Origin of the sequence: Chryseobacterium bernardetii (genome assembly GCF_003815975.1) — a bacterium.
Lineage (GTDB): Bacteria > Bacteroidota > Bacteroidia > Flavobacteriales > Weeksellaceae > Chryseobacterium > Chryseobacterium bernardetii.
This window is the reverse complement of the sequence record NZ_CP033932.1, coordinates 2,063,357-2,294,042: the sequence shown is the minus strand read 5'-3', so window position 1 is coordinate 2,294,042 and position 230,686 is coordinate 2,063,357. Positions and strand designations below refer to the sequence as shown.

The following is a 230,686-nucleotide window of genomic DNA, read 5'->3' as shown; positions in this document are numbered from 1 at the left end:
GCGCAAGCATAGGCCCTATCTGCTTCATTAATGCTGCATAATGCTTAAAGCTTTCGGTACTGTCTTTTCCCATAATACTTTTAACATTTCCTACGTTATCCATAATATTGGTTCTGAGAAAAACCTCATTCTCCACCTTGTTTATATCAAGCTGGGTCATTTTTTCGTAAATATCATCTACGTTACTCTTCAGCAGATCACTTCTACGCATTAATTCCTTGTAAGCTTCGGCTTCACGACTAATCCCTTCACGTTGTATATCATAGCTCTTAAAGAAGAGGTATAAACAGCTAAAGGATACCACAGACAAAACGGCAAAAGAAAGGATAAACTTCCAAATGCCCATTCTGACGTCAGATTTGTTCAATTTTTTTTCCCTGTTAGAAGACATATATTTGCGATTTGTTTGGCCTGTGAAAGTATAAAAAATATTTTTTATGCACAATACGTATTTTTCCTGTACAGGTTTCGTGAAAACCCGGTTTAAATTAATATTAATTTTCTCTTTAATAAGTTTTTCATAAATTAGGCCTCTGAATTTTAAATATCATTCGCCAAATCGATATTAAGAATGAGTAAAATATTATCTAATACCGTGCGCTTTTCTATAGCAGACAGCGATTTTTATTTTAAAAAAATAATGATCAAAACTCTGATGGAAAACCCTTTCTATATGCTGCTGAACGACTGTAACAATGGCCACGAGCTGGTAAACAGAATCTACAGAAGACAGGAAGATGTATTCATTATTGAGCTGTTTATGCCGGTACTGAGTGGAATTGAAGCTATAAAGTATATAAGGAAAAACAATACGGAAACACCTATTATCACTTATTCCGGTACTTACCAGGAGGATATGGCCGAGATTCTGTCGAAAATCCCTAATATATACTACTGTCAGAAGAACAGTACTATCATTAAAAATATTATTAAAGGAAGCATTGCTTCTGATGAATTTGATTACCAGGCCTATTCAAAAGAATGGGAACAGCAGCCGCTTGCCGTACAGGAATATATGGACAGGCAGAAGAAAGGACAGGAAGAACTTTCCCCGGCTGAGATACAGCTTATGAGATTCTGCTACGAAGGTTTCAGTAATAAAGAAATTGCTGAAAAGCTGAACCTGAGTACAAGAACAATTGATACTTACATTAACCGTCTGACGGAGAAATTAGGATTAAAAACCAAACTTCACCTGATCCGTTTTTGTGTGGAAAACGGATACTACAATTCCAGTATGTAAGAGATTATGAGACATGGAGAGCATAACAGAAGCCTCTGGTAAGTTGGTTGTTATGAATTTCATTCTTTATTATTATTGATAATTTTTCATCATTATACTGTAATATTATTTTATTGTTAAATTATCTACAGCCTGCATTAATATAGCATATACATTAATAGCTCAACTATTTGAATAAAAATATTTTGCCACTAATTTGCTAGTATTCAATTTTTTTAACTAAATTTGCACACCTAAAATTTAAAATTAAAATAAGGAAATGACAAAGGCAGAATTGGTAAACACCATCTCAAATAAGTTGGGAACAGAAAAGAATGAAACACAGAAAGTTGTAGAAGCTTTTATGCAGGAGATCAGAACTTCTATGTATAATGGGGATAACGTTTATCTGAGAGGTTTTGGATCTTTTATCATTAAAACAAGAGCTGCTAAAACAGGAAGAAATATTTCTAAAAACACTGCGATTGAGATTCCTGCTCATAACATTCCTGCTTTCAAACCTTCAAAATCTTTTGTTGAGAAAGTAAAAACGAAAGTTGCAGTAAAATAAGAACATTAACTGAATATTAACTAGTTACTAAAAAATTAAAATTATGCCAAGCGGAAAGAAAAGAAAAAGACACAAGGTTGCTACTCACAAAAGAAAGAAAAGAAGAAGAGCGAACAGACATAAGAAAAAATAATCTCTTTTTTTCGAGATTTACAATATAATATATAGTTGGTGATTTTAAATTTTTAAAGTTCGCCGACTATATTTTTGTTTGCAACTATAAGATTCAGCGGAAAACGGATGGTTTCAAATATTATTTTAACAAAAATATAATGGTTTTCATTCTAAATCCTTATATTTAGTAGATGAATTAATCTAGAACAATACCAATTTCCTAAAATCTTAACAATTTTTATCTTATAACAAAATGAAGAAAGAACTAATAGTTTCGCATGAAGATGATCTTACAAAGATTGCACTGCTGGAAGACGGAAGACTATGTGAACTTCATGAGCAAGAGGACAAAAGCGATTTTATAGTTGGAGATCTGTTTATAGGAAGAGTAAAAAAGCTGGCCCCCAACCTTAATGCAGCATTCGTAAATATAGGATATGACAAGGATGCATTTCTGCATTATCAGGATCTGGGACCACAATATCTTACATACAGAAAGTTTTTAAAAGATACAATCTCTAAAAAACAAAACTCTTCAAGCTTAAAAAATTTCGAGATACAGCCCGAAATAGATAAAAACGGAACAGTAGATAAGGTGATTGCAAAAGACGACCTTGTTCTTTTACAGATTACCAAGGAGCCTATTTCTACAAAAGGTCCCAGAATTTCTACCCAGGTTTCACTTACAGGACGTTTTTTGGTTTTAATTCCATTTGACAATAAGGTTTCCATTTCCAAAAAGATCAAAAGTTCTGAGGAAAAGGAAAGATTAAGAACTCTGATCGACAGCATCAAGCCTGAAGGTTTCGGAGTAATTATAAGAACCGTAGCCGAAGGAAAAAAGGTAGCCGACCTTCATAATGACATGAATCAGCTGATTCAGAAATGGGAAAGCACTTTTAAAAATATCCAGAAAAATAAAGTTCCGTCTAAAGTTTTAAGCGAAGAAGACAAGGCTTCAGCTATTTTAAGAGACAATTTTAATCAGGATTTCGTCAATATCATCTGTGATGATGAGCAAATGGTGAATGAAATGACCAATTACGTTGAAGTAATTGCTCCTGAAAAGAAAAATATTGTCCAGTTTTATGATTCTCATATTCCACTTCTGGAATATTATAATGTTGAAAAACAGCTTAAACAGAGCTTCGGAAAACATGTAAACATACCAAGCTCCAAAGGTGCTTATCTTGTTATTGAGCATACAGAAGCACTTCACGTTGTAGACGTTAACTCCGGAAACAATATTACCACCGGAACTGCTGTTAATAAAGAACACGCTCTTAAAGTGAACAAAATGGCAGCCACTGAGATTGCCAGACAGCTCCGCCTCCGCGATATGGGAGGCATCATTGTAATCGATTTTATCGACATGCCTAATTCAGAGCACAGAAGAGAGCTCTACGAACACCTTAAAGAGGAAATGAAGCGCGACAAGGCCCGCCATAAAATACTTCCTCCAAGTAAATTCGGTCTGATCCAGATTACCAGACAAAGAAACCGTCCGGAAAAGCAGATCGAAACCAAAGAAGAAAACCCGAACAAAGACGGAGAAATTGTAGCTCCAATTGTGATCGTGGAAAGAATGGGTGAAACACTGAGAAACATCCTGCAGAAAGAAAAAGGAAAAATCTACCTGCATGTACACCCATTTGTAGAAGCTTACTTAACGAAAGGCTTCCTTAAAAGTATCCAGATGAAATGGTTCATGAAGTATAAAAAATGGGTAACCATTGTTCCAAGGGATTCTTTTAAATATTTAGAATACAGAATTTACAATTCCAAAAAAGAAGAATTGATAGAATTCTCTAATTAAGACAAAATTTAAAACCTCCAGTATAAGCCGGAGGTTTTTTTGTTACCTTAGCACCCACATTAAAGATATCTATTGAATGCTTTTAGATTAGGCTAAAGCCATAGGATCTGTTTTTTGTTATAAGACTGGCTAAAACCCACCTCAGTTGAATATAATCATAACATCTTTTAATTTTAATAATGAAAAATCACCATTACAAAACCACTATTGAATGGACAGGAAATAAAGGAACCGGAACCAGCGGTTACAGGAACTACGAAAGAAGCCATACTATTTCGGCAGAAAATAAAACAGTTATTGAAGGCTCTTCTGATCCGGCTTTCAGGGGAGATAAAACAAAACACAATCCGGAAGATCTATTTCTGTCTTCACTTTCTTCCTGCCATATGCTTTGGTATCTTCATTTTTGCTCCGAAGCAGGGATTATTGTAACGCATTATATTGATGAAGCCACCGGAATTATGGAAGAAACAGCCACCGGAAGCGGCCGTTTCACAGAAATAACACTAAATCCTACTGTTACTGTTTCTAACGCATCTATGGTAGAAAAAGCAAAGGAGCTTCACCACAAAGCCAATGAATTTTGCTTTATTGCCAACTCGGTTAATTTCAAAGTAAAACATATCCCAACTGTGTTAGTTAAATAAAAAAATAAATTCAGATTAATATTCAGAAACACCACTATTATTAGATGTTAAACAACAATAACTCTAAGTTTTCCACTAAAAACTCAACAAAAAGAGATTTATTTAACAAATAATCATTAAAAATATTATTTTATTATGAAAAAATTCATATAAAAATCAAATTATTTATCAATTTTATTCATAATGTTAAGTTTTTTTCATATTTTTATATAAAGAAAACTACCATGATGAAACCAAAATTAACTATTTTCGATGAACCCCTGTTATACACTGAAGGGCTATCAAAATTATTGATGCAGAGTAAAATCTTTAACAGTATAAATCTCTGCAATTCTTTAGAAACCCTTTCCAAGCAATTAAGAGATGAGCCACCGGAAATGCTTATTATGAGCTCTAATATTCTTATGCTTACTGAGATATGTAAATCTGTGGAAAGCATCCTAACAGAACATCAGCAAATCAAAATTATTATTATAGGAAGCTGTTATGATGTGACTGACATCAGAAAACTCTTCAACAAAGGCATTAAAAGCTACCTGGACAAAACCTGCAGATATGATGAATTCCTAAAAGCCATTAATGCTTTGCTATTGAACGAAATCTATATTTGTGACCATGCCAAGGAAAGAATGCTCAACTTCATCAGTAATGAACATGAGAAACGAAATTTCCATATCAGAGATCCTCTTACCCGTCGTGAAATAGAGATCCTAAAACTAATCTGCGATGGCTATAGCAGCAAAGATATTTCAGAAAAACTTTTTATAAGTATCAATACGGTAGAAACACATCGAAAAAAAATTCTTTTGAAACTCAACGTAAAAAACACAGCGGGGGTCGTAAAATATGCCATTGAAAATCATATTGTAGACTGATTGATTACTACGGATCGTTAACCTAAAAAATTCCAAACCTTACAGTCTGGAATTTTTTTTTGCCTGATCTTAAATTTCTGTTAATAAAAAATCTGGCGTATAAGTGATTATTAAGAAATATGATATTAAAAGTCAATAGTGAATTTCACTATTACTTGCGAAGCAAAATTCACCATTGACTTTTCCTGTATTAATCAATTTTTTTCTCCGCTATTCATAATCCGGCATTTCGCCATTAGTGAAAAGCGTAGCTCGTGAAAGATCTGTCATGCTGCTATTCAGATCTATGACCATTACATTTCGTTGTGAAATATTATCATTGGAAGTATTCATAAAGATTACCTGGGCATTATTAGGTGAAAATCGTGGATCGAGGTCATTGGTACCCATAGCCTTTTCACTTTCAGAAGAAATATCATTTATTGTATTATCTGATAATTTATAAATGAAGATATGAGAATCCAGCTTGCGATAGTTTCCGCTGCCATCCTGATATCCGGAAATGTCACGGGTAAACAGAAGAAGCTGACCGTCTACGGAAAAATTCAATCCTCCACTGGCTCCGGAAGATCCGGAAAGCACTGTTTTAAGAACATTCCCCATCATATCAATGATATAGATATTTGTATTATATCCGTTGTAGTCATTGGTCTTTATTGCAATCTTACTTCCGTCATAGCTCCAGTCGCATTCCGAAATCATGCTTCCATCCGGAGTTGTATATACCAGGGAAAGCCCACTTCCATCTTTATTGATCCTGTATAATTTATTAAAATTTGAATACAGTAATTCCTTACCATTGGTACTCCATGCAAAATCCATTTCGTAAGTATTAAAACCTGCTACAGGAACTGTGGTTACCTTAAAAGGATTGGAACCGTCTGGATTTGCGGTGTAGATATGGGTGCTTCCACCTTCAGTTCGGAGAAAAGCAATGAGACCCGCGTTATTGTTTTTCCGTGGCCGCCAGCTGTTGTAAGAGGAATCTGTGAACTGAAAGTTATTCCCCTGTTCATCACTGGATATGATCACAAAGTTACCATTCAGTTTTTTCACATAATGATATCTGTTGGCAGGAACTGTATTGGTAGTGAATTTACCGGTCTGGCTTAAAACTGGCTGGTGAATGCCGTCCGAAACAGACACCTGCCAGAAGTAACTTACACCAAACTTCAGATTTGAAAGGGTATAATGATTCACTTTCAAATCATTAACCTGAATCACATTAGTGTCAAGATTATTTTTAATGGTTAAACAATATTTTAAAACATCTGCTGTATCCGGATCTGTTGCGCTCCAGGTAAGCTCAACACTTAATGGCTGATTAACCGCATTATCTATCGGACTTAAAAGCTGCGGTGTGGAAGGTGGAGAATTCAGGGAGGTATCATCATTCATTTCAAAGACCACTGTTACCACCTGGTTTTGATTCTGCATATTAACAGACTGAAAACTGGTAATATATCCCGAAAGTTCTGCTTTTACCGAATAATTACCGACCGGCATGGATGCAATCTCAAAAGTACCGTCAGTACCGCTGAAAACAGTCTGTGTTGTAGGGTTTGTGAAGATCTTTACATTAGCAAGCGGCACATTACTGCCTCTTTTCACTACTTTTCCTTTTAATATTCCTGTCTGAGCCTGTTCTACAAGGTCTTCGTTGCATGAAAACAGACAAAAAAAGAGAATGAATATGCTGAGTATTTTAATTAAAGTTTTCATAATTCGTGTTTTTATTTGTTTCCAAGATAAAAGTTGATTCCAAATGCGAATCGTAAGGCCTGATCTTTCCTTTTTCCGTTCACGAGCCCTTCCCAATCATCTTTAAAACCAAGATCATATTGTGCAGAAGCTCTCAGTGAAAAATTATGATCAATCATGTATTCTAGTCCGCCTCCAGCCTGTGCTTTGTATTGAGCTTTATATTTAGAGTAGAATGCCCCTGCTCCTCCGTAAATGTATGGACTGAACCTGTATTTCGGAAAAAGAAGATATTCCAGGTTCACCTCAGGGCCGTAATAATTTATTTTTACAATATTCTCATTTTCAAGGGTAAAGTAATTTCCATTTACCTCTACATTAAAGTTAGGAGTGAGAAAATATTTAAATCCCAATTTCCCGCCTATATTCATTTTAGGGTTTACGTAGTCATCTTTCACCTTCTGGGCTTCCACGTTGGCAAATACGGAAAATTTCTGCCTGTAATAATCAGGATATCTGTTTCCGATCGCTCTTCCGGTATTATTTTCCTGTTCTTTACTGTATTCTTTCATCAAGGGCTGATAAGCTGTTGTATCATCTATAGCCTTTCCCCATATTTTATCCTGAATCCCTTCTACAATAAGTGATTTTACTGCTTTTTCAATAGCTTCGGTTACGGCTAACTGAACAGGTTCATTTTGAGTTAATCCTACTTCGGCCTCCAACAGTCTTTCTGTATCTATATACCTGAAAAAGCTGCCATTTACACTGGTTGAAAGAATGGTTTTGGAAGTATAGACCGTTTTAAGGATTTCTCCGTTAAGCGTGGAAACAGCACGAAGATAAATGGTAATTCTATCCTGGCGGTATTGGGTGGAAGCTCCGATTCCAAAGTAACGGGCTCCAAGGCCGCCTGTAAGGATATTGCTGTCATAGGAAATAACTCCCCCTTCCAGAAGAATTCCGGCATATAGAAGCGGAGGAAGCGACTGAATGTTTTTATCAGCATCTTTTATATATTCCTGACGTGTGGAACGGATGATCTGCCTTTCGTTGAGCAGGTTAGCTATATTTTCTCTTTCAATAGGAATAAACCAACGGCTGTCTTCAAGAGCTTTAATAAGAATGGTAGTAGTACCCTGTGGTACCGCAGTACTCCAGTTATTGCCATTTTCGGAAGGTTTATACTGACCGGTCTGATCTCGGAATTTATAGACTCCTACTACTATTTTTTCTTTAGGCAGAGGAAGTTTCTTCAGTTCTGCTGTAGAAGCAGTTACTTCTCCCATCGTTGGCTTTTCAGGATCTGAAGGTAAACCGAATATTGAACTACAGGCCTGCAAGACGCATAGCAGAAAACTACAGAAAAAGATTCTGGTGTAAGTGTAAGTTCTCATGATAAGTTTGGTTTTAAGTTCTTTTACTATTTTGGAATTACGATCTCGGACTGATCGCCTGTACCGGTATCCAGAATATTAATTAAAAGTCCCTGATTGGTGTTGGTGATCTGAAGATAAAGTGATCCGAACAGATAGTTCCCCGGTTGTATATTTCCATCACCAAACTGGTCTTCAAACAGTTTTCTTGAAAGTTCACTGAGGATTTGCCTGTTTAGGCTCTGAGTGAAACTGTCAAGAGAATTCATACGGTCTAGCAGGTTATTATAATCTTTTTTTTCATCAAACTGATTCTGCGCGTTAGCTGAGCTTAGCAGCCACTGATAATTAAAAGTATCTCCTCCGAATGCTGGATTAACCGGCTTATAAACAAGTTGCTGAGATTTCCCTTGGAAAATACCCGCAATAAAAATCAAAATAATAACAAAAGTTTTCATAGCGGACGTTTTTAATAGATAAATTCATTTTTTATGAGGTTTTTCTTTGCTGTAAATTCCCTGATATATTTTAAACTGTAAGCTAATTGTTCCTTTAAATAATCTTCTCCCGGATTGGTCATAAAACTGTAGATGATCTTATCTTCCATCTGAATATTGATCTGGCCACTTGTTCCGCGAAGAGGAAGTTCAGAAATTGTGACAGCACTGCTGCTTTTATCAGGAAGCTGGCTATACTGGATATAAAACATATCGTAAAAATCTTTTCCGACCTTAGTTTTTGTTTCATCAATGGTAAGGCCCTTAAGTTCATAAACAGCATCCTCTTCTATCTTTGCCTTTTTCTTTTTAAAAAGATCTCCATTGAGCTCGAGGCTGTCTTTTGCTACCAAAACTCCAGACTCTTCATCTCGGATATAAAGGAAAGCCTTCAAAGCATCTTGTGACTCAAGATTTACGCTTAGTTCAGATAATATCTTTACTTCATTAGGATTTACAGAAAATTTACTGCTTTGCTGATTATGGGAAAGATTTCCGCCGTTTCCTTTTTTTATAGATATTAAAAGATAGTTCAGTTCTTTATAGACGGCGGTATTATTAACTACTACAGCCTTTATCTTAATCTGGTTTTCAAGGGTAGTACTCTCGATTTTTGCAGTTACTTTTTTATCTTCCTGCCCATAAGCCAATACAGACAGGAAGAGAAAAAAAGCATTTAAACTCAGGACAGATAAAAATTTCATCATTTGTGATTTAATAGTTTCTCATGAAAACAGTTCTGTTATCTCCTTTTACATTAATCTGAATGCCGTCTGAGATACTGTTGCTTCCCGAAACATCAATAATATTATTACTTCCTTGCGTAATAATGGCAGCCTTGGTTTCCTTATCTGCGAATGAATTGATAAAATAAAGAGCGTTATAGTCTCCAAGCTGCTTTACAGTAATAATGGTTTTGTTATTAAGAGAAAGCTCCGCATTGTTATACTCCCCCATCTGCATGATATTGGAGTAACCGGCAATCATTTCCATATCCTGTTTGCTGATAAGGTTTAAGATTGTATTACTGTTGACCTTATCCCAATCAATTTCCTGAGCTTGTAAGGGTAATACCACACAAAGAGCTAAAAAACTCCATCTCAAATTAAACATGGCATTGATATTTAAATTAAAACTAGACTAGGAAAAATTCCCTTTACAATTTTGATCTTGAATCATCATTTCCAGATAACATCTGTTCTTTAGAAAAAAGGAGAAACCCCAACCTGCAGTTCCTCCTTTCAACTTTAGATTACAGTGTTAAAAAAGCTTAGTTCGATTGATGTACAATCATAGAGTTTCCGTTACCCATCTGAGTTCCAAGATGGAAATGAGCATCACCGGTTTGTGTTACCCAGCTGAAATTTCCGTTACCTGTCTGAAGATCAATAGCCATATTGGAATCTCCTAACTGAACTTGATACAACTGGTTGGCATTACCTACCTGCAATCCTACAGCTGTATTATCATCACCAATCTGAGCTGCCAATGCTATATTGCCACTACCTAATTGAGTATGATTAGCACTGTTATCATTACCAGCCTGATATTGGGCAAGTATATTGTTAGCTCCTATCTGAAGACCGTCGGCTTCGTTTCTTCTACCTGTCTGGATCTGGTAGGCCATATTTCCGCTGCCTACCTGAATGGCTGAAGCATCATTTCTTCTTCCATCCTGATATTGGAACACACCGTTAACCACCCCTACTTGTACTGAGGAAACATTATTTCTTCTTCCAAGTTGAGTTTGGTCAGTTGAGTTAAAAAGACCAAGCTGCCAGGTTGAAGCAGTATTTCTATTACCTGTCTGGCTCACATCATTAGAGTTTCCGATACCTATCTGATCTACATCTATTGAGTTTCTGTTTCCATTACTCACTGCTGTATTCATGTTGATGATACCTACCTGATCAATATCCGCAGTATTACGGTTCCCATTCTGTGTTAAAGAATTCATGTTCAAAAGACCTGTCTGGTCTACAGTAGCTACGTTCAGGTTTCCAATTTGGGTAGTCACATCAATATTAGACTGAGCGAAACCGAAGCTCATGGTGATTAGTGTAAACACACCTGTAAGTAAATTTTTCATCTTAGTAAAAATTAATTGGTTAATAGTATAACAAAGGTATACGCTACAAACTAGTGAGAAACCACCATCAGAGTGTAAATTATAAAAGTCATCATTTTTGGTTCCTAAACTCACTGTTTTTGGTATTTACAGAATCACGGATTTCAGTTACGTAGCAATACAGCGTTGGAGTGTTAAGGGTGAATGGTAAATCCGCATTGTGCGTCAATCTTTTATTGTAAACAACAATCCACCATTGGTTAATTAATGTTAAGGCACTTATTTCTTCAGGAATATATTGTTAAATTTGAGCTATGGAAAATTTTGGAAAAGATTTATTAAGGAAAATAAAAAGTGTGGAACTTCCCGGCGAACCAGCCCATGGAGTATTCTCTCCTCCCTATCGTCCCGTTTTTACATATGATGAGGTGCTTGCAAAAAATCCCAAGTTTGCAGCGGTGAATATTGTATTGTATCTGAAAAATAATGAATGGTATTTTCCTTTGATCCAAAGAACGATCAATGAACATGACAGGCACAGCGGGCAGATCTCTTTGCCTGGCGGAAAACGTGAAGAAATGGATCAGGATTTTGCGGAGACTGCCGTTCGTGAAACTTCCGAAGAAATTGGGATTGATAAACATTATGTGAGAATTATCCGGGAAATGTCTCCCATTTATATTCCACCCAGTAATTTTTACGTATATCCTTATATTTCGTATACTAAAAAGAATCCGCTCTTCGTTCTTCAGCAGACTGAAGCTGTGGAAACTATCGAGTTTCCGATCACTTCTTTTTTAAATCTATCAGATACTCCTGAGATTATGGCTCTTCCAAGTGCTGGCGGAAATGAAGTTCCTGTTATCAATTTCAACGGATATATTATCTGGGGTGCTACAGCAATGATATTAAGTGAATTCAGCCAGTTGCTGAAAAAAATGTAACTTTGCATTACCGTGTTTAATTGAAAAATGGCGAAGAAAAATATTTTCACAGATGCATTCGGAACACCTTATTTTTTAAAAAGGTTTGTTATTTTTATTTTAGGAATTGTATCCTATAGAAGGTTCAACGGCTTTAATAAGTTAAAAATAACCGGAACAGAACACCTTGTGGATCTTCCGGATTCCAATGTACTGTTTGTGTCTAACCACCAAACTTATTTTGCAGATGTAGCTGCAATGTATCATGCTTTCTGTGCCGTAAATAATGGATATTTAAATACGATTAAAAATCCGATCTACCTGCTGAATCCAAAGATTGATTTTTATTATGTAGCAGCAGAGGAAACCATGAATAAAGGTATCCTTCCTAAAATCTTCAAGATTGCAGGGGCTGTAACCGTAAAAAGAACCTGGAGATCAGAAGGAAAAAATGTCAACAGGATGGTAGACATGAGCGAAGTAGATAATATCATGAAGGCACTGGACAACGGCTGGGTGGCCACCTTCCCTCAAGGAACAACATCTGCCTTTGCCCAGGGACGAAGAGGTACGGCCAAACTGGTAAAAAACCAGCGCCCTATTGTGATCCCAATCAAAATTAACGGGTTCAGAAGGGCATTTGATAAAAAAGGACTCCGTGTAAAGGTAACCGGTGTAAAGCCTACCATGGAATTCAAGGCTCCGCTGGATATTGATTATGATAATGAAAAAGCACCGGAAATCTTATTGAAGATCATGACTGCCATTGAGCAGACAGAAGACTTCAATGTATTACACAATTATGATGAAGAACTTAAAGCTAAAAAATTAGAACAAAAGGACTCAAATAATTAAAGTAAATTAAAAATTATGAACAGAATAATCGGATTTTTATTCGCAATCATAGTATTAGTTTCATGCAACAGCCAAAAAGTATACTCAGATTTCGATATCAGCTATTCGAAGAGTGGCGGCTATGCTCCTGTATATGAAAATCTGCTTATCAAAGGGAATAACGTGCATTACTCTTTTGAAGGGCAGGGGAAAAAATACAAACAGGATTTTAAAATTTCAAACGAAGATCTGAAGAAACTGGATCAGGTTCTTTCCCAGAATAACTTCAGAAGAATACAGGAAGACCGTAAAAAATTATACGATAATATTTCTACGTCCATCAATATTAAGAAAGGACCTAACGAAGGCAGTAAATCAGATGCCAGTATGATTATTCCCAATTATCAGACAAACTGGAATAACATCCTTGAGGCTTTCCAGCAGATCATTAATAATAATGTTAAAAAACAGTAAATACAATTGAAAACCCACTTCATTGCTATTGGCGGAAGCGCCATGCACAATCTTGCCATTGCATTAAAAGATAAAGGATATCAGGTTACCGGTTCAGATGATGCTATTTTTGAACCATCAAAATCCAGGTTGGAGAAAAAGGGAATATTACCTCAGGAAATGGGTTGGTTCCCGGAAAAAATAACACCGGATATTGATGCTGTAATTCTTGGAATGCATGCCCACCAGGATAACCCTGAGCTGGCAAAGGCAAAAGAATTAGGGTTAAAAATATATTCATATCCGGAATTTTTATACGAACAGTCTAAAAATAAAACAAGAGTGGTTATCGCCGGGTCACACGGAAAAACAACCATTACTTCTATGATCCTGCATGTTCTGAATTTCCATCAGAAAGATGTGGATTTTATGGTAGGCGCTCAGCTGGAAGGTTTCGACTGTATGGTAAAGCTTACCCGGGACAATGATTTTATGGTACTTGAAGGTGACGAATACCTTTCCTCTCCTATTGATCTGCGCTCCAAGTTTTTATTATATCAGCCGAATATCGCTTTAATGAGTGGTATTGCATGGGATCATATCAATGTTTTCAAGACATTTGATGATTACATTGAGCAGTTCAGGAAATTTGTAGCCAGCATTACTCCTGGTGGTGTTCTAGTATACAATGAAGAAGATCCGGAAGTGGTGAAAGTAGTGGAACACGCTGAGAATTATTTCAGAAAAATCCCTTATAAAACTCCGGAATATGAGATCAGCAACGGAAAAGTGTATTTAAAAACGGGAATGGGAGATGTTCCGCTTTCTGTTTTCGGGGCACACAACCTGCTGAATATGGAAGGCGCAAGACACATCTGCCAGCAGCTTGGAATTATGGATGAAGATTTCTATGAAGCAATCATGAGCTTTAAAGGAGCTTCCAAACGTCTTGAAAAGGTAGAAAGAGAAGATAAGGGAACATTATATAAGGATTTTGCCCATGCACCCAGTAAGGTAAAAGCTGCTGTAAAAGCTTTTATAGAACAGTTTAAAAACGAAAAGAAATATGGCTTCCTTGAACTTCACACCTATTCCAGCTTAAATCCTGCCTTTTTAGAGCAGTATGACCATGCTATGGACGGATTGGATGAAGCGGTTGTTTTCTATTCTGAAGATGCATTAAAAATTAAAAGAATGGAGCCTATTTCTCCGGAATTTATTAAAGAAAAGTTCAAAAATGAAAATCTAAAGGTGTTTACCAATGCTGAAGATCTTCATACTTACTGGAACACACTGGATAAAACAAATGGAGTTTATCTGATGATGAGCTCTGGAAATTTTGGCGGACTGGATTTAACGAAATAAATTAAGAAAACAATTGTAATATTCTTTTTTTAAGATCTTATATAAACAAAATTCCTTTCAAAAATATGAAAGGAATTTTTATTTTATTTTACTTTTCTGAAATATCTTGTGGTCACATCTTTCTTACCGTCTCCGTCCCAATCAGTATTATGATCTTCCGTTACCATCTCAGTAGGAGTTATTTTAGTTACAATATATACCTTACCGTGTGTCAGCTGTTTAGTTTTTTCATCATAAGTATATTTTCCGTTTTTATGTATAGCCGGAACACATGTACCATCTTTGCTCTCATAATTCACAACGTTTACTTCAGTTTCATTATACTCAACAGTATTTTGAGATTCACAGCCATTGGGATAAAGCGTTTGTGTTTTATTATCATAGGTAGTATAAAAATCTCCTTTATACTGATTCCAAGTTCCAATAATTAAAGCGGCCTCATCTTTTTTAGGGCTATCATCATCGTTACTACATGATATAATTGCTGAAAGTGCTGTAATAAGCAGAAATAATTTTTTCATGATTAAAGTTTAAAATTGCATGTAAGAGCCGAAGATACTACAATTTTATTTACTTCCCTTGTGTTTGAAATATGAGATTTCTCAGGATTTTCTCGGTAGAAAGCTCACTGTAATCGTGGATAGACTGCCCAACCCAAATCCCTACAAAATCCGCATTCTGTTTAGATTTTGCTGCTTTACGTAAAGCGTTTGTCAGTTTATTCTGATAAGGATAGGGTAAAATATATTCAGAATTTTCAACAGCTTCAATAAATTTATTCTTAACCCCTCTGGCATATCTTCCTGAAAAGCTTTTCGTCAACATAATCTCATCTTCTCTTACCTTTTTGAGTCTTTCTTTTTCAAAAGGCTGCAAAGCACTTTCCTGAGAAGCCAACAGAAGATTTCCTACCTGGAATCCCTGTGCTCCCAAATCTTTTGCCGCCTGCAGGGTTTTACCATTATAAATTCCACCCGCATAGATCAATGGAATCTTCACATGATCATAAATCTGCGATAATAATGATAAACCTCCGATCTGTAGAATATGATCCGGATCAAAAGTTCCTCTGTGTCCCCCCGCCTCTGTTCCCTGCACACAGATCATATCAATTCCTGATTTTTCCAGAATCTGGGCTTCATTTACAGAAGTACAGGTACCAATTAAGGTTATCCCATTCCCTTTTAGTTTCTGAATACTGTGATCATCCAGGTTTCCGAAAGTAAAGCTCACAATTTCACAGTTTTCTTCTATAACTGTATCTACCAGGTCATGATAAGACCTCACCTTAAGATCTTCCAGGTCAGGAAGGCTTATTGGAATGTCATTATCTTTTGCCAGCTGTTCTAAAAACTGTCTGGTCTTGAAAAATTTATCTTTTAAATCATCTGTTATTGCAGGAATATGATGAACAAAGATATTGGCTGCAAAAGGCTTATCCGTTAGGTTTTTTGTCTCTCTAATCAGTTTAATGGATTCGTCTGCTGAAAGATCAGCCAATGCCAAAGAACCCAGACAGCCCGCACGTGCTGCTGCGGCAACCATCTGTACAGTACTCACTCCAAACATTGGAGCCTGAATTACAGGATATTGTACTCCTAATCTTTTACTGATTGTATCCGGCCAAAACATAAGAAAGTATTTTAATTAAAAAGGTACAAAAAATAAGAATGCCTCAATTTCAATAGGATATGATATTCCTCAGTCTGTAAAAAACAGAAATCCCACAGATTCCACGAATTTGACAGGTCAGAAAACCTGCGTTATCTATGGAATCTGCGGGAGATATAATTTTAAATAAACTAAATATCCGCTACAGATTTAAGCATTTTTTGTTCCCACTCAGGATCTTTCGGATCAAAGAACAGTCTTTTTCCTGTATCTAAAGAACGAACAATATTCATTTCATCTTCTGTCAGTTGAAAATCAAATACATTAAAGTTTTCTTCAATCCTTGATGGTGTTACAGACTTTGGAATCACAACAAAACCTTCCTGCAGATGCCATCTCAGAATGACCTGGGCTACTGTTTTTCCATATTTTTCAGCAACTGCTTTCAGGTCAGCATTGTTTAAAAGGTTGGCATTTCCGTTTCCAAGCGGGCTCCAGGGCTGTGTTACAATATTATTTTCTCTGTCATAAACCTGTAATTCTTTTTGTTGGAAAACCGGATGCAGCTCAATCTGGTTAATTACCGGAAGTATCGTTGAGTTTGCTTTGAGTTCTTCAAGCTTTTCAACAGTAAAATTACAAACTCCGATCGCTTTAATTTTTCCTTCCTGATATAGCTCTTCCAAAGCCTTCCATGTTCCCAAGAAATCACCATATGGCCAGTGGATGAGGTACATATCCAGATAATCCATCTGCAACCTGCTCAGCGTTCTCTGAAATGCACTTTTTGCTTTTTCATACCCATGATCCTGAACCCAGACTTTAGAAGTGATAAACAGCTTATCTCTGTCTATACCACTGTTTTTCACTGCATCTCCCACCGCAGTCTCATTTTGATAAATAGCAGCTGTATCAATCATTCTGTATCCTGTCTGAATAGCTTTTATCACAGCATTTTCACATTCTTTCAGATCATCCATCTGCCATACTCCAAAGCCTAGAGCAGGAATATCAACTCCGTTATTTAAAGTCACTACAGGTTGCCCTGTATAAGTTTTCTTTTGCATAAGTCTTTATTTTAATGATTAATATAAAGTGATTAAACAAATTTGCAATAAAAAAACGGAACTATGGCTTACCAATTTCACTGTTTTGTGTTAAAAAAGCTTATTTAATGAAATGTTTGCTGCTATGGTGGATCGCAAAAAGAATATTTTTTTATAGGAGGCGGCATGTTTAAGACGCAAAGATTTTCTCTGCGATAAAATTGAATGCCATTTATTGTTATCCACTAAAACATCAGTAAACTTGTGCATGCATAGCTTTCTGTGCCTGAAATCCTTATTTTTGTTAAAATGATAATTCTCAAATTTTATATGAGCTTGCAGATTGAACAGTATACTTTTAATAAAATTACCAAAGATTCAGAGATACCTTATGAATTATTATTGTTAGCTGATGAAACCAAAGAAGCTATTGATCACTACATTTTCAATTGTGATATCTATCTGTTACAAGACGGAACTGAAAATATTGCCGTTATGGCTTTATATAAAAACAGTGATACAGAACTGGAAATTAAAAATATCGCAGTTATTGAAAGCTACAGAAGCAAAGGAATAGGTAGTATTTTGATTGATAAGGCCAAAGAAATTGCTCTTGACAATCATTATAAAGTTCTGAGTGTCGGAACTTCAGATACAGGTTTTCAGCAGATCAGGTTTTATGAGAAAAACGGTTTCATGAAAACGGGAATACGCAAAGATTTCTTTATCGAAAATTACCCATCCCCGATTTATGAAAACGGTTTACAGATGCGGGACATGGTTTTACTTACCCATCATCTTACGGAATAATCCTTTAATGTGGTCTATTTCCGTTTGATAGTTGGTTTTTTTTCTACAACCGAAATATAAAGTATTCTCTAACTTTTTCTTTCCTTCCCAGATGAGTTTAATTTCACCACTTCCTATCTCATTCTTACATAAGAAATCCGGAACAACAGCTAGTCCGGTTCCTCCTTTCAGGCAACGGATAATTGAGTTTAAGTTGGGAACAATATAATTGGGGCGGAAATTCGGTTTGTGGCCAAAATTTAAAGTCCAATATTGGAAAAGATGTTCCATATCTCCGGTGGTTCCGTACCATTTTTCATTCTTCAGCCACGCTTCGATCTGTTCTGCATCCTTTGTTTTTAAAACCTTTTTGAAAGCATCTGTATCTACATCTTTTCCTCCAACCAGAATAATCTGCTCTGAAGAAAAAGCTTCATGTTCTATGTTGGGTGAAGATCCTTTTTTGGGCGTGATGATAAGATCCAGTATCCCTTTATCCAGCTGATCCAGCATTTCAGGATACTCGCCAAAGCTGATAATCAGATTGAATGGCAATGATGAGACATATTGCTCCAATGTGGTCTGAAAAGTTTCAAAACACATTCCCACACTGATGGTTGGGGTATGTTTTTCGGTTGATTTTTGAAAATTTTTCTCTACATCCTCAAGCCTGGTAAGAGGTTCAGCAACTGCATTAAATAATACTTTTCCTCTTTCTGTAGGAATCATTTTCCTACCGGTTCTGTCAAACAGTTTATATCCGACATATGCTTCCAATGAGCTTAAATGTAAGCTTACTCCGGGTTGCGAAATGAATAAGGCATCAGCTGCGCCTGTCAATGTCCCGGTTTTATAGATCGCCTTAAAAGTACGATACCATTCTAAATTAACCATGACCTATTTATTAATATTATAATACAAAATTAATAAATAATTATAATATTGATACATAATCATTTCTTAAAAAGGATGCATAATAATCCGGAATCCCACTTTCTTCGATCTGGCGGGCAGTTTCTTCAAGCGGATAGCTTAACTGTATAATTTCGGGAATGATATTTTTATCATCTAAAGTAAGTACCAGATAAGATGCCAATCTGTTTTCTTCTTTGGAACGGCCTACAGAACCACAATTAACAGCCCATTTATCCTTATCAAACTGTTTTGTAAATGATAAATGAGTGTGTCCCATAACGATTATATCTGATTGGGAATTTTCCAGCATATTCATGAAAACCTCATCATTTTCTGATTCAAATAAATAAGTATCATTGCTTTCCGGAGTGGAATGTACTAACTGGATCTTCCAATGCTTGTTCCCTGTTTTATAGTCTAATTTCAAATAAAAAGGTAGTTCAGAAAGAAACTTCTTGTTGCTACCTTTAATATATTTCTTTGAATGCTCAATGGCAACAGATCTTGCTTCCGTTTCTTCTTCAGAATGCCTGGATAAAGGAAATACCGGCAGATCAAAAGCAATTCTTTCATCATGGTTCCCCATCAGACAAGGAATATTCAAAGTCTTTATCCTTTCTATCACTTCATTTCCCCAAGGGGCAAAATCCACAAGATCTCCGAGACAGAATTTCTGATGAATTCCTCTCTGCTCAATATCCTTCAACACTACTTCCAAGGCCGGAAGATTTCCGTGTATATCACTGAAAACCGCTATCTGTATCATTCTCTGTCAATTTGTAATCAAATTTACAAGACGTAAGAGAATTAGAAATAAGAGATGATATGACATTTTACCATGAAAAGGTGAATTTCTACAGAATAAAGTCAATCGTCAATTTTGCTTCCCAATTGAATGGTGGATCATTACAAACTAAAGATAGACAAACCGTGAGAATTTACTATTCATCATTCATATAAATTCAACTATAAATATTATAATACATTACTATAATTTATATTATTTTCATTATACAACCTTCCACAGTAACTTTGCAGAGTAAAATTTAAACAATCATAAAAAAATGAAAAAAGTACTCATCATCAACGGAGGACAAAACTTCGGGCATTCCGGAGGAAAATATAATCAGACAATCGCAGAAAATACATTAGCCGTTCTTAAAGAATTTGATAATGTGGAAGTAAAAATCACCAATGTAAGTGAAAATTATGACAAGCATGAAGAAGTTGAAAAATTTGTTTGGGCAGATTATATCATTTACCACACCCCAATCTGGTGGTTCCAGCTCCCGAACGGATTAAAAAAATATATTGATGAAGTATTCACAGCGGGCCATGCAAAAGGGATCTACATGAGTGACGGCAGAAATGCTGCTAACCCTGAGATCAACTATGGTACGGGCGGAATGCTTGGCGGAAGAAAATATATGCTGACAACAAGCTGGAATGCTCCTACTACAGCTTTTACGCTTCCAGGAGAATTCTTTGATGAGAAAAGTGTAGATGAAGGACCTTTATTTGGCTTCCACAGAATGAATGCTTTTGTATCATTAGAAAAGATGGAAAGTTTCCACTTCCATGATGTGGAAAAGAATGCCAACATAGAGCGCGATATGAAGCTTTACAGAGAACACGTGAAAAATGTATTTGAAAAAGAATTAAAACCGGAATTTGTATAATGAAAATTCACCTTACCGCAGTTATTAAAGCCAAAGAAGAGCACCGCTCAGAAGTATTGGAAGTTCTTCGGAATATGGTAAAAGAAACAAGAAAAGAAGAAGCATGCGAACTGTATAATCTTCACCAGGGAATTGAAGACACAAACCATTTTGTATTCTACGAAATCTGGAAAAGCGAAAAAGGGTTAGCACAGCATAATGAGCAGCCTTACATTAAAGCTTTCGGAGCTATAATTGATGAAAAGCTTCAGGAAACACCACAGATTTATACCACCAATCTTATTTAACAATGAAAAAACTAACGCTTTTATTTCTGAGCATTTTCACGATAGGATATATTCAGGCTCAACACCAAAAATCAACAGGTATGAAAAAGAAAATATTATTCGTTGTAACCAGCCATAACAAAAAAGGCAGTACCGGAGAAGATACAGGATATTATTTGGGAGAAGTTTCCCATCCATGGGAAGTCCTTCACAAGGCAGGATATGAAATTGACTTTGTAAGCCCGAAAGGCGGAACTCCACCGGTAGACGGGTTCGATCTAAAGGATCCTGTAAACAAAGAGTTCTGGGAAAACACAGAATATAAGAACAAGATTGACAATTCTTTAACTCCATCACAGGTAAATCCAAAAGAGTACTCAACAATCTTTTATGCAGGTGGCCACGGGGCTATGTGGGACTTTGCTGACAATAAACAGCTGGCAGATATTGCTTCCAAAATTTATGGAAACGGAGGAATTGTAGCAGGAGTATGCCATGGCCCAGCAGGTTTGGTTAATATCAGGCTGGATAACGGAAAATATCTTGTAGATGGGAAGAAAATCAATGCTTTTACCAACGAAGAGGAATCTGCCGTAAAATTAACAGATGTTGTTCCTTTTTTATTGGAAAATAAATTGAAAGAAAGAGGGGCAAAATTTGAAAAATCAGGACTTTGGCAGAATCACGTGGTAACAGATCAAAGAGTGATTACTGGACAGAATCCACAATCTGCCAAGAGTGTAGGAGAAGCAATTTTAAAAGAATTAAATAACAGATAAGTTTTTACCACAAAGTCACAAAAGGTCTTATGCACTTAAGTAAACAGAAGTTATGATAAAGGCTTTTGAGAAGAACACCTGAATTTGAAAATCCCTGCTTTTTCATCAGATGTGGTAAAAATAAGAGATTTTTTGATGGGTGGTTTACCAAGTGTACTACAATACTTTTATGACTTTCAAGATTAAATACACAATAACAAATTTTAAAAAGAAGAAAAATGGAATATAGAAAATTAGGGAATACGGAGCTGGAGCTGTCAACGATTACACATGGAGCTTTTGCTATCGGTGGAAATATGTGGGGCGGTAATGAAAAACAGGATTCTATTAATTCTATTCACGCCTCACTGGATCACGGAGTAACTTCTATTGATACTGCACCTTTCTACGGTTTCGGATTAAGTGAAGAAATGATTGGTGAAGCCATTAAAGGAAAAGACCGTTCAAAAATCCAATTATTAACGAAATTCGGTTTGGTATGGGATGGAAGCAATAATGGAAAAGGAGAATTTTTCTTCGATGCTGAAGATGATGGTAAAGTAATTCCTGTTTATAAATTTGCTTCTAAAGAAAACATTATCAAAGAGGTTGAAGAAAGCTTACAAAGACTGGATACAGACTACATTGACCTTTTACAGCTTCACTGGCCAGACAACACTACAGCTATCTGTGAAACAATGGAGGCTATGGAATTATTAATCCAACAGGGAAAAATTCGTGCTGCAGGAGTAAGCAATTATAGTATTGAACAAATGGAAGAAGCTAACAGAACTTTGAAACTAGCCAGCAACCAGGTTTCTTACAGTATGCTGAACCGCACTATTGAAAACGATCTTGTACCCTATTCTTTGGAGAACAATTCAGGACTCATTGTATACAGCCCAATGGAAAGAGGTCTTTTAACAGGCAAATATTTCAAGGATAATAAATTAAAAGACAATGACCACAGAAACGGTTATTTCTCTCAGTTTGATTTAAATAAAGTAAAAGCCTTCTTAGAAAAAATTGAACCTATTGCTCAGGAAAAAGGAGCCAGCCTTTCACAATTGGTATTAAGATGGACTACTCTACAACCGGCAATTACAGTAGTATTGGCAGGAGCCAGAAACGCAGAGCAGGCGATTGATAATGCAAAAGCAATGAACATCAATCTTTCTCAGGAAGAGCTATCTTTCATCAACACTGCTTTAAGCGATATTTAATATTTTTTTTTAATTATTATGATTCTGAATAATAAAGTGATGAAGCTTTTTCCGTACCCAAACTTAATCACTAACCATTAAGATTTTATTTTAGAATTAATACCCACGGAACTTTTACTTTGCTATTCATAATTATAAAAGAGCTCTTCAGTATTGAAAAGCTCTTTTATAATTGCTAAACAGAATTGATTTCTCTTTCTTCCTTACTTATCTATCGGCATATGTGTACTGATTGCAATTCTGTTCCATGCGTTAATGGTAATAATTGCCATAATGATCTGGGAAATCTGAGCCTCATCAAAGAATGTTTTAGCTTTTTGATATGTTTCATCAGTTAGCCCTTTTTGGCTGATTAAAGTGATCTCTTCAGTCATCGCCAAAAGTACCTGTTCTTCTTCTGTAAAAAAATCCTTAGCTTCTGTCCATCCATCCAGAATAAAAATCCTTTGAGCTGTTTCTCCATATTTAAGGGCATCTTTAGTATGCATATCAAGACAGAAAGCACATTTATTGATCTGGGAAGCCCTTATTTTAATTAATTCCTTTTGAATGTGGGTTAAAGAAGTATTCTGTAAATATCCTTCCAACCCCAGCATTGCCTTGTAAGCAGCGGCGTCCGTAGTAGCCATGTTAAATCTTGCACTCATTATATTTATTTTTTGGTTAATTGATCTATACTAAAAGAATATCGTTGCTGAACAGCCAATAGAAGGGCTCCAGCACTTGCCACCCAAACTGAATAATTAAGGGGAGCCTTAGGACCTGATGCAATTGTCATTGATACTGCAAAAATCAATAATAAAACACTGCTTCCATAGGCTGAAATTCTTGTCTTAAAGCCTGCAATCAGCATGAGTGGAAATACAATTTCTAAAAATGTGGCTGCATACGCTGAAAAAGCACTCAAAGCTTCAGGAAAAACAGAAGTTAATGATCTGGTATATTCTTCAAAGCTTTTCATATTTCCCCATGAAGAATTCTCTGGGCTCCACCACCCGAATCGGTCGGCAACTGCAGAAAGCATTGTTACAGCAAGAGCAAGTCTTAAAAATAACTGTGGAAATTGATATTGTGTATCTGTCATTGCATTCGCTTTTAATTACATGACAAATTTCCGATATCTGTTCCGTAAAAAACTTAAACTGGTTTAAGAACGTAATTTTGCTTTGATTTCGCTCAAATATTCCGGGGTAAAACCAAGAAATGAAGCAATAAGATATTGGGGAATTCTCTGTATAAACCAAGGATATAATGTACTGAAATGAACATACAGCTCTTCCCGTGAATATTCAGTCAGATAACGAAGTTTTCTTTCGGAAGCCGCATAGGCTCTCTGATAAATAATCCTGAAATATTTTTCCATCACAGGATGTTTTTCCAATAATAATTCCTGGCTTTTAAAATCAATAACAATGATGGTAGACTTTTCCACAGACTGAATATTGAAATCTGTTTTCAACTGTCTCTCATAGGCAAATGTATCCGTAATCCACCAGTTCTCAATGGCGAACTGAGTGGTATGTTCCACTCCTTTTTCATTTATAAAATACTTTCTCAGGCAGCCTTCCACTACAAAGTACATATGTCTGCAAACCTCACCTTCAAGCATCAGGCTTTGCTTCTTCTTCACTTTCAGTACTTCAAAGAATGAAAAAATTGAAATATATTCTTCATCCGTTACCGTAATGAATTTATTTAAATGTACCTTGAAATTATCCATCTTTTAGAATTGAATACTCAAACTTAACTTTATTTTTTTAGTTTTACAATCTCAAAAACATTAAATTATGGAAGTCGTTGCCAAAATTCTTATCGCCATTGTTGCATTGGAACATCTTTATATTCTTTGGATGGAAATGTTTGCATGGGAAACCAAAGGGAAAGAAGTCTTCAAAGCTGCTCTGCCTGCAGAGATGTTCAAACCTACAAAAGGATTGGCCGCCAATCAGGGGCTATACAATGGCTTTCTGTCTGCCGGACTCATCTGGTCTTTTCTTATTAAAGATCCACAATGGCAGGATAATGTAGCTTTATTCTTTTTAGGATGTGTAGCTGTGGCTGGTATTTACGGGGCTATTTCTTCTACTAAGAAGATATTTTTTGTCCAGGCATTGCCTGCAATATTAGCGATCCTTGCTGTTTTACTACAATAAAATGCCAGAACACTAGGATCTACTTGTGTATTCATGGAAATATTTGTGGATGATTACTGAAAATCCGTTGGTGTGCAAAGCTGAAACCTTCTTTTGGCATCAGCATATTCCACGAAATAAAATTCCCACAGATCACTCAGATTACGCAGATTTTTCATCTGGGAAATTTGCAGATCTGTAGGAAATGATTTTTACTTTTACAATATATTATCCCATTGAAGCTTTAATCTTCTCCCTGTGGAGTAATCCCCAGTTCACCAGCGTTTCTGTTACCGGAAATACAGATTTTCCGTATTCTGTAACCGCATAAGTTACTGTAATAGGTTTTGTATCCTGAATCGTTCTTGTAATCAGAAGGTTTGTCTCCAATTCTTTCAGTTCTTTACTCAGCATTTTAGCTGAGATCCCACCAATCCCGCGTTCCAGCTTTTTAAAATGAATCTGCTGATCTGTTCTGTTCGTAAGGTATCGTAGAATCATTAGCTTCCATTTTCCACCCAACACATCCAGGCTGTCACGCATTGCAAATAATTCTTCGGTGCAGGTTGCTTCCCTTTCCGTTCCGTTTTCTTTAATTTTTGCCATAATAGTTTCATCAGGGTAACTAGTTACCAATTGTTAACTAGTAGCAAATATAAACTATTCCCGTTTTACATTTGTACAGCCCAATTAACAATGAAATAAATATTCACCTATGAAAGCTGTTATTTTAAACAAAGATTTTAACCTTGAAGATGGGTTTACAGAAAGACCTCAACCTAAAAATCATGAAGTATTAATCCAGATAAAAGCAATCGGCTTTAACCCCATCGATTACCAGATGCTGGAAAATGAACTGGAAAGAAAATTAATGAGTTCCCCCATATTAGGGCGGGAATTATCAGGAATTGTTGTAGGAAAAGGAACTGATGTAACTCAGTTTAACATTGGGGATGAAGTATTCTGTGGCAGCGGCTCTATGGGAAGCAATGGAACCTATGCCGAATATATTTCAGTTCCGGAAGCGATTGTTGCACTCAAACCAAAAAATATTTCCTTTGAACAGGCTGCTTCTGTTCCATCCGCAGGATTAACTTCTCTGCAAATTTTTAAAAGACTGAAATTACAGCCGGAACAAACTATTTTTATCACTGGAGCTGCCGGCGGAGTAGGCTCTTTTTTGATTAAGATTTTATTGGCTCATCATATTGAAAACTTTGTTATTACCGTTGGCAGTGAAGAAAATAAACAGATGTTTCTCACTCTCGGTTTGAAAGAATATCAGATTATCAATTATAAAGAAGAACATCTTGTAGAAAATATTTTAAAAGCCAATCATCAGAAACCTTTTGATATTGGAATTGATTTGGTTGGCAATTATATGGCCGAAGTAACTGCTGAAGTATTAAAGATCAATGGAACTTATGTAGATGTTACCGCTCTTGTTACCAAAGAAGCCCATGAACTTCTCTTCAACAAAGGAACTCTGATTATGAATATTTCCAATTATGCCTACAGCATGATTAAACAGTATGATTATTACAAAAACAGTCTGGAAGAAATTGCAGAATTGATCGAAAGCGGCTCCATCCCTCCATCCCAGCATAAAATAATAGGTGATCTTTCTTTAGAAACTGTCCTTAAAGCCCACTCCATTCTTAAAAACAATCAGACCCAATGTCATAAACTCATCATGAAAAACTCATAAACCTATGAAGAAAATACCAAGACGTATTGTAACCGGAATCAAAGACGGAAAATCCATTATTATTGAAGATCAGCAGGTTGAAAATACGGTAGAACACTTTCCGGGGCTTATTATTTCAGACATCTGGAATACTCAAAATTCTCCGGCAAGCCTTGATTTTGAAACCAAAATTCCCAATACAGGTTTTCCACAAACTCCTAAAAACGGAACCTATTTCAGATATGTAGTAGTTCCTCCTGATCAGGACTTAGGAATTGAATTTAAAAAAGGAGGAACTCATCCGATGATGCATCAGACTTCAACATTAGATTACATCATTATTCTTTCCGGTGAACTTTATCTGATTATGGAAGAAGGTGAAACACTTCTGAAAGCAGGGGATATTGTGATCCAAAGAGGAACCAATCACGCTTGGAGCAACCGTTCTGATGAGCCTTGTATCCAATTAGCCGTTTTAATAGATGCGAAAGATTAATTTTTTTCACAAACTGCATAGATAAAACATCTGTTCAATCTGCGGGAGCTATATTTTTGTTGGAAATCGCAAAAACGTAAAAATCTTAAATAATCTTCAGTTTTTTTAAGGTGCAAAAAACTGAAGATTTTCGGCATTATTATTTGCACCAACACTATACAATTTTATCGCAGATAAAATCCTTGCACCTTACATACAAGAAAAATTGCGTCTTAGGATTTCCCAACCTACTGCAAAGCCGAAATCTCCAAGAATTTCTGCTTCATTTTTTCAGGAGTAAGCAATCCTTCCTGATAATACACTAAATTCTGATTCTTATCCAGGAAAATCCACAATGGATAAACCGGCTGTTCCTTATTTTTTGATAACGCCAGGGCCAGTTCATGAACACCGGAACTTCCATTGGATAAATATTCAAACTCTTTCCCTTGGAAACGGATTTTCTCCCTGGTTTTTTCAGCCTCAAAATTAATCAGGTAAAAATGCGCATTCATTATTTCCACCAGATCTTTATCCTTATTCAAACGGAAAGATTCTATTTTACAGACTGCACACCAATCCGTATAAATATGAATCACCATAGGTTTTGGAGATTCTTTTTGCAGACGCTCCACTTCAGAAAAAGTCCCTGTCTTCATCTGGGACAGACAAAGACAGGGCACAAACATTAAAAATAAAGCAAAAATTCTCATTTCAGTGTATATTTCACCCCCAGAAACCCTCTGATACGCTGCATTGGAGCATAACCATATGCTGTATCGAAAGTATAGTGGTTGGGATTACTGATGGGGTCATCAGCATATTTATCAAACGGGTCAAAAGGTCTCATCAGAGGGTCTTTAGGAGTAAAGTTGAATAAATTTTTCACCCCGCAATACACTTCAAATCCGGATTTGAAGCTCTTCGATATCTGAATATTTGCCAAAGAATAGAATGGTGAATATTCAGGACGGTAGTCATTTGGTAAAACAGGAAGCCTCATAGGTCCGTAAAACTGTCCGGTAAAATCTATCGTCAGGTTACTCGGAAATTTATAGGTCAGAGTATACGTTCCACTCCATTTTGGGGCATGAAGCTGCTGTGTCTTTTGATTTTCATCATCATATTTCTGATAGACATCAAGATAAGTTACTCCTAAATTAACGCTTAAGGGGAATGAAAAACTGAAATCCACATTCAGTGAAGCACCTCTCGAAATTCCATATCCGTGAAGATTGTCATAGATTATTTTATTCGGATCAGAATCAAAATCTCCCACAATCTTATTACTGAAATAGGTATAAAATGCAGAAGCATCAAGATTCACCATACGGTTACCTACAGGAATTTTCCAGATATAATTTATATTTCCGTTTACGGATCTTTCAGGCAGAAGATCAGCTTTCACAATAACTTCTCTGGAACCTGTCAATGCTGCGTGATCCTCTGTAAACAGGTTCACCACCCGGAACCCTGTTCCAAAATTAAATCTTAAAGTATGATATGGGTTGGGTGAAAATTTCCATGCAAATCTTGGAGAATGAACAGAATGGTGAATCTTGTCATAATCATAACGGTACCCTAATAACAAAGTGTTCGCATCGTTAATCTCCCATTGATCCTGAACAAACGCTCCCCAGATCGGAGACTTCATCGGAGCATTGGTTATCCCATCAGAAGCTAATGTTCCCGGAGTATTGTCATCGTAAAAAGTTCTTTTAAAAGTTATTCCGGCTGTTATATCATGCTTCCCGAAACTTCTGTCCCAGTATGTTTGCACAAAAGCCACTTTCTGAAGTGCATTGAACGGATTAGCTCCGTAAAAAGAATTCTGGTCATGATAGTTATAGGAAAACTGAGTCACAATATGTTCTTTCATAGGCCATTCATACAGCCCGAAAACTTCAGCCCTGTTGGTATAAATACTTTCACCATACACCTCATCGCTTCCACGGAAAGATTTGTTCCATTGCATTTCACCTCCAAAGCGGTCTTCATACAGGTATCTTAGAGCAAAACTTGCCTGCCTGTTTTCTTTCCTTTTAAAATTCCATTTGTTAAAAATAGAAATCCTGTCCTGTAGAGTAGAGTCTGTAAAATTATCTTTGTTCTGATCTATCTTTTCCTGGAAACTGAAATAATTCAAACTTAGTAATGAAGCAGCATTCTTTCCTATATTAAATTTCGTGGAAAAATCCAGATTATTCTCAGCCCATGTACTTGTCATCATATCTACGCTCAGTTTAGGAGCTGTTAAAGCATTTTTGGTGATAATATTAATAACACCACCCATCGCTTCAGAACCATAAATAGAAGAAGCCGGGCCTTTTACCACTTCTATTCTATCCACCAGGCTGTTAGGAATCCCACTCAATCCGTATACTGTAGAAAGTGAACTCACGATAGGCATTCCGTCAATCAAAATCATTGTGTATGGTCCTTCCAGACCATTAATATGAATATCTCCTGTGTTACATACCGAGCAGTTCAACTGTGGCTTCACTCCATTTACCATACTAATGGCTTCAAAAATACTTGGAGTAGGATTTTTCTGGAAAAATTTCTGGCTGTAAATCTCAACCGCCACAGGACTCTTAGACCTGCTCATCGGTTTTATGGTTCCGGTAACCACCACATCCTCAATATTACTTGTCTTAAACTCCTTTTTTGAAACTTTTACAGAATCTGTTTTATTATAGTGAGATAAACTTAAACTGTCCGTCTCCTGGGCAAAACAATAGGAGGATAAAAAAGTAATAGAAAATAATATTCGCTTCATGAAATTAAAATTGTTAGACAAATCTAACAATTATTTTTCAAATACAAAACTTCACTGTAAATTTTCGATTGAGCCAATTCATGAAAAATGATTAAATTTGAGAAACTACATATGAAAGTAAAATGAGATATCATCTAGCGGGAAATATCCCACAAAAAAGGCATACAGTCTTTAAATCTCCGGAAGATAAATTTTACTATGAACAGCTTTTCGGAACCGAAGGTTTTCATGGGATCTCTTCTCTATTGTACCATATTCACCGTCCTACACAGATCAAGTCTATCGGGGAACCGAAAGATGTGACCCCAAAAATTGCGGTGGAGAAAAATATTACGCCCAGAATGTTCAAAGGAATGAATGTAACACCTGAGGACGATTTCTTAGACAGCCGCAAGATCCTTCTGATGAACAACGACCTGAAAATGGGATTGTCAAAGCCAAGAAAATCGATGGATTATTTCTACAAAAATGCAGAATGTGATGAGCTTTTATTCGTATATGAAGGCAAAGGGATTCTGAAAACATTTGTGGGAGATCTTGAATTTGTAACCGGCGATTATCTTATTATTCCTAGAGGAACTATTTATCAGGTAGAATTACAGACTGAAAATACGGTTTTCTTTGTGCTGGAAAGCCACTCTCCTATTTACACCCCTAAAAGATACAGAAATGAATTCGGGCAGCTGCTGGAACATTCCCCATTCTGCGAAAGAGATATTATTGCTCCTACTTTCAAAGAGCCTAAAGATGAAAAAGGAGAATTCTTAATCAAAGTAAAAAAAGAAAACCAGATCACCGACTTTGTTTATGCAACGCATCCTTTTGATGTTGTGGGCTGGGACGGTTATTTCTATCCTTATAAATTTAACATCAAAAATTTTGAACCCATTACAGGAAGAATTCACCAACCGCCGCCGGTTCACCAGAATTTTGAGGCCCATAACTTTGTAGTATGTTCATTCTGTGCAAGAATGTACGACTACCACCCGATGGCAATTCCTGCACCTTATAATCACTCCAACATTGACTCTGATGAGGTATTGTTCTACACAGAAGGTGACTTCATGAGCCGTAATCATATCGATCTTATGGATTTTACCCTTCACCCAGGTGGAATTGTGCATGGACCTCATCCGGGAGCTATGGAAAGAAGCATCGGTAAAAAATTCACTGAAGAATATGCTGTAATGGTAGACCCTTTCCGTCCGTTAAAAATTACAGAAGAAGCTTTAAAAGTGGAAGACCCGTCCTATAAAACTTCATGGCTGGAAGAAAATTCGTAGAAAATAAAGCTATTCTCAAAAAAGAATACTTAAATTTTGAAAATCGAATGTTTTTTATAAAGTTCACTTGCACAGTATTTTTGGGAACTTATTTAAGTAAACTGAAGTCTTTACAACAAAAGCTTCTGTCTAAAAAATAAAACAGATTCATTTAATACTCAAAGGGCTTGCACAGCTTTATACAAAACTATTACTGAATACATACAAAAGACGCTTTAAATCCTTTATTTAAAGCGTCTTTTTTCGTAGATTTGTAAGGTATGGTTAACATATGTGACCATCATTATTTTTCATGACGCATCCTAAGTAATGGTGGTTTAATAAAAATCAATATTACATGTTAGAAAGAATCAGATTAGAAAGCCTACACGAAAAGGTAACTACAGCTGAAAACGCTGTAAAAATAATTAAAGATGGCATGACCATAGGGTCAAGCGGCTTTACAAAAGCAGGTGACAGCAAAGCTATTTTGCCGGCACTGGCAGAAAGAGGAAAAACAGAAAACCTTAAAGTCACTTTAATGACCGGAGCTTCCCTGGGACACGGCACAGACGGAAAACTGGCAGAAGCGAATGTCTTAAAGAAAAGAATGCCTTTTCAGGTAGATCCTACTTTAAGGAACAAAATCAATAAAGGTGAAATTCTCTTCATCGATCAGCATTTAAGCGAAAGTGCAGAACTTCTTCACACCAAAAACCTTCAGAGCATTGATGTAGCCATTATTGAAGCAGCCTATATCGAAAGAGACGGAAGCATTGTTCCAACCACTTCAGTAGGAAATTCAGTAACCTTTGCTGCTTTGGCTAAAAAAATAATCATTGAAATTAATACGGAAGTACCTGAAGAAGTCTACGGTATCCACGATATCTATCAGGCTGAAGACTACCCTTACAGAAATGTTATCCCTATTGTAGCTCCATGGAATAAAATCGGAAGAAAAAGTATTCCTGTAGATCCCAATAAAATTGAAGCTATTGTTTTCACCAATCTTAAAGACAGCCCTGCAGATATTGCAGAACCTGATGAGAAAACAACAGCCATTGCGAAACACCTTCTTGCCTTCTTTGAAAACGAAGTTCAGTTGGGACGCCTTACAGACAGACTGCTTCCTCTTCAGGCAGGAATCGGGAAAGTGGCCAATGCTGTTCTTACAGGATTCAAGGATAGTAATTTCTATGATTTAACAATGTTTTCCGAAGTACTTCAGGACAGCACTTTTGACCTGATAGACTCTGGTAAATTAAGTTTTGCATCCGCATCTTCCATTACTGTTTCCCAGGAATGTTATGAAAGAGTGTTAGGAAACCTTTCAAAATATAAAGACAAATTTGTTTTAAGACCCCAGAATATTTCCAATACACCAGGGCTTATCAGGAGATTGGGAGTAATAGCGATCAATACCGCCATTGAATTTGACATCTATGGAAATGTAAACTCTACTCATATTGGCGGAACAAAAATCATGAACGGTATAGGAGGTTCCGGAGACTTTGCAAGAAACGCTTACTTAAGTATTTTTGTCACCCAGGCAGCTTCCAAAGGAAATAATATTTCACACGTGCTGCCAATGGTTTCACACACAGACCATACGGAACATGATGTTGATATTTTGGTAACTGACGTAGGATTAGCTGATTTAAGGGGGCTGGCACCAAGAGAAAGAGCCCAGAAGATCATTGATAACTGTGTTCACCCGGATTACAGAGAAGAATTAAAGTCTTATTTTGACAGAGCCTGTGAACGTGGCGGGCATACCCCTCACTTGCTGGAAGAGGCATTCAGCTGGCACTTGCGTTTCTCCGAAACCGGAAGTATGAAGCAGAAAGCAGAGCTAGAGGTTTCGAATTAGAATTTACTCTTTAGAAAAATTATAAAAGGATCAGATGTTATGCATTTGATCCTTTATTTTTATTAAATTTAAATAATTCATTACTATGATAAAAGTCTTTTAATATCCTTTACAATATTTGAAATAGTTAGAGATATTAAAGTTATCTTTGAGATAGGTTAGGCATTTATGAAATAAAAATTAGTCAGGAATTTTATAATAAATAAGATAAAATATGAATAATTACATCAGCGCAGAAGAAGCGATATATACCATAAAAAGCGGCAACCGTGTATTTTTCCACGGCAGCGCATGTACTCCCAATTACCTGATTGATGAAATGGCAAGACAGTCTCACAGATTGAATAATGTAGAAATGGTTTCCATTACCCAACAGGGAAATATAGAAATTGCCAAACCGGAGTATAAAGACAAGTTTTTTATCAATTCCCTATTCGTGTCTACGCCGGTTCGTGATGCCGTAAATTCAGACAGGGGTGACTTTGTTCCTGTATTTTTAAGTGAAATTCCAATTTTATTCAGAAAAAATATCCTTCCTCTTGATGTTGCTCTCGTAACCGTTTCTCCTCCGGATAGACATGGCTTCTGTACATTGGGGACCTCAGTAGATATTGCAAGAGCCGCTGTAGATACGGCTAAAACTATTGTTGCAATCGTGAACCCCAGAATGCCGAGAACCCATGGAGATGGAATGATCCACGTCAGCAGGATCCATAAACTGGTTTGGCATGAAGAGGAGCTTCATACTGTAGATTACAGTGCAAAAGTAGGCCCTGAAGAAATGCTGGTAGGGAAAAATGTGGCTGAACTTATCGAAGACCGTTCTACCTTACAAATGGGTATCGGAACTATTCCCGATGCCGTTTTAAAATGCCTTCATAACCACAAAGACCTTGGAATCCATACGGAAATGCTGAGCGATGGAGTGATAGACCTTATTCAGAATGATGTAATTAATAACAAATATAAAGGCTACAACGACAATAAAACCATTACCAGCTTCTGTTTCGGAACCAGGAAACTTTATGATTATGTGGATGACAATACCGTATTTGCTTTCAGAGATGTAAGCGAGGTCAACTTCCCGATCAATATCATGAAGAACAAAAAACTGGTAGCCATCAATTCTGCCATTGAAATTGACCTTACAGGACAGGTGTGCGCCGACTCTATCGGAACCTTACAATACAGTGGCATTGGTGGCCAAATGGATTTCATGCGTGGGGCTGCCTTAAGTGAAGACGGAAAACCTATTATTGCCATCACTGCAAGAACAAAAAAAGGAGTTTCAAGGATTGTTCCTTTCCTGAAGCAAGGAGCAGGAGTGGTGACTACAAGAGGACACATTCATTATGTAGTTACAGAATACGGAACTGCTTATCTGTATGGAAAAAACCTTCGCCAGAGAGCACAGGAACTTATTAGCATAGCTCATCCTGATGACAGGGAAATGCTTGAAAGAGCTGCTTTTGAAAGGTTTAAACACTGATTATCAAATACTAGTATATTTTAACTTTAATTTTTATCCAGAATTTAAAAATATATCTTTAACTTATACCAGTAAATCATAAAAAAGCCCTAATATTTTGGCAGTATTTTTGATAAAAACCTTTCTAAAACGAGGAAATTGAAGACTATATATAATTCAATACGAGAAGAAGTTGTAAAGCATTCGAAGGTAAGGAATTCTGTTTTGGGGAATGTGAGTGAATGGAAGAGAAGCCATTATATTATTCTTTCCGAAATTATTAAAGATGAACTTTCTGAAGCTGAAGAACTTAAAGGGGGAAAAAAATTTGAGATAGGGACTACCATTTCCCATGTTACATTACAGCGTTTCTTTGAAAACGATTATCAGGACAAAACCCACAGCGATTTAAGATTCTTAAAAACTCTGGATAAAATATGCATTTTTCTGGGTTATAAAGATCTTAATGATTATATCCTTTCTATTAGGAGTAAAAAGAAGGATCCGGATGAAACAGATGATCTCTCATTCATGACCAGGTTGGTTTATGAGTATTGTGCCCAAGCTTTTGAGTTCTGTAAACAGTTCCCTAACCATAATACCGAACTTTTCAAGGATCTTGTATTTGATGATTCCCCATTTTTAGAAAGAATTTCACAGTTCAGTAAAGAACTTTGTGAAAAAGACTTTCATCTGGTAACCAGGAACAACCGTTCGAATTATGAAGTTTTCGACATTCATATCGTAACAGATGATCCGGAAAAGAAAATACTTGAAACCCAGGAATTCTGGAACCTGCTGTTCAAGGTAGGAGAAACCGGTGAAGAACACTTTGTAAACCAGCTCAGTACACAGATTTATTTCTTCAAGAAAATAGACAATACCTGGAAGATCTGGGACAATTACAATCCGGATGCAGGAATGCTGAACCGAAAGATAGAAGCTGAATAAAATAAGAAAGCCACAGGTTATCTGCGGCTTTCGTGTTCGAAATATTTTTTTCTCACTTGTTTTTTGTATTACAAAAGTAGGCAGGTTATTTCAGACTCAGGAAACTTAAATATACTTAAGTGAACACTTCTTAAACTTTATGTTAAATATATTCAATCAATCGGCCGTAATATTTTCGCTATATCCAAGAATTTTGTAATTTGCATACCAATAAAATAAAAGTAAAAGAGAAAATATGTCAACACTTACATTTGCCGAGAAAATTGCTCAAGCAGAAAATTTCTTGCCGATTAACGGTACAGATTATATTGAGTTTTATGTAGGAAATGCAAAACAGGCTGCCCATTATTACAAAACCGCTTTCGGGTTTCAGTCTGTAGCCTATGCGGGTCCCGAAACAGGAGTGAGAGACCGTGCATCTTATGTGCTTCAACAGGGAAAAATCAGACTGGTACTTACTACAGGGCTGAAATCTGACTCTCCTATCAGCGAACACGTAAAAAAACATGGTGACGGAGTAAAAATTTTGGCACTTTGGGTAGATGACGCGTATGCAGCTTTCGAAGAAACCACTAAAAGAGGTGGAAAGCCTTATTTAGAGCCGGTAACTTTAAATGATGAGCAAGGTGAAGTAAGAATGTCCGGAATTTATACATACGGAGAAACTGTTCACATGTTTATAGAAAGAAAAAATTATAACGGAGCTTTCATGCCAGGGTATGAAAAATGGGAAAGTGATTATAATCCTGAAGAAACTGGTTTATTATACGTAGACCACTGCGTAGGAAACGTAGACTGGAACAGAATGATCCCTACCGTAGAGTGGTATGAAAAAGTAATGGGATTCGTAAACATCCTTTCTTTTGATGACAAGCAGATCAATACAGAATATTCAGCACTGATGTCTAAAGTAATGTCCAACGGAAACGGATATGCAAAATTCCCTATCAATGAGCCTGCAGAAGGTAAAAAGAAATCCCAGGTAGAAGAATATCTTGATTTCTACGAGGGAGAAGGGGTACAGCACATTGCTGTTGCCACAAAAGATATCATCCACACAGTAAGTGAATTGAAAAAACGTGGTGTAGAGTTCCTTTCTGCCCCACCAGAGGCTTATTACGATATGGTTCCTGAAAGAGTAGGCCATATTGATGAAGATCTTAAAAAACTTCAGGAGTTAGGTATACTTATTGATCATGATGAAGAAGGATATCTGTTACAGATCTTTACCAAGCCTGTAGAAGACCGTCCTACTCTATTCTTCGAAATTATTGAAAGACATGGCGCACAGAGTTTTGGCGCCGGAAACTTCAAAGCATTGTTCGAAGCATTGGAAAGAGAACAGGAAAGAAGAGGAAATCTTTAATTTTACAAACAAAAATACTAAGTTTTGTCAGGATGCAAAGTTCTGACAAAACTTTTTTATAAAACACAGCATAATGAGAAAACTTTTAATTGGAATTCTATTCTTTGGAACTTTAGGTGTAAAAGCACAATACGGATCACTGAATGCAATTCTGGACAGACTTGAAGCGAGAAAAGGAATCAATCAGAATCTTGAAAAGGTAAATATTGACAACAAAAAGTTTGTTTTCATAAAAGATGAAGCAGACCATACGGAAAGAGATTTTATTGTTATCAAAGGGAACAGTGCAACCTATGTAGAGGTTTTTGATGATAAAGCTACCGGAGAAAGCAGCTCTAATGTATTTACCGGTGATATTATCAGAAAAAAGAACATCATTTCCTTACGGGCAGATGTACTTGAAGGTAAAAAAATCCCTATGCCTGTTACCAAAACACTACTGCTTACCCAACAGGACAATATCCTCTATCTTATTGATATCAATACCAGAGACCGGTGGATTGATGAAGCATCTTACTCAAAAAAGGCAAAATAAATATCTTGGGGAAAGTTTCTCAGGATGATATTTTAATCTAACTAAAATCTAAACTTATGAAATCATTTGTAGACTATTCCTCAAATTCGGATTTTTCTATACACAATATTCCTTTCGGAGTAGCAGTATTCAACAAAGAATATATCGGATGCTGCACAAGAATCGGAGATCAGGTTATTGATCTTGCTACCCTTTATGATCTTGGTTATTTTGAAGATATCGAAGGGTTGGATGACAATGTTTTTGAAGCCTATACGATCAATGAATTTATCGAGCTGGGTAAACCTGTTACCAATGCTGTGCGAACCAAAATTCAAACCCTATTACAGGAAGGATCTATTTTATCAAAAGATCAGAAAACCATTGAAGAGGCTTTCTATGATCTTGATAAGGTAAAAATGATGATGCCGGTTCATATACCGAACTATACAGACTTCTACAGCAGTATTGAACATGCTACCAATGTAGGAAAAATGTTTCGTGATCCTGCCAATGCCCTATTACCTAACTGGAAGCACTTACCGGTAGGTTACCATGGAAGAGCTTCCTCTATTGTTGTTTCCGGAACGGAAATTAACCGTCCTAAAGGCCAGATGAAGCCTGCCGATGCAGATAAACCTGTTTTCGGACCTTGCAGGCAACTTGATTTTGAACTTGAAATGGCTTTCATCATCAACAAAAATACAGAGATGGGAGAAAGCATTTCTACTAAAGATGCCGAAGATGCTATTTTCGGAATGGTAATATTCAACGACTGGTCTGCAAGGGATATTCAATCCTGGGAATATGTTCCGCTGGGACCATTTCTTGCAAAAAACTTCGGTTCATCTATTTCCCCGTGGGTAGTTACCCTTGAAGCACTAGAACCATTCAGAACCGCTTCTCCTAAACAGGATCCTGAAGTTTTAGACTACTTGAAATTTGAAGGTGACAAAAACTACGATATTAATCTTGAAGTTTACATCCAGCCTGAAAACGGAGACCAAAACCTGATCTGCGAAAGTAATTACAAACACATGTACTGGAATATGACCCAGCAGTTGGCCCACCACACTGTAAACGGATGTAATGTAGAAGTAGGTGATATGTATGCAAGCGGAACCATTTCAGGAAGTGATCCAAAATCTTTCGGTTCTATGCTTGAGTTAACCTGGAGAGGACAAAATCCTATATCATTAAGCAACGGTGAAGAAAGAAAATTCATTGAAGACAATGATACGGTTACCATGAAAGCCTGGGCTGAAAAAGATGGGGTGAGAGTAGGTTTCGGTGAAGTTTCCGGCAAAATTATTCCAACACTTTAAAAATTATTTAAACACTTTAGTTTTTTAAGTTACATAATAATGGTAAAATTAAGTTCACTTTAATTTTTGAAAATCTACGATTTTCATTTTCTCACTTGTATGAAGATCTCTATCATAAGGAAAAAGAAGTTGATCTATTAGGTTTAAAATATCGAAGTGAACTTGAAATACCGTTCTTTTATAAAGGAAGCCATATAAATTTGTAAAGTAAAGTGTGACTTTTTGATTGAAGAATTAATTGTTTAGAACTAATCAGTTACTGAAATTCATCAGATTCATAAAACACAGACTATGAATTATATGAAGCTTTTAAAAGTACCTCGTTCAATCTTAGTTAATTTTAATGTCACAAACCCTTATATGTAGTATCAGAAATAACTAAAAATTACTTAAGTGTTAAAAAGAAAAATATGAAAACAGTAATCCCCTCTGAAATAACCTCCGTACAGCTTCAAACTATTATGCAGACAGCCGTTTCGCCACGCCCTATTGCATTGGCTTCTACGGTGGATAAAGATGGTAACAGCAATTTATCTCCATTCAGTTTTTTCAATATGTTCAGTACGGTTCCCCCGATTCTGATCTTTTCACCATCAAGAAGAGTGCGTGACAATACCACGAAACATACCCTAGAAAATGTATTGGAAGTTCCGGAAGTGGTTATTGGAACAGTAAACTTCCCTATTGTACAGCAGATCTCTTTAGCTTCCACAGAATATGAAACAGGAGTGAATGAGTTTATAAAATCTGGTCTTACGATGAAAGATGCCGATCTTGTGAAACCTAAGCTGATTGAAGAATGCCCGGTGAACTTTGAATGTAAGGTTTTAGAGGTGAAATCTTTGGGAGATCAGGGTGGAGCAGGAAATCTGGTAATCTGTGAAGTTCAGAAAATTCATATCAGAGAAGAATATCTGAATGAGGCTGGAAATCTAGATCAGCAAAAGCTGGATATGGTAGCACGTTTAGGCAGCAATTGGTATTCAAGAAGTAATGAAAACAGCCTTTTTGAGGTTCCAAAGCCTTTGGTTACAAAAGGTATCGGCTTTGATCTTTTACCGGACGTTATCAAATACAGTAAAGTATTTACAGGAAATGATCTGGGAATGCTGGCCAATGTTGAAATTTTGCCTCTCGGAGAATATTATTCCGATGAAAATATTCATCAGAATGCTCAAAGGCTATTGCTAGAAAGTAAAATTGAAGAAGCCTGGAAGATCTTAATCAAATAATCTGAATATTCTCATGAAAAAATATATTTTCTTCTTTATCCTGTTCATCACCTTACAATCCTGTTACTATTATCCTGTAAGAAAAGATTATGGGATTTACAGTAAATCTCTGGTGTTTTCTAAAGACAAAAAATGGCTGATTAACAACATCAAAACAGGTGTGGAATCTCACCACAGGGAAATGATGGAAAAAGAGGTTATGCAGCTATTTCAAGAGCTAAGTAATGGAAATGCTTTTGATATGAAAACAGCAAAAGCAGAAAATCTGATTCAGAGCAGTATCCCGTTTGAGCCCCAAACAGAAGATCTTGAAACCTTGAAAAGCAGTTCTGACTTTAATTTTCTTGTCAACATTTATACTATGAGGGTTCGCAACAGCTTAGACCGTTCTATTGGTGAACTGGATGATTATAAGAAAAATGAAACCTTTGCGATGATGGACATTTATGATATCAAAACCTTGAAAAAAATATATTCATTGAAAGCTTATTCTGAATTTTCGCTGGAAAAAGGTGAAAAGGCAACCATTTTTACCCCGACAAGTGAAATGATGACCATGAAAAACTTCAGAAGCCTTTTAAAATCAGTAAAAAAGAACGCTGTAAGAACTGAAAAATAATTCAATACAAAAGGAGTGAAATTTCACTCCTTTTGTATTGAAAGCCACATTTACTGCGTCCGTCTGTCTGAACTTATTGTACCATTAATCAGAGTTAAAGATTACCAGCATTCAGAATTCTTTTATTTATTTTTCAGAGTTTCTGACACTGTAATTTTTCCCTTTTCTGCAAAGTCTGTTGCCTTACCGTTTTTATCAATGGAAATATTCAGGTTGTCATTTTTAGAGTCGTAATAAATATAGGTAGCATACCCGGGGCAATCATGCTGTTTACATCCATGAAGTTTATAAATCCCGTCATCAGATACAATAGGCCCCTCTACATTGAAATTTTTCAGCATTTCATCGTATTCTTTTCCAACCAGTTTCCTCACTCTTTCTGCAAAGCTTTTATCTTCAAATAATTTGATATCATGGGGATATTTACCTTCATTTTTGGTAATGACTTCAGCCTTAGCACCTGTTGAAGGTACTACAGCCGCTACTGAATCTGCCTTAGCATCCGCAGCAGAATCTTTTCGCATTACCGTAGCCAGCGTATCTGTACTTACAGAAGATTGAGTATTGGCTTCTTTTTTACAGGAAGCAACTGTTCCCAATAACAACAGCGCGAATGCGCCTGTAATAACTTTTTTCATAAAAATATTTTGTGGTTAATATATGATAACGTAATTCCAATAGCTTTATTTTAAATACTCACTTTTCCTGATGCTATTTTAGGTTTTTAACTAAAAAATCAATGCATTTTTCTGTTACCTTATTCAGATCATCCGGTAATTCAGGATTATTCCAGGGTTCTTTTGCTCCAAAAGTATGATTACCGCCCTCAATAAGGAAAAGCTCAGAATTAGGATTAAGAATATGAAGATGTTCTGCATGTTTTACATTTACAGCTTCATCTTCCGTCCCATGAATAATCAGCATATAGGCTTTTGCCATTTCGGTTGCACGTTCTACATCAAAACGGTGTATATTCTTTTCATAATCTTCATAAAATTGGTAATAATGAGGCATTTCCTGTTGAGTTCGGCCATTTAAAACATAATACACCCCTCCTCTTTTCCAGTTCTCCAAGAGTTCTCCTGTTGGGAAACGGTCTAAAGTATCTACGCTGGCCAGGGTGATTAACCCATTGATTCTTTCATCCTCAAAAGTTTTAATAATGGAAATTCCGCCTCCCCTGCTATGTCCTATCAGAATGATTTTTTCAGAATCTACATGTGGATCCTTAATAAAGGAGTCAATAACAATGCCTAGATCAGACAGTTCTTTGGTATAGTTATTATTCCCAAAAGCTTCGAGATCAGCAAAATGAAGAGGATCGTCTACCGTTGTTCCATTATGGGAAAAATTGAATTTTACAAAGAAAAATCCGGACTTTGCAAACTTTTCAGCCATCAAATCCCAGGCTCCCCAGTCTTTATAGCCTTTATATCCATGAACAAAGATCACCAGTGGCCGCTTTTCTGTGTTATCCATATAAAAACTATCCGCCAGAAAATTCCTTGTTTCCGGGTTTCCCAGTAAGATATCTTTTTTAATAATCAACTTCATACAACAAATACAATTTATTTTAATTGAAATTTATGAAAAAAACTATTAAAAAATAAGCTTAATTTTGCTTTATGCAGAATTTAAGAACGGTAACCGTAATGCGTTACATTCTGCCACTGAGAGAAGGAGGCTCCCTTCCTGCTCTGGCAGAAGCTGATGATGATTTTAAATATGTCTTAAAATTCCGTGGCGCAGGCCATGGGGTTAAGATGCTGATCTCTGAGTTTCTGGGAGGAAAGATTACAGAAGCCTTGGGATTAAAAATCCCTGAACTGGTCTTTATTAATCTTGATGCAGACTTTGGGAGAACGGAAGCAGATGAGGAAATACAGGATTTATTAAAGCATTCTGAAGGATTGAATCTTGGTTTGCATTATCTTTCTGGTTCCATTACCTACGATCCCGGAGTAAGTATTGATCCGCTTCTGGCTTCAAAAGTGGTATGGCTGGATGCTTTCATTACCAATATTGACCGTACTTTTAAGAATACGAATATGCTGATGTGGCACAAGGAACTTTGGATCATTGACAATGGAGCATCGTTCTATTTTCATCATTCGTGGCAAAATTTTGATGCGGCTGCCAAAACACCCTTCAAATATGTAAAAGACCATGTTCTTCTTCCTAAAGCCAGTAAGCTTGATGAAGCAGATAAATTTGCTCATGAGGTACTGAATGAAACCCTTTTCAGGGATATTGTTAATGCCATTCCTGAAGATTGGTTACACTGGAATGATGCCGATGAAAGTCCTGATGAGATTCGTGAAATTTATTTTCAGTTTCTGAAAACCCGCTTAGAAAACTCTCAAATCTTTGTAAACGAAGCTAAAAATGCAAGAGGATAAAATATATGAATATGCGGTAATACGCCTGGTACCCAAAGTTGAAAGAGAAGAATTTTTCAATATCGGATTGGTTATGTTTTCTAAAAAGGAAAAGTTCATCCGGGTAGAATTTTATTTATGTCCCGATAAATTTAAGCTGATGCACAGCAAACTGGATTATAATGATGTCATTCAAAACCTTGAAAGCTTCCGGAAAATAGCCAATGGAGATAAGGATGGCGGACCTATTGCCCTGCTTGAAGTTCCTGAACGTTTCCGCTGGCTGACTGCTGTAAGAAGTGCTGTAATACAAACTTCCAGACCTCATCCGGGAAAATCTAAAGATCTGAATGTTACTTTTGGTAAACTTTTTGAAGAGTTAGTAAAGTAATAATCTTCTTTAAAAAATTTTATGCAATTATCCATAAACAACATATCAATCAACAGGTTTTTCACAAACCTGTTTTTTGTTTTAATTTTAAGCATTTCAGGTTTATTTTTTTCACAATCATTTTCCCAGTCCCCTACACGCACTCCACGGTCAAAAAGCACCTTGCTTCCTGAAATTACTGCATTTACTGAAAATATTGTTTACAAAACCAGCAAAAAAGGAGATTCTATAAAGCTGGACCTTTATCTGCCGAAAAACGCTACTGCTGAAAAAATTCCTGTATTGATCTATATTCATGGCGGAGGCTGGATAGAAGGAAATAAAGAAATTCACGCAGATGATTATATTGAAAATACAATCAGAAAACTGACGGAAAGACAATATGCTGTCATCAGTATCAATTACACTCTTCTTAATGACAATACTCATTTTCCACTACCTTTAGAAGATGCCAAAGATGCAGTGAGATGGGTCAGAAAAAATGCAGAAAAGTATAACTTTGACACCAATAATATTGGTCTTTTCGGAGCTTCTGCAGGAGCACATCTTTCATTAATGGCAGCATATAGCCCGGACAATACTTTTATTGGAAGTCAGGAACTGGCTCCTTATTCTGCAAAAGTAAATTATGTTATTGATCATTATGGACCGGTTGATTTGAATAAACTTTTCCACACCAGACTGGGTACTATCCCGGTTTCTATGGTTAAAATGATTTCAAAGAAAATTGTAGACCTGCAACAGGGACTTGTAAAGGGAATGTCTGGTTATAACCTGAATAAAGATCAGGATAGAGCCATAGAATATTTAAAAACCATATCTCCGGTTACCTATACTTCAACAGGTGTTCCTACTTTGATAGTTCAGGGAAATCAGGATAAAATAGTTCCTATAAGCCAATCAAAAAAACTGCACAGAAGATTAAAACGAGCCAATATTGAAACTTCTTTACTGGTTATTGATAAAGGTGTTCATAGTTTTTCAACTACGGATAAAGATACTCTGGATAAAATGACAGACCAAATGGTGGATTTCATTGTTTCTCAGAAAAAACAATAATACATATCACTTAACAAAAATACCATAAATGCTTATTAATTAAACATTTAAACAAACAACGAACAGCAAATATGCTAGATTGATATACATATTACTATTTTTTATCTCAAAAATAATTACCTTGGCTATTGTTTAAGTTTTTCATAATAAAACAGTATTTAAATTAATTATTCATTAAAAAAAATAAGCAATATGGATTCTCTAAATAATATCAACGCCCTTACTCTCATATTTGCCTCTGTCCTTATTTTTGCAATAGCTTACCGCTTCTATGGTATTTTTATAGCCAATAAAGTTCTCAGGCTTAACGATCAGAATGTAACCCCTGCGGTAGAATTTGCAGATGGTAAAGATTATGTTGCTACGAATAAAAATGTGCTGTTTGGGCATCATTTTGCGGCTATTGCTGCTGCCGGCCCATTGGTAGGGCCTGTTCTCGCTGCACAGTTCGGATATCTTCCCGGTGCACTATGGATCCTGATTGGCTGTGTGTTAGGAGGCGGAGTTCATGATATGGTTGTTCTTTTTGCCTCTGTGAGGCATAAAGGGCAGAGTCTTGCCACCATTGCTTCCAAAGAAATTGGTAAAGCAACCGGAACTGTAGCCGGTTTTGCCATACTGTTCATCCTGGTGCTTACTTTGGCAGGTTTATCTCTGGCATGTATCAATGCTATGCATGAAGCTGCCTGGTCGCTTTTCACAGTAGTCATTACAATGCCTATTGCCATTATTATGGGGCTTATCATGCGCTATAAAAAGAACAGTGTTCTGTTTGCAAGTATCTTAGGAGGCATCCTTTTGATTGCAGGAATCATCGGTGGCCACGGGCTGATGCAGAATCCAGCCATGAATAATTTATTTTCATGGAATATTAAAACAATTTCCATTGCAATTCCATTATATGGTTTTATTGCTTCTGTATTACCGGTATGGCTTCTTTTAGTTCCCAGAGATTATCTTTCCACTTATTTAAAAATAGGTACTATTATTATGCTGGCCATTGGGGTAATTGTTATTCACCCTACTGTACAGATGCCCGCTATCACAGCCTTTGTAAACGGCGGCGGACCTATTATTGGAGGTCCTGTACTTCCTTTCATTTTTATTGTCATTGCCTGCGGAGCAATTTCAGGATTCCACGCTGTGATTGCTACGGGAACCACCCCAAAAATGCTTAATAAAGAAAGAGAAATTCTTTTTGTTGGGTATGGAGCCATGCTTGTAGAAGGCTTTGTGGCATTAATGGCACTTATTGCAGCCTGTACGCTGATGCCAGGTGATTATTTCGCTATTAATACCCCTAAAGAAGCGTATGATTCATTTCTGGCTGCACACCCGGCTCTACATGGTGTAGACATTGATTATTATTCACAAAAAATAGGAATTGATCTTTATGGCAGAACCGGAGGTGCAGTATCTCTGGCGGTAGGGATGGCCCACATTTTTAATAAAATTCCTTATATGGATCAGCTGACTGCCTATTGGTATAATTTTGCGATTATGTTTGAGGCTGTGTTTATCCTTACGGCTATTGACGCGGGAACAAGGGTTGGGCGCTTCTTTTTACAGGAAATGCTGGGTTCTGTAGTTCCTAAATTTAATGATAAAAACTGGATTCCCGGGATCATTATCAGCAGCCTTCTTTTCACTTTTGCATGGGGATATCTGGTGTATACCGGAAATGTGAACAGTATCTGGCCTTTATTCGGGATCAGTAATCAGCTATTGGCAGCCTGTGGACTTATTGTCTGCACAACAATGCTAATCAGGATGAATAGAGGAAAATATGCATTATGTTCAGCTGTTCCGGGAGTTTTTATGGCCGGGATCACCTTCTGGGCCGGTTATATTCAGGTAACTTCTATTTATATTCCCAAAGGACAATATTTACTTGCTGCATTGGCGGTAACCGCAATGATCCTTATGCTGATTGTATTCATAGGAGCCTTCAGAAAATGGTATCAGCTGCTGCAGATCAACACAACAGAAATTGACCATTATGGAGAGCCGGTGAAAGAGCTTGTAGAAAGATAAAGCTAGTTTATCATTGAAAAAACAGCTCAGAAAAATCTGAGCTGTTTTTATATAGTATCAATCTTTTAAAAATTAAAATTAAGTCTGGTGAAAACATACCTTCCGTTCTGCCCAAACTGTGAAGTGGAACGTGAGTAAATAAACTGGTCGTTATTACTTGAAGCCGGTAGATTTTTAGTAGGATAGATATCAAACAGATTGTTGACTCCTACAGTTAATCCAATATTTTTGGTAAACTGATACGCAGCTGAAATATCTGTAATAATTTTATCTCCTATGGTCTGGTGTTCTCTAGGATCAAGGATTCCGTCACCATTCACATCAATATTGTCTGCTCCGGTTACTTTTCCGAAATAAGTATTTCTAAGGTAGAAACTTGCGCCTTTCCATGTTAGGGTGTGAGAGAGGCTTGCTTTTACTCTAGGCACGGCTTCTTCCAGATAGATTCTCGATTTTTCAGAGAAATAGATCTTTTCAAGCTTTGGAGATTTTAACAGTCCAGCTGAATGAATCTCCCCGACCTGTTTTGTCTGGTTTAAGTTAATGGCAAAGTTATTATCCAGTTTTACGCCTGAAAATCTTGCGTTATGGGAAATAACGATATCCAGTCCTTTGGTTTCCGTATCAATGGCATTGGTAAAAAACTGGGCTGCATTCACATTTAATTTATCAAATTCTATCTGGGCATCTGTAGGTACATCTTTTCTCAAGAACTGATCGGTAAGGATAATTCTGTTGTCAATTTTTGTAAAATATCCATCAGCAGTAAAGGTCAGATTCACAGTCGGAATTTTATATGTAAATCCTACGCTTGCAGATTTTGAGGTTTCCTGTTTCAGTTTTGGGATGTTCAGCTTTCCTGCCAATTGGGAATCATTACTGTATGTTCCTACTTCAAGAAGCTGGCCATTGGTAAATAACGTAGAACTTACATTATAATAGATCTGGTGAATAGATGGCGCTCTGAATCCTGTAGAGCCTGCAAATCTTATATTGAAGTTAGGATCTACTTTAATTCTTGAAGCTAATTTATAATTGAATGTAGACCCGAAATCTGAATAGTTCTCATATCTCGCAGCTGCATCTACCAAAAGCCAGTTGGTAAAGTTTAGCTCTACATCTGCATAAGCCGCTAAAGACTGTCTGTTCTTATTCACCGCATTTTCAGGCTTAAATCCGCCAAACACCTGTGAACCTCCCGGAAGAGGCTGCCCAAAAAAGTCTGTAGGCCTTTGGGTTGTATTATTCCATGGATTTCCGAAAACATCATACGTGGTATAGGATGCATCCTCACCTGCTGTCATTTTAAAGTTTTCAAAACGGTGTTCTCCACCAAATGCTACATTCATCCCATCCAATACATCATATTTTTTAGAGAAATCTAAATTGATAGTATTTTGGGTAAACCTTAATCCACCTGCATCAAACTCATTGGGAGAGGCAAATCTTAAAGAAGTGTTTCCGGTATTACGGATGTTATAAGTGAATGAATTCTGCCCAAAAGTATTACTGAAATCAATATTCCAGCCGTCCCATTTTCCTTTAATTCCTGCAGCTAATGAAATATCCTGAATATCAGTTCCAATCTGTGGAAGGTAGCCATTAGGATATAGGCCTGTAAATGTTCTGCTCTCTCTGGGTCTTCTGTAGAACCCTCCGGAAACACCATGTCTCAAACTGTATCCGCCAAAAGTATATACCTTCCAGTTATCACTTACAGGAACCTCAGCATTAATAAAAAGCTGGTGGTTATTAAGCTTAGACTGCCCTACCTGCATATTGAAATCTTTTCTTGTCTGCCCCCTGTAAGCCAGTTCATTATCTGTAACATCAAAATTCAATAAAGATTGAAGTCCCTTTTGAATAACATTCCCTGCTCCATCTTTGATATCTTGAATCGTATTAGCGCCTTGGATAGCTGCTAATTGGCCAGGAGTAAAATAATTGACTCCCTGAGCATACTGATGAATATAGTTGATGATTTGCTGTGAATTAGGTGTATTTCCAATATCAGTAAAAAGAGAAGAGAGATTTACTCCATCTTTCAATGCAAGTTGCTCAATGGCGTTGTAAGCATTATAAAGCGTTCCTGATTCTGTTCCGGCTCTATAGGTAGGATTTCTGAATTGGGAAGACCAGGTAATATTGAAAAAACCACCTTTGGTTCCAATCTTATTACCATAGTTTAAGTCTAATTGGATATTCTGACCATCAAAATTTCCGGTATGATCGTTAGCAGTAGGGGTTAAATTCCCACCATAACTGATCTGACCGGCTAATTTCCCTGTATCCCTTTTCAGTTCAAGGTTCATTACACCGGCGATAGCATCAGATCCATACTGTGCGGCTGCTCCATCTCGTAATACTTCTATTCTGTTTAGAGCAAAGGAAGGAATGGCATTCAAATCCGTTCCTACGGTTCCTCTTCCCGGTGTTCCGTTAACGTTCACTAAGGCAGAGGTATGCCTTCTTTTTCCATTAACCAATACCAATACCTGATCTGGTCCTAAACCTCTTAACTGGGCCGGATCCAAATGGTCTGTTCCATCAGAATTGGTTTGAATGGTAGAGGTAAAAGACGGTGCAATGGCATTCAGAATCTGTCCGATGTTAGACTGTGGCAGTACTACCGCCGCTTCCTTCAGGTTGAATACATCCACAGGAACCGGACTGTCTGTCTTCGATCTTGCTCCGGCTCTGGAACCCAGAATAACAACTTCTTCTACATCATTGGTTTTAACACTGTCTTTTTTTATTTTGATACTGTCTTTTTCCTGTCCATAGGTAAAAACTCCCAGAAAAAACAGAACAGAGGCCGAAAAAATAGTTTTTTTATTACTCATATCATTTCATCAGTTTGATTAAACATTTATGTTTTTTGCAGGTGCAAATGTAAAATATATTTATTAGTCTACAAAAATAATAGACTTTATTTTTGTAAAAAATGATAATCGTTTCTTTCTATCCCTTATTAAAAATACTACTTTTTCCAATAAGTTAAGAGATACTTTATAAAAAAACGGATTCATTTTTCTGAATCCGTTTATAGTATTTTAAAAGCTGTTTTCAGCATTAAATCTTGGTAAGTTTAGCATATTTCAGTATCAGGTTCTTTTCACCTTCATGCATAAATACTACTTTTGCTTTGATATTCTGAGGGTCTGTTCCGTCCAGGAAAGTAACCTCTCCTATTCCGAAACGGTCATGTCTTACTTTATCTCCCACTTCAATATCCTGAGAAGAAGCGCCGCTTGGGTTAATAATTTTAGCTGTGCTTACCGGCTTCAGTTTTCTTACTTCCGGAGCAGGTTTTGAGCTATCATCACTCCTGTTAAGTGTTTTTTTCTCTACTTTTTTAAAAGATCTTACTTCAGAGGGATGCTCATCAAAAATATTGGATTTCACTCCTGAATTATTGATAAACCTTTTTTCCATAGCAGGATTCAGGAATTCTATATATTCATCATCAATCTCGCTCAGGAACCTTGACGGTTCTGCATCGGTAATTTTCCCCCACTGGAAACGGGAAACCGCATAAGAGAAAAATGCCTGCTTCTCTGCCCTGGTTAGCGCTACATAAAATAACCGCCTCTCTTCTTCAAGATCTTCTCTGGTTGCTGAACTCATGAAACTCGGGAAAAGATTTTCTTCAAGACCTACCAGGTGAACTACAGGAAATTCAAGACCTTTGGAGAGGTGAATCGTCATCAGAGAAACCATATCATCTTCCAGGTCTTTATCCTGTGTATCTGCCGACAGGGCAATATTCTCAAGGAAATTGGAAAGGCTCGGATCTCCGTCTTCCAACTGCATCTGTTCTTCAATAAACCCCTGCATAGAGTTCATTAATTCCTGGACATTTTCTACTCTTGAAATTCCTTCGGGTGTCTGGTCGTCTTTTAAGAACTTAATCAAACCACTGCGTTTTGCTACTTCCATGGCAACACTATAGGCTGTTTCAGTCTTCAACAGCACCTGGAATGCTTTGATCATCGACCAGAAATCATTAAGTTTGTTCAATACCCCATTGTTTAGCCCTAATTGAGGAGCATAGATCGGTAAATTATCAAGAACTTTTGAAACAGGAATATTCTGAGCATCTGCAAACACGATCAGTTTATTCTGGGTAGTATCTCCAATACCTCTGGCCGGATAGTTTATGATTCGCATCAATGCCTCTGAATCATTTTCATTGATCAAAAGACGCAGATAGCCGATTAGATCTTTTACTTCTTTTCTTTGGTAGAATGAAAGTCCTCCATATACTTTGTACGGAATATTTTTACGTCTCAGGGCGTCTTCAAATGCTCTGGTCTGTGAGTTGGTTCTGTATAAAATAGCAAAATCACTGTACTTTCTCTGGTCACGGTTGCGCAGTTCCCAGATATTCCCGGCCACAAAGTTAGCTTCATCAGCATCGGAAAGTGAACGGTATATTTTAATTTTATCTCCTACCTCGTTATCACTGAAAACGTTTTTCTTAAACTGCTGTAAGTTTTTCGCAATAACAACATTGGCTGCGTTTACAATATTTTGTGTGGAACGGTAATTTTGTTCCAAAGAAACTGTAATCGCATCCGGGTAATCTTTTTTAAAATTCAGGATGTTATAGATATTGGCACCACGGAAAGAGTAAATAGACTGTGCATCATCTCCTACCACACAAATATTTTCAAACTTAGACGCCAGGGCCTTTACAATAAGGTACTGGGAATGGTTGGTATCCTGATACTCATCTACCATAATATACCTGAACCTGTCCTGGTATTTTGCCAGTACTTCGGGAAAACGAGTCAATAATTCATTGGTTTTTAACAATAAATCATCAAAATCCATTGATCCGTTTTTGAAACACTGTTCAACATATCTCTGGTAAATCTGGCCGATGAATTTCATATTAGCCTTTTCATCAGCTTCCATTAATTCCGGATTGTTGAAATAAGCTTTAACGGTAATCAGGTTGTTTTTGTAGGTTGAAATTCTTGCCTGAACTTTCTTAGGTTTATAAAGATCTGCATCAATATTCATATCCTTCAGCACTTTTTTAATCACATTCAGGGCATCCTGCTGATCATAAATGGTAAAATTGGAAGGATATCCCAGATAATGCGCCTCAATTCTCAAAATTCTTGCAAAAACCGAGTGAAATGTCCCCATCCATAGGCTTCTTGCATTACTGTCTCCTACAACCTTTGCGATACGTTCCTTCATTTCACGTGCCGCTTTATTGGTAAAGGTAAGTGCCAGGATATTGAAAGGATCTATCCCGTTATGGATAAGGTGGGCAATACGCATCGTAAGCACACGTGTTTTCCCGGAACCAGCTCCAGCAAGTACCATCAGAGGGCCTTGTAAAGAGGTAACGGCTTCATATTGTGATTCATTGAGTCCTTTCAGATAATCCATACTGCAAAAAATTTGGGAACACAAAATTAAGATATTCAAAGGAGAATTCAAATTATGAAATGTGAATCGTCAATTTTGCCCGCAAGTGAATGGTGAATAGGTATGGCTTATAAAGTTGACAAGCAAAGCGAATTAACCGTTCACTATTGACTTATCTCCCACAATATCTACCTTTATTTTTGTAACATTCCGTTCAATTTTCCTACTAATTGATAAACAATTTCTAACTTTATGAAAAAGCGTCTTCTTTCTGCTGCTGCTGTAGCTTTCTTTGGGCTCATGCTGAATGCACAGCAAATTAAATTCGAAGAGTATGATCTTCCCAATGGTCTTCATGTAATTCTTCATCAGGATAATTCAGCTCCGGTGGTCACTACGGGTGTTATGTATCATGTTGGAGCAAAAGATGAGGTAAAAGGAAGAACCGGTTTTGCTCATTTCTTTGAACACCTTTTATTCGAAGGAACTCCAAACATTAAGAGAGGTGATTGGTTCAAGATTGTTTCTTCAAACGGAGGACAAAACAATGCCAACACTACTAATGACAGAACCTATTACTATGAGACTTTCCCTTCCAATAATGAACAGCTTGGACTTTGGATGGAAGCTGAAAGAATGCGTCACGCTGTGATCAACCAGGTTGGAGTAGACACACAAAGAGAAGTGGTAAAGGAGGAAAAAAGATTAAGAATGGATAACCAGCCTTATGGAAACCTTTTCTCTACAATTCAGAAGAATCTGTTTACCAATCACCCATACAACTGGCCAACCATTGGATCTATGGAAGATCTTAATGCAGCAAAGCTTGAAGAGTTCCAGGCTTTTTATAAGAAATTCTATGTGCCAAACAATGCTACTTTAGTGGTTGCAGGGGATATCAAACCTGAACAGACTAAAAAATGGATTGAAGAATACTATGGAGGTATTCCAAAAGGAACAGTTTATCCAAAAGATTTCCCTAAAGACGCTCCTATTACTCAGGAAAAGGAGGTTACTGCCACAGACCCGAACATTCAGCTTCCCGCTTATGTTTTCGCTTACAGAACTCCTGCCAATAAAGAAAAAGATGCTTACGTTTTAGATATGCTTTCTTCTTATTTAAGCAATGGAAAATCTTCTGTATTATATAAAAAATTGGTTGATCAGGATAAAAAAGCACTTCAGGTAGCGGCCTTCAATCAGGGGCTTGAAGACTACAGTATTTTTGCATTCTTTGCGATTCCTATGGGACAAACATCTAAACAGACTTTACAGGCTGATATTGATGCAGAGATCAAAAAACTTCAGACAACTTTAATTTCTGATGAAGATTATCAAAAAATCCAGAATCAGTTTGAAAACCAATTTGTAAACCAGAACTCAAGCATTCAGGGAATTGCAGCTTCTTTGGCTACCAACCATGTACTGATGGGAAATACTAACCTTATCAATAAGGAAATTGATATTTACAGATCCATCACTAAGCAGGATATTCAAAATGCAGCTAAAAAGTATCTGAATTCCAACCAAAGAATCATTATCAATTATGTTCCTGAGAAAAAATAATTTACCCATGAAAAAGCAATTCACTTATATAGCAGCGGCATTTTTATTTGCAGCAATGCTTTCTGCCCAAAAAACAGATCTTAATGCAATGCCTAAACCGGGGCCTACGCCTGTCATCAACATTGCGAAACCAAAAACTTTTCAACTCAGCAACGGATTAACTGTGATGGTGGTTGAAAATAACAAACTGCCAAGGGTAAACACTACTCTTTCTATGGACAGACCTCCTTATTATGAAGGAAATATAGCAGGAGTAAGCCAACTGATGGCAGAACAACTTGATAACGGAACAACCAACCTGAGCAAGGATGAATTCAATAAAAAAGTAGACTTTCTGGGAGCCAACATCAACTTTTCTTCCAATGGTGCTGCTTCAAACTCTCTTTCAAAATATTTCCCTGAAGTATTGGGGTTAATGGCAGATGCCATTGTGAATCCAAAATTCTCGGCTGAAGAGATTCAAAATGCAAAAGAAAGAATTATTGAAGGATTAAAAGCAGATGAAAAAAATGCTTCGTCCATTGCTGAAAGAGTATCCAATGCTCTGATGTACGGGAAGAATACTTCCAGAGGAGAATTTGAAACCATTGAATCTATTAATAAAATTCAACTGGCAGATGTTCAGAATATTTACAATAAATACTATGCTCCGGATAATGCTTATTTAGTAATTGTTGGAGATGTAAAATTCGATCAGATCAAACCTTTGGTTGAGAAAGCTTTCGGAAGCTGGAAAAAATCCAATACAAAATTTGCAGCCTTAGAGCCTGCCTCAAATGTTGCCAAAACAGAGATCAATGTGGTAGATGTACCGTCTGCGGTTCAATCTGTTCTGTCTGTGAGCAATCTTAACAACCTTAAGATGAAGGATCCAAATTACTTCCCTGCTACAATGGCTAACTATATTCTAGGTGGTGGTGGCGAAGCAAGGCTTTTCATGAACCTTAGAGAAAAGAATGGGTTTACATACGGAGCTTATTCCAGTATGAATGCCAGCAAGTATTCTCCTGATTTTTCAGCTGAAACCAGTGTAAGAAATGAGGTTACGGATAAAGCTGTGAAGGAAATGATGAATGAGCTTAACGCCATTTCTACTGTAAAACCAGAGGAATTGGAAAATGCTAAAGCTAAGCTGAAAGGTTCTTTCATTATGTCTTTAGAGAAACCGGAAACCATAGCTAAATTTGCATTGAACCAAAAAGTTCAGGATCTTCCGGCAGATTTTTATACCAATTATCTAAAATCAATTGATAAAGTTACTGCTGCTGATATTTCTAATGCTGTAAAAGCTACCATTCTTCCGGACCAAAGCAGGATTTTTATAGCCGGTAAGGCATCTGATATTGCCGAAGGACTTGAAAAGCTGGGATATCCTGTGAAGTATTTTGACAAGGAAGCTAATCCGGTTGCAAAACCTACGGCACAGAAAGTGGATGCAAATGTAACTATAGGTTCTGTAGCAGAGAAATATATCAATGCTATCGGAGGCTTGGCAGCCCTTCAGAAAGTAACTTCCATTACAGCTGATGCTACTACCAAAGTTCAGGGAATGGATATGAACATGAAACTGATCCAGGGAAAAGGCGGTAAAATGATGATGGATATGAAAATGATGGGCAATACTCTTCAGAAAATCGTTTTTGATGGTAAGGACGGTTATGTTGAAGCGCAGGGAAAAAAAATACCCCTGAATGACAAGCAGAAAACGTCTATGGCTGAGCCTGAACTTTTCCCGGAGCTTACTTTCGCTAAATCCACGGAGCTAAAGCTGGCAGGAATTGAAAAATACAATAACGAGGATTCTTATGTGGTGAAAGGACCGAAACAAACCTATTATTACAGTGTGAAAACAGGTTTAAAAACGGGGGAAGTAAAAACAGGGGAAGGAGGTTCTATGCCTACAAACTTCGCAGATTATAAAGATGTTTCAGGAATAAAGCTACCCTTCACCATTATCCAGAATATGGGCGGAATGGAAATCAACCTGGCGGTACAGTCTTATCAGCTTAACCAGGCGAAGGATTCTGACTTTAAATAAATTAACAAACATTTTTAATAGAAAAGCTATCTCATCGGGATAGCTTTTTGTTTACATATGTTCAATAATACCTCTGTACCCAAACGATCTGTGCTCTGCAAAATCAGCAAGGATGTTTAAAACAATCCAAACATAGATAGATAAGCATACTTCTATTTGTCTTTCCTCTGTTTTAAGTACAAAATCATTGTTTGATTTTTATTTTTTTGTGATTGTGCCATATTTACCAGTATCTTTTTTTGTCATTCAGTAAAAAAAGATTAAATTTGCCCATTCAAAAAGATATCAGAATTAATGGATACTATATTTACACTATTGATGGTTCTTATTATGATTGCCAGTGTTTTATTGGTAATTGTTGTTATGGCTCAAAACCCAAAAGGTGGAGGTCTTTCCAGTACTTTCGGAGGGGCATCTTCTGCACAGTTTGGAGTACAGAGAACCAATGATTTCATGGAAAAAGCAACATGGACTCTAGGCGGAACTATCATCGTTCTTATCCTTTTAAGCGTTATTATTACAGGTAAACCGTCACAAGCGGCTCCTGTTCAGCAGCAACCAGCTAAAAAAGAAGCTCCGGCAAAACAATCTGCTCCTGCTTCTTCTACAACCAACGCTCCGGTTCCAACACCAGTGGCACCAGCTAAATAAGAATATTATTTTTCTATATATAAAAAGCAACTCAATCTGAGTTGCTTTTTTATTTCTTATGTTTTTACATTTAAAGAAGTATTTCAACTATCTGCATCCTTCAAGCTTCCACTTTACTTCAGCTTAATTTTTTCAATCTGATGACGAAGCTTCAGTCCTGCTTTTAAGAAAGAATACTGCATAGGTTTTGATTCTTTATAGTACTTATCAATAAAGATCTGCATAGCACCATAAAAGCGCTGCAGATACACCTCATTCTTTACCGTGCTTTCTCCTTTGTGATGAAGCAGCGAAGCCTTCCCATAATAGTAATTTTTATAACCGTTTTTTATTAAAGTATAACAAAGGTCAATATCTTCACCATACATAAAGTATGCTTCATCCAACCCCCCAACCTTTTCATATACTTCTTTTTTTACCAATAAAAAAGCCCCTGTTATTACTTCCACTTCCGCCACTGCATTTTCATCAACATCATTCCTGTAATAAGATTTGGAATTATTTTTTTTAAAGTTGGTGAACAGCTTTTCAAAGGAATTAAACATATCCGGAACTGAACGTTTGCTTTCCGGCAGGAAGTTTCCTTCCGCATCATGCATCCGTATTCCAAGACATCCGAAATCCGGCTGGCTGTCTGAAAAATCTAAAAGTTCTTTCATATAAAAGCCTTCAAATTCTGTATCAGGATTTAAAAGGAGTATATATTCTCCTTTTGCAAAGTGTATTGCCTGATTATTAGCCTTTGAGAAGCCACCGTTTGTTTCTGAAGGAATAAAATGTACTTCGGGAAATTCTGAGATAAGATTCCGCCATGAACCGTCTGTAGAAGCATTATCTATCACAATTACCTCATATTCCACCTCTTTTACATATTGCTGAATAGATAGAAGGCAGTTCCTGAGTAATTGAGTAACGTTGTAATTGACAATAATAACAGACAGCTTCATATTAATCCTTTTCGTTGTAGGGTAATCTGTTGATAATAGATCTTCCAAGTGAAATTTCATCTGCATATTCCAGCTCATCTCCTACTGAAATTCCTCTTGCAATGCTTGAAAAATTCACATTGAAGTTTTTAAATTTTTTGTAAATATAATAGGCCGTGGTATCCCCTTCCATCGTGGCACTCAACGCGAAGATAAATTCCTTTACCTTACCTTCATTAAGTTTTCTTTCAATACTCGGAATATTCAGCTGGCTTGGTCCTACTCCTTCCATAGGTGAGATTTTCCCTCCCAGAATAAGATACTTTCCTCCATATTTTCCTGTATTTTCAATAGCAATCACATCCCGGACATCTTCAACAATGCAGATCAGCTCACTGCTCCTTTTCTCGTTGCTGCAGATCTCGCAGATGTCAAAATCAGAAAAATTATGACATTCTTTACAGTATTTTATTTCGTTGACAAGATTAATCAGGGAATTTCCAAGACTCACCGCTCTGGAATTGGGCTGCTTCAACAAATGCAATGCTAATCTCAAAGCTGTTTTTCTTCCTATTCCAGGCAGTCCTGAAATCTCATCAACTGCCTTTGCCAACACTTTACTCGGGTAATCCATAAGCACAAAAATAAGCAATATTTAAGGAAAATGATCTATCCTGAAGGGGAGTTTTTAGGTTTAAGAATCTGGGATATCGAATGACTGGTCAATTGTCAATCCGCTGCGCTTGTCCATTGGATATTTAAAGTTCAAGGCTGAATGTTATTGCAGTCTTAGCGATTCATATTTATAATTGACTACTCCCAATATTATTGCAATTCATGTCTATTATCTTTCATCTTTTATCTATCTTCTTAAATTTCATATCCACAACTCCTTCCAATACAATGTCTCATTATGATATTTTAAGTTCCAATTCAGCCATTATACGCTGTAACTATAAAAAAACAGTTATATTTGCGGCTTAAATTAAATATGAAAAAAATAAGCTAACACATGGTACTTAACAACTTAAATTACCCACTGGATTTCAAGTTTAAAATTTCGACACTAGCTAGTGACTTCAACATTACTGACAAAAATGGAAATTATGTAGCATACGTACGTCAGAAAATGTTTAAACTGAAAGAAGACGTTATCGTTTTCAATGATGAAAGCAAATCAAAAGAACTTTTCAGAATCAGAGCCAATAAATGGATCGATTTCAATGCTTCTTATTCTTTAAATGATATTGTAGACAATAAAAACTATGGTAGACTGGCAAGAAAAGGAATGCGTTCTATCTGGAAAGCAAGCTACGATATCCTTGATGCTAAAGACCAGCCTAAATTCAAGGTACAGGAAGACAGCGCATGGGTAAGATTCTGGGACAGCTTTGTAGGTGAGCTTCCTATCATCGGAATGTTTACAGGATATTTTCTGAATCCTTCTTATACAGTGACTGGTATCGACGGAAAAGCATACTTTAAACTTAAAAAAATGCCTTCATTCTTCGGAAGAAGATTCCAACTAGACAGATTGATCGACATTGATGATGAGGAAGAAAGCTTAGTAATCCTTTCATTATTAATGATGACCCTTCTTGAAAGAGCAAGAGGCTAACATTTAAAACCACAAGCACATGAAATATTTAGTCATTTTATTTTCTGCATTTCTTTTAGTAGCCTGTAAAAAGGACAAAGAAACAGTTTCTGCAACCAATGGTGCTGATTCTTCAAGCATTGTTAAAGACTCTGCTACGGCAAGCATTCCTTCCGGAAAAATTCAGATTGAAACCATTTCATTTCCTGAAGAAATTAAAGAATGCTCATGCTATTTCGCAAGAAACAAAGCTGATTTTGAAGCCGAGAAATACATCTATGCAGATGATGCCGGAAAAACAGCGTATATGAAACTGGACGGTAAAAGGCTCGCTATGAACCTGATCTCTTCAAGTGATATGGAAGTAGATGAAGAACTGACCAAGGAAATAGAAAATGACGGCTATAAAATCTCTGTAAAAGGCAAAAAAATAAAGGGTGAAGAGGCTTTACTTTTTGAAGGTACCCTAACAATTGAAAAGCCGGATGGCAGTGTTATTACAACACCTATCTATGGAGAATGTGGATGCTAACAACAAAAAAGGAATAAACTCATTATAAAATGAGCTTATCATTCTTTTATACCCGATAAAAATGCTTCTGTATCCCACAGAAGCATTTTTTATTTTGTAAATTTGAGAAAAATAAATTTCAATGGAATTATCTAATATAGAACCGCAGATCATCTGGAAAAACTTCTCCAAATTAAATGCAGTTCCAAGACCATCTAAAAAAGAGGAAAAAGTAATTGCTTTCATCAAAGGATTTGGTGAAAATTTAGGGTTAGAAACTACTGTGGATGAAGTAGGAAACGTAATTATTAAAAAGCCTGCCACTGCAGGAATGGAAAACCGTAAATCTATTGTACTTCAGTCGCATTTGGATATGGTTTGCCAGAAAAATAATGATGTTAATTTTGATTTTGAGACAGAAGGGATCAAAATGGAAATTGATGGGGACTGGGTAAAGGCAAAAGGAACTACTCTGGGAGCTGATAACGGTTTAGGAGTAGCTACCATTATGTCTATCCTTGAAAGTTCAGATATTCCACACCCTGCACTGGAAGCATTATTCACCATTGATGAAGAAACAGGAATGACAGGTGCTATCGGGTTAAAGCCTGGACAGCTTACCGGGCAAATCCTATTAAATCTTGACACAGAAGAGGACGATGAAATTGACATAGGCTGTGCCGGAGGAGTAGACGTTACCATCACTCAAAACTATGCCACAGAAGCTCCGAAAGGACAGGTTGTAAGACTTGAAGTAAAAGGCTTGCAGGGAGGACACTCAGGAATGGATATCCACAAAGGTTTCGGAAATGCCAACATTATCCTGGGAAGGCTTCTTTATAAAGGATTGGAAAATCAAAATATAGAACTGATCTCTATTGATGGTGGCGGATTAAGAAATGCTATTCCGAGAGAAGCTGTTGCTATCATCTCTGTAAGAAATGCTCAGGAGTTCATCCAGGAAGCTACTGTTCTTAAAGCAGAAATTTTAGAAGAATTTGCATCTGTAGAGGCAGGTCTTCAGATCAATATTGAAAATTCTACGTCTTCCGATAAAGCGATTTCAGAAGCAGATTCTAAAAAAGTAATCCTTACTTTGAAAGCTCTTCATAATGGAGTGTACAGAATGAGTCCTGATGTAGCAGACCTTGTGGAAGCTTCCAACAACGTTGCTAGAGTTGAATTGAAAGGCGGAGAATTAAAGATTCTTAACCTTACAAGATCTTCAGTAGACTCTTCTAAATATTCTACGGCAGAACAATTAAAATCTGTAGCTGAGTTAGCTGGAATGAATGTAGTATTCAGTGGTTCATACCCAGGTTGGAAGCCAAGACCAGGATCTGAAATTGTACAGATTATGGAAAAGATCTACACAGAGAAGTTTAATGAAAAACCCCACGTTGTAGCTTGCCACGCAGGTTTAGAATGTGGTATCATTGGAGCGAACTATCCTGAAATGGAAATGGTAAGTTTCGGACCTACCATCAGAGGAGCACACTCTCCTGACGAGAAGGCAAATATTCCTTCTGCTCAGAAGTTCTGGAGCTTCCTGAAAGATATTTTAGCGAATATACCTCAGAAATAAAACATAAAATAATTATATTAAATATCCAAAGTCTTTTGATTTTGGATATTTTTAATTTTAAACTATTAAGATATTTCTTAAGCTCCTTAATCACTAAAATACCTTAATGGTTCCAAAAACATTTAAATATGAAAAGTATCACCGTATTCTGCGGCTCAAGTTTCGGCACGGATAAAATCTATGAAGAGCAGGCATTTTTGCTTGGCCAGACTTTAGCAAAACAAGAAATACAACTCATTTATGGTGGCTCTCAAACCGGTTTAATGGGAACAATAGCCAACGGAGCCTTAAGTGAAAACGGAAAAGTAACCGGAGTTCTCCCCCATTTTTTACAAGCCAAGGAGATTGCCCATAAAAACCTTACTGAGCTGGTTCTCGTAGAAACCATGCATGAAAGAAAAACCAAAATGAATGAGCTTTGTAATGGTGTCATCGTTCTTCCCGGTGGCTACGGAACATTGGAGGAGTTCTTTGAAATGATTACCTGGGCACAGCTTGGCCTTCATAAAAAGCCTATTGGAGTTTTAAATATTGATGGCTTTTATAATGACCTGATTAATTTAGTTGAAAACATGGTAAATAAAGGCTTTTTAAAGGCTGTAAATCGGAATATGCTTCTCATCAGTGACAATATAGATGATCTGCTTGAAAAAATGAGAAACTACCAGGCACCTACTGTGGGAAAATGGATTTCTAAAGATCAGGCCTAATCACAAAAAAAAACAGAATATTTTGAAACATTCTCTATTTTTAAAATTTGTTTTTATATCTGAAGTTTAAGTTTATTACATTTGTGAGAATACTTTCTCACGACTAAAAGAATTAAAACAATGAAAAATGGACTTCTGACAGGCTGTATATTATTAAGCCAAGTCATTTTTGCTCAGTATAATTATCCTAATACTCCTGAAAATCCTGCAACAGACGATTACTTTGGTACCAAAATCACAGATAATTACCAATGGCTGGAAAATCTGAGAAGTCCTGAAGTACAAACATGGTTTAAGGCACAGTCTGATTTCAGCCATAATCTTATCAATACAATTCCTAATCGTAATGCCCTGTATCAAAGAATGAAACAGGTCCAGGAACTTGGTGGAGATTCCTACGGCTATGCAAAACAAAGAGGAAACCTTTATTTCTATGCTAAAACCAAAAAAAATGAAAAGCTTTCCAAACTCTATACAAAAGACGTTTCTACGGGAAAGGAAACTCTGGTTTTTGATCCTGAAACCTATAAAAAGGATGGACAGATCACTGATTTCACAGTAGATTCCAGCGGTAACAAAATTGCCCTGTTATTTTCCAAATCCGGGAGTGAAATTTGTGAGCTTAGAATTTTAGATCTAAAAACTAAAAAATTCCTTAATGATACCTTGTCGCCCATCTGGAGCGAATTCAATTTTGAATTTACTCCGGATGGACAGTATATCACCTATACCAAGATGAGCACAGGAGATCCTAACAGCAATATGTTACTGAAAGAAATGAAGGCGATGCTTCATCAAATTGGGACCAGTCAGGATAAAGACGTAGTATTGGGATCACGTGAGGAATATCCCGAACTCAATATCTTAACAGAACAATTTCCTGAAGTGTCTTTTACAAGTGATTACCAAACCATGATCTTAAGAATTGGATCCACAAAAAGCGAAAACCCCGTTTTTTATGCTCCGATATCTTCTCTTAAAGATAAAAAAATCAAATGGAAGCAGATCATCAAACCATCGGACGAGATTGTACAGACATTCATCAGCGGAGATCAATTGTTTTTTCTTACTCATAAGAATGCCCCCAATTATAAAGTAGGGCTGACAAGTTTATCAAATCCTGATTTCGATCATGCTAAAGTTATTGTTCCTGAAAGCAGTTCTGTCATCACCTCTATCCACAGCTCTAAAAATTATCTATTCTATTCCTTAAGCAATGGGATTACCCAGGATAAATATCAGATAGATCGTAAAACACTCGCCATAAACAAAATTCCTCTGCCTGATGGAATCAATAATTCCATCGCTCTTAATGCCCGTGAAAATGATAATCTGCAATGCTATAACAGTAATTGGCTTACTCCCGGCACTTTTTACGATTACAACCCCGAAAGTGGTAAAGCTGTAAAAAGCAAATATTTTAACGGGAACAGCAACTATCCTGATTACAATGCACTGTATGAAGTAAAAGAAGTGGAAGTAAAAAGTCATGACGGAGCAATAGTCCCACTTTCTATTATTTATCCTAAAAACATGAAAATGGATGGCAGTACTCCAGCTTATATCACAGGATATGGCGGTTATGGAATATCTTACACCCCTCGTTTTTCCAATAGATTATCAGTATTGCTTGAACAAGGCGTAGTACTGGCAGTTGCCCATGTAAGAGGAGGAGGCGAAAAAGGTGACAAATGGCACAGAGACGGAATGAAAGCTAAAAAACCGAATACCTGGAAAGATTTCATCGCATGTTCCGAATATCTTGTGAATCAAAAGTATACTTCTCCCTCGAAGCTTATCGGCAATGGAGCAAGTATGGGAGGAGTCCTTATTGGGCGGGCCATTACTGAAAGACCTGATTTATATGGAGTTGCCATCGCCGAAGTAGGAATGACCAATATTCTCCGTTCTCAAAATTCAGCTAACGGCGATAATCAAATTCCTGAGGTTGGAAATATAAAAAATTCTGAAGATATTAAACATCTTATTGAAATGGATGCTCAAAGCAAGGTGAAAAAAGGTGTAAAATACCCAGCTGTTCTTGTGAGCACCGGAATGAATGATTCCAGAATTACTCCATGGGAACCTGCAAAATTTGCCGCTGTATTACAGAACAGTACCTCTTCCGGGAAACCTGTTTTATTATATGTCAATTATGAAAATGGACATTTTACAAGTGACCTGGATGTAGTCTTCAAAGAATATTCCGATATTTTCGCTTTTGCATTATGGCAGGTGGGACATCCAAAGTTTCAACCAGCTAAGAAATAAAAGTAAAAATTAATAAAACAAAACCCGTTCGAGCTTTTCGAACGGGTTTCTTATTAAGATTAAAAAATATTTTCTAAGGATAAGGAGCAATTTCCACTTCAAGCCCTTCCATTGAATCTGCAATATGCAGCTGGCATCCTAACCGGCTGTTGTCTTTCACGTGGAAAGCTTCAGCAAGCATCGCATCTTCTTCATCGCCCATTGGCTCCAGACCAGGATCATTGATTACGTATACCTGACATGAGGCACACATCGCCATTCCGCCGCATACACCAATAGTACCTTCTTCAGCTAATTCATATGAACGGATGATTTCCATTAAGTTCATGGACATATCCGTTGGAGCGATAACATCGTGGGTTACACCTTCTCTGTCGGTGATTTTAATATTAATATCTGACATAATTCTGCAAAATTAGTCAATTTTTTTCACAACAGCCTTCTCTGCTTCCTTACGGCTTCCGTCAAATCCGTCTACTCCACTTACCGTTGTATATTTTAATACGAATTTTTTACCTGGGTTCAATCTGTTATACACACTCTGGCACATTAAAGTAGCCTCGTGGAAACCACAAAGAATCAGCTTCAATTTTCCAGGATAGGTATTGATATCTCCGATAGCATAAATACCGTCAATATTAGTCTGATAATCAAGTGCATTGTTTACCACAATCGCGTTTTTCTCAATATTTAAGCCCCAGTTTCCGATCTCACCCAATTTTGGAGTCAATCCGAATAAAGGAATGAAATAATCTGTTTCAATTTCAAAAGCATCCTCGCCATCTTTCTGTACAGTAATGGCTTCTACTTTCCCTTCTCCTCTGATACCGGTAACTTCTGCAGGCGTAATTAGTTTAATTTTTCCCTCATTTTTCAGATCCTGAACTTTTTCTACAGAATCCAAAGCTCCTCTGAACTCATTTCTTCTGTGGATCAAAGTTACTTCACTGGCTACGTTAGAAAGGAAAATACTCCAGTCAAGAGCTGAATCTCCACCTCCGGCAATAACTACTCTTTTATTTCTGAAGTGCTCAGGTTCTTTAACAAAATATTCCAACCCTTTTTCTTCATAATCTGCTACATTCTCGAAAGTCGGTTTTCTAGGTTCAAAAGTTCCCAATCCACCCGCAATAGCAATTGCCTTACATCTGTGAACAGTTCCTTTGTTGGTTACCACTTCAAACCATTCATCATCAACCTTTGTATAAGAAACAGCGGTTTCACCTAAAGTAAAACCAGGCTGGAACTGCTTGATCTGTTCCATCAAATTATCTATCAATTCTCCAGCATTCACTGAAGGATATCCAGGAATATCAAAAATAGGTTTCTTAGGATAAAGTTCAGCCAATTGCCCTCCTGGTTGTGGAAGTGCATCAATAATATGGCACTTCATTTTTAAAAGACCAGCTTCAAAAACTGCAAAAAGCCCTGTAGGCCCTGCACCTATGATCAATATATCAGTGGTTATCATAATTTAAGATAATTTAATTATACATGTAGCTGCAAATTTACTAATTTTAATGCGAAGCATATTTAATTGATTCTAGATAAAAAGCTGAGATTTATCAAATATTCATTATTTAAGATATTAAATTTGGCAGTGTTTTTGTAAATGTCATATTATGAAGAAAATTTTAAATTTTTTTGCAGTATTTATATTCTTTTTAGGGTCTGCCCAGATAGACAATATCGCAGACGGCGAATCCATCACACTTAGAATCCATTATGGGTTCTTAAATGCCGGAACCGCCAACTTAACTACTAAGAAGACCACCTACAAAGGTGCCCCCCACCTGTATGTAAAAGGTACAGGACAAACCACAGGTGCTGTAAAGGCTTTCTTCAAAGTAGAAGATCTCTATGAAAGCTTTATTGACAGTGCCAGCGGATTACCGAGCTATTACGTAAGAAATGTACGGGAAGGAGGCTATCGCCAGCATTTTGAGACAGCCTTTAATCACGATAATAACACTCTGATTTTAACTGATAAGAAGACGCCAGCTAATGGTTCCAAAGTCATCAAGTCTGTAAAAGGGGTTCAGGACATGCTTTCATGTTTCTACTATTTAAGGAGTAAAAGTCCTGAGGAACTGAAGGTAGGAACTGTTATCAATATGAATGTATGGATTGATGATGAAATGTTCCCTTTTCAGCTTAGAGTTACAGGCACTGAAAATTTAAAAACAAAATTCGGTACTATTAATTGTTTAAAAATTATTCCGTCTGTAAAAAGCGGCAGAGTATTCAAGGAAAAAGAAGGGGTAACAATGTGGGTTTCTAACGATGCTAACCATATTCCTATGCTTTTAAAAGCTGAGTTGGCCGTAGGTTCTCTGAAGGCTAGTATTGACGATTATAAGAACGTGAAATACCCTTTAAAGTTTACCAAGTAAGCCTATAACCATTTTTTAATGTATCATGCCTGTAATTTTTTACAGGCATTTTTATTTTGAATGTAACAGATCCCGGATACGGATTGTCTTAATTATATAGGCAGACAAAGAGCTGCAGCATGTCAATACTTCTTTGAGATACTTAGTGGATCCGAACTGGAGTATGAGCATAAGAAACAGACACGTGTAAATTTTTCAATAAGATCAGTTTTTAATTACGTTTTGTTTCTTAGGTCAGTAATTAAAAACAAAAACCTCCGGAGCTCCGGAGGTTTATTTTTATAGTGTCTTGAATTGTTCCAAGGTTCTAATATCATTTTCGAAGAACATTCTGATATCACTCATTTGGTAAAGAAGCATTGTAATTCTTTCAATACCCATTCCGAATGCATATCCTGAATATTTCTCAGAATCAATATTCACATTTTTCAGCACGGCAGGATCTACCATTCCACAACCCATGATTTCTAACCAGCCTGTTCCTTTTGTAATTCTGTAGTCAGTTTCAGAGTTTAATCCCCAATATACATCAATCTCAGCGCTTGGCTCAGTGAACGGGAAATAAGAAGGTCTCATTCTGATCTTAGATTTTCCAAAAAGTTCAGTGGTAAAGAACTGGATCGTTTGCTTTAAATCTGCAAAGCTTACGTTCTCGTCAATATATAATCCCTCAATCTGGTGGAAGATACAGTGAGAACGTGAAGAGATAGCTTCATTTCTGAATACTCTTCCCGGAGATAAAATTCTGATTGGAGGCTGGTTTTCTTCCATATAACGGGTTTGTACAGAAGAAGTATGCGTTCTCAAAAGAATATCCGGATTTTGCTCAATAAAGAAAGTATCCTGCATATCTCTTGCCGGGTGATATTCCGGAAGGTTCAATGCGGTGAAGTTATGCCAGTCATCTTCAATCTCTGGACCATCTGCTACAGCAAATCCAATTGATTTAAAGATTTCAATAATTCTGTTTTTAACCAGGTTGATAGGATGTCTTGATCCCAGTTCCAATGGAAACGCAGGTCTAGTAAGATCTTCTTTTTCTACTACAACAGAAGCTGCGGAAGCACTTTTCAAGTCTTCCAATTTCACGGCAACTGCTTGCTTCAAAGTATTGATCTTCTGCCCGAATTCTTTCTTCTGGTCGTTAGGAACTTCTTTAAATTTTTCAAAAAAATCATTCAGAACTCCTTTTTTACCGTTGTACTTGATACGGAAGTTTTCTATCTCTTCCTTAGAGGTAGCATTGAAGCCGTTTACTTCGATCAGTAGTTCTTCTATCTTTTCTATCATTATTTTACCCTTTCAAAATGTTTTGCAAAAATACGACTTTTAAGTTGAATAATAAGTCCATCATAAAAAAATCTGCCTCTTTTTCGGGAGGCAGACTTCAATCACTTATTTCACTTAAATAAAAAAATTATTTCTTTTCTAAAGCTTTAACGTTGATCTGAAGAGTTACCTCGTCTTTAATCACTCCGTTTTCAGCAGGAGCCTGGAACTTCACGCCAAACTCTTCTCTTTTGATATCCTTAGGCTCAGTAGCTACACTCACTTCTCCGTCTTTCACAGAAACATTGGCTTTAAACTGAACTGGTTTTGTAATTCCTTTGATCGTTAAATTACCATCCAAAAGAGTATTATAATCACCTTCTGTAGCAGGAGTAACTTTTGTAATTTCATAAGAAGCTGTCGGGAATTTTTCTACTTCGAAGAAATCACCACTCTTAAGATGACCGTTTAATTTACCCATATCTTCCGGACTGTCTTTCAAGTCTACAGAGGTCAGGGAATTCATATCAGCAACAAATTTACCGCTTTCCAGTTTTCCGTCCTTCACCGTTACATCTCCGCTTTCAAACCTGATAGTTCCGAAATGGCTTGTATTTTCAGATTTAAATACTTTGTATCCTTTCCATTCAACCTTACTGTTTAGCGTATCCAAAGTATACTGGTTACCATCCTTGGTTGTAGTCACCTCATTACTTTCACTGGTAAGCGGTTTGTCTTTTTTGCAAGAAACCATTACGGCAGCAATAAATAAAGCAGGAATAGCTAACGAAAACAGTTTTTTTCTCATTTTTGATATATTTTTATTACTCCTGCTAATATAATAAAAAAAATTATTTTTTCATAAAAACCTTACATTTGTAATATGCTTTTAGAAATAAACAATTTATTCTTCTCTCATAATAAAGAAAAACCACTGTTTCAAAACCTCAACTTAAGATTTGAGGCCAATAAAATCATTGCCCTTGCAGGAGAAAGCGGTTGTGGGAAATCTACCCTTTTAAACCTTGTATATGGGCTCCTTGATTGGGAAAGTGGTGAGATCATTTTCAATGGTACCAAACTGTTGGGTCCCAAAGGAAATCTTGTTCCAGGAGAAGCTGAAATGAAGTTTGTAGCACAGAATTTTGATCTGATGCCTTATGCTACCGTTGCCGAAAATGTAGGAAAATTTATTTCGAATATCAATTTAACGAAGAAAAGAGAAACTGTTATCGAACTTCTTGAAGTAGTGGGCCTTCAGGAGTATGCTGATGTACTTCCTAAATATCTTAGTGGCGGACAGCAACAAAGAGTAGCCATTGCAAGAGCGCTTTCTGTAATGCCTAAACTGCTTATCCTTGATGAACCCTTCAGTAATCTTGACTTCCCAAGGAAAATTGAGCTCAGGGAAAGACTTTTCCGGTACGTAAAGGAACATCAGATCTCCCTTATAATTTCTACCCACGAACTTCAGGATATTATGCCATGGCTGGATCAGATTGTTATTCTTCAGAATGGAAGGCTTATTCAGAATGACAGCCCGGAAGAGACCTATAAGACCCCATATAATTCTTATGTTGCCAAGCTATTTGGTGAAGTGAATATCTTTAGCGAAACCGAAGCGGCAGATTTTCAGCTTTCGAAGTTCTTCTATTATCCAAAAGGGATAAAAATATCTGAAAATGGCCTTGAAGCTGAAGTTCTGGAAAGCAGATTCGCAGGAAATTACTATTGGAATAAGATTAAAGCAAGAAATAAGGAATTAGTGATGTATACTGATGATAAACTCCATAATTCTGTTAGTATTTCATTTATTTAAGCTGAAGGATATCAACTTCCATTCTTGAAATTGTGGTTTTTTCAGAGTTCAAAGCCTTACTGTTATCTGAAACTGTATAACTCATAGATTTCCTTATACTTATCAACAAAAAAAATACAAACATAAGAATCTGTTATTAAACTTTTTCTTACATTTGTATTCCCACAGCATAAGGAAATTATTGGTTATTTCTCTTTCTGCCTTTTAGACGGACATTAGCAATTTTGCAATTAAGTCTTTGAAAGATTACACTGTCCAATTTTTTCCTTTTTTATGGGTTAATCAATATCAAAGGGCATTATAATTATGCTTTCTTCACAAATTCCGACTTTAAAGCCATTGCTCCGAAACCATCAATTTTACAGTCAATATTATGATCACTTCCAGGTCTTAAACGGATATTTTTCACTTTAGTTCCTGCTTTCACCGGTTTTGGTGCTCCTTTTACAGGAAGGTCTTTTATAACCACTACAGAATCACCATCCTGAAGTTCATTTCCGTTAGAGTCTAATATTTTACCTTCATTTGCTGCTTCAGAAGCAACTTCTTCAGGGTTCCATTCGTAGAAACACTGAGAACATACCATCATGTTATCGCTTGGGTAAGTAAACTCAGAGCTACATTTCGGACAAAGTACCGTATCACTCATATTTTTAATTTTTTGCAAAGGTAGCGCTTTTTAAAGGTTGAAGTCAAGAGGTAAAGCTCAGTATAGTAGATAATAAGCGGATATTATTTTTGCACCACTAAGTGAATTAACACAAGTCAAATGAACCAAATGCAAAGAAAATAAAGTATATTGATGAACAGCATATATTTTGTAAGCAAAGATATTTCATTTAAGCAAAAAACCAGGTTCATTCATCACTGAACGAAAGGCTTTTGTAAACAAATAAAAATTATAAATTTTCGGAAAATTCTTACAAATTCACCATTCAAATTTATTTCTATTATCAAAAAACAACAAATACAACGAATAAATATTATAGGTAATTTACCTCTTAACAAGTTCCAAGCTGAATTTTAATGACATAAAAAATTATAAATTTTGAGAACCAGCTATTCATTCAAACATTTCCACTTTAGGGCTCTGAAACTCTATAGCACCCAAACTCTACAACTCAATCTTCAACTCTCAACTTTAATTCGTATTTTTGCAGATTCAAACAGCGAAGCAAACTTATGGAACTTATTCACAGAAACTTGGCAATCGGGATTCACGATGCCTTACAGGAAACATTTTTTGAGAAAAATAAATATGCCGATAAAGTTATTGAAAGACTTTTAAAAGCAAACAAAAAATGGGGAAGCCAGGACAGAGCCGTTGTTTCTGAGATTTTCTACAATATCATCCGTTGGAAAAAACGTCTTGAATATTATATGGGCGAAGGGGTGAAACCTAACAATATCTATAAACTTATCATTGCTTACCTCCTTTGGAGTAAGACCAATTATAAAAAATTTGAAGAGTTTGACGGAATCAAAATTGCTGATATCCTTACCAAACTTAAAAAGAACACAGTTCCTACCAAAGCCATTGAACATTCTATCCCGGATTGGTTGGCAGAAACTCTGGAAAAAGAATTGGGTGCTAACTGGGAAAAAGAAATGACTGCCTTAAATGAGCAGGCTCCTACTGTTTTAAGAACCAATTCATTAAAAACAACAACAAAGGAACTTATTTCTGACCTTTCAGACGAAGGAGTTGTATCCTTCCCTATCAAAAACTATCCTGATGCAGTACAGCTGGAAGAGAAAAAGAATGTTTTCCTTACAACTGCTTTTAAAGAAGGGTTGTTCGAAGTTCAGGATGCTTCTTCTCAGAAGATCGGATATTTCCTTGATGTAAAAGAAGGACAAAGAGTAATAGATGCCTGTGCGGGCGCAGGAGGAAAAACACTTCACCTGGCAGCATTAATGAGAAATAAAGGCCAGATTATAGCTTTGGATATTTTCGAATGGAAACTGGCTGAATTGAAACGTCGCGCCAAGAGAGCCGGGGCTCACAATATTGAAACCCGTATGATCTCTGACAATAAGGTGATCAAACGTCTTCATGATAAAGCTGACAGATTATTGATTGATGCACCATGTTCCGGACTTGGAGTTTTGAAAAGAAATCCGGACAGCAAATGGAAAATTGATCAGGATTTTATTGACAGAATCAAAAAAGAGCAGCAGCAAATCCTTCAGGACTATTCTAAAATGCTTAAAAAAGGAGGAAAAATGGTGTATGCAACATGCTCTATCCTACCTTCTGAAAACAATCTTCAGGTAGAAGAATTCCTTAAAAATAATCCTGGATTTAAAATGCTTAAGGACGAAAAGGTAATGCCTAGCGAAGGATATGACGGATTCTATATGGCATTGATTGAAAGAGTTTCTTAATTGATTAACTTTACCATACAACGATAAATAAAAAACTACTCAAAAGAGTAGTTTTTTTTATTTTTAAAACAAATTATGTAACATTTTACCCTTATTTCCTACTAACTCTATAGATTAACCGTTTTGATACTGTAGTATTTAAAAATACTTTGCAGTAAAATATAGTATGAAAAAAGAGCTGACCTTGACTTTCTGACTGCTATTCAACATGCCTGTCTTCTGTACAGACTTACAGGAAACAATGTCACAGTTCCTATCCCAGAAAATTCACAAAACGATTACTCTTTAAATAACCGGCTAACCATATTCTTCCTTAATAAAGGAAAAATTCATAAGTCTGAATAATACAGCTAGTAAGAAAAATAATTTATCTTACTGGTAAAAACCTTATTAAAGGTCTATAAAAACAAAACCTTCTTGCATGAGAATTGCAAGAAGGTAAAAACACAAATGATGAAAAAAAATTATTTCGAGCCACAAAGTAAGGGCTAAAATTCGCATAATAAATTATCATATATTAAGAAATATGTCATTTTTATTTTGTATATGGAGTACATTAATTTTAGCCCAACGAAAAAAATCAATCAAAAACCTAATAATTCATTCAAATAGTTAATATTTTTCTTTAAAATAGATTAATTGATTAAATTTTTTAATTAATACATATTTTTTATTGTTATTTATAAATACCACCTTTACTTTTGTCTCATAAATAATAAAAAATATGTGTGGAATTGTATGCTTATTCGATGCCAAGCAAAAAACTGAGATATTAAGGCCTCAGGTTTTAGAAATGTCAAAAAAGATCCGTCACAGAGGACCAGACTGGAGTGGAGTTTTTCAGGATGAGAAAGTAGTTTTCTCTCATGAAAGGCTTGCCATTGTAGACCCTACATCCGGAAAACAACCTCTATTTACTAAAGATGGGAAAGTAGTATTAGCTGTAAACGGTGAAATTTACAATCATAGAGAATTAAAAGAAGAATTTCCTGATTATGAGTTTCAGACTCAATCCGATTGTGAGGTTATTCTCGCTCTTTACAGAAAATATGGAAAAGATTTTGTTGAAAAGCTGAATGGTATTTTCGCATTTGCATTATATGACACTGAAAATGAAATATACCTGATTGCCCGTGACCATATGGGAATCTGCCCTCTTTACCAGGGATGGGATAAGAACGGAAATTATTATGTAGCTTCTGAACTAAAAGCTCTGGAAGGGGTATGCAAAAAGATTGAGACTTTCTTACCGGGACATTTGGTATACAGCAAAGACGGAGCAGAACTTCAGCAATGGTATACCAGAGAATGGGAAAGCTTCGACCACGTAAAGGAAAACGAGACAGATATCTCTAAATTAAGAAAAGGCCTTGAAGATGCTGTTCACAGGCAATTGATGAGTGATGTGCCTTACGGAGTATTGCTTTCCGGCGGGTTAGATTCTTCTGTTATTTCAGCAATTACTGCAAAATTTGCCAGACAAAGAATTGAAAGTGGCGATACTCAGGAAGCATGGTATCCAAGATTACACAGTTTTGCTGTAGGACTTGTGGGATCTCCTGATTTAGCAGCAGCTCAAAAAGCAGCGGAACATATCGGTTCTGTACATCATGAGGTTAATTTCACGGTTCAGGAAGGGCTGGATGCCGTACGTGATGTAATTTATCATCTGGAAACTTATGATGTAACCACTATCAGAGCTTCCACCCCAATGTATCTTTTGGCGAGAGTTATCAAATCTATGGGGATTAAAATGGTATTATCCGGAGAAGGTTCTGATGAGCTGTTCGGAGGCTACCTTTATTTCCACAAAGCTCCTGATGCCAAAGAATTCCATGATGAGACAGTAAGAAAACTTGGAAAACTTCACCTGTACGACTGCTTGAGAGCTAACAAAGCTTTAATGAGCTGGGGAATAGAAGGAAGGGTACCTTTCCTTGACAAAGAATTTATGGATATTGCTATGACTATTAACCCAAAAGATAAAATGATTAACGTCTCTGAAGGAAAAATTGAAAAATGGGTATTAAGAAAAGCCTTTGAAGACATCCTTCCGGCCTCTATTGCATGGAGACAAAAAGAACAGTTCTCTGACGGTGTGGGATATTCCTGGATCGATACCCTGAAAGAAGTAGCTGAAAAAGAGGTTACGGATGAGATGATGGCTAATGCAAGATTCAGATTCCCTTTAAACACTCCACAAAACAAGGAAGAGTACCGATACAGAACTATTTTCGAAGAGCACTTCCCTAGTGAAACAGCTGCTGCAACAGTACCTTCAGTTCCATCAGTAGCATGCTCCACTCCTATTGCTTTGGAATGGGATGAGGCTTTCAAAAAAATGAATGACCCTAGCGGAAGGGCTGTAAAGGTGCATGAGACATCTTATTAATTAATTTGGAGTTAGAATTATAATAAATGGTCAATTCGCTTCGCTTGTATTTTAAATGTTCAAAGTCTAAGATTCAACGCCTAAAATCATCGTGGATACGGAGTATATTTACGATTCAGCTGCAGAGCAAAATTGACTATTAACATGTATATGCTTTAAACTTCTTATTTCTAACTTCTACCACAATAATTTATTAATCCTGTAGCAATACGGGATTATTTTTTGAATTAACAATAACAATATAGCATAATTTAACTGACGATCAAAAATAATATCTAATAAATAATTATATTTGGAAAACGAAAATATCAATTATAAAAAAATGAGAAGAAACCTTACTGTTTTATTTGCCTTATTATCCATCAGTTTTGCTTTTGGACAGGGAAAATATGGCAAATATCTGAACTCAAAAAAGCTTGCTTTAGCTTATAAAAGCGTGAAAGATGCTGATAAGGATGACTATTACCAACAGTTTTACTGGCTGGTGAAAGCTGAGCAACTTAAGACTTATCCTCACCTAAAGGATATAAAGCCGGTAGTACTGTATGAATTTGTAAAAAAAGTGAATCCCCAGAATCCTACAAAAAAATTGGATGACAGATCTAAGGAACTTAGAGCAACAGCAGAATTATCTTTAAATCAATACTTCAAAAACAAGAACTTTGAGAATAACTCTGTTCTTATGTATAACCTTGAAACATACGTTGATCCTTCAAAAGGGCAGTTTTATACTAAAGTTGACCCGGAAAAGATCAAAGAACTGGTTCCTAAAGAATTGTTTGCCTTCAATTCATACAACAGAAATTTAGGAGAGGAAAAAACCTATTACCTTTGGGTAGACAAGAAAAAAGATGATCTTAACATTGTAGATATTATCCCTAGTGAAAAAGATGACAAAGCATTCTACACAAGATTAAGACAGTATCTTCCAAACTATAAGTTTTCAAAATATGTTCCGACAGTTAAAAAAGGAAACAAGACGGATAAAACAGATATAGAATATTATTACATTATGCCTTTCGAGCAGAATACCGATAATATTGAATACAAAACAAAAGATTTCAAAAATTTCACTTTAAGCCAATACAGAAAAGCCGGTGATGAGTGGAAAGGAGTAGAAAAGCCTAAAAAATAAATCAAAAAGTCCTGTGATATTGGACTGCCCCCAAAAAGTTAGACACTTTTTAGGGGCATTTTTTTATGTATAGAAAAGAAAAATTTAGCGTTGCTTTCAAATTAGAATGTATTAACCTCCACAAAAATTCTCATCGTTCAATTGGATCTATAGCAACAGAGAAAGGATTTAACGAAAGTAATCTACGCAAGTGGATGGGCTTTTATAATAAGTACGGAATCTCGGGTTTACAACCAAGAAGAAATAAGATCTATTCTGTGAATTTCAAGGTTAAAGTTTTAAAAACTATCGAAATAGAACATATCTCACAAAGAGAAGCATGTATCCGATTTGATATCGCAGCTCAATCTACCGTGCTGAATTGGCAAAGGGATTACGAAAAAAGTGGTATTTTAGGATTAAAGAATAAACCTAAAGGAAGGCCCTGTATTATGAGTGATTACAAGCGTAAAAAAAGAAAGTCTGATAAGCCATTGACCAGAGAAGAAGAACTTTTATTGGAAAACGAAAGATTGCGAGCTGAAATTGATTTTCTAAAAAAGTTAGACGCCTTAACTCTCAAAAAGAACAAGCAGAGGCCATCGAAGGATTAAGGCGAAAATATAATCTGTCGCTCCTGCTGGATTGTACAGGTATGGCCAGAAGTAGTTTCTATTACCATCAGAAAGCTCTTAATAAAAAGGATAAGTATGGAAAAGTAAAAACTTTGATCAAACAGATTTATCATAGGCATAAAGGTCGATTTGGATACCGTCGTATTACTTTGATGATGAAACAGCAAGGAATTGTAATTAATCATAAAACGGTCTTAAGACTAATGAAGGCACTGGGATTGAAAAGTATCATTAGGGTTAAGAAATACAGATCTTATCGGGGAGAGCAAGGCAGGATAGCACCAAATATTCTGGAGAGGAACTTTAAGGCAGATCAGCCAAACAGAAAATGGGCCACTGATGTGACAGAGTTTAACGTATCAGGCAGTAAATTGTATCTTTCGCCGATAATTGACCTTTACAATGGCGAGATTATCAGTTATGATCTCTCGGAAAGGCCTGTCTTTGCGCAGGTTATGAATATGCTCAAAAAAGGGTTTAGAAAGATTAAGAATACTGAAAACCTCATTATCCACTCTGATCAAGGCTGGCAATATCAAATGAAAACCTATCAGCACATGTTAAAAGAAAAAGGCATTATCCAAAGTATGTCCCGCAAAGGAAACTGCCTTGATAATGCGGTAATAGAAAACTTCTTTGGAACTTTAAAATCTGAAATGTTCTATATTAAGAAATTTAAAACCATTGATGAACTCAAAAAAGAAATAAAGAAGTATATCAATTACTATAATAACGACAGAATAAGACTTAATCTAAAAGGAAAGAGTCCGGTACAGTACCGAACTCTTTCATATAATAATATTGTTTAATTTTGTCTAAACTTTTGGGTGCAGTCTATATTTCACAGGACTTTTTTAATTTTATATGGATTTCTTTATCTAAGAATTGAAATGCTTAAAGTAAGCACTTTCTTCAAATAAAATAAGCCTGGATCTTTTTAAATATTCCAGCCTATACAAAATGACAGAAACAAGCACCCAACAGACACCCGTAAAGAAAATCCTTCCACTGATTCTGGCTACTGCTATTTTTATGCAAATGCTGGATTCAACCATTCTTAATACTTCTCTTCCCTCTATAGCCAAAGATCTGCATGAGTCTCCGCTTAACATGCAGAATGCGATCATCAGTTATGTATTAACCCTGGCAGTATTTATGCCTGCAAGTGGATTTTTGGCAGACCGATTCGGAACGAAGAAAGTATTTATTTTCTCATTAGTTTTATTCAGTCTGGGTTCTTTATTCTGTTCTTTATCCCAAAACCTCACCCATCTTGTTATTTCAAGGGTTATTCAGGGAGTTGGAGGAAGTTTGATGACTCCGGTTGGAAAACTGGCCCTTATTAAAACCTTTAATAAAAGCGAATTGCTTAAAGCCATGAACTTTGCTATTATTCCGGCGCTAATCGGGCCTGTACTCGGTCCGTTGGTAGGAGGTTATATGGTAGATTACCTTTCATGGCACTGGATATTTCTCATCAATATTCCTATTGGTTTTTTAGGGATCATTTTGGGATTAAAGTTCATGCCCGATTACAAATCTGATGATGTAGATTTTGACTTAAAAGGTTTTTTTATTTTTGCTGCTTCTTCTCTCCTGCTTTCTGTTTCACTGGAACTTTTCGGAGATATGCAGAATATTACTCCGGTTCTCATTATATTTATCCTGGGGTTCCTGTTTCTCTACTATTATTATAAACATGCTAAAAAAGGCGGCCACCCTATTTTTCCGCTAAACCTTTTTCAGGTAAGAACTTTCCGTGTGGGAATTGTAGGAAACCTGGCAACAAGATTAGGAATCAGTTCTGTTCCATTGCTTCTTCCACTGATGATTCAGATTGCTTATAAACAGTCTGCCGTAACTTCAGGGTGGATTATTGCTCCCATGGCTCTCACCGCCATATTCGGAAAATCATCTGTTATTAAAATCCTTGATAAATATGGTTACCGGCAAACATTAATGGTCAATACCTTTATTATTGGAACCCTTATCTGTATGCTGGCCATCCCTGATATTCACACTTCACTGTACTGGTTTGTTCCTATTATTGCCATACTTGGATTTTTCAACTCTATCCAGTTCACTTCTATGAATACCATTTCCATTGCAGATCTCCGGAATTTCCAGACCAGCAGTGGTAATTCTTTACTATCGGTTAATCAGCAGCTTGCAATAGGCTTTGGTATTGCTTTTGGGCTGATTGTTTTAAAATTATATGAAAATTCAAACCTCATTCAGGGTGAAACTCACAATGCTTTCCGGTATACTTTTCTTACCGTAGGAATATTAACAATCTTATCAGGATTTGTGTTTAGAAGGCTGCATATTTCAGACGGAAAAAACATGAAATCGAAAGACGAATAATTAAAGTTATCACCATTTCAGGCTGCCTTTCCGCTCCTAACGAACTTATCACAGATCAATGCATCTGCTTTATAAGTATGGTACTTTTGTTTACATAAAATCAACAATATTATGGCAACTAAAAAAGTAGAAATGGTAGTATCTCCAAGACCTGCACACTTTGTAGGTGACGGTTTTAGAGTGCATAATTTTATTCCGGGCGTACATGGATTGGATATGAAGAGAATGGATCCTTTCATTATGCTTGATTATAACTCAAAATTTCATTTCAATGGTTCAGACAGACCAAGAGGAGTGGGAGTTCATCCACACAGAGGTTTTGAAACAGTAACCATAGCCTATAGCGGTAAAGTAGAACATCACGACAGTGCAGGAGGTGGTGGGATCATCGGAGAAGGCGACGTACAGTGGATGACTGCTGCTAAAGGCGTTCTGCACAAAGAATATCATGAAACAGAATGGGCAAAACAAGGCGGAATCTTTCAGATGGTGCAGCTTTGGGTGAATCTTCCAGCAAAAGACAAGATGAGCGCTCCAAAATACCAGGCCATTGAAAATTCTAAAATGGAAAAAGCTGACCTTGGTGCAAACGGTTTTGTAGAAGTAATTGCCGGAGAGTTTGACGGGCACAAAGGTCCTGCCTTCACCTTCACTCCCGTTCATATGATGAATGCCAAGCTTAAAGCTGGTGGTAAAGCAGAATTCAGTTTTCCTGCCCATTTTAATACTGCAGCTTTGGTAATTGAAGGAAATATTACTGTGAATGGAGAAGAACATGTAAAAACAGATCATCTTGCTCTGTTTAAAAATGAAGGAGAAACCTTCACCATTGAGGCTCAGGAAGATTCAATTGTGTTAATCATCAGCGGAGAACCTATTAATGAACCGATCTTCCCTCACGGGCCTTTCGTGATGAATACCAGAGAGGAAATTATGCAGGCTTTTGAGGATTTTAATACCGGAAAATTCGGATATCTTGAAGATTAAAGAATAGAATTAAATTTTCCTTAATCTTAAATAACCTCATTTTTACTAACTTTATATATCATTATATCAGGTGGAAGTGTAAAAGATTAATGTTAAGTAATGTTCGAGGATATAAACCTTATAGATTTCGAAAACCTATAAGGTTTGTTTTCTCACCACATTTCTTTGATAATACTAAGAATATTAATCTCTTAAACCCCATCTCTAATCAGCTTTAATACAAAATTATGAAACCGGAATTTGAAAACATATCCCTTGTAAAAACCGACAAAAGATTTGAAATAGAAGTTAAAGGGCATTATGCCTTCATTGACTATCGCGAAACTTCTCATCAGATTGCTTTGATACATACAGAAGCAGAACCGGAACTTGCCGGAACAGGTGCGGCTGCAGCCGTAGTGGAAAAAACACTGAACTATATTGAAGAAAGCGGTAAAAAGCTCCTCCCGTTCTGTCCGTATGTTTTTGCCTTTATCAAAAAGCATCCTGAATGGAAACGTATCGTAGATGAAAAATTTGAAGGATACGATAAACTGTAAACCTTCATCAGTATTATTTAAACAAACATTTATAGCATTACATTATTATGTCAAATATTGGACTTATCATTGAGGAAAAAGCAGCCGATATCGGAAATTTCCTGGTAGGAAGACTTCTTCCGTTCCGTGAAAAAAGAGCTGTAGGCCCTTTTGTTTTTATTGACCACATGGGCCCTTCGGAATTAAAGGATTATCAGAATCTTGATGTACCCCCACACCCGCATATCGGATTATCTACCCTTACTTACCTGCTTGAAGGTTCTATTTTCCATAGAGACAGTATTGGAAGTGCTCTTGAGATCAAGCCAGGAGCCGTTAATTGGATGACTGCCGGAAAAGGGGTGGTACACTCTGAAAGAACTCCGGAATATTTAAGACACAGTGATAAGAGACTTCACGGATTTCAGATCTGGGTAGGCCTTCCTAAACATCTTGAACAGTCTGAACCTACTTTCCATCATATTGAGGCAGATGAAATCCCGGTTTGGGAAGAAGACGGAATTCAGTATAAATTAATTGCAGGAGAAGCATTTGGAAAAATGTCTCCTGTTCCGGTACACAGCAAGTTATTTTTCATTGAGATCAAAACCAAAGAGGCTAAGAAAATCAGCATCGGAAAAGACCTTTATGGTGAAGCAGCTATGTATGTGCTGGATGGAACGGTAACCACCGACGGCAATTCTTATGGTTCAAAACAACTGATGATTGCCAAAGATACCAAGCTTTGTGAGTTTGATATGAGCGAAAACGGTACGGTTTATCTTTTCGGTGGCGAACCTTTTGATGAAGAACGTTTTATCTTCTGGAACTTTGTGAATTCTGACAAAGAAATGATCGATCAGGCTAAAGTGAACTGGAATGATCAAAATCATGATGCATTTCCATTAGTTCCGGGTGATGAAGAAGAATATGTTCCGCTGCCAAAGGCTATTTTAAACAGAAAATAATTACACCGGAAAGAAAACCATGAAAATATTAGCATTTGCAGGGAGCAGCTCCTCTACATCCATTAACAGGGAGCTGGTAAGATTTGTTCTAAAAGACTTCCAGGAAGAAGAAATTAACTTCATTGATCTGAATAATTTCACCATGCCTGTTTTTTCGGTAGATCTTGAAAAGAAAGGATTTCCGGATGAAGCCCATCATTTTTTAAAGGCCATTGAAGAATGTGATGTTATCATCTGTTCTCTTGCAGAGCATAACAGATCTTACAGCGCTGCTTTTAAAAATGTTTTTGACTGGGCATCAAGGATCAATGTGAAGGTATTTCAAAACAAACCGATGCTTCTGATGAGTACTTCTCCCGGAGGCTATGGAGGCGGGAATGTGATGAATACAGCCAAAACATTCTTCCCTCAGTTTGCAGCAGATATCAAGGATACTTTTTCTCTACCCAAATTCTATGAGAACTTTGATCTTGAAAGCGGAGTGATTAATCCTGATATGCTCAGTGAACTGAAAACAAAAATTGAGAACTTTAAAAACATCATTAAAAACAATGACTAAGGGAAGACTGGAAGCATTCAGTGATGGGGTTCTGGCCATCATCATCACCATCATGGTTCTTGAGCTGAAAGTACCTGAAGGAAGCAGCTGGGCGAGTCTCAAACCTCTTCTTCCTAAGTTTTTAGCTTATATTTTCAGTTTTATCTATGTAGGAATTTACTGGAACAACCATCATCACCTGTTCCAGGCAGTAAAAAAGGTAAACGGAAGTATCCTTTGGGCCAACCTTCATTTATTATTCTGGCTGTCTCTGATGCCTATTGCCACAGAATGGATCGGCACCACAGGTTTTGCAGAAAACCCTGTAGCAACTTATGGAGTGGGCTTGGTGATGTGTGCCATTGCCTATACTATTCTGGAGAATCTTATCATTAAGTATGAAGGTGAAACTTCGAAGCTGAAGGAAGCCATTCATACAAAATATAAAGAAAATATATCCATCATATTTTATATCCTGGGAATCGCTACTTCATTTTTTTATCCTTATATTGCCATAGGTTTTTATTACATTGTGGCTCTTATATGGCTGATTCCGGACAGAAGAATCGAAAAATCATTAAAAGACAATTAATATGGAAACACACGAATATCCCAACGGCGACATTACTGTCATCTGGCAGCCCCAAAAGTGTATCCACTCGGCTGTATGTGTAAAAATGCTTCCCAAAGTCTACAATCCGAAAGACAGACCCTGGATAAAAGCAGAAAATGCAACCCCTGAAGAACTCAAAAAACAGATAGATCAATGCCCGTCAGGAGCATTAAGTTATAAATTCAATACTGAAAAATAATGGCGGTAACGGTAAAAGCAAGTTTAGGAAAAACAAAATATTATACGGAGGTAAAAGCGGGAGAAAATACGATCATTACCGATGAACCTATAGATAAAGGTGGGCAGAACAAAGGATTCAATCCCTTAGAAATTCTGGCAACCTCTTTAGCAAGCTGTACAGCAGCAACTCTAAGAATGTATATTGAAAGAAAGGAATGGGATGTGGAAAATATCAACGTTGAAGTGGAACTAGAGAACTTCCCTTTAACCAAAAGGGCAGTCTTCAAAAGGGATATCAGTTTCGATGGGATTTTAGATCCTGAACAGATGAAAAGACTTCACACAATTGCTGATGCCTGCCCTGTACATAAAATACTAACCAACGATATCGAAATATTAACTAAATTCTCATAAAACATGATCGAAGTAAAACAAAACAACGACGAAAAACACGGAAGTTTTGAAGCTTTCATAGATGGAAGACGCGCAGGAATGATGACCTACACCTGGGCAGGAGAAGAAAGATTTATTATTGACCACACGGAGGTGGAAGAAGCCTACAACGGAAAAGGAGTAGGTAAAGAAATGCTTTTGGCGGCTGTAGATTTTGCAAGAAAAAACGGGAAGAAGATCATTCCGTTGTGTCCTTTTGCGAAAGCCAGCTTCCAGAAGAGTGAGGAATTGCAGGATGTTTTGGTGAACTAATCACTGCTTCCACCCTTACAATACAGACCTTTCAGAGTAAATCTGGAAGGTTTTTTATTTATACTGGCTAGTGTTTTTTATTTTAACGCTGAGTTCACAAGGGTTTTATTTAAATTCCTAAAAAGCGTTCGCAAGGGCGTTGCACTCAGCAGAGATGGGATTACAGACTGTTTTTTCTTAAACACAAAGCTTTAATTAAGCTTGCTGTTACATTTTAAGGATGCTAAGAGTGAATCGATTTTTAATCGATTTGATGAAGCGAATCTGCCATTCGTTATTATTAAAAATAGAAATGATGAAAACAGAGAGAATAATTGCTTATATGAGCTTCATAACTTCCTGCTTCCAGCTCCCAGCTTCAGGCCGGCTTTGACTCATGCTAAGGTCAATTCCCCAGAATAATTACATAAAAACTGCCTCTGCACTAAATTCACGATTCACGATGGTTCTTTTTTATATATTTGCTAAAATTTAAAATCTAAGCATGAATCCAGGAACTGTCCTTTTGCTGTTTGTCTTTATCTATTTCATCGGTCTTTTGGTGATTTCTTATTTTACCAGCCGGAATTCTGACAACCAGTCCTTCTTTATCGGCAATAAAAAAAGTAAATGGTGGCTCGTAGCATTCGGAATGATTGGTACCAGCTTAAGCGGAGTTACCTTTATTTCAGTTCCGGGGACCGTCGGGAAAATGACCGGATCAGAATATATTTACGGAGGTTTTGAATATTATATGATGGTGATTGGTTTCTTCATCGGATACTTTATTGTGGCTGCCATTCTTCTGCCATTGTATTATAAGATGAATCTTACTTCCATTTATACGTATCTGGGGAAAAGGTTCAATGTAGAAGCACATAAAATCGGGTCTATATTCTTTATTATTTCAAGAGCTATTGGGGCAACAGCCAGGTTATACCTTGTGGTGAATGTCCTTCAGATTTTCCTTCTTGAAGGATTAGGAGTTCCGTTTTGGGTAACCTCTATGGTACTTTTACTGATGGTACTTCTCTATACTTTTGAGGGCGGAGTGAAAACAATTGTCATTACAGATACTTTACAGACTTCCTTCATGATTATCAGTCTCGTAGCCTGTATTGTTTATATTTTATCCAATCTTAATATGTCTTTTGGTGAAGCATATACAATTCTGGAACAGAAAAATTATACCCATTTCATCAATTTCGATCCTAATTCCAAGACTTTTTTCCTTAAAACCATTCTGGGTGGAATCTTCATTACGATTGCCATGACCGGGCTGGATCAGGAAATGATGCAGAAAAATATTTCTGTAGATAACCTTAAAAATTCAAAGAAAAACATGCTTACATTCGCGGGAACTCTTCTGCTGGTTAATCTTGCCTTCTTATTTTTAGGTGGTTTACTTTATCTTTTTGCATTACAACATGGAGCAGAATATGGAACAACAGGTACAGATCCTGTAAGCAATATCTTCGGTTTCAAAGATGCTTCAGGAAACATCACCAATATCATGGGCGATGATCTTTTCCCTGCATTATCTCTTAACGGCCATTTCCCTATGATGATCTCCGTTATTTTTATCATTGGATTGATATCAGCATTATTCCCTTCTGCAGACGGGGCTTTAACGGCTGTAACAAGCTCATATTGTGTAGATTTATTAAATCTTAATGAGGATAAAACCAAAACTGAAAAAGAAAAGAAAAACCTGCGTATGAAAGTACATTTAACTTTCACGGTGATGTTCTTTATCCTGATCATGGTATTCAAAGCTCTTAATGACAAATCTATTGTCTACCTGATCATGGAAATTGCCGGATATACGTATGGACCGTTATTAGGACTTTTTGCTTTCGGAATCTTCACCAAGTTCAAAATTTCAAAAAAATATTCGATCCTTACAGTAACTATTTTAGCTCCTATCATCACTTATTTAATCAATTCTGCAGTAACATCTTATACAGACTACAGAATTGGTGTTGAACTGATTGTTCTTAATGGATTATTGACATTCATCGGCCTGTGGCTGGTGAAGGATAAACAGTATTTAAAAATCGTTTGATCTAAGTAACCACAAAATATCAGTAATGAAGTTATTCGTTTTTCTATCCTATTGCCTGTTTGCCGGTATGTTTGTAAATGCACAGAGTGCTGTTGATTTTGCCAATCTTACAAAATACAAAGATGACAATGCAAGTATTTTAAGCTCAAAGAAAAAAGTGGATGTTGTCTTTATGGGGAATTCCATTACAGAAGGCTGGGTAAAGACCCATCCTGAATTTTTCTCTGAAAACAACTATACAGGCAGAGGAATCAGCGGACAAACCACATCACAGATGTTGCTGCGTTTTCAGAGTGATGTTATCGCTTTAAAGCCAAAGTTGTTAGTCATTAATGCAGGAACCAATGATATTGCCCAGAATACGGGCATTTATGACCCTGATTTCACTTTTAACAACATCAAAGCTATGGCTGATATTGCTCAAAATAATGGAATAAAAGTAATCATTGCTTCCGTGTTACCCGCAGCGGCATTTCCATGGCGTAAAGAAATAACCGAAGTATCTCAAAAAGTAGACGCTCTGAATAACAGATTAAAGCAATATGCAGGCAGCAACAAATTCATATTTGTAGATTATAATACGGCAATGCGTGATGCAAAAGGCGGAATGCGAGAAGGACTTTCAAAGGATGGCATCCATCCGGTTCCTGCAGGATATGCAATTATGGAACCTATGATTAAAAATGCAATCAATAAAACACTAGGAAAAAAATAAGACTTTAAAAATTTCAAAAAAATATTTTATTAACTATGAAAAAAATTATTTCGCTTTTCATCCTTGTATTAACATTCGGATCCGTGGCTGCCCAGGAAAATTTTGAAGTATCTACTTTAAGAATAGGGCCATTCAAGATTTTTATGGAAAAAAGTGAGGCAGAAAAAATTGCCGGCACTAAACTGAAAATTTCTGATGGAGAGCAAAAGAATGGAGTAAAATACAACGGAGAGGTTATCAATATTGAGGTTTTCCAGGGTTATGGCGGAGAATCAAAACCAGATGCTGTTACGATTACAGGAATGACAACCACCAGTAAAAAATTCAGAACAAAAAGCGGAATGGGTGTTGGAAGTACCCGGGATGAACTTATCAATACCTACAAAAATTATCCCATATTCAGTGTCCGCCCGGAAGTGGATGATAAAGGCAAACGTGTTAAGGATGCTGGATACTTCAATATTGAGGACTATGATGCCGGAACACAGTTAACATTTAAATTTATTAATAATATTGTCACAGAAATTACAGTTTACATCAATGAAGGCTGCTAAAAGCGGGAAAATATTAAATAAAATACAATCCGGGGTACTATATCCGGATTTTTGCATTTCCATAAGCCGGTAAAAAATTGTAAATTCGCGTGCAAATAAATCAGATATAATGAGTAAAAGTATCGAAGAGTTAAAATCTCTTACTACACAGATCAGAAGAGACATTTTAAGAATGGTTCACGCTGTAAATTCAGGACACCCGGGAGGAAGCTTAGGTTGTACAGAATACTTTACAGCACTTTACGGAAAGGTGATGAACTATCATCTTCCTTTTACAATGGAAGGCAAAAATGAAGATCATTTTTATCTATCAAACGGGCATATTTCTCCTGTATACTACTCTACATTGGCAAGATTCAGCTTCTTTCCGGTAGATGAATTAAGAACTTTCAGAAAGCTTGATTCAAGATTACAGGGACATCCTACTACTCACGAAGGTCTTCCTGGAATCAGAATTGCTTCAGGTTCTTTAGGACAAGGTCTTTCTGTAGCTTTAGGAGCAGCTTTAGGTAAGAAAATGGATGGAGATCAGTCTCTTGTTTACTCTCTTCACGGAGATGGTGAACTTCAGGAAGGTCAGATCTGGGAAGCGCTGATGTTTGCTGCTGCTAAAAAAGTGGATAACATCATTTCTACTATTGATTACAACGGACGTCAGATTGATGGTGATACTGATGATGTATTAAGTCTTGGGAATCTTCATGCTAAACTTGAAGCTTTCGGATGGATCGTTTTAGAAGAAAAGAACGGTAACGATCTTGAAGCTGTAATCGGTATCCTTGAAAGAGCAAAAGCTGAAACAGGAAAAGGAAAACCTGTAGCAATTATCCTTCACACAGAAATGGGTGCCGGAGTAGATTTCATGATGGGATCTCATGCATGGCATGGTAAAGCTCCTAATGATGAGCAATTGGAAACTGCATTCAAACAATTGTATCTGGAGGCTCCTGCTGACTACTAATATCAAACCATCTGTTAAAATCTCGATTAATAAAAATAAAAATGAAATATACATATACAGAAAAAAAGGACACACGTTCAGGATTCGGAGCCGGATTAGCTGAGCTTGCTGACAAAAACCCTAATGTAGTAGCACTTTGTGCAGATCTTATCGGATCTTTGAAAATGGAGAAATTCATTGAGAAAGCTCCTGAAAGATTCATCCAGGTGGGTATTGCAGAGGCCAACATGATGGGACTTGCTGCAGGTCTTAGCATCACGGGAAAAATTCCTTTCACAGGAACTTTTGCTAACTTCTCTACTTCAAGAGTATATGACCAGATCCGTCAGTCTATTGCTTACTCTGGTAAGAATGTAAAAATCTGTGCTTCTCACGCAGGTCTTACATTAGGGGAAGATGGGGCAACTCACCAGGTATTGGAAGATATCGGGATGATGAAAATGCTTCCTGGAATGACTGTCATTAACCCTTGCGACTACAACCAGACAAAAGCGGCTACCCTTGCGATTGCTGACTACGAAGGTCCTGTATATTTAAGATTCGGCAGACCGACTGTTCCTGTATTTATCCCTGAAGATATGCCTTTCGAAATCGGAAAAGGAATTATGCTTCAGGAAGGTACTGATGTAACCATTGTTGCAACAGGACACCTTGTATGGGAGTCTCTTGTAGCGGCTGACGAGCTTGAGAAAGAAGGTATTTCTTGTGAGGTGATCAATATCCACACTATTAAACCTCTTGATGAAGAGATCATCTTAAAATCTGTTGAAAAAACCGGTAAGATTGTAACGGCTGAAGAGCATAACTATCTTGGTGGCCTGGGTGAATCTGTTGCGGGAATGCTTGCAAGAAGAAGACCTACAAGACAGGAATTTGTTGCAGTAAACGATACTTTCGGAGAATCTGCAACACCTGCTGAATTGATGAAGAAGTATAAAATTGATGCTGACGCAGTGAAAGAAGCTGTAAAAAGAATCTTAGCTAACTAATCTTTAGCACATGATAATAACTACGGGCTGTTTCTTCGAAACAGCCCGTAGTCTTTTATTGAATGAGCGATTCAATGTTGGAGTTTTTCATATAGTTATCATGGTGGTAGCTTCTACCCTACTTATTGTTTTGTTTTTATTATTCAGCTTCATTGAAAGGAATTCCGACAGCAATCAGAATTGGGCATAATATTTCTTTTATATACTCATCTTCTCTCTCAATAGATTTCTTGGAGCCTGAAAAGTAATTGCTGATCCTATAGTTTTTCACAAACTGATTGCGTTTTTTCCCGATAGAATAGTAATACCCTCCTCTTTCATCATTGATAAAATAAGTCATTTCATCAAAAGTCATGATCTTTTTGGAAAGAATCCATTTTCTGTAAATACACTTCTCAGATTTATCAAAAATATATTTTACAGGAATCCTGAAAAACAGGTCAAACAGGAAATATACCATATAAATCGCCCATATCATTAAAGCTATTTTAAACTGATCTCCAGACATTTTATCCATAAAATAACAGATAATAACAGGAAGAGCGACAACTCCCAATACCAGCCACCATACAAGGATTCTTAAAAAATCATAGTTGGGCATTATACTGATCGCACTGCCGTTCTCTTCAAATTTATAACGGTCTGTGATGTTCATTACCAGATTCATTAATTTTCATGATGTCTTCAGTTTCATTCACCATCTTTTGGATTCCTTTTTCTGTCAGAGCCTGTCCTACGGTCAGATATTTTTCTTTTCCATCTACTTCAAAGTAAACAGACAAAACTACATTGGTTGTAATAAGGCCTAAATACTTTGTTGATAATACATGGAAATTGGTAAAATCTTTCATATCATATGTTCTGGCCGGAACAAAAATGGTATGTTTCCCAGTAATCGTTTTCCGGTCCATATCAATAATAAACTTCTTGGTAAAGAAATTGATAACTATGAGCGCTACAACGGCAACCATAATAAGACTTACAGTTCTTGCATTATTAAAGATCAATCCGGCGATTACTAAAAAAATAAGGCATAATATGGTGATGAAAACCGGCTGATTTTTAAAAATATATTGATTGCCTTCCTGTTTGTAAAATTTATAAGAATTCATAATAAGTTATATATATTGTATTTAGAGTTATAAAAAATCTGTTTATGATTGATACCGATGTGCGATCTCATCTTCACTAATGGTTTCCTGGGTATTTAAATCTGTTCTGAAATAGGTATCATGAATAGAAAAATAGGCATCCATTTGTTTTCCAGTTTGTTCCAATGCATCTTTCCAGCAGCCAAAAAACCAATGTTCAAACAATTTGTATTTTTCATTATCATATTCATCCAGAATATCATCAAAGTCCTCTCCTTCATAATGATCCTGGAAATTTGAGACGATATTCCATATTTTTTCCGGGATCAGAGCATCCCAATCACTGTTTTCTTCTGCATTATTTTTTTTTAGTTGGAAGAGCAACAGTGTTAGTGGCAATTTCTCCTTTATCATCTACACCCCAGAAAACAATATCCAGATATTCATATCCGTATTCGAAATAAAATGCTTTGACGTCAGATTTTCCTTTGTTGCCAAGATAGCGGATGTTTTCACCTTTCAACAGATGAATCAGGTCTTCTGTAAGCTGTGTACTGATTTTTTCCAGGTAATTCTTTAATTCAGTATTGAGTTTTTTAAGATCTTCCATTTTCTTATTCTGTTTTAAAAAGCTATGATGGATGTGTCTGAGACAATTATTATACTCTGCTTCATTTTATATAATGAAATGTGTTTTTTTGTTCTTCATCCTTAATTTAATTGTCCCAGGTTTCCATACAATTCAGATATTTGCTTTAATGCTCATTATCATTAAGCCTGATCATAATACTCTTCAGATCCTTATTCTCAAACTCATCATATCTGACATTTTTATTCTATTTAAAATGGGCGGTAAAATTACCTTTATCCTTTTAAACGAAATCACGATCATCCTTATAAGTGCAGCCAATTTCACGATTATGAACAGCTGTTTATAATTATCCGATAAATGAAAATTTATCTTCAACCATTTTTCCGATCAACGGTAAAGGTTTTTCAACTTCATTAGCAGCGTTGATTGCACCAATAATCATCAGTATCAATGGTATAAAACCTAATATACTTAGGATACCCAGATGAGTCACTGAAAGTAAAACCCTTAAAACAACTGACAGAAGAATAGAGAAAATAATCAATCCTAAGGACTGCTTAAGATGATATTTTAAAAGGTTGCCAGCCTTCTCTTTCCCTACAATAAATGAGATTAACCATCCGAAAACAGTAATGTATGATACGATAGATAATGTTTTGTTGTCCATGATAAAATTTTTTAATTAATATTTTTCCGATTTTTTCATGGGGGCAAAATTGCAACGGAAAAATATAACTCCAATTTTACCTGTTACTACAAAACAACTTCAATTCAAAATACAAATGTCTACAAAGCGTCTACAATAAATTATAAACAATTAATATACAGGTTTTTAAAACCCATATATAGTTTCAATTTTTTATATAAACCATTGATAGGATCTCTGCAATTTTTGTACTTTCACCTCATGAAACTGCAGTTCTCTTTTTTATATTTTATCTTCTTTTTCTGTATTTTTTGCCCGGCGCAAAATACATTCATTGATGGCCTTAAAAGCCAGTTGAAGAGTAACAATTCTGCTGAGGAAAAATTTAGAGTGTATAATGAGCTTACAGAATATTACAGAGTCAGCGATCAGTACCCTATTGCTAAAAAATATGTTCAGGAACAGTTAAAGCTGGCCAAAAATGAGCAAAATTATACAGAAGCAGTAAAGGCGCTAGTTCAGAAAGGCATTATAGAGCTTAACCAGTCTCAGTATGAAAAAGTTCCACAGCTTATTGACGCAGCTAATTCAACAGCGCAAAAAACAAATGATAAAACAGCTTCACTGTATGCCGCTTATCTGAATATCTATTATAATAATGCACTGGGAGAATCTGAAAATACCATGAGGCTTATCCAGAAAACGCTTCCACAGGTTGAAAAACTGCCTTCAGAAGTTCTCCTGAATGCGAAACTCAATTATCTTTTATACGGAATTCACTCTGAATGGAATGATGCAAAGAATGCAACACTCTATGCTCAGAAAGCTGTTGAACTGGCCCAAAAATCAGGGAATAAAAACATGCTGAGCTCTGCCTATTCTGCCATGGCGGTCTGCTATTATTTTCCCTATGAAAAAACCGGAGATCTAAAAGATTTAAAACGTGTTATAGAGATGTGTAAAAAGGCTGTTGCCCTTTATCAGCAATTTCCGGGACAGGTTTCATCTCATGTTCATGCCTTAGCCTTATTAAATCTTGCCAACTACTACCTGAGCTATCCGGATATTACTCCTGAAATCCGTAAGGAAATTCAGGATAATACCCATGAAATTCTTGCACTTACTCAATACACTACTTTAAATCAAGGGGTTCAGGCAGGTGCTCTCGGAATTCTCAGTACCCTCGCCTCCCGGGATCAGAATGACGCCTTATCTGAACAATATCTTTTAAAAGCAGAACAGATCCTACTGACTCAGAAACCAATATACTATCACGTCATGATTAATGTAGTGACTGATCTTTCCAAACTGTATGTAAAGCAAAAAAACTATCAGAAGGCTTATGAATATCAGTCTAAAGTAACGGAATACAATAATCTTCTTTACAATGAAGGACAGGCAGAAACGGCAAAAAGGCTTGAGGCCCAGTTTCAGTCTCAGAAAAAAGAAGCTGAATTAAAAGCTCTCACCGAAAAAACATTAAGCCTGAAAAAGGAAAAGTTTCTGTATATCGGGCTTGGAATTATAGGATTGACCGGAGCATTCTTTATGTTCCGTTCTTACCATTATAAACTACGTTATTCCATAGAAAGAGAAAAGAAGCTTAACACCGAAAAGCACGAAGCCGAGATGCTCGTTAAGCTTAAGGAAGAAGAACAGGCCAGATTAAAAGCAGAACAGGAACTCCTGACCTTGCAGCAGCAGAAACTTCAAAGTGAAGTATTGGCCAGCCAGCTTCATATTCAGCACAAAAATGAGGTACTCCAACAGCTTCAGACACAACTTTCGGATACAGATATTAACATCAGCCAGGTAGTTAAAGGGCAAAACCGTGTAGATAACGATTTTGAAAAGATCAGATTTACCATTCAGGAACTACATCCGGATTTCTTCAAAAATATTAATGAAAAAGCAAGGCAAAAACTAACTCCGCTGGATCTTAAATACTGCGCTTATATTTACCTTGGAATGGATACCAAACAAATCGCCAATCTCCTGAACGTAGAACCTAAAAGTGTAAGAATGACCAAATACCGCCTGAAAAAGAAATTCGGGTTGGATGAAAGTATCGCTTTAGACATTTTTTTTCAGGGAGTATTTTCTGAGTAATGTTTTTATTAATGTTTATTTATTCCGATTCATTACAACATTTCACAATGTTTACAGAAACTAAAATAGCTTCTAAACAATGTTTACTATATAGAAATAAGATATAGAAAACTCTTATTTAAAAAACTTCCATTTGGGGATAATGGCCAGCATTCCAAAACCTGTAAACAGAAAGAGGTTGGTAACATCCGTATACAGGAAGGTAGACAGATAGTAATTGTGCATAAAAAAATGCAGCACCAGCAAAGCCGGGAACATGATAATTCCTATTTTTTTGTAAAAGAACATCAGCACAAGCCCAATCATCATGAGTGCATCTACTGAAAAGATAACATAAAAATACCATCTCGGGATTTCAAGGTATTCATGCTGAAGATATTCATCAACATCTATTCCCAGCCCCATTACGGTAAACAACATTAAGGCAGCAAATGCCAGAATAAATCCCCATCCTTTCTTCGGATCCTCGTCAAAATAGCTGTATTCTTCCATAGGTACAAAAATAAAGAACTTATGAGAGATTTCATAAGTTCTTTTATAGTAATTCGTTTAAAATTTGAATTAAATAGAGATTGCGTTAATCAGTCTATTTTTATCGCTTAGGAATTCTTCCATAGAGATCATACTTTCAGTTCTCATTACATCCTGAATGTCATCGATCTGATAGATAATTCTTTTAGCATCATCTGTATTCTTAGCTCTTACTTTACAGAAAATATTATATTTCCCTGAAATAACGCTAGCTTCAATTACGTTAGGAATAGTTGACAATTCTTTCAATACTTCCTGAGTACGGTTTGATTTTGTCAAAAGGATTCCGATGAAAGCTGTAAAGTGATAATCCAGCTTACCATAATCGATGTTTAGAGATGATCCCAAAATAATACCTGCATCTTCCATCTTTTTCACTCTTACGTGAATTGTTCCAGCAGAAACATCCATCTGCTTAGCAATTTCTGTAAAAGGCATTCTTGTGTTTTCTACTAAGAAATCAAGAATCTTCTTGTCTATTTCGTCCAGTTGATAGTTCATATTAGTTAAATTACAATTTCTTTAAAAAATCTATGTATTTTTTGCAAATTTACAAAAAATAATTTAACTAAAAAAAATATATCAAATATTAACAATAATTAACACGGATGATAAAAATCATTAAAATATTCCGATTATTTAGCATTTGATTTTGTAGAATCTGTTTTTATTTCCGGTTTCTCTGCAGATGCTTTTTTGTCTTTTTTCTTCTTTTTAAACAAAGAATTGAAGCTTTTACTCCACATTACCCCTACTCCATAGGCCTGATTAGCAGCTCCGTTTGTACTGATCATCCCGATATTGGTAGGCTTGGAATAGCCTCTAACCACCAAAGTACCATCATTTTTCTTAGATAAATCATACTCTATAGATCCTTCTCCGGAAAGATAATTGTTCTGTGCACCGGTAGTACCTGCATCTGTTTTGGATAACGGAATTCCCAATCCGGTCTTAATATTTACCCTAGGTGAAAGTGCCACACTTACCCCTGCATTAGCTCTGTCTCCAATATTGGAATTCTGGTCACCTTTCACATAATTCAGGTCAATCTGGAATTCATTACTCATGGTATTAAGAACTGATCCGAGCTGTTTCAGAAGCATATTATATCCTGAAGATTCAGCTACGTTACCTACATTAACATCTACCCCTCCGGTATTGGATACGTTGAAGGTACTCAGTAGAAGAACAGAACCAAACTGAAGTACTTTTTCTCCTTCCTGGCTCATTTTGGCTGCTAATGTTTCTCTCACCTGGCTGGAAACATCCATTGCTGTTACATTCAGTTCTACCTTAGGATCTACCAGCGATTCGGTTATATTAGCCTGTAAAAGAATACTTATAGGCTGTAATTTTCCCATACTCAGGTATTCCCCTGCATTGGAAACCATTCTTACATAATTGGCTGTAATATCCAGTGCCGGCTTCATTGCATCACCATCCCATCTTATGCTGCTGTTTTTCTGGATCTGGAAGGTTTTGTTAAGGATCGCTTTAGAAACAAATGTTCCGTTATCCACCTTATAAGTACCATTCATGGCTATATTTCCTTGTCTGTTCATCTGGAACCTCAGCGGATCAGCTGTTCCTTTTACAGTAATGCTTCCTACATCATCGCCGATAAGTACATTTACCGTAGTTCCTTTATCTACTGCCAAATTAAAATCTATATTCATATTGGCTCCGGTCTTTTTCTTTTCTTCCAGGGTCACCAATCCGTCCTTTCCTTCTTTCAGGAATCTCAGCATTTTAAATTCTTCAACATTTGATGTGGAACTCGAGTTAAAAGTAAACGTACTTCCGTTAAGAGCCCTCATATTAGGAGTAGTTATGCTTAAACCGGATACAGGACCGGATACGTACAAGTCTCCCTGTCCGTAAACCCTTCCCCAAAACAGGTCAGAATCCTTTTGTGTAGAATTCAGTACCAAAAGATTATCAGCCCTCATAATCAGATCAATTCCCATTGAGGAAAGTGTTTCAAACCGGATAGCCCCGGAAATATTTCCTTTGGAGTTGGTTCTTCCGTCATGTACTTCAATATTATTGAGGATAGCAAGCCCTTTACTTAATTGGATTGTAGTATCATCAAATGAGTAGTCTACTCCTGTAAACAGAAGCTTCAATCCAAAATTCTTTAAGGCAATATCACCACTGTAATCAAGGTTATTAAGCTTTCCGTTAATCTTAAGATCTCCTGTTGCCTTACCTCTGAGATTTCCAAAAATAGTCTGAACGAACTGCTGGGTAAACGCCAGATCAAAATCACGCATTTCGGCCGTCAGATCAATATCCGGAGAAGCTGTATTGTTGTTAACAGTACCTGTCAGGTTTAAGCTGTTGTTTCCTAATACTCCTGCAGAATGAACCTTTACATCAATATCATATACGTTCAATGAAAATCCGTTGGTAGCCGAAATGGAAATATCACCCATATCATTACCATTCATTTTAATATCATCTACCGTAAGATCTACCAGCGGCTGTAAAGTGCTTTTATCCATCTTGATCTTTACACTTCCGTTAGCCAGACCTTTTATATCCATACCATTACCGCCAGACTGCATTTCCAGAAGTTTTTCTATCGCAAAATCACTGATATCAGCATCTACATAGAAATCTTTTGCAGATTTGAACTGTGCTTCTTTTATGAACAGTGCACTTTTATCAGAATAAATTCTCAGGTTCCGGATATCAAAATCCCCGGTATTCTTCCTGTAAGTAATGGAATGGTTCAGTTCCGGACTGGTATCAATAGCCCAGGAAACTTCATTGAATTTAACTTCAGTGGGTTCGAACCTGAAAACATAATCACCAGCTGCATCCGTAGACTGGTCTACATTAATGGCATATTCCTTAAGCTTTTCATTGATCTCATCATCCGGGCTTCCGTGTTTGAATACAGTAGCAAGGTGAAGGGTATTTCCGTTTTCATTATTCCCTTTAAGCTCGAAATCTTTAATGATATTTTTATTGTACTCTAACCTGTTGATTCTTGCATACAGCTGCTGAGCAAGATTTGCCGTATTAATCCTCACTTTAAGACTGTCTACCATAGCACTGTCTTTGCTGAGATTCTTTCTGTTGTTGACCTGATAATTAGGATTGGAAGCTGCCAAGGCTTTATCAGCATCCGTAATTTCCTCTTCTTTGGTCATAATATATTTCAGAGCAGTGGCATCAAGATTCAGGATCAGGTTATTTGAATCTCCATTATATTCTCCTTCCACCGCCGCTCCGTTAGGCAGTTTAAGATCAGGCAGGAAATAGTTAACCAGCCCTTGCTGAACATCAAATTTCATGGCAAAATTCTGACCTCTGTATAATTTCCTTGGCGGCGGACCTACAAGAATTTTTCCTACTCCGTTTTCTACCATCCCTGCAAGGTCCGCAAGGTTATATCTACCTGATATTTTTCCGGTAGCGGCTCCGGGTGCATCCACATCAATAACACGCCCGCCTGCTTCAATGAAGGTTTTTAATTTTGCTGATGGAATAGTGTATTTCTGTGTAGCTGATGCAAAGTAAAGATTATTGGCACTCACGTCCAATGTAAGATCATTAATGGATGACATAGACATTTTACCTTCCACCTGGCCACTTACAATCTGGCTGCCGGGTTTATTGGTGAAATAATTCATGTTCAGCTGGGTAACATCCGCATTTACGTCCATCGTGATTTTAGAGGTACTGAAGTCTATCAACCCTTTAACGGTTGCTTTTGCCTGTTCATCATTAACAGTAATCAGTCCGTTATATTTCTTATGGTCTAACAATCCATCCAGATAGAGATTATTGATAACTTTATCCATAATTTCAATGCTGGTAATCTGAGATTTGGTGGTAAGACGCATTGTATTAACATCAAAACTCTGCCCATCAAGGTCAAAATTACCGGATATAAGACCAACTGATTTGTTTTTAGTGATCACAGAAGTGTTAAGATCTTTTACATCAAGATGGCCTGAATATTTAGGCATAGCCGTACTGTAACCTGTTAAAGACAGTTTAGAAATTTTTGCCTGTCCTATTCCTGTCATCAGGTTCCCACTATCTACAAAGATCTGGTCAGGATTTACTTTGGCAGTTCCGTTATACTTCAGCTTTCCAAAATCGTCCGCAAAATTCTTCATCTTACTGGAGATGAATGTTGGCATCATTGCTTTCAGATCTTTATAGGTAAAATCTGTGGAAAGGTCTTTTGTTTCAATAGAGAAGTGTCCCTTCAGCAGATTATCCACCTTCATTGTTCTGGTGGCAATATTTACATCAGGATTTCTGATCAGGAAGTTCTCCAAATGGAATTTATTTAAAGGCCCCGTCATTTTTCCAGACAAATTAAATGGCTTGATATTATCCCAGTTGGTTACAAAATAGCTGATATCATAGCCGCTCATCTGGCTTCCCTGACTGATATTCATATCCCAGCGAACCTTATCTGCAAAATCTGCCCATGAACCGTCATGAAGATTGAATTTAATATCTCCCTGAAGCAGCGTATGGTCCGTATTTAAGGTAAGGTCTTTTAATGACAAAAACTGCTTGGTTAAAGACAGTTCTGTTGAAAAGGTATCTACCGTATGCGGTTTCCCCCATCTGGTAGTAACAAAAGACATATTATTGATAAGCGCATATATATTAGGCCCGTTGACCTTAACATTAGGGGCTTTTAAATTAAAATTAGTTGCAGTAAGCCATTTCCCATGGTCACCTGAAGAATTTTCATTGATAATAGATACTTTGGAGTCCAGGATCTGAATTCTGGAGTTCAATTGAAAAGGAGGCTTTTTAGGATCTCTTTTCTTTCCGTTATCAAAAAGTTCAACAAACCTGATAAAGTTGGAGATGCTGTCTCCTTTATAAGTAATGACCCTTACATCTGCATTCACAAGCTTCAGGGAATTAAAACTTAAAGAATTGCTGTTTCCGGAAATAGCATTTACAGCCAGGGAGATCCAGTCTGAATCAGCATAAAACTCACGGGCTTTGATGAATTCAAGGCCTTTATAATCTTTTACTTTCAGCCCTTTAATGGTAACATCCCCGAAATAATTAACATCAACACTCTCTGTAGAAAAATCAGACTTAAAATCATTATTAACCAATTTTAGAGCCTGATCTGCCGCCCATTGCTTGGTAACCGGAAGATTGATGGTAATAAGAACTCCTGCAACCAGAAAAAGTCCTAACCAAAAAAGAATAAGAAGAAGCTTTGCCCACCAGGTATAGCTGGTGACATCTTTCATCGCTTGTTTTCCGAATTCTTCAGCAGTTTCTACAGGATGATTAATAGCGTCTGAAGCAAGCTCAGATGCCTCTTTTACTGTTTCCCGTACTTTTCCTTCAACATTTTCAACAGTCTTTTGTACCTGATCCCCTAGGTTTTCAGCTACTGATTTTTTATTCTCATTCTCGTTATTATTCTCTAACTTTGCCATTATTATGAGCGACTCTATAATTTTAGGTATTGAATCGTCTTGCGACGACACCTCAGCAGCTATCATCAAGGGGAATTCTATTCTTTCAAATATTGCTGCGAACCAGGCTATCCATAAAGAATACGGAGGCGTGGTTCCTGAATTGGCTTCGCGAGCCCATCAACAAAATATAATCCCCGTTGTTGAAAAATCTTTTACCAAAGCAAATATACAACAAAATGCAATCTCTGCTATAGGATTTACACGCGGCCCCGGACTTTTGGGATCACTTCTTGTAGGAACATCATTTGCTAAGTCTCTGGCTATGAGTCTTAATGTTCCGTTAATTGAAGTTAATCACCTTCAAGCTCACATTCTGGCCCATTTCATCGAGGATGCAAATCCTGTGCCGCCTACTTTTCCTTTCCTGTGCCTTACCGTAAGCGGTGGTCATACCATGATTGTACTGGTAAAAGACTATTTTGACATGGAAATTATTGGGAAAACTACTGATGACGCTGCAGGTGAAGCCTTTGATAAAATCGGAAAAATATTTGACCTGGATTATCCTGCAGGACCCATCATTGACAAGCTTGCCAGAGAAGGTAATCCTGATGCTTTTAAATTCAATAAACCAAAACTGGAAAATTATGACTACTCTTTCAGTGGGATTAAAACATCTGTTCTATATTTCATCCAAAAAGAAGTAAGAAAAAATCCGGATTTCATTAAGGAAAACCTTAACGACCTTTGCGCCTCTGTACAGAAATGCATTATTGAGATCCTAATGAACAAGCTTGAAAAAGCAGCAAAAGACCTTAATGTAAACGAAGTGGCTATTGCAGGTGGAGTTTCTGCCAATTCAGCATTAAGAAAGGCCATGGAAGACAATAAAGAAAAACTGGGATGGAATATCTACATTCCGAAATTTGAGTATACTACTGATAATGCAGCCATGATTGCTATGGTAGCACAACTGAAATTCGAAAGAGGAGAATTTACGGATCTGAGAACTTCTGCTACGGCTAAATATGACTTATGAAAATACTCTTAGAAGAAAAAATACTGGGAACGCATTCTAAAAAGAATTCAAAATATTATTGGGTTTTAGAAACCATTACGGGAAAAATTGAAAACCCGGAACATGCTCTGGATTATTTTCCCTCAAGTTCTGAAAAAGGATATATCCAGGACATAAAAGACGAAATCCTGGAGAAAATAAATTCGGAGAATCTTTTTAGCTTCCCTTATACTCCAAAAGAAGGTGATTATTTATCCATTAAAAATAACTTAAGGAAACAGGAGTATTTAAACCTTATTTTTATTAATGGTAAATGGATAGAAGAAATATTCATGTGCAGTTACCGTGAATGTGATACGGATATTTATACAACGATAAAAACAGGAGTGGCATTCTTAACCCAGGATATATGAAATTATTTTACGGAGAAATAACAGGCAATAAAGTTACCATCAATGACGAGGAACAACAGCATATTGTAAAGGTTCTTCGAATGAAATCAGGAGAAGACCTCTATGTAACAGATGGAAATGGAGCTTTGGCTTCAGGAAAACTGCTTATAGAAGGAAAAAAAGCAGGCATAGAAGTTTCAGAAATTAAAATTGATCTTCCAGGCTTTACTCCTAAGCTTCATATTGCTATTGCTCCCACAAAGAATATTGACAGAATTGAATTTTTTGTGGAAAAAGCTGTGGAAATGGGTATTTCCGAAATTAGCATTATTGCTACAGAAAAAACAGAGCGTAAAAACATCAACATCGATAAGATCAGAAAACAGGCTATTGCAGCCTCTAAACAAAGTTTGAGATTCCATTTTCCGGTTATCAATGATACCGTGAAACTTTCGGATTTTCTGAAAAATATTGATCCTGAAAGCACTTTTGTGGCGCACTGCCATGAAAATTTAGAAAGAATGGAGCTTAAAAAAATTCCTTCAATGAAGGAAATTACATTTTTAATTGGTCCTGAGGGAGACTTTTCTGAAAAGGAAATTGCATTTCTGGCTGAGCATAAGATCAAAGCTGTTTCACTAGGAAACCAGAGATTGAGAACCGAAACGGCTGGCGTATTTGTAGCTGCCTGGAATTATTATAATATGATTTAGATCCTGAACTTTTGATGTATCTATAAAAATAAAGGAGGTTTCAGAACCTCCTCTTTTTTTGCCAGGAATTGATTATTTCCAGTCAATATTATTTTCTTTCAGATATTTTTCAAAGATCTGCTGCCCGCTTCTTATGGAATTTACCGTCCAAAGGATTTTCATTCTTAACAGCTTTTCCTCATTCAGTTTATAATCAATACCAGATTTTATGAGCTTCTGCTTCAGCTCATACATACAAATGGAAGCCGCTACCGAAACATTAAAGCTTCTTGTAAAACCATACATCGGAATAGCCAGTGTTTCATCTGCAAAATCCAGAATTTCCTGAGAAACCCCTTCCATTTCTGTTCCGAATACCAACGCTATAGGCTCTGTAATCTCGTATTCTGGTAGCATTTTAGCATTATTTTCTAATGAAACAACTACAATTTTATATCCTCTGTCCTTAATATTCTGAAAAGATTCCATATTTCGGGGAAGCTTTTCTACCTCAACCCAGGTATCTGCCCCTTTGGTTACTCTAAGATTGGGTTCAAAACTATATTCTTCCTGCAAAGCCACCACTTTATGAAAACCACAGGCTTCTACAGAACGTACAATGGCTGCTGCATTTCTGAACTGATAGATATCTTCTACCACCGGAAGCACAAAGTCTGAGCTTTCCCGGGAAAAGTGTTCAATCTTTGATAATCTTTCCTCCGTTAAAAATTGTTTTAAATATTCATAAGTCTGTGCTAAATCTTTCATCTGCATCTAGTTATTTTTTTCAATAGCCTTATGTAACACTTTGAATTTATCTTATTTTGATAAAATTTTACGATAAGCGTTTCATTCATTTTCAAATCTTTGCAAATTAACGTAATTTTGGGCTATGATCCTTAACCGGGGATTCAATTCTTAATTAAAAATAATACATGAAGCGAAAAGTCCTACTCATCTATACCGGCGGAACCATCGGTATGGAAAAAGATTATGAAACCGGAAGTCTGCGTGCTTTTGATTTTGGTAATATCTTCGAAAAGATGCCTGAAATGAAGCTTATGGAATGTGAAGTTTTCGTGCATCCTTTTGCCAAACCACTGGATTCTTCGGACATGGGACCTCAGGAATGGAGAGTGATAGCCAATTACATCCATGAGAATTACGATGATTATGACGGATTCCTGATCCTTCACGGAACGGATACTATGTCTTACACGGCTTCAGCATTAAGCTTCATGTTAAAAGGATTAAGAAAGCCTGTTATTATGACCGGTTCACAATTACCGATTGGTGACCTGAGAACTGATGCTAAGGAAAACCTTCTGACAAGCCTTTACTATGCAAGTCTGTATGAAAACGATGAGGCTGTCATCCAGGAGGTCGCCATCTATTTTGAGTATAAATTATTAAGAGGAAACAGAACACTGAAATATTCGGCTGAATATTTTGATGCCTATGCAAGTCCGAACTATCCTATTCTCGGGCAATCCGGTGTTCATTTAAATATCATCAAAGACAATCTTTTCCGTTGCGATCCGGAGGTTAAGTTTCATGTTGACGAACATATCTCTGAAGATGTTCTGTTCTGGAGAATTTTCCCGGGAATGCATCTGAGCCACTTCAGGGAGATCCCTAAAATGAAGGTGCTTATCCTGCAGGTTTTCGGTTCCGGAACTATTTTCAGCAGTGAGAAGACGCAGGAGACTCTTCAGGAAATCAGAAATAACGGAACAGAGATCGTAGTAGTAAGCCAGTGTATTTCCGGTGGTATTTCATTCGGGAAATATGAGAACAGTAATATTTTCTCAAGAATCGGAGCAATTAGCGGAAGGGATATGACCGCAGAAACGGCTATTACCAAAGCAATGCATCTTATTGACAATCCTAATTACTCCGGAAGTTTTGCAGATAACTTTACCAAAAGCCTTTGTGGAGAAATTACTGCTGAAAAATTGCAGTAAAAATTTGGTATTTAAAGAAAATAGTTTATTTTTGCAATCTCAAAAAGAAAGGTGTCCGAGTGGTTGAAGGAGCTACCCTGGAAAGGTAGTATACGGGTAACTGTATCGAGGGTTCGAATCCCTTCCTTTCTGCAAAGAAAAGCGCTGATAATCAGCGCTTTTTGTTTTTATTACAGTTCCATATTTTTCTGGTTTATTGTATCAGTTTCATTGATACGAAATAGGAATGATCTTAAAAAATAGAATTTTCCATTCCTCTAAGTATTTCTACCCAAATATATAATTAGTCATTTATACTCTACAACATCTGTTTTGTTCTTCGTTACTTTGGGGTATAAAATAACCACAAAACCAATTTAATATGACATCAACAAGCGTAAATGCAAATTCAACCGGCCAGTTACAGCTGGGAGGCGGAGCACAGTTCTGGGTGTATCTTTCACCTCAAAATGATACTGCTAAAATGATTACCAAATGGCGGGTAACATTTTCACAGGGAAACTGGAGCGATTCCATTTCAAGTGATAATCCTACAAAACAAATCCAAACACCTAATCTTTCAGGGATTTTCGAAATTAAAGTTGAATTACTAAGTGGTTCAACCGGGACATGGAGGCAAATTCCCCCGCAGTCAGGAAGTCATAATGAAATAGGCTGTAATTCCAATTGTGCTTCTATGGTAGGAATTGTTGCAGACAGCACCAATCCGCCTATTGGTGCTATTAATGCTCATTTTTGGACGACTTGGGATGCTATGTGCAGAACAGGAGCATAAGACCAATAAATTCTAAATCAATCATTATAATCAAATCTACTGCGGTATTTTTTAATATCGCAGTTTTGTTATACTGTCTTTGAATGAAGCAGGAAGATGGAGAAAGGATGTTATTTCAGGAGGCCACTGAATAAGTAGCATTCATAAAATAATGCACTAAAAGCCATTATAAATGAAAAAAGTCCCGGATATACAACCCGGGACTTTTTATTATCAATTATTCAATCTTATTTTAGAATTTTAAAGAAACGCTTCCTAAGAAACGGGCTGGTGCCTGTGGTGTTAAACGTACTGACCAGGCTTTTTCATTGGTAATATTATCAAACTTCAGTCCTACTCTATATTTGGGCTGGTCATAGAAGATCCCCAGATCAAACATGGTATAGGACGGAATAATCACTTTAGCAGTTTGTGTATTGGTCTGATAAGAAGAAGATCCCATATTTCCACCACCACCTATTCCAAGGCCTTTTAATTTACCTTGCGAAACCCTGTAGCTGATCCAGAAATTGAACATATTGGCGGGGCCTGACAACGCTGGCCTTAATCCATTAACGGAAGGATTGGCATTTGTGAACTTACTGTCATTATAAGCATATCCCGCTACAATATTGAGTCCTTCAAAAGGATTGGCAGTTAATTCTGCTTCAAATCCTTTGCTTAATTGCGTTCCATCCTGTATAGAATAATTGATATCATCCGGATTGGTTCTTAAAATATTATCAACACGGATGTTATAATAACTTAGAGTTCCTACGAGCCTGTGGTTGAAAATATCTGCTTTTACTCCTAGTTCCAGCTGATTTGCATATTCCGGTTTGAATGAATTTCCGTTAATATCTACTCCACTAACGTTGTTGAAACCATTCATATAGTTCCCAAACAGGGAAACTCTGTTCTTTACTATTTCGTAAACAAGCCCTAACTTGGGAGAAAGCGCCGTTTGTGAGTAAGGCCCTGCCTGTGTACCACTATTACTTAAGCCCCCTTTTATCTGGCCTGTAGTAATGTCATACACCCCTTTAAACTGGAATCTGTCTACTCTTAAACTGGCCATTATCATTAACTGATCTGTTATATTGAATACATCCGAAACATAGGCAGCATAGGTATTATCACTATTATTCTCTTTTCTCATAGCAGAAGTTGCCGTAAGCGCATCAATGATATTACGGTTAACTCTGAAATCTGCAGACGGATGAACAAAATTGAATACTTTGGTATTAGTATGATAACGGTCAAAATGATTTGAGTTGTTATAATAATCCAATCCTACCACCATTCTGTTTCTAAAACGTCCGATATGAAAATCCCCGATGAAATTCTGCTGGATATTCGTAGCAATAAACGAAGTAGTTCCTACCATCACCTGAGCACTTGCCGTAGAATCTGTTTTCCCGTTAATCGCGGAAATATACCCATTGATGGTTGATCTTGCCCGTGATATAATTGTTTGGGAAGTCCAGTTTTCTGATACTTTATAATTGAGTTGGGCAAAGATATTCATCATCTGTGTTTCATATGCGAGATCATCACCCAGGAAATTTTTATAGTAAGGAAACTTCATATCTGCAATAGACTGCGTTTTATTACTTCCGGTATAAGGATTAAAACGAACTACTGAAGTTCCTTTTGCCTGATTAAACTCTACATCCAAAAGAAGCGACATACGGTCATTGATCTGATAGGAAAAACTTGGCGCAATGGCCAATGAATTGGTAAAACCCAGATCCTGAAAGCTTTTTTCAAAAGTTCCAGCTGCATTGAGACGGAAAAGCGCTGTTCTGTCTTTATTAACCGGGGTATTTACATCTACTGTTAACCGGTTATAATCCCAGCTTCCGCCAACATATCCTACTTCACCACCAAATTTGTTATAAGGTTTTTTCGTCACACGGTTATAAACACCACCATAGCTGCTTGCTACACTTTTCCCAAATAAAGTTGCGGAAGGACCTTTAATAGCTTCAATACGTTCCAGGTTAACAGGATCAATCACTGAAAAAGCTGCTCCTGCCACTCCATTTCTTGCATTAGGCTCTGTTTCAAATCCTCTTGAGCGAAATGTCACCCTTCCCTGATTGGCAATCATTGGAACACCTGCTCCCGGTACGTTTTTAGAAATACTGCCAAGGTCTACAGCAACCTGCTCCTGAAAAAGCTCTTTAGTTACCGTATTATACACCTGCGGATTTTCCAGGTTCTTTAAGGGAAGCCTTGCAACGAATCCGCTTTCTTTCTTGGAAAATCTGTTGATATTTTTCATAATGACCACTTCCTGTATTGCCTGAATATTTTCTTTGGTCAGCTGATAGTCTAATACTGCACTTTCCCCGGCTTTTACCTCAACAGGAATACGTATTTCTTCAGATCCGAGGATTTGCAATTTTACAGTATAGGAACCTGCCTTGATATTGGTAAAACGATAATTCCCATCATCATCTGTAAGGGTTTGACGATCTGCCTCCAACAGTGAAACGGATATTGACCTTAAAGGCTGTCCGTCTACCATATTGACCTTACCGATGATTTCACCCTGAAGATCCTGTGCAGATAGTTGGGCTATAGTTATCAAGGAAAAAAAGAAAATAAGAAATGGCTTCAGCCATTGATTTATTTTATCTGTTAGAGCATTCTGCTCAGTGTCATAGACATGGTTGATTGACTTCATCAGAAGCTCACATTCACTTGATCTTATCATTTTTTCAGCCTTATTTAAAATAATTATAAATAAAGTGCAAAATAAAGGATAAACAAACTTCCCTGCAATATTAATTTGAATTATTCTAAATAAAGAAATAAAAATCATCTTTTTGATGGCCAGCAGAACATCCTAAAACTTCTGTTCCGGATAAAAATTATACCAACATTTATTTCGTGTTTATTATTAAAATCCTTTATTCAAGAAGGTTTATATATAATTAAATATGACTGTAAACTTTTTCCACATTTTACTAACAAGTTATCCACAATCCATCATACTATATCCGTACTTATTATTAACACTTCTTTTTTACTAAATTAGCACAACAGTTATAACGATCAGATCATGGAAAACAGGGTTAAAATTTTGAGAGAGAAAATGAATATGACCCAAAATGAGCTTGCTGAAAAGTCAGGACTTTCCCTTAGGACAGTTCAGAGGATTGAAGCTGGAAGTATCTTAAAAGGTTTTACTTTAAAAGCACTTGCACAAACTTTGAATACCCAACCGGAAGAACTGGTTATCAGTAAAAAAGAAGAGATTAATATCCAGCGGGCTAAAAGAATAAATTTATCAGCCCTGGCCGGACTCCTAATTCCGTATGGCGGCATTATTCTTCCTGCTATTTTAACCTACAAAACAACAGATCTGAAAAACAGAGAACTGGGGAAAAGTATTGTCTGTATCCAGATTATCGTATCTGTTATTTTTTCTGTCTTAATGATTATCAGTCCGTTTATTCAAAAGCTATTTACTTTCACATTCCCGCTTTTCATGATTCCATTGGTTCTCTTTTTATTTTTAAAATTATTCATTATCATCAATAATGGAATCAGCCTGAACAAAACACAGGATTTAAGTATTAAACTGAAAATCAATTTCCTATAATAAGACATACTGAAATGTCGTAAAATTGTCGTCCATTTTTTATGCTAAAAAAGTAAAGGATTTCCGAACCTTGTACAAAAAACAGCATGAAAATAATCAAGAGAATTATCTTTACAGTTTTAATCCTTATCATCATTACAGGAACAGTCGGATACGTCTATTTTGAACACAAATTCACTCCAGAAAAGAATTATTTAACGATAGAAAATGAAAGCGGAGCTGTTCCTATCATATGGACCGGAAAAGATAAAAATGCCCTGCTCGTTCCGATTCTCTTTCCTAAAGATACAGCCATTTACTATCTTCAATTTGATACGGGAGCTGTTTATACGGAGTTTTACAGTAAAGCTGCTGCACAATTAAGGGAGGTAACCCTCAAAAATGAACGGGCAGCTGCCACATTTTTTATTGGTAAAACCAGAATTACGTCCGGAAAGATTAAAATATCCAACACAGGAACTTCAGAGAAAAATACCCCTGTTAAAATCATCGGGACCCTTGGCGCTGATATACTTGAAGACAGAAGAACACTGATTAATTTCAGAGAGCATCATATTGTTTTCAACCTATCCAAAGAACCTGATGAGTTTAAGGACAATCTTATTGATTTTAAATTTAAGAAAAGAAAAATCATTATTCAAGGAAGCCTTAACGGTAAGAATGAAAAGTTCCTGTATGATTCCGGTACCAGTGCTTATGAATTATTGACCAGTAAAGAAAACTGGGAAAATTTAAAATTACCAACTTCAAAGGTTAAAATAGAAAAAGCTCAGTCGAGACCCGCTCTTTTAACAGCTTATACTGCAAAAATGCATGATACCATCCGTTTTAAGAACAAAAACCTTCCATTGAATGCAGTAACTTATGTGGAAGGATTTTCCAAAAGTCAATATATGTTAATGAAATTTTCAGGAATGTCCGGAATGCTGGGAAACAGGATCTTTTTAAATCACAACATTTACATTGACTGTTCAAAGGGAAAAATTGGAATTGAATAAAAGTTAAATCCATTCTTATCAATTATTGCTATTCCCAAATCTTTCCTAAATCATGTGTTTATTTTGTCATGTTTTTAAACAGCATTTAAGATTTTTGAATAAACATTCTATTCATAAAGCCTTATAATTTTGTTATGACAAAATATATTTTCTGCGTATCGCTGGTATTTATCTGATGTTATGATATTGCAGATGTTAACATTAATAATAAAGCAATTTTCATGATGTCCGGTATCAAAAAAATCCTTATCATATTAAGCATAACAGGTTGTGTGAGAAGTCTGGTAAAAGCACAGATCAGCCCTCCGGGGTTAGGTGATGCCAATACCGCATTTTGGTCAGCTTTTGGTGTAAAGCGTAACCTTGATTCTTTAGGAAAAAAACAAACCATGAGTTATATTGCTATTGGACGTAAAAGCAGCCCGGATCATGATAATCTGTTTGCCAAACAGGCTATTTTCGTATTGAATCACGAATTTTACCATTCTTTTGCTCCTCATCAGCAATACAGTTATGCACTAAGCTACCGCAGACAGCCTGAATATGAGAAAGTAGCTCCTTATGATAAAGAGGGTATAGAACAGGAATTCAGGATGTATGGGAGATATGCCTACACTTTTGATTTCGGGAACAAACTAAAGCTTAAAAATACGGTCCGCCAGGAATTCAGAAAGTTCTTCGATGCTGATTTTCATAAAGTGGATGAAGATTTTCAGTTGAGAACCCGTATGAAAACTCAGCTGACCTATAAGTTATCTCCGAAAAACAATCAGAAACTGGCATTGAGTGCTGAAGCATTATTCTCCATCAGCCACCTCAACGAACATGACCGGCACTGGAATTCTTTTGAATATCGGGAATTACGGCTCGCAGCCTATTATATGTTCAATATTCCGAATTCTCCTTTCACAGTAGATATTGGTTATATGGATGATCTGATAAGAGGCAGCAACAGTATTCATAATGGCGGGGTACATTATCTGGCAGCAGATGTGGTATGGAATATTCCTTACGGAAAGAAACACAATTAGAATAAATATAAAAAAGGTCTTTACAAAGTTGTAAAAGACTTTACAAAAAATACGTCGAGTTCTGTCGTATTGGTCTATTATTTTTGTCATAGATCAAAACAAAAATCTTTCAAGAATTTGTTACATCTATCATTAAATAACAATACCAAAAGACAAAAAACAATGATTTACACCAATGATTTTTTCGCAACAGGAAGCTCTTACCCCAATGATAATTTAGTGCAGTTGGTAGACAGTTTCACTGGTGAAAATGTGAATTTCAAAAAAGTAACTGTATGGCATGATGGATCATTAATGAACCCTGCAAAGGCCGATGGGATTATATACAGACAAAAGAATAGTGATTACTACGCAGATTTAGAATGGCTGGTCAACCGAACGGTATACGTAAAAAGATTTGGGGCTGTAGGTGATGGGATCACTAATGATGCACCCGCCATCAGAAGAATGATTTCTTTTCTTCCTCAGAAAGATTTTATTGTAAGATTTGAAAATGCAAAATATATGCAGGGAGACGGCAGTTTTACAGAAAGATATGCACTGGGTACAAATCCTAAAACAGGAGCAACTGAATATATTGGAGGAGAAAATAGAGAAAGCAATATAGGACCTGAACTTTTTTTCAGTTTTACAGATAAATCAGATTTTACCATCTATGGTAACGGAGCGTTGGTAAAGGCTCATCCCGGTAATCCGCCAATTACCAACATGCGTGGTTTTGAATTTATCCGATGTAAGAATTTTAAAGTAGAAAATCTTAACTACGATGGCTCTAAAAATGACAGAAAGCCGGACGGTGGGGATCCACATCAATATAATAATCAATCTGGTTTTAAAGTAAGCTCATCACAAAGATATGAGTTACTCGATTGCAGATCTGATAATTGTTGTATGGATGGCTTTTTTATTTCTTCAGATGATATTAATGCCAATAACTGGAACGAAGATGGGCTCCTTAGAAACTGCCACGCAGATAACAACTATAGACAGGGAAGCTCCGTTGTAAATAGCAAAAGATTTAAAGTAATCGGTGGATCCTATACCAATACAGGAAAAACTTACGGAACATCACCGGAAGCAGGAATTGATATTGAAGAAGGTTATCCTTCTAACTTTGGAAGAGGCAGTATTGATACTGTTGTGGATGGTGTTTTGTTTGAAGACAACAATAATACCGGGCTTTCGCTTCATCTTGGAACACGGGATGCCAACGTTGTAAACTGTGTTTTCAAAAATAATGGAATATTTGTAGCACCTGATGAATATGGTCTAAGCTGCAATAATACTATATACAATAATAACTTTTACGATTCCACAATCAGACTTAGCGGAGGAGGTGAACATTTTTACGGTAACAGAATTTATCTATCTCCTTCTTATCCTTTTCAATTCACCTTAGACAATGAATTTAATCACTTTCTAAATAAAAAATGTCGTGAAACACTGGTCTATGATAATTATATTTATCGTGATGCCGGGAAATCAACCATTAATGATGGAGTTACCGGAACCTTGAATATTGGAAATGTAAAGAATGGAGTAAGGGTATTTAAAAATACATTCATCAATATTGCTTCAAAAGGGACTTTCCTGTTTTTCCATGGCCCAGCTGACAGAGAGTTGGAATTTTATGACAACACATTCCATAATACTCCGGAGTTCATTACCAATACCTCTATGCAACCAGGAAGTACCTATTATACGAATTATGAAGGCTTTTTTAAGAAGGCTTATAACAATAAAATTGAAATTCCCGGAATGAATAAAATGGTTTTTACTTCTCACAGAAGTAAAGGTGACAAACTTGTAAAAAGTTTCCAACTGAACAGGATTGAATCGGGAAAATATGTGGACATTACTTTTGATAACTTTACAAGTGCATTTGAAGCCAGGGAGCTTTATCTTAAAGTAACAACTAAAGGATACTGGTATGAAACGGATTCAACGCAGGTAAAAGAAGAAATCATTTCTTTTTCAGATGTAAAACCTATCAGCTATACGGGGACTCTGGATGATTTTAAGAAACTTCCGGTTTCCACGGGTATCTATATTAAAAACAACAAAGCAACGCTTACTTTTACTCAAAGCAGTTCAGATTCACTTAATCAATTATGGGCTCTTGACATCGCTATTGAAGTATTAGGAAATTATACTGATGATTTTCCGGTAAAAATTTCAGAACCTTATGATACTAACAATCAACCGATGATGATTAATTTACCCATGATCAAATCAAACAATCAGGTTGAATCGGCTGCAACTGACGTTGCTAGTCTTCGTAATGATTTTAACAGCTTATTATTAAAATTGAAAAATGCCGGTCTCATGCAAAACTAATAAATAAACATTTATTTCCCCAGGTTGCCTCATCATAGAGGCAACTTTTATTTTTCAGATATATTTAAAGCCAATTACTAAAAATCCCAACCATCACTGGCTGGGATTTTCGTTGGAAAATATAGGATTCTCCGCAATATAATTAAGTATGAATGTGGTGTAAAATTTTAATTGCACAGAGTCAGGAACTGACGGCTCATCTGCACCTTGAATTTTGCTTCGGCTCTGGATTGAGCATAAATAGTATGTTCAAAAGCGTGGATTGTTTTTAATTTCTGATCGATGTACTCTGCAACCTGTACAATAGAAAAGAGAAAATCCCTGTACAGTGCCATATCTACTGTCTGCCCATAATAAGGAAGATAAGCTTTAAGGAAAGGAATAGTCTTTTGGTGCCTGTTATAGCTCACACAATACCCTGCTCCTTCCCGGGAAGTCACGATGTCATAATCATTAATGTAATCCAGAATATTTTTACTGCCACTCAGCGCTTCTTTATTCTTTGAGCAGTAACGGTTAATCTTATCCAGAATATGTTGTGCATATTCCATCATGGAAATGGTTTTCCATTCAAAAACATGATTCATTCCTTTTTTAGGTGATGCTCCGTTCTCGCATCCTGTACAAAAGGAAATGCCTATCTTTTCATGATAAGGAAAGAAACATTCTTTAATTTCAATGGTGGCATCTGCCTGCAGGCTGTCATCAGCAAAATTATAATAGAGATAAGGGCTATACATGTCTGCTAACGCTTTTAAATAATCTGCCTCACTGGTATTATGATATTCTTCAAACCATTTTTCAAGATGGTCATAGTAATGGTTTTCAAAGTCGCTAAAGTTTAAGTAAAATGGCAATTCCATAGCTCTGTAATTTTGATATGACAAAGCTATTAGTGTAAAGCGACAAAACTTGACGTATTATATTTTTTTAAGCAGACACATTGTCTATACTGATTTTACCACACAACTAAATAGTGAATTCCGTTGGGTATAGAATTCACAAGTGAAGCGAGCTGGCTATTTATCATTACTTGTTTATTCCACTCCACAAAGCCGCATTCTTATCTGTCATAATTTTTCATCATAAACTCAAAATAGTGGATCATCTTAAGGTAGTTTTCTATACTGAGATATTCATTGGTACTGTGAATACTCTGCTGCTCTGCACTGTTGATTCTGATAGGCATGAATCTGTAAACGTTTTTGCTTACAATTTCATATTTACCGGCATCGGTTCCGGCCATGGTAAGATAAGGTGAAACAATAGCTCCCGGATAAATTTCTTTTACTCCGGCCTCAATTAATTTAAATGCTTTGGTATTGGATGGAGATATCGCAGAAGCTTCTCTTGTGTTATCTATTTCTTCTACCTCAACATCGAAACCTTTTGTGGCTTTTGCAATATGATCGCGGACGTCTTTTACAGTATTGCCTGGAAGAAGCCTGAAATTGACTACAAATTCAACTTCGGGAGAAAGTACATTGGTACCATCACTTCCTTTCATCATCGTTAAGGCGGTTGTAGTTCTCACCAATGCATTGGTTGTATTGTTTTTGGTGAGCTGTGAGATCAGTACGGGTTTTAACAGCCATTGGTTCGCCAGTGCCATTCTCGTGGTAAAAGGCATTGCTCCGCCAATATTATCAAAAAATTCTTTAATTAATGGGGTTATCACCGGCTTCATCTGATCGTCTTCCAGTTTTTGCATAATAACAGCTGCTTTACCTATGGCACTTTCCATAGGTGGCATTGAGGAATGGCCGCCAAGTCCTTTTACTTTTATTTTTGCAGAAAGGAAGCCTTTTTCGGCGCATCCTACTACAGCCACATCGGCATCTACTCCGGCAACATTTCCTTTTCGCATAATTAATCCGCCTTCGTCGTAGACAGCATCAAATTTCAGCCCTTTTTTCTTAAAGTAATCTGCGATCTGAATGGCTCCTCTTTGCCCGCCTACTTCTTCATCAAAACCAAAAGCCAGATAAATATCACGTTGGGGAACCTGTTTATTTTTAATCAGATTATTCATTGCTTCCATCAAGGAAAAAAGCATTCCTTTCATGTCTATTGATCCTCTGCCATAAATTCTACCATTGGCCACTGCACCTGAAAAAGGTGCGAAATCCCAGTCTTCAGCCACCTTTGCAACAGGTTCAGCCGGTTTATCATCCGGTCTGAAGATATTTTCAGCTGTATTTTTTACATCAGCATCTCCTGGTGGAACCACATCCATATGGGAAAGGAATAAAACGGGTTCCAGCTTTGAGTTGCTTCCTTTCAGCCTGAATACTAAGCCATATATATTAACTTCAACATTTTCGGTATTTTGATATACTAACGGATACGTTGTTTTCAGATATTCTTTAAACTGTTCAAACGGTGTATAGTTGAATTCGCCCAAACTTCCCGTAGAAACGGTAGGGATCTTTATTCCCCCTGAAAACCTTGCCACCGCGGAATCATTTTTTCCAGGCTTCCAACCTTCTCCGGCGCCCGTAGTGCTTTTTTTAAAAGGATAGGTATAAGTTTTAATCAATACGATAGCAGCGAGAATAACAATAATTCCCAGAAGGGTTAAAAGAACTTTTTTCATAACAGGATGATTTTGTGAATGGGTTTGGTTCTATAAAGATAGCAAAGTATTTGGTCTTTAACAATTTTAACCCGGGCTTTACAACAATTTCAAAAAGGAAAATGGAGAATGTAAGTATGCCCCTGAATTTACCATTAAGAATAATATTCTCACCTTACACGATTCGCAGATAGTATAAGAATGAAGATCAATTTTTAGTAAAAGGATGAGCTATTAATTCAGGATCTCATTCGCTTGAGTCAGAATGATTGGTTTTCCCTCGGTAATTAAAATGGTATGTTCGTGTTGTGCCATATAGCCGCCTTTGTTTCCAACCATCGTCCAGCCGTCTTTTAGTTCTACAGCAAGGTTTGACGAAGTGGAAATGAATGTTTCAATAGCTACTACTGAGTTTTTCTTAAAGCGTCTGGTATCAAAACGGTTTTTATAATTCAATAATTCATCGGGCTGTTCATGTAGGCTTCTCCCTACTCCATGTCCGGCGAGGTTTTTAATGACTTTAAAACCTCTTTTCTTCGCTTCGGTTTCCATTAGAAATCCAATATCTGATATTTTGACACCTCCTTTTATATTATCAATAGCTTTCTGAAGAATATCTTTAGATGCATCTACCAGCTTCTGATGTTGATGGATATCTTTTCCAATCACAAAAGACCCTCCATTATCAGCCCAGTATCCATTGAGCTCAGCAGAAACATCAATATTAATCAGATCACCTTCCTTCAAAATTCTCTGATCGGTAGGAATGCCATGGCAAAATTCATTATCTACACTTATGCAGGTCCATCCGGGAAATCCATAGGTAAGATAAGGGGCTGACTTTGCGCCGAAGTCAGCGAGTATTTTAGCTCCGTATTCATCGAGTTCCTTTGTGGTCATCCCTGGCTGAGCGTATTGCGACATCTCTCTCAAGGTATAAGCAACTGCTTCACTCACTTTTTGCATTCCGATTAACTGATCATTGTTGGTAATTGACATGATTTTATTTTTTGATTGGATATGAATTTCAATACCATAGAGTGTCTATAGCTACTGAAAAAGACAAAGTTAAAGAATAAATTTCCTTTTATTAAGAAAATGATTATTGAAAACTAATCGTTTTCCTTCTAAAGCGCATCGGATTATCGAACTCATAGTCATATGGAGACCACCAACTATAGTACCCTCAAAATTTGAGCAAAGCCAACTCAAATTGAGTTGGCTTTGTTATTTATCTCTGGGTTTTGCCTGTACCATCTGTAGCATAACCTTCTAATATATTTATGCTTAAAAAAGAAGCATCTTTATTTACATCGGAAAATTTTTCTGCATTTTCCTTATAAATAATAGGTTTGTACCTTTCTTTATTTGATGTATAATCTTCAAAAAAATATTTTTTATCTATCGAATTATAAGCTTTATAATCATAGTTTGATTCTTTGCGTAATAAAATAAAATTCGGTAATTTATTACTATAATATAAAGTAAGATAACTACGGTTAGATGTTTCTATATAGCCATCTTTTGGTTTAGTTACTCCATAATATTTACCGGGTATCAAATAACAAGTACCTCCGTATCTTTTCCACATTGTAATGGATTCTCCGTTGGTGGCTTTGAAAAAAGAACGACTTTGGTCGTACCAAAGAAATAACATTCCTATAATTGTGGCAAATATAATAAAGGCTTTTAATATTCTTTTCATATAATGTTATTTAGGACCACGTAATGGATTTGATGATTGGGATTTATAAGTATTAACACGTCTATCATTATATTTTTTATATCCGACATTGTGTCCCACTCTCTGAGCTTGCTGAGTTGTCTGTCCTTCAGTAGACAATTTTCCATCCTGTACACTTTGAAGAGCATCAAATCCGCTTCTTGCTGTTCCCCAGTTTAAGCCGTTATTTCCCGCAATATAACCTGCTCCAAAATTTCCAATATCTCTGGCTGAAGCGATAACGGTGACATTATCTGTTTTATCTCCCGTATCTACTGAAAATAATACACTCGATAAGTATATTGTGTTACGGTCATTCCCTCAGGTCTCTTGTCTGTTCCTCCCGCTTCTCCATCAGGACCATTCGTTTTGAAATCGTATTGTTCATTACCCTTTCCATTTGCCATATATTTAATAATATTAGGCTCATTAGGACCCATCAAATCATTAAGAAAATCATTACCGCTCAAATCACCAGCACTTATCACAGCCCCTTCAACAGCTTTATTATCATCTCCCATAAAAGAACGTGGAGTCAGAGAATTGGCGATATGCTGAGATGTATTAATATCATAATCCCCTTTGTCATCTGCTAAATAAATTCCATTATTTCCGTCATCTTTAGCATTTACAACAGTGTATGTCCCATCTTTATTATCCTTTACTCCAGCACTTGTCACGCCACGTCCATCCGGGTCTATAAATCTTATTGGGTTATTAACAGCATAGTTGTATGGTGACCATCTTCGGTATTGTTCCGCCAGCGGATCTATAACACCCCATCTTCCAATGTCAAGCGTGTACATCCTCGCCTCATAATCATTCATTCCGGTCTCCTGTAGTTCCTTCCCATTGTACTTGTAACTATAATACCCTCCAAAATTTGAACTTCCAAACATTCCTGAGATATGATTCAAACCAAAAGGATAGTAGTTATTGGTATCTGTAGCTTCTAGACCGCCTGCACTGTCTCTTGCAAAACTCACCCTGGTATTTCCTAAATGATCTTTATACTGGTAAATATAACGGTTTTCGGTGAAACTGTAAAAGCCTTCTGAGGTATTTACAAAATCAAGCTTCCAGGTTGGAGTTTCTTCAAGATCAGGAGACTGTCCTTTTTGGACAGCCTCTCTTTACTTATCTGCTGCGAAGTTACAAACTTCGTAGAGCGGGACAAAATTACAAGACCTAAATCGACAATTCAACTAAAAGAGGAAAACATTTTCTAAATCTTATCTAATAAATCTAAAGTTCCTGAAAAATTAAAAAAATTCATTCAAACAATTTAACTGTAATAGCCACGACTTGATCTATCATTTTGTACATTTCCTTAACTACCAAAAATGGAAAAAGCCATCAAATTCGGTGGCTTTTCTTTTAGTTTTGAACAGTTTCTAAATTATATATATCTCCACCCTCTTTTGTACACTGTCAAATATTTGTTTAGGATACTATCTTTCAAATTGATTTTGGTAATTTGATTACAATTTTCATTGTTGTATTTAAAAATCAATTCCTTGTTATTAATGCTGTTAGGTATTGCAGAAGCAGAATCTAAATTATAAAACCTAACAAAGTGAAGGCTTTGTGCTTATAATTCTATGTGGTATGATAAGACATTTAAATATCTAGATAACCATTTATGTATTTTGAATAATTCCGATTAACTCAGTATATGAATTTTCTTTTTCACCTTTAATAATCTTACCTGTATCATACTCTTCTATAATCACATTATATTTACCGGTTTTATCATAATTAAAAGTTGAAACATATATCAAATTACTTCCTACTTGGATACCTATTGCAGTCGTATCTGCATCCCAAAAGTCAACAATTTTAAACTTAGGTAATGATTCATTTTCTATTTTACTAAGAAGTTTATTTATTTCTTGATCTTTATTGTCCATTATTTTAAAAATCTATTATCTGTTAATAATTTCCTTACTGTAGTATCACCACTTTTTAAAGCTTCTTTAACTGTACTTTCTAAATATTCTTCTGGAAAAACTTCTTTTATTCCACCTTGTCTATGAGCAGAAATAAACTCTTATACAGTTAAATCAGCATTTTCTAATATGCTTTTTGAAGTTGGACTAGTTGCATTTAATTTAAGACTTTTTGCCAATTTTAAAAATTTTCCATCTCCTGCTCCCATTCTGACAACTTTTCCAAATTTACCTTTCTTTGTGTTTATAAGCAAAATTGCAGTTGCAGCAATCATTTCTCTACCATTCTCACTATCGCCAATTGATTGGATTGAATTAGATAAAAGGCTTGGTACATCCATAATTAGTTTTCCTACACCTTTTATATCACCCCACATGCTTTTACCATAACCATATTTACTTCTAAGCCAAGCATTTTCTTCCGGTGTATTTGGTCTGATTGATGCTAGAAGAGATAATGTTTCTTGGATGTCTATTTTAGAAATTACATCAGCTGTTTTTTGTGTAAACCTTTTAATGCCCGTCACAACAACTCATTCAATTTCAATAGGTTTATTAGCTCCACCTCTTTCATTTGGATTAATTTCAGTCTTCTTATCATTACCAGGTCCTGTTTCAACCCTTTCTCCAATCATACCCGTAGGATCTATAAAACTAATAGAGTTATTAAAAGCATAAGAGTACGGACTATATTGAAACTGTAATTCACTTAATGGATCCTGTGTTCCAAATTTTCCTAATCTGGCATATACATTCTTGCTCCATAATCATACATTCCTGTCTCTTGCAGCTCCTTTCCATTTTACTTATAATTCTTATAACCTACTATAACTAAAGACCATCTCAAAGCGAGTCTCTAATAATTGTTGTATAATTTTATTTTTGGTAATCTTTTGAAAATTTTACACCTTTCTTCTCTAAAATATTTTTTATATACTCAGCTTTTTCTTGAGGCGATACTTGTATAACTTCATTTTTATAATTGAAAGTAAGCAACCACATACTAGTATTATAAGAGAAAGAATAAGAAGCTAAATTAAAGTTTTCATAATGAACCTCCTGTATATTTTTAAATACATTTTTTAACATGATTGTTTCATCTAGTGCTTCATCAATTATTATCCTATAATTATAAAGTTTATAGACTTTTGTATACTTAAAACCAGACATTAATTCTGGATTCAAAAAATATACGTTTAACCAATATTTATTTTCCTTTTGTATTTTATTTGCACCAACTATTAATATATTGTCATTTGCATCCACATAGTGCTCTTTGTTTTTGAAGTCAATATAACTTTCAATAACTTGCATTACTACTTTAGGATCAATCTTTTTATCTTGTGCTTTACAAGAAAATAGAATTAGTATAGTTCCTAAAATAAATATCAATTTTGTTTTCATAATTAATTTTTCTGTTACTACCTGTATATGTTGCTGTTGAACCATTAAAGTTAACATATCCTTTTCCTGGTGTTGGCCATTTCCAAGTACTATAGACATTGGTAGTTTTAAATATTGGATTTCTGCTTGACACATCAGCATCTACATAACCTCCCGTAATGATTTTATAAAAAATAGGATTATTATTTTTATCAAATCTAACATTAAATCCTCCAGGGGCTATACTTTCTCCTAGCGGATGAGAATGATCAAAATCAACACTTTTGGTTTGGTTAATGAAGTGATTACCATTTCCTCCTGCTAGATTTACATAGGGAATAGCAAAATATGCACTAACACTTACATTAGTAACATGGCTAGTAGTTATAACATTTGAGGAAAACCCATCTCCAAAATTAAATGTATCCCTAGTAAATTCAACATTAGTATTTTCTGCTGCAAAGTCAAAAAATTGTTTAGCTGCACCATCATTTTGTATTTGTAGATACGTATAAATGTTACTTCCTTTTGAGCCTTCGTGTCCTGGCGTTTTAAAATTAATATCTTTAGCTTCTCCTATTTGTGAGTCTCCTGTTGGATTGCTTTCTGTCACATTTGTACGAGCAATTTTTATAGACTTAGATTCATCTTCGTTTGTAATAGTATCATAGGCATTATTGTCTTTTGTTCTTTCTATATTACCATTATTAAAAATTTTAATCTTATCTTCTGCTTGCATTCCATCCGGATCAATAAATCTAATAGGATTATTGTAGGCATATGCAAAAGGACTCCAACGTCTGGATTGCTCCGAAAGAGGATCTATAACACCCCATCTTCCAATGTCAGGCATGTAAAATCTTGCTCCATAATCATACATCCCAGTCTCTTTTTGCAGTTCCTTGCCATTATATTTGTAGTTATACAAAGGATTTCCAACCGAAGTATTATATCCTTCATGTTTTAACCCAAAAGGATAATAGTTGCTTTCTTCAATGACCTGTGTTCCTGTAGTTCCTTTCTCGTAACTCATTCTTACATTACCTAAATGATCTACATAGTTGTAAATATACTTATTTTTCACAAAATCATAATAGCCCTCCGATGTGGGTACAAATTGTAAATCTGGTAAAGGTGGTGGACAATCCAGACATCCTATTCCCGTTGTATTCAAAACATACTGAAACCCATCTAAATAATCTGTAACAGTCTGTGCAAGGCTTGTATTTCCTTGAGAATCTCTTTTATAATAAGAATATAATTTTTTAAGTTTAGTACCATCTGTTCTATATAAATAAGAACTTATACTGCCAAATGGACTTTTATTATTATTCTTAGTAACATAAGCAGGAAGATTTAAAAAATTATACGCTATTGAAGTTATATTTTTATCTAAATGATTAGTCATATTACCATTGGCATCATAAGATATAGGATTACCACCGGTAGGATATCCCGAAAAATTCCCTGATGCATCTGATACAGAAGCCAGTCTATTACCATTGTATGCATAATACAATTGATCTATCTGTATAGGACTGTTACCATCTGATTGCCCATATCGGTCTAACCGGGTAATATTGCCATTAAGATCATATTGCACCCATTCATTATAAGCGCTTGTAATTTCTACTGTTGAACCTGGTTTACTGTAAACAGCATGAAACATTCTGTTTAAGTTATCATAATTATAATTGTATCTTCTATAAATACCATCCGTAGAGGTTTTCCAGTCGATCTCTGCAATGTTACCATTGAACCTGCCTATTGTTGAAGCCGAAGATTCCGGATTGTTATACTTCATTTTATATCCAAATAAATCTCCATTAAGGTTCGAAGGGTCATTAATCATGGTCATCCAGCCTCTGATATTGTATCTGTAGTCTATACTCTGTAAAGGATTAGCAATATCTGAGCCACCTACTTTTTTAGTTTCCAGCTGGGAAAGTTCATTGTACTTATTCTGGGTAAGGATTTCTGTTGGATTACTGTCTACCTGATGCTTATGAGTAAGCAGCCTGTTCTGATGGTCATATTCAAAGTTTTCTGTAATGACTCTTTCTGTATCTGTTTCCAGCCTTTTATGCCTGGTGATAACGCTTTGAGCCACGCCCGCAAAATCCAGCCTGGATTCTGTTTTAGTGTATCCACCATACAGGCTCTCCCTGAATGGTTGAAGGAAAGGCAGGGTTAAAACTGTATTGTGGATAGGTATCGTAATAATTAACCGATAAAATATTTATTATGTCAAAAGGATATGCAGTGTTACCATAATATATTTCCATTCCACTGAGCGTAAAACTTGTACTCTTTCTTTCTTCCGTTGCAGGCTGTCCATGATCAATATAATAGTCTACACTGCTCTGAACTTGATATCTTTTAAACCAAGCTCCAATGGATGCCACTCCTGTATAAGCTACACGCGAAAATTTATCATATTTTGTAAAAAGCCAGTTCCCAGTAGGGTTCATATTAGCATCCTGAGTCATTACCAGCTTGTCTGCTTTATCATATACCATATATTCCCAACCTTTTCCAGGAAGCTTCTTTTCTACAAGTCTGCCTTTTCCATCATAACGGTACTGATAATACAAATTTTCTACAGTGCCAGTCTCTACAGTGGGGGCTGATGCTAAAGGAGGAATAACAAATGCTAATTGATCATATTCATTATAAACATAGTATGTATCAGTATTCTGTGTGGAATTCAATACTTTCTTAACCAATAAAACCTGTCCTTTACCATTTTTGAATTCTATGGTTTTATTGCCGTCTTCATCGGTGACGGTGTTTTTATAGAGCTGTGACGGCTGGAAATACTGAAGGAGCTGAACCGAGGTTTGTGTCCTTCCTTCAACCCACGTAGTAGTAGTTTCATATTTCCTTACGTAGTCTTCCCAAACATTAGCATCATATTGAAATTTCACGGGTTTGTTAGCCCAGTCATTTCCCACCTGAATCTGCTGCTGGATCTTGTCTAAGGGAGAGTTTTCCAATATTTTTTCTGAATAGATCTTTTCAGAGCCATATACTGATGAGGCATTTCCAAGAGGGGAATTATATATAGCCCCGTTCTTGCTTTGGCCTTCCCAATCCGTCAAAATACTGAACGGTTTCTGAGATTTTTGTTGGGGTTGTTCCATTGTAATCCAGATAAGTCTTGGATTGAATATAATTTTCTCCCGGAGTAGCCTGGGCATGGACGGAATGGCCCATCAGCAGCATCCCTATGGGAATGAGTTTTTTTTTCATCGGTTTCAGTTTTTGTAATGGTAGTTGAATTCTTTTAATAATTTTCCGGTATTATTATGCTCTCTGATTTCTTTTAATCTGCCTGCATCATCATAAAGATAAACTTCTCTGATACCGGATGGCGGGGTAATACTTCTCACTCCGATTAATGGATCATAGGTGTAGGTAGTGATCTGATAATTTGATAAGTTGTCTTTAAAAGTTTTAAATGCATTTAACAGAGTAGTTTCATCATTATTCCTTTCTGCGGCTGCATCTGTATTAGAGGCATTCACAATACTGTCTATGAATGACTGCCCAATGTTCTCCAGTTTTGCATTTTCAATCTTGGCAATAGGCTGGGTACCATTATATCCCCAAATGATAACCGTTGAAACTCCATCTTTAGTGGTATACTGCTGAAGGTTACCTTTACTATCATATTTATCATATTTCACTTCATTTGCTACTGCTGCAGGATTTTGAAGATCATATGATAAAACAGAGGTAGGAAGTACTAAGTATCCCGTTTGAGAAACTGGAAGGGTTATTGGATAAATTGTTTTGCTTTTTGACAATGTATTCACAACTCCATTAACACTCTGCTTTGTTTCTGTTTCTAAAGGAATAGCAATCATATTTTTATCTATCAGCAATTGGTTTCCGGTCTGATGAGCATACTGATACTCTGTTTTTATACTTTCACCGGATGGCAAAATATTTTCAGTACTTTTTACATTGAAGGGCCTATTGATATCAGTATCCCAATAGGTATTGAATGTTTTAGTTACAATAGATTTATCCCCAAAAAACTCTTTCGTTGTAGTTCCGATATGCTCTACTTTTGCAGATTCAATCATGTACATTTTAGGATCCACAACAAAAATTTCCACCGGAATATCCATAACAATGGCAGTCCCTTTTGTAATATCAAAATCTGTAGAAAAAGCAGCTATTTTCGGATTGTTTGTGGTAAACTCGGATAAACCGTTTTTCAGGGTATTAAGCTGATAGCTATTTTTTACTATTTTTAAAGTATCGTTAGCATTATTGAGATAAATTTCCCTTTTCAGTCTGCCACCTTTCCATTTGTTATACACATAGTCTGAACTGCCGGAAATTTCATATTCTCTCACAATCTTTCCTTTTCCTGTAATTTCAACTACAGAAGGATAATTAATGACATCCGAGCTGCCATAACTGGTGTTTCCCTGGCTGGAATTGTGAAGACGGTAATATCTTTCAAAAGCGTACCCAATCTGTGTTCCACCACCTGCTTCAGCAGTTTCTATTATTTGTCTTTTAATAAAAGATGAAAAATTATATTTCTGTTTCAACTGGAAATCAGGAACAAAGACTCCATTAATATATTTTCCATAGGCATATTCATAAACGTTTGAAACATTATTAGCGTCAATATCTTCAATTTTTTTGATACGAGGAGCACCATATTTTTTCATTTTATCAGTATAAATAGGATATGAATATCTGATCTTTGCTGAAATACTACAGTTACACATCCCTATTTTATACAGATTCAACATAATATCCTGCCCAACTGGAATTTCCCAATCAACAGTACTGGGTTTATACTGGGAAAAAGTTTTACTTCCAGTTTGTGCAAATCCCCAACAAGCAGTTTCTGCTGGCCCCTCAGGACCTGTATTACTAGCATTTTTACATGCGTTCCAAAAATCTATTTGAAGCTTTTTGGGTGTAGCATTAATTCCAAGATCTATTATTTGCTGTAAATGTGCTGATGTAACAGAGAATGTCTGAGTATTATCATACCCATCTTCTGTAGATCTTGTTCTAACTGTTCCTATGGGCAAATATCCATCGGCATCCCCTAGAGATTCTCTTACTGTATTGTATGGGAGTTCATAGTAAAAATTTTTCTTGGCTCCCGTAGGATATTTTATGGATTTTAGCGTCCCTAAAATAGCATAATCTTCATTAGGCTCCCTATTCCTTGTAGAAATAGCGTTCATTTCTGTTAAAGGAATTTCGTAATCGTAAACTTTATTTGGTATATTTGTTATTTCTCCGTTATTAATACTGTTGATATACCCCCAGTAGTCATCATTACTGCTGCTCCGTTTGGGAAGTTTATACTGTTCGTTGTAGTCAAATGAATACTCTGTATTTTGTAAATTATCGTGAACACTCAGAAGTTTAAGTCTGTAATCTTCATAGGTTTTATTTGTATTATCTGTTTCAAAATAACTATAATTAAGACTAATATCTTTTACGCTAACACCTGCTTTATTGGTTATGATCACTCTGCGAAGCGCAATCCCCTGTCCACCACTTAGATCTTTTCTGAATGATGTTCCGTCAGCAAATGCTGCATCAGCGTCATTGGAATATAAAAAATTAACTTCCCCATTATCAAAACTGATTTTACTGATAAGAGATTCTGAAAAGGAAGTGGATGTTTCTGTTTTTTCATATTTAGGAAGAGGAATCGGATCATGAAAATTCCCGCTTGGTTTAGTTGATATTTTAAAATTAGCAACCTGGCTGATATTTCTTTCTTCATAACTATTATTTTTGTTATAATAAAAATGAACAGATTTATTGTTAATTTTAAGTTCATCAAGATTATATAATGTTTTGTGAGCTACTGTAGGGCCTCCTATGCTTCCAGGTGATACTAAATTTCTTGGAGATATCCAATATTCAGTACCCTGCGTATCTTTTACATAAAATTTATCATTATTTCTTGTGATAACCACATCATCATTGGGAATCAAAAAAGTCTGATTATTCTCTTTCATTAAAAAAGAACCTGATGCAGTGGGCAGATTGTAATCAAAAATATCTTTTTGGGTATCATAATTACCGTTGTATATACTTTCCAGATCAGCCCGTAGCTGGTTATTCATATACGATTCTGTAATAGTCCCGCTATAGGCTCCATATTCAGCTATATTCTTTTTAAAGAAAGGGACATCCAGATCATCTAAACCTACAACATTATGAGAAATAGTTCCGGGAATACTGAGTGACCAGCCTAATCCTACAGTAGTAGCTACTTCATTTAGTTTTATTCCGCCTGTATTATAAGCAAGAGAAATAGGGATGCTAATTCCATCAACGCTTATCGTATAAATTTGGATATTGATATTCGCTTTCCCTCGGAAATAATCCATAGGTACTGCCTCCACTTTTGAGAGGCTATATGACTCTGCGCTGGCTGGTAAAGGAACAACCTGTTTAGTTTGTTCATTACCAATAGTAAGCTGTGCTTTACAAAGTCCACCCACTAGTAATAATAGTATTATTTTTTTCATGATTAATGTTTTTTTATTTCTTAATCAGCTTTGCATTCGCTGTTTTATTGTTATCTGTTTTTATGGTCACTAAATAAGCTCCCTGTATTAAAGCTTGGGTATTGATCTTAGTAACTCTGTTCTTTGTTTTAAAGTTCTGAAGCTGTCTTCCGCTCATATCATACAGCATAATATCAGCTTCTTTGAAATCATAGCCTATTTCTACGTATGCATAGTCTGATACCGGATTAGGATAGATCTTAATGTCATATTTTTCAATCAGATCATTCACCTGTTTGTCACCAAGCTTTACGATCTTCCAGTTTTCTTTTCCCAGCTCCTTCGCACTGGTTCCTGCTAAAACAATAGAACCGTCCCTGTTTAATTTCAAGTCTGAAAGCCTTTCTTCTTTCTGTCTGGATTCTCCTGCAACGTGTTTTCTCCACTGCTCATTGCCATTTGCATCCAGGTATAGCATCCAGAAGGTCTCATCATCTTTTTCTATTCTTCCTTCTGCCTGGGTATAGCCGCCTAATAAAATTCCTTTTGAGGATGTATCATCCGAAGAATGAATCACGCTCATTCCCATCAGAATATCACGGTTTTTGAAATTGTAGGATTTCTGCCACTGTTCATCGCCTCTTTCGTTAAGGGCAATCAGCCAAAGGTCTGTTCCTTCCTGGATACCTACCGTTTTGTTTCCTGATCTTTCAGACCTGGATTCCCCACCAATGATATAACCGTTTGCTGTTAAAGCCATTGTTCTTACATGGTCGTCTCCTTTACCGCCAAAGTTCTTTTCCCATTCTACCTTATTGTCTTTAGATACTTTTATAATCCAGTAATCTCCTTCACCAAAGTTTTCAGTTTTCTTTGAACCACTTACAGAGCTTCTGGAATAGATACCTAATAAAGCTCCGCCATCACGGGTAGGAATCATTTTCTCTACTTCATCTAAGCCTTTTCCGCCTAAAGTCAGCTGTGATAATTCTTTTCCGTCCTTGTCAAGTCTTACAATCCAAACATCTTTTGAACCATAACCATTGGAAGAGTTCTGTACATTTCCGGCGATAAAAAAGCCTAAATCTGTACTTTGAATTACTGCTCTGGCTTCTTCATCAGAAGAGGTTCCCAACGTTTTCTGCCATAATTCATCCCCGAATTCATTGATTCTGATGAGCCAGATGTCTGAACCGCCTTTGGATTCCTCTTTTTTATCTAAAGCTTTCCCGGAATAGCTGGTTCCTGAAATTAGAAATCCACCCTCCTGGGTTCTTACCGTAGAAGATAAATAATCGTGATTGTTCCCGGAGAAATACTTTTCCCAGACTTCTTCTCCCTGCTGATTAAGCTTAACCAGATGGAAATCGTAACCGTTGTTCTGTTTGCTTCCCTGCTGAAGTTTATCGCTCTGTATGGAGCTTCCCGTAATAAGATACTGCTGATCGATTGTAGTGGTAACCTGGCTTAGAAAATCCTGGGTAGAGGATCTGATATCTTTCTGCCACAGAACTTCCTGGGCAGAGAGCCCAAGGATGGTGCATACAGTACATGCACTAAGATAAATCTTTTTCATTCCCGTGTTTTTTTGAGTGAGTAATTAGCTTTTAAAATTCTGCCCAAATTTAGTTTTTTTTTATTTATACAAGTCATATTAATGTGATTTAATATAAAATATTTTAAAACATCAGGAAATTTCATCGCGTTTAAGTGATTTCTTAATGATGATGTAAATCTACAGAAGCATTGCGACAGAACTTGGCGTGTTATTATCATGAATCATATAAAAAAAATTGCTGCCTTATTTCCTGTTTAGCTGACCAACTCCATTATCTTATTTACTCTACTCTGACTTGTTCTATTTTAAGAAAAGCTTCGCAAGAGAGGCATATTCCTCCAAGTAATTGGTTGTAATTGCTGGAAGAAATGGATTGGAAGGAGATGACGGAAAGTCAGAATATAAAAAGTCTATCAATAGGAGTTTCTTCATTTACTGAATACAAAAAGGGCCAGCCCCGAAGAGCCAACCCTCAAAACATTAACTGTTTATTGATTGAATTATGATGTTTTTTTATTTCCAGCCGCCGCCCAGACTTTTATAAATGTCTACTACAGCGTTCAGCTGTTTTTGTTTCGCTTCTATAAGCTCCATTTTAGCATCCAAAGCATCCCTTTGATTCAATAGGACTTCAAGATAATCTGCTCTAGAATTTCTGAATAACTGGTTGGCAATATCAATAGACTGGTCCAGAGCTTTTGTTTCCTGAGATTTTAATTGATAATACTGATCTATATTCTTAATCTTCGACATCAGATTGGCTACGTCCAGATAAGCATTCAAAATAGTTTTATCATATTCATACAATGCCTGAATCTGTTTGGCATCTGCTGCCTGGAAGTTCGCTTTTATAGCACTCTTATTAATCAGTGGCCCTGCCATCTCACCTACAAGATTGTAAGCAATAGATTCCGGCATTTTTACCAGATAAGATGGCTTAAATGCCTCTAATCCCAAAGTAGCAGAAATCTCCAGGGATGGATAGAATTCTTTTCTTGCCGCTTCCACATCCAGTTTTGATGCCTTCAATTCCAACTCTGCCTGTTTAATATCAGGACGATTGGCCAGCAATTGTGAAGGAATCCCTGTATACACCGTTGGCGGAATAGTTGACATAAAGTTTTCCTTTGCTCTGACAATCGGCTGTGGATATCTTCCCAATAAAGCATTGATCTCATTCTCCTTTTCCGTAATCTGCTGTCGGATCGTATATTCTGAAGCTTTTGATTTAGCCAGCTCGGCTTCAAACTTCTTCACCGCTAATTCCGTTGCTGCGGCAGCTTCTTTCTGAATTTTGGAAATTTCCAAAGCCCTTTGCTGCAGCTTGATATATTGTTGAATAATATCTAACTGATTATCAAGCGCCAATAATTCGTAATAATTATTAGCTACTTCCTCAATAAGGAGAGACAGAACAAAGTTTTTCCCTTCTACTGTGGAAAGATAATGTGCCACTGCAGATTCCTTTTCTGTTCTTAATTTCTTCCAGATATCTATTTCCCAGTTAGCCATTAAACCTCCTTCAAAGTTACCAAGAGGATCCGGTATCTTTCTTCCCGGCTCCATTTCAGTACTTGCATCCCCGGCTCCTTCACTCGTATATCGGCCTGCTTTTTTCAATCCAGCCCCTATTCCCGCAGAAACGGTGGGCGTTAGTCTTCCTTTTTTAGCCAAAACCCCACTTTTAGCAATTTCAATTTCCTGAAGCGTAATCATAAGCTCCTGGTTATTCTTTAAAGCCGTTTCAATAAGGCTTACCAGATTGGGGTCGGTAAAAAACTGCCTCCATGGAGTTGTTCCACTATTATTATTAGCATCCTGAGGTTCTTCCTGGTTGAAGTTCTGAGGGATATTCTCTTTCACTTCGTCTTTTATGACGGTTGCCATTGGAGCCTTACAGCTTGCTAAAACAAGAGATAAGGCAATGGCTGCTATTATATTTTTAGTCTTCGAATTTTCCATCGTGTTCATAAGGTTCAGTTTGTTCTGTTAAAGGATTTTCTTCTTCATATCTCGCCAATCTCGACTTTTCAGCAATGGTTCCGAAAATGTAATACAATCCAGGGATAATCATCAGTCCGAAAACAGTTCCTATCAACATTCCTCCGGCCGCAGCTGTTCCGATAGTACGGTTTCCAATTGCTCCGGGGCCGGTTGCTACAACTAATGGAATCAAACCGGCAATAAAGGCAAATGAAGTCATCAGGATCGGACGGAAACGAATGGCAGCTCCTTCAATAGCCGCTTTTGCCACCGGAATACCTTCTTCAGCTTTCTTCTGTACTGCAAATTCAACAATCAATACCGCATTCTTACCTAAAAGCCCGATCAGCATTACCATGGCTACCTGAGCGTAAATATTATTTTCCAATCCTAACAGTTTTAAGCATAAAAATGCTCCGAAAATCCCTGTAGGAAGCGATAAGATCACCGGTAACGGAAGAATAAAGCTTTCATACTGTGCAGAAAGGATCAGGTATACAAATCCAAGGCACACCAGGAAGATAAATACCGCTTCATTTCCACGGCTTACTTCATCTTTGGAAATCCCTGCCCAGTCTATACCGAAACCTCTTGGAAGTGTTTTATCTGCAACCTCCTGAATCGCCTGAATGGCCTGCCCGCTACTGTATCCTGGTGCCGGAGTACCACTTACCTCTGCCGAATTGTACATATTGTGTCTTGTAATCTCAGACAGTCCATATACTTTTTCAAGGTGCATAAAGTCTGAATAAGGTACCATCTGATCTTTATCATTCTTCACATATAATTTTAAAAGATCTGTTGGCAATGCCCGATATTGAGGCCCTGCCTGAACAATCACCTTATAAGGTCTGTCAAAACGGATAAAACTGGTTTCATAATTGGAACCGATCAACGTAGACAGATTATCCATTGCTTTTGCAATTGTAACCCCTTTCTGCTCTGCAAGATCATTATCCACACGAAGCATATACTGCGGGAAACTCGCGGAATAGAAGGTAAAGGCAGATCCGAGTTCCGGACGTTTTTTAAGTTCTTTCACAAAATCATTACTCACCTGCTCCATTTTATGGTAATCACCACTACCCGCTTTATCCAGCAGACGAAGTTCAAAACCTCCTGCTGCTCCATATCCTGGAATGGATGGCGGTTGGAAGAATTCAATATTGGCTCCCGGAATATTTTTGGCTTTTTCTTCAAGCTTTTCAATAATTTCAGCTGCAGATTCCTTACGTTCGTCCCAACTTTTAAGATTGATAAGACAGGTTCCTGAGTTAGATCCAGTTCCTTCTGTTAAGATCTCATAACCTGCCAGTGAAGAAACAGATTTTACACCGTCAACATCTTCAGATTCTTTTAACAGCTCTCTGGCAATCTGATTGGTTCTTTCCAAAGTAGATCCCGGTGGAGTCTGAATAATCGCATAAATCATCCCCTGGTCTTCAGCCGGAATAAATCCTGACGGAAGAGAGTTACTTAAGAAGAATGTACATGCACAGAATGCCAACAGCAAAGGCAATGTGATTCCTTTTTTGGTAACCGTTTTCTTCAGGATTCCTTCATATTTCCCTGCACCTTTTGTAAACAGGTTATTGAATTTATCAAGGAAAATGGTAATTGGTGTTTTTTTCTTAGCTTTTCCGTGATTATTTTTCAGGATCAAAGCACACAATGCTGGTGTTAAAGTCAAGGCTACAACTCCCGAAAGGATAATAGACGATGCCATAGTAATTGAGAACTGACGATAAAATACCCCAACAGGACCGGACATAAACGCAATTGGAATGAATACGGATGCCATTACCAGAGTAATCGCAATAATTGCCCCACTGATCTCATGCATAGCTTCTTCGGTAGCCTTCAAAGGTGAAAGATTCTTCTCTTCCATTTTAGCGTGAACGGCTTCAATAACCACGATGGCATCATCTACCACGACCCCGATGGCCATTACTAAGGCAAAGAGCGAGATCATGTTCAGGGTAATACCAAATGCTGACATTATGGCAAATGTTCCTACCAATGAAACCGGAACCGCCAATGTCGGAATTAAAGTTGAACGCCAGTCTCCAAGGAAAAGGAATACCACAATAGCAACCAGTATAAAGGCTTCAAATAAGGTATGGATTACTTTTTCCATAGATGCATCCAGGAATCTGGAAACGTCATAGCTGATATCGTAATGCATTCCTTTAGGGAAGGTATTCTTTTCAAGATCAGCCATTAAGGTTTTTACATTTTTAATAACATCACTGGCATTGGAACCATAAGACTGCTTTACAGTAATAGCTGCGGAAGGTTTACCGTTCAATGTGGAATAAATATCATACATTGAACTTCCGAATTCAATATCAGCAACATCTTTCAATCTGATTGATTCACCATCCGGTTTGGCTCTTAAGATAATGTTTCCATAATCTTTTTCGTTATTAAAACGGCCAGGATATTTCAATACATATTCAAATGACTGGGAGCGCTTTCCTGAACTTTCCCCGGTTTTTCCCGGAGATGCTTCCAAACTCTGATCATTTAAAGCTTCCATCACTTCATCTGCTGAAATATTGTAAGCGGTTAACCTGTCAGGCTTAAGCCAGATACGCATTGCATATTCACGGGTTCCCAGGATATCGGCAAAACCTACTCCACTTACCCTTCTCAATTCAGACATTACATTAATATCTGCATAGTTGAACAGGAATTTCTGATCGGCCTTCGGGTCATCACTGTACAGGTTAATGTACATCAGCATATTCGGTTCTTCACGGGTGATCTTCACCCCTTCACGAACTACCAGCGGAGGTAATTTATTAACCACGGAAGATACACGGTTCTGAACGTTTACGGCTGCAACGTTAGGATCTGTTCCCAGGTCGAATACAACCTGAATGGAAGCTTCCCCATCATTTCCGGCATCCGAGGTCATATATTTCATACCCGGAACCCCGTTTAATCCTCTTTCCAATGGAATAACAACAGATTTAATCAATAATTCGTTGTTAGCTCCGGGATAGTCTGCGGTAATATTTACTTTAGGTGGAGAAATTGAGGGAAACTGGGTCACCGGAAGCTTTACCAATGACAGAATCCCCATAAACACAATAATCAATGAGATTACAATAGACAGAACGGGTCTGCGGATGAATTTCTTAAACATACTACTTCATTTTAGAGACCACTACTCTGCTTTTAATTTCAATGACTGTAGGACTTTTTTAGGGTCCTGGAATTTTGTTTTTACCTTTTGGTCATCCTTTACCTTCTGAACTCCTTCCAGAAGAATCTGATCTCCTTTTGAAATTCCTGAACTCACCACATACAGATCCGGAAGCTCATAGGCAATTTTAATATTTCTGGATTTCGCAGTACCGTTCTTATCAACAACGAATACATACTTCTGATCCTGAATTTCATAGGTAGCTTTCTGAGGAATAATAAGGGCATTATGAACCGGCATAGTCATCCGTACTTTTCCGGTTTCTCCATTTCTTAAAAGCTTATCCGGATTGGGAAACTTCGCACGGAAAGCAATATTCCCGGTTTCATTGTCAAATTCCCCTTCAATAGTCTGAACTTCACCTTTCTGCGAGTAGGTTTCTCCATTTGCTGTAATCAGAGATACCTGATTGCTTCCCCTGTCTGCTGCATGAGTCTGATAGCTTAGATATTCCGGCTCTGAAACATTAAAATAGGTGTAAATACTTGTATTATCTGATAAAGAGGTCAACAAATCACCTTCATCTACCAAACTCCCCAATTTCAAAGGAATTCTGTTAATAATTCCTGAGAACGGAGCTTTAATATCTGTAAAGGACAAGTGGATCTGTGCCAGCTTCATTTCTGCATTGGCTGCATCCAGTTTAGCTTTTGCCATTGCCTTTTCATTTTTCGAAACGATATTGTTACCGGCTAATGTGCTGGCATTTTTCAGCTCAATAGAAGCCTGTTCTACTTCTGCTTTTGCTTTTAATAATTCTGCCTGATAAAGTTTAGGCATAATACGGAACAGGGTTTGCCCTGCCTGTACATACTGTCCTTCATCAACAAAAATTTTCTCAAGGAATCCTTTTTCCTGTGCGCGGACTTCAATGTTTTTTACAGATTGGATCTGGGCTACATATTCCTTATTAATCACAGTATCCATTACTACCGGAGATGTTACCGGATAAGTGGTTACTTCTTCTTTTTCCTCTTTTTTCTTATTGCAGCTCACAGCCAGTAAAAGGACACTAAGCGCAATACCTGAGGCAACTCTTTTTATCATAATTCGAGTTTTATAAATCGTTAATGTTTTGAATAGAAATAAAATGGTAATTGAGAATGGTACACTGCGATGATTACCAACATACACAATGCAAAGTTCTCCCACCTGAAACCAGGCAGAAATCTATCGGGAAAAATGAATTTTAAATTCTAATGGAACGGATCAGAATAAACTTTTTGGCGCTAAGCCCCCAAATAAAACCGTGAATGTCTGGTTTAAACTGTTTCTTATTTTTTAATCCAAAGATGTAGACTAAACTAAAAACACCTGCAAAAACAACAATAGCCTGAAACACATCAGACAGCTGAAAATCGTTTTCCGTAAGTTCTAAAGTTGAGTTGTCTACATTATCTGCCATCTGCTGAATAGAAAGTTTTTCAAATGTCTGGTTCAGCTTATTGGCTCTTTTAGGAAGGTGATGAGAAACATGGCCGGAATAGTCATTCCGGAGTGTTTTAACATTAAGCCTGCTTTCTACTACAAATAGCAGAAAAAGACCGGTTAAAAAATATACTATAAAGTTTCTCATTTTGAAGTCGCAAATGTACATCTAGATTATTATATCATCATAATAGATTAACAAAATTTAACGCTTCTTTAAATAACCTGAATTTGAAGTCCTATAAAACGCTAATTTCATGAAAAATAATCATTTATAAAGTTACCAACATTAATAATATCTTGTTGAGTCTCTCCCTTTTAACTAAGCTATGTCTTGTTTTTCGACATTTTATTTCATAACAGATTTATGATTTATGGAGATATCAACAGAAAAACTAAACTTTATCATGATTTCCAATTATTAATATAAGCGTATTGTTATTCTCTTAATTTTGAATTATTTTTGCCGAAAATTTAAACAACAAATGAATAATGAGAAAACCTCCCTCCATTCTATTGGAAATAAACCGGTTAAAGAAACAGCATCGATCCTTTCTGACAGAAATTTCTTACTCTAAATAATCAGTTTCTGTTTCTATGAAGAATGTTTTAAAAAGAATATATAAAAATCAGTTATTTAAAACATAATGTTAGTTTATGTAAAATTAACATATAATTACCAAAAATATTTGTATTTTTATATAGTATTAACACCATAATTCATGAAACACTTTAAAATCACTTATCACTATGAAAAAATTATTAACAACAGTCCTTTTAGGGCTGGCAGTTCTTTCCTCAACAGCGTGTAAACATCCCGGAAAAGAGGCTGAAACCGTTACCGCTGCAACTCCTGAAAACACAGATGACATTTCAAAAAATGTTTATGTTGACAGTTACGGAGAAAAAATAGAAGTTACCATCAACCGCACTAAAAATACGGCAACAGTACATTTAAACGGTAAAACTTATGACCTTAAAAAAAGTGATGCTTTACCGGACTATACAGCCTCTAATGAAGAGTATCAATACTCTGAAATTAAAGGAAATATCACTTTTCTAAAGAAGAATGTAGATATGGTGCTCTTCCATCTTAAACAGGCAAAAAAAGAATCTGGTCCTGCAAAAATGGCATCGTATTAGCATATATACAAACAGAAAAATTAAAATTTTAAATTTATGAAAAGCTTGTATTACTATTTATCCGCTCTTTTCCTGGCTGTATTTCTTGTTTCTTGCCAGACACAGACTGCGCAGAAACATACAACAGATATTACAGGAAAAAAATGGAAATTAACAGAGCTTAACGGCAAACCAATTGAATTAAAGAACCCCAAAAATAATCCTTATTTCAAACTTAACATGGAAGGAATGAGATATGAAGGCCATGCAGGATGCAACGGATTAGGCGGTACTTTTGAGATCAAGCAGGATGTGATGAGAATTAAATTCAACCAGGGAATGTCTACCATGATGGCATGTGAAGATCTTGATATTGAAAATCAGTTTACAAAAGCAATCCTTGCAGCGGACAATTATTCTGTTAACGGAAATACGCTGACATTGAACAAAGCAAGAATGGCTCCTTTAGCAAAATTCGTGCTTGAATAAGAAAAAAATAATTAGATTTAATATAAAAAGATGTCCTTGTATGGGGACGTCTTTTTACTTTTTATGATACATTATATAACAAACTAAAAGGCTTATATTCACCAAAACAGCAAATGAATTGGATAAAATAATAGGCAGCTCATCTTTTACAAAACCATACCATACCCATAAAGACAATCCAGAAATCAGAACCAAAAGCATAAGCAGAGAAATATCTTCCACATTTTTTTCCCGGATTACTTTTACAAGCTGTGGGATCATGGATACGGAAGTGAGTACACCTGCAATAATCCCTAATAGGTTTTCGTTCATAAATTGTTTGTTAGATTATACCAAAGAGTGTTATTTAAATCTATTTAATGAAACTTCTTCGTGCAACGGAATATTTTCTTCAATAAGGCGGAAAAGATCTCTCGCAAAGTAACAACCATTCAGAATTCCTCGCGCTCCCAACCCATTGAATACATATAAATTGCTATGAATTTCATGCCTTCCAATAATTGGCCTTCTGTCTTTTACCGTAGGCCTGAAACCAAAATTCACTTCTTTTACTTCAAAATCATAAGGATAGAACTCAGACAGCCCATTGACCAATTGATTAACAGCCGATTCATCAATATGGTGGTGAAGCTGCTCCCGGTCATAAGTTCCACCATAGAAATAGAGCCCGCGATCTGTCGGAAAAAGGAAATGTTTCTTTTTAATGGTTATATTTTCGGGAATAGGCTTCGAAAGCTCAACTTTTATATGATGTCCTTTATTGGGATTCACAGAGATTTCTGAAAAGTAAGGATTATCTTTCACACCCATTCCTTCACAAAAAATAATATTTTTAAAACTAAAGTCTTTATAAATAGATTCTAATGGGTTTAATTTGGCATATTCAAATTTTTCACTGATAAGAAATCCGTTTTTTTCAAAATACTTGAATAAACCTGTAAAAAATCCATTAACATTTAATCTGGCAGATTGATTTACCTTTCCTATAAGAAAGTCGTTTTTTACTACATTTAAAGACTCAAAATTTTCGTCCAAAAAGTTAGATAATTCTTCGTTACCGGATTTTTTAAGCCAAAGTTTCTGTTCGTTTTCATCATGAAAAATTCTGTGAATAGGAGCATCTATCAGATAATTTTCACCTGTATACGATTCTATTTCCTTTAAACTGCTCTTTAAAAAATCAATTTGTTCCTGAGCTTTCCAGAAAGTGGTAAACTTTTTAAGCACCACAGGATTAATAATACCCGCAGAAACCTGCGAAGCACTTTTCCTTCCCTCAGAAAAGATCGCAAAGGACTTGTTATTTTTAATCAGCTGATGAGCCAGAAAAAGTCCCGCATATCCGTCTCCTACAATAATATAATCTACATTTTTCATATGAGAAATTTCATTTATTTAAAGGTCATATGCAATCGCCTATATCATTGATTATTGATTAGCAGTAAACAAAGGGCGATTTCATAATAAAAAAACCTGAGTAAAAATACTCAGGTTTTATATAAATATCAAGTGAAATTTAGTAATTCCACATATCATTTTCCATTTCCAGGATCTGCGCCTTGATTCTGTCGCTTTCTTCCAACTGATCGTCAGCATCTTTAGGAATATAGTCCTTAATAGTACCGTCTCCCAGACCGCTTGAAGATTTGTAGATTACAGAAGAGAATCTTCTTGCATTGATGATATCATCAAAAGACAGGTCTGCAGAAGAGTTTTTTCTGTTGTAAACATAATTGTTTGCCAAGATATCTCTTGCATTCGGATAGAAAATCCAGAACAGGTCGATAAGATCATCATTGCTCGCAATTGGCTTACCATCTGGTCCTATAACTCCCTGTACTGCTGGATCTGGTCCCATTGCTGCAATACCCAGAGGTCTGTATTTCATTTGTCCGTCTCTCTTATCTACAAACCACATACCCATAATTTTAAGAACTTTTACTTTTTCAGTAGTGGTCTTAAATACATCGGTATATTCTTTTTTCTCCTGTTCAGTTAATTGTCTTCCAGAGTTTAGAATATCGATAGCTGCATCGTTAACTCTAACGTTCTCCAATCTTTTCTGGATTCCTTCAGGTGAAAGTTTTACCGTAAAGTTTTCGTCATCATACACCTGCTCAATTTTACCACTTAAAGCTGCATCTAACAGTAACTGGTACAGAGATCTTGTAGGAGTAGAAAGAAGACCATCCGGGTTATCATAGTAAAACGGCTGATTGATCTTATCATTCATATCGATGATTTCCCAAACAAACATACTCTTAAGGATGTCTTTGTCCTCAACAAATCCATATTCAAGAGGTTTTACTGTTTTATCAATAATAGTATCACCAACTTTTTGTTTGTTCTCCGCTCTCATCTGTCTAAACTCTTCTGGAGAAGAAGCGTTCAGAATAGTCTGGGAAAATGCAAATCCCGAAACTAATACTAAAAGGGTGCTAATATATTTTTTCATAATAAATTACAATTTTAGTCCTATTGAACATTAATAATTATAGGAGTAATATTTTTGATCTGTTGCCCTTCCAATCCTTGAGCTGTTGCTTTGATATCGAAGACAGATACTACATCTCCTGTTCTCAGATTCTTAATTAATCCTGCTGCATCACTTAAGGTATTTCCGTGGATCAATAGTGCTGCTCTACCAGGTACTCTTACCATGAATTGTGTTACGTTAAACGAAACAGGGAAATCGAAGTCAGGAATAGCAGCCTGTACAGATTGGTTAGGAATTGAAGATGCCGGCATCGACAATACATTCTGTCCTCTCATCTGACCTTGTGGCGGCGGAACATTCTTGATTCTGTATTCAAATACCTGAGATACTGTTTTTCCATATGGATCTACACCAGATAATGTCAATTTAACTGTAGTACCTGTTGAAGGTTTTACAATCCATTTACCAGGACCTGTATTTCTTACAGAAGCACCCGGAGCTGATAAAGAAAGTTTAGAGTTGTCTGCACCTAAGATAGATCCTGATACAGGGTTCTCCAATCCTCTATACATTACATTCATTTTATCAGCAGAAAGTAATAATCCTTTCTCAAGTTTTACTTCTCTAGGTCCTGCGATAACGTTATAAGTATGCGTCCAAGGGAAGGATTGAGGTTTCCCAGAAGCATCTGTTAATGTAATCGTTCCAGCTAGTTTATGTTCTCCGATACCTGCTCCAGAAATAGGAATGATACCTTTACCATTTTCCTGCTTGCTTACTCCGGAAATGCTGATCTTATTGCTATTAGAATAAGTTCCCAACATTACTTTTACTTCAGCCTGTTTACCTGCCTGAATATCTGTTGGTCCGGAAACAATTGGCTCATAACTTGTAAACTTGATACTAGCATCCACTTTTTCCTGAAGCATTAATGCTAATGCATCAGATTGTACGTTTCTGGCATCATTTTGGATAATTTCCAAATTAGATATTGCAGCGATTAGTGGCTGGTGATAAAATTTATTTTGGAACCAGGTCTTTTCATTTGGAGATTTCCCTTTAGGGTATTCTGCAATAAGAGACTTGTTAGCTCTCTCAACTAAATCTGTAAGCTGAGGATTGTTACCAAAAGTTTTATTGATGTAATCTCTTACGTCATCTATTTTACGTTTTAGTTCTAATGCATTAGGAGAAGGTGTATTTTCATCTCCTTCCTTAAAGAAATATTCAGTAGTAGCTTCATTATTATTTAATGCAGCAAAGTTCTCACTTACATCAATATCTTTTCCTGTTTTAGGATCTTTATCATGAAACTCAGATTGTTTCTTTAACAGATCTTTGATATCCTGAGCATGTTTTACTAATACATCAATCTTGGTCTTCAATAATTTATAATCTTCCCAAGGTCTTGCATAAGTATCCGGAACCTGTTGTGCTTTAGCTTCCAGTGTTTTTTCAAAAATCTTTTCGTTTTTTCTTTCTGTTAAAGTTCTGGTTTCGTTTAATGCTCTTGTAGAGTCATAATACGACCTGATGATTTCTGCATCAATGTTGAGGGCCATCATCGCGATGAACACCAGATACATCAGGTTGATCATCTTCTGACGAGGGGTCTGTTTTCCTTGTGCCATTCTCTTTTCTTTGTTTTTTGATTAAATAGTTTAAGTTCAGAAATGGTTAGGAATTAAGACTTCATAGCAGTTAGCATACCACCATAAACTCTATTTAAGTTATTAAGATTAGATGTTAAACCTTGTAGCTCTTGATTGAATTTTTCAGAATGTTCAACAGATTTCTGCATGTCAGCAACATATTTACTGGCAAATTCTGCCTGTTTCTTACCGCTTTCCAACTGCATGGCGTATAGTGCATTCATACTTTCCATATGCTGAGCAGCCTTGTTCAACTGATCATTATATTTGTGTGTAGAAGCAGAAACGTCAACAGTTTGGTTAATTTGATCTACAGAATTTGAAAATTTATCGATTCCTATTCTTAATCTTTCGAATAATTGAACGTCTAATCTTGCATCTTCAAGCATTTTATCCAATTTAGTAGAAAGGGAGTTTTCCAGTTCAGCAAATTGGTTACCTGTATTTCTAGTGGTTACATTTGAGTGTAACGGGTTTGGGTTTGCATGCTTATCTAATAGTTCAGGGTAAACATTTTCCCAAGCATAAGACTCTTCAGTTTTTGGAGGGTCGAAAGCGAAGATAATAAAGATAATCGCTTCTGTAATAAGCCCTACAGTAAGCGCCATATTACCGTTAATTGGTCCCAGAGTAATGTGAGTAATTTTAAGCCAAGCTCCAAGAATTACAATTGCAGCACCGAATGAATAGAAGAAATTCATCCAAGCATCTTTCGTCTTAAACATATTGAGTTAGTTTTTTTAATGTTAAATAAAATTGTATTGAAAAATAATTGTTTTGATTTGTTATCTGTTAACTCTTCTTGGCTTAACAGCTGCTTCAGGAATATCCTGTACAGTTCTAAATCCGATATAGCTTCTTGCTGAATCTTTTCTCTCCCAATCTCTTGCACCTGTCATTAACGCATATCCTATATCTTTCCAAGATCCACCTCTTACAGATTTTTTGGTATCCTTTTTATCTTTAGTAGAAGGATTTAATGTAGAAGAGAACCCATAAGAAGAGTTGTTATACGCAGATTCTGTCCACTCAGAAACGTTTCCAGCCATATCAAATAACCCAAATCCATTTTTCTTAAATTTCTTAACTGGAGCTGTATATGTATAAGTACCTTTTTTCTCGTCTTCCATATAGTTACCTCTCTTAGGCTTGAAGTTGGCTAAGTAGCAACCTCTGTCATCCATTAAATATGGACCTCCCCAAGGGTAAGTAGCATTTTGCATACCACCTCTTGCAGCATATTCCCATTCGATTTCTGTTGGAAGACGGAACTGCAATGGTCTTTGTTTTTTTCTTTTTAAACTTTCGTTATAGTCAGTTTTTAATTTAGATCTGAAGTTACAATAAGCTCTTGCCTGATCCCAGGTAACCCCTACTACAGGATAGTTTTTGTAAGCCTTGTGCCAGAAATACTGTTCAAACAATGGCTCATTGTAAGCAAAATGGAAATCTTTTACCCAAACCGTAGTATCGGGATAAATTGCGATACTCTGGCTTTTCAGGTAATTGGCTCCTCTTTCGTTATCTGCAAGCGCAGCATCCATATCTCCCCAACGGTAAGTATATTTCAGCTTACTTACATCTAAAATCCTTTCGTTTCCAATTCTTGAAGAAGCAGGCAGATACATAGATTCCAGAACTTCTGCGTATTCTACATCCGGATATTTTGAAGTATTCCAGTGTAAAGGAATTTTCCAGTCTAATCTTTTGCTTGCATCATAGGTTCCGTCTTCACGGCCCCCCTGACCTTCCATATATTCCTGATAAGGTGTTAAATTTTCTTCTTTTTTGGCAAGGTATGCATAATCTCCGATGCTTGCTCCTCTACGACCGCCTTCATCACCACCTTCTCCGGCAGCTTCAGCGAGTAGAGTTCTTGCGATAGAATCTCTTACATAGTTGATAAATACCCTGTATTCTGCATTGGTAGTTTCTGCTTCATCCATGAAGAAAGAAGAAACAGTAACGGTCTTCAATGATGCTTTTTCAGGTGTATTTGTTGGATCCTGGTCTGCTAGACCAGCAACAAATGAACCTGCAGGAATTGCAACCATTCCGTATGGTCGTTCCGCAACAAATGATTTCGTTTTTTCTCTTGGTATCAATTCTCCTTTTGTTCCTGGCTTCCCTACAGAAGAGCTGCCACCACCTGAACAAGATACCGATGCTACCGACGCAGACAATAATAAAAGAAATATCCTTTTCATGTTAATTTTTATAATTAAGCCGTAAATATATAATTTTTTTAAGAAACTTTTAAGATTTTTTTTGAAATAACGGAAGAAATCTAAATTTATTTTATTTACAACTAATTTTTATTCCACAGTTACAGATTTTGCTAAATTTCTTGGCTGATCTACGTTTGCTCCTCTGTATACTGCAATGTAATAAGCAAGCAGCTGTAATGGTACAGACGCTACTATTGGAGAGAAACATTCTGAGGTTTCAGGGATTTCAATAACATAATCTGCCATTTCGCTAACCTGACGGTCGCCTTTGTTAACAACAGCTATAATCTTCCCTTTTCTTGCTTTGATTTCCTGAACATTACTTACAATCTTATCATAGTGTCCTTTTTTAGGAGCTATAATAACAATTGGCATGTTTTCATCGATCAGAGCAATTGGCCCATGCTTCATTTCTGCAGCTGGATATCCTTCTGCATGGATATAGGAAATTTCTTTCAGTTTTAATGCTCCTTCCAGGGCTGCAGGATAATTGTACCCTCTTCCTAAATAAAGGAAATTAGTAGCTTTTACAAAATCTTTTGCAATATTCTGAGTAAGCTCATGAGTAGTGTTCAACACATCTTCAATCTTCTTAGGAATAGCGTCAAGCTCAGCAATTAAGCTCATGAATTCTGCATTTCCTAAATTCCCGTTATGCTTACCTAATTTAAATGCGATTAAAGTAAGGATAGTAAGCTGTGCTGTAAATGCTTTTGTAGAAGCAACCCCTATTTCAGGACCTGCATGGGTGTATGAACCTGCATCTGTAATTCTTGCAATAGATGAATCTACCACGTTACAGATACCATATATGAATGCTCCTTTTTCTTTTGCCAGTTTTAAGGCAGCCATTGTATCTGCCGTTTCTCCTGATTGAGAAATCGCGATTACAACATCTTTATCAGTAATGATAGGGTTTCTGTATCTGAATTCTGAAGCATATTCTACTTCTACAGGAATTCTTGCATATTCTTCGATAAGATATTCCCCGATAAGGCCTGCATGCCAGGAAGTTCCACAAGCAATAATAATAATTCTATTGGCATTTTTGAACTTCTCTACGTGATCCCAGATTCCTGCCATTTTAATAATTCCTTCTTCTACAAGAAGTCTTCCTCTCATGGTATCTTGAACAGATTTAGGCTGTTCAAAGATTTCTTTCAGCATGAAATGCTCATATCCGCCTTTTTCAATCTGCTCCAAGCTTAACTTAAGCTCCTGGATCTCAGGTTCAATCTTAGAGTTTTCATTGATAGTTCTGATATCTACTCCATTTTCCAAAGAAATGGTAGCCATATGACCTTCTTCAAGATAAATAGCTTCTTTTGTAAATTCTACGAAAGGAGAAGCATCTGAAGCAATAAAATATTCTTTATCACCAAGTCCGATTGCCAGAGGAGATCCTAATCTTCCCACCACTAATACTCCCGGATAATCTTCATGTAGTACCGTTATAGCATAAGCTCCGTATACCTCATTTAAAGCGTATCTCACCGCTGAAGGGAAATCAATTTCCGGATTAAGATCCATAAAATACTGAATAAGGTTTACCAATACTTCAGTATCTGTTTCTGATTTGAAAGTAAATCCTTTTTCGGTAAGCATTGTTTTAATGGTATCATAGTTTTCAATAATACCATTGTGCACAAGTGCTATTTTTCCATTATTTGACAAATGCGGGTGAGAATTTCTGTCGCTTGGAACTCCATGGGTAGCCCAACGGGTGTGTCCCATACCAATTTTGGCTGTTCCTTTTAGTTGCTTCGAAATATTCACCAGATCCTCTACTTTACCTTTTGTTTTTTCTACTTCAAATTTGTTGTTTGAACCTTCTAAAACAATCCCGGCACTATCATACCCTCTGTATTCCAGTCTTCTAAGACCATTAATTACGATCTCATATGCATCCTGAAAACCTGTATATCCTACTATTCCGCACATATTTATTTTGTCTTGTGTTTATTGTGTTTTATTTATTACTGGCTGTTGAATAAGTAACTACCAGTTTAATTCTGTTTTGATCATTAGTAGCATCACTTCCTATTAGTACAACCCTGTTCATATCAGTAGCCCTAGTGGTATATCTTGCTCCATAAAGTATTCCGTTGTTACTAGGATTTTTTACAAATGCTCCAAGATTAAAGAATAAAGGATCATTAGAAGCCTGAGTAGTGGTACCATCTTTACCTTCAACAATATTCTTAATTGTTTTTGTGACTACAATATCATAATATTCAGGAGTATCACCTTTCTTAGCATTATAATAATACAATGGGAATCCTGCACTGGTATCTGCTGTGAAATTAAATTTAGTATAATCAATAGTACCATCATCCTTATATGGAAGATTAGTAAGCGTAAATTTACGGCTTGCCTCTGTAGATTGAGCATTAACAAAGGTATTGTTCATATCCACATACACCCTGATTCTAGCTCCTACAATAGCTGCCTTATTATTCGTAAAATTATCTCTCAGAGCTTTAATAACATCATCTGGAATTTTCACTCCCATAGAAGGACCTCCCATTCCCTGAAGGTAAATTCTGGAATCACCATTTTTTGTAAATGTCGGTATCGCATTTCCGAGAGCAGAAGCGCTTCTGTCATAAGTGTACTGTCCTAAATGAAAGTTATTACTTCCCAAATCAAACTCAATTTTTGACTGTGATCTGGTTACTGTACCATTTGTCGTTTTATCAGATTTGTAGTACATAATAATCTGCATATCATTAGGTGAGAACTGGAAAAGATAGCCATCATCCCCTTCTACTGAAAGCTTAATCCCATTGAAATATCTTGTAAAGTTCGCAGCATCCTGAAGCACAGGTTTTCCTTGTTGGTCAAGAATTTTCTGCTGGAAGAAAGTTTTATCCAGATTTATTCTAAAACCTAACTTAGCTTCAAATACTGAACTATTATCTGTTTTATTGGTAATAGTAACACTGCTTACATTTCCATCAAAAACGCCTGATCCAAGTAAAGCACCTGTAGTTATACCATTGCCAGTAGAGCGGGTAAATTCTGTTTTACTAGCATCTAAGAATGAAGTAACTTCATTTACATTAATTTTCATAGACTTAAAAGCATCGCCGTCTTTACCATATTTAAAGATCGGATATGTTTTCTTTTCAATGGATACTGTTGCTTTGTCATTGCCAACAGGAAAATCGTTTTTATCATAAGCCCCAGGTGCTACTACCTTATCAGTCATATAATAGGTATCATCTGCTGTATTCGCAGGTGTTCTTATTACCAGTACAACAGAGTCTAGCACCGGCTTATCTCCAAAATCAAAGCTGGCAGGCATTCTTAATTGGGTAATATAAGATGCTTTCTGCATTCCGAACTGACCTTCTTTAAAAGCTCCCAGAACGGCTACATTAGCCCCTCCGGTAGCGAGCAATCCTAATGCATCACTTCTGATAGAATCATTATTGTAGATATTATAAGCTATAATTGGTAATGCAAGCTCATGAGCATTTGCTGCATCTTTATCAAAGAGTTGTTGCCCAAGAGAATCCGGGTCCGGTTCACAGTTATAAAGAAGTGCACTTCCGAAAACCGCCAATAGAAGCATGGCGAAAGTCCTTTTAAGAGTATGAGTCATTAAAAATGTGTTTTTTAATAAAGTTGATTTATAGAATCTACGTCAAGATACTCCGATTTCTGAGTCGTTGTTTCATTGAAAGCCTTATCAAGGTCTTCATCCAGGAATTCATCTCCTTTTACAACAGTATCTACATAGTTCATACTTTCGATAACAAAATTTTTGATCGTTGGGTTATCTAACGCTTTTAATCCTGAAATATTATCAAACTTCAGCTTTTCATCGATCTTTTTGTCAAGATCAGCTTCTTTCTCATTGTATAGGGAAAGAACAATTTTTGCATCCTTGAAATAAGTATCTGATTCGTAATAAGTCTTAAGATAAATTGGAACGAATGAAGACATCCATCCATTCAAGTGGATAACGTCCGGTACCCAGTTCAGTTTCTTGATGGTTTCAATTACTCCTCTTGCAAAGAAAATAGCTCTTTCGTCATTATCTTCGAAAGGATTTCCTTCGTCATCGAAATAATATTGTTTTCTTTTGAAGTATTCTTCATTGTCTATAAAGTAAACCTGCAGTCTTTCCCCCGGAAGAGACGCTACTTTAATGATAAGTGGCTGATCCAGGTCATTGATAATAATATTCATCCCTGAAAGACGGATCACCTCATGAAGCTGGAATTTCCTCTCACTTATTTGTCCAAATCTTGGCATAAAAACTCTTACATCATTGCCTTCATTGTGCATCTTAAGCGCCATTTTGTTTACCACAGCGGCCATATTTGTATCTTCCTGGTATGGAAACATCTCTGTAGTAATGTACAGTATTTTTTGATTCGGCATAAACTTTCTATCTAATTTTTGTAAAAATGCTTTAATGTGCAAAATTACAAAAAAACATCCAACATTATTTTAATTAACATTTTTTTACGAAAATTCCCTTTGGCAAATTGGCAAAAACACATTTTATTATATGATATTTTTAGTATTTTTGAATAAGTATTAAAATAAACTATGGAAGTTATAAAAAACAGGAAGACCCTTCAGGATTTCATTGAAAGACAGAAGGAAATGGGAAAAAGAATTGGCTTTGCTCCTACGATGGGAGCTCTGCACAAGGGACATCTTTCCCTGTATGAAGAAGCAAAAAAGGAGAATGACCTTGTTATTTCTTCAATTTTTGTAAATCCAACTCAATTTAACAATCCTGAGGATCTGGAAAAATACCCAAGAGATGTTAATAGAGATATTCTGATTTTGGAAAAATCCGGATTGGTAGACGCTGTTTACGTTCCTGAAGTCAGTGATATTTATCCTGAAAAAACAGAAAGCCAGCATTATGATTTTGATGGTCTGGAAAATGAAATGGAAGGAAAATCCAGGCCGGGACACTTTGATGGTGTAGGGACTGTTGTAGAGGAACTATTCAGACAGGTAAAACCCGACAATGCCTATTTTGGAGAAAAAGATTTCCAGCAGTTGGCGATCATCAGGAAAATGGTTGATAAAAAACATCTTCCCGTTAAAATAAAAGGAGTTCCTATTTACAGAGCAGATAACGGACTGGCCCTGAGCTCAAGAAACCAAAGACTTCATGAAGACCGAAAAGAGGCTTCCAAGATTATCTACGAAACCTTAAGAAAAGTAAATGACTGGTTCAGAACAGTTTCTGTTCCTGAAATCAAAGAAAGGGTAATCGACATTTTCGATCAGCAACAGGGAATGAGGCTTGAGTACTTCCTGATTGCAGATGAGGATACTTTAAAAGAGACTGATTTCTTTTACAAGGATAGAAACTACAGAGCTTTCATTGTAGTTGTTGTAGACGGAGTAAGATTAATTGACAATATGCATCTGGATTAATCTTTCAGAATTTAAATAATACATCCCTGACTCTTTAGTTGGGGATTTTTATGGCTCAGTCTCAAAAGTTGGGGGGAATGTTAAGTAGTTTTATCTTTGCATCATGTTAAGCGATCACGACCTTCTTAAATTATTACTTCCGGAATTTTTAGTAGAGCACTTTGATATCCTCAAAGCAGAAACTCATGATGCAGAACTTCATATTTATTTTGAAGAAAGAAACAGTATTCCCCATGAATTTAAAGAAAGGAGACTTGAATCCAAGGGCTTTTTACCTGAAATCATTGTAGATGATTATCCATTACGGGGTAAAATCGTAAAGCTCCATGTTAAAAGAAGGAGATGGACAGATAAATCCTCCGGTGAGATCCTTCAGAGAGACTGGCAGCTTGTAGCGAAAGGCACACGGATGACAAAGGATTTGGCAGTCTTCTTAAAAAAAATTAGCAGACACTAAAGCTCTTCCCCTAAAAGTTATAGCAGAATTTTTCGGGATCAAAGGCAAGACCTTCCAGAGGCAATACAAGAATAATCTCAGCGAATATCATAGCTGGGAACAAAAACCGCACGCAGAGGACTGGATCATTTACCCTGAAAATGTCTCAGCCTCCTTATCTTTAGACGAAGTAGCATTATCTGATGGAGAACTTTATACCGTTCTTACCTCCAAAAAAGCAAAAGGGAGAAAAGGAAGTATTGTTGCTATGATAAAAGGTACCCAGAGTGATTTTGTCATCACACATCTTTTGAAGATCAGCAGAAAACTTCGGATGAAGGTAAACGAAATTACATTGGATATGGCGGGTTCCATGAAGCGTATTGCCCAACGCTGCTTTCCTGATGCAGTACAGGTTATTGATCGTTTTCATGTTCAGAAGCTGTCCATAGAGGCCCTTCAGGAGATCAGGATCAGGCATCGCTGGGAAGCCATTGAAATGGAAAACAATCCTTTTAACAGTCACTCAGCTGAAACAGAAGTTTTTGCAAATGGAGATACCCGGAAACAGCTCTTGGTAAGAAGCAGGTATTTACTATATAAAAGCCGTGAGAAATGGACTCTGTCCCAGAAACAAAGAGCTTCGATCCTTTTTACCCAGTATCCTGATCTGGAACAGGCATATGAATTGACTGATGGACTTAGAAAAATTTATAACCAGAATATTTCGAAATCTGTAGCCATGACTAAACTGGCCCATTGGTTTAGAAATGTGGAAGAAGCAGAGTTTAAATCTTTTTCTACCTTAAGAAAAACAATAATGAATCATTATAGAAATATTCTCAACTACTTTGATCAAAGAAGCACCAATGCTGCTGCTGAATCTTTCAATGCGAAAATAAAAAACTTCAGAATGCAGCTCAGAGGAGTAAAAGACAGAACCTTTTTTATCTTCAGATTAGCTAAACTTTTTGCCTAGCCCCCAACTTTTGCGCTTGATCCATTTTTATGGAATAAAATAATCTGGTTTCATACAAAAATCAAAGGCCTCCGGAAGGAAGCCTTTGAAACACCAAATCACAAAATATTAATATGAAAAAAATTTACTTTTCAGTAAACTTGTGACCCGGCTGGGATTCGAACCCAGGACCCATACATTAAAAGTGTATTGCTCTACCAGCTGAGCTACCGAGTCGGCCACAATTAAGAGTATATCCTTAATTATAAATTTTTCTTTGCAGTGCCTGCGACTGGACTCGAACCAGCACATCCTTAGGAAACCACCCCCTCAAGATGGCGTGTCTACCAATTTCACCACGCAGGCAATAAAATCACAAAATGTAATATTATCGCTAGTGACCCGGCTGGGATTCGAACCCAGGACCCATACATTAAAAGTGTATTGCTCTACCAGCTGAGCTACCGAGTCGGCCACTTTATCAACAAATTTTCATTTAAGTAATGTCCTTTGTTTTAAGTGGTGCAAAGATATGACTTTTTTCTTTATCTCAAAACTTTTTCGCAAATTTGTTTAAAAAAAATTCATGATAATTTCACTAATTGGTTACATGGGAAGTGGCAAATCTCACATTTCCAAAATATTAAGCGATAAAATAGATTTCAAACTCATTGATCTTGACAAAGAGATTTCAAGAAGAAATAAATTAACCATTCCTGAGATTTTTGAGAAAAAGGGTGAAATTTACTTTAGAAAGCTGGAAAGAGAGGCTCTTGAAGAAATATTGGCTTCGGAAGAAAATGTAATATTAAGCCTGGGAGGTGGAACTCCTGTTTATTATAACAATATGGAAATCATCAACCATAACTCCAGGAGTATTTTTTTAAGAACATCCGTAGGGACATTGGTTGAGAGACTTTCTAAACAAAAGGAAAAAAGGCCGTTAATTGCCAATATTTCTGATGAAGACCTTCCAGAATTTATTGCCAAACATTTATTCGAAAGAAATCAGTTTTACAGTAAGGCTCAATTCTCTGTAGGGACTGATGGCAGAGAACCTGAAGATATTGTTAAAGAAATAATAGAAAAGCTCTATCTCTAGAGCTTTTCTATTAGTCTTCATCTTCGGTTTCATCACCTGTTTCTCCGAAGAAATCATCCCAATCCGTAAAATCAGCATCAATGTCATTACCTACATAATCATCCATATCTCTTCTGTCTTTCTTCGTAGGCCTCCCTTCACCTTTATTTCTATAATAATCCTGAGTCATTTTCCGAAGTTTCAGAAGTTCATATTGCTCCTTATCTGTTACATCCTGTATATGGAGCGGGACTAATTTAGCTCCAATTCTGCTTTTAGGAATCTGCAAGACTTTTATTTTATAATCAATCTGATTCTTCCTGATTTTAATAATATCTCCTTCTTTTACCTCTTTAGATGACTTTATGGCGGACGTTCCTATAGAAACTCTATTCTTTTTAATCTCCTCAGCTGCAATACTTCTCGTCTTATAAAAACGAATGCTCCATAAAAATTTATCTATTCTCATATTTTTTTATACTTTTGCCGTTATATTATTTGTAAAGTAATTAAAGTTTTTTGAAATGAAAAAAATATTTTTATATATCCTTGCCGGATCTTTGTGTTTTTCCGCATGTAAAAAAGATGATGAAGTGCCTTCGTATCAGGAGCCGGGAGACATCAATGTTCAAAATAGCTATGACGACCAGGCTATTAAGAAATTCATGGATGAGAATTATCTGGATGCTCAGGGAAATATAAAAGCTTTCAGCGATACGGATACTTCTGATGATAAAGAAAAAAAATTATCACAGTTAGATTATAAAACCCTTCCTTCCGGAACAATCTATATTATGAGAGACGGTGCACAACCTGCTCCAGGGGAAGCACAGGAAATTAAAGATAATAGCGTTATCAGAATAATGGGAAGAGCCTATTCTTACCGGGCCATTGACAATAATGGGAATATTGTATTTTCTGCTAAAACCCAATTTTTCAATACCATAGATGACGGTACTATTCCGTTAGCTGATCCGATGTTTTATTATGTAAAACAAGCTACGTTGGACGCAGGAGCTACCGATGCAGCAAAATCAAGAAGTTATTATGAAATAGCTGGTTTAAAAGAAGCATTAAAAAAGTTCGGAGCTTTTAATCTTCCAAATGAGGCACCCTATAATCTTCAGGGGGTGATTATCGTTCCATCAAGAGCTGCTTTTGCAAGAAATGCTCACTATCCTTATGGAAGCTATTCTTACAGAAACAAGTCATTTGTTTTCAATTTCCAGATATACGGAAGCAGAGACAGGCTTAAGAATGAGGAATAATAAAAACAAACCATCTATAACATAACAGACGTTTTGTTATTTGCAATCTCGTAAACTTACTATACTTTAGAAGCAGAACAAGGCTTGATGATGAAAAATAATATAGTTCTCAAAACTATCCAATCTTAGATAAAAAAATCAGATTAGAGGCAATTCTAATCTGATTTTTTATTCATTAAAGTTGCCTTAAAATGGCTTATTCATCTCAATTATTACGATCTGGCTTTCTGTTTTACATTTCCTAAAATATCAGGGAAGTAAAGATCTGCAAGGTGGTCAAATTCATCTCCTCTCATGAACATAGTAGCATCTACTTCTTCATAAGAACTTCTTCCTGCTGCTGCAATCAGTTCATTGCAGGTATGAAGGGTATTTTTATGGAAATGATATACTCTTTCACTTTTATCAGTAACATCCAATCCTTTGATTAACATTTTATCCTGCGTTGCAACTCCCGTAGGACAGTTGTTTGAATTACATCTTAGAGCCTGGATACATCCCAGCGAGAACATAAATCCTCTTGCATTGTTACACATATCAGCACCCATTGCTATAGCTCTTAAGATATCCAAACTTGTAAGAACTTTACCGCTGGCAATAACTCTCAGTTTATTTCTCACGTTATAATTATTAAGGGTCCTGTTCACAAAGATTAAAGCTGGCTCTAAAGGCATCCCTACTCCATCTGAAAATTCCGGTGGTGCAGCCCCAGTACCTCCTTCTGCTCCATCAATCGTTATAAAGTCAGGATAGGTTTTCAACACATTCATTTGCACGCAGATGTCCTCAAATTCTTTAGTATCTCCGATACAAAGTTTAAATCCGACTGGTTTCCCCCCTGAAAGTTCTCTTAATTCCTGTACAAACCTCAACAATCCGGCTGCATCAGAGAATGCAGTATGTGACGGTGGTGAAATAACGGTCATTCCAGGAGTAACGTGACGGATGGCTGCAATTTCAGGCGTATTTTTAACTCCCGGAAGTACTCCCCCATGTCCTGGTTTTGCTCCCTGTGATAATTTGATCTCAATCATTTTCACATTAGGAAGCGTTGAATATTTTGTAAAAAGTTCAGGATTAAATTTTCCTTCTTCATCACGGCACCCAAAGTATCCTGTACCGATCTGCCAGCATAAATCTCCTCCTTCAAGGTGATAAGGTGAAATACCGCCTTCTCCTGTATTATGGAAGAAATTCCCTTTTTTAGCACCTCTGTTCAGGGAGATCTGGGCTCTGTCACTTAATGCTCCAAAACTCATTGCTGAAATATTAAACAAGGAAGCGTGATAAGGCTGTGTACACTGTTCTCCTCCTACCCAAACTCTCGGAAGTTCTTCTGACGGGGATTTTGCATAGATTGAATGCTTGATACCTTCATATTTTCTGTGATTTACTTCCAACTGTGTTCCAAAAGCTACAGTATCACTTAAATTTTTAGCTCTTCTGTATACTGCTGAACGCTGATTTCTCGGAAACGGTTTCCCATCGGTCTCCCTTTCGATGAAATATTGCTGCATTTCGGGTGAAATACTTTCGAAAAAGTATCTGAAGTAACCCAGTACCGGGAAGTTCCTCAGAATAGCATGTTTCGACTGATAAGCATTGTAAACACCCAATGCATAAATAGCGGATAACAACGTTGGTATCCAGTAATGCGCTTTTATCAGCAGTGCTACAATCCAGGTAGCAGCTACTAATACAATTCCCCAAGATAAAAACTTATCTCTCATGAATGTAGTATTTAAAGTTTAAAAATAAATTTAGTAGAAATTTTGCAAAGAGCCTATGCTTTTGCTAAAAAACTTTGGTAGGAAGATTGCACAGAAACCGTGCCATCTGACAGGATTTTTTCTAAATTTAGAAATTCGATTTGATTTACGGAGGCAGGATCATAGTCTTTCTGTACTCTCACATAGTTTTCTGTGAAGCCAAACATTTTCCCGTCTTTATTTTCATGCTCCCAAAGTACAGGAAGCGTTTTTCCGAGTTGAGTCTGATAAAATGCCATTTTTTTCTTTTCAGAAAGAATTCTCAGCATTTTATTACGTTTTTTTCTTTCTGCTATAGGAACTACGCCTTCCATTTCAGCAGCTTCTGTATTTTCTCTTTCAGAATAAGTAAATACATGAAGATAAGTAATAGGAAGTTCATTAAGGAAATTATAGGTTTCCAGGAACTTTTCTTCTGTTTCTCCAGGGAATCCGACAATAACATCCACACCAATAGCAGCGTCAGGCATTACCTCACGGATTTTATTCACCCTGTCATTGTACAATTTAGTAAGATAACGACGTTTCATTTTTTTCAACAAATCATCGCTTCCAGATTGTAACGGAATGTGGAAATGCGGAACAAAGCTTCTGCTTTTAGAAACCAGTTCTATACTCTCATCCTTTAAAAGGTTAGGTTCAATGGAAGAAATACGGATTCTTTCAATCCCTTCCACTTTATCAAGTTCCGAAATAAGATCAAGGAAAGTATGTTCATGTCTTTTATTTCCAAATTCACCTTTACCGTAATCACCGATATTTACTCCGGTAAGAACGATTTCTTTAATGTCTTTTGCAGCAATTTCTGAAGCATTCTTAAGAACATTTTCGATAGTATCTGAACGAGAGATTCCTCTTGCCAATGGAATCGTACAGTACGTACATTTGTAATCACATCCATCCTGAACTTTCAGGAATGCTCTTGTTCTGTCACCAATAGAATAACTTCCGATAAAGAAATCGGTTTCTTCAATCTCACATGAATGAACAATTCCCTCGTTTTCTGATTTTTCCAAATCATCCAGATAGCTCAGAATATTAAATTTCTCTTTAGCTCCTAAAACAAGGTCTACTCCTTCAATTTGTGAAATTTCTTCAGGCTTCAGCTGGGCATAGCATCCAACAATAACTACCAGTCCGTCAGGATTGGCTTTCATTGCTCTTTTTACGTGAAGCTTACACTCACGGTCTGCATTTTCAGTTACTGAACAAGTGTTGATTACGTACACATTAGCCTTTTCATCAAAACCCACCTTTTCATAACCTGCATCTGTTAATTGACGGGCAATAGTAGATGTTTCTGCAAAATTTAATTTGCAGCCAAGTGTATGATACGCGGCAGTTCTTTGAAAAGCAGACATGTGTTACTTCTGAATTTTATGGATGCAAAGATAGTAATTTTAATAATAATTCAAGATTGATTCAGTCTATTGTTTATATTCATCCCTTACTTCCGGGCTGTTTTGAAAACAGACAGGTGATGAATTTCCGGATAATTCTTCTGCAGAAAATTTGCTTTTCATTTCACTATTAAACTCCTGCGATTTATTTCTGGCAATAGAAAGCGTCTTCCAATCTTCATTTTTCATCATTTTAGCGATATAAACAATCTGACCTATATGATATGGATAATGGGCAAGCTGCCTGAAAACGGCATCAATAACAGAATGAGCTTCTCCTCTGATATAAATTGTAGAATAAAGATTCCCTTCATTAATCTGATCTAAAGCATTAAAAAAACATTTCCACCCTTTCTCCCAGAATTCGAGAACCTCATCTTTGGTTTTAAAAGTATTCACAAATTCTTCATCCCGGTTCCGCCAGAATTTCTCACCATCGTCAGTAAGGAAATTAGTCCATCTTGACAGCATATTTCCAGCAATATGGTGTATGATTACCGCAATGGAATTGCTTTCTTCATTATACTGCCAGAAAATCTGCTCATCAGATAATTGTTCTAATGATTTATCTCCAAGGGATTTATAATATTCAAAGCGTTTTACAAACAGGTCTTTCATTTTTACTATTTTGATAGTTAAATATAAAAAATTCAAACAGAAAAACCACTTCCTCCGAAGTGGTTTTATCTATGTATTTTATTTACAGGATATAACTATTCACGATTTTTAACTAATACCCAACCGGTAAATTTAACCGGTGTATTTCTTGTATTATTTTCATTCCACAGTACAGAATACCAATAGGTCCCTGTAGGAACTCTTCTTCCGTTCAGCGTTCCATCCCACTTATAACCGTTAAGTTTATCAGCCTGATGAATCTTGGTTCCATATCTGTCAAAAATATTAATCACTAAATTCTGTTTACCGGACAATGCAGAATAATCAATCACATCATTTACTCCATCAGCATTTGGGGTAATAACATTAATCAGGTTAGGGACAACAATTTCAACTTTTATAGGAGTACAGTTATAATTATCTTTTACATAGATCTTATATTCTCCTCTTGGAAGATTAGTAAAAACATTAGAATCCTGCCAGGTAATATTATCCAACGAGTATGTATAAGGCGGCGTACCTCCTATTACAGAAACTGTTATTTTATTATTTCCTACCTCAATATCAGAAATAACAGGCAGTTCAGATGGCATTACTTTTACCGTTTGCGTAGTATAGCAATCTCCGGTCTTAAGTTTCACCCAATATACTCCAACACCTGCTGTAACAGTTTGAGTGGTCTCGCCGGTACTCCACTGGTAGCTTTTGAATCCTGGTCCCGCATCCAAAGTGGTTTTACTTTCCATACATATTGTTTTATCCTTAAGTATCCCAGAATATTTTGGCGGAGTTACTACTAAATTAACCTTAGCCACTGCGTAGCAGCCTCTGTTATTGGTAACTCTGATATATACTACTCCATTAGGAGCAATATAGTTCATTGGATTCAGTATTTCATTAGTCTGATGAATAGCATCTGATTCGGATGGATAATATTTCTTAGTATTGTCCGGAGTAGCTACCGGAGCGTTTGCAAGATTAAAGGATCCGGTACTTGGATTTGATTCTATGAAACATTCTGTAAGCTTAGCCTCTTGCACAGCCACCACAGGATGGAATTTTAATGTGATTTTGGTAACAGCACTGCACCCATACTCGGAAGTTACTTTTACATACACGTCTCCTTCAGCTGAAATAAATGCATTCGGATTGGTGATCTCATTAATTCCGGCATTAAGATCAAACATACTGTTATAATATTTTTTTGAAACGCCGGCTGCTGCTGTAACGTCAGCTGTTGTCAGATCAAAAAGAGCAGTTCCTGCATTATTGTTGTTACACTCTATTAATGTCGCGTTTTTTAGAGTAATAGAGCCATCCTTAAATTTAAATGTTCCAGTCTGTTTACATTTATTAAGCGGACTGGATGGATTGGCGGGATCTGTATAACTTATACTATAATAGTAGACCGTTGTAGTATTTACCAGTAAGGGGGTTGTAATAGGATTATTCACTGTTAATGCATCATTGGCACTGGTATGATAACTTACACTAAAACCGGGATTTCCATTAACAATACCTGCTGATAATGTAGTAAAATCAAATATAACAGGGTTCCCACAGATAATAACTTCTCGCGGGTCTGCAGGATTAGCAGCCGGGATTCCTGGTGGCATAAAAGGATAAGGCTGAATAGCAGGATCTGTAAATGGAGACGCCAAAGTAGCAGTTCCTCCCCATGTTAAAGAAAAAGGAGCTGTGGTGCTACTGGTACTGCTTACCCAGTTATCAATGAATAAATAGTACGTTTCTCCTGGCAAAACATCCAAATACCGGCAATAAGGAGTAGTTGACCCACCGGCTGCATTTGTAATGGTGCTTGTCATGTTTAATCCGGTAGCCGCACCCACTCCAATAACTGTTGCTGCATTACAGCGTATTGCAGATCCCAGACTTCCGCAATTTACGTTAGGCCCGAAAATAGCCCAGTCGTAATCCGCATCCGGATTGTTGGGAACCAGATTAAATGTAAGAGTACCTGCTGTGGCAATCGTAATTTTATACCAGATGGAATTATGTTCTCCGGATGTATCTATACAGGTTCCGGAATTTACCATTTCTTTGATATTACCATACCCCGAAGGGCTGTAAGTAAGATTAGAATTTCCACAAACAGCCAACGCTGTTGCACAATCTTGCTGAGAGTATAAGAAATGGGAAATGTATAAAAAGGTAAATAGTAAAATTTTTCTCATAGATATATTTGTTTTTATGGTTAAGTCGTTTTGTGTCAGATCGATACCCAACACATATCAAATATACCTAATATTTAATCAAAAACAACGGAAAGTGGTATTTTTTACTAAATTTAAAACAAATACCATATTTAAATAATAAATTAACACTATTAATTATTATTTTATACTTGTAATATTACCACAGAGATTTTCCAGATGAAAAATTTTATGAAAAGGACTTTTTACTTCTTTCAGATGGTCTTTATCCTGTATGAAAGTATATCTTGATGCAATGGAATTCATATCAGAAACAATCACCAGCCAGCATTCATCTACCGAAGTATCATAGTAAGGAAATTTTTCGTTCTTTTTCTCAATAAGATCCAGGATTTTCTCTGAGCATAATTCATCAAAAAGATTCATACTATACTCGTGAGTAATGAAAACATTTCTACGGTGAAAAGATTTCCTTACCCTTTTCACACATCCTATTCCTTTATTCTTTTTAATACTTTTGTAGATGTTAATAATATTCTCTTCCTGTTCTTCTAAATTATCAAACCTTATATTCGGGTGAAACTCTAAAAAATAAACACCACGATACTTCGTAGTGTCTTCCTGCTCTAATAATATTTCTGCCTGACGGAACATTTTGTTCAAAGTACTTTCCACCTTCTTCATTTCCAGATGGTTGATCACTTCGGTAAGTTCTATTCCGATCTTTTTGTCGTTCAGTTTTGCGATGAAGTCCGGACTTTCGCAGGTAAGATTTTCAAATTTCACATCAGGAAAATGATGCATAAAAGAATTGAGCAGAAGAATCTCAGATTTTTTTCGGTATTTTTCACGATCATGAAGCGGAGACTCGTCTATGGTACGGTGATACTTTTCTATAGGCTTTTTTTTCAAATGCCTGTTCAGGTAATATAAACTCAGATTCTTGATCAGATCTTCATCAGAAAACGTTTTTTTCATGTGTGATTTTTTTTATTTAATTAAACACATGCAATTACTGGCTTTCACCGTTAAAGTTTTTGATAATCACAAATTTACATTCTTAAAGATAAGAAAAAAAACTATTCAATACTTACTTTTAAAATTAATTTATTCATTAATTAACATAGAGTTTATTTTCATTATTAATACCTTTGCCTTTTCAAACACAAACCCGCATTCTATGGATTTTAGGAATTTTAAAATACCCTACAACATCAATCCCCAATATTCAAAAAGAACCGCCTATTTCTCAATGGAATTTGCCCTTGAGCAGGTCCTGAAAATATACTCAGGAGGCCTTGGATTCTTAGCAGGATCTCATATGAGAAGTGCTTATAATCTGAAGCAGGATCTCATCGGAATTGGCATTCTTTGGAAATTCGGATATTATGACCAGGCCAGAAACCATGACCAGACTTTACAACCGGTATGGACCCGAAAGATGTACAGCTTTCTTGAGGATACAGGAATAAAATTTCAAATTGAAATTCACAGTGCTCCTGTTTGGGTAAAGGTATGGTATCTTGATCCCGAAATTTTCAACACAGCCCCGATGTTTTTTCTGTCTACAGACGTTCCTGAAAACGATCATGTTTCAAAAACCATCTGCCACAAACTTTATGATGCTAATGAATCTACTAAACTTGCCCAATACATCTTACTGGGAAAAGGAGGGGCCAAGTTACTGGATGAAATAAATACCGAAAGGGATGTTTACCATTTAAATGAAGCTCACGGACTTCCGGCAGCATTTTATTTATTAAGAAAATACAACGGCGACCTTAATAAGGTTAAAGAAAAACTGGTTTTCACTACTCATACTCCGGAAGAAGCAGGAAATGAAAAGCACAGCTTCAGATTATGTTACGACATGTCTTATTTCTCCGGCTATAGCATGGAAGAAGTAAAAACTATTGAAGGAACGGATGATGACCGTTTCAACCATTCTCTTTGCGCCCTTAAAATGGCAAGAATTGCCAATGGAGTTTCTCAGCTTCATGGAGTGGTTTCCCGTGCAATGTGGAATAAATATCCCGGAATATGTGAAATTACTTCTATTACCAATGCACAGGAATTCAAATATTGGGCAGACAAGACGCTTTATAATGCGAAAGATGAAAATGATGATACCGTTTTCGATTACCGTAAAAAGCATTTAAAGAAAAAACTATTCAGTATTGTGGCAGACCAAACCGGAAATTTATTCAACCCTAATGTTTTCACTATCGTATGGGCCAGAAGATTTGCGGGTTACAAACGCGCAGAACTGCTTTTACATGATAAAGACCGATTCTACAGGCTTCTCAACAATCCTAAATATCCGGTACAGATCATCTGGGCGGGGAAACCTTATCCAATGGACTATTCAGCAATTTCTACTTTCAATACTCTGGTGGAAGAAAGCAGGAACCATAAAAATATGGCGGTTCTTACCGGCTATGAGCTTTCTTTAAGTAAATCGTTAAAACAGGGCTCTGATCTTTGGCTAAACAATCCAAGGGTTCCAAGAGAGGCATCCGGAACTTCAGGAATGACAGCTGCTATGAATGGTTCTGTTAACTTATCTACAGATGATGGATGGATTCCTGAATTTGCCAAACACGGAGAAAATTCTTTCGTAGTTCCAAAAGCAGATTACCTCAATATGAGCATCTACGAACAGGACAATTATGATTTGAATAAGTTATATGAAATCCTTGAAAACGAAATTCTTCCTTTGTATTACGATCACCCGGACCAATGGAGAAAAATCCAGCACAATGCGATGAACGATGTAAAAGATCATTTCAATAGTGACAGAATGGTGGATGAATATTACAAAGTGCTTTATAAGTAAGAAAATAATTAACCCGTTATTTTCGTTATCATAAAAAATGCCCGGAAAATTTCCGGGCATTTTTTATTTAAAATTATTTACTTTTCTTTTGGGAAGGCACTTTCAGGCCCTTTTCTCTTGCTTCAGAAATCCCGATGGCTACTGCCTGTTTTCTGCTTGTCACTTTTTTTCCGGAAGAAGATTTCAGTTTTCCTTCCTTAAATTCGTGCATTACTTTTCCTACTTTGTCCTGAGCTTTATCTGAATATTTGGTCTTGCTCATGATAAAAATTTTTAAGATTTTGGCAGGGATACCCCTAGTTCATAAACTCTGGCATGTTTCAAATACTTTGAACGTTCTCTTGATGTTACCGACTGAAAATGATCATTTTTAATCACAATAATCGGGTCTTCTGCATTTTCAATTTCAAAATTAGCTAAATATCTTTCATCTGGCGGAGATTGTAACTGTTTTGCTTTAATCTTCTGAAGTTCATCTGCGTATTTTCTGAATCCGGGATCAGATGAATGGATAAATTTATACTCATCGCCTGCATACACATAGTAATGAAGTTTTTTCTCTATCAAGCCGGCTTCATCTGTAATTTCAGGATTATCGTTTCCGTCTTTAAATCCTACTTCCACTAATATTCCGCCTTTTTTGCTGGCGCATTGCTGGGCGTCATCAAAACTGGAAAAACCTGTATAAACAATTCGGTCGTTTAATACATAGCGGTTCAGTTTCTGGTTGTATGCATTCGTTTCCATAATTATTCTTTTGATTTGATTGGTAGTTATATATATTCAATTTTTTTGCCAAATTGTCTTTTTTATAAAAAATCACAACCGTACCTTTAGTTTTGTTTCATGGTTATGTAAGTAAGAATCATTAAATTTGGAATCATTAAAATTAGAAATGAAAAAACTACTCTTAACTCTTACTATAGCAGCGGCATTTCACAATGTTTCTGCACAGGAAATCACATTAGATAAAATATATTCAGGATACTACCGTGGTAAAGGCATTGCGGGAATCACTTCCATGAAAAACGGTGAAAATTACCTTGTTATTGAGCCTACAGGAATTGCAAAATATTCTTATAAAACTTCTCAAAAAGAAGGAAATATTGTAGATGGAAGTTTTGAAAGTTATGTATTTTCTGATGACGAGTCTAAAATTCTTTTACTGAAAGAAAAGCAGCCTATCTACAGACATTCTTTCCTTGGAAAGTTTGACGTTAAAGATTTAAAAACAGGAAAAGTAATCAGTTTAAATGACGGAAAGCCTGTACAGGAGCCTGCTTTTTCACCTGATGCCACAAAAGTAGCTTTTATTGCAGACAATAATTTATATTACCAGGATTTATCATCCGGAAAAATTACTCAGGTTACTACTGACGGTAAGAAAAATGCAATTCTTAACGGTTTGGCAGACTGGGTTTATGAAGAAGAGTTCGGACACGCAAGACAGTATGAATGGACAAAGAATTCTGATGCTCTTGTATTTGTAAAATCTGACGAAAGCCAGGTTCCGGAAATTTATATTCCTATTTATGGAAAAAATCTTTATCCTGCAGAAATGCGTTACAAATATCCTAAGGCAGGAGAGAAAAACTCTGTAGTTTCTGCACAGTTATATCGTCTTGATACCAATAAAGTAACTCCATTAAATTTAGCTTCTTTCAAAAATTATTATATTCAGAATGTTTTCCCTACTGCCAAAGCGGATGAAATGGTTCTGATCACTTCAGAGAGAGTTCAGAATGCTTCGGATGTTTTAAAAGTAAATACTAAAACAGGAGCAGTACAGAAGTTATTTACGGAAACTGATGATAAGTGGATTGAAACTGACAGCCCTACCATTGAATTCCTTGATGATGACTCTTTCCTTTGGGCTTCTGAAAGAGACGGAAACCGTCATTTATATTGGTATGATAAGGATGGAAAACTTAAAAAACAGGTTACCAAAGGAAATTGGGAAGTAACAGATTATTATGGCTTCAATCCTAAATCTAAAGAAATCTATATCCAGACTACAGAAAAAGGAAGCATCAATAAAGTGGTTTCCAAAGTAAATATTGAAAACGGAAAGTCTCAGCTGATCTCTAATGCAGAAGGAAATAATTCTGCCAACTTCAGCAAAAACTATAACTATTTTATAGAAACCTCTTCTACAGCTGCAAGACCTCACACCTATGTATTAAAAGACGGAAGTGGTAAAATAGTTAAAGAACTTCAGAACAATAATGATCAGCTTCAGAAATTAAAAGCAGATAATTTTGTTGAAAAAGAATTCATCACCATTCCGAATGCTGCAGGCGATCAGATGAATGCATGGGTAATGAAGCCTAAAAACTTTGATCCTACTAAAAAATACCCATTATTCATGTTCCAGTATTCAGGCCCGGGATCTCAGCAGGTTGCCAACTCATGGGACAATGGAAACACTATGTGGTTCAATCACCTTGTACAAAAAGGGTATATTGTTGCCTGTGTAGACGGCCGTGGAACAGGATATAAAGGTGCAAAATATAAAAAAGTTACTTATATGAACCTTGGTAAATATGAGACTGAAGACCAGATTACAGCTGCAAAATGGTTCGGAAACCAATCTTATATTGATAAGAGCAGAATTGGAATGTTCGGGTGGAGCTTTGGGGGTTATATGACCAGCTTAGCAATGACGAAAGGAGCCGATGTCTTTAAAATGGGTATTGCCGTAGCACCGGTAACCAACTGGAGATATTATGATTCTGTATACACGGAAAGATTCATGAGAACTCCTCAGGAAAACCCTGATGGATACGATAAAAATTCTCCTACAGAATATGCAAAATTATTGAAAGGAAAATTCCTGTTAATCCACGGAACGGCTGATGACAATGTACATTTCCAGAATTCTATGGAACTGTCGGAAGCTTTGATCCAGAATAAAAAACAGTTTGACTTCATGGCTTATCCGGATAAAAACCACGGCATCTATGGTGGCCAGACAAGGCCACAGCTATACCAGAAAATGACGGATTTCATTTTAGAGAATTTATAGTTTGATGACAAACTAAAATATAATCCCTTCCAAATAACTGGAAGGGATTTTTATTTACGGATATTTTATAGCTTATTGAGTTCAATATTAAAAAACTAATCCTTCTATCAAAATTTTTACATTTATTTCATTAATCATTTCGGGGTATATTATTTATTTTATCAATTGAAATTAAAAACTTATTTTTGGGGAAATTGAAATTTGAATATATGAAGACAAAACATCCTAAAGGGCTGCCTTACCTTTTCTTTACAGAAATGTGGGAGCGTTTCGGGTACTACCTGATTCTTGGAATCTTTGTTCTGTATGTTATTGAACCTGCTGGTATGAAAGGAGGTCTTGGATTGCCGGACAAAACTGCTGATGACATTTTCGGAACTTATATCGCATTAACTTATCTTACTCCTTTTATTGGGGGATTCTTGGCTGATAGGGTTTTAGGATATATCAAATCTATTTATCTTGGCGGTATTTTAATGGCTGCAGGATATATTGGAATGGGAGTTTTTAAGGAATTACCTTTATTTTATGCTTCTTTGGCATTAATTATCATCGGAAACGGTTTCTTTAAACCCACTATTTCTACTCTTTTAGGAAATCTTTATTCTGAAGAGCCTTATAAAGCCAACAAAGATTCCGGATACAATATTTTCTACATGGGAATCAATATCGGAGCATTTATCTGTAACATTATTGCGGCATTTATGCGTAATAAATTCGGTTGGGGTGAAGCTTTCATTACTGCCGGAGTGGGAATGCTGATTGGTATGATTATTTTTACCATCGGAAGAAAACACTATATTCATGCCGCACAGATGAAACCCGTACAGGAAGGAGATACGAAACTTTCTGAGATTTTAATTAAAGTATTCGTTCCTGCTATTGCTGCCGGAGCTATCGGTTGGTTTATTCCTGATAATATTTTTGGAAGTGACAGTACAGATGCGTTTATTTTCGCCTGTGTTCCTGTTATTTATTTCTATGCTTCCCTTTACTTTAAAGCTAAGCCTGATGAGAAAGCATCCATCGGGGCATTACTTTCCGTATTCCTTATCAGTATGTTCTTCTGGGCTGTTTTCAAACAGAATGGTACCGCTTTAACGAGATGGGCTAATTATTATACAGACAGAAGTGTTCCTGCCTCTTTGGAAAAACCTCTGGAAGGAATCTATATGGTTGACGGGAAGAGCTATGAAGATAAGGAAGTTCCTGTTTATGACAACCAGTTCCGTTCTCAAAAAGATGATAACGGAGACACTAAAAAAGAAATGGGGAAAGATGTTTACTTTAAAAACATCTCTCCGGAACAGCGCAGTGCTTTAGAAAAAAAACCTGAAAATAAAGTATATTTATACAATACTGAATTATTCCAATCCATCAATCCGTTCTGGGTAATTGCATTAACTCCGGTTGTGGTAGGATTCTGGGCATTGTTAAGGAGAAGAGGAAAAGAGCCTCTAACGCCAACTAAAATCGTTTTAGGATTATTTATTTCAGGATTATCCTGTTTGGTAATGGTTTTAGCCGTAATCGCTGGAGATAATGGTTCTGTAAAAGTTTCCCCTTTATGGCTGGTAGCGAGTTATGGAGTAATTACCATTGGAGAGCTATGTCTTTCGCCAATGGGACTTTCATTCGTTTCCAAGCTTTCTCCTGCAAGGATTACAGCTTTAATGATGGGAGGATTCTTCCTTGCCAACTCTGTAGGAAACAAGCTTTCCGGAATCCTGGCAAGTACATGGTACAACTATGAAAACAAAACGAATTATTTCCTTGTGAATTTCGCTTTGTTAATATTTGCTACACTTTTAGGTCTTTCAATGTTAAAAAGATTAAATAAAATTATGAAGGAAAAAGGACATTAATCCTTGATCTTATAAAGAATAGAAAGCTGCGGACTGTGTCCGCAGCTTTTTTATTTAAAAATAAAATTAAAACCTTGCCAAAAACCCAAAATAAACTATATTTGTCAGTCTTAACAAAAATTAACAATAGAATGGATAATATTGAAGCAATAAGTCCGAAACCGGATGAATTGGTAGAGAATAAGAATTCCAGACATCCAAAAGGATTATGGGTTCTATTCGGAACGGAAATGTGGGAGCGTTTCAACTTTTACGGAATGAGAGCTCTTTTGACGCTCTTTATGGTAAATTCCTTATTGATAAAAGAAGCTGATGCAGCAATTATCTATGGTGGATTTTTAGCTTTATGTTACTTAACTCCACTTTTAGGAGGTTTTATTGCTGATAAATACATCGGAAACAGATTTGCCATTATCGTAGGGGGATCATTAATGGCCATTGGCCAGTTTTTATTATTCATCAGTGCATCAACATTCTCTGCGGATCTTGGAAGTGCTAAGCTTATTATGTGGCTGGCTTTATTTGTTATCATTTTTGGTAACGGATTCTTCAAACCGAACATTTCCTCAATGGTAGGAAGTCTTTATCCAAAACAGGAAAAATCTAAACTGGATTCTGCATTCACCATTTTCTATATGGGGATCAACATTGGAGCATTCTTAGGACAGTTTATTTGCCCTTATGTAGGAGACGTAAAAGATGCTACAACGGGAGTAAGAGATATCTTTGCTTTCAAATGGGGATTCCTGGCAGCTTCAATTGCTATGTTAATTGGAACTGTAACATTCTTTATCCTTAAAAATAAATATGTTGTAACTCCGGAAGGAAGACCTATCGGAGGATTACCAAAAAATAACAGTACTGCAGATTTTGAAGAAGGTGAATCTCAGACGGCGAAATTCTCAGGAGCATCTTTAGGAATTACTGTAGGAATTTTTGCTATTCTTTTCTTTGCATTCAGATACCTATTGGTAGGTGAGCTTGGCTTTAACTCGATGGAAATGGGGCAAATGATTAAAGGAATTATTTATCCTTTCATCTATGCTGCAGGTATTTCTCTTGCATTCCTTATCATGACTTCTGCTGAAAATAAAGTGGAAAGACAGAGAATCTGGGTAATCTATATTGTTTCATTCTTCATTATTTTCTTCTGGGCTGCTTTTGAACAAGCAGGATCTTCGCTAACATTTATCGCAGACAACCAGACAGACAGAAATATTTTTGGATGGAATATGCCACCTTCAATGGTTCAGATCTTTAACGGAATTTTCGTTGTTCTATTAGCTTTCCCTTTCAGCTTAATGTGGGATAAATTAAGAGCTAACGGAAAAGAGCCCGTATCTCCGCTTAAACAAGCTATTGGTCTTGCTGTAATTGCACTTTCTTATTTCATTATTGCACACAATGTAAAAGATCTAGGAAACTCAGGTTTATTAGCAATCAAATGGTTAATGCTTCTATACTTTATCCAGACTTGTGGTGAGCTTTGTCTTTCTCCAATCGGATTATCTCTGGTTGGTAAACTGGCCCCAAAAAGATTTGCTTCTTTATTATATGGGGTATTCTTTATTTCCAACGCAGCAGGATATGCTTTGGCTGGTTCATTAGGAGCTCTTATCCCGGCTACAGGTGATAAGTTCAAGAAAGCTCAGGAAATTGGGGTAAACTTACAGGATGTTTTAGATAAAAAAGTAACTTTAACTGCTGAACAGGCTGCAGCATTTGAAAAAGCTCAGTTACCATTACACAACCCTACTTTTGTAGGATTTGAGATTCATAACCTGTTTGAATTCTTCATGGTATTTGTTGTACTTTGTGGTATTGCTTCTGTAATCTTAGGTTTACTTTCACCAGTATTAAAGAAAATGATGCACGGTGTAAACTAATTGCATTAACAAAATATGAATAAAAACCTCTGCTAAGTCAGAGGTTTTTTTTATTTTCGTACGATGGAAATTTCCGAAGATTCTTTATTCCAATCCGTAAAGGAGATCATTAGACAGTCGCGCGAAAAGGTTTTTCGAATAGCGAATTCTACACTCCTGCTTACTTACTGGCAGATTGGAAAACTTATTGTTGAGGATGAGCAACAGGGAAAAGAACGTGCTGAATATGGAAAATATACTTTAAAGAACCTTTCGCAGAAACTTACTCTGGAGTTTGGAAAAGGGTTTGATTACACCAATCTTTCCAATATGCGTAAGTTTTACATGACCTTTCCAATTATTGACGCAGTGCGTCAACAATTGAGCTGGACCCATTACAGGCTCTTATTCAAAATAGATAATACTCAGAAAATCAATTATTATATAGATGAAACTATTCAAAATAATTGGAGTTCGAGAGATCTAAAAAGACAAATCAATTCCCTAGCTTACGAAAGAGTTTTAAAACATAAAAAAACTTCCCCTGAAAGCATCCACAGTGTTTTAAAAGATCCTTACATTTTTGAATTCCTTGGGCTAAAAGCTGATGAACAGTTTTCCGAAAAAGAAATTGAAACCGCAATCATTGATCATATCCAGAAATTTTTACTGGAATTTGGAAAAGGATTCGCTTTTGTAGCCAGACAACAACACATTTCTACCGATACTTCAGACTTTTACATAGACCTGGTATTTTATAATTATATTCTTAAATGCTTTGTCATCATTGATTTAAAAACCGGTGAGCTTTCTCATCAGGATATCGGGCAGATTGATATGTATGTAAGAATGTATGATGATCTGAAACGTGGTGAAGGAGACAATCCCACCATCGGTATTTTGCTATGCTCTGAAAAAGATGAGACCATTGTAAAGTACTCGGTACTTAATGATAAAAACAATTTATTTGCCAGCAAATACCTGCTGTATCTCCCAAAAGAAGAAGAATTAAAACAAATTATTGATCAGGACAGAATCCGCTTTGAACTGGATCAGGATAATAAAAACCCTTAATTAAAACAATCATATATCATTATGAGCTTAACTTTAGATGAAATACAAAATTTCAAAGGAAAATACCCCAGACAAATCTGGAGTCTGTTTTTCTCTGAAATGTGGGAACGTTTCTGTTTCTACGGAATGCGTGGAATGCTGGTCTTCTTTATGATCTCACAGCTTAACTTCCATGAAAAGGAAGCCAATCTTCAGTATGGTGCTACGCAGGCATTCGTATACGCCTTTACCTTTGTAGGCGGACTTTTTGCCGATAAAATTTTAGGATTCAGAAAATCGCTGTTTTGGGGCGGACTTCTGATGATCCTGGGAAGTTTAATTCTAGCCACTGATCCACACAAGTTCTTTTTTCTTGGAATTGCTTTTACCGTAGTGGGAACAGGCTTCTTCAAGCCTAATATTTCATCCATGGTTGGCCAGCTTTATAAGCCTAATGATTCAAGAGCAGATGCAGGATTTTCTTTGTTCTATGCTGGAATCAACCTTGGTGCATTATTAGGTGGTTATCTATGTATTGCTATTGGAAAAGGAGAATTCTTAGGAAATATGATTGCTGAAGAAATGAGATGGCATATTGCCTTCGGGTTAGCTTCAGTAGTAATGGTTGTAAGCTTAATCAACTTTGTATTTACTCAAAGAAGATTGGGGACTATAGGTTTACAGCCGGGGCATCCATTAGCTGAAACTAAAAGTGCTCCCATTCCAAAATGGAAAGAATATGGTGTTTATGTTCTTTCTTTAGTATTCATTCCAGTCATTATGACAATGGTTGCCAAAACAGAATATACAGATTATTTTATGTGGACGATCGGACCATTAACGCTGATCTATCTATTCTATGAAATGTCTAAAGTAACAGCTGCTGAACGTAAAAAACTTTGGGCAGCATTAGTATTCATCATCTTCTCTATTATTTTCTGGGGAATTTATGAGCAAAGTGGAGGTTCATTAAGTATTTTCGCCGCAAAAAACCTTAATAAAGATCTTTTCGGATTGGATCCGAATGGGGTGAATAATTCAGGAGGTGCCTTCTTTATCATTTTCCTTGCCCCATTAGTGGGTCTTCTTTGGATTTGGCTGAATAAGAGAAAAATTGAACCGAACACAATTATTAAATTCGGATTAGGATTTATTTTCTTAGGAGCTGGATATTATGTTTTATTTGCAACAAGATTATTTGCAGATTTACAAGGAATTACTTCACTGAACTTCTTTACACTGGCATTATTAATTATTACACTGGGGGAATTATGCCTCTCTCCTATCGGATTATCTATCATGACAAAGCTTTCCACCAAAAATCTTCAGGGAATGATGATGGGAATGTGGTTCCTTGCTTCAGCATACGGACAGTACGTTGCAGGAATCATTGGGGCCAGTCTGGCTACCGCAAAAGAAGGCTCTACCAATTATGATGAACTTATCACTTATACTGATGGATATAAACAATTGGGATTGTATGCGGTAATTGCCGGAGTGGTATTAATTTTGATATCACCGTTTGTGAAAAAATTAATGCAGGATGTAAAATAAAAAATAAGTAATTATGCTTATTTTTATATAAATATCAAATTATGAAAAAAATTGTAAGCATAGTTCTCTTATTATTATTAAATCTCAGTTTTGCACAGACAAAATGGATGACTATTGAAGAGGCTTTAAAAGCACAGAAAGAAAATCCTAAAAAGATTCTTATTGATTTTTATGCAGACTGGTGTGGCCCCTGTAAAATTATGGATAAAAAAACTTACGGGCACCCCATACTTTCGCAGATACTAAATGAGAACTTTTATCCTGTAAAATTTAACGCAGAAGAAAAAAAGAGCCTTGAAATTTTTGGGAGAACATTCTCCAATCCTAATACAGAACACAAAAAAGGACGAAATTCTTTACATGAATTTACTCAATATATGAATGTAGGCGCCGTTCCGAGCACTGTATTTTTGGATGAACACGGTGATCCTATTACAATTCTTCAGGGAGAATTATCTGCCAAAGAACTGGAACCTTATCTGGAACTGATCTCAAAAGATCTGTTTAAAAAAATCCGCACCAGAGAACAGTGGGAAGATTACCAGAAAAAGTTCAAATCTAAAATCAAAGAATAATCAACCATTAAATTTTTAAACTTTAATGGTCGCTATAAGTTAAGACTTTCAATTTTTTTTGGAAGTCTTTTTTATTTTACCGAAATTCGGACCTTTGTTTTTTCATACTATTCGATTTCCGAATCTCAGACAAAAAATGACTTTAGAAACTTCCATAGAATATGTAAAAGGAATAGGTCCGGAAAGAGCCAAACTCATTAAAAATGTGTTGGGGCTGTCTACTGTAGAAGACATGCTGAACTTCTATCCTATCCGTTATCTGGATAAAAGTAAAATCTATAAAATATCTCAGCTTCACGAGGAAACCAGCCAGGAGATCCAGTTTAAAGGAAAAATTACCCAAGTTCAGGAAATTCAGACCGGGAAAACCAAGAGATTAACAGCTAAATTCAATGATGATACGGGGAGTATGGATCTGGTTTGGTTTCAGTATTCAAAATGGCTTAAAGAACAGCTTCCCATTAACCGTGAAGTTTATATTTTCGGGAAAATTAATGTCTTTAACCGGCAGTTCTCGATGCCACATCCTGAAATTGAAGCAGAAGAAAAGAAAGAAAGTGAAACCCGCTTAAAACCTATTTATCCAAGTTCTGAAAAACTGACCAAAAGAGGCCTTAACCAGAGATTCTTTCAAAATGCTTTAAGAAATATTTGCAGAGAAATTCCTAATCTTATTGAGGAAAATTTCCCGGAATATCTGATGAAAACCTTCAAATTTATGTCACGGCAGCATGCTTTCCTGAATGTACATTTCCCTAAGGACCAGGAACATTTTGATAAGGCAGATTTCAGACTGAAGTTTGAAGAATCTTTCTTTTTCCAGTTAGGATATGGCTTAAAAAAGCTGCATCATAAAACACTGTCTTATGGTAATCCGTTTCCAATTATAGGTGACCATTTCAATAATTTCTATGAAAATCATCTTCCGTTTGAACTTACAGGTGCTCAAAAAAGGGTTTTAAAGGAAATCCGGATGGATATGAAAAGGCCTGTTCAGATGAACAGACTTTTACAGGGTGATGTAGGCTCCGGAAAAACTATGGTGGCTTTATTAACGATGCTTATTGCCATGGATAATGGGTTTCAAAGCTGTATGATGGCGCCTACTGAAATTCTTGCCCAGCAACATTATAATGGGATAAAAGAATTATTGGATAAAACAGGAATTAATGTCCGGTTGTTAACAGGTTCCACCAAAGCAAAGGAAAGAAAGATTATTCACGAAGAGCTGGAAAGTGGTACCCTTTCTATTCTCGTGGGAACCCATGCCGTTCTGGAAGATAAGGTTAAATTCAAGAATCTTGGTTTGGCTATTATTGATGAACAGCATCGGTTTGGTGTGGCACAACGGGCTAAACTTTGGGCTAAAAACAAGATTCCGCCTCATATTCTGGTGATGACGGCAACTCCTATTCCAAGAACCTTGGCGATGAGCTTCTATTCTGATCTGGATGTTTCTGTTATTGATGAAATGCCGGTGGGACGAAAACCGATCATTACAGCTCACAGAAGGGAAAAAGACAGGTTGTATGTATATAACTTCTGTAAAGATGAGATCAAGAAAGGAAGACAGGTTTATTTTGTCTACCCTCTCATTGAAGAGTCTGAAACATTAGATTATAAAAATCTGATGGAAGGTCTGGAACATGTTATGGATTTCTTCTCAGATTATAATGTTACCATGCTCCATGGAAAGATGAAACCGGACGAAAAGGATGCTGCCATGGCTTATTTTGCTTCAGGAAAGGCTGAAATTATGGTGGCAACTACTGTTATTGAAGTAGGAGTAAATGTCCCGAATGCTTCGGTAATGGTTATTGAAAGTTCTGAGAGGTTTGGTCTTTCACAGCTTCATCAGCTCAGAGGACGTGTAGGAAGAGGGGCTGAACAGAGTTACTGTATTCTGATGACCTCCGACAAATTGTCAAAGGAAAGCAGAACCCGAATTAAAACTATGACTGAGACTAATGATGGCTTTAAGATTTCCGAAGTTGATATGCAGCTTCGCGGCCCCGGCGATATTTTAGGAACCCAGCAAAGCGGTGTGGTAGATTTCAAAAGACTGGATCTTGTAAATGATTCTGCTATCATCAAGACCACTAAAAATACTGTTGACAAAATCCTTGAAGCAGATCCAATGCTGGCAAGGCAGGATAATATGATTATCAAAAATTACTACATTAAATACTATAAAGGAAAAAATAAGTGGAGCAAAATTTCATAAAAAAAACCGCAGAAAAATTTTCCTGCGGCCCCCTTATAAAACTGTTATTTAGAAGAAATTACTTTTGATCTGCTTAAAAAATTTATTTTAATAGCTTATACTTAATATTTTGTGATGTGGTGTGAAAATATCTATATATTATTTGAAGATAAGTCATCACTATTAAAATAAATTATAAAAAACAAAATGAATTATTTTTCCAACTTGCTTATTATAAAAACTAACTGTGTCTAGTGGAGATGAGGGAATGAAACGAATAAAAATATCTCCAACTATTTCGAGTTTTCATGATTGTACCGTTTTGTTTAAAGATCTTCTATGCTTTAAAATTGGAAATGAATATAACTCATTTTGTTTACATCGTGATTTATATATTTTAATGTAGAAACAATTACTTTTCATTCATCTGTATCTTCATGTATATAATCTAATTTGTGTCACTGATTTTACATTTACAAATGTCCGAATATTAACGGTCTTCTTTTTTATATTATTTTAAGTATTAGTTATAAAATTTTCACTTTAATGTGAATATTATACACTGAATAATATTCCATTCTTATAAAATGGAAAACAAAAACAACCTGTTTATCATATCTTTAGAATAAAATTATCTTTATTCAATCCTGAAGTATAATACTGCCAATTTATCGTAATAATCTCTGTAAGCACCTTCTTTAAAGTTCCGAAATCGGAAGGTTTTCTCATAAAGATATTGTTTCCTTTTACAAAGGTCTCTTCAATTTCATTCTCAGAGATTTCTTCCGTATAAATAGCCGTAACCATATTGCTGAACTTTGAATTATTCTTAATCTCATCAATACAACCGATTGCATCTTTCCCGGGAATAGTATAATTAATAAAAACGATTTCAGGTACTACAGCATCATAGTTGTTAAGATACTCCATCAGATTTTCCCCATTGTTGAAACATTGAACTTTTATAGAGATTTTCAGTTCTTTGAATATATTTTTAAAAAAAATTAAGGTGTTTTCATCGCTATCTGCTACAATTACGTTCAGAAATTCTTTATTCATACTGCACTTTAGGGTTTATTACCATGCTTTGGGCTTTTCTTCTTTGTCCTATGATCTTTTGAAACTGTGAAGGTGTAATTCCTGTCGTATTTTTAAATTGAGTACTTAAATGCGCCACGCTGGAATAATTCAGTTTATGGGCAATTTCTGTAAGACTTTGTTTATTTCTAATGATTAAAGCTTTTGCGTGCTCTATTTTCTGAAGAATGATAAAATTCTCTATGGAAGTATAAGCAACTTCTGAAAACAGATTGGAAAGATATCCATAGCTATGATTCAGTTTTTCAGAAATATAAATGGAAGCTTTTACGGGAATAATCTCTTCAGAAAAGACAAGTTCCACAATGGCATCTTTTATTTTCTGTACCAAAGCCGTTTTCTGGCTTTCTATGATCTCAATACCATAATCACCAAGATTCTTCTTGAAAAGATTATGTTGCTCCTGAGTAAAGGGTTCATAGAACTCTACCTCCCCGAAGTTCAGCAACCGGTATTTAAGCCCGTGCTCCTTCAGTTTTTCGTCCAATACTTTTTTACAAAGAGCATTGAAATCAAATTTAACGTACATTTTCATCCTGGTATAAGTAAGCCTATTTTTTTAGTAAATATAATAATTTATTTCAAGTAAATGTGAAATAGAAAATATTTTTTTTACTTTCCATATATACGCAAAAACTCCTGTATCCGAAAATACAGGAATTTAAACACTAAGGATGAAAAAAATATACTGATAAAAAGCTATGTCAGCTCAAAACCAAGCATATGAATGTATTGTTATAAGTGATTTGGTTCTGTAACAAAGATGATTTAAAAAAAGAACTCACCTGTTATAGAATTACGGGATAAAGTTACAAAATTTTAAGTCAATTATCCGTGAATTAGAAATTCCATCAAATAATCATCCATCACAAATCCGTTACCTATATCAAAAACCCCTTCATCATACACCTTGTAGCCTTGGGATTCATAGAATTTTCTGGCAGCATTATATTTGTTCACATTAAGAATGATTCTTTTATTTCCGTTCTCAAAAGCTTTCTCATTTAAAAACTGAAGGGCCGCTTTTCCAAATCCTTTTCCTTTGCTTTCCGAAACCAGATAGATGCGGTGAAGTTTTGTTGTTTCATCTTCATAATTGTGTTCATACCCGATAAATCCTTCGTAAGAATTAGTGCTTTCGTCTTCTATCAGATAATAATGATAATTAGGATTATGGAGTTGGCTTTCAATTTCCTTCTGTGAGTACATTTCAGAGAGCATATACTCCATTTGTTCTTCTGAAAGTATTTCCGCATAAGCATTTGCCCATGATCTTCTTGCCAGATCCTGAATAAGAGGGATATCTTTCCCGGTTGCCTGTATTAATTTCATATTTTATGGATTATGATTAAAAAAAGTGAAAAGCCTGAACTTTTCACTTTATTATATTACGCAATGTATAACAGCTATTAAATCTTGGCCATTTCAGCTTTAATTTTAGTATAAAGCCCTTCTGATGCCTGAACTAAAGGAAGTCTAAGATAATTCTTAATAATTCCTTTTTCAGCTAATACTACCTTAATACCACAAGGGTTACCTTCTGCAAAAATAAGACGGGTAATATCAACCAATTTGTTGTGGATCTCGTAAGCTTCTTTCACTTTACCTTCAAAAGCCAATTGTACCATTGTAGAGAATTCTTTCGGATATCCTTGTGCAATTACAGAAATTACGCCATCACCACCAGCTAAAGTAACAGGAAGTGTGAATTCATCATCTCCTGAAACTAAAGAAAATCCTTCCGGTTTCTTTCTAAGGATATCAAAATACTGCAGGATGTTAGGTGCAGCTTCTTTAATCAGGAATAAGTTCGGGAATTCTTTTGCAAGACGGATAGTGGTATCTGCTTCTATATTCTGTCCTGTTCTGGAAGGAACATTGTATATGATAATATTTTTCCCTGTTGAAGCTAAAGCTTTATAGTGTTGGTAAAGACCTTCCTGGTTAGGCTTATTGTAATATGGAGATACGGAAAGTACCGCTTCAAATGCAGATAAATCTGCTTCTTCAATCTGTTTCTTGACTTCAAGAGTATTGTTACCGCCAATTCCTAAAACCAAAGGAAGACGTTTATTATTCACCTTAATGATATGCTCAATTACCTGTTTCTTCTCTTCATCAGAAAGCGTTGCAGCCTCAGCTGTAGTTCCCAATACTACCAAATAATTGGTTCCGTTTTCAATATTATATTCAACAAGTTTTGTTAAACTGTCGAAATCAACGGATAAATCTTCATTAAAGGGTGTCACCAACGCAACACCTACTCCTTTTAAAATGCTCATCTGTTCGAATTATTTTTGCCAAATTTAATCATTTACAATAAGAATTTATAATAAATAATAATGTTTTATTATACATATAGTTATATTTGCATATACTAAAAGATTTTATGAAATCGCTATGACCGGAATTGTTTACAAAAACACTGAAATAATCAGCATTTCATAATAACCTTTATAAAAAATAATTTACAACATATGAAAAATAAATTCTTGTTACTAGGAATTGCTCTGGCATCTCTTACAGCATGCAAAACGGCTTCTGCGCCGCAGCTTGTAAATGTAAAGCCCCAGAAAAACATTTCTATTAATAATGAGCTAAAGAATGACGAGGAGTTTGTAAAAATTATTGAACCTTATAAGCAGAAACTGGATGCAGAGATGAATCAAAAAATCTCACACACCAATACAGACCTTACCAAGCAGGGAGATAACAGCAATCTTGGAAATCTTTTAGCAGATTATACTCTTGAAGGCGGTGATGAATGGACAAAGGCACATCTTAAACAAAATGTGGATGCTGCTTTAATCAATATTGGCGGAATCCGTACTACCATTGGAAAAGGTGACATTACACTGAAAAACCTTTTTGAGGTAATGCCTTTTGAAAATGAACTTATCATTGTAAAAATGAAAGGAGCAGATTTACCGGGACTTTTTGAATATTATGGCAAAACCCAGGTTAACAATCCAGTTTCTCATTTATATATTGAGACAAAAAACGGACAGTTAAATAAATCATTAGTGAACGGAAAAGAAGTAGATCCCAACAAAGACTACTATATTGCAACCTCAGATTATCTGGCATTGGGTGGTGATAATATGAAATTCTTTTCAAAAGGGGAAGCTATTTCTACGGGAGTTAAACTTAGAGACTTATATATTGATTATTTCAAAAGAAATCCTGAAATTATTTCTCCTACAGATGTTCGTTTAAATTTTATCGGTAAAAAGTAATGGATAGAAAAAGTTTTTTAAAGGCAATTGGTGGCGGATCTTTAGCAATGGCTTTAGCTCCCAATATGATGATGGCGGAAGAATTAAAAATTCTTAACCTAAAATCCGCAAATAAACTAACCATCCTTCATACTAACGACCAGCATAGCAGAATAGAGCCTTTCGATGCAAGTTATACAAAGAATCCCAATCAGGGAGGGTTTGCAAGAAGGGCCGGCTTAATTCAGCAAATCAGAAATCAGGAAAGCAATGTTCTTCTGCTTGATTCCGGAGATATTTTTCAGGGCACTCCTTATTTTAATTTTTTTGGTGGTGAATTGGAATTCAAATTAATGTCTATGATGAAGTATGATGCTTCTACCATGGGCAATCATGATTTTGATAATGGGCTTGAAGGATTCTTGAAGGTTCTTCCGAATGCCCGATTTCCTTTTATCTGTTCCAATTATGATTTTAAAAATACGATCCTGGATGGAAAAACCTCTCCTTATAAGATATTCAACAAGAATGGAATTAAAGTTGGGATCTTTGGCGTAGGAATTCAGCTGGATGGTCTTGTAGGCAAGAAGCAATATGCAGAAACTGTGTATTCTGATCCTATTGATGTAGCACAACATTATTCAGACTTTTTAAAAAAAGAACAGAAATGTGACCTTGTCATTTGCCTTTCACACATAGGATACGATTATAAGGATGAACCGAATAAGGTAAGTGACAAAATTTTAGCTGCCAAAACAGAAAATATAGATATTATCCTTGGTGGCCATACTCATACCTTCTTACCTGAACCTCAGACATTCACCAACAGACAGGGCAAAAGTGTTCTTGTTAACCAGGTGGGTTGGGCAGGACTTCTTTTAGGTAGAATAGATTTTTATTTTGATTCAAACAAAAACGTACAGCATATTTCCTGGAACAACCAGGCAATAGACAGCAGCATAATAGCATAACATGAAAAAACTCTCTCTAATTTCTCTTGGTATTTTAGCCTCACTGCAGTTTACAAAAGCTCAGGTCATTTCATCAAAAAAATGGGCAGATCTCTTTTCCTATAATAATGTCTTAGCTATGAAAGAAGACAATGGGAAAATAATAGCTGCTACAGAAAACGGAATATTCTACTATACAATAGCAACAGGAGAAATTACGAAGCTGTCTAAAGCCAATGGCCTTCATAATATAGGCATAACCGCTTTCGATTATGATCCTAAAAGCAAAACAGGAGTTATTGGTTATGAAAACGGGGCCATAGATGTGGTTACCCCCAACGAAATTAGATATATTGTTGACATTCCTATTGCTACCGGCTATAACGGAAATAAAAAAATCAATCATATCTCTATCACAGGAGACAGAGCTACAATTTCTGTAGGTTATGGAGTATCTATTTTTAATATAAAGAAGAAAGAATTCATTGATTCTGCATTTTTCCTAAATGGAGGAACATTTGAAGCTAGTAATGAAGCAACGATATTCGGAAATAAGGTATATTCTGTTACCAATTCAGGGTTAAGAAGCCATGAAATAAATAACACTTTCCCAGCTTATTCTACATGGGTTACTGAGGTTCCCGGAGCCTTCAAACATATTGATTCCGAATCGGAATTAGCTTTTTCTTCTGCGACTGCAGCATTCATTTATAATAATGGAGCACCTATTCAGTTACCTATCAATCTTGGAAATATTCAGGATGTTGTTGTAACAGAAAGCAATGTGATAGTTACAGACAGCAGGGTATATACATTTGGACTTAACGGAACCAGCTCGAATGCAACGGATTTTGGAGAGCAGTGTAATACTGCTACTATGGCTGGTGGGAAATTATTTGGAGGAACCGTATTATCAGGAATAAAGGATGAAAGCAATCATACTTATAAACCTTCCGGACCAGAATTTAATTTTGCTTATAAAATAAACTTATACGATAATAATCAGTTATTGATTTCTACCGGAGCAAGAAACGGAAGATACAATGGAGCAGTAAATAACCCTAAAAAACCTACATTTTACTATTTTAACGGTACAGAATGGATTTATCCTTCTTATTTTAAAACTTTTACTGGATCTCTCAATGTATTAGATGCTATCCTTAGTCCTCTTGATAATAGTGAAGTTCTCTTTACAAATTATACATTATCAGGTACTCAGGGAATCTATAAACTAAAATATAATGCTTCAAATAAAGACTTTGATTTTGTAAAATACTATCCGGTACAAGCTACATCTGGACAAAGACGTGCAGTAGGCCTTACCACTGATGCACAAAACAATATTTTCGCTGTATTTTCTTATAATGACGGAGGCCCAGCAGTAGCTATATATGATAAGGCTAAAGATGATTTCAATCTAAAAATATCTAATTTTAAAAGTGCATCCGTACAAAAGCCGATCATTTATGAAAATATGCTCTGGATACCTTTATCAAGATCAAATGCTTTCTGGGTATGTGATTATAAAGATCCACTCAATTTTTCTGATGATACCGATTATATATTGGATGAAAAAAACGGGTTTCCTTCCACAGCTTCTGGAACATTATCCGTAGCAGCTGATAAATCCGGTGACGTGTGGATCAGTACAGACAAAGGGATAAGAGTTTTATCTAATGCTGCTGCTACAATAAAAGCACCTGAGCCTAAAGTTAATCCTATCATTATAGAACAAAACGGGATAGGTGAAGAACTCTTCAGAGATTCCAGTATTCTTCAGATAGAAACAGACGGAGGAAATTATAAATGGGTTTCTGTAGATGGAGGAGGTGTTTACTATCTTTCCGCAGATGGTCAAAGAACCATCAAACACTTTACCATGGAAAACTCTCCTCTTCCTACCAATACGGTTACTGACATAAAAGTAGATAAGAAAACCGGAAAAGTATATTTTGTAACCTACAACGGAATTGTAACTTATCAGGGAGATATTACAGATGTAACCTCCAATTTTGGAGAAGTAATGGTCTACCCTAATCCTGTAGTTTATTCCAATTTCAAAGGAAAAGTAACAATTAAAGGATTAGCAGAAAAAACCAATATAAGAATTGTTGATGCTGCAGGAAATGTTGTACACTCTGCAGTAGCAAGAGGAGGAATTTATGAATGGGATCTTAACAACCAGCGAGGAGCCAGAGTGGCATCGGGAATTTACTTTGTACTGATGACCAATGAAGACGGTTCTGATAAAGCGACGGCCAAAATAGGCGTAGTCAATTAATGAATACACAAAACGGTTTTTTACTTTCATTTATCAAATATGGGGAAAATGATGCTGTATTGCACTGTTTTACCGAAGAGGATGGTTTTCAGTCTTATTTTCTGAAAGGAATTTATTCCAGAAAAAATAAAAAGAAAGCCTTCCTGCAACCCCTGAATAAACTTAATTTCTCCATTAGCCCTGTAAGAGGCAACGGAATCCCCACTATCTCAAAATTTGAGCTGGTAAAAAGCAGTGACGCTTATACTGATATCAAGGCTGGTACTGTCATATTCTTTATTTCAGATTTCCTGAATCAGGTCCTGAAACTGGAAAATAAAAATCCAAAGATTTTCCTAAGTATTGAAAGGTTTATAGCTGAACTGGAACAACAAAACTACCAATGTCACTTGTTGTTTCTGTTTGCTATACTAAAAGTACAGGGCGTTGCTCCTTTAATAGGTGAAGGTAGCTTTTTAGATCCGGAAACAGGAACATTTTCCACTGTTCCCGCCCATCAGCTGTTCAGTGAAGAAATCTCCATGATCTGGAAAAATATTCTCAATGCCGAAAACCTTTACAGTATAAAAATACATTCTTCTTTAAGAAAAGATTTTCTGGACAGTCTGTTGATATATTATCATTATCATATTACAGATTTTAAAACTCCTGCATCGTTGGAAGTGATACAACAGATATTTGAATAAATACAGTATTCTATTTATTTTCTTCAGGCTTTACTCTTTCCGTATCTTCCGGCATTTCCGTTTCAGATTTCAGCAATCTCTTTTTTGGAAAACCTTGGCTGCAGGATCTTTGCAATAAGCCCTGTCCAGCCTGTCTGATGAGAAGCTCCTACTCCACGTCCGTTATCACCATGAAAATATTCATAGAATAAAATATAATCCTTAAAATCAGGATCAGTTTGAAATTTTTCATACTGTCCATGTACAGGTCTTTTTCCTTCTTCATCCTTTAAAAATATCTTGGCCAACCGTTTATTTAAAGCATCTGCTATCTGATCTAAATTCGAATAGCTTCCGCTTCCGGTAGGATATTCCACTAAAAAATCAGGGCTGTAGTAGAAGAAAAACCGCTGGAGGCTGTCAATAATCAGAAAATTGATGGGAAACCAAATCGGTCCCCGCCAGTTACTATTTCCTCCAAATAAACTGCTGTCACTTTCTGCAGGAGTATATTTTACACAATAATCAGTTTTATTAAGATTCAGGGTATAGGGATTCTTTTCATATTCTTTGGAAAGAGCTCTTACTCCGTACTCACTCAGAAATTCCTCGGGATTCAACATTCTTGCGAGTAGTCTTTTTAACCGATGTCCCCGAAGCAAAGACAAAAGATGCTTAGAATCCTGCCCTTTTACTTCCCATCTTGAAACCAGTGCTGCCAATTCCGGTTTATTATCCAGTACCCATTTCATCCTTTTTTTAAAATTAGGCAGATTTTCGATCATTTCATCATCAATTACCTCAACAGCAAACATGGGGATTAATCCAACGATAGTTCTTAACCGTAAATACATATGGGTTCCGTCACTGGAAGCAATAGCATCGTAGAAAAATTCATCTTCCTCATCCCAAAGGCTGAAGTTTTCTTCTCCCATATTATCCAATGAATTGGCAATGGCCAGAAAATGTTCAAAGAACTTCATTGCCATTTCTTCATATACGTTATTATACAATGAAAGCTCCAGGGCAATACGCATCATATTCAGGGCAAACATGGCCATCCAGCTTGTTCCGTCTGACTGTTCCAATTGCTCTCCATTTGGCAAGACGGAATTCCTGTCGAAAACGCCTATATTATCAAGTCCTAAAAAGCCGCCTTCAAAAATGTTATTGCCGTTGCTGTCTTTTTTATTGACCCACCAGGTAAAATTCATCAGCAGTTTTTGAAAAGCACTTTCGAGGAATTCCAGATCCGGTTTTCCTTTTAGATATTCATCAATCTTAAACACTCTGAAAACAGCCCATGCATGCACCGGAGGATTTACATCGCTAAAGTTCCATTCATAGGCCGGAATCTGTCCGTTAGGATGCATATACCATTCAAAAAGAAAAAGTTTAAGCTGATGTTTGGCAAAATCCGGATCAATCAAAGAAAAACTGATCGTATGAAAGGCAAGGTCCCAGGTGGCATACCATGGATACTCCCATTTATCAGGCATGGAGATGATATGTTCATTATTGAGATGCTTCCAGTCGTAATTCCTGATTTTATCACGGGATTTAGGCGGGGGTATTTCTGCCGGGTCACCTTTCAGCCATTTTTCAACATTGTAGTGGTAAAACATCTTGTTCCAGAGCATACCGGCAAATGCTTGTCTCTGTACCAGTTTTTCATCTTCCGAATGAATTCCTTTCTGAATTTCAGCATAAAATTCATCAGCTTCTTTATTACGTGTTTCAAAAATAGATTCAAAATTACTGAACGGATCTTTTAATTCTTTATCTGAAAGCCGGAATTCATATATTTTGGATTCTTTAGCTTTAAAATAATCATCAATATAAAATGAAGCTTTTGTCCCTGTATTTTTAGGATTAACTGCCTGAGAATTGCCGGCCAGTACAAAATCATTAATACCATCTTTGCAATACCTTGATCCGTTGGATGACTGGTAAAGCCGCTGACTATTGGTTTCGTTATCACAGAATAAAGTTCTTGAAGATTGTTTTGCATAGATATTCCTTACTTCAAGATCCTGATGATCTATCTTGATATGATTGGCTTCTTCGGCAGATAATTGAGGTCTATAATCATCATAGCCCCAGTTCCACGTATTTCTGAACCATATGGTTGGTAGAATGATAAGAGCTGCATCTTTATCAGCTTTATTCACAACCGTTACTTTTATAAGAATATCATTCTGATTTTCTTTTGCATATTCAATAAAGATATCAAAGTACTCATTATCATCAAATATTCCGATATCAATTAATTCATACTCCGGTTCGTTTTTATTTCTTTCTGCGTTGGTTTTTAACAGATCATCATAAGGGAAGGCATTTTGAGGGTATTTATACAGCATTTTCATATAAGAATGCGTGGGGGTGGAATCCAGATAATAAAAATATTCCTTCACATCCTCCCCATGATTTCCCTGTCCATTGGTAAGACCAAAGAATCGTTCCTTCACCATTTTATCTTTTTTGTTCCAGAAACCAATTGAGAATACCAGCTTTTGAAGGTCATCGCATACTCCACAGATGCCTTCCTCGCCCCATCGGTAAGCTTTGGCTTCTGCCGTGTCATGGCTGGTATAATTCCAGGCGTCCCCATTTTCACTGTAATCTTCGCGAACAAGACCCCATTCGCGGTTGCTTACATAAGGTCCCCATTTTTTCCATGAAACATCTGAAACTCTCTGTTTTTCTGACATAAGCGTTAATTATGAGAATGAGCAATAAATAATGAGTAATATATTGTAAAACAGATACGTACATTGGCAGCAACAGTCTCCAAACTGTAAACTGAAATCTTCTATCCGCCCGTAGAGAAGCTTTCAAACGTTGTCATCCCGCCATCAACAAAAATACTGGTTCCGGTAATGTAATCTGCAAGATCACTTGCCAGAAATACTACTAGATTTCCTATATCCTGTGGCTGGCCGATCCTGTTATAAGGAATGAGGGTTAGAAGTGAGCTAAGCGCATCCGGGGTACTCCAGGCATTTTGATTAATCGGTGTCTGGATGGCACCAGGACAAATAGAATTAACACGAATCTTATCTGCACCATATTCCTGGGCTAATGTCTGCATCAGCATTCTGATAGCTCCTTTACTGGCTGCATAATTGGCATGTCCTGCCCAGGGAATAATCTCATGTACAGAACTGATATGAATAATTTTTCCACAAGCTATGGAACGGGATGGATCTATTCCCCGGCGAAGAAATTCTTTAATGGCTTCTCTTGCACAAAGAAACTGACCGGTGAGGTTAACACCAATCACAGCATTCCATTGGTCTAATGTCATTTCAGTAAACTTAGCATCCTTCTGAATTCCCGCATTATTCACCAGGATATCTACAGTTCCGAATTCTGCAACTACTTCCTGAAACATCCGGATTACCTGTTCTTCCTGTGAGACATCACATTGATAGGTTATTCCTTTCCCACCAGCATCTGTAATTTCTTTTAATACTGATTTTGCTTCATCCTGTGATCTTGGTGAAGAATGGTTAACAATTACAATTGCTCCTGCGGCTGCCAATGATTTTGCAATACCGGATCCTATGCCGCTGGAGGCTCCTGTAACCACTGCTACCTGATTATGAAGTGATATTTCCATATTTGTAAATTGATGTTACTCAAAGTTATGGAAACAAATCAGCATGAAAAAAAATATATTTTAAAATTTTATTAAAGTTTTTTATACATCAGGTATTGAGGCCCGCTCCTTCCGATTCTGGTTTTACCATCAAAAATATAACCTGCTTTCAGATAAATGTGATAAGCAGAATCATTTTTCTGGTTCACAGCCAAAACAATTTCATCACATTGTTTAAAGTTTTTTCTAATAAAATCATCTATCAGCATCATGGCTATTTTTCCGATTCCTCTTCCCTGCATATGAGGATTTACGGATAAAGACCTTAACAGAACGGAATTCTCATTATCGGTAAGTTCTAATTTATCGTTTCCGAAATCCAAAACAAAAAATCCAGCCGGAACATTATTCTCCAGGATCGTAATGGGAAACGCCTTATTATCGTCTCTTTCTTCAATACTTTGTAAGGCCTGAGTGGCTGATGCTGTGAAACGCAGCTGGCTTTCATCTAAACTATAGCTAACTCCTGAAAGATGTTCTTCCGGTTTAAAAAATTCTAAGCTTATCATAATTAGTGATGATAAATATCTTCATACATTACTCCTGCGCGAATTTCCACAGGAAGTTTATTTTCTTCAGGAACAATCGGGCAGTTATAATCGTAGGCATTATAAGCACAAAACGGGTGATAAGACTGATTAAAATCCAGAACAATCGTATTTCCTTTCGGAATTTTCAGATCCATATATTTCCCACCGCCATAGGTTTCCTTTTCATTGGTAGCATCACGGAATGGCAAAAAAAGATAGTCTTTGTATTTATCCTGTTTAATAAGATCCAGGCTTTGATATAAAGTTAAGGTATAAGCCTTTCCATCCAGTTCAAATGTTGCTTTACCATATTCTTTATAAGACTTTGTTTTACCAGAAGATGTTGGAAGTTCAAAAGGTTGTGCATCTTTAGTCTTAACAAATTTTGCTGTTACCCGGTATTTTAGATCAAAAGGGAAAAACGGATGCCCTTTAAAATTTTTAAAATTATCTCCCCGTAAAGGAGTCTGCTTAGGATCCAGATATTCTGCATCAAGATTTTTCTGAAATTTTTTGATTTCCATTACTTCTCTTGAAACCATTTTCTGAGAAAAGGTTAATAAAGGAAGTAATAAAAATAGTAATATATATTTTTTCATGAACTTTAAATTATAAGTAAAACTATGAATTTTCCGACGTATGAAAAGTTAAAATTCCAATAAAAAAGTATAATCTGTTTTAAATAAAAAAAGTTATCAATAATCTAGCATACTTTTTGAGCGCGCAAGACCATGGACAGAAAGAAATTTATCAAAACAGGAATGCTTGCTATCTCAGGCTTCTATTTTCTACAATCTAATCTTTTTCAGGCGGCTGAACGAAGAACCAACAAGATAGAAAAAACTATAGATGCTCCAATCATTATCATTGGAAGCGGATACGGAGGTGCAGTTTCCGCTTTACGTCTATGTGAGTCCAGTAAAAAAGTTGTCCTGCTGGAAATGGGTCTTAATTGGGAAAAAGCCGGTATTCCATTTTCCAATCTCTTAAAGCCCGGCCAAAGTTCTGCGTGGCTAAGAAAGAAAACAATAGCTCCTTTTATGAATATTTTTTCGTTAACACCTTTCACTGGAACATTAGATAGGATGGATTTTGATAACATTAATATTTGGCTAGGAAGAGGTGTTGGCGGAGGCTCATTGGTTAATGGCGGAATGGCGGTAACGCCTAAAGAAAGCTATTTCAAAGAAGTATTTCCTAATCTTGATGCTGATAAATTCTATAATCATTACTTTCCTCTGGTTCGGGAAGAACTCAAAGTTAATGTTATTGATGAACAGTTTCTAAAAAGCTGTCCTTATTATAAATTCACAAGAGTAGGTGAAAAAGAAGCCCATAAAGCAGGTTTTAAAACCATGCGTGTTCCCAATGTATATGATTTTAAATACATGGAGAAGGAATATTTAAATGAAGTACCCCGTTCTGCTCTCAATACTGAAGTGATCTATGGCAATAACCACGGAAAAAACAGTCTGGATAAAACCTATCTGAAAAAAGCTATGGGAACCGGAAATCTTGAAATACTTGATCTTCACCGTGTGGAACATATCAAACTTAATGACGATAAAAGCTATACACTCAATGTTCAGCATATTGATACTTCGGGAAATGCTGTTGCAGATAAGGTTTTTAACTGTAAAAAACTAATCCTTTCCGCAGGAACTATGGGAACATTACAACTGTTACTGCATTCTAATGCTGTGAATGACCTTCCTGTTCATGAAACAATTGGTAAAAATTGGGGGAATAATGGCAATTTTATGACCGGAAGAAACTGGGTAAAACCACTGTCTGGCGGAACAGGTTCAAAACAGTCAACAATTCCTGTAGGCGGAATTGATAACTGGGATGATAAAGAGCATCCTTTTTTCACAGAAATCGCTCCTTTACCAATGGGAATGGACGTTGCCACAGCTTTATATCTCCTTATCAACAGAGTGGATAAAAAAGGTGAAGTAACTTATGATAAAATTACCCGAAAGATTAATTTGAACTGGGATGAAAGCAATACAATCAAAATGAGGGAAAATGCCAAATATTTTATCCGGAAAATGAACAATGCAAATGGGGGAACCAGAAGCCACTTCCTGTTCAATAACGGTTTTGGAGCAGATATTTGTTATCATCCACTCGGCGGATGTGTACTGGGAGAAGCCACCAATGAATTTGGAAAGCTAAAGGAGCATGAAAATTTATATGTTTTGGATGGATCTTTAATTCCCGGTACTATTGGAGTAAATCCTTTTGTAACAATTACAGCCATTGCAGAGTATTGTATTGAAAACCTGATCCGTCAGAATGAATTTGCTTAAGGCAATGCTTTTACTTCTGCCAGATAGTTCCGGATATCTGTTTCGTGCTGAAAAGGATATTCAAAATTAAGCTTTTCTGATACAGCAGTCCCCAGTTCGTGAACAAGATCAGTAAAGGCAAATAATGCTGTCCAGTTTTCCTCAATATCAACTCCCGAGAAAGTAGCTTCCGCTCTGCCCCATAGTTCTTCAGTAAGATATTTTTTGAAAAGCCTTCCATGTTTGTTGGTCGTTATATTATTCCAGTCGTGAGAACTGGCAATATACCATTCGATTAAAGGAACAAGATAATCGGTTCTCAATATATTTTCAGACATGAATTTAGCATAAAAAATATCGCCCCGTTTAAGACATTTTGCTACGTATGTTGTATCCCACCAGAAATCATTTAGTAATTGTCTGAACCTCTTTTCTGTTGGCTGATGAATCATAATGGATTGATAAGTTGGGGCTTTTAAATTTTTTGTAAGGCCATCTTTATCAATTAACACCCTGTACCCAATATCCCAGTCTTCCGGAAGGGTTTCCTCTTTTATTTCTTCACAAAAATCCGAAACCTGGTAAAGTTTAAAATCAACCTTTATGTGATCTTTGTACAAAACCATTTTCATGGCATGTTTTCCATCAAAAGCAGTATCATCTTCTTCTACCATGGAAATCGGTTCCCCGAAAAGCCTGATCCATTCGTTATGATCTTCGTAAGCTTTCCTGCTCAGAAAAACCAGTTCTACATCAAGATCACTGAAGGTATCCACAGGAGCATAAGGATTAACTAACGAGCTGGTTAAAAGAACAGTACGGATATCCGTATTGTTTTCTGCCCAATGAATAATCTGTTCCAGCTTTTCATCCCTACCCTTCATCTTAATAAGATTCAGAAATTTTTACCCGGTAAACATCTGAAGAATTCCTCTTAATAGATTCTACAAAAAAACCTCCTTCCTCAGGAATAACTTCTTTAAGATCAAAACTTTTACAGTCTTTAGGTAACCCTGAAAAGATCAAGGTAAACCAAAAATCCTGCATAAAGGGAACAGGCGTCCAATAAGGAGAGATGGAGATGTTCTCTGCATGAATCAGCTTGCTCCTATGTTCAGACTGGTTGTCAAAAAGATAAGTTGAATGCCAGATCCTGATCAGGTTTCCTAAAAATGGTGATGCGAGAAAGCAACAGTGTACAATCACCTGTTTTTCCTCTTCTGCTTTTGTCTGAAGAGACTCCAGGAGTTCTTTTGCAATAACCGGCTTTATAACTATTTCTTCCACCTTTCTATTAAGTAATAAGGATGAGCAATGAATAAATATTGTTGATACAGCTTATTCATTGCTCATTATTAATATTTAGTATTCTAATTCCAGCTTTTCCTTGGTATATGCTCTTACCTTTTCAGTAAGTTCAGGATTTCCTGCCAGCTTTTGCCCGTATGACGGAACCATTTCCAGCAGTTTTTCTTTCCATTCTCCGTTAAGTTTCTCAGGAAAACATTTTTCAAGAACAGTAAGCATTGCCTGTACAGCTGTAGATGCACCTGGTGAAGCTCCCAATAAGGAAGCAATGGTACCGTTCTTATTTACCACTACTTCAGTTCCGAACTCCAGTTTACCTCCTAATTTATCATCCTTTTTAATAATCTGAACTCTTTGCCCGGCTACTTTCAATTCCCAGTCTTCTTCTTTAGCATCTTTGATAAATTCCCTCAAATGCTGCATTCTTTGAGACTTGGTCATCGCTACCTGCTGAATAAGATATTTAGTAAGCGGAAGATTATGCCACCACGCACCAAATAAAGATCTTAAGTTTTTAGTATTCACACTTTCCGGTAGATCAAGATAGCTTCCCTCTTTCAGGAATTTTGTTGAAAACCCTGCGAAAGGACCGAAAAGAAGAGCCTTTTGTCCATCAATAATTCTAAGATCAAGGTGTGGAACAGACATTGGAGGAGCATCTACCGTTGCCTGTGTATATACTTTAGCCTGGTGTTTCTCTACCAATTCCTGATTATGGGTTACCAGCCATTGTCCTGAAACCGGGAAGCCTCCATATCCTTCACTTTCTTTGATATCTGAGCTGTCCAGTAACGGAAGCGCATATCCTCCGGCGCCAATGAATACAAAATCTGCATTTACTTCCTGTTTATGACTATGGATTCTGTCTTTCACTTTCATTTCCCACTTACCATCTTCTCTGGGGCTGATATCTTTCACTTCATGATACAGGAATACTTCAACTTTTGAATCTTCCAGAAGGTGTCTGCCCATCTTTCTTGTCAATGTTCCGAAGTTCACATCTGTTCCCATATCCATTTTGGTAGCCGCCATTACTTCAGACTTGTTTCTTTTACTCATTACCAGTGGAATCCATTCTCTCAGTTTATCATGATCTGTAGAAAATTCCATTCCTGAGAAAAGTACTGATTCTGACATTTTATCATAACGTTTCTTAAGATATTCAGCATCTTTTTCACCAAATACAAGGCTCATATGCGGGCAGGAATTGATGAAATCCTTTGGCTCCTGAATATATCCTTTCGCTAATAAATAAGCCCAGAACTGTTTTGAAATTTCAAACTGTTCTGCAATACTTTCTGCTTTCTTGATATCAATACTACCATCAGGCTGTTCAGGTGTATAATTTAGCTCACAAAATGCGGAGTGTCCTGTTCCGGCGTTGTTCCAAGCTGCTGTACTTTCCTTGGCAAATCTTCCTAGTCTTTCGAAGATGGCAATTTCAAGTTTCGGATCAAATTCATGAAGCAGCGTTGCTAAAGTAGCGCTCATGATTCCGCCCCCTATCAGTACAACGTCATATTTAGGTTTCGGTGTTCTGCTTGTAAGCGATTGTGGCATAATTCTAAATTTTTGTTCAAATTTCGGGAAAAGTTTTAAAAAGAGAAACGCGTTTAACGATTTTAACACGTTAATTTTTGTTCTAAAAACACTTATGAATTACGCAAGTTGATATGATGGAAAGTATCAATTTATTTTGTTCATTTCATTTATTAAAACCATCAGATTACAAATCTAAATTTTATAAACCCTGAGAGTCGCTAAGATATATTTCATACCGTTTTTCCTTCAGCAAAAAAAGCTCTGTGAACGCTGCATTAAAAACAAAAAGCTCTGCCATACAAGTGTACAACAGAGCTTATGTATTTTATAATAATCTCTTTAGTTCAGTTTTGCAGTTAATTTTTTAAACTGCTTTTCAGCATTTTTACCTTCATAAAGAATAGCATACACTGTATCAATAATCGGTAATTTAAGATTTTTCTGTTTTGATGTTTTATAGATAGACTGTGCAGCATAATATCCTTCTGCTACCATGTTCATTGATTGGATTGCTGATTTCACAGTGTATCCTTTTCCGATAAGATTTCCAAGATTCCTGTTTCTTGAGAACAGAGAGTAGGCTGTTACCAAAAGGTCTCCCAGATAAGCACTTTCGTTTACATCTCTTGGAGCTTCATAAATTGCTTCCAGAAAAACTTCCATTTCACGGATCGCATTGGAAACAAAAACAGCGGTAAAGTTATCTCCATACCCTAATCCACTGGCAATTCCGGCTCCTATGGCAAAAATATTTTTAAGAATAGCACTGTATTCATTTCCCAGAATATCTTTGCTGGTCTGTACTTTAATGAAATCTGAACTGAAAATTCCTTCCAGCTTTTCTGCTGTTTCATCTTCTACAGTTGCAATAGTAAGATAAGAAAGCCTTTCCATCGCTACTTCTTCAGCATGACAAGGCCCTGCAATAACAGCCTGGTTCCTAAAACCGATTTTAAATTCATCACGCAGATAATGCGCTACTACATCATTTACTTTTGGAATAATTCCTTTAATTGCAGAAACAAAGATTTTATCTGAATAATCACACGTCATCTTATCCAAAGTATCCGACAAATAAATGGAAGGTGTTGCCAAAACAATAACATCGCAGGCTGAAACCAATTCATTAATATCTGTGGTTAATTTTAAACTCTTCAGGTTAAAATGAGCGGCAGTAAGGTAAGTAGGATTATGCCCGCGAAGCTCAATGGCTCCTTTTACAAATTCACTTCTTACGCACCAGTGTACAACTTTACAGTTTTCAACAAGCATTTTTACAATAGCAGTGGCAAAACTTCCACTTCCTACTACTCCTACAGAAACATCCTTTTTAGTCTTTTTGGGATTCGAAGATTCTGAAATAATTTTCTTTTTAGCCATAATTGGAATGTGAACTGCAAATATATTAAACAAAGATTTAACAGGATACTTTAAGGCATGATAAAAAACCAGTTTCTGAAAAAAATAATGCTTAAGCACAATTAAATATACAATTCAGCGTTAGATACAGAAAAAACTGAATTTTAATTAATAATAACTCACAAAACTTATTTTTAATTAAATTTGCAGCTGAAAAACCGTTTTAAATATTCTAAGAGAGGAAATATGAAAAAATTTCTAAACAGCAAGAAGAACGTAAACATTCTCCTCGGAGGACTTTTATTAGTAGTTTTTGCACAAGGTGTTTTTATTGCAAAGCTCTTTTCTGAAAGAGATGATAAATTGTATGAAGTGAACCTTGTAAAAATAAACACTGAAAAAGACAGTGTAGATTATCTGAAAATGAAAACTGATCTTACCCTTGTAGATCAGACAGTGTCCCAACTGAACTCTTTCCTGAAATCTAAAGATATTTCAAATGAAAAGCTGATGATGCTTGATCAGGACAGTATCTCCAATTCTATTTATCTTTCCAAACAAGCCAACCGATACAGCCAGTATTTGATGGACTTACAGAAAAAACTGATGCAGGTTCCATTAGGAATGCCTACAGACGGATATATTTCATCTAATTTTGGGATCAGAAAAAATCCTATCCCATTTAAAACTGTTTTTGCTTCGGTAAAATCAAGTTCCGCTACAGAAGCTAAACCAGTTGTTGCTGCTGCCCCGAAGCCCGAGGTAAAAGCCGAACCTGTAGAGAAAGTCATTGAACTGACAGACAGCTATGGAAATAAAAGAGAAGTTAAAGTGATGGTAACCCCCAAGGCTACTCCTGTAGCTTCTGCACCGGCTGCTCCAACGTCTGCAGCAAAGGCTGTTGCAGGAACTACTACTTCTAAGGCTGCTCCTATGGAAAAAAACAATCCACCCGCTGAAGCAGATCAGATGCAGTTCCATAAAGGACTGGATATTGCCGTTGCATTCGGTTCAGATGTAAGAGCTGCTGCTGCAGGGACTGTTATTTTCTCCGGACAGAAAGGTGGTTACGGAAATTGCGTAATTGTTTCTCATGGAAACGGACTGGCAACCCTCTATGGGCACTTATCACAACTTGTTTCTAAGGTGAATGATAAAGTAAAAGTAGGCCAGGTGATTGCTAAATCCGGGAACTCCGGCAGATCTACAGGGCCTCATCTTCATTATGAAGTGCATAAGAACAATACTCCGGTGAATCCGAGGTTGTTTATGAATTTATAAAAAGAAGCTGTCTCCAATGAGGCAGCTTTTTTCTTTAAAGGATAGATCTGATAATTATTTTATGCTCTCGCTGATAATGCAGATTAAACAGATTTTTTTAATGCATACATCTGCGAAATCTGTGAGATCTGCGGAAATTATTTCAACGCAAAGTTTTATGTTTCTTATTTCAAAGATTAAGGGAGCAAAGAATGGAATCAGCTTGCTGATTCGATGAAGCGTTGAGGATAATTTTTATGATTAACCCATAAAGTACAACAAAAAACAGCTGCCAATGGCAGCTGTTTTTTTATTTTAAGATCTTAAGCGTTCCTTTCGGGTGGGTGAAGGTTCCGTCTGGCCCTGCAATGTTGGAATATACTATATTTTTATTGTAATCCTGAATATGCGTTACATTGAAACCTAAATGAGGTTCATGCCAGTAAACCATAAAAACATTCTTTGCCACCTCCACAGCTGTATATTCTACTGTATCAGTACTGTCTTTTGAGCTTCCTGTTGTTCCGGTGAAGGTCATTGTTTTATTGTCTTTAAAATCCAAAAGGAATTTTACTGTTCCAAAATCAACTTCTACCTTCTGTCCGATAGCTGGATATGGTGATTTTAAATCCCATTCCATTTCACCAAGGAAAACTTTTACTCCCATTTCCAATTCATCTTTTCCCGGAAGATCAGGATACTGTTTTACCATATAACCTACAATCGCAGATGAAGTTTTATTTTCAGTTACGGCTTTTCTGTAGTTTTCAAGGTATCCTTTTACAAAATCCAGAGATAACGGAGACAAAGATTGTTTAGCAAAATGAGAGGGCACTACCTGCTCAGGCTTTAATGACTTCATAGCATCAATTTGCCCAATCCACTGATCAATAGCCTTTACATTCTGAGTATCTGCCATCCAAAGATGTGAATCCACAGAAACTGAAATTCCTCCTGCAATGGTTTTGATAGACGGAATCCAGAGAAAGCTGTGAGCAGGATCTTCAGGATTATGTCTGATCTCAATTTTATTTCCTTCAAGATCAGGAACAGAAGTTACCGCTTCCGGAACAAGGATTTCTGATGGAGCATCTGTTTTCAGCTGTGGTTTCCAGACTGCCAGTTTATCATCCTTTGAAGCGGAAATAAGGTAGGCAGTTTGTGCTGTAGAAATGATTTTTACGTTCGGAAAGGCTTTTTTAATTACATCTAGTCCAAAATAGAAATCCGGATCGCTGTGAGAAATAAAAACTGTCTTCAGATGTTTTCCGGTGGCTTTGATTTCTTTTACCAACTGTTCTGCATATTGCTTTTGAAACTGAGCATCAATAAGCATAGCATCTTTATCACCATAAATAATGGTAGAAGTAATTGGAAAAATAGCCTTGGTTCCGGGATTATAGACTTTAACTTTCAGGCTTCCTGCAAATAGGCTGATGAAACTTAAAACAGCTATTAATGATAATAACTTTCTTTTTAACATTTTTGTTCTTTTTTAATTAGTAAGCTGCTGTGAAACGTTCACGGATGTGATTATTCTGCTCCAGTTCATCCACCAGAACTACAGCTACATCTTCTACCGAAAGCTGGCTTCTTCCGTTTTCATCAAATACAGGCGTTTCCAGTGAGGTTCTGTATTTACCTGTTCTTGTTCCCACATTTGCCTGATTCATTTCTATGGCAGGGCTGAAGAAAGTCCAGTCAAGTGTATTATTTTCTTTGATTTTGTTCAGGTAATCTCTTGCTGCAGTTGCTCCTGGTTTGTAAGCATCCGGGAAATCCGGTGTATCAACGATCTGAACATTGTCTGGCGTATAGAGGCTTCCCGCTCCTCCTACTACGATCAGTCTTTTTATTCCTGATTCTTCTACTGCTTTTTCAATATTTTCAGAACCCTTCAAGAAGTCATTGTAAAGATTTGGATTGGTCCATCCTGCATTAAAAGCACTGATTACCGCATCATTCCCCTTTAAAGCTTCAGCTAATTCTTCTACATTGTTTACATCAACGCTTTTTGCCGTTACATTTTGCTGTGTTTTTACCTTTGATGCATCTCTTACTAAAGCTTCTACTGCATATCCTCTGTCTGCTAATTCTGTTACGATATGTGCTCCTACAAATCCGGTTGCACCAATTACTGCTACTTTTTTCATAATATTTTATTTTAAAAATTAAATTGTAATAAATTTTATTACATTTAATGGTAAAAAAATTTTTATTCGAACTGATCTGCGAATTCCTGCAAAGATTTATCTCCTAAAAAGTTACTTACCAACTGATCTGTCTCTTCAAATAACGTATTTAAATGACTGTTAATTTCTTTTCCTACACTACAGGCAGGATTAGGATTCTGGTTTTTCTTTCCTAAAACTTCTGTATTTTTTACGGATCTGTAAATTTCAGAAATGGTGATATTACCTGCCTCTTTTGCAAGCTGGCTTCCTCCCTCTTTCCCTTGTCGGCTGATAATTAAACCTGCTTCTCTTAAGACACTGATCTCTTTTCTTACAATGACAGGATTTACATTAATACTACCCGCAATCCAATCAGAAGTGAGCCACTCCTGAGGACTTTTCGCTAATAAGGTCATGATATGTATTGCCGTGGCAAATCTTGTGTTATTCATTGTAATTACTCTGCAAAGATACACAAATTTTAATTGTAACAAAATTTATTACAGTTAATTTTTCTTAAAGGACTAATTTATCCAGATCCAGCAATAAATAATTAATGTTCTGATTGATTGTTCTTGTTGCAGATTGCATCTGATTCAGCATAGCGGCACGGTTATGAAGATCATCTGCCCTGTAATATCCGCCATCACTGAAAATAACGGATTGATCCGCTGCTGTTCTATCATCATCAAACTGATAGTGCAGCCATCTTTCTTTCATATTTCCGATAATGGACCGCTCTTCCCTATTGGAAAACTTCTTTTCAGTATACATATACCAGATAAACGGCGGAAAGTTTGGTGATTCCAGTTTTCCTTTCCAGATATCCCTAAGAAGGTTTCTCTGGTGAATAAATTCTACCTTTTTCCCTTTTGGATTAAGGGTTGCCAAACCGAAGCCAGCTCCCAGAACCCCACCACCTATATCAATGGCATTGCTCCAGCCCTGATCACTAACAATTCCCCCGGCAATGGAAGCTGCCGCCCCTGTAACAATAGAATAGAGAATCAATTTATTATTTCTGGAAGCATTAAGGTTATCCACATAGTTTCCAATCTGGGCCACTCTTTCTCCTTCGCAATCGAATTCTGCGGCTACGGCATCAAGTTCAGTGAGCGCAATAGTAATTTTACTGTTGATCTTAGTTTTTAACTGTAAAACTTTAACCTGAGAAGCCAGGGATTGATCTTTTTTAAGCTCCATAATCTCATGAACCTCATCCAGATTATCCAATGCGTTTAAAATGAGAATACTCTGGTCAGAGAACATTTCTTTGAGATCTTTATTGGCTGCTAAAATAGAATCTGAATTGTAAGATGGAACTTTATTGCTATAGTTATATTTGAAGGGCGCTTTACAATAGCTATCCTTCAATGTAAGGATGTTTTGCTGAATAACCTGGTTCTTTCTGGAAACGCAAGAAGTCAACAGTCCTACAACAATTAACAGGTAAAAAATCTTTTTCATTCAAATTAATTTTTTGTGCAATGGATGAATCATTGTCCGAAATTATCAATCAGTTTCAAAATAATTCATCTATACGAATATAGTACAAATAAAAAAATTTACCTGAAATCAGGTAAATTTTTAATCTATTTTTAAGCCGGGTTATTTGATATCCAGTAATTCCACTTCGAAAACAAGAGTACTGTTTGGTCCGATTTCTTTACTGATCTCCTGATCTCCATAAGCCAAATGCGGTGGAATGATCAGTCTCCATTTACTTCCAACAGGCATTAGCTGAAGGGCTTCTGTCCATCCGGAGATCACTCTGTTCAAAGGAAAAGACGCAGGAGTTCCTCTTTTTACAGAACTGTCGAAAACCTTACCGGAAATAGTAGTTCCGTGATAATGGCATTTCACGGTAGATTTAGGCCCTGGTGTTGCACCATCTCCTTCCTTAATAATTTCATACTGTAAGCCGCTTGGTAACTGAACAACGCTTTCTCTCTTACCATACTCTTCCATATATTCTTTACCGTCCTTAAGGTTCTTTTCGGCTAATTCTTTTTTACGTTTAAATAACAAATCTGCTACTCCCATATTATATTTTTTTACAAAGATAAGGCTTTTTTAGGCTTGGAAGATGGAAATCCGGGGATGGAAGTTCAAAACTGAGTATCCAGCCACTAAGTATTTTTCTGTTTCATTCATTTTCCAACACAACAATTACACATTAATAACCAATTAGTTATATAAAAAAAATACTAAAATAATATACTCTTTCACCTTTGCTATCATACTTCCGGCTTCCTTCTCCCTTAAAATTCAAATAATTGTAATAATTCCTTAACACAGATTTCGAAAGTTGGCGTTATAATTGGATTTAAAAACTAAATGCCAAATCCGATATTATATAACAAGAAGTTTGATGAACTTAATGAAGAGGAGAAAAAACTTCTGGAAATCAATAAAAAATCGATTGCAGATTTTGTTGAGCAATCTTCTTCTATAAGTGACGTTAATTATGCTACCAGAAATGCTCATGCAAAGACTTATGCTGTAGCTAAGGGAGTGTTTTGGATAGATCCCAATATTCCTGAATTTCTTAAACCTTTTTTTGATAAGGAGAGGTTTGATCTTTTTATAAGATTTTCCAATGCCCAGTTAAAAATAACCAATTCTAAAAGGGATATTCCTGCTTATGGTTTTGCGGTACAGATCAGGGATGAAAATAATAACCTGCTTTCCAATTACCCGTTAGTGAACTTTCCGCTATTCCCGGTTAATTCTGTTTCTACGTTTTTAAAACTGTTTACAGCTATCAACTTATTTTACATCAAAAAATGGAGCAGTTTATTTTCACTCATTACGCAAATGGTAAAAGTTATTCCATTTCTTTTTACAGGTTCTTTTATCAGAAACACTTTAAAACTATTCAGTAAAAGAAATGATTTTATCCTTTCTTTTGATTATTATTCTGTAGGAGCTTACCGCCTTGGAGACTATATGATAAAAATAAAACTGAGCCCAAAATCCGTTAATAGAAATATGGATAAGAAACAGAACGTTAAAAAAGCTTTAAAAAATTATCTCCAGAAAAATGATTTTACGGCTGATGTCCTGGTTCAGCTTTGTTACGATCTGAAATACCAGCCCATCAACACATTAAATGTAGAATGGAAAAATTCGCCATATATTAAAATTGGTGAGGTTACAATAAATAAAGGTTCTTTGTTAAATGAGCGGGACTGTACCAGTGAGCTGCTCTCATTTAACCCTTTTGAAAGTAAGATCTTTTTTCAGCCTGTAGGGAAAATACAAAAATTGCGTGATGAAGCTTACAAGGTATCCGTGCAGACAAGAAGGAAAATTAATGCTCTTTTACATGGAAAGAAGAGTGAGCTGTAATTTTTAGTCAACAACTCTCTAAATTCAGAAATTTCTTCTTTTATAAAATATCTGAAATTGTAGTAGTTATAAAGCTTTTTAATTGTACAACCTACTAATTAAATTGCCACGAATACTAATAATACATGTATTCGTGGCAAGGGAAAATCTTTGTTGTCTTATTTACATTTATTTAAACTTCCGTTCCTCTTCATTTATAGCAAGATCATTGATACTTGCATATCTTTTAGCCATTAACCCGTTTTCATCAAACTCCCAGTTTTCGTTTCCATAAGCTCTGAACCAATTGCCGTCTTTGGTCTGATATTCATATTCAAAGCGAACAGCAATACGGTTATCTGTGTGCGCCCAATATTCTTTTTTAAGCTTATAATTGAATTCTTTTTCCCATTTCTTTTGAAGGAATAAGACAATCTCTTCCCTCCCATTCACGAAGGTATCTCTGTTTCTCCACTCACTGTTGATGGTATAAGCCTTGGAAACTTTTTCAGGATCCTGACTGTTCCAGGCATCTTCTGCCATTTGAATTTTTTCCAGTGCCGTTTCAAGTGTGAAAGGCGGAAGCGGATGTTTCTTTTCCATAACTTACTGTATTAAATTGATAACTATTTTTTTTGATTTCTCAATTAACTTATTGGACTTGAAAAGCTGACTTTCTATTATACTGCTTTCAAAAAGCATATAAATATGATCGGAAAGAACATCATCTTTCAATAATGCCAGGAAGTAATTTCTCAAATCAGCTTTATGAGCCTGAATTACATTCAGTATTTTAACATTATCCATCGGGATTTCTGATAGAATATTCAGAAAACTGCAGCCTCTGAAATTTTCTTTATCATTCATATAGATCAGAAAATCAAAAGCACTGATGATCTTTGAGCGAAGATCTTCTGCCTGTGCTGTAAAAGTATGAAGCTCATTGAACCAATATTCATGTCTTACATTAAGAAACTCCACACATAAATCTTCTTTGGATTTAAAATGAAGATAAAAGCTTGCTTTGGCTACTCCGGCATCAGCAATAATCTGGTTGATTCCTGTGGAATTATATCCCTGCTTTGCAAACAGATCAAACGTTGTTTCTACAATTCTTCCTCTTGGTGACTTCATATTCATCTTTTATGAGACAAATGTATGAAAAAAATACAACATACAGACAAGTCTGTCTATTATATTTTAAAAAATTTTAGCGAGTAGAAAAGCGCAAAGACACAAGTTTTTATAAATACTGTGTATTTAAGGCGCAAAGATCTTATCTCTGAAAAATTTAATACCGTAGAAAGAATCCTTAATTATTGTTTTGAGAACAACTTTAAGAAGTCTTAAATTTTTTCTTTCGCATAAAAAAACCTCCGGATTTAATTCCGGAGGTTTTCTCATATATTTTTTTGTATGTTATTTTTCTTCTAATTCTTCTTTCTTTTCTTCTTCTTTTTCAGGGAAGATAACGGATAAAAGAACGGAAATAACCAATACTCCACCTACAATTCCTAATGAAATTGGGGAAGGAATGTGAATCCACGGTGCGATAAGCATTTTCACTCCAATAAAGGACAGGATAATCGCCAATCCATAAGGAAGTTTACTGAACATGTGGATAAAGTTGGCCAATAGGAAATATAATGATCTAAGACCTAAAATCGCAAAGATATTGGATGTGTACAGAATAAACGGATCATTTGAAATGGCAAAGATTGCAGGAATGGAATCTACTGCGAAAAGTACGTCCGTAAATTCAATAACTCCAACCACTACTAATAATGGGGTTGCCATTTTAATACCTTTCTGAACGGTGAAGAACTTATCTCCATCATAGTTATCAGACACTTTCCAGAAGCTCTTGATCAGTCTTGCACCAGCTGTATTGCTGTAATCTTCATCGTCGTCATCATCACCATCTCCCCAGGATTTGATTCCGGCATACACAAGGAATAATCCGAATAAGGTCATTACCACATTAATTTTTACCGGGGTTCCGAAAATATTCATTTCAGGAAGATAGGTAAGGTTGATTAATCCTACCCCTGCAAAGATAAATATCGCTCTGAAAATCAATGCCCCGATAATCCCCCAGAAAAGGACTTTATGGTGAAGAAATTTCGGAACTTTAAAAAATCCAAAAACCAGGATAAATACAAATAAATTATCCACAGAAAGGGCTTTTTCTATCCAGTAAGCTGCCTGATACTGCGTAAACTTTTCTACTGCCAGGGCATGACTTTCGGGGGTGCCGTCTGTATTGAAGACCCAATACACGACTCCTGAAAAGATCATAGACAGTGAGATCCATACGATAGACCAGATGGTAGCTTCTTTGGAAGAAACTTCGTGGCTTTTTTTGTTGAAAACTCCTAAATCCAGGAGTAACATGATAACGACTGTTACCGCAAATCCCCACACCAAGCCAGGGTGCAGATCTAAAATACTTTGATGTTCCACTTGAGTTATGTTATTATATGATAAAAGCAATAGATGTAACAAAGTACAAATATTGCTATTTTATTTACATTTTGAGGTATAAATGATTATAAATAATTCATCTGTACAGTTTGGATCGTCTGTTCCAACTTTTTATCTGCTGTTGGATCTCCTATGGCATTGAATTTCCATTCCCCGTTTCTTCTGTAGAAAACTCCCATTACCATGGCAACATGTCCTCTGAAAGATGCATCATTAGCAATGTCATATTTAGCAAAAACTTCTTTTACATTGGTTGGAGTTCCTTCATAAATACGGATAGAAGCAAAAGGAATGGTTCCAAAATCCTGACCTCTGTAGCTGTTCAATACCATTGCCACGTAATCTACATTAGGCTCAAGTTTACTGAAATCTACAGTAATCACTTCATTATCCAAGCCATCATCTCCGTTTATGTCACCAGTAAGGTCGTCACCGCTGTGTCTTACGGAACCGTTTCTGGATTTCAGGTTTCCGAAATAAATTACTTCCGTTACATTTTTGTTTGAATCATATAAAATACAGCTTCCGTCTAAGTCTACTGCTTCTTTTTTAGTTCCGAAAAATCCTTTTTTTTCAATTGCTCCCCAGTTGATTCCTACACAAGCCTGGGAAAGTTCAGCTCCGTTTTCTTTTTTAAGGTTAATTCTTTGACCTTTTTGTAAGTTGATAGCCATCTTTTTATGTTTAGTTGTTATTTACATTTTGCGAAAATTATATATTTATCCGCCTGTTTTCAAATTTCGTTTTATTGATTATTCAGGTTTAAATTAAGCATTGCTCTCAGAATATTGGTTTCTTCATCAAAGGCAAATATTTTGCTCATAATATCTATATTCTCGAGGTTTCGGATATAATCCTTCAGGACCGCTTCCACCTCAGGAGGCAGATTGCGCTTCCGTTCGTTCATCGTATTTTCCAGCTCTTCGTTTTTATTCTTAAGCTGGTCAATAATTATACGCTGATTGGATTGATTTTCAGAAGTATCAAGCTTATCCAGTTCTTTGTCGAAAAGATAAAGCTTTTTATCATCTACACTGAAAATAAAATAATCATCAGTCTGAAAGATCCTGAAAAGTTCATATTCATGGGTTCCGATGGCGTAGCCACAGACAAAACGAACTTTAAATCCCTGTATATTCAGCCTTCCCAATAGTTTTCTTTCAATTGAATAGTCTTTATACTGATAAGCCGGGAACGTTTCAGGTTTTAGCAGAGATTCATCTGCTAACCTGTAGAATTCCTTCGCATATTTTTTATGGAAATACAGTACATTATCCCAATTGGCAGTGAAAACATCTTCTGTAAGGTCTTTATACAAGGCTTTCAGATGCTGTGAAAATATACCGCTGTACATTTTCCTGTCGGTCTGAAAGCTGTCTGCCTGTCTTTCTTCAAAACCTGAAATGTATTTTTTATTGATGTCAATTTCATTAATGACCGCCAGCATATCATTTTCCTTCTGCCTTTTGATCTTTGTCAGAAGTTCTATGAGGCTGTCTGTATACTGCAGGTGGAAAAGCTCCAGTTTATTATAATCCAGGGCCGTATTTTCCTGGAACAAATTGTGGATAATATCTGTTTTGATGTAAATGGATATTATATCAATATGTTCAAAAAAATTAGCCAGAAGTTTAAGCCTTGTTAACCTTCTTTTGCTCTGTGATAATATGGTTGCTGCATCTTCCCCCACCTTGGTGCCCTATAAATTAACCTCTTACATTTGCTTTCAGTTCGTGTTCTAATGTCTGAAGATCCTGATCCAGCTTTCTCCTGTTATCAGCGCCCTGTTTCTGGATCTGCTTCACTTCATTCAACGTATTAATCAGCATTGAAGTAGTTTCTCTCAATGTGTCTATAGAAACAATCGTTTGCTCATTAGCTCTTGCTACATTGATAGAGTTCTGACCAAGACGTTCTGCATTCTTTCTTAAGATTTCTTCTGTAGTAGAAGATACTTTCTGCTGGATCTCAATATTCTGCTGCTGTCTGTACATGGCAACGGCAAGCGAAAGCTGGTTTTTCCATACAGGAAGCGTAGTGGTAAGAATTGTCTGCGCTTTTTCAGCAATAGAAACGTTGTTATTCTGAACCAGTCTGATCTGTGGAAGTGACTGCATCATAATAACACGTACCACTTTAAGATCAGCCATTCTTCTGTCTAATCTTGCAATGAAGTCTCTCTTATCCGCAATCTGGTAATCCTGGAAATTCTGAGGATTGGCTTCCATCTGAGCCAATTCAACAGCTGCTCTTTCCATTCTGATATTTCCGGCAATCACAAGGTCTTCAATCTGTTTGATAGAGTTCACATTGCTTTCAAAAATTGTCTGAAGAACTGCATTATCTTTAGTAGAAGTAATGATCCCTGCATTTACTTTGTAGGAGATCTGCTCAATATTATTAATGATCTTATCATACTTAGCAAATAAGTTTTCTACCTGGGTCATTACTTTCTTCATGAATGGCAACTTGCTCAGAAAACTTTTTACTTTATTTCCGTTAAGTTCTTCTACGTCTACATAGTTCAACTCTACCAAAAGATCATTGATAAGGCCGCCCACTTCTCCTGAGTTTGATCTTCTCACATTTCCTAAGAAGCTGTCACTCTGATTCGAAAGTGTTTTCTGAAGTTCTGCTCCAAAATTGACAATAGATCCCGGGTTAGCTTCATCAATGGAATTCGCCAGAGCTTCATACTTCTGACGGTCTTCTGATGGTAACTGAGTTAAATTTACGTTTCCCTCTCTGTCTACAAGCACTGCTGGTGTTGCATTCTGAAAAGGTTGCGCGGGCGTTGGCGGAACCATCGGTGTAGGCTCAAAAGTTCTAAGAGGTTCAATGGATCCTAGCGGATCTATAGGTTGATTTTCCTGATTATCCATAATTATTTCTGATAAAGTGATACAAATTTCTCAAGGCCGTCTCGCTGTCCTGCTCCTACTGCCTCAAATTTCCATTCGCCGTTTCTGTTGTAGATCCTTCCGAATTCTACTGCCGTTTCTATTGAGAAATCTTCATCCAATTCGTATTTTAAGATCTCTTCATTCGTATCTGTATTGAAAATTCTGATGAAAGAATTTCTTACCTGTCCAAAGTTCTGTCTTCTTGAGTCTGCTTCGTGGATGGTTACCACCACTGTAATTTCTTTTACAGCACTATCAATTTTTGTAAGATCAATCTTGATCTGCTCATCATCACCCGATCCTTCTCCTGTAAGATTATCCCCTGTGTGAATAACTGCTTTGTCCGGAGATTCAAGGTTGTTATAGAAAATAAAGTGATTATCTGAAACCAGCTTTTTGTCATCTCCAAGTAAAAATAAGGAAGCATCTAAATCGAATGCTGTTCCTGTAGAAGTATTATTGATATCCCAGCCTAAACCTACAGTGAATTTAGGTGCGTTAATATTTTCTCTTTGTCCTTTTTGTAAGTTAATAGCCATAATATAATTCCGTTTGTGTTAAAGTATTGATGTTATTTTTATATTCTTTTATTAAATGATAATTATTGCTGATGGCAAGCTCCAGCAGGAGATCCATCTGTTCTTTTTTTACTTTAGACGTAAGATAGTCAAAATTACTTGAATCTAAGCCTAAAATATATTTTACGATCCTTGTATTGAACTGAAAACTGGGTTTATTCATTACTTCTGCAATGTGTTTTACGTTTTTCACTGCATAATAATTGAAAAAATTCTCAATTTTAGGATCCAGATCAAAGTTCATCAGTTCAGCATAATACAGAAACATAAAGTCTGCTTCCACGTCATATTCATCTAAAATTCTGTTCACTGTATACTCATGACTGCCTGTAATTTTTATATCGTCTATAAAAATACAAAGTTTTCCTCTTAAAAAATCTTTATCAATGTAATAAGTATCATTGGCAATCAGATTTTTACGGTCTTCAAAATTAAGGTTCCCATAATCTGTGATATAGGTATGATTTCTATTGATCTTAGATAAAATACTTGATTTTTTCTCTTTTTGGAACAGATAATAATCCAGATGTTTTTTAAAGTAAAAGCATAGGAAATTGGAAGCTGTAGGAATCGCCATATAAGGGCTTGGAAGAACTACGATCTCTTTATCTGTATGTAAAAGTTCTTCATGTTCGGAAATAAATCCGTTGAATAATTCTTTTGCAAATTTTTCAGCATACGACTTATCGCCATACTTGAAATAGCTGTATTCTGCAGGTGAGAAAGTAAACTCATCCGCTGAATGAATGTGGTGTAAGCTGTATCTTTTGTTCATGTTTATGGTTAGTGTTTAAGTAAATGTGCGCTGAACCCGAAATCTGTAGCTCCTTTATAATCAGCCACAGGATTATCACCAATATGTAAGATCTGGTGCAGGGGAAGATCCTGATCTTTAAGATTATTCTTCACTTCCTGGAAAATAAGCGGATTCGGTTTTGAACAGTTGATTTCATCAGAATAAATATGAAAATCAATATATTGATCCAGATTTTCATGGATCAGGAATTTTCTCATTGTTTTTCCTTTGATAAATCCTGTATTGCTTAGAATATTAATAGTTTTTCCCTGATTTTTGATATCATCAAAAAATTCATGGATATTTTCAAAAATAACAACAGGCTTATACTCTAAGAACAATTCTTCACTTTTTGCATAAAACTCATTCAGCTTTTCTTTGCTTAAAAGCTTTACATCCACATTCAGCGCTCCTAAAATCATTAAATAGATCTCAAAAGTGTCTATATTTCCTCCTGTAACTTCATTGATGGTATTGCAAAGATCATCGTAATATTTTACAGTTTTAGCAACTTCATCAAAAGGTTGTTCTACATCAAAAAACGAGGAGAACAGCTCAACTCTTTTTGTTTTAAATTCAGGATGAGATTTGATTAATGTGAGCCACAGGTCAAAAGAAAAATGACAGTGGTTACGAATGTCGATATCTGTTTTCAATATGTTTTAAGTTAAAAGTTTTATTTAGCTTCTTGAAAAAGACTTAAAATTATTAATCATCAAAGTGTTTAATTCTCTATTCTTCCCAAAGATAAAATTTTTATCATAAATGCATTGCTTTGCATCTCTGTTTTAAGATATTTTATGATTTGAGGGGGAACTATAAAAAAAGACTGTAGATTTTTCTTACAGTCCTTGCCTGGTTAGTGGAGTTTAGTTTTTCTGTGTGAATAGTCAATTGTCATTCGCTTCGCTTATCAATTTCGGCTATATTTCAAAAATTCACTATTCACATTCATTATTGATTTTAATCTACTTTTCCGGCATTACCTTATATGTTGGATCATCCTGAATATTGACTTCTACTACTGCTTCCGCATTCTTTAACATTTTACGACAGTCTTCACTGAGGTGTCGGAGAAACAGTGTTTTGCCTTGCTGCCTGTATCTTTTCGACAATTTATTTAAAGCATCAATCGCACTCATATCTACAATACGGCTTTCTTTAAAGTCTACTACCACTTCACCGGGGTCATTCACGGGATCAAATTTATCTGCAAAAGCTGTGGCTGAACCGAAAAACAAGGGACCATATATCTCATAATGCTTGATACCATTTTCATCGGTATATTTTTTCGCACGGATTCTCTTCGCATTGTCCCAGGCAAAAACCAAAGCTGAAATAATCACTCCCACGAGTACTGCCAAAGCAAGGTTATGCAATACGACTGTAATTAAAGCAACAGTAATTCCTACAAATATATCGGACTTCGGCATTTTATTCACAATTCTGATAGAAACCCACTGAAAGGTAGTAACAGCTACCATCATCATTACTCCTACCAAAGCTGCCATTGGGATTTTCTCTATAACCGGTGCTCCAAAAAGGATAATCAGTAAGATCATAACAGAAGCAATAATACCTGATAATCTGGCTCTGGATCCTGCATTAAGGTTTACCAAGGTCTGCGCAACCATTGCACAACCTCCCATTCCGCCAAAAAATCCGTTGGTAATATTGGCTAATCCCTGCGCTACAGATTCTCTGTTAGCATTTCCTTTGGAATTGGTAATTTCATCCACCATAGATAAGGTTAGCAATGATTCGATAAGTCCTACCCCAGCCATAATTAATGCATAAGGAAAAATAACCTGCAATGTTTCGAAAGAGAAAGGAATCTGCGGAATATGAAAACTTGGAAGATTACCACTGATATGGGCAATATCTGCTACTGTTTTTGTATGGATATTGAATCCAAGAACTACAGCAAATACCACAATAATGGCTGCCAGTGATGCAGGGACAACTTTCGTAAACCTTGGAAAAAAGTAAACAACAGCAATAGTAAGCACTGTTAAGCCGCTCATAATGTATAAAGGTGTTCCCTGAAGCCAACTGACTGCTCCGCCAGCATCTGTAATTTTAAACTGTTCAACCTGGGCCATAAAAATAATAATGGCCAACCCATTCAGAAAGCCATACATAACCGGCTGGGGAATGAGCCTGACAAATTTCCCCAGTTTAAATATCCCGACAAGCATCTGAAGGGCACCTGCAAGAGCTACTGTTGCAAAAAGATATTCTATCCCATGAGATTTTATCAGGGCAATAAGTACAACAATTGTGGCACCGGCTCCTCCTGAAACCATCCCCGGGCGGCCTCCTAAAACAGCTGTTACAAACCCCATCATACATGCTGCATACAATCCTGTAAGTGGAGAAAGACCTGCCAGGATGGCGAATGAAAGAGATTCCGGAATCATGGTCATGGCTACTGTAAAGCCTGCCAGTAATTCATTTTTATAATTTATTTTTTTCGAAAAATCGAATAAACTGATAGTATTTTTCATTGAGGTGCAAAGTTATAGACTTGGTGATTGGTATACAATTTTTTCTTTTTCAAGTTTTTACTACCTATCTGGATTTAATTTATTTCACACATCCGTTCATATAATATGTTAATTTTAATTAAAATTTGCCCATAAAGAAACTTTTTTAGGTTTTCTCCTGCCTTTGCTTTTAATTTTTGTTTAAATTTGAAAGCAATTAAGCAGATTATTTGGTACTAAACAAAATATTCTAAACATAAAAAACTGGTTGTCAAAACACTTACAACCTTCAACACACAGGCTTAACGTAAATAGAATGGCATGAAACAACTTTAATAGGCTATATATTATTTACACAAATGGAAGAAAAAGAAGTTTGAAAAAGAAGAATGAACAATAAATCCATTGGAAATAATGCATATCCCTTAAGGTACATTAAACAACCCTTTTAAGATTAAGCTGTCCTAAACAATTTCCTAAGATTTTAATAGTTTCATTATAGGCATTCAAGTTTTTTGAATAGCGTTCTGATTCAATTTCAAAATTATAATAAATTGTATTCCGTAATACAAAATAATATATTTCTTATTTCACGTTTGTTATTGCATAATTTTAATAAATAGATAATATTAAATAAAATGTTATACAAAGAGATCCATATTGGAAAGTTTATTAAGGAGAGGGTTGATGAAAATGAAATAACTATGGAGAGGATATGTAAATTTCTGGACAGAGATGAAGACGCCATAGAAAGAATGTACAACAGCAAATCAATAGACGCGGATCTTCTCTTAAGATGGAGTAAATTATTGGAATATGATTTCTTCCGGCTTTACAGTTCTCACCTGATTTTATATGCTCCACCGGCAGCAGCCAATAAAAATCAGCAGAAATCTGACAAGATCCCTTATTTCAGAAAAAATATTTATACCCAGGAAATTAAGGAATTCATTATGAAAAGAATTCTTTCAGGAGATATGACCCAAAGTGAAGTAATTAAAGAATACTCCATTCCTAAAAGTACCCTTCACAGATGGCTTCAGAAAAGTGATATTAACGGATAAACTAACAAAAGATGCGTCCCAATTATAAAAAGATATACCAGGACATGCTTAAACTGGAATATCCGGATAAGCTAAAAGATCCTAAAATAAAAGAACTTCTTGGCAAGCTGGATACAAGCGAAGATATACTGAAGTTCAATGACAGGCTTTTCAAGCCTTCAAGAGAGAGCCAGAGGAACAATCAAAAACTGAAGACTTATGATAAAAAAACGATGCTTAAACTTCTTGAGTACCAAAAGAAGCATGGGCATTCTACCAGTTATATGTCTAAAAAATATAAAATCAGCAGAACTACTCTTTCAAAATGGAAAGTGATGTTTGAAGAGGAGCTGGAAAAGATTATGAAGAAAGCCGATAAATAGTTTATCGGCTTCATTTTATCATAACAAGGCAACAGGCAAATAGTGATGTCGTGCTCTAACCACCTGAGCTACTCTTCCTGTGTTTTGCAGTGGAAGAGACGGGATTCGAACCCGTGACACCGTCGTAATGAATGAAGTAGCACTATTTTACGGCACTTGTTTGCTTAAAAAAAAGAGGCAAAGTTTGAAAAGACATTTACAGATCATTTTCGTGATCTTCTGGAATCGAACCAAATAAACCGAAGTAAGTCTTTTCTACGGCACTCTTATCATCAAGGTTACCAATACGGAATCCTTTCATTTCATCTGCTCTATCCATTTGAGCTACATTCCGTTTACAACAGGAATGACAGGAGTTGAACCTGCAACCGGATGACGTGTTCGAAGTATGATTCCTGAACGACACTTGAAAAAAAGAGCAAGGCAATCAGCTAAAACAGACTCATATTAACGGTGTGCTATCTTTACACTACCTGCTTCCGCAGAACAGGACTTGCACCTGTACCTCTGTTACCCCATGAAGTAATTCTGTTTTACGGCACTTGCTTAGCTTTTCCATTGGGTTTTTCTGTGTTTCTTCCAGCATCGCTGAAATTTAGTTTCCTTTGCATTCAATACTTCTAAGCCATGTGGAAAACAATATGAACAGCCCAAATCATTTCCATATTGGAGCCTGGAAACCTGTACTCCGGAAATTTTCTTCGGAAAATCAATCAATTCATATTCATTGGTTCCGAAGGTTTGTTTTAATTTTTTAATTTTTTTCATGAGTATTGAGTATTAACCTCAATACACTGCTTCTTTAAGATCTGTTTTATAGTTATTCATGGTTATCAGTTGATGTTACAAATTTATATGATTACTGCGCATTCTTTTTACGCAGTTCATTTTTTATAAAAACCAAGCAATATATTGTAAGAGTAATTAGTTTCAATTGGAAGTTGACGATGAAACTCTTACGGACGGCATTGGTTATTTTTACCGGGTAATTTGGCGAAAGGCTCTGTCAGTTTGGAATCGAAGTAGGCCTTTCTTACGACACCGGTATTATTAACACTGCAAAATTATACGCTAAGTACGCATTCTTTTTACGCAGTTTATTTTTTTTTAGTTAGAAAATAATGCGTTTATCAGTTCTAAAAATTTGAAAATACCTAAAATAGGAAGCGATATTAAAAATACAATCAGTACCACAATGAATATTTTATTTAGAAATCCTCTTGAGTCTTTCCCTTCTGAGTAATTTCCTTTTTCTCTGGTTTTAGGTTTAAAATCAGGAATATACTTAGTTTTCTTAAGGCTGTCTTTTTCAAGTTCAGTAAAAACATTCATGGCATATTCATTAAGCTGAGCTTTATTTCCTCTGAAAACAATATCTTTCAAAATAGCATTTCCGGAATTGCCTAATGTTTTTCTGTAAAGCGCAACGGCTTTTTCCATTTCCTTATTTTCAGGTTGAGACAAAATCAAGTACTTTCCGGCTTCATCTATAAAACCTGCTTCATAATAAATCTGTCCTAATTTCTTTCTTAGAGAAAGGTCATCCGGAAACTGATTGATTAAATTTCTTAACCTATCACATGCTTTTTTCTTTTTTCCTTCTTTCAGGTCCTGTTCTATCTTATCAAACAGATTTCCCATTTTTTTATATTTTTATTTAATCCCGGACATGAATTCTGAAATGGTTTCGGCATTGTCGATATTCATATTTTTCAAAATATTTAAAATTCTATTTTTAAAACGGATCTGATGGTGTATCACTTTTTCTAACCCGGCTTGAAATACTGATTCTTTAACGTCAAATTTTGTTTTCAGATCTTTCACTTCATTCATATTGGCTTCTGTATAGTCTGAAAAACTAATGATTCCGTTTTCTTTTTTATAGAAAATCCAGGGATGTCCGATCCATATTTCTGTCCATCCGGAAGATCTTTTCTCCAATACTTTCTCCCAATTTTCTATATTCTCCAGATCTCCGCAGCAACTTGGCTCAATAAGAACCTCATCCTCTTTTTTTACTACGATTCCGCCATCAAAAGAGAGTACAAATCCTCTTTCCTCAGGGGCATTAAATTCTACTTCAGTGAGTTTTGCGGCTACAATCATTTGTAAACTTTCATCATCAATGTTTTCAATATTGACCAGATTAGAACCTTTCCGGATTTCATTACAATTAAGAGTAAGGCGGGAAGCTGTTTCCGTATATTTCAAAAACCATTCTTCAGGATCAGGATAATCAGCGATTCCGGGTAATTCGAAGTCTTCTTTGGAATATTTTAAAGGATTAATTTCAATGGTGTTAATAAGCTCTGTCATAGTATATCTCTTCATTTTCCAGCCCCGATTGCAGCGGCATCCTTTTTCTGAACCGGCCTCAAGCAGGCGAAAAAGATATAGCGAAAAGCGGGAATAAGCTCCTAAATATACTAATGATTTATAAGACCCCCTAGCTAATAACAGTGAACTTTATATTTTATCTTACATTCAAAAGAAAGCAGTGCTTCTTACAGCACTACTTTTTCAATTACTTTTATGGCTGATTTCTGATCTTCCAATGCATTCAATACATCAAAAATTTTATCTGACCAACCTGCAATAAGGTATACATCATTTCTTCTGACATCAATTGGCTGCTTTCCATAACCTGCCAAATCAAAAAGATAGAGCTTAGCATTGGGTGCAATCACTTTATATCTGTTCCATGTATTTTCAAAAGAGTTTCCTCTTCCATTGCTATCATACATTTGAGTATCTGTAAACAACATTACTTTGTCTACAATTTCTTTTCTTTTGATAAGATCTTCAATCACCAGATAGCCATTAGTAGAGTAGCCTACTTCACCTTCTCTTTTGTATAATGCATCTACATTTCGCAGAATCCCTTGTTTAGGCATAGGAGTTCTCAGCCAACGACCACCGAACATTCCGGTAATCACATTCCGGCATTTTGCCTGCAAAATCATAGACATCAGCAAACCGATATCATACAAAAGGATTTTACTTTTTGGAGAAACCGGCTTCTGCATAGAACCTGAAACATCTGCCGCAATCAGTACCGAGGTATTGAATCCGAAACCTTTGATGTTTTGGGCACTTGCCACTACAGCTTCTTCCAGGGCACCCCAAACGGAGGACAGATAAGGGGAATCAACTTTTTTCAATTCCCTATATGCTGCCAGGAAACGGAATGGCAATTGTTTTGAATTTAATACCGCTCTTTCATCTGACAGATCATTGCATACTTTACTCATTGCCTCCGGAGATACTCCGGCTTCCAGGATATTCCTCAGGTTTCGCAAGGTGGCCATATAGCCTAATTTATTGCTGAAGATCAGTTCTTCCCATTTATTTTTGAAAGCCTGTTTCTTTTCTGTTTCATCAGCAAATTTTTTCTGCCCCAATACAGAAAGTTCAACCTCCCATGTATAAGGGGTTTCTAATATATCATAGGCAATCTTATTGAAAATTGTCTGCTGGCCTTCATCCTTTGCTTTTGGGTGAACAAGAAACAAAGCATCTTTAAAGGTTACCTCTCCTTTTCTGTTGTATTTGGCGAACTGGTATTCATCAAATTTATTGAAGGATTTTACCAGACCTTTCTGGATCTGTTTTGATAATTTGTTCAGTTTTTTGGTTTCTGTTCTTTCGTTCGTAAGCTGATAATATGCCAGCAGTTCAGTAATTTCATCTGCTCTTTGAACAACGCCATCTACCGTTCTGCTCACCAGATCGGTACCGGAAGTCTCCTTGGCCAATTCTGCTGCCAAAACCAACGGAATAGAACGCAAATGCATCTCTTTTCTTGCATATACAGCAAGCTTTGCCACAAATTCAGGGTCATTTTTCTGAATCAGAGACTGTATTCTCTGTAATCTGTCATTTCCTTTTTCGTAAGTAATATCTGACAGTCCTGTTGTAACCACAGCACTATACAATTCTTCTGCAGGTGTCATCACATATGCTTTTGCACCTTCGTGGTTAGTGACCATTATTTTTTCTTTTTTTAGAAAGTTAAATTTCATGAGTTACTGTTTTTATTGTTAAACATTAGGAAGAGTTGTTGCTTCCTCTCAGATTTCTGATGCAAAGTAAGGATGGTATTACGTAATCTTTTTGCGTAGATTATTTTTTTGAAAAAAATTGTTTTTATATTTTCAATAGCTTGATATAATACGGCTTAAAACTCTCGCAGATTTTGCTGATGACGCAGGTTTTTTGGTGCTTTTATTTATGTTTTGGCTAAAGCCAATTGAATTTTGATTTATAAAGGCAGGCTAAAGCCCGCCGCTATTGATATTGATATCCGCATAGATAATTATTGTTTAACAACATAAACTTTTTACTTGTCCCTTAATCCTCCATACTTTCCTTCTATCATTTATTTTTACGAAAGAAATCAGTATTATCAGGCTTTTACATGGAGGTTTCCTAGCTTTGTCTGTATTAAAATTAAAACTATGATTAAAGGATTATATGAAACCCATGTTCAGGTAAGTGATCTGGAAAGTGCAATTCAGTTTTATACAGAAATACTGGGCTTGAGATTGGCCCATAGGGATGAGACAAGACCTATAGCCTTTATGTGGATTGGGGAAGAAAAGGAGTTTATGCTTGGATTATGGGAGCAGAAAGAAAATCTTCAGACAAGACACTTTGCTTTTACCAGTACAAAAGAAGATATCCTGAATTATTCAGTAAGTTTTTAGAGAATAACAATTTAAAACCTTACAACTTTCTGAAAAACGGTAGTACAGAGCCGATGGTATTTGCATGGATGCCTGCGCTGGCCATTTATTTTAATGATCCTGACGGCAACCAGCTGGAATTCATTTCTATTCTTGAAGGTGAAGGAAAGCCTGAATTGGGTGTTCTTTCCTATGAAGATTGGATGCTACAAGCACAAAATTAATTATTTATAGAGCCACGGATGAACAATTCTTTTATTATGCATTCATCCGTGGCAAAAAGACTTCAAATTTATGACTAAATACTTCATATAAAAATATTTCATAACCTGTTTTTACATGATCTGCAATTCATTATTAACAAGCTTCTTCACTGCCAGAACATGTTTACAAGGACCTCTTTCGCCCTGGTATTTACTAAACCATTCGCAGGTACAGCGTTCTTTATCTTCTTCCAGAATTACTGTATGATGTACTCCGCTACCTTCTACTCTGGCTTCCGTTCTTTCTTTAGTGTTGTTTAAAATTTCCACTTTTCCTCCTTCAATCAGCTTTTCAGCATTTTTCATACGGGGATTCAGCTCTAAAATACGGTTCAGTTTAAAAGGTAATCTGCGGTAGAAAAATTCATTTTCATCAAGATCATACCCCAGTAATCCCATCGCAGCAAGCCTAGCTGTCAGATTTTCTGTTGTATTCAAACTAAGGTTTTCTTCCAGTGCGAGAACGGTTGCATTGAATGACTGATTAGCGTAAGCATATTTATCCAAGGCATCGATCCATTCGTCCGGAATCTCAGTAGTAAGGCTATTCAATAAGGCTCCTTCTCCGGAAAACCCGCGCCAGCTTTCTCTCGATAAGGAGAAACTGAACCTTATATTTCCCATATAAAGCTGCCAGGTTGTAGACTGCATATTAGGATGTGGAAAAACCTGCATAGAATCAATATAAGGAAGAAGAGGTTCCAGCAATCGCAGTCTGTGAAGTCCTCCAATACAAACTGCACCGGCAGATTTTACCGGAGAAAACATAGGTTTATTTCCTCTTACAATAAGGTAATAATCCGATTTCACCACTCCTTTCGGCATTCCCCTGAATAACTGTTGGGTTTGAATCTTATTAAATGTATGCTGTTTTTCTGATTCTGAGAGATAGATCTGAACGGTTCCGAGACCTTTGATCCATTTTACAGGCAAAGGAACTTTTCTTTCTACTACTTTTTTTTCTTCTCTATACAGCCCAACCTCTTTTTCTCCTATAGAAAGCATCATTTTTTCGTTCGGACGAATACTTCCCAAAGCGGTTATCATAGGCTGATTAAAGTCTACGTTAGTAGTTCCGTTTTCCAGAAATTCTCCATGTAATCCGTCCGGAAGAACATCTACACGGGCATAGACTCCGGCACAATGAGAAAAGCCTTCAAAACGCAGCTTTTCATTTCCGGCAGTTACAATCGGATCTTTCAGAAGCGCCATCTGAAATGGCGACAAATTGAAACTGGATTTTACAATATTGGAAAGGGTAATCAGACAGCGGGCCAATATAAAAGGCTGGCCTACATTTCCCCAGAAAAAACAGGGAACATCCGTTTTTTTCTGTATCTCGCTGTATTGGGCAAGAAACAGTTCTTCAACAGCGTCTTTCTTTACAAAAGATGATGAGCTTGAATAATTATAAGTAAGCAGATCCTCCATCATTTAATTTTTTATAAGATGATTACAGATTTTCTTCAGACTCGAGTTGTCTTTCCATTCATCGAGTTTTTCAATTACTTTTTTATTGGCTGCCGATTGGTTGAGTGCCAATACCTCGTGATACACTTCCAGCAGCTTCTTCAGATTGGTAACAGGTTTATCCATCTGAAGCAGAATATTGGTGATTAATTCTTCAAGTGCACTATTATGATTTTTACTTACACTCAGCATCTGGTGCTGGATAAGATCTGTAAACCTTTTTACAGGTGCCCACTCCAGTTTTTCATGGGTTCCGATCACTCTCCCAAGCCTGGCATTGTCTATCATCTTATGGGAAACATGTTCCAGCCAGATTTCAGCAGCTGTTCCACGGATTGTTTTATCTCCGTCCAGGAAAATAGTTCCCAAAAACAGATATCCCATTTCATCCAATGGTCTTTTAATCTGGTAAAGGGCCTGTGCTGTATTCAAAACCATATTTCTTTCGTAAACCTCGGCAATACCGGAGTAAAAAAGACAGCTTTTGATTACTTTTGCGAGAGCATTGCCCAGGGTATTCGGAAAACACCACATCATACCAATGGTTTCTGAAAGTTCTCTTGGCTCTGCAATAAAATATTCCAGAAGCAGAGGATATTTTCTTTTTGTGAAATGATATTTGGGAATAGTGATATTCAGCTCCGCCGGATAATATGAATTTTTCTTACTGTCAATGGTTTTCCATGCATAAACTCCTGAAAAGAATTCTGCCGGAATAGTTTCATATCCAAAATTACCGAACTCTTTGAAAATGGTTCCCGGAGACCGTGTAATTCCTGCTGTCATCCACCATGCAGGATGTTCAAATTTCCCTTTTGGCTCTGTATTTTTACCAAAGAAGAAAAGCAACAGGTCTTTAAACTCTCCTTTTAATTTTTTTTCGGCAAGCTGTAATGCTTCAGATGTGTTATCCAGCGCACATCGTTGTATTGCCAGCTGCATATCCAAATGATGAGGTTCTATATTTTTATTCTGATACACTTCCAGTCTTTCCACTAAAGTAACCGGAGAGATCCAACAAGGAGCATGGGTGATGGCAAACAGCAAAGGAACGCTGTCTCCTGCTTTTATTTTTTCATAAATATATATGGCAAGCTCTTTAAATGCTTTCATAACAGGGCTTCCTGCTCCGACTTTCGTTATTGGCCCTAATTTTTTTTGATAATTTGTATATATTTCCCTTGCAGCCTCTTCATTACTGGTTTTCTCGTATATTTTGGTCAGATTCTTAAGCTGAACAGGATACTTTTCCAATAAACTCAGCCCATAATTAATGATAACGTTACATAACAGGACGTTCAGATATGGTACTTCCCATTTAGCTATGGTTTTACAGGCTTTAAGGAATACCGGTTCTATCAGTTTCACGGATTCTTCATTGACGTCATTGGCAAAACGGGAAAATCCGGCCAAAGCAATATCACAGTGGTGGCTATATGGATCTTCTATAGCCATTGGAAGGAAGAACATTAAATCTTCGAAACTTTCAAGTACTTTGACTTTATTTTCTTCGGTAGTAAGGAATACTTTTTCTGAAACTATGGCTTCCAGCTCCTGTGGTTTTTCTTCTATATAAGTTTCCAGAAGAGAACGCACATTGGTCAATATATTGTCTGAATAATGGGAAAGAGATTCTTTCACCGCCTCGGATGGCGGAATATATTTCAGGATAATTTTGGCGGCTTTTGATTGTATTCCATCATCTTTACTTACAAATGCAGACGTTAGAGCCAGCCCTAATATCTCAGGATTAACTTTTTTATGCTGGAAGATTTTTTCAGTTAAAGTAAGGGTGGCCATCACTACGGTTTTCACTTCCATGCTTAGAAGATTGGGAAGATAATGGGCAAATTCATCATTTTTGAAAGCAGTACTTCCTACTATTTTCTTCAAATGTATAAGAATGGTATTGACTGCTTTAGACTGTACAGATGTTAACCCGGCCATTAATTCGTCCTGAAGCTCTATCAACTCTCCTTCTGTAGGTTTTAAAGCCGTAAAGGCATCCATAAACCAGCCCGTCACATTTTTATTGAAATTTCTGTTGGAAGCCAGAAGACATTCCTTTAAGAACCTTTTTCTTTCAATTTTCTGTTCTGCAACAAGCTTTTGTACCAATGGAAACCATTCTCTCTGAAAAGGTAATGATTTTGATGGGTATTCACACAGATACCAAAAGTGAGTTCTGAGTGTTTCGGGATGCTGGTCCAGGTCAGTAGGGTAATTACACAGGTGGTGTCCCAGTAATTCCGGTTTAGGCTGAATGTACCCTTTTTCTGTCCATCCCAGAATATGTTTGTAATTAAAAGCGGTAAACTCGGCATCAATAGAATCGTTGATAAAGTCGGAAAACCAATCAGGGCATCCCCATTCCAGTATCTGTTCTGCCTGCTCTATATTCCGGAAAAGACTCCAGTAATTTTTACCAAAGTTCTTTTGATCCATACAGACAAACGATGCAATATCAATAATGGAGTGCTGATTCGCAGAACCTGCTGTATGATAGGAATTTTTGGTCATGATGATCTTATTAATCTCACGATCCATTTTTTTTATCGTAGGTACTAATGCTTTCTTTTCTTCTGTGGTAAGCTGTTTCAGAAAAGGGACGATCTCATGTATTTTTTCCTCATTAAGGATCTCATAAAGTCTTTCTTTCATGGGTTTTAATTTGATGTATGATTTTTTTCAGGTTATTTTCATTTTCCCATTCTTTAAGAGCTTCAACTAGTTTTTCATCTACATTGGTTCTGTTCTGATTCAGCAGTTCATAATAAAGCTCCAACAGCTTTTTAAGATTAAAAACCGGTTTTTCAACTGCTGTAAGAATGGATATCAGCAGTTTTTCAAAGGCCTTGTTATGATTGGTAGTCAGATTGATAAATCCGGATAAACCATCTGTAAATCTTTTTACAGGAGCCCATTCGAAATTGATCTTTTTCCCAATGATAATCCCCAGTTCCTGAATATTAAAATCTTCTGAAACAGCCTTGTTAATAAGGGCTTCAAAAGCTATACCAGAGAATGTTTTATCTTTATGAAACAACCCGGCAGACAATACTAAATAATGTGCGGGCTGAAACGGGAGATTCAGTTTCATCCAAGAATTCAGGAATTCTATATTTCCTTTTATGTCATACTGATAGGCAGAACAGGACAAATCTCCATTGTATTTTCTGGCAGCCAAGGATCCTGAAAAATAAGGTGCTGTATATAAAGCACGAATCAGATCATTCTGGTGCATCGTATGATAAGAGTTGAACAGATGATCCAAAAACGTAGCATTTTCAGGAAGTTCTTTTTTATTTTCAATGGATATTAATGATTCCGGAACTTCTTCTGTGCTATTCCATTTATAGATTTTCTTGTACCCTAATTTCCAGTCGAAACTACCATCCAGAAATTCTTTTTCATAATGGTTTTTAAAATAATTCTGTTCAAAAACCGGTTTTAGGAGATCGAAATATTTTTCGTCAAGCTGTTCTTTTGCGTATTGCTCTGCATTTTCCAGGTTCACTTTTTCCACCCGGAGCAGAGCTATTTCCAGATCAAAAGGAATAGGTTTCTCGCCTTGCTGCTGGTAGGTTTTTAATTTATCTACAAGGGTAGTAATAGTAATCCAGCATGGTGTATATTCCGGAACAGAAAGTAATGGAAGTTGTTTCTTCTCTTTCAGGAATTCAAATACTCCCAATAAAAGCTGGTGATAAGCTTTGAAAATAAAGGGTGTTCTTTTTTCACTCCAGTTTTCAAGTGCAGGGAACCCTAAATAAGCCTCTGATAATACTTTTGATTTATTTTTTTGCTTCAGTAAGCCATAATTAATAACAAAAGTTGCCAGCAGATGTTGAAAACCTACTGCATCTTTTCTTTTCAATGCTGCATTAAAGGCAGGTTCAAGTTTGTTAAAATGTTCATCATCAAATTCATCATTGAATTTAATAAGTGCGTCCAGAAACAAACCAAGATGGTAGGTTTCATTATTATTAAAAACCTGAGAAGCCAGAAAAATAAGATCATCTATAGATTCTACAGAAGCAATAGGTTGTGGTGTATACCAGCGCATTGCTTCAAAGCTCTGTTCTTCTTTATTTTCAGTGACTTCATTTTCTATAAGGAATTTCTCCAACAGGGTCTCAGCATCAGAAAGAAGAGATCCCCTGTAAAATGAGAGTTCTCCTTTTATATTTCCTGATTGTGTATTTCCGTATTTGACAATGATTTTTGCTCCTTTGGACTGAAGTGTCTTATCCTTATTCAGAAATACAGGCATTAGAAACAGACATATTGCTTCATGATATTCCTTATTGTCTTTCGCTATTTTTTCCAGAATCTGGAGCATAGCCCCCACAATATTCTTTGTCGGGAGGGTCATTAAAGACGCGGCAGACTGTAAAAAGATCTCTGTTTTAAAGTTTTTTTCCGTAATAACCGGATTGATAATCTTTAATACTCCCGGGAACAGTGAATGTTGGGTGGAATGAAATATCATAAACAATTCTTCCTGTAATTCCAGAACTTCTCTACCTGTAGGCTCCAGATAAGCAAAAAATTCCAGGAACCATGTATTATGTTCTTTTGAGAAATTAAAGTTGATTGCAGCAAGGCTTGCCTTAAGTACTCTGGAACGATCTATTTTCTTTTCCTGAACCAGGTTTTTCAATACATCTTTCCAGCTTCCGCCACGATAAATGGATGTTATATTGCATTCATGTTCAAACAAAAGCCAGATGTGAGATTCCAGTGTTACCGGATGCGTAAACAGTGTTTCGCCGGTCCTTGATGATAATGAAAGTAATGCAGCCCAGGTTTCATTATGAAGGGTAATATAGCCCTTCTTTTCCCACTCCAAGACTTTTAAATAATCAAAGCCTTCGAGAAATAAATAGCTTTCTCCAATCCAATCGGGAACATAGGTTTCAAAAAGCTCATCAACAAGTTCTACCGGAATGGAATAAAATCCCGGTCTCATCTTTTCATATTCATCCTTCGTATTACTGCATGCTAAAGCAGCTAACACCGATATTGTATTATGCCCCCATTCTTTATTGATCTTTTTCTTTAAAATGGCAGCAACTTCTTTTTTATCTTTAGGCGTAAGTTTCTTCAGAAAAGGAATGATTTCCTTGATTTTATAGTTTAAGTATATTGTTTTAAACTCTTCGTCAATTAGCATAATTTCACTCTTGCCGGCTAAAATAAAAAAAAATGCCCGACAGGCAGTTAATTATCCCTAAAAAGTGAATTTTTTTAACAAATTTTAAGTTAATAAAACGGTTTCTAATGCTATTTCAGTCCATATTTAAGTTCTCTTTGTTAAGATAATATGAAATAAAATATCAGAAGAGTTCATTTATAATTGGAATTTCTTTAACGTAGATTTTGTAAAATCAGAAACCGGGAAGTGGATACTATTAACCTTCTATACTTCAAAAATAATTAAAAAAATACTGTACTACAAACCATTATTGCTTAAAAGTTCTTTCTACTTCTGTCAACCCCATTTTCGCAAGGTGTCTGTAAACAGTTGCCAGGGTAAGGTTTCGTTTCTCAGCAATTTCAAAAGGGGGCATTCCTTCATCAAACATCTCAAATGTGATCATGTGGGTTGGCTTTTTAACAATTGTTGTGGAAGTATCCATTTCAATTTCTTTATCAAATAAAGGTACATCCAACAGGTAACAGGTTTTAAGCTTCTCAATATATTCTTCCAGATCATGCAGAAGCATTTTTGTTTCTTCATTAAAAGTTTTCAAACCTTTGGTCCCTATGGTTTCTGAATAAAGCTTTTTTAAAGGTAATAAGATCTTTTCTGCAACATTTTTATAGAAAAAGTTTACGGCACCACGGCATTTTTCTTCTAGTTCACTCCATTGAATTTCTCCGGATATAAAATCTGTTAATTTCAAACGGGTGACCTTTTAAATTTTTGAGATATTCTAAACAGATATTCACTTTCTCTTTCTAAATCATCAGATAGAGTATTCGATTTCTCTGCATCTGGTATTCCTACAGTAAAGAGAATCTCTTTCCAGTTCATTACAGCTTCTTTTAACCAGTCTGCATCTACTGCCATGTGAACTTTATGCAGTGTATAATCATATTTTTCATGGTCAATGATCTGGAGTAGATTTTCGTTAGCATTGGTAGAATCCTGAAAATCTTCAATTCTGCGGTCTTTGAATATGGCATTCTGTGAAATTTCAGATTTCAGAACAATTCCATTCAGGGTACGGCAGCGGCTTAATGCCACGTACACCTGTCCACTCGCAAAAGATCTTCCGGCATCAATAATTACGCGGTCAAACGTCAATCCCTGACTTTTATGAATGGTAACGGCCCATGCCAGCCGTATGGGATATTGTTCAAAGCTGCCCAATACTTCTGTTTTAATATTTTTTTCTGAATCCAGCGTGTATCTTTTCTGCTCCCAGACTTCGGTAGTCACAATAATTTCTTTCTTACTTTCATCCAGTACGACCTTTATGATGTCTTCATCGAGATAAGAAATTTCAGCTAACTTCCCATTATAAAAGTTTTTTTCTGGTGAGGAATCATTTCTGATAAACATAATCTGGGCACCTACTTTAAGTTCCAGTGTTTCCTCCATCGGATATTGAGTTTCTTTAAATTCACCAATCACTGAGGCTTTATAAAACAGAGACTCTCCCTCCAGCTCAGACAGCTTTTTCTGATTGATATGATCTGCGATGCGGTTATGGGAACATAAATGAATGTAGGTTTCATTTTCAGGTTCAAAATCAGGATTGTATCTGGCATTCAGCTTTTCAAAATCCAAATTATGGAAATCTGCATTACGGACAGCATTAAGTATTTCCAAAAATTCTTCATCCTGCTGGCGGTATACTGTCGTTAATTCTACTGTAATTAATCTTACATTCTGTAATGCTTTGGCTGAAAAGAAAAACGGAGTTTCATAGAATTTTGATAAAATCCTTTCTGAATCATCTCTTACCACGGGTGGCAATTGATATAAGTCACCAATTAACAATAACTGTACTCCTCCAAACGGCAACTGGTTCCGCCTCACTCTTCTTAATGAATGATCTATCATATCTAATAAATCAGCTCTCAGCATGGATCCTTCATCAATGATAATCAATTCTATCTCCCGAAAAAGATCAAGTTTTTCTTTTCTGTATTTAAAGTGAGGAAACAGCTCATTGATATTCATTGCAAGGTTAGGATCAACGGGTTCTGTAGTAGGAACAAATGTACGCGAAGGGATGGCAAACAGCGAATGTATAGTTACTCCACCAGCATTAATCGCTGCAATCCCTGTGGGAGCAACAATGATATGCTTTTTACGTGTTGTCTTTACAAAATTATTGAGAAAGGTAGTCTTTCCTGTTCCTGCTTTTCCTGTTAAGAATACACTTCTGTTGGTATGTTCCAGTAATCCGGTGAGCTCCTCCAAAGGATATAATTTTTATCAAAGGTAAATCATAAAAATATAAAAAAAAGACTGAACCTTTTGGAACAGTCTCTCAGCATCAATTATATTCTATGTACTGCAGTTTACTTATTCTGAATGCACCAATGCAAAATCTTGGCAATATTTCGGGCATCATCCACACCTCGGTGATGGGTTCCGTCTAATTTAAATCCAAGTTCGTTCAAGGCTCTTTGCATGCCTACACTCTTTCTTATTGTAGGATGAATTTCTCCGAATAAGGTTTTGACATTGATGTGGTCATCACTTAACGGATAATCCACATAAAATCTTCTGGACTGGTTCTGAAGCATATTCAGATCATAGTTTCCGTAGCTTGCCCAGGTTAATTCTTCTGAATCGTATTCTGCTCTCAGAATATCAAAGGCATCATCCAGCATAATTCCCTCACTATCCAGCATATTTTGGGTAAGAGTGGTAAGTTCCGTACAGAACGGACTCACCTTTGAATGTTGGGGTTTTATTAAGATTCCTTCATTTTTTGAGATCTTACCGGTTTTTGCATTCATAATACAAACTCCGATTTCTATAATCTCGCTTTCCTGACCTCTTGGCGGACGGTTTTCCCAACACGTGGCTTCAAGGTCTATAATAAGTATATTTTCTGTTGTTTTCATTGTTTTTTATTTAAAATTAAAGGATGGATGTGAGTTATTTTCTTAATATTCATTTCCATCCAGATTATTACTCCAAAATCTTATTGAGAATTTTGGCCGTGTTATAAGCATCGTCTGCCAATGGTGGTGTCCACCTTTCTTTTTCATAATTTCCTTTACTTCTTCGTAGGAAACCGGGACTCTCCAAATGAGATTTTTGTGAAGAGTGGAATTTTTAGGTTTTACTTTCGAAATGCTTTATAAAAAGCGGTTTCAATTTCCTGTTGGTCATTCTCAGTATATCTTCTTGAAAAATGGATTGGAACGGCTTCTTTCACTCTACATTCACTCATAATTTTCCCTGATGCAGAAGCAAAACTGTGATAATTAATCTTTGCAAATTCTTGATCCGTATCCTTATAAAAGGTTTCAATATAAACCATATCAGCCTGAGCGAAAACCGTTTTTATCTTTTCATAATTGTCTTCATCTACGGCATGATCCATAATGACTCCTAATTTATAGCCTTCATTCCGGGTTAACAAATGGAACAGTTCTGATGCTTTATACCCCATTTTTTCAATTTCAATTTCCTTGTCTGCATCATTATTTTCAAAGGCTTTTTTCAGTTCGCTGATCCATTTTCCTTTCTTAAAATCAGAAGCATTTTCATGAAAAGTCACTGAATCTTTTTCTTTAAACAGATACGCAATGGAATCTGTTTTGTGATCCAGAATAGCAAAATCAACATCTACATATTCATCTGCAAAAAGGAAATTCTGAGTGTTTACAAACTCCTGTGTCCAGTAAGGAGGACGAAGAGTATAAACATTGATTTCTTCTTTGGAAACAATCTCATGAATTTCATATTCAATTGCATTTTCTGCTATTAAATTCCATGTGTAGGATTTTAATCTGGCTTCAATTTGCTGGTGAATATTTTTAGGTCCACAGATGGTTACTTTTTCTCCGCTTCCAATCTGGTGTCTGAAAATTCCGTCAAAATTGGCAAAGTGATCAATATGGGTATGGCTGATGAATATTGCTGATACCATTTGCACTTCTTTTACCGTCAATAAACTTGCTTCCCCGCAATCACATAAATAATGTTTTGGTGAGTTGGAAACTTTTATTAATATACTGATGTCTTCGTTTAATAGACTTTTTATTTCTGCCTGTAACATTGTTTTTTTCTTTTTAAAACCACAAAAACAGTTTCTTTGTCATGCTGTAAGAATCTAAATTTATAACCGTAGAGATTCCTACGGAACGACAAACCAGTTATCTAAAGTGAGTTTTCAAATTCTCAAATGGGACAAAAAACACTTTATTTGTGGTTGGGTTTATACATAAAAAAGTTCCGGTAAAAATTTACCGAAACTATACTTTAAGAGTCATCAACTCTTCTTTTACACAATCTATGACTGCAGAATTCAACTTTTTATTGATCTTCTTCTGTTCATCTTTTTCTATTGCAGTGAAAGCTGACGGAAAATCTTTTTCAAAATCTTCCAAAATATCCTGCGCAAAAAGGCCTACGACTTTGCCCAACATTCTGGGTTCAAATTCACCTATTTTGCTCATCACATTATTCAATCTGTTGGCTGTTATATATGCTTGAATTTCTTCCCAGATATTTTGAGCCTTTTCACCAAAACGAACTGTTTTTTGAACTGTCTTCTCTTGTTTTCTAACTACTTTAGACCTTTCGATCCATTTTTCATTTTTGTTTTTAAGAATGACTCTGGCTCCGTTTCCGAAATACCTGGTTTTTAAGGTCTTGATAATGGTTCCTTCACACATATTGTTCATTTCCGGCAACCCTAACCACGCTGGGATTTTAGAATTGAAAACATTCGGGAATCTCAAAGCTTCTTCTAAAGTACCTTCAAATAAGGTTTTAGCATAGAAAAATCCTGTCTCCTCAAAAATTGAGTTGATGATATCCGTATCCAAATAAGTAACCCCATTCAACTTAATATCAAATGCATAAAAATCATTGTAAGGGGCATATTCAATACCTGCCTGCACTCTTACCGCTCCTTTTACGGGCTCTACTTCTTTATGTTTGTAACCGCCGCCGAACAATTCACCATAGATTACTACTGTTTCAACATCCGGGTATATTGTTTTCACTTTTTGAAACAAATTAATTACATTTTTTCTGTATTGTTCCAAAATCTGATGTGCATTGTAAAATTTTTCATCTTTCTCAATGAAAGCTGTTCTTTTGGCAATCTTAATTTCCTTTCCGTCGGTAAAGAAAGAGAAATTGGCACCATGAACTTTCTCCTGTACGATGAAAACCTCATCCCCAAAACCCTGCAGCCTGATCTGATCGATCACGCGGGTTTGGTAAGCATTTTCTATTGAATTATATGTTTTGAAAATCATTTTTTTTGGTTTTTAATCATTTCTGATTGGTTGCTTTCCATTTGGGTGATATGTCTTTTCGCATGAAGTGAGAGAAAATAAATGTACTCATATACATTAATTTTACCCAGATCATTTACTGTCATGGTTGTTTTATAGAGTAAACCTTCGCCATTTTTCATCAATTCCAAATAGTTCAGACATTGATGATATTGTTGAGCAATTATCTCTCTGATTTCTTTTAGATCCTGCTGTCCTTTTGGCTCCATATGCTCCGGTCTTATCCATTCGAAAGCACCATATTCACCTACTTTTTCAAAGTTTTCTTTATTGAAATTATAATTTTTAATTTCAGATTCGAGGTTAAGTTCTAAAGAGTTCCGCATTGCTTTTTTTGCCCCCTTTTCAATGAGAATCAGTAAATAGAAATTCGTAAGATAGATGTGCTCTAAAATCTGCTGAACCGTCCAGCCTCCTTTTGATGGCTGATAGTTCAGAATTGTACTGTTTTTTTCAAACCATTTGTCTACTTCATTAAAGCTGAAGTTAAGATGATTTTTAATATCCTGAATGAATCTGAAAATGTCCATTATAATTTTTTAAAGTTTTTTAAAAGTCTTTCAATATTCTCCTTTCCTACAGGATTCATAGAGTGGCAATAGAAGTTCGGTATGTCTAAATAATGATCCATACAGTATTCTACCAGCCATTTTGCACAATCATATCCTGTTTTTTCAACAAATTCTTTCGTATCCTGGTTCAGATAGTGCTCATCGGCAAGGTCATGATCAAAAGAAATCATTTCCGGAAGTCCTTTTTCCAGGATTCTATTGACAAATTGATCGTAATTCCGAACAATATGCCAGTCTCTTCTGAGGAATATGTCCTGTTTGGTATAATGATAAGCTTCAATAGGATATCTTATATCATCCAGAAACAATAGTCTTTTGGTCATTTCCATGGTTATTGGTTTAATTTTTTATCTTTTGGAGGCAAAGGAAGTTCATATTATAATTATAAAACTTCTAGCTTCCTTACACCATCATATCGGCACAATTGGAACTTGCGAAGGCAAAAGGTTTTGCTTTAAATACATATCCCATCCCCAGAATATATCCCATGGCATCTTTTAATGCTACATTGGATTTAAAATCCGGATCGGTATTAATATCTGCGTGTACCTCCATTTCTACTCCATAAGTGTCCAATACAGCACAAATCGCATAAGCAATCTCAACGGATTTGTTGACTTCGTTCAGCATTCGCTCTTTAATACTGATGGTCTGTATTTCTCTTTCTTTTCTGATAAAGGTAAACGCTCCTTTTCCCTCACGAATAAATACTACTGCCGTAGCATAATTAATAGCATCTCCATATACGTGAGAGTCTGATCCCACACATACTTTCAGACGGTGTCCGTTTGCCTGTTCGCGAATAATGGCTTTTTCTACCAGCTGTGTGATAGAATCCTGGAAAATTTTTCCATTCATATTCTGCCATGTTTGTTGTTGCGTTTCCATTTTTTCTACATATTTTAATTGATAAATGATTATTGACTATTCATTTTCTGCACTCCGACCCGGGCTCAAACCAGTACATCAGTTTTGGAGACTGGGATACTGCCATTACAATATCAGAGTAAATGCTGTTAATTCATCAGGACTCGAACCTGAACTCCAAGAATCAAAATCTTGTGTGCTGCCCATTACACTATGAATCAGATTTAAATGAATGAGTAATAAGTAATTGGTAATGAGTAATGATTAAAACTGTTTTTCTATTATTCATTACTTATTGCTTATCATTCATTTATTGTGGAAGTAGTAGGATTCGAACCTACTCAGCAATAAAGCAACAGATTTACAGTCTGCCCCGACTCTCCAACTCCGGCGTACTTCCCTGTTTATGAGTAATGAGTACTAATAAAATGACTCTTCTATCATTGATTACTTATTGCTCATTATTCATGATAAAAGAAGAAGCTTGTCTTTAAAATTTGCTTAACAAAAAGAACTTCTACGCTTGACAAGCCTTTCTTCAGAAAATTATATTGAGCATTTTATATTTTCTTTTTTCTTTGACCAACTGACCAGGAATCGAACCTAAACAACAAGAGTACATTTCCTGCATGCTGCCATTACATTATCAGCGGTTTTGTGAAAGCAGCAGGATTCGAACCTACTCAGCAATGAAGCAACAGATTTTAACTCTGTCTTTTTCATTTTTTTAAGGAATCGTTCAATTCGTTCCTCATATCAGTCTGCCCCGACTCTCCAACTTCGGCGTACTTCCAAATATTAATGATGAATGATAAGAGATAAACAATCTCTGCTCCATCCTTAGTTCCTCTTTTAAAAAGAAAAAGCCTGTCTGTATTTGTGTTTTTGGCTTAAAGATCTTCTGCTCCTGACAGACGTTTTCTTTTCTTAATAAAGGATATTTTTAGCTATAATTGATGAATGATACCCTACATTTCAATTTCAAGCTTTATTTTGAGATGGCTATGGGATTCAAACCCACTCAGCTTACGCAACGGTTTTGCAGACCGCCCCGACTCTTCCACTTCGGCGAACCATCAGATTTAAATATGAGTAATAAGCAATGGATATTGAGTAATTTTTTTACTGCCTATTATTCAAAAAAAAACAAAGTCTGTCCCAATTTTTTGTTTGAACTTCTGCGCTAGACAGACTTTATTTTTACCTAAAATTTATTAATCATATTTGCATTAAATTCTAACTGCTGTATTGAGAAAGAAAAAGTCTGTCTGTATTTTTCGTGTTTTGGCGTAAAGATCTTCTGCTCTCGACAAACTTTTACTTTTCTCCTGAAACAATTAACATTTAGTTACTGCGATTCCGGAAAGATTCGAACTTTCAACTTCTGGTTTAACAGACCAGCGCTCTACCATTGAGCTACAAAATCGTTTGTACGGGAAGAGGGATTCGAACCCTCAGCGCCTTGATCCTAAATCAAGTGTGTCTACCGTTCCACCATTCCCGCGGCCTCTTTTAATAAGTAATGAGTAATTAGTGATGAATAATGATGATGAAAACTACTTTTTCAATCTATAATTACTGATTACTCATTGCTTATCATCCTGTCTGGAAAGCAAGATTCGAACTTGCGACCTCCCGCGTCCAAGACGGGTAAACAACCACCGTTATCTTTCCAGCTTTGCAGATTCACTTCAACATCTTTTTCCGGGAGACAGCCGGAGCAGAAATGTTCCATGAATCTTTGCGGTCTATGCGAGAATCGAACTCGCAGTACCCAAGAGACAGTCGGGCAGGTTACCGTTACCTCAATAGACCTTTTTTTGACCTCAACAGGATTCGAACCTGTAACACTGGGTTTAGAAAACCCATGCTCTATCCGGTTGAGCTACGGAACCGTTTTAGTAATCCCAGAAAGATTTGAACTTTCAACCCCCGGTTTAAAAGACCGGTGCTCTAACCATTTGAGCTATGAGATTTTATGTTTGGGGTATCTCCGGGGATCGAACCCTGTTCTCCGGTTCCACAGACCGGCGCTTTACCAAATAAGCTAAAGAAACCATAAAACAAGCGCCTCTTTTTGGGAGGCGCTTGTTTATATTCTGACGTGATAGATCATTAGCTGACCCACGTATATAAGCACCTTTTATTCACAATTTCACGATCATAAGCACACACAGTACCTGCCGGCTCCTGTCCGAATAGTTCTGAATACTGATTAAGTATGTTATGCAATTGTTTCATTTTATTTTTGTTTTGTTTTTAAATTATTTTTTGTTGAATCCTGAAAACTGTTGCTTTCAATTTTCGGTTGCAAAGTAAATATGAATTTTTGGAACCTGCAAATAAATTTTTAAATCAAACTACTGAAAATCAGATAATTACACCTTAAGTTAAAAATAAGAGATTTCCGTCCGCAATATTTTGCAGATATCTTAATTACCTAAATGACTGTCTCTCATTGGTTTGTCTATCACTCTATTTTATTGTATTAAAGTTGCATTGTTGATTAAAAATTTTTCATGTTTATGGTTATTTTTTTTCATTCTAAATAATTTCTGACCTAAAAAACAAAAAACGCCTCGATTTTTCGAGACGTTTCTGCAATATTTTGATTAATTTTTTACGGGTTTACTGTAAATAATTTCCAAAGTCAGCACATTTCGCCTCATTCCATATCACCTCATCATATGCAAATAATCCCAATATTGATGGGCTTTTGCATAGTTCTGCATTGATATGTGCTCTTTGTATTGTCATAATTTTCTGGCGCAAAGATATAAAAAATTGTTTTTCTACAGGGGAAAAAAGCCTTGAAGCAGGAAGTAATTGAAGAAACCGTATCTAAAATTCCACTACTAAAAGGTCAATATTCATTCTCCTCTTCCAACATCATTTAATGTTTAAACATTTTATTTCTTCCTGTTTTAAACCTTGAAATATCTTTAAGGATCACTTCATCGTCAGGATTAAAATGTTTCAGCTCGTTAACAATTTCTGAACGGCTTTCTACTTTTTCAGCTATGATCCTGTATGCAATTTCTTTGGTGGCAGACTGTAACTGAGGATCTTTTTTAAACTCAAGCTTCATAGCTTCCAAATAGATGATTTTTTTATGAGCCGGAGTTTTTTCATACATTCTCTGTATTTCTGATTCCAGTTTTTTAACATCAAAAATATTGGCAAAGTAGTTATTCAGACAGTTGAAAGTATCTTTATCTTCTTCCCAGCCTTTTAATAGTACTTTTTGGGCTTCTTCCGGCTTTTCCATTTTCTTCCGGTATACTAAAGAAGCTTTTACCATCTGATTATTGGAGGTATAATCATCCGCAACCATCTGGTAATAGATATGGGCATTTTTCACGTCATTGATTTCCCTGTAAAGATCACCCACTTTTTCTTTCTGCTCCATTTCTTTGTAAAGATCAATAGCTTTTTTGTACTGTTTAGCTTTTTCATAGCAATGGGCAGCATCTGATTTACTTTTTAGCTTTTTAAGATATACTGCTGCTGCTTCATTATAAAATTCACCATCTTCCAGTGTTTTTGCTCCTCTATAATAATCCTGCAACAGGTTCATATAAACTTTTGCTGCTTTTTTGTAATCTTTTTCTTCAATATATTTTTGGGCAAGATCTTCGTATTTGCTCCTGATCCTGTCAAACAGGGAGTTTTCCAGATAGAAATTTCCTCCGGCTGCTCGTCCTCTTCTGGAATTCTGCTTATTTTGTTCTTTATCTTTCAAGGAAGCAATTACCATCAGGATAATAAATGCTACAATCAGAAAAATGGCTAAAGTTCCGATGACGCTCCAAAAACTCTCATGAAACAGCTGGGCCACGATTCCGATGACTTTAAACATGGCCAGCAATACAAAGGCAGCCATAAACTTGTCTATAAATTTCTGTTTATTCATCATCATCGGATTTTAAAATGGTTTTGTCTTCTCTGAACAAACGGTAAAGTAATAACATGACTCCAACAGCCAGTACCCAAACGAACCAGTTATAGCCAAACATTTTAACTAATGGATAAAACAGATAGACCAGCATCACAACCAGAATAGCAATCAAAAGCAATTTCACCCAAGCCGGAACATTATCTCCGCCCAGATTTAATGATTTATTTTTAAAAAGGAAGGAATATAATCCAACTCCTGCAATCATCAGAATAACCATGTATACAATATCGGAAACAGGGGGCTCTTTTTTTAATGAGCCATTACCAGATTCCACTCCTTTTATTTTTGAATCTTTAATGGCTGAAGGAGAAGCCATATCTGCCATATCAATGGTTCCATAGAGTTTTCCCAAAGAATCCTGCATCAGAACCTGTTTTCTCTTTAAAAGATACTTAACAACATCTCCATTTACCGGTTTTCCTTTGGTATATTGTTTTAAGGAATCTGAAATTTTACGTTTCAGCACTTCACTTCTTTCCTGAATATGCCTGGTTATCCTTTTGGTATAAATTATTTTAAGGGAATCTCTGCTTTTCTGCTCTTTATTGCTGAGCTTTTGAATATCATGGCCAATTTCCCCTACATTCCTTCCGCCTTTCTTTTTATATTCTTCTTTTTCTTTTTCCGTTTTGCTTTCCTGCAGCCCGGCATTCAAAAGTTCATTAGACAGGCTTTTTCTTTCACCAAAATACATGGAGTCTATCTTTTGGTCAATTTCAGAAACCCCGGAGTGAAAAGCAATCATATCTGAAGGAGTTTTTACGGCATCTGCTACAATCTTTCCTGAAGAAACAGTATTTTCTTCCTGAAGAATTCTATCATCAGCTGGT

General features: G+C 36.3%; 215 protein-coding genes and 14 tRNA genes (2 of these 229 cut by a window edge). 97 read left to right on the top strand and 132 right to left on the bottom strand.

Going from position 1 to position 230,686, the window contains the following annotated elements; all coding sequences use genetic code 11:
* On the bottom strand, positions 1-391 hold the 5' portion of the coding sequence (gene tssO / locus EG339_RS10580) for a type VI secretion system TssO (protein ID WP_123870160.1). 143 nt of this gene lie to the left of the window's left edge; only the first 391 of its 534 coding nucleotides appear in the window; it begins with the start codon at positions 389-391; its stop codon lies beyond the left edge, outside the window.
* A gap of 180 nt (positions 392-571) precedes the next feature.
* Here tssO and EG339_RS10575 point away from each other — a divergent pair, with 180 nt between their 5' ends.
* From EG339_RS10575 to EG339_RS10555, 5 genes are all read left to right on the top strand, one after another.
* Positions 572-1,243 (top strand): response regulator transcription factor, encoded by a 672-nt coding sequence (locus EG339_RS10575; protein WP_123870159.1) that lies wholly within the window; start codon positions 572-574, stop codon positions 1,241-1,243.
* Positions 1,244-1,502: 259 nt separating this feature from the next.
* A complete protein-coding gene (locus EG339_RS10570; RefSeq protein WP_002984212.1) occupies positions 1,503-1,793 on the top strand; it encodes an HU family DNA-binding protein in 291 nt (96 codons plus the stop codon).
* A 367-nt stretch (positions 1,794-2,160) separates the two neighbouring features.
* Complete coding sequence (locus EG339_RS10565; protein WP_123870158.1) at positions 2,161-3,723, top strand: Rne/Rng family ribonuclease; 1,563 nt, start codon at positions 2,161-2,163, stop codon at positions 3,721-3,723.
* A gap of 179 nt (positions 3,724-3,902) precedes the next feature.
* Complete coding sequence (locus EG339_RS10560; RefSeq protein ID WP_123870157.1) at positions 3,903-4,370, top strand: OsmC family protein; 468 nt, start codon at positions 3,903-3,905, stop codon at positions 4,368-4,370.
* Between the two features lie 224 nt (positions 4,371-4,594).
* Positions 4,595-5,245 carry a response regulator transcription factor gene (locus EG339_RS10555; RefSeq protein ID WP_225717568.1) on the top strand — a complete coding sequence of 217 codons (651 nt, stop codon included), beginning with the start codon at positions 4,595-4,597 and terminating at the stop codon, positions 5,243-5,245.
* Positions 5,246-5,455: 210 nt separating this feature from the next.
* Here the strand turns inward: EG339_RS10555 and EG339_RS10550 are convergent, their stop codons facing one another.
* The 6 genes from EG339_RS10550 to EG339_RS10525 all read right to left on the bottom strand — a co-directional run bounded on the left by EG339_RS10550 (position 5,456) and on the right by EG339_RS10525 (position 10,908).
* Positions 5,456-6,967, bottom strand: coding sequence for a carboxypeptidase-like regulatory domain-containing protein (locus EG339_RS10550; protein ID WP_123870156.1), 1,512 nt, complete (start codon positions 6,965-6,967; stop codon positions 5,456-5,458).
* 11 nt (positions 6,968-6,978) lie between these two features.
* Positions 6,979-8,343, bottom strand: coding sequence for a CsgG/HfaB family protein (locus tag EG339_RS10545; RefSeq protein WP_123870155.1), 1,365 nt, complete (start codon positions 8,341-8,343; stop codon positions 6,979-6,981).
* A gap of 26 nt (positions 8,344-8,369) precedes the next feature.
* A complete protein-coding gene (locus tag EG339_RS10540) occupies positions 8,370-8,780 on the bottom strand; it encodes a curli production assembly/transport component CsgF (RefSeq protein WP_123870154.1) in 411 nt (136 codons plus the stop codon).
* Positions 8,781-8,791: 11 nt separating this feature from the next.
* Entirely contained in the window at positions 8,792-9,526 is a 735-nt protein-coding gene (locus EG339_RS10535; protein ID WP_123870153.1) for a CsgE family curli-type amyloid fiber assembly protein, read from the bottom strand.
* 7 nt (positions 9,527-9,533) lie between these two features.
* On the bottom strand, positions 9,534-9,932 hold the full coding sequence (locus tag EG339_RS10530; protein ID WP_123870152.1) for a hypothetical protein: 399 nt from the start codon (positions 9,930-9,932) through the stop codon (positions 9,534-9,536).
* 157 nt (positions 9,933-10,089) lie between these two features.
* Positions 10,090-10,908 (bottom strand): hypothetical protein, encoded by an 819-nt coding sequence (locus EG339_RS10525; protein WP_123870151.1) that lies wholly within the window; start codon positions 10,906-10,908, stop codon positions 10,090-10,092.
* A 293-nt stretch (positions 10,909-11,201) separates the two neighbouring features.
* On the opposite strand from EG339_RS10525, the gene EG339_RS10520 reads away from it, so the two are divergent.
* From EG339_RS10520 to EG339_RS10505, 4 genes are read left to right on the top strand one after another with little or no spacing between them, the layout of a single operon-like run.
* Positions 11,202-11,831, top strand: coding sequence for an NUDIX hydrolase (locus EG339_RS10520; protein ID WP_123870150.1), 630 nt, complete (start codon positions 11,202-11,204; stop codon positions 11,829-11,831).
* Between the two features lie 27 nt (positions 11,832-11,858).
* Positions 11,859-12,665: a lysophospholipid acyltransferase family protein gene (locus EG339_RS10515; RefSeq protein WP_123870149.1), complete on the top strand. Its 807-nt coding sequence runs from the start codon at positions 11,859-11,861 to the stop codon at positions 12,663-12,665.
* 15 nt (positions 12,666-12,680) lie between these two features.
* On the top strand, positions 12,681-13,118 hold the full coding sequence (locus EG339_RS10510; RefSeq protein WP_123870148.1) for a hypothetical protein: 438 nt from the start codon (positions 12,681-12,683) through the stop codon (positions 13,116-13,118).
* Positions 13,119-13,124: 6 nt separating this feature from the next.
* Positions 13,125-14,462: a UDP-N-acetylmuramate--L-alanine ligase gene (locus tag EG339_RS10505; protein ID WP_123870147.1), complete on the top strand. Its 1,338-nt coding sequence runs from the start codon at positions 13,125-13,127 to the stop codon at positions 14,460-14,462.
* Positions 14,463-14,545: 83 nt separating this feature from the next.
* On the opposite strand, the gene EG339_RS10500 is transcribed toward EG339_RS10505, so the two are convergent.
* From EG339_RS10500 to EG339_RS10490, 3 genes are all read right to left on the bottom strand, one after another.
* A complete protein-coding gene (locus EG339_RS10500) occupies positions 14,546-14,983 on the bottom strand; it encodes a hypothetical protein (RefSeq protein ID WP_123870146.1) in 438 nt (145 codons plus the stop codon).
* Between the two features lie 49 nt (positions 14,984-15,032).
* Positions 15,033-16,094 (bottom strand): NAD(P)H-dependent flavin oxidoreductase, encoded by a 1,062-nt coding sequence (locus EG339_RS10495; RefSeq protein ID WP_123870145.1) that lies wholly within the window; start codon positions 16,092-16,094, stop codon positions 15,033-15,035.
* A 170-nt stretch (positions 16,095-16,264) separates the two neighbouring features.
* Positions 16,265-17,140, bottom strand: coding sequence for an aldo/keto reductase (locus EG339_RS10490; protein WP_123870144.1), 876 nt, complete (start codon positions 17,138-17,140; stop codon positions 16,265-16,267).
* A gap of 309 nt (positions 17,141-17,449) precedes the next feature.
* Between EG339_RS10490 and EG339_RS10485 the strand changes: the two genes are divergently transcribed.
* Complete coding sequence (locus EG339_RS10485; RefSeq protein ID WP_123870143.1) at positions 17,450-17,929, top strand: GNAT family N-acetyltransferase; 480 nt, start codon at positions 17,450-17,452, stop codon at positions 17,927-17,929.
* Here the strand turns inward: EG339_RS10485 and EG339_RS10480 are convergent.
* A complete protein-coding gene (locus EG339_RS10480; protein WP_123870142.1) occupies positions 17,903-18,802 on the bottom strand; it encodes a LysR family transcriptional regulator in 900 nt (299 codons plus the stop codon). The genes EG339_RS10485 and EG339_RS10480 overlap by 27 nt on opposite strands.
* 40 nt (positions 18,803-18,842) lie before the next feature.
* Positions 18,843-19,589, bottom strand: coding sequence for a metallophosphoesterase family protein (locus EG339_RS10475; protein WP_123870141.1), 747 nt, complete (start codon positions 19,587-19,589; stop codon positions 18,843-18,845).
* Between the two features lie 298 nt (positions 19,590-19,887).
* Here EG339_RS10475 and EG339_RS10470 point away from each other — a divergent pair, with 298 nt between their 5' ends.
* The 4 genes from EG339_RS10470 to EG339_RS10455 all read left to right on the top strand — a co-directional run bounded on the left by EG339_RS10470 (position 19,888) and on the right by EG339_RS10455 (position 22,749).
* On the top strand, positions 19,888-20,502 hold the full coding sequence (locus EG339_RS10470; RefSeq protein ID WP_123870140.1) for an NAD(P)H-dependent oxidoreductase: 615 nt from the start codon (positions 19,888-19,890) through the stop codon (positions 20,500-20,502).
* Entirely contained in the window at positions 20,502-20,789 is a 288-nt protein-coding gene (locus EG339_RS10465; protein ID WP_123870139.1) for a putative quinol monooxygenase, read from the top strand. Before EG339_RS10470 ends, EG339_RS10465 begins: the two co-directional genes overlap by 1 nt.
* Before the next feature lie 80 nt (positions 20,790-20,869).
* A complete protein-coding gene (locus EG339_RS10460; protein ID WP_123870138.1) occupies positions 20,870-21,547 on the top strand; it encodes a type 1 glutamine amidotransferase domain-containing protein in 678 nt (225 codons plus the stop codon).
* 218 nt (positions 21,548-21,765) lie between these two features.
* A complete protein-coding gene (locus EG339_RS10455) occupies positions 21,766-22,749 on the top strand; it encodes an aldo/keto reductase (RefSeq protein WP_123870137.1) in 984 nt (327 codons plus the stop codon).
* Positions 22,750-22,952: 203 nt separating this feature from the next.
* Here EG339_RS10455 and EG339_RS10450 read toward each other — a convergent pair whose 3' ends face one another.
* From EG339_RS10450 to EG339_RS10440, 3 genes are all read right to left on the bottom strand, one after another.
* On the bottom strand, positions 22,953-23,396 hold the full coding sequence (locus EG339_RS10450) for a carboxymuconolactone decarboxylase family protein (protein ID WP_123870136.1): 444 nt from the start codon (positions 23,394-23,396) through the stop codon (positions 22,953-22,955).
* Between the two features lie 5 nt (positions 23,397-23,401).
* Positions 23,402-23,833 (bottom strand): DoxX family protein, encoded by a 432-nt coding sequence (locus EG339_RS10445; protein ID WP_164466428.1) that lies wholly within the window; start codon positions 23,831-23,833, stop codon positions 23,402-23,404.
* Positions 23,834-23,896: 63 nt separating this feature from the next.
* Positions 23,897-24,469 (bottom strand): Crp/Fnr family transcriptional regulator, encoded by a 573-nt coding sequence (locus EG339_RS10440; protein WP_123870135.1) that lies wholly within the window; start codon positions 24,467-24,469, stop codon positions 23,897-23,899.
* Between the two features lie 67 nt (positions 24,470-24,536).
* Here EG339_RS10440 and EG339_RS10435 point away from each other — a divergent pair, with 67 nt between their 5' ends.
* Complete coding sequence (locus EG339_RS10435) at positions 24,537-24,902, top strand: DUF1304 domain-containing protein (protein WP_123870134.1); 366 nt, start codon at positions 24,537-24,539, stop codon at positions 24,900-24,902.
* Between the two features lie 207 nt (positions 24,903-25,109).
* Here the strand turns inward: EG339_RS10435 and EG339_RS10430 are convergent, their stop codons facing one another.
* Entirely contained in the window at positions 25,110-25,487 is a 378-nt protein-coding gene (locus tag EG339_RS10430; protein WP_123870133.1) for a winged helix-turn-helix transcriptional regulator, read from the bottom strand.
* Positions 25,488-25,596: 109 nt separating this feature from the next.
* Here EG339_RS10430 and EG339_RS10425 point away from each other — a divergent pair, with 109 nt between their 5' ends.
* Together EG339_RS10425 and EG339_RS10420 are read left to right on the top strand one after the other, a co-directional pair.
* The gene (locus EG339_RS10425; protein WP_123870132.1) at positions 25,597-26,589 is read left to right on the top strand and encodes an NADP-dependent oxidoreductase; all 993 of its coding nucleotides are present in this window, start codon (positions 25,597-25,599) and stop codon (positions 26,587-26,589) included.
* A gap of 4 nt (positions 26,590-26,593) precedes the next feature.
* Positions 26,594-27,064, top strand: coding sequence for a cupin domain-containing protein (locus EG339_RS10420; protein WP_123870131.1), 471 nt, complete (start codon positions 26,594-26,596; stop codon positions 27,062-27,064).
* A gap of 227 nt (positions 27,065-27,291) precedes the next feature.
* Here EG339_RS10420 and EG339_RS10415 read toward each other — a convergent pair whose 3' ends face one another.
* Positions 27,292-27,756 (bottom strand): thioredoxin family protein, encoded by a 465-nt coding sequence (locus EG339_RS10415; protein ID WP_123870130.1) that lies wholly within the window; start codon positions 27,754-27,756, stop codon positions 27,292-27,294.
* Positions 27,753-29,822: a TonB-dependent receptor plug domain-containing protein gene (locus EG339_RS10410; protein ID WP_123870129.1), complete on the bottom strand. Its 2,070-nt coding sequence runs from the start codon at positions 29,820-29,822 to the stop codon at positions 27,753-27,755. The genes EG339_RS10415 and EG339_RS10410 overlap by 4 nt, the downstream gene beginning before the upstream one ends.
* Before the next feature lie 122 nt (positions 29,823-29,944).
* Here EG339_RS10410 and EG339_RS10405 point away from each other — a divergent pair, with 122 nt between their 5' ends.
* The 10 genes from EG339_RS10405 to EG339_RS10360 all read left to right on the top strand — a co-directional run bounded on the left by EG339_RS10405 (position 29,945) and on the right by EG339_RS10360 (position 40,429).
* Positions 29,945-31,105 (top strand): homogentisate 1,2-dioxygenase, encoded by a 1,161-nt coding sequence (locus EG339_RS10405; RefSeq protein ID WP_123870128.1) that lies wholly within the window; start codon positions 29,945-29,947, stop codon positions 31,103-31,105.
* Positions 31,106-31,442: 337 nt separating this feature from the next.
* Positions 31,443-32,954: a succinate CoA transferase gene (locus EG339_RS10400; RefSeq protein WP_123870127.1), complete on the top strand. Its 1,512-nt coding sequence runs from the start codon at positions 31,443-31,445 to the stop codon at positions 32,952-32,954.
* A 214-nt stretch (positions 32,955-33,168) separates the two neighbouring features.
* Positions 33,169-34,443 carry an acetyl-CoA hydrolase/transferase family protein gene (locus EG339_RS10395; protein WP_123870126.1) on the top strand — a complete coding sequence of 425 codons (1,275 nt, stop codon included), beginning with the start codon at positions 33,169-33,171 and terminating at the stop codon, positions 34,441-34,443.
* Positions 34,444-34,581: 138 nt separating this feature from the next.
* On the top strand, positions 34,582-35,373 hold the full coding sequence (locus EG339_RS10390) for a hypothetical protein (protein WP_123870125.1): 792 nt from the start codon (positions 34,582-34,584) through the stop codon (positions 35,371-35,373).
* A 235-nt stretch (positions 35,374-35,608) separates the two neighbouring features.
* Complete coding sequence (gene hppD, locus EG339_RS10385) at positions 35,609-36,739, top strand: 4-hydroxyphenylpyruvate dioxygenase (protein ID WP_123870124.1); 1,131 nt, start codon at positions 35,609-35,611, stop codon at positions 36,737-36,739.
* 73 nt (positions 36,740-36,812) lie between these two features.
* Positions 36,813-37,274, top strand: a complete 462-nt coding sequence (locus tag EG339_RS10380; RefSeq protein WP_123870123.1) for a hypothetical protein — start codon at positions 36,813-36,815, stop codon at positions 37,272-37,274.
* 56 nt (positions 37,275-37,330) lie between these two features.
* Positions 37,331-38,578, top strand: a complete 1,248-nt coding sequence (gene fahA / locus EG339_RS10375) for a fumarylacetoacetase (RefSeq protein ID WP_123870122.1) — start codon at positions 37,331-37,333, stop codon at positions 38,576-38,578.
* A 291-nt stretch (positions 38,579-38,869) separates the two neighbouring features.
* Complete coding sequence (locus EG339_RS24760; RefSeq protein ID WP_394343425.1) at positions 38,870-38,944, top strand: hypothetical protein; 75 nt, start codon at positions 38,870-38,872, stop codon at positions 38,942-38,944.
* A gap of 44 nt (positions 38,945-38,988) precedes the next feature.
* Entirely contained in the window at positions 38,989-39,810 is an 822-nt protein-coding gene (locus EG339_RS10365) for a flavin reductase family protein (RefSeq protein ID WP_123870121.1), read from the top strand.
* 13 nt (positions 39,811-39,823) lie between these two features.
* Positions 39,824-40,429, top strand: coding sequence for a hypothetical protein (locus tag EG339_RS10360; RefSeq protein WP_123870120.1), 606 nt, complete (start codon positions 39,824-39,826; stop codon positions 40,427-40,429).
* A gap of 122 nt (positions 40,430-40,551) precedes the next feature.
* Here the strand turns inward: EG339_RS10360 and EG339_RS10355 are convergent, their stop codons facing one another.
* Positions 40,552-41,067: a hypothetical protein gene (locus tag EG339_RS10355; RefSeq protein WP_123870119.1), complete on the bottom strand. Its 516-nt coding sequence runs from the start codon at positions 41,065-41,067 to the stop codon at positions 40,552-40,554.
* 73 nt (positions 41,068-41,140) lie between these two features.
* Positions 41,141-41,983 carry an alpha/beta hydrolase family protein gene (locus tag EG339_RS10350; RefSeq protein WP_123870118.1) on the bottom strand — a complete coding sequence of 281 codons (843 nt, stop codon included), beginning with the start codon at positions 41,981-41,983 and terminating at the stop codon, positions 41,141-41,143.
* Between the two features lie 71 nt (positions 41,984-42,054).
* Here EG339_RS10350 and EG339_RS10345 point away from each other — a divergent pair, with 71 nt between their 5' ends.
* The 4 genes from EG339_RS10345 (at position 42,055) to EG339_RS10330 (ending at position 46,291) form a co-directional block, all read left to right on the top strand.
* Positions 42,055-42,828 (top strand): HipA family kinase, encoded by a 774-nt coding sequence (locus EG339_RS10345; protein WP_123870117.1) that lies wholly within the window; start codon positions 42,055-42,057, stop codon positions 42,826-42,828.
* On the top strand, positions 42,815-43,198 hold the full coding sequence (locus tag EG339_RS10340; RefSeq protein ID WP_123870116.1) for a DUF3037 domain-containing protein: 384 nt from the start codon (positions 42,815-42,817) through the stop codon (positions 43,196-43,198). Before EG339_RS10345 ends, EG339_RS10340 begins: the two co-directional genes overlap by 14 nt.
* 21 nt (positions 43,199-43,219) lie before the next feature.
* Complete coding sequence (locus EG339_RS10335; RefSeq protein WP_123870115.1) at positions 43,220-44,257, top strand: alpha/beta hydrolase; 1,038 nt, start codon at positions 43,220-43,222, stop codon at positions 44,255-44,257.
* A 192-nt stretch (positions 44,258-44,449) separates the two neighbouring features.
* Positions 44,450-46,291, top strand: coding sequence for a carbon starvation CstA family protein (locus EG339_RS10330; protein WP_185147675.1), 1,842 nt, complete (start codon positions 44,450-44,452; stop codon positions 46,289-46,291).
* A gap of 65 nt (positions 46,292-46,356) precedes the next feature.
* Here EG339_RS10330 and EG339_RS10325 read toward each other — a convergent pair whose 3' ends face one another.
* Together EG339_RS10325 and EG339_RS10320 are read right to left on the bottom strand one after the other, a co-directional pair.
* Positions 46,357-49,134 carry a TonB-dependent receptor plug domain-containing protein gene (locus EG339_RS10325; protein WP_123870114.1) on the bottom strand — a complete coding sequence of 926 codons (2,778 nt, stop codon included), beginning with the start codon at positions 49,132-49,134 and terminating at the stop codon, positions 46,357-46,359.
* A 229-nt stretch (positions 49,135-49,363) separates the two neighbouring features.
* Entirely contained in the window at positions 49,364-51,697 is a 2,334-nt protein-coding gene (locus EG339_RS10320; RefSeq protein ID WP_123870113.1) for an ATP-dependent helicase, read from the bottom strand.
* A 231-nt stretch (positions 51,698-51,928) separates the two neighbouring features.
* Here EG339_RS10320 and EG339_RS10315 point away from each other — a divergent pair, with 231 nt between their 5' ends.
* The 3 genes from EG339_RS10315 to secG all read left to right on the top strand — a co-directional run bounded on the left by EG339_RS10315 (position 51,929) and on the right by secG (position 55,931).
* Entirely contained in the window at positions 51,929-53,242 is a 1,314-nt protein-coding gene (locus EG339_RS10315) for a M16 family metallopeptidase (RefSeq protein ID WP_123870112.1), read from the top strand.
* A gap of 7 nt (positions 53,243-53,249) precedes the next feature.
* The gene (locus EG339_RS10310; protein WP_123870111.1) at positions 53,250-55,280 is read left to right on the top strand and encodes a M16 family metallopeptidase; all 2,031 of its coding nucleotides are present in this window, start codon (positions 53,250-53,252) and stop codon (positions 55,278-55,280) included.
* 294 nt (positions 55,281-55,574) lie between these two features.
* Positions 55,575-55,931 carry a preprotein translocase subunit SecG gene (gene secG, locus EG339_RS10305; protein WP_123870110.1) on the top strand — a complete coding sequence of 119 codons (357 nt, stop codon included), beginning with the start codon at positions 55,575-55,577 and terminating at the stop codon, positions 55,929-55,931.
* Between the two features lie 113 nt (positions 55,932-56,044).
* On the opposite strand, the gene EG339_RS10300 is transcribed toward secG, so the two are convergent.
* Both EG339_RS10300 and recR read right to left on the bottom strand, forming a co-directional pair.
* Positions 56,045-56,884, bottom strand: coding sequence for a glycosyltransferase family 2 protein (locus EG339_RS10300; RefSeq protein ID WP_123872654.1), 840 nt, complete (start codon positions 56,882-56,884; stop codon positions 56,045-56,047).
* Complete coding sequence (recR, locus tag EG339_RS10295) at positions 56,880-57,491, bottom strand: recombination mediator RecR (RefSeq protein WP_123870109.1); 612 nt, start codon at positions 57,489-57,491, stop codon at positions 56,880-56,882. Before recR ends, EG339_RS10300 begins: the two co-directional genes overlap by 5 nt.
* A 378-nt stretch (positions 57,492-57,869) precedes the next feature.
* On the opposite strand from recR, the gene EG339_RS10290 reads away from it, so the two are divergent.
* The 5 genes from EG339_RS10290 to EG339_RS10270 all read left to right on the top strand — a co-directional run bounded on the left by EG339_RS10290 (position 57,870) and on the right by EG339_RS10270 (position 63,531).
* The gene (locus EG339_RS10290; RefSeq protein WP_045493695.1) at positions 57,870-58,475 is read left to right on the top strand and encodes an LURP-one-related/scramblase family protein; all 606 of its coding nucleotides are present in this window, start codon (positions 57,870-57,872) and stop codon (positions 58,473-58,475) included.
* A gap of 19 nt (positions 58,476-58,494) precedes the next feature.
* On the top strand, positions 58,495-58,986 hold the full coding sequence (locus EG339_RS10285) for a hypothetical protein (protein ID WP_123870108.1): 492 nt from the start codon (positions 58,495-58,497) through the stop codon (positions 58,984-58,986).
* Positions 58,987-59,107: 121 nt separating this feature from the next.
* A complete protein-coding gene (locus EG339_RS10280; protein WP_123870107.1) occupies positions 59,108-60,550 on the top strand; it encodes an aminoacyl-histidine dipeptidase in 1,443 nt (480 codons plus the stop codon).
* A 128-nt stretch (positions 60,551-60,678) separates the two neighbouring features.
* Positions 60,679-61,260: an LOG family protein gene (locus EG339_RS10275; RefSeq protein WP_123870106.1), complete on the top strand. Its 582-nt coding sequence runs from the start codon at positions 60,679-60,681 to the stop codon at positions 61,258-61,260.
* A gap of 120 nt (positions 61,261-61,380) precedes the next feature.
* Positions 61,381-63,531 (top strand): prolyl oligopeptidase family serine peptidase, encoded by a 2,151-nt coding sequence (locus EG339_RS10270; protein WP_123870105.1) that lies wholly within the window; start codon positions 61,381-61,383, stop codon positions 63,529-63,531.
* Between the two features lie 73 nt (positions 63,532-63,604).
* On the opposite strand, the gene EG339_RS10265 is transcribed toward EG339_RS10270, so the two are convergent.
* Together EG339_RS10265 and EG339_RS10260 are read right to left on the bottom strand one after the other, a co-directional pair.
* The gene (locus tag EG339_RS10265) at positions 63,605-63,934 is read right to left on the bottom strand and encodes a 2Fe-2S iron-sulfur cluster-binding family protein (RefSeq protein WP_123870104.1); all 330 of its coding nucleotides are present in this window, start codon (positions 63,932-63,934) and stop codon (positions 63,605-63,607) included.
* Between the two features lie 12 nt (positions 63,935-63,946).
* Positions 63,947-65,002: an NAD(P)/FAD-dependent oxidoreductase gene (locus EG339_RS10260; RefSeq protein ID WP_123870103.1), complete on the bottom strand. Its 1,056-nt coding sequence runs from the start codon at positions 65,000-65,002 to the stop codon at positions 63,947-63,949.
* 151 nt (positions 65,003-65,153) lie between these two features.
* On the opposite strand from EG339_RS10260, the gene EG339_RS10255 reads away from it, so the two are divergent.
* Positions 65,154-65,924, top strand: coding sequence for a DUF3108 domain-containing protein (locus EG339_RS10255; protein WP_123870102.1), 771 nt, complete (start codon positions 65,154-65,156; stop codon positions 65,922-65,924).
* 279 nt (positions 65,925-66,203) lie between these two features.
* On the opposite strand, the gene pheS is transcribed toward EG339_RS10255, so the two are convergent.
* Positions 66,204-67,214 carry a phenylalanine--tRNA ligase subunit alpha gene (pheS, locus tag EG339_RS10250; RefSeq protein WP_123870101.1) on the bottom strand — a complete coding sequence of 337 codons (1,011 nt, stop codon included), beginning with the start codon at positions 67,212-67,214 and terminating at the stop codon, positions 66,204-66,206.
* Positions 67,215-67,341: 127 nt separating this feature from the next.
* The gene (locus EG339_RS10245) at positions 67,342-68,001 is read right to left on the bottom strand and encodes a YceI family protein (protein WP_123870100.1); all 660 of its coding nucleotides are present in this window, start codon (positions 67,999-68,001) and stop codon (positions 67,342-67,344) included.
* Between the two features lie 75 nt (positions 68,002-68,076).
* Between EG339_RS10245 and EG339_RS10240 the strand changes: the two genes are divergently transcribed.
* Positions 68,077-69,012, top strand: coding sequence for a sulfate/molybdate ABC transporter ATP-binding protein (locus EG339_RS10240; RefSeq protein WP_123870099.1), 936 nt, complete (start codon positions 68,077-68,079; stop codon positions 69,010-69,012).
* 304 nt (positions 69,013-69,316) lie between these two features.
* Here the strand turns inward: EG339_RS10240 and EG339_RS10235 are convergent, their stop codons facing one another.
* The gene (locus EG339_RS10235) at positions 69,317-69,661 is read right to left on the bottom strand and encodes a zinc ribbon domain-containing protein YjdM (RefSeq protein WP_123870098.1); all 345 of its coding nucleotides are present in this window, start codon (positions 69,659-69,661) and stop codon (positions 69,317-69,319) included.
* A gap of 533 nt (positions 69,662-70,194) precedes the next feature.
* On the opposite strand from EG339_RS10235, the gene EG339_RS10230 reads away from it, so the two are divergent.
* The 19 genes from EG339_RS10230 to EG339_RS10140 all read left to right on the top strand — a co-directional run bounded on the left by EG339_RS10230 (position 70,195) and on the right by EG339_RS10140 (position 87,677).
* Entirely contained in the window at positions 70,195-71,400 is a 1,206-nt protein-coding gene (locus tag EG339_RS10230) for an RsmB/NOP family class I SAM-dependent RNA methyltransferase (RefSeq protein WP_123870097.1), read from the top strand.
* Between the two features lie 724 nt (positions 71,401-72,124).
* Entirely contained in the window at positions 72,125-73,792 is a 1,668-nt protein-coding gene (asnB, locus tag EG339_RS10225) for an asparagine synthase B (protein WP_123870096.1), read from the top strand.
* 292 nt (positions 73,793-74,084) lie between these two features.
* Positions 74,085-74,927, top strand: a complete 843-nt coding sequence (locus tag EG339_RS10220) for a hypothetical protein (protein WP_225717537.1) — start codon at positions 74,085-74,087, stop codon at positions 74,925-74,927.
* A 65-nt stretch (positions 74,928-74,992) separates the two neighbouring features.
* Entirely contained in the window at positions 74,993-75,520 is a 528-nt protein-coding gene (locus EG339_RS10215; RefSeq protein WP_123868395.1) for a helix-turn-helix domain-containing protein, read from the top strand.
* Entirely contained in the window at positions 75,508-76,350 is an 843-nt protein-coding gene (locus tag EG339_RS10210; protein ID WP_123868394.1) for an IS3 family transposase, read from the top strand. The genes EG339_RS10215 and EG339_RS10210 overlap by 13 nt, the downstream gene beginning before the upstream one ends.
* A 151-nt stretch (positions 76,351-76,501) precedes the next feature.
* Positions 76,502-77,905 (top strand): MFS transporter, encoded by a 1,404-nt coding sequence (locus EG339_RS10205; RefSeq protein ID WP_123870095.1) that lies wholly within the window; start codon positions 76,502-76,504, stop codon positions 77,903-77,905.
* Between the two features lie 111 nt (positions 77,906-78,016).
* Positions 78,017-78,892, top strand: coding sequence for a pirin family protein (locus EG339_RS10200; protein WP_123870094.1), 876 nt, complete (start codon positions 78,017-78,019; stop codon positions 78,890-78,892).
* A 227-nt stretch (positions 78,893-79,119) separates the two neighbouring features.
* Positions 79,120-79,431 carry a GNAT family N-acetyltransferase gene (locus tag EG339_RS10195; protein WP_123870093.1) on the top strand — a complete coding sequence of 104 codons (312 nt, stop codon included), beginning with the start codon at positions 79,120-79,122 and terminating at the stop codon, positions 79,429-79,431.
* Between the two features lie 47 nt (positions 79,432-79,478).
* Positions 79,479-80,378: a pirin family protein gene (locus EG339_RS10190; RefSeq protein ID WP_123870092.1), complete on the top strand. Its 900-nt coding sequence runs from the start codon at positions 79,479-79,481 to the stop codon at positions 80,376-80,378.
* 19 nt (positions 80,379-80,397) lie between these two features.
* Positions 80,398-80,937: an NADPH-dependent FMN reductase gene (locus tag EG339_RS10185; protein WP_123870091.1), complete on the top strand. Its 540-nt coding sequence runs from the start codon at positions 80,398-80,400 to the stop codon at positions 80,935-80,937.
* Positions 80,930-81,508, top strand: a complete 579-nt coding sequence (locus EG339_RS10180; protein WP_123870090.1) for a TMEM175 family protein — start codon at positions 80,930-80,932, stop codon at positions 81,506-81,508. Before EG339_RS10185 ends, EG339_RS10180 begins: the two co-directional genes overlap by 8 nt.
* Before the next feature lies 1 nt (position 81,509).
* Positions 81,510-81,728, top strand: coding sequence for a (4Fe-4S)-binding protein (locus EG339_RS10175; protein WP_047098434.1), 219 nt, complete (start codon positions 81,510-81,512; stop codon positions 81,726-81,728).
* Positions 81,728-82,123, top strand: coding sequence for an OsmC family protein (locus EG339_RS10170; protein ID WP_123870089.1), 396 nt, complete (start codon positions 81,728-81,730; stop codon positions 82,121-82,123). Before EG339_RS10175 ends, EG339_RS10170 begins: the two co-directional genes overlap by 1 nt.
* A 3-nt stretch (positions 82,124-82,126) precedes the next feature.
* On the top strand, positions 82,127-82,414 hold the full coding sequence (locus tag EG339_RS10165) for a GNAT family N-acetyltransferase (RefSeq protein WP_002984420.1): 288 nt from the start codon (positions 82,127-82,129) through the stop codon (positions 82,412-82,414).
* A gap of 484 nt (positions 82,415-82,898) precedes the next feature.
* Positions 82,899-84,458 carry a sodium:solute symporter gene (locus EG339_RS10160; RefSeq protein ID WP_123870088.1) on the top strand — a complete coding sequence of 520 codons (1,560 nt, stop codon included), beginning with the start codon at positions 82,899-82,901 and terminating at the stop codon, positions 84,456-84,458.
* A 25-nt stretch (positions 84,459-84,483) separates the two neighbouring features.
* Complete coding sequence (locus tag EG339_RS10155; RefSeq protein WP_123870087.1) at positions 84,484-85,173, top strand: SGNH/GDSL hydrolase family protein; 690 nt, start codon at positions 84,484-84,486, stop codon at positions 85,171-85,173.
* Positions 85,174-85,208: 35 nt separating this feature from the next.
* The gene (locus tag EG339_RS10150) at positions 85,209-85,727 is read left to right on the top strand and encodes a hypothetical protein (RefSeq protein WP_123870086.1); all 519 of its coding nucleotides are present in this window, start codon (positions 85,209-85,211) and stop codon (positions 85,725-85,727) included.
* A gap of 109 nt (positions 85,728-85,836) precedes the next feature.
* Complete coding sequence (locus tag EG339_RS10145; RefSeq protein ID WP_123870085.1) at positions 85,837-86,688, top strand: transketolase; 852 nt, start codon at positions 85,837-85,839, stop codon at positions 86,686-86,688.
* 41 nt (positions 86,689-86,729) lie between these two features.
* Positions 86,730-87,677: a transketolase family protein gene (locus tag EG339_RS10140; protein WP_123870084.1), complete on the top strand. Its 948-nt coding sequence runs from the start codon at positions 86,730-86,732 to the stop codon at positions 87,675-87,677.
* A 139-nt stretch (positions 87,678-87,816) separates the two neighbouring features.
* On the opposite strand, the gene EG339_RS10135 is transcribed toward EG339_RS10140, so the two are convergent.
* The 5 genes from EG339_RS10135 to EG339_RS10115 all read right to left on the bottom strand — a co-directional run bounded on the left by EG339_RS10135 (position 87,817) and on the right by EG339_RS10115 (position 90,027).
* Positions 87,817-88,332: a hypothetical protein gene (locus EG339_RS10135; RefSeq protein WP_225717531.1), complete on the bottom strand. Its 516-nt coding sequence runs from the start codon at positions 88,330-88,332 to the stop codon at positions 87,817-87,819.
* Complete coding sequence (locus EG339_RS10130; RefSeq protein ID WP_123870083.1) at positions 88,310-88,789, bottom strand: hypothetical protein; 480 nt, start codon at positions 88,787-88,789, stop codon at positions 88,310-88,312. The genes EG339_RS10135 and EG339_RS10130 overlap by 23 nt, the downstream gene beginning before the upstream one ends.
* Positions 88,790-88,831: 42 nt before the next feature.
* Positions 88,832-89,152, bottom strand: a complete 321-nt coding sequence (locus EG339_RS10125; protein ID WP_123870082.1) for a hypothetical protein — start codon at positions 89,150-89,152, stop codon at positions 88,832-88,834.
* The gene (locus tag EG339_RS10120; RefSeq protein ID WP_123870081.1) at positions 89,127-89,378 is read right to left on the bottom strand and encodes a hypothetical protein; all 252 of its coding nucleotides are present in this window, start codon (positions 89,376-89,378) and stop codon (positions 89,127-89,129) included. The genes EG339_RS10125 and EG339_RS10120 overlap by 26 nt, the downstream gene beginning before the upstream one ends.
* A 328-nt stretch (positions 89,379-89,706) precedes the next feature.
* On the bottom strand, positions 89,707-90,027 hold the full coding sequence (locus EG339_RS10115; RefSeq protein ID WP_123870080.1) for a DUF4870 domain-containing protein: 321 nt from the start codon (positions 90,025-90,027) through the stop codon (positions 89,707-89,709).
* Positions 90,028-90,360: 333 nt separating this feature from the next.
* On the opposite strand from EG339_RS10115, the gene EG339_RS10110 reads away from it, so the two are divergent.
* Positions 90,361-92,115, top strand: a complete 1,755-nt coding sequence (locus EG339_RS10110) for a helix-turn-helix transcriptional regulator (RefSeq protein WP_228459740.1) — start codon at positions 90,361-90,363, stop codon at positions 92,113-92,115.
* A gap of 114 nt (positions 92,116-92,229) precedes the next feature.
* Here EG339_RS10110 and EG339_RS10105 read toward each other — a convergent pair whose 3' ends face one another.
* From EG339_RS10105 to EG339_RS10095, 3 genes are all read right to left on the bottom strand, one after another.
* A complete protein-coding gene (locus EG339_RS10105) occupies positions 92,230-92,607 on the bottom strand; it encodes a hypothetical protein (RefSeq protein ID WP_123870078.1) in 378 nt (125 codons plus the stop codon).
* A gap of 69 nt (positions 92,608-92,676) precedes the next feature.
* A complete protein-coding gene (locus tag EG339_RS10100) occupies positions 92,677-93,147 on the bottom strand; it encodes an Lrp/AsnC family transcriptional regulator (protein ID WP_065400659.1) in 471 nt (156 codons plus the stop codon).
* A 134-nt stretch (positions 93,148-93,281) separates the two neighbouring features.
* Positions 93,282-98,084, bottom strand: a complete 4,803-nt coding sequence (locus EG339_RS10095; RefSeq protein WP_123870077.1) for a translocation/assembly module TamB domain-containing protein — start codon at positions 98,082-98,084, stop codon at positions 93,282-93,284.
* Positions 98,085-98,088: 4 nt separating this feature from the next.
* Here EG339_RS10095 and tsaD point away from each other — a divergent pair, with 4 nt between their 5' ends.
* The 3 genes from tsaD to EG339_RS10080 are packed head-to-tail and all read left to right on the top strand — an operon-like array spanning position 98,089 to position 100,189.
* Complete coding sequence (gene tsaD / locus EG339_RS10090) at positions 98,089-99,105, top strand: tRNA (adenosine(37)-N6)-threonylcarbamoyltransferase complex transferase subunit TsaD (protein WP_123870076.1); 1,017 nt, start codon at positions 98,089-98,091, stop codon at positions 99,103-99,105.
* A complete protein-coding gene (locus EG339_RS10085) occupies positions 99,102-99,497 on the top strand; it encodes a hypothetical protein (protein ID WP_123870075.1) in 396 nt (131 codons plus the stop codon). Before tsaD ends, EG339_RS10085 begins: the two co-directional genes overlap by 4 nt.
* Positions 99,494-100,189: an RsmE family RNA methyltransferase gene (locus EG339_RS10080; protein ID WP_123870074.1), complete on the top strand. Its 696-nt coding sequence runs from the start codon at positions 99,494-99,496 to the stop codon at positions 100,187-100,189. Before EG339_RS10085 ends, EG339_RS10080 begins: the two co-directional genes overlap by 4 nt.
* A gap of 72 nt (positions 100,190-100,261) precedes the next feature.
* On the opposite strand, the gene EG339_RS10075 is transcribed toward EG339_RS10080, so the two are convergent.
* A complete protein-coding gene (locus EG339_RS10075; RefSeq protein WP_123870073.1) occupies positions 100,262-100,942 on the bottom strand; it encodes a TrmH family RNA methyltransferase in 681 nt (226 codons plus the stop codon).
* 161 nt (positions 100,943-101,103) lie between these two features.
* On the opposite strand from EG339_RS10075, the gene EG339_RS10070 reads away from it, so the two are divergent.
* From EG339_RS10070 to EG339_RS10060, 3 genes are all read left to right on the top strand, one after another.
* Positions 101,104-102,132, top strand: coding sequence for an asparaginase (locus EG339_RS10070; protein ID WP_123870072.1), 1,029 nt, complete (start codon positions 101,104-101,106; stop codon positions 102,130-102,132).
* Between the two features lie 45 nt (positions 102,133-102,177).
* Positions 102,178-102,264, top strand: a tRNA-Ser gene (locus EG339_RS10065).
* 229 nt (positions 102,265-102,493) lie between these two features.
* A complete protein-coding gene (locus EG339_RS10060; protein ID WP_123870071.1) occupies positions 102,494-102,907 on the top strand; it encodes a hypothetical protein in 414 nt (137 codons plus the stop codon).
* A 232-nt stretch (positions 102,908-103,139) separates the two neighbouring features.
* Here the strand turns inward: EG339_RS10060 and EG339_RS10055 are convergent, their stop codons facing one another.
* Positions 103,140-105,608, bottom strand: a complete 2,469-nt coding sequence (locus tag EG339_RS10055) for a TonB-dependent receptor (RefSeq protein ID WP_123870070.1) — start codon at positions 105,606-105,608, stop codon at positions 103,140-103,142.
* Positions 105,609-105,956: 348 nt separating this feature from the next.
* On the opposite strand from EG339_RS10055, the gene EG339_RS10050 reads away from it, so the two are divergent.
* From EG339_RS10050 to EG339_RS10035, 4 genes are all read left to right on the top strand, one after another.
* The gene (locus EG339_RS10050) at positions 105,957-106,499 is read left to right on the top strand and encodes a helix-turn-helix domain-containing protein (protein ID WP_123870069.1); all 543 of its coding nucleotides are present in this window, start codon (positions 105,957-105,959) and stop codon (positions 106,497-106,499) included.
* Positions 106,500-106,585: 86 nt separating this feature from the next.
* Positions 106,586-107,497, top strand: a complete 912-nt coding sequence (locus EG339_RS10045; RefSeq protein WP_123870068.1) for a hypothetical protein — start codon at positions 106,586-106,588, stop codon at positions 107,495-107,497.
* Positions 107,498-107,718: 221 nt separating this feature from the next.
* Complete coding sequence (locus tag EG339_RS10040; protein ID WP_123870067.1) at positions 107,719-108,528, top strand: DUF2490 domain-containing protein; 810 nt, start codon at positions 107,719-107,721, stop codon at positions 108,526-108,528.
* A gap of 162 nt (positions 108,529-108,690) precedes the next feature.
* Positions 108,691-110,865 (top strand): right-handed parallel beta-helix repeat-containing protein, encoded by a 2,175-nt coding sequence (locus EG339_RS10035; protein WP_123870066.1) that lies wholly within the window; start codon positions 108,691-108,693, stop codon positions 110,863-110,865.
* A gap of 167 nt (positions 110,866-111,032) precedes the next feature.
* On the opposite strand, the gene EG339_RS10030 is transcribed toward EG339_RS10035, so the two are convergent.
* From EG339_RS10030 to EG339_RS09950, 17 genes are all read right to left on the bottom strand, one after another.
* Positions 111,033-111,728 (bottom strand): hypothetical protein, encoded by a 696-nt coding sequence (locus EG339_RS10030; RefSeq protein WP_123870065.1) that lies wholly within the window; start codon positions 111,726-111,728, stop codon positions 111,033-111,035.
* A gap of 200 nt (positions 111,729-111,928) precedes the next feature.
* Positions 111,929-113,461: a M20/M25/M40 family metallo-hydrolase gene (locus EG339_RS10025; protein ID WP_123870064.1), complete on the bottom strand. Its 1,533-nt coding sequence runs from the start codon at positions 113,459-113,461 to the stop codon at positions 111,929-111,931.
* Between the two features lie 213 nt (positions 113,462-113,674).
* The gene (gene map / locus EG339_RS10020) at positions 113,675-114,439 is read right to left on the bottom strand and encodes a type I methionyl aminopeptidase (protein WP_123870063.1); all 765 of its coding nucleotides are present in this window, start codon (positions 114,437-114,439) and stop codon (positions 113,675-113,677) included.
* A 232-nt stretch (positions 114,440-114,671) separates the two neighbouring features.
* A complete protein-coding gene (locus EG339_RS10015) occupies positions 114,672-115,145 on the bottom strand; it encodes a hypothetical protein (RefSeq protein WP_123870062.1) in 474 nt (157 codons plus the stop codon).
* A gap of 290 nt (positions 115,146-115,435) precedes the next feature.
* Positions 115,436-116,149 carry an RHS repeat-associated core domain-containing protein gene (locus tag EG339_RS24705; RefSeq protein ID WP_317126904.1) on the bottom strand — a complete coding sequence of 238 codons (714 nt, stop codon included), beginning with the start codon at positions 116,147-116,149 and terminating at the stop codon, positions 115,436-115,438.
* A 654-nt stretch (positions 116,150-116,803) separates the two neighbouring features.
* Entirely contained in the window at positions 116,804-117,073 is a 270-nt protein-coding gene (locus EG339_RS10005; protein ID WP_123870060.1) for a hypothetical protein, read from the bottom strand.
* A gap of 140 nt (positions 117,074-117,213) precedes the next feature.
* A complete protein-coding gene (locus EG339_RS10000; RefSeq protein WP_123870059.1) occupies positions 117,214-117,639 on the bottom strand; it encodes a hypothetical protein in 426 nt (141 codons plus the stop codon).
* A gap of 349 nt (positions 117,640-117,988) precedes the next feature.
* Positions 117,989-118,516: a hypothetical protein gene (locus EG339_RS09995; RefSeq protein WP_123870058.1), complete on the bottom strand. Its 528-nt coding sequence runs from the start codon at positions 118,514-118,516 to the stop codon at positions 117,989-117,991.
* Positions 118,461-120,605: an RHS repeat-associated core domain-containing protein gene (locus tag EG339_RS09990; protein WP_123870057.1), complete on the bottom strand. Its 2,145-nt coding sequence runs from the start codon at positions 120,603-120,605 to the stop codon at positions 118,461-118,463. Before EG339_RS09990 ends, EG339_RS09995 begins: the two co-directional genes overlap by 56 nt.
* Positions 120,606-120,633: 28 nt before the next feature.
* The gene (locus EG339_RS09985) at positions 120,634-121,596 is read right to left on the bottom strand and encodes a DUF6443 domain-containing protein (protein ID WP_123870056.1); all 963 of its coding nucleotides are present in this window, start codon (positions 121,594-121,596) and stop codon (positions 120,634-120,636) included.
* Positions 121,553-121,747: a hypothetical protein gene (locus EG339_RS09980; protein ID WP_123870055.1), complete on the bottom strand. Its 195-nt coding sequence runs from the start codon at positions 121,745-121,747 to the stop codon at positions 121,553-121,555. Before EG339_RS09980 ends, EG339_RS09985 begins: the two co-directional genes overlap by 44 nt.
* 5 nt (positions 121,748-121,752) lie before the next feature.
* Positions 121,753-125,022 carry a hypothetical protein gene (locus EG339_RS09975; protein ID WP_123870054.1) on the bottom strand — a complete coding sequence of 1,090 codons (3,270 nt, stop codon included), beginning with the start codon at positions 125,020-125,022 and terminating at the stop codon, positions 121,753-121,755.
* Positions 125,023-125,035: 13 nt separating this feature from the next.
* The gene (locus tag EG339_RS09970; RefSeq protein WP_123870053.1) at positions 125,036-126,577 is read right to left on the bottom strand and encodes a T9SS type A sorting domain-containing protein; all 1,542 of its coding nucleotides are present in this window, start codon (positions 126,575-126,577) and stop codon (positions 125,036-125,038) included.
* A gap of 495 nt (positions 126,578-127,072) precedes the next feature.
* Positions 127,073-128,530 (bottom strand): TolC family protein, encoded by a 1,458-nt coding sequence (locus EG339_RS09965; RefSeq protein WP_123870052.1) that lies wholly within the window; start codon positions 128,528-128,530, stop codon positions 127,073-127,075.
* Complete coding sequence (locus EG339_RS09960) at positions 128,502-131,693, bottom strand: efflux RND transporter permease subunit (RefSeq protein WP_123870051.1); 3,192 nt, start codon at positions 131,691-131,693, stop codon at positions 128,502-128,504. The genes EG339_RS09965 and EG339_RS09960 overlap by 29 nt, the downstream gene beginning before the upstream one ends.
* Before the next feature lie 21 nt (positions 131,694-131,714).
* Positions 131,715-132,797: an efflux RND transporter periplasmic adaptor subunit gene (locus EG339_RS09955; RefSeq protein WP_123872651.1), complete on the bottom strand. Its 1,083-nt coding sequence runs from the start codon at positions 132,795-132,797 to the stop codon at positions 131,715-131,717.
* A gap of 145 nt (positions 132,798-132,942) precedes the next feature.
* Positions 132,943-133,329, bottom strand: a complete 387-nt coding sequence (locus EG339_RS09950) for a hypothetical protein (protein WP_123870050.1) — start codon at positions 133,327-133,329, stop codon at positions 132,943-132,945.
* A gap of 602 nt (positions 133,330-133,931) precedes the next feature.
* Between EG339_RS09950 and EG339_RS09945 the strand changes: the two genes are divergently transcribed.
* Together EG339_RS09945 and EG339_RS09940 are read left to right on the top strand one after the other, a co-directional pair.
* Positions 133,932-134,324: a hypothetical protein gene (locus tag EG339_RS09945; RefSeq protein ID WP_123870049.1), complete on the top strand. Its 393-nt coding sequence runs from the start codon at positions 133,932-133,934 to the stop codon at positions 134,322-134,324.
* Between the two features lie 36 nt (positions 134,325-134,360).
* On the top strand, positions 134,361-134,792 hold the full coding sequence (locus tag EG339_RS09940; protein WP_123870048.1) for an META domain-containing protein: 432 nt from the start codon (positions 134,361-134,363) through the stop codon (positions 134,790-134,792).
* Between the two features lie 54 nt (positions 134,793-134,846).
* On the opposite strand, the gene EG339_RS09935 is transcribed toward EG339_RS09940, so the two are convergent.
* The 9 genes from EG339_RS09935 to EG339_RS09895 all read right to left on the bottom strand — a co-directional run bounded on the left by EG339_RS09935 (position 134,847) and on the right by EG339_RS09895 (position 145,501).
* Positions 134,847-135,104 (bottom strand): SemiSWEET transporter, encoded by a 258-nt coding sequence (locus tag EG339_RS09935; RefSeq protein WP_123870047.1) that lies wholly within the window; start codon positions 135,102-135,104, stop codon positions 134,847-134,849.
* 30 nt (positions 135,105-135,134) lie between these two features.
* A complete protein-coding gene (locus tag EG339_RS09930) occupies positions 135,135-136,169 on the bottom strand; it encodes an NAD(P)/FAD-dependent oxidoreductase (protein WP_123870046.1) in 1,035 nt (344 codons plus the stop codon).
* A 139-nt stretch (positions 136,170-136,308) separates the two neighbouring features.
* Positions 136,309-137,247 carry a type IX secretion system ring subunit PorN/GldN gene (porN, locus tag EG339_RS09925; RefSeq protein WP_123870045.1) on the bottom strand — a complete coding sequence of 313 codons (939 nt, stop codon included), beginning with the start codon at positions 137,245-137,247 and terminating at the stop codon, positions 136,309-136,311.
* A gap of 20 nt (positions 137,248-137,267) precedes the next feature.
* The gene (gene porM / locus EG339_RS09920; RefSeq protein ID WP_123870044.1) at positions 137,268-138,860 is read right to left on the bottom strand and encodes a type IX secretion system motor protein PorM/GldM; all 1,593 of its coding nucleotides are present in this window, start codon (positions 138,858-138,860) and stop codon (positions 137,268-137,270) included.
* A 53-nt stretch (positions 138,861-138,913) separates the two neighbouring features.
* Positions 138,914-139,606 carry a type IX secretion system motor protein PorL/GldL gene (gene porL, locus EG339_RS09915; RefSeq protein ID WP_123870043.1) on the bottom strand — a complete coding sequence of 231 codons (693 nt, stop codon included), beginning with the start codon at positions 139,604-139,606 and terminating at the stop codon, positions 138,914-138,916.
* A 60-nt stretch (positions 139,607-139,666) separates the two neighbouring features.
* Positions 139,667-141,088, bottom strand: a complete 1,422-nt coding sequence (gene porK / locus EG339_RS09910) for a T9SS ring complex lipoprotein PorK/GldK (RefSeq protein WP_123870042.1) — start codon at positions 141,086-141,088, stop codon at positions 139,667-139,669.
* Positions 141,089-141,196: 108 nt separating this feature from the next.
* Positions 141,197-143,050 (bottom strand): glutamine--fructose-6-phosphate transaminase (isomerizing), encoded by a 1,854-nt coding sequence (gene glmS / locus EG339_RS09905; protein WP_123870041.1) that lies wholly within the window; start codon positions 143,048-143,050, stop codon positions 141,197-141,199.
* A gap of 28 nt (positions 143,051-143,078) precedes the next feature.
* Positions 143,079-144,716: a DUF4270 family protein gene (locus EG339_RS09900; protein WP_123870040.1), complete on the bottom strand. Its 1,638-nt coding sequence runs from the start codon at positions 144,714-144,716 to the stop codon at positions 143,079-143,081.
* A gap of 14 nt (positions 144,717-144,730) precedes the next feature.
* Positions 144,731-145,501, bottom strand: coding sequence for a glycogen/starch synthase (locus tag EG339_RS09895; RefSeq protein WP_123870039.1), 771 nt, complete (start codon positions 145,499-145,501; stop codon positions 144,731-144,733).
* 171 nt (positions 145,502-145,672) lie between these two features.
* Here EG339_RS09895 and panC point away from each other — a divergent pair, with 171 nt between their 5' ends.
* The 3 genes from panC to EG339_RS09880 all read left to right on the top strand — a co-directional run bounded on the left by panC (position 145,673) and on the right by EG339_RS09880 (position 147,936).
* Positions 145,673-146,521 carry a pantoate--beta-alanine ligase gene (gene panC / locus EG339_RS09890; RefSeq protein WP_123870038.1) on the top strand — a complete coding sequence of 283 codons (849 nt, stop codon included), beginning with the start codon at positions 145,673-145,675 and terminating at the stop codon, positions 146,519-146,521.
* Between the two features lie 103 nt (positions 146,522-146,624).
* Complete coding sequence (locus EG339_RS09885) at positions 146,625-146,978, top strand: ISAon1 family transposase N-terminal region protein (RefSeq protein ID WP_123869105.1); 354 nt, start codon at positions 146,625-146,627, stop codon at positions 146,976-146,978.
* A 19-nt stretch (positions 146,979-146,997) separates the two neighbouring features.
* Positions 146,998-147,936: an ISAon1 family transposase gene (locus EG339_RS09880; protein WP_123869104.1), complete on the top strand. Its 939-nt coding sequence runs from the start codon at positions 146,998-147,000 to the stop codon at positions 147,934-147,936.
* Positions 147,937-148,079: 143 nt separating this feature from the next.
* On the opposite strand, the gene EG339_RS09875 is transcribed toward EG339_RS09880, so the two are convergent.
* From EG339_RS09875 to EG339_RS09865, 3 genes are all read right to left on the bottom strand, one after another.
* Positions 148,080-148,152: transfer RNA gene (locus EG339_RS09875), tRNA-Lys, on the bottom strand.
* A gap of 46 nt (positions 148,153-148,198) precedes the next feature.
* Positions 148,199-148,281 (bottom strand) — tRNA-Leu (locus EG339_RS09870).
* A 32-nt stretch (positions 148,282-148,313) separates the two neighbouring features.
* Positions 148,314-148,386, bottom strand: a tRNA-Lys gene (locus EG339_RS09865).
* A 115-nt stretch (positions 148,387-148,501) separates the two neighbouring features.
* On the opposite strand from EG339_RS09865, the gene EG339_RS09860 reads away from it, so the two are divergent.
* A complete protein-coding gene (locus EG339_RS09860) occupies positions 148,502-149,017 on the top strand; it encodes a shikimate kinase (protein ID WP_123870037.1) in 516 nt (171 codons plus the stop codon).
* A gap of 10 nt (positions 149,018-149,027) precedes the next feature.
* Here the strand turns inward: EG339_RS09860 and EG339_RS09855 are convergent, their stop codons facing one another.
* On the bottom strand, positions 149,028-149,465 hold the full coding sequence (locus EG339_RS09855; protein WP_123870036.1) for an RNA-binding S4 domain-containing protein: 438 nt from the start codon (positions 149,463-149,465) through the stop codon (positions 149,028-149,030).
* A gap of 55 nt (positions 149,466-149,520) precedes the next feature.
* Here EG339_RS09855 and EG339_RS09850 point away from each other — a divergent pair, with 55 nt between their 5' ends.
* On the top strand, positions 149,521-150,264 hold the full coding sequence (locus EG339_RS09850; RefSeq protein WP_123870035.1) for a hypothetical protein: 744 nt from the start codon (positions 149,521-149,523) through the stop codon (positions 150,262-150,264).
* Positions 150,265-150,476: 212 nt separating this feature from the next.
* On the opposite strand, the gene EG339_RS09845 is transcribed toward EG339_RS09850, so the two are convergent.
* The 5 genes from EG339_RS09845 to EG339_RS09825 form a co-directional block, all read right to left on the bottom strand.
* Positions 150,477-151,994 (bottom strand): FMN-binding glutamate synthase family protein, encoded by a 1,518-nt coding sequence (locus EG339_RS09845; protein WP_123870034.1) that lies wholly within the window; start codon positions 151,992-151,994, stop codon positions 150,477-150,479.
* A gap of 53 nt (positions 151,995-152,047) precedes the next feature.
* Positions 152,048-153,394 carry a tRNA (N(6)-L-threonylcarbamoyladenosine(37)-C(2))-methylthiotransferase MtaB gene (gene mtaB, locus EG339_RS09840; RefSeq protein ID WP_123870033.1) on the bottom strand — a complete coding sequence of 449 codons (1,347 nt, stop codon included), beginning with the start codon at positions 153,392-153,394 and terminating at the stop codon, positions 152,048-152,050.
* Positions 153,395-153,460: 66 nt separating this feature from the next.
* Positions 153,461-154,051 (bottom strand): DUF1572 family protein, encoded by a 591-nt coding sequence (locus EG339_RS09835; RefSeq protein WP_123870032.1) that lies wholly within the window; start codon positions 154,049-154,051, stop codon positions 153,461-153,463.
* Positions 154,052-154,146: 95 nt separating this feature from the next.
* The gene (locus EG339_RS09830; protein ID WP_123870031.1) at positions 154,147-156,246 is read right to left on the bottom strand and encodes a T9SS type B sorting domain-containing protein; all 2,100 of its coding nucleotides are present in this window, start codon (positions 156,244-156,246) and stop codon (positions 154,147-154,149) included.
* A gap of 159 nt (positions 156,247-156,405) precedes the next feature.
* Positions 156,406-157,203: a hypothetical protein gene (locus EG339_RS09825; protein ID WP_123870030.1), complete on the bottom strand. Its 798-nt coding sequence runs from the start codon at positions 157,201-157,203 to the stop codon at positions 156,406-156,408.
* Positions 157,204-157,405: 202 nt separating this feature from the next.
* On the opposite strand from EG339_RS09825, the gene glgP reads away from it, so the two are divergent.
* Positions 157,406-159,061 (top strand): alpha-glucan family phosphorylase, encoded by a 1,656-nt coding sequence (gene glgP / locus EG339_RS09820; protein ID WP_123870029.1) that lies wholly within the window; start codon positions 157,406-157,408, stop codon positions 159,059-159,061.
* Between the two features lie 73 nt (positions 159,062-159,134).
* Here the strand turns inward: glgP and EG339_RS09815 are convergent, their stop codons facing one another.
* Both EG339_RS09815 and EG339_RS09810 read right to left on the bottom strand, forming a co-directional pair.
* Positions 159,135-159,323, bottom strand: coding sequence for a DUF6496 domain-containing protein (locus EG339_RS09815; RefSeq protein WP_123870028.1), 189 nt, complete (start codon positions 159,321-159,323; stop codon positions 159,135-159,137).
* An 11-nt stretch (positions 159,324-159,334) separates the two neighbouring features.
* Positions 159,335-159,808 (bottom strand): hypothetical protein, encoded by a 474-nt coding sequence (locus EG339_RS09810; RefSeq protein ID WP_123870027.1) that lies wholly within the window; start codon positions 159,806-159,808, stop codon positions 159,335-159,337.
* 148 nt (positions 159,809-159,956) lie between these two features.
* Here EG339_RS09810 and EG339_RS09805 point away from each other — a divergent pair, with 148 nt between their 5' ends.
* The 7 genes from EG339_RS09805 to recG all read left to right on the top strand — a co-directional run bounded on the left by EG339_RS09805 (position 159,957) and on the right by recG (position 171,222).
* A complete protein-coding gene (locus EG339_RS09805) occupies positions 159,957-162,086 on the top strand; it encodes a S9 family peptidase (protein WP_123870026.1) in 2,130 nt (709 codons plus the stop codon).
* Between the two features lie 209 nt (positions 162,087-162,295).
* The gene (locus EG339_RS09800) at positions 162,296-163,951 is read left to right on the top strand and encodes a peptide MFS transporter (RefSeq protein ID WP_123870025.1); all 1,656 of its coding nucleotides are present in this window, start codon (positions 162,296-162,298) and stop codon (positions 163,949-163,951) included.
* A gap of 131 nt (positions 163,952-164,082) precedes the next feature.
* Positions 164,083-165,837 carry a peptide MFS transporter gene (locus EG339_RS09795; RefSeq protein ID WP_123870024.1) on the top strand — a complete coding sequence of 585 codons (1,755 nt, stop codon included), beginning with the start codon at positions 164,083-164,085 and terminating at the stop codon, positions 165,835-165,837.
* A 63-nt stretch (positions 165,838-165,900) separates the two neighbouring features.
* The gene (locus EG339_RS09790) at positions 165,901-166,890 is read left to right on the top strand and encodes a PDDEXK nuclease domain-containing protein (protein ID WP_123870023.1); all 990 of its coding nucleotides are present in this window, start codon (positions 165,901-165,903) and stop codon (positions 166,888-166,890) included.
* A gap of 21 nt (positions 166,891-166,911) precedes the next feature.
* Positions 166,912-168,423, top strand: a complete 1,512-nt coding sequence (locus EG339_RS09785; RefSeq protein ID WP_123870022.1) for a peptide MFS transporter — start codon at positions 166,912-166,914, stop codon at positions 168,421-168,423.
* Positions 168,424-168,464: 41 nt separating this feature from the next.
* Complete coding sequence (locus EG339_RS09780; RefSeq protein ID WP_123870021.1) at positions 168,465-168,998, top strand: thioredoxin family protein; 534 nt, start codon at positions 168,465-168,467, stop codon at positions 168,996-168,998.
* A 136-nt stretch (positions 168,999-169,134) separates the two neighbouring features.
* Positions 169,135-171,222: an ATP-dependent DNA helicase RecG gene (gene recG, locus EG339_RS09775; RefSeq protein WP_123870020.1), complete on the top strand. Its 2,088-nt coding sequence runs from the start codon at positions 169,135-169,137 to the stop codon at positions 171,220-171,222.
* A 591-nt stretch (positions 171,223-171,813) separates the two neighbouring features.
* On the opposite strand, the gene EG339_RS09770 is transcribed toward recG, so the two are convergent.
* The 4 genes from EG339_RS09770 to dapA all read right to left on the bottom strand — a co-directional run bounded on the left by EG339_RS09770 (position 171,814) and on the right by dapA (position 174,581).
* The gene (locus tag EG339_RS09770; RefSeq protein WP_123870019.1) at positions 171,814-172,260 is read right to left on the bottom strand and encodes a response regulator; all 447 of its coding nucleotides are present in this window, start codon (positions 172,258-172,260) and stop codon (positions 171,814-171,816) included.
* Positions 172,253-172,834 carry a helix-turn-helix domain-containing protein gene (locus EG339_RS09765; RefSeq protein ID WP_123870018.1) on the bottom strand — a complete coding sequence of 194 codons (582 nt, stop codon included), beginning with the start codon at positions 172,832-172,834 and terminating at the stop codon, positions 172,253-172,255. Before EG339_RS09765 ends, EG339_RS09770 begins: the two co-directional genes overlap by 8 nt.
* 293 nt (positions 172,835-173,127) lie before the next feature.
* Complete coding sequence (locus EG339_RS09760) at positions 173,128-173,631, bottom strand: GNAT family N-acetyltransferase (protein ID WP_123870017.1); 504 nt, start codon at positions 173,629-173,631, stop codon at positions 173,128-173,130.
* A gap of 77 nt (positions 173,632-173,708) precedes the next feature.
* Positions 173,709-174,581, bottom strand: a complete 873-nt coding sequence (gene dapA / locus EG339_RS09755) for a 4-hydroxy-tetrahydrodipicolinate synthase (RefSeq protein ID WP_123870016.1) — start codon at positions 174,579-174,581, stop codon at positions 173,709-173,711.
* Between the two features lie 195 nt (positions 174,582-174,776).
* Here dapA and EG339_RS09750 point away from each other — a divergent pair, with 195 nt between their 5' ends.
* From EG339_RS09750 to recO, 4 genes are read left to right on the top strand one after another with little or no spacing between them, the layout of a single operon-like run.
* Positions 174,777-175,535, top strand: a complete 759-nt coding sequence (locus EG339_RS09750; protein WP_123870015.1) for a 5'-nucleotidase C-terminal domain-containing protein — start codon at positions 174,777-174,779, stop codon at positions 175,533-175,535.
* Positions 175,535-176,485, top strand: coding sequence for a bifunctional metallophosphatase/5'-nucleotidase (locus EG339_RS09745; RefSeq protein ID WP_123870014.1), 951 nt, complete (start codon positions 175,535-175,537; stop codon positions 176,483-176,485). Before EG339_RS09750 ends, EG339_RS09745 begins: the two co-directional genes overlap by 1 nt.
* Position 176,486: 1 nt before the next feature.
* Positions 176,487-178,745 (top strand): type IX secretion system anionic LPS delivery protein PorZ, encoded by a 2,259-nt coding sequence (gene porZ / locus EG339_RS09740; protein ID WP_185147673.1) that lies wholly within the window; start codon positions 176,487-176,489, stop codon positions 178,743-178,745.
* The gene (recO, locus tag EG339_RS09735) at positions 178,745-179,431 is read left to right on the top strand and encodes a DNA repair protein RecO (protein WP_123870013.1); all 687 of its coding nucleotides are present in this window, start codon (positions 178,745-178,747) and stop codon (positions 179,429-179,431) included. Before porZ ends, recO begins: the two co-directional genes overlap by 1 nt.
* 62 nt (positions 179,432-179,493) lie before the next feature.
* Here the strand turns inward: recO and EG339_RS09730 are convergent, their stop codons facing one another.
* From EG339_RS09730 to EG339_RS09715, 4 genes are all read right to left on the bottom strand, one after another.
* On the bottom strand, positions 179,494-182,121 hold the full coding sequence (locus EG339_RS09730; protein ID WP_123870012.1) for an MGH1-like glycoside hydrolase domain-containing protein: 2,628 nt from the start codon (positions 182,119-182,121) through the stop codon (positions 179,494-179,496).
* 101 nt (positions 182,122-182,222) lie between these two features.
* Entirely contained in the window at positions 182,223-183,032 is an 810-nt protein-coding gene (locus EG339_RS09725) for a glucose 1-dehydrogenase (protein ID WP_123870011.1), read from the bottom strand.
* Between the two features lie 71 nt (positions 183,033-183,103).
* Complete coding sequence (locus EG339_RS09720) at positions 183,104-183,580, bottom strand: GNAT family N-acetyltransferase (RefSeq protein ID WP_123870010.1); 477 nt, start codon at positions 183,578-183,580, stop codon at positions 183,104-183,106.
* Between the two features lie 2 nt (positions 183,581-183,582).
* A complete protein-coding gene (locus EG339_RS09715; RefSeq protein ID WP_123870009.1) occupies positions 183,583-184,200 on the bottom strand; it encodes a DUF1684 domain-containing protein in 618 nt (205 codons plus the stop codon).
* Between the two features lie 132 nt (positions 184,201-184,332).
* Here EG339_RS09715 and EG339_RS09710 point away from each other — a divergent pair, with 132 nt between their 5' ends.
* Complete coding sequence (locus tag EG339_RS09710) at positions 184,333-185,913, top strand: GMC family oxidoreductase N-terminal domain-containing protein (RefSeq protein ID WP_123870008.1); 1,581 nt, start codon at positions 184,333-184,335, stop codon at positions 185,911-185,913.
* On the opposite strand, the gene EG339_RS09705 is transcribed toward EG339_RS09710, so the two are convergent.
* The 4 genes from EG339_RS09705 to EG339_RS09690 form a co-directional block, all read right to left on the bottom strand.
* A complete protein-coding gene (locus EG339_RS09705; protein ID WP_123870007.1) occupies positions 185,910-186,776 on the bottom strand; it encodes an AadS family aminoglycoside 6-adenylyltransferase in 867 nt (288 codons plus the stop codon). The two genes, EG339_RS09710 and EG339_RS09705, sit on opposite strands and share 4 nt — an antisense overlap.
* Position 186,777: 1 nt before the next feature.
* The gene (locus EG339_RS09700; protein ID WP_123870006.1) at positions 186,778-187,179 is read right to left on the bottom strand and encodes a hypothetical protein; all 402 of its coding nucleotides are present in this window, start codon (positions 187,177-187,179) and stop codon (positions 186,778-186,780) included.
* A 75-nt stretch (positions 187,180-187,254) separates the two neighbouring features.
* Positions 187,255-188,760, bottom strand: coding sequence for a malate dehydrogenase (quinone) (gene mqo, locus EG339_RS09695; protein ID WP_123870005.1), 1,506 nt, complete (start codon positions 188,758-188,760; stop codon positions 187,255-187,257).
* Between the two features lie 321 nt (positions 188,761-189,081).
* Positions 189,082-190,122, bottom strand: coding sequence for an NAD(P)H-dependent glycerol-3-phosphate dehydrogenase (locus EG339_RS09690; protein ID WP_123870004.1), 1,041 nt, complete (start codon positions 190,120-190,122; stop codon positions 189,082-189,084).
* A gap of 225 nt (positions 190,123-190,347) precedes the next feature.
* On the opposite strand from EG339_RS09690, the gene EG339_RS09685 reads away from it, so the two are divergent.
* Positions 190,348-191,382, top strand: coding sequence for a M23 family metallopeptidase (locus tag EG339_RS09685; RefSeq protein ID WP_123870003.1), 1,035 nt, complete (start codon positions 190,348-190,350; stop codon positions 191,380-191,382).
* A gap of 289 nt (positions 191,383-191,671) precedes the next feature.
* On the opposite strand, the gene EG339_RS09680 is transcribed toward EG339_RS09685, so the two are convergent.
* From EG339_RS09680 to EG339_RS09660, 5 genes are all read right to left on the bottom strand, one after another.
* Positions 191,672-192,844 carry an MBL fold metallo-hydrolase gene (locus tag EG339_RS09680; protein ID WP_123870002.1) on the bottom strand — a complete coding sequence of 391 codons (1,173 nt, stop codon included), beginning with the start codon at positions 192,842-192,844 and terminating at the stop codon, positions 191,672-191,674.
* A 16-nt stretch (positions 192,845-192,860) separates the two neighbouring features.
* The gene (locus EG339_RS09675; RefSeq protein WP_123870001.1) at positions 192,861-193,514 is read right to left on the bottom strand and encodes an NAD(P)-dependent oxidoreductase; all 654 of its coding nucleotides are present in this window, start codon (positions 193,512-193,514) and stop codon (positions 192,861-192,863) included.
* Positions 193,515-193,576: 62 nt separating this feature from the next.
* Positions 193,577-193,987 (bottom strand): Rrf2 family transcriptional regulator, encoded by a 411-nt coding sequence (locus EG339_RS09670; RefSeq protein WP_123870000.1) that lies wholly within the window; start codon positions 193,985-193,987, stop codon positions 193,577-193,579.
* 64 nt (positions 193,988-194,051) lie between these two features.
* Positions 194,052-195,002: a hypothetical protein gene (locus EG339_RS09665; protein WP_123869999.1), complete on the bottom strand. Its 951-nt coding sequence runs from the start codon at positions 195,000-195,002 to the stop codon at positions 194,052-194,054.
* 141 nt (positions 195,003-195,143) lie between these two features.
* Positions 195,144-195,578 (bottom strand): FKBP-type peptidyl-prolyl cis-trans isomerase, encoded by a 435-nt coding sequence (locus EG339_RS09660; protein ID WP_123869998.1) that lies wholly within the window; start codon positions 195,576-195,578, stop codon positions 195,144-195,146.
* Between the two features lie 294 nt (positions 195,579-195,872).
* Here EG339_RS09660 and EG339_RS09655 point away from each other — a divergent pair, with 294 nt between their 5' ends.
* Positions 195,873-196,886, top strand: coding sequence for a catalase family protein (locus EG339_RS09655; RefSeq protein WP_123869997.1), 1,014 nt, complete (start codon positions 195,873-195,875; stop codon positions 196,884-196,886).
* Positions 196,887-197,054: 168 nt separating this feature from the next.
* Here the strand turns inward: EG339_RS09655 and EG339_RS09650 are convergent, their stop codons facing one another.
* The 10 genes from EG339_RS09650 to EG339_RS09605 all read right to left on the bottom strand — a co-directional run bounded on the left by EG339_RS09650 (position 197,055) and on the right by EG339_RS09605 (position 206,133).
* Positions 197,055-197,468: a nuclear transport factor 2 family protein gene (locus EG339_RS09650; protein WP_123869996.1), complete on the bottom strand. Its 414-nt coding sequence runs from the start codon at positions 197,466-197,468 to the stop codon at positions 197,055-197,057.
* Positions 197,469-197,471: 3 nt separating this feature from the next.
* Entirely contained in the window at positions 197,472-197,999 is a 528-nt protein-coding gene (locus EG339_RS09645; RefSeq protein WP_123869995.1) for a TetR/AcrR family transcriptional regulator, read from the bottom strand.
* 285 nt (positions 198,000-198,284) lie between these two features.
* The gene (locus tag EG339_RS09640) at positions 198,285-199,328 is read right to left on the bottom strand and encodes a TerC/Alx family metal homeostasis membrane protein (RefSeq protein ID WP_123869994.1); all 1,044 of its coding nucleotides are present in this window, start codon (positions 199,326-199,328) and stop codon (positions 198,285-198,287) included.
* Positions 199,329-199,414: 86 nt separating this feature from the next.
* Positions 199,415-200,023, bottom strand: a complete 609-nt coding sequence (locus EG339_RS09635) for a TerD family protein (RefSeq protein WP_123869993.1) — start codon at positions 200,021-200,023, stop codon at positions 199,415-199,417.
* Between the two features lie 71 nt (positions 200,024-200,094).
* Positions 200,095-201,039 carry a hypothetical protein gene (locus tag EG339_RS09630; protein ID WP_123869992.1) on the bottom strand — a complete coding sequence of 315 codons (945 nt, stop codon included), beginning with the start codon at positions 201,037-201,039 and terminating at the stop codon, positions 200,095-200,097.
* A gap of 16 nt (positions 201,040-201,055) precedes the next feature.
* Positions 201,056-202,231, bottom strand: a complete 1,176-nt coding sequence (locus tag EG339_RS09625; protein ID WP_185147672.1) for a toxic anion resistance protein — start codon at positions 202,229-202,231, stop codon at positions 201,056-201,058.
* A 2-nt stretch (positions 202,232-202,233) separates the two neighbouring features.
* Positions 202,234-202,791, bottom strand: a complete 558-nt coding sequence (locus tag EG339_RS09620; protein ID WP_123869991.1) for a TerD family protein — start codon at positions 202,789-202,791, stop codon at positions 202,234-202,236.
* Positions 202,781-203,605: a phosphoribosyltransferase family protein gene (locus tag EG339_RS09615; RefSeq protein WP_123869990.1), complete on the bottom strand. Its 825-nt coding sequence runs from the start codon at positions 203,603-203,605 to the stop codon at positions 202,781-202,783. The genes EG339_RS09620 and EG339_RS09615 overlap by 11 nt, the downstream gene beginning before the upstream one ends.
* Positions 203,606-203,613: 8 nt before the next feature.
* Complete coding sequence (locus EG339_RS09610) at positions 203,614-204,282, bottom strand: HAD family hydrolase (RefSeq protein WP_123869989.1); 669 nt, start codon at positions 204,280-204,282, stop codon at positions 203,614-203,616.
* A gap of 312 nt (positions 204,283-204,594) precedes the next feature.
* Positions 204,595-206,133 carry a SulP family inorganic anion transporter gene (locus EG339_RS09605; RefSeq protein ID WP_123869988.1) on the bottom strand — a complete coding sequence of 513 codons (1,539 nt, stop codon included), beginning with the start codon at positions 206,131-206,133 and terminating at the stop codon, positions 204,595-204,597.
* Between the two features lie 617 nt (positions 206,134-206,750).
* Here EG339_RS09605 and EG339_RS09600 point away from each other — a divergent pair.
* Together EG339_RS09600 and EG339_RS09595 are read left to right on the top strand one after the other, a co-directional pair.
* On the top strand, positions 206,751-207,176 hold the full coding sequence (locus tag EG339_RS09600; RefSeq protein ID WP_123869987.1) for a transposase: 426 nt from the start codon (positions 206,751-206,753) through the stop codon (positions 207,174-207,176).
* A gap of 11 nt (positions 207,177-207,187) precedes the next feature.
* Complete coding sequence (locus EG339_RS09595) at positions 207,188-207,538, top strand: helix-turn-helix domain-containing protein (protein WP_123869986.1); 351 nt, start codon at positions 207,188-207,190, stop codon at positions 207,536-207,538.
* A 196-nt stretch (positions 207,539-207,734) separates the two neighbouring features.
* Here the strand turns inward: EG339_RS09595 and EG339_RS24635 are convergent, their stop codons facing one another.
* The 5 genes from EG339_RS24635 to EG339_RS09575 form a co-directional block, all read right to left on the bottom strand.
* Positions 207,735-207,857, bottom strand: a complete 123-nt coding sequence (locus tag EG339_RS24635; protein WP_262706913.1) for a hypothetical protein — start codon at positions 207,855-207,857, stop codon at positions 207,735-207,737.
* Positions 207,858-208,084: 227 nt separating this feature from the next.
* Positions 208,085-208,306, bottom strand: coding sequence for a phosphate ABC transporter substrate-binding protein (locus tag EG339_RS09590; protein WP_123869985.1), 222 nt, complete (start codon positions 208,304-208,306; stop codon positions 208,085-208,087).
* A 339-nt stretch (positions 208,307-208,645) separates the two neighbouring features.
* Positions 208,646-209,179 (bottom strand): DUF6584 family protein, encoded by a 534-nt coding sequence (locus EG339_RS09585; protein WP_123869984.1) that lies wholly within the window; start codon positions 209,177-209,179, stop codon positions 208,646-208,648.
* Between the two features lie 12 nt (positions 209,180-209,191).
* Positions 209,192-209,869 carry a hypothetical protein gene (locus EG339_RS09580; RefSeq protein WP_123869983.1) on the bottom strand — a complete coding sequence of 226 codons (678 nt, stop codon included), beginning with the start codon at positions 209,867-209,869 and terminating at the stop codon, positions 209,192-209,194.
* A gap of 173 nt (positions 209,870-210,042) precedes the next feature.
* Positions 210,043-211,560 (bottom strand): TROVE domain-containing protein, encoded by a 1,518-nt coding sequence (locus EG339_RS09575; RefSeq protein WP_123869982.1) that lies wholly within the window; start codon positions 211,558-211,560, stop codon positions 210,043-210,045.
* A 435-nt stretch (positions 211,561-211,995) separates the two neighbouring features.
* Here EG339_RS09575 and EG339_RS24510 point away from each other — a divergent pair, with 435 nt between their 5' ends.
* Together EG339_RS24510 and EG339_RS24505 are read left to right on the top strand one after the other, a co-directional pair.
* The gene (locus EG339_RS24510) at positions 211,996-212,244 is read left to right on the top strand and encodes a VOC family protein (protein WP_228459738.1); all 249 of its coding nucleotides are present in this window, start codon (positions 211,996-211,998) and stop codon (positions 212,242-212,244) included.
* A gap of 53 nt (positions 212,245-212,297) precedes the next feature.
* Positions 212,298-212,447, top strand: coding sequence for a hypothetical protein (locus EG339_RS24505; protein WP_228459737.1), 150 nt, complete (start codon positions 212,298-212,300; stop codon positions 212,445-212,447).
* 111 nt (positions 212,448-212,558) lie between these two features.
* Here EG339_RS24505 and EG339_RS09565 read toward each other — a convergent pair whose 3' ends face one another.
* The 24 genes from EG339_RS09565 to EG339_RS09475 all read right to left on the bottom strand — a co-directional run.
* Positions 212,559-213,920 (bottom strand): SWIM zinc finger family protein, encoded by a 1,362-nt coding sequence (locus tag EG339_RS09565; RefSeq protein WP_228458866.1) that lies wholly within the window; start codon positions 213,918-213,920, stop codon positions 212,559-212,561.
* Entirely contained in the window at positions 213,921-216,617 is a 2,697-nt protein-coding gene (locus EG339_RS09560) for a DUF6493 family protein (protein ID WP_123869981.1), read from the bottom strand. It abuts the gene before it with no gap.
* Positions 216,598-219,132 carry a DUF6493 family protein gene (locus tag EG339_RS09555; protein ID WP_123869980.1) on the bottom strand — a complete coding sequence of 845 codons (2,535 nt, stop codon included), beginning with the start codon at positions 219,130-219,132 and terminating at the stop codon, positions 216,598-216,600. The genes EG339_RS09560 and EG339_RS09555 overlap by 20 nt, the downstream gene beginning before the upstream one ends.
* 289 nt (positions 219,133-219,421) lie before the next feature.
* A complete protein-coding gene (locus tag EG339_RS24500; RefSeq protein WP_228459736.1) occupies positions 219,422-219,865 on the bottom strand; it encodes a helix-turn-helix domain-containing protein in 444 nt (147 codons plus the stop codon).
* Positions 219,862-221,394, bottom strand: coding sequence for an ATP-dependent DNA helicase (locus tag EG339_RS09550; protein ID WP_228459735.1), 1,533 nt, complete (start codon positions 221,392-221,394; stop codon positions 219,862-219,864). The genes EG339_RS24500 and EG339_RS09550 overlap by 4 nt, the downstream gene beginning before the upstream one ends.
* 101 nt (positions 221,395-221,495) lie before the next feature.
* The gene (locus tag EG339_RS09545) at positions 221,496-222,047 is read right to left on the bottom strand and encodes a 3'-5' exonuclease (RefSeq protein WP_123869979.1); all 552 of its coding nucleotides are present in this window, start codon (positions 222,045-222,047) and stop codon (positions 221,496-221,498) included.
* Positions 222,048-222,268: 221 nt separating this feature from the next.
* Complete coding sequence (locus EG339_RS09540; protein ID WP_123869978.1) at positions 222,269-223,210, bottom strand: MBL fold metallo-hydrolase; 942 nt, start codon at positions 223,208-223,210, stop codon at positions 222,269-222,271.
* Between the two features lie 196 nt (positions 223,211-223,406).
* Entirely contained in the window at positions 223,407-224,420 is a 1,014-nt protein-coding gene (locus EG339_RS09535) for an RNA ligase, Rnl2 family (protein ID WP_123869977.1), read from the bottom strand.
* A complete protein-coding gene (locus tag EG339_RS09530) occupies positions 224,417-224,989 on the bottom strand; it encodes a DinB family protein (RefSeq protein ID WP_123869976.1) in 573 nt (190 codons plus the stop codon). Before EG339_RS09530 ends, EG339_RS09535 begins: the two co-directional genes overlap by 4 nt.
* A complete protein-coding gene (locus EG339_RS09525; RefSeq protein WP_123869975.1) occupies positions 224,989-225,360 on the bottom strand; it encodes a cyclic-phosphate processing receiver domain-containing protein in 372 nt (123 codons plus the stop codon). The genes EG339_RS09530 and EG339_RS09525 overlap by 1 nt, the downstream gene beginning before the upstream one ends.
* Positions 225,361-225,433: 73 nt before the next feature.
* On the bottom strand, positions 225,434-225,919 hold the full coding sequence (locus tag EG339_RS09520; RefSeq protein ID WP_123869974.1) for a ribonuclease H-like YkuK family protein: 486 nt from the start codon (positions 225,917-225,919) through the stop codon (positions 225,434-225,436).
* A 128-nt stretch (positions 225,920-226,047) separates the two neighbouring features.
* Positions 226,048-226,119: transfer RNA gene (locus EG339_RS09515), tRNA-Gln, on the bottom strand.
* Positions 226,120-226,214: 95 nt separating this feature from the next.
* Positions 226,215-226,298 (bottom strand) — tRNA-Tyr (locus EG339_RS24250).
* A gap of 258 nt (positions 226,299-226,556) precedes the next feature.
* Positions 226,557-226,691: transfer RNA gene (locus tag EG339_RS24245), tRNA-OTHER, on the bottom strand.
* 203 nt (positions 226,692-226,894) lie between these two features.
* Positions 226,895-226,976 (bottom strand) — tRNA-Cys (locus tag EG339_RS24240).
* A 276-nt stretch (positions 226,977-227,252) separates the two neighbouring features.
* A tRNA-Asn gene (locus tag EG339_RS09510) sits at positions 227,253-227,324 on the bottom strand.
* A gap of 5 nt (positions 227,325-227,329) precedes the next feature.
* Positions 227,330-227,402: transfer RNA gene (locus tag EG339_RS09505), tRNA-Leu, on the bottom strand.
* A gap of 100 nt (positions 227,403-227,502) precedes the next feature.
* Positions 227,503-227,574 (bottom strand) — tRNA-Pro (locus EG339_RS24235).
* 68 nt (positions 227,575-227,642) lie between these two features.
* A tRNA-Asp gene (locus EG339_RS24230) sits at positions 227,643-227,713 on the bottom strand.
* Between the two features lie 87 nt (positions 227,714-227,800).
* Positions 227,801-227,874, bottom strand: a tRNA-Lys gene (locus EG339_RS09495).
* Positions 227,875-227,883: 9 nt separating this feature from the next.
* Positions 227,884-227,956: transfer RNA gene (locus EG339_RS09490), tRNA-His, on the bottom strand.
* A 570-nt stretch (positions 227,957-228,526) separates the two neighbouring features.
* Positions 228,527-228,655 (bottom strand): penicillin-binding protein, encoded by a 129-nt coding sequence (locus tag EG339_RS09485; protein WP_164465438.1) that lies wholly within the window; start codon positions 228,653-228,655, stop codon positions 228,527-228,529.
* Positions 228,656-228,791: 136 nt separating this feature from the next.
* On the bottom strand, positions 228,792-229,817 hold the full coding sequence (locus EG339_RS09480) for a soluble NSF attachment family protein (RefSeq protein ID WP_228459734.1): 1,026 nt from the start codon (positions 229,815-229,817) through the stop codon (positions 228,792-228,794).
* Positions 229,804-230,686, bottom strand: the 3' portion of a protein-coding gene (locus tag EG339_RS09475; protein ID WP_123869972.1) for an APC family permease. The gene runs 815 nt beyond the window's last position; 883 of the gene's 1,698 nt are visible here — the last part of the coding sequence; its start codon lies beyond the right edge, outside the window — the gene reads right to left on this strand; the stop codon is at positions 229,804-229,806. The genes EG339_RS09480 and EG339_RS09475 overlap by 14 nt, the downstream gene beginning before the upstream one ends.

Coding starts and splice junctions, on each gene's coding strand:
- EG339_RS10575 (WP_123870159.1), top strand. CDS start 572: ATGAGTAAAATATTATCTAATACCGTGCGCTTTTCTATAGCAGACAGC.
- EG339_RS10570 (WP_002984212.1), top strand. CDS start 1,503: ATGACAAAGGCAGAATTGGTAAACACCATCTCAAATAAGTTGGGAACA.
- EG339_RS10565 (WP_123870158.1), top strand. CDS start 2,161: ATGAAGAAAGAACTAATAGTTTCGCATGAAGATGATCTTACAAAGATT.
- EG339_RS10560 (WP_123870157.1), top strand. CDS start 3,903: ATGAAAAATCACCATTACAAAACCACTATTGAATGGACAGGAAATAAA.
- EG339_RS10555 (WP_225717568.1), top strand. CDS start 4,595: ATGATGAAACCAAAATTAACTATTTTCGATGAACCCCTGTTATACACT.
- EG339_RS10550 (WP_123870156.1), bottom strand. CDS start 6,967: ATGAAAACTTTAATTAAAATACTCAGCATATTCATTCTCTTTTTTTGT.
- EG339_RS10545 (WP_123870155.1), bottom strand. CDS start 8,343: ATGAGAACTTACACTTACACCAGAATCTTTTTCTGTAGTTTTCTGCTA.
- EG339_RS10540 (WP_123870154.1), bottom strand. CDS start 8,780: ATGAAAACTTTTGTTATTATTTTGATTTTTATTGCGGGTATTTTCCAA.
- EG339_RS10535 (WP_123870153.1), bottom strand. CDS start 9,526: ATGATGAAATTTTTATCTGTCCTGAGTTTAAATGCTTTTTTTCTCTTC.
- EG339_RS10530 (WP_123870152.1), bottom strand. CDS start 9,932: ATGTTTAATTTGAGATGGAGTTTTTTAGCTCTTTGTGTGGTATTACCC.
- EG339_RS10525 (WP_123870151.1), bottom strand. CDS start 10,908: ATGAAAAATTTACTTACAGGTGTGTTTACACTAATCACCATGAGCTTC.
- EG339_RS10520 (WP_123870150.1), top strand. CDS start 11,202: ATGGAAAATTTTGGAAAAGATTTATTAAGGAAAATAAAAAGTGTGGAA.
- EG339_RS10515 (WP_123870149.1), top strand. CDS start 11,859: ATGGCGAAGAAAAATATTTTCACAGATGCATTCGGAACACCTTATTTT.
- EG339_RS10510 (WP_123870148.1), top strand. CDS start 12,681: ATGAACAGAATAATCGGATTTTTATTCGCAATCATAGTATTAGTTTCA.
- EG339_RS10500 (WP_123870146.1), bottom strand. CDS start 14,983: ATGAAAAAATTATTTCTGCTTATTACAGCACTTTCAGCAATTATATCA.
- EG339_RS10495 (WP_123870145.1), bottom strand. CDS start 16,094: ATGTTTTGGCCGGATACAATCAGTAAAAGATTAGGAGTACAATATCCT.
- EG339_RS10490 (WP_123870144.1), bottom strand. CDS start 17,140: ATGCAAAAGAAAACTTATACAGGGCAACCTGTAGTGACTTTAAATAAC.
- EG339_RS10485 (WP_123870143.1), top strand. CDS start 17,450: ATGAGCTTGCAGATTGAACAGTATACTTTTAATAAAATTACCAAAGAT.
- EG339_RS10480 (WP_123870142.1), bottom strand. CDS start 18,802: ATGGTTAATTTAGAATGGTATCGTACTTTTAAGGCGATCTATAAAACC.
- EG339_RS10475 (WP_123870141.1), bottom strand. CDS start 19,589: ATGATACAGATAGCGGTTTTCAGTGATATACACGGAAATCTTCCGGCC.
- EG339_RS10470 (WP_123870140.1), top strand. CDS start 19,888: ATGAAAAAAGTACTCATCATCAACGGAGGACAAAACTTCGGGCATTCC.
- EG339_RS10465 (WP_123870139.1), top strand. CDS start 20,502: ATGAAAATTCACCTTACCGCAGTTATTAAAGCCAAAGAAGAGCACCGC.
- EG339_RS10460 (WP_123870138.1), top strand. CDS start 20,870: ATGAAAAAGAAAATATTATTCGTTGTAACCAGCCATAACAAAAAAGGC.
- EG339_RS10455 (WP_123870137.1), top strand. CDS start 21,766: ATGGAATATAGAAAATTAGGGAATACGGAGCTGGAGCTGTCAACGATT.
- EG339_RS10450 (WP_123870136.1), bottom strand. CDS start 23,396: ATGAGTGCAAGATTTAACATGGCTACTACGGACGCCGCTGCTTACAAG.
- EG339_RS10445 (WP_164466428.1), bottom strand. CDS start 23,833: ATGACAGATACACAATATCAATTTCCACAGTTATTTTTAAGACTTGCT.
- EG339_RS10440 (WP_123870135.1), bottom strand. CDS start 24,469: ATGGATAATTTCAAGGTACATTTAAATAAATTCATTACGGTAACGGAT.
- EG339_RS10435 (WP_123870134.1), top strand. CDS start 24,537: ATGGAAGTCGTTGCCAAAATTCTTATCGCCATTGTTGCATTGGAACAT.
- EG339_RS10430 (WP_123870133.1), bottom strand. CDS start 25,487: ATGGCAAAAATTAAAGAAAACGGAACGGAAAGGGAAGCAACCTGCACC.
- EG339_RS10425 (WP_123870132.1), top strand. CDS start 25,597: ATGAAAGCTGTTATTTTAAACAAAGATTTTAACCTTGAAGATGGGTTT.
- EG339_RS10420 (WP_123870131.1), top strand. CDS start 26,594: ATGAAGAAAATACCAAGACGTATTGTAACCGGAATCAAAGACGGAAAA.
- EG339_RS10415 (WP_123870130.1), bottom strand. CDS start 27,756: ATGAGAATTTTTGCTTTATTTTTAATGTTTGTGCCCTGTCTTTGTCTG.
- EG339_RS10410 (WP_123870129.1), bottom strand. CDS start 29,822: ATGAAGCGAATATTATTTTCTATTACTTTTTTATCCTCCTATTGTTTT.
- EG339_RS10405 (WP_123870128.1), top strand. CDS start 29,945: ATGAGATATCATCTAGCGGGAAATATCCCACAAAAAAGGCATACAGTC.
- EG339_RS10400 (WP_123870127.1), top strand. CDS start 31,443: ATGTTAGAAAGAATCAGATTAGAAAGCCTACACGAAAAGGTAACTACA.
- EG339_RS10395 (WP_123870126.1), top strand. CDS start 33,169: ATGAATAATTACATCAGCGCAGAAGAAGCGATATATACCATAAAAAGC.
- hppD (WP_123870124.1), top strand. CDS start 35,609: ATGTCAACACTTACATTTGCCGAGAAAATTGCTCAAGCAGAAAATTTC.
- EG339_RS10380 (WP_123870123.1), top strand. CDS start 36,813: ATGAGAAAACTTTTAATTGGAATTCTATTCTTTGGAACTTTAGGTGTA.
- fahA (WP_123870122.1), top strand. CDS start 37,331: ATGAAATCATTTGTAGACTATTCCTCAAATTCGGATTTTTCTATACAC.
- EG339_RS10365 (WP_123870121.1), top strand. CDS start 38,989: ATGAAAACAGTAATCCCCTCTGAAATAACCTCCGTACAGCTTCAAACT.
- EG339_RS10360 (WP_123870120.1), top strand. CDS start 39,824: ATGAAAAAATATATTTTCTTCTTTATCCTGTTCATCACCTTACAATCC.
- EG339_RS10355 (WP_123870119.1), bottom strand. CDS start 41,067: ATGAAAAAAGTTATTACAGGCGCATTCGCGCTGTTGTTATTGGGAACA.
- EG339_RS10350 (WP_123870118.1), bottom strand. CDS start 41,983: ATGAAGTTGATTATTAAAAAAGATATCTTACTGGGAAACCCGGAAACA.
- EG339_RS10345 (WP_123870117.1), top strand. CDS start 42,055: ATGCAGAATTTAAGAACGGTAACCGTAATGCGTTACATTCTGCCACTG.
- EG339_RS10340 (WP_123870116.1), top strand. CDS start 42,815: ATGCAAGAGGATAAAATATATGAATATGCGGTAATACGCCTGGTACCC.
- EG339_RS10335 (WP_123870115.1), top strand. CDS start 43,220: ATGCAATTATCCATAAACAACATATCAATCAACAGGTTTTTCACAAAC.
- EG339_RS10330 (WP_185147675.1), top strand. CDS start 44,450: ATGGATTCTCTAAATAATATCAACGCCCTTACTCTCATATTTGCCTCT.
- EG339_RS10325 (WP_123870114.1), bottom strand. CDS start 49,134: ATGAGTAATAAAAAAACTATTTTTTCGGCCTCTGTTCTGTTTTTTCTG.
- EG339_RS10320 (WP_123870113.1), bottom strand. CDS start 51,697: ATGGATTATCTGAAAGGACTCAATGAATCACAATATGAAGCCGTTACC.
- EG339_RS10315 (WP_123870112.1), top strand. CDS start 51,929: ATGAAAAAGCGTCTTCTTTCTGCTGCTGCTGTAGCTTTCTTTGGGCTC.
- EG339_RS10310 (WP_123870111.1), top strand. CDS start 53,250: ATGAAAAAGCAATTCACTTATATAGCAGCGGCATTTTTATTTGCAGCA.
- secG (WP_123870110.1), top strand. CDS start 55,575: ATGGATACTATATTTACACTATTGATGGTTCTTATTATGATTGCCAGT.
- recR (WP_123870109.1), bottom strand. CDS start 57,491: ATGGATTACCCGAGTAAAGTGTTGGCAAAGGCAGTTGATGAGATTTCA.
- EG339_RS10290 (WP_045493695.1), top strand. CDS start 57,870: ATGGTACTTAACAACTTAAATTACCCACTGGATTTCAAGTTTAAAATT.
- EG339_RS10285 (WP_123870108.1), top strand. CDS start 58,495: ATGAAATATTTAGTCATTTTATTTTCTGCATTTCTTTTAGTAGCCTGT.
- EG339_RS10280 (WP_123870107.1), top strand. CDS start 59,108: ATGGAATTATCTAATATAGAACCGCAGATCATCTGGAAAAACTTCTCC.
- EG339_RS10275 (WP_123870106.1), top strand. CDS start 60,679: ATGAAAAGTATCACCGTATTCTGCGGCTCAAGTTTCGGCACGGATAAA.
- EG339_RS10270 (WP_123870105.1), top strand. CDS start 61,381: ATGAAAAATGGACTTCTGACAGGCTGTATATTATTAAGCCAAGTCATT.
- EG339_RS10265 (WP_123870104.1), bottom strand. CDS start 63,934: ATGTCAGATATTAATATTAAAATCACCGACAGAGAAGGTGTAACCCAC.
- EG339_RS10260 (WP_123870103.1), bottom strand. CDS start 65,002: ATGATAACCACTGATATATTGATCATAGGTGCAGGGCCTACAGGGCTT.
- EG339_RS10255 (WP_123870102.1), top strand. CDS start 65,154: ATGAAGAAAATTTTAAATTTTTTTGCAGTATTTATATTCTTTTTAGGG.
- pheS (WP_123870101.1), bottom strand. CDS start 67,214: ATGATAGAAAAGATAGAAGAACTACTGATCGAAGTAAACGGCTTCAAT.
- EG339_RS10245 (WP_123870100.1), bottom strand. CDS start 68,001: ATGAGAAAAAAACTGTTTTCGTTAGCTATTCCTGCTTTATTTATTGCT.
- EG339_RS10240 (WP_123870099.1), top strand. CDS start 68,077: ATGCTTTTAGAAATAAACAATTTATTCTTCTCTCATAATAAAGAAAAA.
- EG339_RS10235 (WP_123870098.1), bottom strand. CDS start 69,661: ATGAGTGATACGGTACTTTGTCCGAAATGTAGCTCTGAGTTTACTTAC.
- EG339_RS10230 (WP_123870097.1), top strand. CDS start 70,195: ATGGAACTTATTCACAGAAACTTGGCAATCGGGATTCACGATGCCTTA.
- asnB (WP_123870096.1), top strand. CDS start 72,125: ATGTGTGGAATTGTATGCTTATTCGATGCCAAGCAAAAAACTGAGATA.
- EG339_RS10215 (WP_123868395.1), top strand. CDS start 74,993: ATGTATAGAAAAGAAAAATTTAGCGTTGCTTTCAAATTAGAATGTATT.
- EG339_RS10205 (WP_123870095.1), top strand. CDS start 76,502: ATGACAGAAACAAGCACCCAACAGACACCCGTAAAGAAAATCCTTCCA.
- EG339_RS10200 (WP_123870094.1), top strand. CDS start 78,017: ATGGCAACTAAAAAAGTAGAAATGGTAGTATCTCCAAGACCTGCACAC.
- EG339_RS10195 (WP_123870093.1), top strand. CDS start 79,120: ATGAAACCGGAATTTGAAAACATATCCCTTGTAAAAACCGACAAAAGA.
- EG339_RS10190 (WP_123870092.1), top strand. CDS start 79,479: ATGTCAAATATTGGACTTATCATTGAGGAAAAAGCAGCCGATATCGGA.
- EG339_RS10185 (WP_123870091.1), top strand. CDS start 80,398: ATGAAAATATTAGCATTTGCAGGGAGCAGCTCCTCTACATCCATTAAC.
- EG339_RS10180 (WP_123870090.1), top strand. CDS start 80,930: ATGACTAAGGGAAGACTGGAAGCATTCAGTGATGGGGTTCTGGCCATC.
- EG339_RS10175 (WP_047098434.1), top strand. CDS start 81,510: ATGGAAACACACGAATATCCCAACGGCGACATTACTGTCATCTGGCAG.
- EG339_RS10170 (WP_123870089.1), top strand. CDS start 81,728: ATGGCGGTAACGGTAAAAGCAAGTTTAGGAAAAACAAAATATTATACG.
- EG339_RS10165 (WP_002984420.1), top strand. CDS start 82,127: ATGATCGAAGTAAAACAAAACAACGACGAAAAACACGGAAGTTTTGAA.
- EG339_RS10160 (WP_123870088.1), top strand. CDS start 82,899: ATGAATCCAGGAACTGTCCTTTTGCTGTTTGTCTTTATCTATTTCATC.
- EG339_RS10155 (WP_123870087.1), top strand. CDS start 84,484: ATGAAGTTATTCGTTTTTCTATCCTATTGCCTGTTTGCCGGTATGTTT.
- EG339_RS10150 (WP_123870086.1), top strand. CDS start 85,209: ATGAAAAAAATTATTTCGCTTTTCATCCTTGTATTAACATTCGGATCC.
- EG339_RS10145 (WP_123870085.1), top strand. CDS start 85,837: ATGAGTAAAAGTATCGAAGAGTTAAAATCTCTTACTACACAGATCAGA.
- EG339_RS10140 (WP_123870084.1), top strand. CDS start 86,730: ATGAAATATACATATACAGAAAAAAAGGACACACGTTCAGGATTCGGA.
- EG339_RS10135 (WP_225717531.1), bottom strand. CDS start 88,332: ATGAACATCACAGACCGTTATAAATTTGAAGAGAACGGCAGTGCGATC.
- EG339_RS10130 (WP_123870083.1), bottom strand. CDS start 88,789: ATGAATTCTTATAAATTTTACAAACAGGAAGGCAATCAATATATTTTT.
- EG339_RS10120 (WP_123870081.1), bottom strand. CDS start 89,378: ATGGAAGATCTTAAAAAACTCAATACTGAATTAAAGAATTACCTGGAA.
- EG339_RS10115 (WP_123870080.1), bottom strand. CDS start 90,027: ATGGACAACAAAACATTATCTATCGTATCATACATTACTGTTTTCGGA.
- EG339_RS10105 (WP_123870078.1), bottom strand. CDS start 92,607: ATGGAAGAATACAGCTATTTTGACGAGGATCCGAAGAAAGGATGGGGA.
- EG339_RS10100 (WP_065400659.1), bottom strand. CDS start 93,147: ATGAACTATCAACTGGACGAAATAGACAAGAAGATTCTTGATTTCTTA.
- EG339_RS10095 (WP_123870077.1), bottom strand. CDS start 98,084: ATGGCAAAGTTAGAGAATAATAACGAGAATGAGAATAAAAAATCAGTA.
- tsaD (WP_123870076.1), top strand. CDS start 98,089: ATGAGCGACTCTATAATTTTAGGTATTGAATCGTCTTGCGACGACACC.
- EG339_RS10085 (WP_123870075.1), top strand. CDS start 99,102: ATGAAAATACTCTTAGAAGAAAAAATACTGGGAACGCATTCTAAAAAG.
- EG339_RS10080 (WP_123870074.1), top strand. CDS start 99,494: ATGAAATTATTTTACGGAGAAATAACAGGCAATAAAGTTACCATCAAT.
- EG339_RS10075 (WP_123870073.1), bottom strand. CDS start 100,942: ATGCAGATGAAAGATTTAGCACAGACTTATGAATATTTAAAACAATTT.
- EG339_RS10070 (WP_123870072.1), top strand. CDS start 101,104: ATGAAGCGAAAAGTCCTACTCATCTATACCGGCGGAACCATCGGTATG.
- EG339_RS10060 (WP_123870071.1), top strand. CDS start 102,494: ATGACATCAACAAGCGTAAATGCAAATTCAACCGGCCAGTTACAGCTG.
- EG339_RS10055 (WP_123870070.1), bottom strand. CDS start 105,608: ATGATAAGATCAAGTGAATGTGAGCTTCTGATGAAGTCAATCAACCAT.
- EG339_RS10050 (WP_123870069.1), top strand. CDS start 105,957: ATGGAAAACAGGGTTAAAATTTTGAGAGAGAAAATGAATATGACCCAA.
- EG339_RS10045 (WP_123870068.1), top strand. CDS start 106,586: ATGAAAATAATCAAGAGAATTATCTTTACAGTTTTAATCCTTATCATC.
- EG339_RS10040 (WP_123870067.1), top strand. CDS start 107,719: ATGATGTCCGGTATCAAAAAAATCCTTATCATATTAAGCATAACAGGT.
- EG339_RS10035 (WP_123870066.1), top strand. CDS start 108,691: ATGATTTACACCAATGATTTTTTCGCAACAGGAAGCTCTTACCCCAAT.
- EG339_RS10030 (WP_123870065.1), bottom strand. CDS start 111,728: ATGGAATTGCCATTTTACTTAAACTTTAGCGACTTTGAAAACCATTAC.
- EG339_RS10025 (WP_123870064.1), bottom strand. CDS start 113,461: ATGAAAAAAGTTCTTTTAACCCTTCTGGGAATTATTGTTATTCTCGCT.
- map (WP_123870063.1), bottom strand. CDS start 114,439: ATGTCAATTACCAACAATGATCAGTTAATCGGAATGCAAAAAGTGAGT.
- EG339_RS10015 (WP_123870062.1), bottom strand. CDS start 115,145: ATGAAAAGAATATTAAAAGCCTTTATTATATTTGCCACAATTATAGGA.
- EG339_RS10005 (WP_123870060.1), bottom strand. CDS start 117,073: ATGGACAATAAAGATCAAGAAATAAATAAACTTCTTAGTAAAATAGAA.
- EG339_RS09995 (WP_123870058.1), bottom strand. CDS start 118,516: ATGAAAACAAAATTGATATTTATTTTAGGAACTATACTAATTCTATTT.
- EG339_RS09980 (WP_123870055.1), bottom strand. CDS start 121,747: ATGAAAAAAAAACTCATTCCCATAGGGATGCTGCTGATGGGCCATTCC.
- EG339_RS09975 (WP_123870054.1), bottom strand. CDS start 125,022: ATGAAAAAAATAATACTATTATTACTAGTGGGTGGACTTTGTAAAGCA.
- EG339_RS09970 (WP_123870053.1), bottom strand. CDS start 126,577: ATGAAAAAGATTTATCTTAGTGCATGTACTGTATGCACCATCCTTGGG.
- EG339_RS09965 (WP_123870052.1), bottom strand. CDS start 128,530: ATGAACACGATGGAAAATTCGAAGACTAAAAATATAATAGCAGCCATT.
- EG339_RS09960 (WP_123870051.1), bottom strand. CDS start 131,693: ATGTTTAAGAAATTCATCCGCAGACCCGTTCTGTCTATTGTAATCTCA.
- EG339_RS09950 (WP_123870050.1), bottom strand. CDS start 133,329: ATGAGAAACTTTATAGTATATTTTTTAACCGGTCTTTTTCTGCTATTT.
- EG339_RS09945 (WP_123870049.1), top strand. CDS start 133,932: ATGAAAAAATTATTAACAACAGTCCTTTTAGGGCTGGCAGTTCTTTCC.
- EG339_RS09940 (WP_123870048.1), top strand. CDS start 134,361: ATGAAAAGCTTGTATTACTATTTATCCGCTCTTTTCCTGGCTGTATTT.
- EG339_RS09935 (WP_123870047.1), bottom strand. CDS start 135,104: ATGAACGAAAACCTATTAGGGATTATTGCAGGTGTACTCACTTCCGTA.
- EG339_RS09930 (WP_123870046.1), bottom strand. CDS start 136,169: ATGAAAAATGTAGATTATATTATTGTAGGAGACGGATATGCGGGACTT.
- porN (WP_123870045.1), bottom strand. CDS start 137,247: ATGAAAAAATATATTAGCACCCTTTTAGTATTAGTTTCGGGATTTGCA.
- porM (WP_123870044.1), bottom strand. CDS start 138,860: ATGGCACAAGGAAAACAGACCCCTCGTCAGAAGATGATCAACCTGATG.
- porL (WP_123870043.1), bottom strand. CDS start 139,606: ATGTTTAAGACGAAAGATGCTTGGATGAATTTCTTCTATTCATTCGGT.
- porK (WP_123870042.1), bottom strand. CDS start 141,088: ATGAAAAGGATATTTCTTTTATTATTGTCTGCGTCGGTAGCATCGGTA.
- glmS (WP_123870041.1), bottom strand. CDS start 143,050: ATGTGCGGAATAGTAGGATATACAGGTTTTCAGGATGCATATGAGATC.
- EG339_RS09900 (WP_123870040.1), bottom strand. CDS start 144,716: ATGACTCATACTCTTAAAAGGACTTTCGCCATGCTTCTATTGGCGGTT.
- EG339_RS09895 (WP_123870039.1), bottom strand. CDS start 145,501: ATGCCGAATCAAAAAATACTGTACATTACTACAGAGATGTTTCCATAC.
- panC (WP_123870038.1), top strand. CDS start 145,673: ATGGAAGTTATAAAAAACAGGAAGACCCTTCAGGATTTCATTGAAAGA.
- EG339_RS09885 (WP_123869105.1), top strand. CDS start 146,625: ATGTTAAGCGATCACGACCTTCTTAAATTATTACTTCCGGAATTTTTA.
- EG339_RS09860 (WP_123870037.1), top strand. CDS start 148,502: ATGATAATTTCACTAATTGGTTACATGGGAAGTGGCAAATCTCACATT.
- EG339_RS09855 (WP_123870036.1), bottom strand. CDS start 149,465: ATGAGAATAGATAAATTTTTATGGAGCATTCGTTTTTATAAGACGAGA.
- EG339_RS09850 (WP_123870035.1), top strand. CDS start 149,521: ATGAAAAAAATATTTTTATATATCCTTGCCGGATCTTTGTGTTTTTCC.
- EG339_RS09845 (WP_123870034.1), bottom strand. CDS start 151,994: ATGAGAGATAAGTTTTTATCTTGGGGAATTGTATTAGTAGCTGCTACC.
- mtaB (WP_123870033.1), bottom strand. CDS start 153,394: ATGTCTGCTTTTCAAAGAACTGCCGCGTATCATACACTTGGCTGCAAA.
- EG339_RS09835 (WP_123870032.1), bottom strand. CDS start 154,051: ATGAAAGACCTGTTTGTAAAACGCTTTGAATATTATAAATCCCTTGGA.
- EG339_RS09830 (WP_123870031.1), bottom strand. CDS start 156,246: ATGAGAAAAATTTTACTATTTACCTTTTTATACATTTCCCATTTCTTA.
- EG339_RS09825 (WP_123870030.1), bottom strand. CDS start 157,203: ATGAAAAAAACGTTTTCTGATGAAGATCTGATCAAGAATCTGAGTTTA.
- glgP (WP_123870029.1), top strand. CDS start 157,406: ATGGATTTTAGGAATTTTAAAATACCCTACAACATCAATCCCCAATAT.
- EG339_RS09815 (WP_123870028.1), bottom strand. CDS start 159,323: ATGAGCAAGACCAAATATTCAGATAAAGCTCAGGACAAAGTAGGAAAA.
- EG339_RS09810 (WP_123870027.1), bottom strand. CDS start 159,808: ATGGAAACGAATGCATACAACCAGAAACTGAACCGCTATGTATTAAAC.
- EG339_RS09805 (WP_123870026.1), top strand. CDS start 159,957: ATGAAAAAACTACTCTTAACTCTTACTATAGCAGCGGCATTTCACAAT.
- EG339_RS09800 (WP_123870025.1), top strand. CDS start 162,296: ATGAAGACAAAACATCCTAAAGGGCTGCCTTACCTTTTCTTTACAGAA.
- EG339_RS09795 (WP_123870024.1), top strand. CDS start 164,083: ATGGATAATATTGAAGCAATAAGTCCGAAACCGGATGAATTGGTAGAG.
- EG339_RS09790 (WP_123870023.1), top strand. CDS start 165,901: ATGGAAATTTCCGAAGATTCTTTATTCCAATCCGTAAAGGAGATCATT.
- EG339_RS09785 (WP_123870022.1), top strand. CDS start 166,912: ATGAGCTTAACTTTAGATGAAATACAAAATTTCAAAGGAAAATACCCC.
- EG339_RS09780 (WP_123870021.1), top strand. CDS start 168,465: ATGAAAAAAATTGTAAGCATAGTTCTCTTATTATTATTAAATCTCAGT.
- recG (WP_123870020.1), top strand. CDS start 169,135: ATGACTTTAGAAACTTCCATAGAATATGTAAAAGGAATAGGTCCGGAA.
- EG339_RS09770 (WP_123870019.1), bottom strand. CDS start 172,260: ATGAATAAAGAATTTCTGAACGTAATTGTAGCAGATAGCGATGAAAAC.
- EG339_RS09765 (WP_123870018.1), bottom strand. CDS start 172,834: ATGAAAATGTACGTTAAATTTGATTTCAATGCTCTTTGTAAAAAAGTA.
- EG339_RS09760 (WP_123870017.1), bottom strand. CDS start 173,631: ATGAAATTAATACAGGCAACCGGGAAAGATATCCCTCTTATTCAGGAT.
- dapA (WP_123870016.1), bottom strand. CDS start 174,581: ATGAGCATTTTAAAAGGAGTAGGTGTTGCGTTGGTGACACCCTTTAAT.
- EG339_RS09750 (WP_123870015.1), top strand. CDS start 174,777: ATGAAAAATAAATTCTTGTTACTAGGAATTGCTCTGGCATCTCTTACA.
- EG339_RS09745 (WP_123870014.1), top strand. CDS start 175,535: ATGGATAGAAAAAGTTTTTTAAAGGCAATTGGTGGCGGATCTTTAGCA.
- porZ (WP_185147673.1), top strand. CDS start 176,487: ATGAAAAAACTCTCTCTAATTTCTCTTGGTATTTTAGCCTCACTGCAG.
- recO (WP_123870013.1), top strand. CDS start 178,745: ATGAATACACAAAACGGTTTTTTACTTTCATTTATCAAATATGGGGAA.
- EG339_RS09730 (WP_123870012.1), bottom strand. CDS start 182,121: ATGTCAGAAAAACAGAGAGTTTCAGATGTTTCATGGAAAAAATGGGGA.
- EG339_RS09725 (WP_123870011.1), bottom strand. CDS start 183,032: ATGGAAATATCACTTCATAATCAGGTAGCAGTGGTTACAGGAGCCTCC.
- EG339_RS09720 (WP_123870010.1), bottom strand. CDS start 183,580: ATGATAAGCTTAGAATTTTTTAAACCGGAAGAACATCTTTCAGGAGTT.
- EG339_RS09715 (WP_123870009.1), bottom strand. CDS start 184,200: ATGAAAAAATATATATTACTATTTTTATTACTTCCTTTATTAACCTTT.
- EG339_RS09710 (WP_123870008.1), top strand. CDS start 184,333: ATGGACAGAAAGAAATTTATCAAAACAGGAATGCTTGCTATCTCAGGC.
- EG339_RS09705 (WP_123870007.1), bottom strand. CDS start 186,776: ATGAAGGGTAGGGATGAAAAGCTGGAACAGATTATTCATTGGGCAGAA.
- mqo (WP_123870005.1), bottom strand. CDS start 188,760: ATGCCACAATCGCTTACAAGCAGAACACCGAAACCTAAATATGACGTT.
- EG339_RS09690 (WP_123870004.1), bottom strand. CDS start 190,122: ATGGCTAAAAAGAAAATTATTTCAGAATCTTCGAATCCCAAAAAGACT.
- EG339_RS09685 (WP_123870003.1), top strand. CDS start 190,348: ATGAAAAAATTTCTAAACAGCAAGAAGAACGTAAACATTCTCCTCGGA.
- EG339_RS09680 (WP_123870002.1), bottom strand. CDS start 192,844: ATGTTAAAAAGAAAGTTATTATCATTAATAGCTGTTTTAAGTTTCATC.
- EG339_RS09675 (WP_123870001.1), bottom strand. CDS start 193,514: ATGAAAAAAGTAGCAGTAATTGGTGCAACCGGATTTGTAGGAGCACAT.
- EG339_RS09670 (WP_123870000.1), bottom strand. CDS start 193,987: ATGAATAACACAAGATTTGCCACGGCAATACATATCATGACCTTATTA.
- EG339_RS09665 (WP_123869999.1), bottom strand. CDS start 195,002: ATGAAAAAGATTTTTTACCTGTTAATTGTTGTAGGACTGTTGACTTCT.
- EG339_RS09660 (WP_123869998.1), bottom strand. CDS start 195,578: ATGGGAGTAGCAGATTTGTTATTTAAACGTAAAAAAGAATTAGCCGAA.
- EG339_RS09655 (WP_123869997.1), top strand. CDS start 195,873: ATGCCAAATCCGATATTATATAACAAGAAGTTTGATGAACTTAATGAA.
- EG339_RS09650 (WP_123869996.1), bottom strand. CDS start 197,468: ATGGAAAAGAAACATCCGCTTCCGCCTTTCACACTTGAAACGGCACTG.
- EG339_RS09645 (WP_123869995.1), bottom strand. CDS start 197,999: ATGAAGTCACCAAGAGGAAGAATTGTAGAAACAACGTTTGATCTGTTT.
- EG339_RS09635 (WP_123869993.1), bottom strand. CDS start 200,023: ATGGCTATCAACTTACAAAAAGGTCAAAGAATTAACCTTAAAAAAGAA.
- EG339_RS09625 (WP_185147672.1), bottom strand. CDS start 202,231: ATGGATAATCAGGAAAATCAACCTATAGATCCGCTAGGATCCATTGAA.
- EG339_RS09620 (WP_123869991.1), bottom strand. CDS start 202,791: ATGGCTATTAACTTACAAAAAGGACAAAGAGAAAATATTAACGCACCT.
- EG339_RS09615 (WP_123869990.1), bottom strand. CDS start 203,605: ATGAACAAAAGATACAGCTTACACCACATTCATTCAGCGGATGAGTTT.
- EG339_RS09605 (WP_123869988.1), bottom strand. CDS start 206,133: ATGAAAAATACTATCAGTTTATTCGATTTTTCGAAAAAAATAAATTAT.
- EG339_RS09600 (WP_123869987.1), top strand. CDS start 206,751: ATGTTATACAAAGAGATCCATATTGGAAAGTTTATTAAGGAGAGGGTT.
- EG339_RS09595 (WP_123869986.1), top strand. CDS start 207,188: ATGCGTCCCAATTATAAAAAGATATACCAGGACATGCTTAAACTGGAA.
- EG339_RS24635 (WP_262706913.1), bottom strand. CDS start 207,857: ATGGATAGAGCAGATGAAATGAAAGGATTCCGTATTGGTAACCTTGAT.
- EG339_RS09590 (WP_123869985.1), bottom strand. CDS start 208,306: ATGAAAAAAATTAAAAAATTAAAACAAACCTTCGGAACCAATGAATAT.
- EG339_RS09585 (WP_123869984.1), bottom strand. CDS start 209,179: ATGGGAAATCTGTTTGATAAGATAGAACAGGACCTGAAAGAAGGAAAA.
- EG339_RS09580 (WP_123869983.1), bottom strand. CDS start 209,869: ATGAAGAGATATACTATGACAGAGCTTATTAACACCATTGAAATTAAT.
- EG339_RS09575 (WP_123869982.1), bottom strand. CDS start 211,560: ATGAAATTTAACTTTCTAAAAAAAGAAAAAATAATGGTCACTAACCAC.
- EG339_RS24510 (WP_228459738.1), top strand. CDS start 211,996: ATGATTAAAGGATTATATGAAACCCATGTTCAGGTAAGTGATCTGGAA.
- EG339_RS24505 (WP_228459737.1), top strand. CDS start 212,298: ATGGTATTTGCATGGATGCCTGCGCTGGCCATTTATTTTAATGATCCT.
- EG339_RS09565 (WP_228458866.1), bottom strand. CDS start 213,920: ATGATGGAGGATCTGCTTACTTATAATTATTCAAGCTCATCATCTTTT.
- EG339_RS09560 (WP_123869981.1), bottom strand. CDS start 216,617: ATGAAAGAAAGACTTTATGAGATCCTTAATGAGGAAAAAATACATGAG.
- EG339_RS09555 (WP_123869980.1), bottom strand. CDS start 219,132: ATGCTAATTGACGAAGAGTTTAAAACAATATACTTAAACTATAAAATC.
- EG339_RS09545 (WP_123869979.1), bottom strand. CDS start 222,047: ATGAAAACAACAGAAAATATACTTATTATAGACCTTGAAGCCACGTGT.
- EG339_RS09540 (WP_123869978.1), bottom strand. CDS start 223,210: ATGTTACAGGCAGAAATAAAAAGTCTATTAAACGAAGACATCAGTATA.
- EG339_RS09535 (WP_123869977.1), bottom strand. CDS start 224,420: ATGATTTTCAAAACATATAATTCAATAGAAAATGCTTACCAAACCCGC.
- EG339_RS09530 (WP_123869976.1), bottom strand. CDS start 224,989: ATGGACATTTTCAGATTCATTCAGGATATTAAAAATCATCTTAACTTC.
- EG339_RS09525 (WP_123869975.1), bottom strand. CDS start 225,360: ATGGAAATGACCAAAAGACTATTGTTTCTGGATGATATAAGATATCCT.
- EG339_RS09520 (WP_123869974.1), bottom strand. CDS start 225,919: ATGGAAACGCAACAACAAACATGGCAGAATATGAATGGAAAAATTTTC.
- EG339_RS09485 (WP_164465438.1), bottom strand. CDS start 228,655: ATGACAATACAAAGAGCACATATCAATGCAGAACTATGCAAAAGCCCA.
- EG339_RS09480 (WP_228459734.1), bottom strand. CDS start 229,817: ATGATGATGAATAAACAGAAATTTATAGACAAGTTTATGGCTGCCTTT.